Origin of the sequence: Tistrella mobilis (assembly GCF_039634785.1) — a bacterium.
Lineage (GTDB): Bacteria > Pseudomonadota > Alphaproteobacteria > Tistrellales > Tistrellaceae > Tistrella > Tistrella mobilis.
In genome coordinates, this window is record NZ_JBBIAB010000005.1 from 115,344 (window position 1) to 340,252 (window position 224,909).

Below are 224,909 nucleotides of genomic sequence, written 5' to 3' on the forward strand. Positions count from 1 at the left end.
GATCATGCGCTGGACCGGCCGCGAGGACGACGGCGATCCGGTGGCCTTTGTCGGCAAGGGCGTGTGCTTCGACAGCGGCGGCATCTCGATCAAGCCCGCGGGCGGCATGGAAGAGATGAAGTGGGATATGGGCGGCGCCGGTATCGTCGCCGGCCTGCTTCGCACGCTTGCCCAGCGCAAGGCGCGGGTGAATGTGGTGGGCGTGGTCGGCCTGGTCGAGAACATGCCGTCCGGGACCGCACAGCGGCCCGGCGACGTGGTGACCTCGCTCTCCGGCCAGACCATCGAGGTCATCAATACCGATGCCGAGGGCCGGCTGGTGCTGGCCGATGCGCTGGCCTATACCCGCGATCGCTTCAAGCCGTCCGCCATCGTCGATCTGGCGACCCTGACCGGGGCGATCATCGTGGCGCTGGGCACCTATAACGCGGGGCTGTTCGCCAATGACGATGGTCTGGCGAACGCCCTGCTCTCCGCCTCGGCCGCGACCGGCGAGGGGCTGTGGCGCCTGCCGCTGTCGGACGCCTATGACAAGGACATCAATTCCGACATCGCCGACATGAAGAATGTCGGCAAGGGACGGGATGGCGGCAGCATCACCGCGGCGCAGTTCCTGAAGCGGTTCGTGGGCGACACGCCCTGGGCGCATCTCGACGTGGCCGGCGTGGTCTGGGGCAAGGGTGACACCGATCTGGGGCCCAAGGGGGCCACGGGTTACGGCGTGCGCCTGCTCGACCGCCTTGTCGCCGACCGCTTCGAAGCCGGCGCGTGAGCGGCGGCGGAGAGGCGATGTCCGCCGATGCCGAGGCAACGCCCGCCGGGGTGGAGATCGCCTTTTATCATCTGACCGCGACCCCGCTCGAGCAGGCGCTTCCCGCGCTGCTCGAACGGGTGCTCGCCCGCGACTGGCGGGCGGTGCTGCGGGCGGGATCGGCGGAGCGGGTGAAGGCCCTGGACAGTCTGCTCTGGACCTATGATCCGGACAGCTTCCTGCCGCATGGCAGCCAGGGCGATCCCCTGCCGGAACGCCAGCCCGTCTGGCTGACGGCGGGGGATGATCTGCCCAACGATCCCCAGGTCCTTGTCCTGGTGGATGGCATGGATCATCCGGATCCGTCGGGTTTTGTCCGGGTGCTCGATCTCTTCGACGGACGGGACGACCTGGCGGTTGCGGCGGCACGCGACCGCTGGCGGGCCCGCAAGGCCCGGGGGTTCGCCCTGACCTACTGGCGCCAGCGGCCGGATGGCCGCTGGGAACGGGCCGCCTGATTGCGTGGCCGTCAGCCGGTCCGGTGGAGCGGCAGATCGATTCTGAAGCGGCTGCCGGCATCGGTGGTTTCCCACCAGATCAGCCCGCCATGACGCTCCACCACCGCCCGGGTGACCGCCAGACCGAAACCGATATCGCCCGGGCGCCGTGGTGGCGCCGACCGGTTGCCCGCAGGGCGGGGCATCGTCTCCATTGCCAGATTGGCGGCGCCGGGCTGTTCCACAGACATCCGGACCCGGTGATCATTCAGGCCCCAGGCCAGCCGGACGGCGGTGCGGCTTCCGATTCGCGGCTGCGGCCCCGCAACCTGATCGACGACGCCCAGCAGAGCCTGGGCCAGACGTTCCGGGTCCATCATCACCGTGGTGGCCTCTGCATGGCCCGTCTCATCGGTGGGGCCGCTGACCGTCAGCCCGACATGAGGCAGATCGCGGGCCCGGTGGGAGATGGTGGCCAGCAGATCCACCAGCCTTACCGGCTGACGCGCCAGGGTGAAGCTCCCAGTTTCCAGACGCTCCACATCGACCAGCCCGTCGATGACCGACGTCAGGCGATCGGCATTGCGCGAGGCCATCGCAAGCAGCGCAGTCAGTTGCGGGGGGACATCGCCGCCGACCCCGCTGTTTGCCAGGCGCAATGCACCGAGCAACGCCGTCGTCGGTGTACGCAGTTCGTGAGCCGCAGCCGCGATGAAGGCGGCCTTCAGCTTGTGGACGCGGTGGATTTCGCTGACATCGCGGATCAGGGCGATCACACCCCCGAAGCCGGCCGATGTTTCCCTGAGCGCGACGAAAGTCGCCTCGCCATCGCGGCCGGTGGGGCTGAAGCTCCCGTCGGGGCCGGGACGGGCGATCGGGAAGGCGCGCTCTGCGGTTTCGCAGCCGGACAGTTCGTCGAGCAGGGCACGGGTCATCTGCTCCGCATCTGACGGACGGAGCAGCAGCCCGATGGGTCGCCCTTCTATGGCCGCCGCCGACACGCCGTAAAGCTGTTCCGCCGCCGGGCTGACATCCATGATCCGGCCATCGGCATCGGCCAGCACCACACCATCCGTGAGGTGTTTGAACACCAGGGCCTGACGATGCCGTGCGTGTTCGGCGGCGACCAGATCCGTGACGTCGGCAACGGTCACGGCGCGCCCGCCATCGCTGCCGACACGCACTCTGAGCCGCAGCCAGCGCTCGTCGGCCAGCCTGACATCCAGGGCCGGAAGCAGCGCGCGTCCGGGCTCCGGCAGGCTGTCCAATACATGAAGCAGGCGTCGATGTGCGGTTTCCGGGTCGGCCGCACTGGCGGCCAGAGCGGCGGCCAGCAGCCCCGAGGGCTGGCCGCGGTGGACGGATGCCATGGTGCGGGGCAGATGGCTGCGCAGCCGTTCATTGGCAACGGTCACGCGGCCATTGCGATCGATGTGCAGAAAGCCGTCGGACATGGCTTCGATGGCGTCGCGCAGTCGCCCGCGGCTTGCGCGGAGCCTGAGCTGCATGATCACCGACAACAAAGCGAGACCGGTGACCGAGACCACGACCCCCGTCGCCGACAGCATGCTCATCGTCTGCAATGTCTGAAGTTCGGCGCGGGCCGCCATGCGGGCTTCGGCGGTCTTTTCTTCGATCCTTGGCAGCAGCCCTGCGAGCCGGGCGGCGATCGGGCGCAGTTCCCGGACCACCTCGCCAGGATCTGCCGTGCTGCCTGCCCGGCGAAGTGTGGCGCGCAGCGTGTCCAGGACCGGCCCGCCATCCGGCAGGGCGCGGACGATTGCGCCCATGCCGGTGCCGTCGATGGCGATCGTCAGCTCTCGGATATGATCGAGCCTGTTGCGCGTGATATCGGGCTCGTCGGGGACTGTCCGGTCCGCCGACGGAAGCCCCGCCACCACGGCCAGAATCGTGCGCTCAAGATCGCGGAGGGCGATCGCGGCACGCGGAAGATCGCCCGATGCCGCCGTGATGACGCCGCGGACCATCTCGTTGCTGCGCACGAGCCCCACGGCAAACAGCATCAGGGCCGCGAGCATGAGCCCGACCGCTACTGGCTTCAGCCAGACGATCACGGCGTCGACGGCGATCGGCGATCGTCTCCCGGCGCTTCGATGATCAGGTGCAGGGCGCGCTGCGGCGCCCGGCCGGTCTTCGGTCATGACAGCTTTCCGTCCGCGACCACATGCAGGCGCCTGCCGGCATGTGCCGTGGTGGGGGGCGGTGGTGATGACCGAAGGGATAAGCAAGTCCCGCGCCATGATCGTTCGGGCTGTGGCGATCTCAGCGCGGGCCGATGCCTATTGCAGGCGCCACACGCCGTCCAGGTGCCGCCAGCGTGCAGGTGCTGCCAGTGTTGAGTTGGCAACTGTTACCGAGTGAATACGGCCATCAATCTCGCGGGTCCAGAAATCCAGAAACGAGCGCAACTTCGGAAACCGGGGCGCGATGTCCAGGAACTGCCAGACAAAACTCTGAAGGACTGTCGGATGATCCGGCATGTGATAGAGAATCTCCGCAGTGGTGATGCGATTGTCGCGCAGGATAGCCTCAATCTCTTTCATGACAGCACTCCTTACGGGTGGAAGCATGCGAATTGAGCGGGGATCATCTGGATTATTTAGGATCGTCTCGCTGATGTGTTCAAGATGAAAAATACGGAGTGATGTCCGAAGACGAGGTCTTCCGATTATTGGCACTCGACGCCGGTTGCTGCTGATATGCAAGGAGTGAATAACGGCAGTCGAGAACCGTTATGACGTCTTGATGCAAAACGCGATGCATTCTGCAGCGCATGGGGTTGCGTCTCAGTCGCAGTCTGCAACGCAAAATCCACCCGTCGCGTCATGGACGCGTTTCGGGCGCGAACAAGCAGGCGCGGCAGGCGGCGTGGGCCGGCCTGCGCGCGGTGACGGCGATCGGATTGCGGAGGAGGGGATGCCGTCAACGCGGCATCCGTATTCTCAGGCGTCGGCCAATGCTTCGGCTTCCGCCGTCTCATAGGCTTCTGCAGCGGCAAGCCAGCGCTCTTCGGCGGCTTCGAGGTCGGCGTCGACCTTGCCCTTGGCCCGGGTCGCCTCAGCCACCTTGGCCTGTGGCCCGTCATAGAGCTTCGGGTCGGCCAGGATGGCAGCAAGACGGTCGCGTTCGCGGGTCAGCTTCTCGACCTCTGCTTCAGCTTTCCGGACCACATCCTTGAGCGGCTTCAGCTTTTCGCGCCGCTCTGCGGCGGCGCGGCGCTGGTCGCGACGTGTCGCCCTGGCGTCGGCGTCACCGGCAACACCGCCCCGGTCGGGGGTGGCGCGGGCGGTTTCCAGCAGCAGGCGACGATAGTCGTCGAGATCGCCCTCATAGGGGCGGCACCGGCCGTCGGCAACCAGCCAGAGGCGCTCGGCGGCAAGTTCGACCATGCGCCGGTCATGGGCGATGAAGACGACGGCACCGGAATAGTCGTTCACCGCCTCGATCAGCGCATCGCGCGCCTCGATGTCGAGATGGTTGGTCGGCTCGTCCAGCAGCAGCAGATGCGGTGCGTCGCGGGTGACGAGGGCAAAGAGCAGCCGGGCCTTTTCTCCCCCCGACAGCTGTTCCACCGGCGTATCGCCCCGCGCCTGGGTCAGGCCGAAGCGGCCCAGATGCGCCCGCACCTTGCTCTCATGCTGATCGGCCATCACCCGGCGCATATGCTGGAAGGCGGTTTCGCCCGGGATCAGCTCGTCGGCCTGATGCTGGGCGAAATAGCCGATTCTGAGCTTCGACGGCCGCACCATGCGGCCTGCACGCGGTTCCAGCCGGCCGGCAAGCAGCTTCATCAGCGTCGATTTGCCGTTGCCGTTGGCGCCCAGCAGGGCGATACGGTCGTCCTGGTCGATGCGCAGATTGATGCCTTTGAGCACCGGCGGCGCATCGCCATAGCCCAGCGTCACGTCGTCGATGGCGATCAGCGGCGGCGCCAGGGTCTCGGGCGAGGGGAAGGAGAAAGCAACTTCATAGGCGGGCGGCGGCGCATCGGCCGAGCCCAGACGCTCCAGCGCCTTCACCCGACTTTGCGCCTGGGCGGCCTTGGTCGCCTTGGCGCGGAATCGGTCGATGAAGGCCTGCAGTTTTTTCCGCTCGGCTTCCACGCGCTGGGCAGATTTTGCCGCGTGCTCGCGCCGCTCGGCGCGCTGGCGCAGGAACTGGTCGAAATTGCCGCGATAGGACACCAGCCGCCCGCCCTCGACATGGGCGATGCGGTCGGTGACGGCGTTCAGCAGGTCGCGGTCGTGGCTGACCACCACCAGGGTGCCCGGCCATGCGGCAAGATGGCTTTCAAGCCAGATCGTCGCTTCAAGGTCGAGGTGGTTGGTCGGCTCGTCGAGCAGCAGAATGTCGGCATTGGCGAACAGCGTGCGGGCGAGCGCGATGCGCATGCGCCAGCCGCCGGAAAAGCTTGAACAGGCCGCAGTCTGCATCGCCTCGTCGAAGCCGAGGCCCGAGAGGATGCGTGCCGCGCGCGCCGGGGCGGCATGGGCACCGATTTCGGCCAGCCGGGCATGGATTTCCGCCTGGGCCATGCCGTCATGGGTTGCTTCAGCCTCGGCCAGCCGCGTGAGCAGGCGTGCCCGTTCGACATCGGCGCCCAGCACATGTTCGACCGCACTGTCCGGCCCGCCCGGCGCTTCCTGGGCGACGGAGGCCATGCGCGCACCGGGGCGCAGCTCCACCGATCCCGCATCGGGGGAGATCTCGCCACGGATCAGGCGCAGCAGCGTCGACTTGCCGGCACCGTTCGGGCCGACGAGGCCGACCTTCTGGCCCTCGGAAATGGCGATGGTCGCGCCGTCGAACAGCGGCCGACCCTCGATGCGATAGACGAGATCGTTGATGTGCAGCATGGGCGATCACATAGCATGAGCTGCGAGGGCTGTCATCCGCTGCCGGAGGCGGGGGGATCGGTGTCGTGTCGGCGTCGTGTCGTCACGGAGCGGCGGTTGCCCCGGCCCCGGGAAACCGTTATAAGCCGGCTCGATCGCGGCATGTCGATGCGCGCCCGGCAACGGGCCGGTCGGGGTGGCCGCGGAGACCCGTCGGCGCCCGGGGGATGTCCCTGCGGCACCGCTTCCTTCCGCTTCCGAGAGACGAGTTCGAGACATGGCCACCGAGCGCACCCTGTCGATCATCAAGCCCGACGCCACCCGCCGCAACCTGACCGGCCAGATCAATGCCCGTTTCGAGGCGAAGGGTCTGCGCATCGTTGCCCAGAAGCGCCTGCAGCTGACCAAGGCCCAGGCCGAGGGCTTCTATGCCGTGCACAGCGAGCGCCCCTTCTTCAACGACCTCGTCGCTTTCATGATCTCTGGCCCGGTCGTGGTCCAGGTGCTCGAGGGCGAGAATGCGGTTGCCGCCAACCGCGAGATCATGGGCGCCACCAACCCGGCCAATGCCGCCGAGGGCACCATCCGTAAGGACTTCGCCGAGTCGATCGAGGCGAATTCGGTGCATGGTTCGGATTCGGCCGAGAATGCGGCGATCGAGATCGCCTACTTCTTCGCCCAGACCGAGATCGTCGGCTGATCCGACGCCTTCGGGACGAAGAAAAGGGCCGCGTGGCACAAGCCGCGCGGCCCTTTTCTTATCCATGACGTCCTATCAAGGACAGCCCGGCGTCAGCCGAGGGCGGGTGGCGAGATCAGCACCGAGTTGATCGCCACCGGATCGGTCAGGTGTTCGACCCGTCCGGTCTCTGCCAACCGTACGTCGCCGGCGGCAACCCAGCGCAGGGCGGCCGGATAGATCCGGTGCTCGGCGGCATGGATGCGCTTCGCCAGCGCATCATGATCGTCGCCGGGCAGTACCGGCACCGCCGCCTGAACCACGATCGGGCCGGCATCCATTTCGGGCACCACGTAATGCACCGAGACGCCGGTGATGCGCACGCCGGCCGCCAGGGCATCGTCGATCGCGCGTGCCCCCTTGAAGGCCGGCAGGATCGAGGGGTGGATGTTCAGCATCCGCCCGGTCCAGGCCTCGACGAAGGGGGCGGTGAGGATGCGCATGAAGCCGGCGAGGCAGACCAGATCGATCCCGCGCGCCTCAAGCTCGGCCTGGAGTGCGGCATCGAAGGCAGCCCGGTCGGGGAAGGCCTTGTGATCGATCACGACCGCTTCGATGCCAGCCGCGGCGGCGCGCTCCAGCCCGTAGACGCCGGGCTTGTTGGAGATCACCAGCCGGATCCGGGCCGGGTGGTCCGGATCGGCGGCGACCGCATCGATCAATGCCTGAAGGTTGCTGCCCGATCCGGAGATCAGGACGGCGACGTCACGCTTGGCCATGCGGCCTCCATGTTCTCGATCGCAACCAGGGCCTCGCCCGCCGCACGCGGCACCAGACGGCCGATCACGGCTGCGTCCTCACCGGCAGCACCCAGGGCCGCGACCACGGCTTCTGCCTCGGCTGCGGCAACCACGACCACCATGCCGATGCCGCAATTGAAGGTCCGGGCCAGTTCATGCCCCGACAGCCCACCGGTTTCCGCCATCCAGCGGAACACCGGCGGCAGCGTCCAGCGGGCGGCATCCAGATCGGCGCCGACGCCCTCGGGCAGCACCCGCGGGATGTTCTCCAGCAGGCCGCCGCCGGTGATATGGGCCAGCGCCTTCACCCTGCCGGCCCGGATTTCCGGCATCAGCGCCTTCACATAGATCCGGGTGGGGGTGAGCAGGGCCTCGCCCAGGCTGGCGGCTGCAGTCTCGAACGGGGCCGGCGCGGCATAGTCGAAGCCGCCATCGGCGACCAGCTTGCGGACCAGCGAATAGCCGTTCGAATGCACGCCCGACGACGCAAGCCCGATCACAACGTCGCCGGCACCGACATCGTCGCGCGGCAGCAGCGTACCGCGCTCGGCGGCACCGACCGAGAAGCCGGCAAGGTCGTAATCCGATCCGGAATAGAGGCCGGGCATCTCGGCGGTCTCGCCGCCGACCAGCGCGCAGCCCGCCTGATCGCAGCCTTCGGCGATGCCCCCGATCACGTCGGCCGCAAGCGGCACCGACAGCTTGCCGGTGGCGAAATAGTCCAGGAAGAACAGCGGCTCGGCACCCTGGACCACCAGGTCGTTCACGCACATGGCGACCAGATCGATGCCGATGGTGTCGTGACGGCCGACCGCCTCGGCGATCTTGAGCTTGGTGCCGACGCCATCGGTGGACGAGACCAGGATCGGATCCTTGAAACCCGCCGCCTTCAGGTCGAACAGCGCGCCGAAGCCGCCGATGCCGCCGGCAACGCCCGACCGCTTCGTGCGGGCGGCGGCAGGCTTGATCCGGTCGACCAGCGCATTGCCGGCGTCGATGTCGACGCCCGCATCGCGATAGCGGTCACGTGCCCCGGCAGGGGCGGCGGGGGTCTGTGCGGTGCGGTCGTCGCTCATCGAAGGCATCGCCTCTGAGTGTCGTGGTCCGGGGCAGCGGTCACGCGGCCGGTGCCGCGTGCTGCGGCAATCCCGTGTCGTGAAGCTGATTTCCGGGCGAGATGGTTTTCAGCGCGCCGGCTCTCGACTAGAGTTGCCGTCGAACAACAACGGCGGGCGGCCCGGCGGGCGGTCCGGCGCGGTGAACATACTGCAACGATCGGCGTTTGCAATGCTAGCAATGCAGCCAGGCCACGCTGTACCCGGCCTTTCCGCCTTCAATGGCGTCCGACCCGTGCTCCGGCGCCTTATGCCGGCATTCGCCGCCCTTGTGGTGGCGGTGCTGTGCCTGGCTGCGTCGGGTGCCGCCCTGGCGCAGAGCCGCGCCCAGGTCTATACCCAGGATGGTGTCGCGGTCGACGAGACCGCCGGCAATGCCAATGCGGCGCGCGAGAAGGCGCTTGCCGTGGGTCAGCGCAAGGCGCTGGACATGCTGCTCAGCGGCATGACCGACCCGCGCGACCATGGCCGCCTGCCGCAGCCGTCGGACGATCAGCTGCTTCGGCTGGTGCGTTCGATCGATGTGGCGAACGAGGCGGTGGCGCCGCAGCGCTATCGCGCCACCCTGACCGTGCGTTTCGATGCCGAGGGTGTGCGCGGCCTGCTGCGCAATGCCGGCATCGCCTTCGCGGCCGCCGATCAGGGGCTGTCGCTGGTGGTGCCGGTGATCCGCACCGATGGCGGCATCTACTGGGATGACGGCTGGTGGCGGGCGGCGTGGGAACAGGCTGTCGGCCGCGGCGGGCTGATCCCGATGCTGGTGCCGCTTGGCGATTTTGCCGACCGTCAGGCCCTGCCGGCCGACGGCGCCTCGCTCGCCGACGACGTGGCCAAGGGCGAGCTGGCGAAGCGCTATGATGCCGAGGGTGTCTGGGTGGCCGAGGCGCAGGTGACCGGCAGCCAGCTTCAGGGGCGGATGACCGCCGCCGACGGGACCGTCTACACCGCCAACGGCCAGATTGCCGGCGACAACGGTGTCGCGACGGCCGCCGAGGCGGTGGTGGCCCAGCTGCTGGATCAGGCGCGCAGCGGCTGGCGTGCGACCAACATCGTCGATTACAGCCGGCGTGAGCGCCTGGACGCGGTGGTGCGCTTCGCAAACCTGTCGGTCTGGGCCGAGATCCGCCGGCGGCTGACCGCGCTCGCCATGATCGAAAAGGTCGAGGAGACGCTGCTCTCCAATGTCGGCGCCGAGATCACCATCCGGTATTACGGCGATCGCGAGGGGCTTCAGGCGGCTCTGACCCGGCAGAATCTGGCGCTGGTGCCGCTGGGGGTCGACTGGGAGCTGGTCGATCGCATCCGCAACCCCGATGCGGCCGTACAGCCCGTGCCGCCGCAGAACTCCGGCCTCGCCCCCTATGGCGGGGTGGCGCCGACCACCACCTCCACCTCGCCGGCGGCGGCGCCCGCCACCAACACCGGCACGCCGGCGGCCGGGACGTCCGGGCAGGGCGGCAGCGTGCCGCCGCGCACGGTGGGAACCGGCGGCTGAGCCATGGCCGCCGGCCTGCGCCAGCTGCCCAATCTGATCACCACAGCCCGGATCCTGATGGTGCCGGTGGTGATCTGGCTGATCCTGAAGGGCATGGTGGCCGAGGCCTTCTGGGTCTTCCTGTTCGCGGGCTTCTCCGACGGGCTGGACGGCTGGATCGCCAAGCGCTTCGACGCCCGGACAGAAATGGGCGCCTGGCTGGACCCGATCGCCGACAAACTGCTGATCGCCGGCACGTTCATCGCGCTCGGCTGGCAGAATCTGGTGCCGGCCTGGCTGGTGATGCTGGTCGCCTCGCGCGATGTGCTGATCATGGGGGCGGTGATGCTGGGCCAGACCATGGGCCAGCCCTTCGCCATCGCCCCTTCGCGGGCCAGCAAGATCAATACCGCCGCCCAGATCGGGCTGGCGCTGATGGTGATGGCCATGGCGGCGATGATGTTGCCCGGCCATGGCCCGACCGACGAACGTCACTGGCGGACGGTGACGGAATTGCTGATGCTGGTGGTGGCAGCCACCACCCTGACATCCGGGGCGGGCTATCTGGGGCGCTGGCTGTCCCATGCCCGCACGCATGATCACGAGCCTCGCGACGACGCCGACGGCCGACCGCCGTCCTGACGATCCGAAGGGAGACCGGATGAGCCGTAGTGCACGCACCCTGTTCTGGGCCGCCTTCATCGTGGTGCTGATTGGCAGCCTGTGGCTGCTGGGGGGCGTGCTGCTGCCCTTTGTGGCAGGGCTTCTGGTCGCCTATTTCCTCGACCCCGTGGTCGATCGTATCGAACGTGCCGGTCTGGGCCGCATGGCCTCCACCTGGCTGGTGACGATCATGTTCTTCGGCGTGATCGTGGTCGGGATCGCCGTGCTCGCGCCCTATATCCAGACCCGGATCAGCGCCTTCATCGACAAGCTGCCGGATTACATCAAGGCGGTCCGCGAGGAGGTCCTGCCGCAGCTGGACCTGCTCTGGCGCCGGCTGCCGCCCGAAGTGGCGGATCGCATCCAGGCGATGTTCACCTCGGCCGAGGGGGAGGGCTCGCGCGCGGCGGGTATGATCGCCGATGTGCTCAAGGGCGTGATGAACTCGGTGATGTCGATCGCCAACCTGGTCTCGCTGATCCTGATCACCCCTGTGGTCAGCTTCTATCTGCTGCGCGACTGGGACGCGATGATGGCGCGCATCGACGGCTGGGTGCCGGTCACCGGCCGCGACGTGGTTCGCCGCCTGGCTCGCGACATGGATCGCGGCATTGCAGGTCTGGTTCGCGGTCAGACGCTGCTCTGCCTGATCCTGGGAACCTGGTATTCGCTCGGGCTGGTGACCATCGGGCTCGATCTGGCGGTCCCGGTCGGCATGGCGGCGGGCATTCTGTCCTTCGTGCCCTTCGTCGGCTTCATCAGCGGCTTCGCGCTGTCGGTCGGCTTCTCGCTGCTTCAGTTCGGCACCGACTGGCATGTGATCGCGGCGGGCGCGATCTTTCTGGCCGGGCAGGGGATCGAGACCCTGCTTCAGCCCCCGCTGGTCGGCAATCGTGTGGGGCTGCACCCGGTCTGGATCATTTTCGCCCTGATGGTCGGCGGCGCTCTGTTCGGGCTGGTGGGTGTGCTTGTGGCCCTGCCGGCCGCGGTCTGTGTCGCGGTTGTGGTGCGCTATGCGCTGGAGCGGTATCTTGCCAGTGCGCTCTATGATCCGCGGCCGGCGGTCGATGCCACGGTCATCGATGCCACCGGCTCGCCGGATGCCTGCTCCACAGATGCCCCGGAGGCTGGTCGTTGACACGACGCCCCGCTCAACTGCCGTTGGACCTTGCGCTTCGCCCGGCACTCGGGCGGGAGGATTTCCTCGTGGCGCCGTCCAATGCCGAGGCGGTGGCGTGGCTGGACCGGTGGCCCGACTGGCCGGGGCCGGCACTGGCCATCCACGGGCCCGCCGGCTGCGGCAAGACCCATCTGGCCCGCGTGTGGCAGGCGATGAGCGGCGCCGTAGAGGTGGCGGCTGACCGGCTGACCGCCGACGCCGCACCGGTCGATCTGTCCGGCGGTGCCCGCGCGGTTCTGGTCGAAGATGTGGGCGAGGCGATTGCCTCAGGAGCGGACGAGACGGCGCTGTTCCATCTCTACAATCATCTGGCCGCCGCCGGTGGCACCCTGCTGCTGACCGGGGCCGAGCCGCCGGCCCGCTGGGCGCTGGCGCTGCCGGATCTTGCGTCCCGACTGCGGGCGGCCCCTGCGGTCAGGGTGGGGCCGCCGGATGATGCGCTGCTGAGCGCCGTGCTGGTCAAGCTGTTCACCGATCGCCAGCTCAGGGTCAGCGGCGAGGTGGTGCACTGGCTGACGCTGCACATGGAGCGGTCTTTCGATGCGGCCCGCCGGCTGGTCGATCAGCTCGATGCTGCGGCGCTGGCGGAGCGTCGCGGGATCACGGTGGCGCTGGCACGTGGTGTTCTCGGCATCCCGGCGCCGCGGGTTCGCGGGCGGGGCCGGGTGGCAGGCGACGGATGATCCTGGGGCTCGACCATCTCATGATCCGCGTGCCGCAAATCGATGCGGCGGCCCGGCTTTATGCGCATATCCTGGACCAGGCGCCGGTCGTTGCCGATGACCACCTCGTCCGGTTCCGGATCGGCGATCTGGAGGTGCGGCTGGTCCGTGCCGAAACCGGCGTGGGGCAGGGGGCGGTGGCGGAAGGCCTGGCCCATGCCGCCCTGGCGGTGTCGGATCTGGACCGGACCGCGCGCCTGATGTCGCGGCGCGGGCTTGCCGTCGATCATGGCACCGATGCCGTGGACGGCCGCCCGGTCGCGGTGCTGCGCAGCGGCACCGATCCGGCACTCTGGCTTCTGGTCGAACAGGATCCGGCGCGTCCAGCAGCGGCGGGCAGCGTTACCAGGCTCGATCATCTGGTCGTGGCCAGCGATGATCCGGAACGGTCTCTGGCGATGCTCGGCGGTCGGCTGGGCCTGGATCTCAGGCTGGATCGTGCCAACCCCGCCTGGGGGGCGCGGATGCTGTTCTTCCGCTGCGGCGATGCGGTGGTCGAGGTCATCCACGAAACATCCGCTGCCGCACCACATCCGCCTGCGTCGGACCGGTTGTGGGGGCTGTGCTGGCGAGTGGCCGATATCGAGGCTACGCATCGGCGTCTGGCTGCGGCGGGCATCGCGGTGACGGGGATCCGGACCGGTCGGCGGCCGGGGACCAGGGTCTTCACCCTGTCCGAGCCGCCGGCTGCGGTCCCGACCCTGATGCTTCAGGCCGATCGCTGATCGACCGACGCCGATCGACCAATGCCGATCAGTCTGCTGCGACGGCGTCCGATGCCGTGGCCGCATCATCGGCGGCACCCGGCTCGCCATCCTTGCGGGATTTGCGCTTGCGCCGCTTGCGGCGGGTGGCCTGCAGGACGGCTTCGTCACCCGACAGCGACAGCACGGCGATCGACCGGCCGCGGGCGCCGAGGGCGACCTCGCCGGCCAGAAGACGCAGGGCATCCTCGCCGAAGACCTCGTGCCGCCAGCCCTTCAGGGCGGCGATCTGCGCTGCCGAGCCGTCGAGCGCCAGGGTCTCCAGATCCTCCTGCGAGGCGATGAGCGTGCGGGCGACGCCGTGCTCTTCGCTCTTCATCTTGAGCAGGACCTTGAGCAGTTCGATGAGCGGCCCAAGGCCGCGCGGCAGTTCGCGCGGCGGCTCGCGATCGGGCAGGGCGTTGCGGTTCTCGGCCAGCGCCCGCTCGATCGCCGTCAGCACCTCGTCGCCACCGGCACCCTCGGTCGCCCATTTGGGCAGGCCGCGGACCCGTTTCAGATCTTCCGCGCTACGGGGCTGGCTGGACGCCATCTCCAGCAGGGTCTCGTCTTTCGAGATGAAGGTCCGCGGCACATTGCGCGACTGGGCCTGACGCTCCCGCCAGGCGGCCAGCTCGCGTACCAGCCCCAGGAAGCGGCGATCCAGGCTGCGGGTGCGGATCCGCTCCCACGCCGCCTCGGGCCGGCTTTCATAGGTCTCGGGCGCGTTGAGCGTCGCCATCTCTTCGTCCAGCCACTCCTCGCGGCCGCTGTCTTCCAGCAGCTTCGCAAGCTTCAGATAGACGGTGCGCAGATGGGTGACGTCGGCCAGCGCATAGGCGATCTGCTTGGGCGTCAGCGGCCGGCGCGACCAGTCGGTGAAGCGCGACGACTTGTCGATCGACGCCTTCGCCAGCTTGTTGACCAGCGTTTCATAGCCGACGCTTTCACCGAAGCCGCAGACCATGGCGGCGACCTGGGTGTCGAACATCGGCCGCGGCACGTTGCCGAACAACAGCAGGAAGATCTCGACGTCCTGTCGGGCGGCGTGGAACACCTTCAGGACCGACGGATCGGCGAGCAGCTCCCCCAAGGGCGCGAGATCGATACCGTCGGCCAGCGGATCGACCGCGGCCGCCCGCTGCGCGCCGGCCAGCTGTACCAGGCACAGCTTGGGCCAGTAGGTCTTCTCGCGCATGAATTCGGTATCGACGGTCACGAAGGGCTCCGCCTTCAACTCGTCGACCAACTGCCGCAGCGACTGGGTATCGGTGATCATCTCTGTCATGATCCGTCTATAGCATGATTGCCCGCCCCGCCGCCACGGGCGACACACGTCACGTCACCTTCCGCGGCCTTCATGGCGCCCGCGCGAGGGATGCACGGCGGCATGGCTTGACAATCCGGCGGCATCCGTGCGTTGTTCCGAACCGGTCCCGCGCGGAAAGCCTTTCGTCGCGGGGCCTTCGCGTGCGCTGCCGCACCCGGTCGCCGCACCCACAGTCTCGACCCGCCCGCTGACGAACAGGCCCGAACCGATGCATGCCTATCGCTCGCATACCTGCAATGAACTGACGCTCGCCCATGAGGGCCAGACCGTCCGGCTTTCGGGCTGGGTGCATCGCAAGCGCGATCACGGCAATCTGCTGTTCATCGACCTGCGCGACCATTACGGCCTGACCCAGATCGTGGTCGACGTCGACAGCGCCGCCTTCAAGCTGGCGGAAGAGCTGAAGAACGAGAGCGTGATCACCGCGACCGGCCGGGTCGTGGCCCGCAGCCCCGAAACGGTGAACGCCGGCATGGCCACCGGCGAGATCGAGGTCCGGGTCGAGGAGCTGTCGCTGCAGTCGGCTGCGGACCCGCTGCCTCTGCAGGTCAACAGCGACCGCGACTATCCGGAAGACACCCGGCTGCGCTATCGCTATCTGGATCTGCGCCGCGAGCATGTTCACAAGAACATCGTGCTGCGCTCGCAGGTGATTTCGTCGCTGCGCCGGCGGATGACCGATCAGGGTTTCATGGAGTTCCAGACCCCGATCCTGACCGCGTCGAGCCCTGAAGGTGCCCGTGACTTCCTGGTGCCGAGCCGTATCCATCCGGGCAAGTTCTACGCCCTGCCGCAGGCGCCGCAGCAGTTCAAGCAGCTGCTGATGGTGGCGGGCTTCGATCGCTACTTCCAGATCGCCCCCTGTTTCCGCGACGAGGACGCTCGCGCCGATCGCAGCCCGGGCGAGTTCTATCAGCTCGATATCGAGATGTCCTTCGTGACCCAGGAAGACGTCTTCCAGGCGATCGAGCCGGTGCTGCGGGGTGTGTTCGAGGAATTCGGCGGCACCCGCCATGTGCCCGCCGGGCCGTTCCCGCGCATTCCCTTTGCCGAAGCCATGTTGAAATACGGCTCCGACAAGCCCGATCTGCGCATCCCGATCGAGATTGCCGATGTGTCGGAGATCTTCCGCGGGTCCGGCTTCGGTGTTTTCGCCAAGGCGGTCGAGGCCGGCAAGGTGGTGCGTGCGGTGCCGGTGAAGAACGTCGCCGACCGGCCGCGCAGCTTCTTCGACAAGATGAACGACTGGGCCCGCGAGCAGGGTGCCCCGGGCATGGGCTGGATCGCCTTCGAGAATGGCGGCGGCAAGGGCCCGATCGCCAAGAATCTGGGCGATGAGCGTCTGGCGGAGATGAAGGCACAGCTGGGCCTTGGGGATGGCGACGGCGTGTTCTTCGCCACCGACGTGGCAGACAAGGCCGCGAAGCTGGCCGGTGCCGCCCGCCTCAAGCTGGGCGCCGAGCTCGACCTGATCGAGCCCGACGTCTTCCGGCTCTGCTGGATCGTCGACTTCCCGATGTACGAGTTCGACGAGAAGCTCGACCAGATCGTGTTCAGCCACAACCCGTTCTCGATGCCGCAGGGCGGGCTCGAGGCGCTGAACACCAGGGATCCGCTGGAGATCAACGCCTATCAGTACGACATCGTCTGCAACGGCGTGGAACTCTCTTCGGGCGCGATTCGTAACCACAAGTCCGAGATCATGTACCGGGCCTTCGAGATCGCCGGCTATGGTCCCGAGGTGGTCGAGGACAAGTTCGGCGGGATGCTGAACGCCTTCCGCTTCGGCGCCCCGCCGCATGGCGGTATCGCGCCGGGTGTCGACCGCATCGTCATGCTGCTGGCCGATCAGCCGAACATCCGTGAGGTCGTGGCCTTCCCGATGAACCAGCAGGCCCAGGACCCGATGATGAATGCGCCGCACGAGGCGACGCCTGAGCAGTTGAAGGAACTGCACCTGCGCGTGGTCCTGCCGCCTAAGGTGGTGAAGGCCGAAAAGCCAGCCGGAGATGCCGCGCCGGCTGCCGAGGCCTGACCAAAACTGCCGCCACCCCTGCCTGTACGAGGCCGGCCCTGCCCGATATCCGACGGGCACGGCCGGCTTCGTCATTTCAGGATCGGGGACAGGACATGGTTCAATGCCGGTTGACATGTCTGCAGGTGCGGATTGCCCGAGCGCCCGCCGCAGGGGATGATCACCCGGTCAGCAGGATCACCCTTCGGGGCCGCCGCTGCCGTGCATCATCCCTGAAAGGTGAGATCGCATGCTATCCCGTGACGACGCTCTGAACCGCATTCTCGACCGCGCAACTGCCGACCCGGGATTTCGCGAGACAATGCTTCGCGATCCGAAGGCTGCGATTTCCACACTGCTCGGGATCGAGCTGCCGACGGCGCTGGAGGTCATGGTGCATGAAGAGACCCCTTCGCGCCTGCACATCGTGCTGCCGCCGGCCGGCGATGCACTGGACGATGCGTCCCTGGAAGCGGTGTCGGGCGGCACTGTCGACTGGAATAACCTCAACTTCCCGATGTAGTGCCAATCGGTCGTCAGTGGCGCCCGGAGAGAGAGAATTCTGATGAGCATGGACGAGATTCTGGCCCGGATTGCAGCGGCCGTTCGGGAGAAGCCGGAGCTGGCGGCCCTTCTGGAGAGCGACCCGAAGTCAGCGGTCACGCAGATCTTCCGGGCGGCGCCCGCCATGGAGGACGGGGCGTTGGGCGACGATGCGCTGGATCGTGTCGCAGGTGGGACCGGCGGCTTTACCGATGCCGAGATTCAGCAGGCCCTGGCGCAGTTTCTGGCGTTGCGCGGCAATATCGACCTGACGCCGTGGCTGAACGCCCCGCAGTCTCCGCTGCTCGGCAACATGCGGTGACGGATGGTGGAGATCGATCACGCCCTCGGTCTGGCCCTGGGCTGGCTGAACGATGCTGTTGCAGCCGACGGCTGCTGGCCATCGCAGCGTGTGCCGGGCTCGCCCGATGATCCTGTCGGTCCCGCGATCGACGAGCGCACCCCCTTCGTGACGGCGGTGGGGCTTCTGGCGCTCGAGGGGCTTGCAGATTCGGAGCAGACAGAAATTGCCGCGCTGATCGACCGCTCGCGCGGGTTTCTTGTGCGCACCATGCGCGCACCCGGGGTCTGGGCCTATCTTGAGGGCTTCGTGCCCGATTGCGACGACACCGCCTGTGCCTCCATGGCACTCTCCGGCGCCCATCCCTGGATCGCATCCGGCCGCAATCGCGCTCTGGGGTTTGCAGCGCGGGTACCGGATGGCCGCTTCAGAACCTGGATGGCGGGGCCGAGAGCCGATCTGGACATCGACGCCGTGGTCAATGCCAACATGATCGGCTGGTTGGGCGACGCCGTCGAATGCCGGGCCGCGGCCGATTTCGTGATCGCAGCCTGTTCGGGATCTGCGCGGGAGGCGCTGGTCTTTTACGACCATCCCATCGATCTGGCCCAGGCGGTCGCCCGTGCCGTTCGTCGGGGCACAGATAGCCTGCGGCCAGCACTGCGGGACGTCTCGAGGATGGCGGCCCAGGTGCTGGAGGATGATGGTGCGCCGCCCCTTCGTCTGGCGCAGGCCCTGGATGTTGCCGACGCCCTGGACATGCTGCCGCTGGCTGTCAGGGACCGCGCGATTGCGCTGCTGGTCCGCGAGGTCGTCACGCATGGATACTGTCGCTCGGACACGATCTATCTGGGTGTCACCCCACCTGCACCGCCCGGCTGCCACTATCGCTCGGACGCATTGGCAACGGCATTGACGTTGGGGGCGTTGGCACGCGCGCGGAGGCGAGGGGGCGGCATATGACGGTCTTTGGTTCGGATGACAGCCGTCTTCATCATGGTCAGGGGATGGGGCCGGCCATTCAGGCGCTGCTGGGCGTGATGGGGCGCGATCTGGTTCCCCCGGAAGACCGCCGGCGGATCATGGATGTCGCTGCGGCGATACCGGCTGCCCTGGCGCGCAATTCTTTCGGTGTCGAACTGCGTGCCGATGCGCCGGATGGCGGACCCGTCGATCTCTGTGTCGCGATGACCCACCAGGAGGTGGCGGACCCCGCCTGTGCGGCGGCCGATGGCCCCTGGCGGCGGCTCTGGTCGGATGAAGCCTGGGGGCGGGTGGTTCAGACGATTGACGCATGGCGGGGAGGGATGTTTCCCCAGCTGCGGGATCTGCTTCTGGAATTCGACACCGGCACACCCGGGGCACGGGATGCGGGCGTGTTCACCGCACCGGTCGATCTGGCCGACGAGACCCCTGAGACTGTGCCGACCAACTGCTTTCACGCAGATCCGTCGGTTGGCTTTGCGCCGCTTTGCAGCCTGTCGGGCGAGATCGGGCCCGGGATACACGCGACCTTCAGGCGTCTGCTCGACCGGTTGCCACCCTGGGCCGAAGTCTTCCAGGCCGGCCGGATGATCGGTCGGGCCGAGGGGGCCGAAACCCTGCGGGTGGTGATCCGTCGCCTGCGACCCGACGCCATTCCGCCGCTGCTGGCCGGAGAAATGGATCCGGAGGTACGGGATCAGGTGCTGGGGTCCATCCTGCCGCTTTCCGATCGCCTGCAGCGGGCGGGGGGAGCGCTGGCGCTCTCCGTCGATCTCACGCCGGCCGGGATCTCGCCACGGGTCGGCATCGAGATCAACGATGATACCCGCTTCTATATGGGGCGCCCCGGAGCCTGGCCGCGATTCTTTGAGCTGATGGGCGAGGCGGGGACCGCCCATCCACAGCTGGCCGAGAGCGTCCTGCGGGCCGTCGGGCGCCACCGTCTCTTCGCCCGTATTCCCGCGGCGGCGATCCTGGTCGGGATCAGCCATGCCAAGCTGCTGCCGGCCACCGGCGGTCCGGCGGCAAAGATCTATCTGGGAGCCCGGCTCTGGCACGGCGCCCCGGAGTGACGATCTCAAAGAAAGCATTTTATTTAAATTTAGGAAAATTTATCTGAGGGTACGTAGTGTCTGAACACGAACGGGGCGCCGCAGATCTTGCGGCGCCCCGTTCGTTTAAATCGTCCGACGATCGTTCAACGCGGTCCCGCGTGAACGCGATGCCGGTTTTCAGGCCTGCGCAGCCCGCCGGCCGCCCCGGGCCCGCGGCGCATTGGTCGCACGACCCAGGCCGATCTTCTTGGCGAAGTCCGACCGCTGGCGCGCATAATTGGGCGCGACCATCGGATAATCCGGCGCCAGGCCCCATTTGGCACGGTATTCCTCGGGCGTCATGCCATAATTGGCACGCAGATGCCGCTTCAGCATCTTCAGCTTCTTGCCGTCTTCCAGGCAGACGATGTAGTCCGGCGTGATCGACTTCCGCACCGGAACCGCAGGCTTCTGCGCTTCTTCGCGCACGACTTCCTGTGCGGTCGCCGTGCCGTTCTGCTGGTCGTTCAGCGCCCCGTAAACCGTCTGAATGATCTCGGGCAGTTGCTGGGCCGGCAGGCTGTTGTGGCTGACATAGGCCGCGACGATCTGCGCGGCCATGCTCAGCAGCTTGTCATGGGCGATGGTGGGGTTTTCGGAACTATCCGACATGGAGCGCTCGCTTTCCGATGGCTGGCAGCCGTTGTAGTCGCCGCACAATGTGTTGCCGCAGGACAGTCCGCACGTCTTCCAGATCATATCGAACCGGCGTCGCTCCGGATAGAACCACGTCCGGAACTTGGTCCGGTTGGGGTGCACGGGCGCCCTGCAAATATCACTCGCCGCATGATGACTTGCACCCACAGATACCACAACAGAAATATGGCGGGAGGTGGTGACTTTATCAGTATTGGTCCACAATCGACGGCGGTGGATTTGGAAAATGGGGGATGCATCCGGTACGGCGGACGACAGGGGTCCGTGACCATGCATGCGCCGACGATGGGCCATGTGTGTACCGCAGTTGGCGCGGCAGGCGGGTTGTGTTAAGGGAGAGGGGCGCCGCGACCGGGCTTCCGGAACCGGGCTCCGACGCCGGATATCCGGCACCGGAACCCCGGTCATCGGGCCGGTCGCCTGGGTCTCGATGCGATGGAAGGGGTCGGAATGTCCGAGGACAGCACCCGTATCGTGGCGATCGCCTGTGATCACGGCGGCGTCGACCTCAAAACGGTCCTGAAGGAAGATCTCGCCGCCCGAGGTCTGGAGGTCCTGGACCTCGGGACCGATGGATCCGCTTCGGTGGACTATCCCGATTTCGCCAATGCACTGGCGGCCGCCCTGGCCGAGGGACGTGCGGCACGGGGCGTGCTGATCTGCGGATCCGGCATCGGCATCTCGATCGCTGCCAACCGTCATCCCCATATCCGGGCCGCCCTGGTCCACGACGCGCTCACCGCCAGGCTTTGCCGCGAGCACAATGATGCCAATGTCGTGGCCTTCGGGGCCCGCGTGACCGGCGTCGAGACCGCACGGGACGCGCTCCGGGTCTTCCTGGATACGCCCTTCGAAGGCGGTCGCCATCAGCGGCGGGTCGACAAGCTCGGCTGACCGCACAGATCCGTTCGTGACGGCGGCGGTGCTCCGGTGTGTGCGGGGTGCCGCCGCCGCCGTTCCAGTATCCGACCGCATGAGGTCGTTTCGACCGTCCCGGTCTCAGCGTCTTGTCCCGCACGAGCGCGACCCCGTCAGAAAGTGCCGACCGATGACCGATCAGACCCCCAGCTACAGTGCCGCGGCCTTCTTCCGCGCGGCTCTCGCCGATGACGCCGAGCTGATGCGCTCGATCAACGACGAACTTGCCCGGCAGCGTGACCAGATCGAGCTGATCGCTTCCGAGAACATTGCAAGCCCGGCGGTGATCGCAGCCCAGGGCACGGTGCTGACCAACAAATATGCCGAGGGCTATCCGGGCAAGCGCTATTACGGCGGCTGCGAATATGTCGACGTCGCCGAAAAGCTGGCGATCGAGCGGGCCTGTGCCCTGTTTGGTTGTGGCTTTGCGAATGTTCAGCCCCATTCGGGTGCCCAGGCCAACCAGGCGGTGTTCCAGGCCCTGCTGCAGCCGGGCGACACCATTCTGGGCCTGTCGCTGGCGGCCGGCGGCCATCTGACCCATGGTGCGGCGCCGAACCAGTCGGGCAAATGGTTCCATGCGGTTCAGTATGGTGTCCGCCCTGAGGACGGCCGCATCGACATGGACGAGGTCGAGCGGCTGGCGAAGGAAAGCAAGCCGAAGCTGATCATCGCCGGCGGGTCGGCCTATAGCCGCGTCTTCGACTTCGCGCGCTTCCGTGCGATCGCGGACGAGGTCGGTGCCTATCTGATGGTCGATATGGCCCATTTCGCGGGTCTGGTGGCCGCCGGCGCCCATCCGTCGCCGCTGCCGCATGCCCATGTCGTCACCACCACCACCCACAAGACCCTGCGTGGTCCGCGCGGTGGCATGGTGCTGACCGATGACGAGGCGCTGGCCAAGAAGATCAACTCGGCCGTCTTCCCCGGTCTGCAGGGTGGCCCGCTGATGCATGTCATCGCCGGCAAGGCGGTTGCCTTCGGCGAGGCGCTGCGTCCGGAATTCAAAGCCTATGCCCGCCAGGTCGTGGCGAATGCCCAGGTGCTGGCCGAGACGCTGGTGGCCGGCGGTCTCGACATCGTCACCGGCGGCACCGACAATCACCTGATGCTGGTCGATCTTCGTCCGAAGGGTCTTAAGGGCAATGCCACCGAGCATGCGCTTGAGCGCACGGGCATGACCTGCAACAAGAACGCCATCCCCTTCGACCCCGAGAAGCCGATGGTGACCTCGGGCATCCGCCTCGGCACTCCGGCTGCCACGACCCGCGGCTTCGGCGAGGCCGAATTCCGCCAGGTGGGCGAGATGATCGTCCGCGTGCTCGATGCGCTGGCGGCGAAGCCCGAAGGCGATGCCGAGGTGGAGGCGGCCATGCGGGCCGAGGTCAAGGCGCTCTGCGACCGCTTCCCGATCTACCCGGCCCTGTGATCGACGTGCCCGCCTCCCGCAACGAGGGGAGGCGGGCACGCGGCTCTCCAGGTTCATGACGTCCGGTTTGCGGAGGTGAAATGCGCTGCCCGTTCTGCGGCAACGAAGAGACCCAGGTGAAGGACAGCCGGCCGGCGGAGGAAGGTTCCGCCATCCGGCGGCGTCGGCATTGTGCCGCCTGTGGCGCCCGCTTCACCACCTTCGAGCGCGTTCAGCTCCGCGAACTGGTGGTGGTGAAGAAGGACGGCACGCGCGAGCCCTTCGACCGGGAGAAGCTGGCCCGGTCGATCCGCATCGCCGTCCGCAAGCGCCCGGTTGAGGCCGAGCAGGTGGAGCGGATGGTGAGCGCCATCCACCGCAGGCTGGAAGGGCTGGGTGAGACCGAGATCGAAACCGGCCGGATCGGCGAGGCGGTGATGGAGGCGCTGATGGGCGTCGACAAGATCGCCTATGTCCGCTTCGCCTCGGTCTACAAGGATTTCCGCGAGGTCGACGATTTCCAGGCGCTGATCGGCAGCCTTGGCGGCGGCGATCAGGGGCAGGGCAACGATGGCTGAGCCGATAATCTGGAGCGAGGCCGACCGTCGCCATATGGCCCACGCCCTGACCCTGGCCCGGCGCGGCCTGGGGCGTGTCTGGCCGAACCCCGCCGTCGGCTGTGTTCTGGTGTCGGCCGATGGTCGGATCGTTGGTCGTGGCTGGACCCAGCCCGGCGGCCGCCCCCATGGCGAGGCCATGGCCCTGGCCGCGGCGGGCGAGGCGGCGCGCGGCGCAACGGCCTATGTCAGCCTTGAACCCTGCGCCCATTGGGGCAAGACGCCGCCCTGTGCTGACGCGCTGGTGGCGGCGGGTGTAGCCCGGGCCGTGGTGGCGACCGGCGACCCCGACCCGCGGGTCAGCGGCCGCGGGCTCGATCGGATGACGGCCGCCGGTGTGACCGTCGATCTCGGCCTGATGGCGGCGGAAGCCGGCGCGCTCAATGCCGGCTTTTTTTCCCGCATCCTGAAGGGCCGGCCGCTGGTCGCCTGGAAGGTCGCGACCACCCTGGATGGGCGCATCGCGACCGTAGCCGGCGAGAGCCAGTGGATCACCGGACCCGAGGCCCGTGCCATGGGCCATATGCTGCGCGCGAGCCATGATGCGATCATGGTCGGGGTCGGCACGGCCCTTGCCGACAATCCGCGCCTGAATGTGCGTGTGCCCGGGCTTGAGGAACGTTCGCCGGTAAGGGTTGTGATCGACAGCCGCCTGCGCCTGCCCTTGACGCACACACTGGTACGCGAAGCCTGCGAAGGCGGCCATCCGCCGGTCTGGATCGTCACCCGCACCGACTGCGACCGCAACCGCCATGACGCACTGGCCGCCGCCGGCATCACCTTGATCGAGGTGCCGCACGGGGCCGACGGCCGCCCCGATCCGTTGCGGCTGACCGAGGCGCTGGGCGATCGGGGCATCACCCGGGTGCTGGTCGAGGGCGGTGGAGAACTGGCCGCTTCCCTGCTGCGTGACCGGCTGGTCGATCGCATCCACTGGTTCCGGGCTCCCGCCGTGATGGGGGGCGACGGTGTGCCTGCGGCACGATCCTACGGTGTGCAGGAGCTGGTGGACATGGCAGCCTTCGTCCGGCTCGATACCCGACAGCTCGGCCCCGACCTTTACGAACTTTACGCGGGCACCGCCGTGGTCACGCCCGGCGGCTGAACCCTGCATCTTTCGACGTTGTCTTTTGAACATCCCGCGCGTGTTCCGCCCGCGCTCCCCCGGCAGAAGGTCGTGTTCCATGTTCACCGGCATCATCACCGACATCGGCGAAATCGTCTCCGTCCAGGCGCCCGAAGCCGGGGCGGCGGAAGACCGCCGGCTGACGATCCGGACGTCCTATGACCCCGACGGTATCGATATCGGCGCCTCCATCGCCTGCTCCGGCTGCTGCCTGACGGTGATCGAACGTGGCCGCGACGGGGCAGGGCAGGGCTGGTTCCTGGTCGAGGCGTCGGGCGAGACCCTGTCCAAGACCACGCTCGGCGGCTGGGGTGCCGGCCGGCGGATCAATCTGGAGCGGGCGGCGAAAGTCGGCGACGAGCTGGGCGGCCATGTCGTGCTGGGCCATGTCGACGGGTTGGGCCGTCTGGTCTCGATGACGCTCGAAGGCGGCTCTCACCGACTGGTGTTCGAGGCGCCGGCAGAGCTTGCCGGCTTCATCGCGCCCAAGGGCTCGGTGACGATCGACGGCATTTCGCTGACGGTGAACGAAGTCGACGGCACCCGCTTCGGCGTGAACATCATTCCCCACACCTGGACCCACACCACACTGTGCGATCGCAGGCCCGGCGATGCGATTAACCTTGAGATCGACGTGCTTGCGCGCTATGTGGCGCGGTTGAACGAGTGGCAGGCGGGCATCCGCGGCTGATCAGCGGGAGGCCGCCCGGTCCGAAGGCGGCCCAGAGGAGAGGAAGACCATGACGGTGATCAAGGACGAGGGCGGCGCCGACGATGTCCGCGGCTATATCTCGAGCATCGAAGAGGTGATCGAGGACGCCCGCAACGGCCGCATGGTGGTGCTGGTCGATGACGAGGATCGCGAGAACGAGGGCGATCTGGTCATTCCGGCCGAGATGGTGACGCCCGAAGTGATCAACTTCATGGCCAAATACGGCCGCGGGCTGATCTGCCTGACCCTGACCGGAGAGCGGGTCGAGGAACTGAACCTGCCGCTGATGACCCAGCGCAACGCCTCCCGGCACCACACCAATTTCACCCTGTCGATCGAGGCGCGCGACGGCGTGACCACCGGCATCTCGGCCGCCGACCGCGCCCATACCGTGCAGGTTGCGATCGATCCGGCCAAGGGCGCCCGCGACGTCGTCACCCCCGGCCACATCTTCCCCCTCCGCGCCCGCGATGGCGGCGTGCTTGTCCGGGCAGGGCATACCGAAGCTGCGGTCGATATCGCACGGCTGGCCGGCATGAACCCGTCCGGCGTGATCTGCGAGATCATGAACGACGACGGCACCATGGCGCGGATGCCGGATCTGGTGCCTTTCGCCCAGCTGCACGGGCTGAAGATCGGCACGATCGCCGATCTGATCGCCTATCGCCGCCGCACCGAGAAGCTGGTCGAGCGCCTGACCGACGGCCTGTTCCGCAGCCATTTCGGTGGCGAGTGGCGGATGATCGTCTATGCCAGCAAGATCGACGGCTCTGAACATATGGCGCTGGTGAAGGGCGATCTGGCGGCTGCGGGCGATCAGTCGGTGCTGGTGCGCATGCATGTCGTCAACGCCTTCGACGATCTTCTGGGCGATCGCAGCAGCGGCCGTGCCGGTGCGGTGCGTGCCGCCATGGAGCAGATCGATCGTGCCGGCCGTGGCGTGCTGGTCCTGCTGCGCGAGCCGCGGCCGACGGGTCTGTCGGACCTGGCGCGCGCCCGGCTGGAAAGCCCGCAGGCGGCCTCGACGCTGCGCGACTATGGCACCGGCGCCCAGATCCTGCTGGACCTGGGCGTGCGCAACATGATCCTGCTGAGCAATTCGCGGCAGACGGTGGTGGGGCTGGACGGCTACGGCCTCCACATCACCGGGCATGCCCCGCTGATCATCGAGAAGGTCTGAGACACCCATGGCCACCGTCACCACTTCCGATCTGCGCATCCTGATCGTCGAGGCGCGCTTCTACGAAGACATCGCCGATGCGCTGGTCGACGGCGCCATGGGCGTGCTGGAAGCCGCCGGTGCCCAGGTCGAGCGCCTGGCCGTGCCGGGCGCCTTCGAGATTCCGGCGGCGATCCGTTTCGCGCTCGACAGCGGCCGCTATGACGGTTTCGTCGCGCTGGGCTGCGTGATCCGCGGCGATACCACCCATTATGATTACGTCTGCGGCGAAAGCGCCCGCGGGCTCAACCAGCTTGCGATCGATCGCAAGGCCTGCATCGGCTATGGCATCCTGACCGTCGAGAACCGCGAGCAGGCCTGGGCCCGCGCACGCGCCGACCGGGCCAACAAGGGCGCCGACGTGGCCAATGCCTGCCTGCGCATGATCGAAATCAAGCGCCAGTTCCAGCAGGGCTGAAGGACCAGGAATTGCCATGACCGACAAGCCGCGTGACGCCGCCCCGGCGAAACCGGGAGCCAAGACGGATGCGAAACCCGCTGCACGGGCGGGCAAGCGCAGCGGCGCCCCGCGCCCCGGCCGCGAGGCCGGCATGGCCCGCCGGACGGCGGCGCGTCTGGCCGCCGTTCAGGCGCTCTATCAGATCGATTTCAATGCGGCCCGGGCCGAGGCGGTCATCGCCGAGTTCCTGAACCATCGCATCGGCAAGGTGATCGATGACGGGCTGGAGCTGGACGCCGATCGCGACCATTTCCGCGACATCGTGACCGGTGTCGCCGCGGCCCAGGCCGAGATCGATCCGATGCTCGAATCCTCGCTGGCCGAAGGCTGGCGGCTGGAGCGGGTTGAGCAGACGCTGCGCGCGATCCTGCGTGCCGGCGCCTACGAGCTGACGGCACGCACCGATGTGCCGACGGCCGTGATCATCAACGAATACGTCAATGTGGCCCATGCCTTTTTCTCGGGCTCGGAACCGGGCTTCGTGAACGGGATTCTGGATCGACTGGCGGGGCATTTGCGTGCCGACCATCGCGGCGGCAAGCCTGCCGGCGGGGCCCCCCGCAAGTGACAGGCAAGGCGCCGGACGAGACCGCCCCGGAGGCGCCGCTCGGCGAGTTCGGCGCCATTGAACGCTGGCTGCGGCCGCTTGCCCGGTCTTTGCCGGGCGCACTCGACCTGACCGATGATGCCGGCTGGCTCGCCCTGCCAGCCGGGCGGATCCTGGTCGCCGCCAAGGATGCGATGGTCGAGGGACGGCACTGGTTCCCAGGGGAACCGCCGGAACTGGTGGCGCGCAAGCTGCTTCGTGTGAATCTGTCGGATCTGGCGGCGATGGGCGCAACGCCTGTCGCCTATCTGCTGGCACTTGCGGTTCCGGGCCCCGATGCCGGAGACTGGATCCGGCGCTTCACAGAGGGGCTCGCTGCCGATCAGGGCCGCTATGGCGTGGCGGTACTGGGTGGTGACACGGTGGGCACCGACGGCCCGGCCATGGCCAGTCTTACGCTGCTTGGCCATGCCCCGGCGCCATCGGCCCTGCTCACCCGCGGCGGGGCCCGGCCGGGCGACGATGTCTGGGTCTCGGGCACGATCGGCGACGCAGCGCTGTCGGTCGAAGCGGGGTATGGCCGCTTCGACCCCGCCGCCCTCGGCCTCTCTGCCGAGGAAATCGCAGGGCTGGAGGCGCGGCGGCAACTGCCGGAGCCGCGACTGGCGCTGGGGCGTATGCTGGTGGGGCTGGCCACGGCCTGCGCGGATGTCTCGGACGGCCTGCCGGCGGATCTGGGGCACATTGCCGAGACGTCCGAGGTCGATGCCGAATTGCGCGTCGATCTCGTTCCCCGCTCGGCTGCGGCCGGGCGGGTGGTGGCTGCCCGCCCCGATCTTGGGCCGATCGTCTGGACGGGTGGCGACGATTATGAACTCGTCTTCACGGCGCCGCCCGCCGCCGCCCACGCCATCACGGCGCTGTCAGCACGCGAAGGCATTCATGTCAGTCGCGTCGGACGCATCGTTCCCAAGGCGGCGGACAGGGGGCGGACGGTGCTGATCAACGCAGACGGGCGTATCATTGCGGCCGATCGGGCCGGACATGTGCATTTCTGACGCAGCTTGCATGGGCGTCATGCGTGAATGACCGTTCTCGCGACGGCAACGATGGCGTAACGTCCGCGGATACACCCTCGGGCCACGCGGGGCCGCGTGCCGCCGGGGATATCCGGCCCGCCGATTGCGTGCATCAGCGCCGCGGCGGGGGCCCATCGATCGCGGGGGGACGAACGCAGACGATGCTGGCGCTGCAATACACAGTCCGTCTGAAGGCCGACGTGGACGCGGACATGATCCGCCGTCGCGTGGCCGAACGCGGATCGCTCTACGACAATCATCCGGGACTGGTGATGAAGTCCTTCCTCCTGAACGAGGAGGATCAGGTCTATGCACCGTTCTACATCTGGCGCTCGGAAGAGGACTGGAAGCAGTTCGTCTTCGGGGATCTGTTCGCCAATCTGGCTGCGGCTTTCGGCCGGCCGCGCGTGCGAACCTGGTTCGTGCTCGGCTTCGGCCATGGCGCCTGCACCGATCAGCCGCGCTTCGCCGTGCGTGAAGTGGATGTGATCGCACCCGAGACGCCGCTCGAAGCGGTGCGTGAGCGCGAGGCGGCGCTTCAGGCACAGATGCTGACGAAGCCGGGCCTCTATGCCCATTCGATCGCACTCGACGCCGATCGGTGGGAACTGGTCCGCTACAGCCTTTGGTGTGACGAGGCTGCCTCGCGGAATGCGGCAGTGGGCGCGCAATCCGATTGCGTGAATACCTACGAAGTGCTGCACTTCTCGGAACCGGGAGGCCGTGGCTGACCGGAAGCCCGGCGCCTCGCGCCCCATCCTGACGGTCCGCCAGAATGAGAGTCCTGCTGATCTTCATCGTCTCCGTGCTGCTCGTGGTTGCGGGCGGTGGCGGATGGCTGATCTACCGGGATGACCCGTTCGGCGTCTTCGGACACCATTTGCGTGCCCCCACCGCCTTGCCTGCGCCGGTGTTTGTGGGGATGACCGGCGTTGGCGTCCCCATGATCCGCCACGGTGTGGTCTATCGCTATCTCATGCTGGATCTGGTGCTTGAACTCGTCCCCGGAGCGGATGACGACGAGGTATCGAATGGTATCGAGCGCCTGCGTCCGGTGCTGACCGGCGCTGCACAGCATGTCTCGACCACCGCCGACCGCCTGGGGCGTGAGCCGACGCTCGACGAGATCAAGGTCGGTCTTACCGACGCGGCCAATGACTGGTTCGGACGCGAGATCATTGCGGATGTCCTGATCCAGCGGACCAGCGATGTGGCGGCACAGAAGATCAATTGACGGCTTGCCGGAAGGGCCGGCCGCACATGAAGAAGGGGTCGAGTGATCGACCCCTTTTCTGTCGTTTGCAGTACGGCCTGCCGGTCGTCAGCGCGGCCTGCCCATACCCGACGGGTTGCCCGGGTTGGTGGCCGAGGGGTCGGAGTTGAACCGGCCGATATTGCCGATGAACTGCTCCAGCACGGTCAGTTCGTTGCCGGAGGTCGGCGTGATCCGGTCGACATAGCTCACCTGGCGGGCGTCATCCAGGCCGAAGCGCAGTATATCGGCCAGCCTGCCGTCTGTGCCGAAACGCAGCCCAAGAACGTCCTGCTCCGTGACGTCGGCCGAATAGAAGGCGACCGTGCTGGTCCGTCTCTGAATGTAATACCAGGTGTCGGTTTCGAAGGTGCCCGTCGTGGCCGGGGCGCCCAGGATGGCGCGGACATCCTCGCGGGTCTGGACGCCGGGCTGCAACTGGGCGATCTCGTCCTTCGACGGCATGAAGCCGTGGGTACGGATCACCGGCTGGCAGGCGCCGAGGGCGAGGCCGGCAAGAACCACCGCGACCATCGGCGCGGTGCGGGTGACGGACGGGAAAATGGGGCGGCGCCGGGGCGCTGACCGGATCATCTTGGCGATGTCACCGTTGACGCTGTGGGGCGTCGCCTCCATAACCACCTGGACGAACCGGCATCTGCACGGAACGACGCCGACCATCGGGCGTCAGACAGAGCAGCGCGTCGGAAAGCCCAGGACGGCGGGGATGCGACGGCCCGTCTGCTGGCGGGCGGCCCAAGATTGCATTCCGTGATGCGGGGTGTCAATCGGACCGGCGGCCGTTCTGGTATCACCGGCCTGCAGATGGTCGAAAGAGGAGGTCCAGGCCCGATGTTTCTCGACAGGCTGTTCGGTCGCACGGGGCCCCGTGCTGCCGCTGAAGCGCTCTATGATACGGCGGTCGCCCAGGCGCGGTCGGTGACCTTTTATCGCGACTTCGGCGTACCGGACACGGTGGACGGCCGCTTCGACATGCTGGTGCTGCACGTCTTTATGGTCCTGCACCGTCTGAAGCGGGAAGGGGAAGCCGGGCGCCGTACCGGGCAGGCACTGTTCGACCGGATGTTCGCCGACATGGACCGCTCGCTGCGGGAGATGGGCGTCGGTGACCTCAGCGTCGGCAAGCATGTCAAACGGATGGGAGAGGCCTTCTACGGCCGGATCAAAAGCTATGATGCCGCCATCGAGGCCTCGGCAGCCGATGGCGGTGCCGAACTCGGCGACGCCATCGCCCGCAACGTGTTCGGTGTGGAAGGCGAGGGGGCCGTACGGCCCTCGGGCGTCGTGCTTGAGGCGCTTGCATCCTATGTACTTGCCAGCATCCGTGCGCTGGATGGGCAGCCGGCGGCAGACCTTCTGGACGGCCGGGCCGCCTATGCCGCACTGCCGGTGCCGTCGGCGGTGCGCGAGGATGCGTCCGACGCCGGTGGGGATTGATCCCTGCACATGACCCAACACATTGCCGGGGCTGGCGAAACCCGGGCTGATGGAGTAGGGTGCGCCGCCACGGGCCCGGCTGGGCCCGGCATTTCGCGTTCCAAGGACGACCGACGCTCATGACCGGCACCGATACCACCAGCGCTCAGACCCCCGAATTCTCGCGCGTCATCGAGATCGAGGCGATCGAGCCGGGGGAGCCGCGCACTTTCTCGTATGTGGCCACGCCGGCCGAGTGTGCGGCGCTTGGCCGGCGCCTGCAGCAGGAGCAGATCCTGTCGCTCGAGGTGGGCGTCACGGTGACGCGGGTTCGAGGTGGTGCCCATCTGGTGTTTGATCTCTCGGGAAGGTTGATTCAAACCTGCGTTGTTACCAATCTAAGGTTTGAGGCTTCGGTTTCGGAGATCGTCGAGGTGGATGCACTTGCCGAGCCGGAATACAGCCGGCGGCTGGCAGCCCTTGATGCGGCCGAGCCGGAAGACGACCAGGAACCGCCCGAGCAGCTGGTCGACGGCAGGGTGGATGCCGGCGAACTTGCGACCGAGTATTTTTCTCTCGCGATCGATCCTTATCCCCGGAGCCCTGAGGCCCCGGGGGAACCGGTCGAGCGTGAAGTCTTCACGCTCAGGGGCGGCACCGCCCCTGAGGGAAAGGGGCGCGAACATCCCTTCGCGAAGCTTGCGGCCCTGAAGCAGCGCATGGATACGGACACGCCCGAAGGGGGTGACGCATCCTGACCGGCATGACACCGGATACGAGATCCGGGAGAAGCCTTGCCATCGAGCCGGTTTTTCGCTAACTAAGCGCGCTATTCGGCTCGTGACCGTTACCATCCCGAAAGGCGAAGACTATGGCCGTCCCCAAGAAAAAGGTCTCCAAGTCGCGGCGCGACATGCGTCGTGCCCACCACGCTCTGACCGCGACCAACGCGCAGGAGTGCCCGAACTGCGGCGAGCTGAAGCTCTCGCATCATGTCTGCGGCTCGTGCGGCTTCTATGACGGCCGTGACGTCGCGACCGAGGCGGCGGCCGGTTGATCCGGCTTGCCGGCTCCAGGTGATCGGAGGAAGACGTCGGGCCGGCCTGGCCCGACGAAGGGCGCGGAGGTGAGGTGGCCTTGTCCGGTGAAGTTACCATCGCACTCGATGCGATGGGCGGCGATCAGGCTCCCAAGATGGTGGTCAAGGGCGCTGCCATCGCACTCAAGCGACATCCGGGCCTCCGGTTCCTGATGGTCGGCGACGAGCCGCGGCTGCGCACGCTGATGAAGCGGCGCAAAAAGCTGCTCGCCGCGACCGAATTCCTGCACACCGACGAAGTGGTTCCGGGCACCATGCGCCCCTCGGTCGCGCTCAGGCAGGGGCGCAAGTCGAGCATGGGCCTGGCCCTTCGGGCGGTGCGGGAAAACCGTGCCAGCGCCGCCGTCTCGGCCGGAAATACCGGCGCCTTGATGGCGATGGCGCGGATGATGCTCGGCATGCTGCCGGGCATTGATCGCCCGGCGATCGCGGCAACCATGCCGACGCTGCGTGGCGAAAGTGTGGTGCTCGATCTGGGCGCCAACACCGAATGCGACGTCCGGAACCTCATCCAGTTCGCCGTGATGGGGGAACTGTTCGCACGCATCGTGCTCGGCTATCAGACCCCCTCGGTCGGCCTGCTGAATGTCGGCGAGGAAGAGGTCAAGGGGCTCGAAACGGTGCGGGAAGCGGCCGCGAGACTGAAAGCCGCCGAGAGCATCCGCTTCCATGGCTTCGTCGAAGGTGACGATATCGCCAAGGGCACGGTCGACGTCGTCGTCACCGACGGATTTACCGGCAACATCGCGCTGAAGACGGCCGAGGGCACGGCGAAGCTCTACAGCCACTATCTCCGCTCTGCGTTCGGCCGCTCGCTGCTGGCCCGGATCGGATATCTCTTTGCGCGGTCGAGCCTGAAGGCGATCCAGAAGCAGACGGATCCGCGTCACCACAACGGCGCCATGTTCCTTGGGCTCGGCGGCATTGCCGTCAAGAGCCATGGCGGTACCGACGCCCTCGGTTTTGCCAATGCCATCGGCGTTGCCTACGACCTGGTGGCGCACGGCTTCAACGAACGCATCATCGGCGAGTTCAAACGGATCGCGGCGGACCGGATCGACGGGACGTCCGACCAGCAGAAGGCGGCAACGGCATGACGGTATTGCGCGCGCGCGTGCTCGGCGTCGGCGGCTACCTGCCCGCCCGGGTGTTGACCAACGACGATCTGTCGAAAATGGTCGACACCTCCGACGAATGGATCCAGGAACGGACGGGCATCCGCGAGCGTCGCATCGCGGCGCCAGAGGAACTGACCTCGACCCTGGGCCTGCATGCGGCGCGCGCAGCACTCGCCAATGCCGGCATCGGCGCCGACGAGGTCGATCTGATCGTGGTCGCGACCTCGACGCCCGACGAGACCTTCCCGGCGACCGCGACCAAGATCCAGGCCGGGCTCGGCATCACCCGGGGGGCCGCCTTCGATGTCCAGGCCGTCTGCGCGGGCTTCATCTTCGCGCTGTCGACCGCCGACAATTTCCTGAAGGCCGGCCAGTTTCGCACCGCGCTGGTGATCGGTGCCGAGACCTTCTCGCGCATCCTGGACTGGAACGACCGCGGGACCTGCGTGCTGTTCGGCGACGGTGCAGGTGCAGTGGTGCTCAGGGCCGCGGAAGGCGAGGGCACGAGCGACGACCGCGGCGTGCTCTCCACGCATCTCTTCTCCGACGGCCGGCATCATGACGCGCTCTATGTCGATGGCGGCGTGTCGTCGACCCAGAGCGCCGGTCATCTGCGGATGGAAGGCAAGGAAGTCTTCCGCCACGCCGTCGTGAAACTGGCCGACAGTGTCAACGAGGCGCTGGAGGCCAACGGCATGACGGCGGATGCGATCGACTGGCTGGTGCCGCATCAGGCGAACGCCCGGATCATCACCGGCACGGCCCGCAAGATGGGCCTGCCGATGGAGAAGGTGGTCATGACGGTGGACCGCCACGGCAACACCTCTGCCGCCTCCATCCCGCTGGCGCTGAGCGAGGCCGTGGCCGACGGCCGCATCCAGCCGGGGCAGGTGGTGCTGGTCGAAGCCATCGGCGGCGGTCTGGCCTGGGGTTCGGCGCTGATCCGCTGGTGATGCTCCGGCCTTACCGTCGGTGGTGAACCTTTCACGCTTTTTCCGAAACGACGCAACTGCGTGTCGCAAAGCCTTGAAGCGCATGGCGTTTGACATTCTCGTCCGCCATGGCGCATAAACAGGGTGAAGCTGCGCGCGCAAGTATTTGAGGACAAGACTATGGCACGCACCGTCACTCGCGCGGATCTGGCCGAGGCGGTCTATCAGGAAGTCGGTCTGTCGCGGCATGAGTCGGCCCAGCTGGTGGAGGCGGTGCTGTCCGTCGTCTCCGACAGCCTGGTCGAAGGCGACACCGTCAAGATCTCGTCTTTCGGCACTTTTGCGGTGCGCCAGAAGGGCGAGCGCGTGGGCCGCAATCCGAAGACCGGCGAGGAAGTCCCGATCCTTCCGCGGAAGGTGCTGGTGTTCCGTGCCTCGAACGTGCTCAAGGACCGGATCGGCAAGAGCCTGGCGGACATCGCGGATCTGGACCTCGAGACAGAGGATGACGAGGCCGAAGCCTGAGCAAGGGCGATGCGGCCGGTGAGATGGAGGCGTTGACGAGATGACCGACACCACCGCCCATGATGGCGACCGGCGGCGCGGCGGCGGCAAGGCGCCCGGCGCGTACCGCACCATCAGCGAGGTGGCGGAAGAGATCGACGTCCCCGCCCACGTCCTCCGTTTCTGGGAAGGCAAGTTCCCGCAGGTGAAGCCGCTGAAGCGGGCGGGCGGGCGCCGGTACTACCGCCCCGACGACGTTGTCCTGCTTCGCCGGATCCGCGATCTGCTCTATGCAGAAGGCTACACCATCAAGGGCGTACAGAAGCTGCTCCGCGAAGGCGGTGCCAAGGCGGTCGCCGAACGGGTGGAAGCCGGCGCAGCCGGTGCGGCGGCACAGGACCCTGATCTGCTCGACGCGCTGGCACGCCAGAGCGAAGACGAGGTCTTCGACGAGGATCAGGATGCCGATGACATCGTCGTCGAGGACGACGAGACCGATATCGAGGGCGGGGACGAAGACGACCCGACTGACGAGATCGTCACCTCGTCGATGACCGCCGAGGCTGTCGCAGCGGCTGAACGCGCGGAAAGCCGTGTCAGGGATCTTCTTGCCGCCGATGAACGGCGTCGTCTGGTCTTGCGTGAGGCGTTCGACCTGTTGAATCAGGCGCGGGCAATCCTCGACGGGACCGATGAAGACGCAGGCGCGGACGACACCGCCGGCGGTGGCGAGCTGACGCCCGACGAGAGCTTCGCCCAGGATGTCTTCGTCGTCGAGCTTGCCGACGGCGAAACCGGTGCCGATCAGCCGGCGGCGGATGGGGATGCGACGGACGAGGTTGAGGCGGCAGGTGAAGAACGGGCCGAAACCGCCGAAATCGAGGAGATTTCCGCCGACGAGGTGGAGAAGGTGAGACAGCAGGGGCAGGGCTGACAAGTCCGAATACAAATCCTGCTTCAGAAGGGTTGCGCGGGCCGATCCGGTTGGCTATAGTCCGCGCACTTCGCAAGGGGGAGGATGACGGAAACGGCATCGCAACCCCATGAAGAACGGTCGGAGCGTGGCGCAGCCTGGTTAGCGCACTAGTCTGGGGGACTAGGGGTCGGAGGTTCGAATCCTCTCGCTCCGACCAATTCTTCTCTTCGCGGCATCATCCCCGGATGTCGCAGCAGCAGCGAAGTCTGCAGCTTTCACGGCCGCACCATCCGATGGATGGCGCGGCCGTTGTCGTTTCAGCAGCCGATGGATCCGCCCCGACCAGACTGCATCGCCGCGTATTTTGATCCGGACCGCAACCCGGCATTGTCGACGGGCCGCCGGCTCTGCTTGAATGCCGTGTCGCGGACCGGTCCGCGAGGACCGCGGAGAAAAAGGAGCGAGGCGTGGCACAACCGGATCTGGATGCCGTGGTCGTGGGCGCAGGTGTCGTGGGGCTGGCCGTTGCCGAACGGTTGGCACGGGCCGGGCGTAGCGTGACGGTCCTGGAAGGCGGGCCACGTTTCGGCGAAGGCGCCAGCAGCCGCAATTCCGAAGTCGTTCATGCCGGCCTGTATTATCCCGCGGGCAGTCTGAAGGCCGAGTGCTGCCTTGAAGGCCGTGAACGGCTGGCGTCATTCGCTGCCGAAACCGGGATCGGCTATCGACGATTGGGGAAGCTGGTGGTCGCCGCCACTGCCGAAGAGGCACCGCGGCTTGATGCCATTCTGGCCCGCGCCCATGCCAATGGCGCCACCGAGGTGGAGCCGCTGCCGGCGCCCCGGGCGCGGGAGATGGAGCCGGCGCTGGCTGTCCATGCAGCGCTGTGGTCGCCTGCCTCTGCCATCATCGACAGCCATGAACTGATGGCGGTGCTGCTTGCCCGGCTGGAAGCGCAGGGCGGCATGCTGGTCACACATACGCCGGTGCTGGCCGGCCGGGCGGACGCGCAGGGCATCACCCTGGCGACCGGCGGTGCCGAGCCGGCGGAGTTCACCTGTGACATCCTGGTCAATGCGGCCGGCCTCGGTGCGCCGGCATTGGCCCATGCGATCGATGGGCCCGGTGTTCCCGCAGACCTGGCGGTGCCGGTGCGCTTCGCGAAGGGGAATTACTTCCGGCTGGACGGAGCCCGTGCCCCCTTCAGCCACCTGATCTACCCGGTGCCCGAGGCGGGAGGGCTTGGCGTGCACCTGACCCTCGATCTGGCCGGGCAGGCACGCTTCGGCCCCGATGTGGAGTGGGTCGACGATCCTTCGGCGCTGGCGGTGGATCCGACGCGCGCGGACGGTTTTGCAGGCGCGATCCGCCATTGGTGGCCCGGCATGCCCGATGTCGCCCTGGTGCCCGATTACGCCGGCATTCGCCCAAAGATTGTCGGCCCGGGTGAAGCCGATGCCGATTTTCGCATAGATGGGCCTGACCGCCATGGGATCGGCGGGCTGGTCCATCTGCTGGGCATCGAAAGCCCGGGGTTGACCGCAGCTTTGGCGCTGGCCGAACGGGTCGTGGCCCGGCTGGGCCTCGGATAAGGCGGCAACGTCGCGTTTTTCTCAGGCCGTCATGCCTTTATCTTAATCTTTCAGGCAATGATGGTCGCAGACGGTGGAGACGGTGAATGGGGGAGCTTCGGCACGTACTGCTCGTCGAGGACGAGCCCGACCTGCGCGAACTCGTTCGGCTGGCCCTCTCCGCGGTCGGCCGGATCGACGTCACGGTCTGCGCCGACGGCCAGACGGCGCTGGAGACGTTCGACGCCGCCCGCCATGACCTGGTTCTTCTGGATGTCATGATGCCGGGCATGGATGGCCCGGAAACCCTTCGGCGGCTTCGCGGTTTACCGGGAGGAGCTGCGGTGCCTGCCGTCTTTCTGACGGCGCGTACCCGCACGGACCTGGACGGTGTCGACGGGGTCGCCGCTGCCGCCGTCATCGCAAAACCGTTCGATCCCTTGACTCTGGCGGCAGAACTGCACGCAATTTATCAGGCTCTGCCGCCGCGTGACCGCGCGGATGACGCCCCGTCCGAACCGATCCTCACCGAACGGAGAAGCTGGTCGTGACCGATCGTCCTGAAACCGATGGTCCCGAGACCGACCGGGACGGCAGGGTCGGTGGCGCCACCGACGTCATCGCGGCCCTGACCGAGGAGTTCCGGCAGGGCATGCCCGCACGCGTTGCCCGGATCCGGGAAGGCGTCGTCGCCTGGCGCGACCGGGGCGAGGCCGGGGGGCTGGATGACGCGGAGCGGGCAGCGCATTCCCTTGCCGGCGCCGCCGGCAGCTTCGGTTTTCCGAAGGTCGGTGAAGCTGCACGACAGCTGGAGCGGCTTCTGGAAAGCGCACAGGCCGGCGCGCTGGCCGGGGGTGAAGACGTTGCACATGCCCTGTCGGCACTTGCCCTGGCGGTCGACGGCGTGGCACCGCTCGACGCGGCCGAGCGGTGCCTTGTCGAAGCGGCCGGCATGGTCGCGCGCCCCATGGTGGCCTATGTCACCTGCAGCAGCCGCGACGAGGCGCTGACGATCGGCCGCGCGCTTGTCGAGGAACGCCTGGCCGCCTGCTGCAATCTGATCGGCGGCATGACGGCGATCTACCGCTGGGAAGGCAGGGTGGAGACGGGCGAGGAGGTGGTGTTGATCGCCAAGACGACCGCCGATCGTCTGGAGCTTCTGACAGAGCGGGTGATCGCCCTGCACAGCTATGACCTCCCGGGCATATCCGCCTGGCCGATCGAGGGTGGATCTGCCGGTTTCCTGGCCTGGATCGCGCAGGAATGCCATAGTTGAGCAGGAATGCGGTGGCTGACCGGCAGCTCCGATGCAGGGCACTGGACCCGCCGGCGCTGCGGATGCTAGATCAGGTGGCCGGCTGCGTGGGGCTCCCCGACCTGCGGCGCGGCACGCGAGCGGAGAAGGTATGACCGGACGGCAGATCACCATCTGGGACTTCGGAGTCGAGACGGCGGAGCCGCCCCATGCGCCCGCCCTGGCCGAAGCTTTCGAGGATCTGGCCGACTGGGCACCGGTGTCGTGGCCTGAAGAGGCGAGGGCGGCGGGCGATCTGTTTCCCGAGGCGCCGCGTTTCCGTTTCCGTCTGGACGACGGTGCCATCGCCCAGGCTTTTCCGCAGACCCTGCACCGCGAGCTGATCGCCAGCGCCGGATTTCAGCGGCTGCGCGACATCTCGTTCCTGGGGGTCATCGACCGGCTGTTCCACCCGAACGGCAAGCCGTCTTTCGTCCGGCATAACCGCTATCATCATTCGCTGGGCGTGGCGCTGCTGGCGGTCAGCTACTGCCGGCTGGCGGGCGTTCAGCCGCGTGACCGCGATCTGCTGATTGCCGCCGCCCTGCTCCACGATGTGGGTCACGGGCCGCTGTCGCATACGCTGGAGCCGGTCTTCGCCGACCGGTTCGGTATCGATCATCACGCGGCGACGGCGGCGGTGATCCGGGGCGAGGTGCCGATCGGTCGCGATGTTCGCGCCGTGCTCGACCGGCATGGCGTCGACCCCGACGAGGTGGTCGCCCTGATTGCCCGCCGGTCGAACCGCCCGCATGCGCATCTGTTCTCCGGCCCGATCAACATCGATACGATCGACGGCATCTGCCGTGCGAACACCTATCTCCACCGGGCGCCGGTCGATGCCCATCCGCTGATCTCGGTTCTGGCGCTGGCCCGGGTCGACCGTGCCGGGGTGCGCCGCCTGGATGGTTTCTGGCGGCTGAAGGAGCGGATCTACGACAGTTTCATCTATGGTGACGTCTGCCGCTCGGCCGATGCGCTGGTGCAGCGTCATGTCGACCAGACGATCGACCGCTACCGGGCCGAGGATTTCTTCCTGACCGAGCGCGCTCTGCTCGGCCGCGTGCGTGATCTCCAGGCGCTGATCGCCATCCTGGTGGGCCATATCCATGCCGATTTCCGTGCGGCCCGTGCTGCCGCTGCCGGCCGCAAGCGGGCAGCCGCCGAGCCGGCGGTGCCTGTCGAGATGGTCATGGGGCGCGAGCGCCGCTTCACCATCGAGCCCGACGTGGTGCTGGACTCTCCCGAAGCCTATGCCCGGCGCTACCGCGAGGTGAAGACCCGCCGCAAGCGGCCGCTTTACGGCCTCTCCGCGCTGGCTGCCATCGCGGCCGAGGGGGCAGGCGGGCGTCAGCCCGACCTGTTCGGCGTGGCGGCATGACCGCCGATCATGCCCCCGTCGGCGCGGGCTTCACGGCCCTCGAGGCCGACGCCCCGCATCTGGTGCAGCTGCGCCGACGCACGGAGGCGCAACTCGGGCGGCTTTCCGATGCCCTGCCGATGGTACCGGTGCTGGACGATGACGACCTCTTCCGCGGGGCCGAGCCTGCGGGTGTGATTGAATCCGGCCTGTCGGTGGTGGTCTGCGGATCCTATGGCCGCGGCGAGGCCGGCCCGCAGGCGGATCTGGACAGCTATGTGCTTTACGAGCCGGAGCGGGCCGCCGAGGCCAGGGCCCGGGTGCTGGCCCGGCGGGTTCACGGGGCGGCGAAAGCGGCGGGTATCCGCCAGCCGGCGGATGGCGGCGCCTTCGAGAGTGCCCAGTCCACCGATGCCCTGATCAACACCATCGGTGGCGTTGCGGATGTCAACCAGATCACCACCCGCCGCCTGCTGATGCTGCTGGAGGGGCGGGCACTCGCCGGCGAGGCCGTCTTCCGCCGGACCCTCGACGGGCTGATCGCCACCTATGTGCAGGATCATCATGGTCGCGACGATCCGGCGACCTTTCTGCTCAACGACGTGATCCGCTATTACCGCAGCATCTGCGTCGATTTCGAGATGAAGACCCGGGGGGCCGAGGCCAAGGGCTGGGGCCTGCGTAATGTGAAGCTCGTCTTCTCACGCAAGCTGCTCTACGTCTCGGGCGTGGTGGCTGCGGCCGAAACGGCGGGGCTCGCCGTGGACGAGAAGCGCCGCCTGCTCGGCGGCCTTCTGGGCCGCCCGCCGATCGACCGCATGCTCGATGTCTGCGGCCCGGTGGCACTGGCGCCGGCGCTCAGCCACTACGATCGGTTTCTGGCGGCACTCGATGATCCGGCGAATCGCGCCGCTCTCGATGTGCCGCCGGCCGAAGCCAGGGCATTGCCGCTCTATCGCGAGCTTAAGGACGAGGCGGCCGGCTTCAGCCGTGAACTCATGATCCTGATCGAGACCCGCTATCCCGCGGATCATCCGCTTCGCCTTCGGCTGGTGCTCTGAGACCTCAGGGTGCAGCGGCGACCCGCCTCGGTGACACGGCCGGCTACGGACATCTGCGGTCTCCTCGTGAATAGCCCGCCTCGCCATCGAACTCGTCCGCCAGCCGGTCGATCAGGCGGCGCACGGCCGGAACCAGACCGCGGCGGGATGGGAAGGCGGCATGCACTGCGCCTGATGGCGGGTGCCAGTCGGGCAGCAGGGCAACCAGCCGTCCGGCCTCCAGATGCGGGGCCACCAGATAATCCGGCAGGATGGTGACGCCGATGCCGGCCAGGGCCATGTGATGCAGGGTGGGCAGATCATCGACGGCCAGCCGCGGATGATGGGCCACCCGCACGATCTCGCCGCCGGGCCCGGTGAGCACCCAATGATGGGGCGGGCTGGCGTCATTGCCCGCATGGCTGCGCATCCCCGGAAGGGTCTGGGCGATGGTCGGCAGTGTCGCGATCTCTTCAGGCCGGGTGACGGGGGGGCGGCCATGCAGCAGCTGCGGTGACGCCACGACCACGCTCGCGCTTTGTCCCAGGATCCGCACCACCAGATCGGTGTCCTCAAGCGGCAGAGGCCGGACCCTCAGCGCCAGATCGAAGCCTTCCTCGATCACATCCACCCGCCGCTGGGTCGCCTCCACCTCCACCCGGACTTCAGGATAGTCGGCCATGAAGCGGGAAAGGATGGGTGCTATCGCCGTGAACAGCAGCGGCAGCGGGCAACTCATCCGGATCAGGCCGCGCGGCTCCGCCCGGCTGTGATCGATCACCTCCTGTGCGGCCTCTGCGGCGGCGATCACGGCCTGACAATGGCGGTGATAGGCGCGGCCGACCTCGGTCACCGTCCAGGCGCGGGTATTGCGCTGGATCAGCCGCACGCCGAGACGGTCTTCGAGTGCGGCGAGCCGCCGGCTGACCGTGGATTTGGGCAGGCTCAACGCGCGGGCGGCAGCGGCGACACCGCCATGCTCGACGATGCGGGCAAAGATCATCAGATCGTTCAGGTCCTGCATCGGCCACCTCGCCCTGGCGTTCCACCAATGGAACGTATTATCCAGGATTTGCCATCTGGTGTCAGGCCCGTTCCATCGGCAGGTATAGGGCGAAGGTTTTTCACCGTCTCAACATCACTCAAGGATGTCCGCCATGAAGCTGCTCCAGATCCACTCCAGCGCCGCGGAAGGCGAATCGGTCAGCCGCCAGCTGGTCGAGACCATCACCACCGCCATTGCCGAGGCCGTGCCGGGCCTCGAAATCGTCACCCGTGATCTGGCGGCCCACGAGCTGCCGCATCTGTCGGCGGAGCGCATGCCGGTGGTCCGTGCCGGCAAGACCGAGGATCTGACGCCGGTCCAGCAGGATGAGCTGGCGCTGGCCGAGGCCGTGCTCGACGAGTTCCTGTCGGCGGATGTCGTGGTGGTCGGCGCGCCGATGTACAATTTCTCGGTGCCGAGCCAGCTCAAGGCCTGGATCGATCGTCTGGCCCGCGCCGGCCGCACCTTCCGCTACGGTCCGAATGGTGCCGAAGGCCTGGCCGGTGGTCGCAAGGTGATCGTGGTGTCGAGCCGTGGTGGTGTCTATTCGTCCAACCCGGCCATGGCCGCCTTCGACCATCAGGAAAGCTGGCTGAAGGCCGTGTTTGCCTTCATCGGCATCAGCGATGTCGAGATCGTCCGTGCCGAGGGCATCGGTATGGGCCCCGAGGCGCGCGCGAAGGCGATTGCCGCGGCCGAGGCCGAGATCGCCCGTCTGGTGCCGCAGGCGGTTGCCGCCTGACGGCTGCTGCGCAGCCGCGCCGTCAGCTCCCCGGGATCCAGCAGCGCCACGACCCGTCGCGGGCGCGCTGGAACACCAGCGGCACGGCGTTCTGCGCCTTCTCGACCGGCATCGGCGCGCCGAGCAGCTTCGAGAGGGCGAGCGATGTGCCCGAGTGCGCGACGATCAGCGGGCGGCGCGGGCTGCCCATCATGCGCAGCGCCCCTGCAAGAGCATGTGCCGTCCGATCCAGGAACGCCGCCCAGGGCTCACCCCCGGGCGGCGTTTCTTCGTAGGGCGGCCGGTCGCCGAGCGGCGCACCTTCATACATGCCCCAGTTCCGTTCGCGCAGGCCCGGGACCAGCTGCACCACATCGGTCATGCCCAGCCCTTCGGCGATGATCGCCGCGGTGCTCCGTGCCCGCAGCATCGGGCTTGCGGCGATGGCATCGGGGCCGAGGGCGCGAACCGGTTCGATGGCCGCCCAGGCTTCCGCGCGGCCGGTTTCGTCCAGCGGGATGTCGCTCTGGCCGGCGACGCGGCCCTCGGCATTGAAGGCCGTGCGGCCATGGCGCAGAAAGATCAGCCGGTCGACCGATGCAAGGGCGGGCAGGGCAGGATCTGCCCCGGGGAAATGCGACGGAGCCATGAACGGAATGGAAGCCTCGGGTCGGGGGACTTATATGGTCAGAGCTGCGCGAAGGCCTGGTCGAGATCTGCGATCAGGTCGTCGACCGTCTCGATGCCGATCGAAATCCGGATGACATCGTCACCGGCGCCGCTCTTCGTCCGGTCTTCGGGCGACAGCTGGCGATGGGTGGTCGAGGCGGGGTGCAGGATCAGGGACCGGGTGTCGCCGACATTGGCGAGATGGCTGAACAGTTCCACGCTTTCCACCAGCCGGATACCGGCTTCATAGCCGCCCTTCAGACCGAAGGTGAAGACCGGGGCGACGCCGCGCGGCATCTGCCGGCATCCCAGATCGTATTGCGGGCTGGATGGCAGACCGGCATACGAGACCCAGGCGACCTTCGGATGGGCTTCCAGCCACGCCGCGACCGCCTTGGCATTCGCAACATGGCGGTCCATGCGCAGCGGCAGGGTCTCGATCCCGGTCATGATCATGAAGGCGTTGAAGGGCGAGAGCGTCGGGCCGAAATCCCGCAGCGCCACGGCATGGGCATGGACGGTAAAGGCAAAGTCGCCGAAGGTCTCTTCGAACCGCAGGCCGTGATAGCCGGGATTGGGTTCGGACAGCGACGGGAACTTGCCGGACGCCTTCCAGTCGAACCGGCCGCTTTCCACGATCGCCCCGCCCAGCGAATTGCCGTGGCCGCCCAGAAACTTGGTCAGCGAATGGGTGACGAGATCGGCGCCCAGATCGAAGGGCCGACAGAGATAGGGGCTGGGAATGGTGTTGTCGACGATCAGCGGCAGGCCATGGGCATGGGCGACATCGGCGAGGGCGGCAATGTCGGTGAGCACGCCCGAAGGGTTGGACTGGCTTTCGACGAACACCGCCTTGGTGCGCGGCCCGATCGCCCTGGCGACCTCGTCGGGGTCGCGGGCGTCGACGAAGCTGCAGCCCCAGCCGAAGCGCTTGAAGCTCTGGCTGAACTGCGTGTACGAGCCGCCATAGAGGAAGCGCGAGGCGACCAGATCGTCGCCGGCCTCCATCAGGCTGGCCAGCGCCAGGAACTGCGCGGCATGGCCGCTGGCGCAGGCGGTGGCGCCGCGGCCGCCTTCGAGTGCCGCCACCCGTTCCTCGAGCGCCGAAACGCTGGGATTGCCCAGGCGCGAATAGATGTTGCCGAAGGTCTGCAGGTTGAACAGAGATGCGGCGTGATCGACGCTGTCGAACACGAAGGACGAGGTTTGATAGATGGGCGTCACCCGCGCGCCGGTATGGGGCTCCGGCCGGTTGCCGGCATGGACGGCGAGGGTGGAGAAGCCGAAGCCGCTGGCGCCGCCTGCAGCATCCGGCTTCTTCGTCTGATCGGTCATCGGGGCGGCCCCATGCGCTTGGCGCTGATCACGCCGGTGTTCACACCGCTCCAGCCCAGCTCCCCGGACAGGCGGCCGTATTCGATCTTCGGGCAGCGGTTCATCACCACGTTCAGCCCGGCCGCTTCGGCGCGGGCGGCTGCCGCGTCGTTGCGCACGCCCAGCTGCATCCACACCGTCTTTGCGCCGATGCGGATGGCATCGTCGGTGATCGGCCCAGCGGCGTCGGAATTGCGGAAGATGTCCACCATGTCGGGAACCACGGGCAGCTCGTCCAGCGTCGCGTAGACGGGTTCACCCAGAATGGTCTGGCTGGCGGCGACGGGGTTGACCGGGATCACCCGATAGCCCTTTTCCTGCAGATATTTCATGGCGAAATAGCTTGGCCGGTTCCAGTTCGGGCTGGCGCCGACCATGGCGATGACACGGGTGTTGCGCAGGATGTCGCGGATATAGGCATCAGGATAGCGGTCATGGACGACCGCACGGGTCCCGGTCATCGGATCAGCACCCCTGCCAGACGGGCTGGCGCTTGTTGATGAAGGCGTCGATGCCCTCTTCGGCATCGCGGGCCATCATGTTTTCGGTCATCACCCGCGAGGCATAGGCATAGGCGTCGTCGAGCGGCATCTCGACCTGCGCGTAGAAGGCCTCCTTGCCGATCTTGAGCGTCAGCGGCGACTTGGACGCGATGATCCGCGCCATGCCCATCACCGTGTCCGACAGCTCTTCGGGGGCGACGACGCGGTTGACCAGGCCGAAACGGTACGCCGTCTCTGCATCGGCCATCTGGCCCAGCAGCAGCATCTCCATCGCGTGTTTGCGGCCGACCGCGCGCGAGAGCGCCACCATCGGCGTCGAGCAGAACAGGCCGAGATTGACCCCGGGGGTCGCGAAGCGCGCGGTGGTCGCGGCGACCGCCAGGTCGCAGCTCGCCACCAGCTGGCAGCCTGCCGCCGTCGCGATGCCCGACACTTCGGCGATCACCGGCTTGGGCAGGCGCACGATCCGGGTCATCATCCGGCTGCACTGGGCGAAGAGCGCTTCATAAGAGGCGCGATCCGGTGACGCCCGCATTTCCTTCAGATCGTGGCCGGCGCAGAAGGCCGGACCTTCCGCGCGCAGCACCACCACCCGTGCCGCCGGGTCGGCGGCGATCTGCTCCAGAGCGGTTTCGATCGCGGTCATCATGCCGAGAGACAGCGCGTTCCGCTGTGCCGAGCGGGTGAGGGTCAGCACGGCAACGCCATCGGCCTCCACCTCAAGCCGGATGGGAGCTGCCTCGGCGGTCCTGGTCGGCGACTGATCGGTCATGGCGCGTTCTCCCTCCCTCTTCGGGATATCGATCCGGAATGTCTGCGGGGCTCGTCAACTGCGTGCCCTGCGGCAACGGCCCTGCAGTTTTGCGCGCATCATAACGCTCTCCGATGCCCCCGTCCAAGTCTCTGCCGGTGCCCGAACGGGTACGAAAAGGCTGCAAAGCGGCGGTTCTCCTGGGACAGGATGTGTGGTATTATGATACCAAATTTATAAGTCTTTGAAAATAAACAAACATTACCCATTGACGGCCGTGGGTTCCGTGGCATACTCCGCCTCCAGTTTCAAGAACCCATCTCGGTGCCAAGGCTCATGAAGACCTATACCGCCAAGCTGGCAGACCTTGAGCACAAGTGGACGGTGATCGACGCTGACGGGCTCGTGCTCGGCCGTCTCGCCGCCCTTGTTGCCAACCGTCTGCGCGGCAAGCACAAGCCGATGTTCACCCCCCACATGGATTGCGGCGATCACATCGTGATCGTCAATGCCGAAAAGGTGGTGCTCACCGGCCGCAAGCGCGTCCAGAAGACCTACTACTGGCACACCGGCCATCCGGGCGGCATCAAGGAGCGGACCGCGGACAAGATCCTCGACGGTCGCTACCCTGAGCGCGTGATCGAGGCCGCCGTGCGCCGCATGGTCCCCCGTGGCCCCCTCGGCCGCGATGTGATGCGCAAGCTGCACGTCTATGCCGGCCCCGAGCATCCGCATGCGGCCCAGACCCCGGAGCCGCTGGACGTCGCCGCCCTGAACCGCAAGAACGTGGGGTAATCGAGCTATGACCGAAACCAACGTTCAGGCCCAGGGCCTCGGCGCGCTGAAGGACATGGCCCAGGCCGCCGGTCTGATCGCCGACGAGCAGCTCCCCGAGCCGGTCCGCGATGCGCAGGGCCGTTCCTATGCCACCGGCAAGCGCAAGAACGCGATCGCTCGCGTCTGGGTGAAGCCGGGTTCGGGCAAGATCACCGTCAACGGCCAGGACGCCGACGCCTATTTCAAGCGTCCGGTTCTGATGATGGTCATCCGTCAGCCCTTCACCGTGGCCAACGTCGTCGACAATTTCGACATCGTTGCGACCGTGGTCGGCGGCGGCCTGTCGGGTCAGGCGGGTGCCGTGCGTCACGGCATCAGCAAGGCGCTCACCCTCTACGAGCCGACCCTGCGCAAGCCGCTGAAGAAGGAAGGCTTCCTGACCCGCGACAGCCGCGTCGTCGAGCGCAAGAAGTACGGTAAGGCCAAGGCCCGCCGCAGCTTCCAGTTCTCGAAGCGCTGATCCGCGCCGGGGCTGCGATCCTTCCGGGATCTGCGGCCCCGTGCACCGGGTATGCCTTTGCGAAAAGCCGGCAGTCCCCTTTGGGGCTGCCGGCTTTTCGTTATGGGGCAGGGGGATGGCGTCGTTGCCGGATGCATCAGGCCGTGTCAACATCGGTGGACGGTCTGCATGTCGTCTCGCCTGAAGGGGACGCCTTTTCCATGACCACAGGCATCCGCAGCTTCTCGGCCTGGCTCGAAGACGTCGACGGCTTTCTCGCTGAAGCCTCGCCGGCGGATGCGCTTGATCTGGCGATCGGACGGCTGGCGGGCGTACTGGGTTTCGATTCCGCCTGGTACGGCTTTTCCGCCTGGGATGGCGGGCGGGTGGAGATCGCGGCCTCGCGCACCTTCAACATCACCGGCCCGTTCTTCGACGACTGGCGGGCGATGCGTCATGACGATCTGATGCTGGGCCAGATCCGCCGCGCCCCTGACCGGGTTGCCACCTATCGCAGGCGGCAGGTCGAACAGACGCCCGGGCTGATACGGATGTCGGGGCGCTACGACCTCGACGCCGCGGCGGGCGCGATGTCGTTCCGGCCTGGACAGCCCGCCTCGCTCTTCCTCGCCTGTTATCGCGGTGGTGGGGATGGGAGATCCTGGCATGAGGACGAGCAGGATTTCCTCTACGGTGCGGTCACAACCCTGGACCGCATGGTTCGTGGCCGTGCAGAAGCGCCGACCGATGCCGATAGCGTGCAGCTGCATGTCACCCCGGCGGGTCTGTGCATTTTCGGCTGGCGGCATCTGGCACGGCTGGGTCTCGCAGCGGAACCATGGCTGCCGACACCGCTCCGCGAGATCCTCGGACACCCGGGGCGACAGGAGGTTCCGGCACTCGGATTGATGGCCGAGGTCGACGGGGCAGGGGCCGGACTGGTGCGGCTGGTGCTGCGCCGCGTGGCGCCTGTGGACCGGCTCTCCCCGCGCGAGGCCGAGATTGCCGCCCTGCTGGCCCGCGGCCAGGGCCACAAGGAAGTTGCCCGGCAACTTGGGCTGTCGCCCGTCACCATCCGCAATCAGACCCGCCGGATCTATGACAAGCTGGGGATCAATTCCCGTGCCGCTCTGGTGACGGCGCTCGGGTCGATGTGATCCATCTGCATCCTGGAGACCGGCCACGGATGGGCCGAAAATCCTCGGGTCCCGCTATACAAAACAGGGAGACGAGGGATGGAACTAAAGGATTACGTTGCCGAGGATGCGACCGGCCTTGCCGGTCTGGTCGCGGCAGGCGAAGTGAGCGCCGCCGAGTTGACCGAATGCGCCAATCAGGCGATCGAGGCAGTGAACGGCCGGATCAATGCGGTGGTTCGCCGCTTCGACGAGCCGGTGCCGGGCGACCCGTCCGGTCCTTTTGCCGGTGTGCCGTTCCTGGTGAAGGATCTCGTCCTGGCGGTCGGCGGCCATCCGGAAATGATGGGTTCGCGGATGCTGGGCCAGGGGCAGTTCGTGCCCCCGGTCGATTCGGAACTCTTTGCCCGTTTCAGGCGGGCGGGTTTGAACACGCTGGGTATCACCGCGACGCCCGAATTCGGCTTCAACGCTACGACGGAGGGGCTGCTCTACGGACCGACGCGCAATCCGTGGAATCTGGAGCGATCGCCGGGCGGTTCCTCCGGCGGCTCGGCGGCGGCAGTGGCCGCGGGCATCGTGCCATTCGCCCATGCCAATGACGGGGGCGGATCGATCCGGATCCCGGCCGCGGCCTGCGGGCTGGTGGGTCTCAAGCCCTCGCGCGGGCGCATACCGTTCGGGCCCTATTACGGCCTGCCGCTGCTGGGCATGGCCAACGAGTTTGCCGTGACGCGAAGCATGCGCGATGCAGCCACCCTGCTCGACGCGGTCGCAGGGGCCGATCCCGGGGCAATGACCGATATCCCGCCGCCGGCCGTGCCCTATGCCGAGGCCATCCGCAAGCCGACGCCAAAGCTGCGCATCGCCCTGGCCCGGCAGTGGCCGGGGTCGCCGGCAGCCGCGCCTCATATCGATGCGGCGCTGGTCCGGACTGCGAAACTGCTGGAAGCGGAAGGGCATGTCGTCGAAGAGGCAGCGCCGGATTATGACGTGGCCGCTTTCCACCGGGCGAATTTCACCGCCTGGATGTCGTTCCTGGCCGCGGGGGTCTACGGTATGGCCGAGATGCTGAACCTGCAGCCCGGGCCGGATACCGTCGAGGCAGTGACCATGGCCTGTGCACAGGCAGGGGCGAAGCTCACGGCACTGGATGTCGAGCAGGCCTTCATGGTCATGAACACGGTATCGCGGAGTTTCGGCGCCTTCTTCGGCACTTATGATGCTATTCTGATGCCGGTTCTGAAGGATGTCCCGGTCCCGCTCGGCTATCTTGATCAGAATGATCCCGATCTCGATGCGCAGGGCTGGTATGACCGGTTGTTCGATACCGTCCCCTTCACCGCGCCGTTCAACATGACCGGGCTGCCGGCGATGGCACTTCCTGCGGGCATGCATGACGGCATGCCGTTGCCGATCCAGCTCGCGGCCGGCATGGGTCGCGAGGACATTCTGTTGCAGCTGGGGCGGGATCTGGAAGAGCTCCAGCCCTGGCGTCAGGCCCGGCCGGGGGTGTTTGCCGTCTGACCTGTGCCGGGCTATAGCTGGAGGGCGGTGCCGGCACCACCCTCCGGCAGCTTCAGGCACGGGTTCAGATTATGTCGCAAGTCTCTGGCCTCAACTGGGATGATCTGCGCCTGGTACTGGTCGTCGCCGAGCAGGGCACCGTGACCGCGGCGGCGGCGACCCTCAGGATCAGTCATCCGACCCTCTCCCGGCGCCTGCGGCAGATCGAAGCCGGATTGGGGGTGCGGCTGTTTGACCGCACGCCGCCCCGCTGGCGTCTGACCGCGGCCGGGGAGGAAATGCGCGATCTGGCCATGCGTCTGCGGGACGACATCCAGGCTCTGGAGAGCCGCATCCGCGGCAGGGATGATGCCCTGGGTGGCGTCGTCCGGCTGACGGCTCCGGATGCCGTGGCCGAGTACCTGCTGCCGGGCGTGCTGGCCAGCCTCTGCCGGGAACTGCCGGACGTCACCGTCGAACTGCTGGTATCGAACGAGGTCATTTCCCTGGCAGGACGTGCCGCCGATATCGCGCTGCGCGTCACCGAAGCCCCGGATCCGGTGCTCAAGGGGCGGCGAGTGGGTACGGTGGCAATGGCGGTCCATGCCGATGCCGAACTGGCACGGAAGTGGATGGACGGCAAACCTGCCGACCGGCCCTGGATCGGCTATGACGCGGGACTTGCCTGCACCGGCCCCGGCCGCTGGGTCGCAGCCAATATCCCCGAATCCCGGATCCGCTTCCGCGCCAATACCCTGCCGGGTGCGGCACAGGCTGTCCGCTCCGGCATCGGATTTGGAGTGCTGCCCTGCTTCATCGGTTCTGCCATCCCGGGGCTGGTCCGGGTATCGGAGCCTCTGACGGGGCTCTCGCTCGGCCTCTGGCTTCTGGTTCATCCCGAGATGTCCCGGGTGCCGCGCATTCGCAGGACGGCCGATGCGCTGGCGCGCGCCCTTCGGACCCTCGCCCCCGTGCTCGATGGCGGTTCTGCCTGAAAGCTTCTTTCGTCGGGCTGTTCAGCATCTTCGATGGGTTTGCCGTCAGTACGTCTGCACACTGGCCAGGCACGGCAATCCAGGGAGATGACCGACTATGTTCGTAGTGCTGCTGAAGTTCATTGATCGCGGAAAGGCCGCCGGGGCTTTGGCCGGCCACAAGGCCTGGCTTGATGAGGGATTCGCCGAGGGGCGGTTTCTGCTCGCCGGCAGCCTTGCTTCCGGGCAAGGCGGCATAGTGTTTATCCATGGCCTCTCCGAGGAGGACGTCGAAAGGCGGGTGGCTGCTGATCCATTCGTGGCGCAGGGCGTGGTCACGGCCGAGATCGTGAGGATCACGGCGAACCGTGCCGATGCGCGGCTCGATTTTCTGACCTGATGAACTCAAACTGAATCAAATGCGGGATTTATTGCCTTGTATATGAACTAAGAGTAGAATTTTGTGAGCTGCAGCGAGATGCGGACCACACGGGCTCGGATCAGGCTGCAGGCTTTCTATGAGACGTTCCGACACCGCCTTCTTCCTTTCCGGATGGCTCTGCCGCGCGGCCAGTCATAAGGTCCGCGGCCGGGCCTGCGACGTTTTCGCGGGAGACTTCCAATGACCCTTCCTTTGAACCTGCATCGTGATCCGCTGAATGACCGACTGATCGGGGTTCTCGGCCGCCTGGAGGCCTACGACTTTTCGCGTGTCAACGGCATGTGCGCGGCGAAATTCGGCTGGTCGGCCGAGAAATGCCGCTGGGCAGAAATGAAGCTCAAGCAGTTCCTGGCGCTCAGCTTTCTCGATCCTGACAGCTATCATGCACCGGGTGTGGAGGCTGATGAATACTGGCATCGCGCGATCCTCGACACCTACTGGTATACCGAGATGTGCAAGGACGTTTTCGGCGCCTACATCCATCATGCCCCGCTCGCGGCGCTCGGGCCCGAGCAGGAAGATTATCGTGCCCGGACGCTGCAGGCGCTCATGCACTGGTTTGCCGACGATGACTATCGTGGCGATTATCGCCTGATCGAGACCTGTCAGCAGTGCAACAATCCGACCACGCTCACCCGTGACCTGGTCTCGCATGTCTCCACACGGCTGAACTGACAGGGACCGCGCCCGAGGTTGCTCCGGGCGGGGATTTGGTCCAGATTTCCCGGATCGTCCCCGCCCCGAGCGATGGAGCGCCCTGACCTGTGTCGCATGCCGATTTCGTCCATCTTCGCGTCCATACTGCCTATTCGCTGTCCGAAGGGGCGGTGAAGACCAAGGATCTGGTCAAGCTGGCCAAGGCGCAGAAGATGCCGGCGGTGGCGGTGACCGACACCGGCAATCTGTTCGGCGCGATGGAGATTTCCTCCACCCTGCCCAAGGAAGGCATCCAGCCGATCCTGGGCATGATCATCCGGCTGACCCGTGCTGCCGGCGAGGACCGTTTCGGCCGCCGCCCGGAACCCGAGCCGCTGGTGCTGCTGGCCCAGACCGGGGCCGGCTATGACAATCTCGGCCGGATCGTCAGCCGGGCGTTCATGGAGACGCCGACCGGCGAAACTCCCCAGGTTTCCGAACAGGTTCTGGCAGAGTTCTCGTCCGACATCATCTGTCTGTCGGGCGGCCCCAACGGCCCGGTGGGCGCCCGCATCCTTGAGGGGCGGGACGACGAGGCGCGGGCGCAGGCCGAGCGTCTGGCAGCAATCTTTCCCGGCCGGTTCTATATTGAACTGATGCGCCATTGCGCCCCGGGGGAGACGCCGCCCGATGCCGAGGCGGACAGCGAGCCGGGGCTGGTCGAGATCGCCTATGATCTCGATCTGCCGCTGGTGGCGACGAATGACGTCTTCTTTACCACCGAGGCGATGTACGAGGCCCATGACGCGCTGCTGTGCATCGCGGAAGGTCGGCATATCGAGGATACCAACCGCCGCCGCCTCACACCCCATCACTATTTCAAATCAGCGGCCGAGATGCGGGCGCTGTTCGCCGATCTGCCCGAAGCGATCGACAACACGCTGGTGATCGCGAAGCGTTGCGCGGCCAAGGCACCGTTCCGCAAACCGATTCTGCCCAAATCCACCCGCGATCCCAATGCGCGGGAGGAGGATGAACTCCGCCGCCTTTCGAAAGAAGGGCTGGAGCGCCGCCTTGAGACGGCGGTTTACACGCCCGCCATGGACGAGGCGGCGCGCGAGGCCGTTGCGATACCCTATCGGGAGCGGCTGGACTACGAACTCGACGTGATCGTGAAGATGGGCTTTCCCGGCTATTTCCTGATCGTGGCGGAGTTCATCCAGTGGGCAAAGGCGCACGGCATCCCGGTCGGGCCCGGCCGCGGTTCCGGCGCGGGCTCGGTCGTGGCCTGGTCGCTGACCATCACCGATCTCGACCCGTTGCGGTTCGGCCTGCTGTTCGAGCGCTTCCTGAACCCGGAACGCGTGTCGATGCCGGATTTCGACGTCGACTTCTGTCAGGACCGCCGCGACGAGGTGATCCAGCACGTCCGCGAACTCTATGGCTTCGACCGCGTCGCCCAGATCATCACCTTCGGTAAGCTCCAGGCCCGCGCGGTGCTGCGCGATGTCGGCCGCGTGCTGGGCATGCCTTTCGGTCAGACCGACAAGATCTGCAAGCTGGTCCCGAACAACCCGGCGAACCCGGTCACCCTGCAGGAGGCGATCGACGGCGAACCGGCGCTGCAGCGGGCGCGTGACGAGGATGAACAGGTCGCGCGGCTGATCAGCATCGCGCTCAAGCTCGAAGGCCTCTATCGACACGCCTCGACCCATGCGGCCGGCGTGGTGATCGGCGACCGGCCGCTCGACGAACTGGTGCCGCTCTATCGCGATCCGCGCTCCGACATGCCGGTCACCCAGTTTTCGATGAAGTATGTCGAGCAGACCGGGCTGATCAAGTTCGACTTCCTGGGGCTGAAAACCCTGACCGTGATCACCACCGCCGAGCGGCTGATCCGGCAGGTCGAGCCCGATTTCGACATCAACCGGGTGCCGCTGGACGACCGGAAGAGCTTCGAGATGCTGGCCCGCGGCGAAGGCGTCGGCGTGTTCCAGCTGGAAAGCTCGGGCATGCGCGACGTGCTGCGCAAGATGCGCCCCGATAAGTTCGAAGACATCATCGCGGTGGTGGCGCTCTACCGCCCGGGCCCCATGGACAACATTCCGCGCTACATCGCGGTCAAGCACGGCTCGGAAGAGGCCGAATACCTCCATCCCATGCTCAAGCCGATCCTGGAGGAAACCTACGGGATCATGATCTATCAGGAGCAGGTGATGCAGGCGGCCCAGGTGCTGGCGGGCTACAGCCTGGGCCAGGCCGATCTTCTGCGCCGCGCGATGGGCAAGAAGATCAAGGAGGAGATGGACGCCCAGCGTGAGAGCTTCACCAAGGGTGCCGTCGCCAATGGGGTCGACAAGGAGACCGCCGGCCTGATCTTCGACCAGATCGCCAAGTTCGCAGGTTACGGCTTCAACAAATCGCATGCCGCGGCCTACGCGCTGGTCGCCTATCAGACCGCCTACCTCAAGGCCAACTGGCCGGTCGAGTTCATGGCCGCCTCGATGACGCTCGATATGCACAACACCGACAAGCTGGCCGGTTTCCGCCAGGAGCTGAACCGGCTCAAAATCGGCGTGGTGCCGCCGGACGTGAACCAGTCGGACGCGGTGTTCTCGGTGCGCCGGACGAAGAGCGCGCCCAAGGGCGAGATCCTCTATGCGCTGGGCGCCCTGAAACAGGTCGGCCCGCAGGCCATGGAGGAACTCGTGGCCGAGCGGCGGAAGGGCGGGCCCTATGCCGATCTCTTCGACCTCTCGGCCCGGCTCGGCACCAAGGTCATCAACAAGCGCATGATGGAAAGCCTGACCAAGGCCGGTGCTTTCGATCGTCTGAACGCCAATCGGGCGCAGGTGATGAACGCCATCGACATGGTGCTGCGCTACGGCCAGGCCGCCCAGGAGGAACGGGAGAGCAACCAGGTCAGTCTGTTCGGCGGGCCGGGCGGCGAGGCCGTGCCCAAGCCCCCAATGCCCTCGGTCGATCCGTGGATGCCGATGGAGCAGCTGAAGCGGGAGCTGGAGGCCGTGGGTTTCTATCTCTCGGCCCATCCGCTCGACGCCTATGACAAGGTCATGGACCGGCTGGGGGTGGTCAGGGCCGGCGATCTGGCGGCCAAGCTGGAGCGGGAAGGGGCGGCCGGCCTTAAGCTCGCGGGCACGCTGATCGCCAAGCAGGAACGCCGGTCGGCCAAGGGCAGCCGGTTCGCCTTCGCGCAGCTCTCGGATCCGACCGGGGTGTTCGAGGTGACCCTGTTCTCGGAAACCCTGTCCCAGGCCCGCGATCTGCTGGAACCCGGTGTGCCGCTGCTGATCGAGGCGAGCGGCGAATGGCGTGAGGACACCGTCCGGCTGACGGCGCAGAACGTTCGCTCGCTCGACGATGTCGCAGCCTCCTCCTCCGCCCGTCTGACCATTCAGGTGGCGGAAGAGCGGGCGCTGGCCCTGATCCGCCGGCTGATCGAACGGGAACCCGAGGGCCGCGGCCGCATTACCCTGGAGCTGGATATCGACCTCGAGGGGGAGCGTCAGGTCGTGCGCCTGGATCTGCCCAAGCCGGTCTCGATTACCCCGGCGCTCAAGGCCGCGCTCAAGATCACGCCGGGGGTGATCGACGCGATCGAGGCCTGAACCGTCGCAAAAACGGCGGAAAGCGGCGGTGATCGCCTGCTAAACCCTTGCCAAACCCCGCCGCGCGGGCTATAGAGCGGCCGTCCCGACGAGGGTTCGTTGGGGCGTTCACACGCACGCGAGGTCCGCGGCCAACCGCCAGCATGCCCCTTGAAAACACGGGGGAAGGGCGGTCGGCGTCGCTCCGGTGTCGGTACCGGTGGCCGTCGCATCCCGGGGGAAAGCCCCAGGATACGATGCCGGTGCCGATCTCAACCTCGCGGAGGCCGAACCGGAAAAGGACGATTTTCCATGGCGCTTCCCACCTTCACCATGCGTCAGCTTCTCGAAGCCGGCGTTCACTTCGGGCATCAGTCCCGCCGCTGGAACCCGCGCATGGCGCCGTATCTCTACGGCACCCGCAACGGCATCCACATCATCGACCTGCGCGAGACCCAGCCGCAGCTCTATCGTGCGATGGAAGCGGTGCGCGACATCGTCGCCAACCGTGGCCGCGTGCTGTTCGTCGGCACCAAGCGCCAGGCGCAGGAGCTGGTCGCCGAGGGCGCGAAGCGTTGCGGTCAGTACTATGTCAACCGTCGCTGGCTCGGCGGCATGCTGACCAACTGGCAGACCATCTCCAACTCGATCCGCCGTCTGCGTGAGATCGAGCAGCTCCTCGAGCAGCAGGCCGATCTGGGCCTGACCAAGAAGGAGCTGCTGAAGCTGACCCGTCAGCGCGACAACCTCGAGGCGTCGCTGGGCGGCATCAAGGACATGGGCGGCCTGCCGGACGCGCTGTTCGTGATCGACACCAACAAGGAAGAGCTGGCGGTCCGCGAGGCGGCGAAGCTGGGCATTCCGGTGATTGCGATCCTGGACAGCAACTCGAACCCCGACGGCGTGACCTTCCCGGTTGCCGGCAATGACGACTCGACTAAGGCGATCCAGCTTTATCTGGAACTCGTCTCGGGCGCGGTCCTCGACGGCATCCAGCAGGAGATGATCCGTTCGGGTGCCGACCTCGGTGCGCTGGCCGATCCGGTCTCGGTCGATCTCGACGACGAGGGCGTCGAGGAAGAGGCGACCGAAGAGACCGCGGGCGAGGCCCAGGCCTGACGCATCCGGACCACGGACGAACGGCCGCCCTCACCCCGGGGGCGGCTGGCGATGCGGCGGCGCCCCGGGGTGCCGCCGTTCGCGTTTCCGGACCGGATCGACGACAGAACCCAAGACGGGCAGGGCGCATGCGGCCCCTTAGCCGCAGGATATGCGAACCCGGACCCGCAGGATTTCCGTGACGCGATGCGCCGTCAGGCGACTGCGTTCGCAACAGAACTCACACGAGGTGGAATCATGGCTCAGATCACTGCTGCCCTGGTCAAGGAGCTCCGCGAGAAGACCGGCGCGGGCATGATGGACTGCAAGAAGGCGCTGACCGAGAACGACGGCGACCTGGATGCGGCCATCGACTGGCTGCGCACCAAGGGCCTGTCGCAGGCGGCCAAGAAGGCGAGCCGCGTGGCCTCCGAGGGCCTGGTCGGTGTGAAGGTCGACGGCCTGCGCGCCGCGGTGGTCGAGGTGAACTCCGAGACCGACTTCGTGGCCCGCAACGAGAAGTTCCAGGACTATGTCGCCAAGGTCGCGGGTGTGACCCTCGAGGCCGGCGCCGACATCGAGGCGCTGAAGGCGGCGGCCTATCCCGACGGCGGCACCGTCGAGGCGAAGCTGACCGATCTGATCGCCACCATCGGCGAGAACATGGCCCTGCGTCGCGCGGCCGTGCTCGAGGTGACCGATGGCGTGATCGCCGCCTATGTTCACAACCAGGTCGCCGAAGGCCTTGGCAAGATCGGCGTGCTGGTTGCGCTCGAGTCGACCGGTGACAAGGTGAAGCTGGCCGAACTCGGCCGTCAGATCGCCATGCATGCCGCGGCGGCCCGTCCCGAGGCGCTCGACGTCGCCGACGTGTCGGCCGAGTCGCTCGACCGCGAGCGCGCGGTGCTCATCGAGCAGGCGCGCGAGAGCGGCAAGCCCGAGAGCATCATCGAAAAGATGGTCGAAGGCCGGATCCGCAAGTACTACGAGCAGGTCTGCCTGCTTGAGCAGATCTTCGTGATCGATGGCGAGACCAAGATCCGCAAGGTCGTGGAGAACGCCAAGGGGACGGTCGGTGCGCCGGTGACCCTGAAGGCCTTCGCCCGCTTCGAGCTCGGCGAGGGCGTCGAGAAGAAGCAGGAAGACTTCGCGGCCGAGGTGGAGAAGGCGCTGGGCGCCTGATCCCCTGCTGATCTGCGGATACGAAAGAGGGGCGCTCCGCGGGGCGCCCCTTTTTTGTTTCCATCGCCGTCACCGCCCGGCCCTTTGCGGCGGTTGCCTTGGCCCGCGCGCGCGGCTATACGTTACACGGCCCGTGCCCGGCGTCGCTGCCGCGGCTGTCATACCGTGTCCGCATCCGTCCGGCCTGCGCCGACGTAACCACGCCGGATCCGGTCGCCTCCCTTCCGGGCCGAACAGCGTCGTCGAACAGGAGACAATCCATGTCGTTCTCCACCCCGCGGTTCCGCCGGGTCCTGCTGAAGGTCTCGGGCGAAGCGTTGATGGGCAATCGCCAGTACGGTCTGGACGTCGATATGGTGGAGCGCGTCGCCGGCGAGATCCGGTCCGTGCAGTCCATGGGCGTGCAGGTCTGCCTGGTGATCGGCGGCGGTAACATCTTCCGTGGCATTTCCGGTGCCGCGACCGGCATGGAGCGGGCCACCGCAGATTACATGGGCATGCTGGCGACGGTCATGAACGCGCTGGCGATGCAGAGCGCGCTGGAGCGGATCGGCGTTGCGACCCGGGTGCAGTCGGCCATCCCGATGTCGAGCATCTGCGAGCCCTATATCCGGCGCCGCGCCGTGCGGCATATGGAGAAGGGCCGGGTGGTGATCTTCGCTGCCGGTACCGGCAACCCCTTCTTCACCACCGACACCGCAGCTGCCCTGCGCGCCGTGGAGATGGGGTGCGATGCGCTGCTGAAGGGCACCCAGGTCGACGGTGTCTATACTGCCGACCCCAAGAAGGACCCGCGCGCCGAACGCTATGACAGCCTCGGCTATCTGGAGGTTCTTTCGCGCGACCTGAAGGTGATGGATGCTTCCGCCATCACGCTGGCCCGCGACAACAACATCCCGATCGTGGTTTTCAACCTGCATCACGCCGGCGGCTTTGCCGAGGTGATGCTCGGTCGGGGACTTTTCACCATCATTACCAACGAGGCCTGAACCGTGTCCAAGGATGACATCATCAAGGACGTCCGCCGCCGCATGGACGGCGCGGTCGACGCCCTGAAGCATGAGCTGGCGGGTCTGCGCACCGGCCGCGCCTCGGCCAATCTGCTCGAGCCGGTGCGTGTCGACGCCTATGGCTCCGAGATGACGGTCTCCCAGGTCGCGACCATCAGCGTTCCCGAGCCGCGCATGCTGTCGGTCCAGGTCTGGGATCAGAGCCTTGCCAAGGCGGTCGAGCGGGCGATTCGCGACAGCGGCCTGGGTCTCAACCCGATCGGCGAGGGCGCCGTGATCCGGGTGCCGATTCCGGAGCTGACCGAAGAGCGCCGCCGCGAGATGGGCAAGGTCGCCTCGCGTTACGGCGAGCAGGCCCGCATCTCGGTGCGCAATGTTCGCCGTGATGGCCTCGACAAGCTCAAGAAGCTTGAGAAGGACAGCGAGATCAGCCAGGACGAGTTGCGTGGCGCCTCGGATCGCGTTCAGACCGTGACGGATGAGCGCATCAAGCAGATCGACGATCTGGTGGCGGCGAAGGAAAAGGAGATCATGCAGGTCTGAGTCCGGAGCGCGTCCCCTCAGGATGGAGCCGAGCCCCATGGCGCTGGTCTCAGATCCCCCCTTGCGCCACGTCGCGATCATCATGGACGGCAATGGCCGCTGGGCGAAAGCCCGCGGCCTGCCGCGCACCGTCGGTCATTATCGTGGGGTCGAATCGGTCCGCAAGGTGATCGATCGCGCCGTGGAGCACGGGATCGGTTATCTCACCCTGTTCGCCTTCTCGTCCGAAAACTGGAAGCGCCCGCTTGACGAGGTTCGTGACCTCATGGGGTTGCTGCGGTTCTATCTGGACCGGGAAGCCAAACTGCTGAGCGACCGGAATGTCCGCCTGAATTTTATCGGCGACCGTTCTCGACTGTCTTCGGACATGCGCAATCTCCTCGATCGGTCTGTGGAACGGACCCGGCATTGTACCGGAATGGTCCTGACCATCGCGATCAGCTATGGCGGGCGGGCTGAGATCCTGGCGGCGGCGCGGGAGCTTGCGGCCGATGCTCTTGCCGGCCGGGTGGATCTGGACGGGTTGGACGAAGAGTCTTTCGGAGCCCGTCTTCAGACCCACGATCTGCCGGACCCGGATCTGATCATCCGGACCAGCGGCGAGCAGAGGATCAGCAATTTTCTGCTCTGGCAGCTGGCCTATGCGGAGATGATCTTCGTTCCGACATTGTGGCCGGATTTTGATGCGGCGGCGCTCGACGCGGCGCTCGCCGAATACAAACGCCGCGAACGTCGCTATGGCGCCGTCTAGCGGGCTCCGACCCTCGTCAGGAGGTGGGGAGGCGGCGTCCCCGGACGCTCGTGCTGAGCGGCGGCGGACGCTGGAGTTGCGTCTGCTGACGACGCTGGTGCTTGGCCCGCCGGTGCTGGCCCTGATCTATCTGGGCGGCGATGTCTTTCATCTCTTTGCCGGCCTTCTGTCGGTGCTTCTGCTGAATGAATGGCGCCGGCTGGTCGATCTGACCGGCATCACCTGGATGGCAGTGGGGCTGGGCCTTGGCGCCGTCCTCGGTGGCGCTGCCTGGATCGCCGGGACCGGGCGCTACGAGGCCGCCCTGCTGATGGTTGCGGTTGCGGCGCTCGCCGCAGCCTTCCTGAAGATCGAAGGTGCGCGGCGGCGCTGGCTGGCGGCGGGTGTGGTCTATGTCGGCCTGCCGGTTCTGGCGCTGATCTGGCTGAGATCCCAGCCGCTCGGGCTGGAATGGACCTTCTGGCTGATGCTCGTGGTCTGGGCCACGGATATCGGCGCGTTCGTCTTCGGCCGGGCCATCGGCGGGTTCAGGCTCGCCCCGCGCATCAGCCCGAACAAGACCTGGGCCGGTCTGTTCGGCGGCATGTTTTCCGCGTTTGTCATTTCCGTGCTGGTTGCCGTCATCGCCGGTGTGCGCCTGCCCCAGGACCTCGTGGCCATTGGTGCTGCCGGGGCGGCGCTTGCGGTCGTCGAACAGATCGGCGACCTTGTCGAAAGCGGCGTGAAGCGCCATTTCGGCGTGAAGGACAGCGGCCGGCTGCTGCCGGGCCATGGTGGCCTGCTCGACCGGCTCGACGGCCTGTTGTTCGCCGCCCCGGCGCTGGCACTCATGCTGATGGTGACCGGCGGCCTGTTTGCCGAGGGATTATGACCCAACCCTTACAGTCACCTGCACAGCCTTCCTCCGTATCTGCTGCATCCGGAATGCAGCGACGGGTTTCGATCCTCGGGGCGACCGGGTCCGTCGGTCGTCAGACCATCGATCTGATCGCCCGTGATCCCGAGCGCTATCCGGTCGAGGCGTTGACCGCCAACGGCAATGTGGAGCAGCTGGCGCGCGATGCCGTTCAGCTGAGGGCGCGGCTGGCAGTGACCGCCGATCCGGCGCGCTATGCCGATCTGAAGGCGTGCCTTGCCGGCACCGGAATTGAGGCAGCGGCCGGTCCCGACGCTTTGATCGAGGCGGCACAAAGGCCGGCGGACTGGGTGATGGCGGCGATCGTGGGCTCGGCCGGGCTGGCGCCGACGCTGGCGGCCGTGCGTCGCGGTGCACTCGTCGCACTTGCCAACAAGGAATGCCTGGTCTGCGCCGGTGATCTGTTTACCGCTGAGGTGGAACGCCATGGCGCCCGCCTGCTGCCGGCCGACAGCGAGCACAACGCCATCGCCCAGATCCTGGAGCCCGAGCGCCTGCATGTGGTCGAGAAGGTCATTCTGACCGCCTCGGGTGGTCCGTTCCGGAGCTTCACCCTCGATCAGATGCGCCAGGTGACGCCGGAGCAGGCGGTCGCCCATCCCAACTGGTCGATGGGGGCGAAGATCTCGGTCGACAGCGCGTCGATGATGAACAAAGGGCTGGAACTGATCGAGGCGCATCATCTGTTTCCGGTGGGCCTCGACCGTCTCGACGTGCTGGTCCATCCGCAATCGATCATTCACGGACTGGTCCAGTATGCCGACGGATCGGTCCTGGCCCATCTGGGGGCGCCGGACATGCGCACCCCCATCGCCTGGACGCTGGCCTGGCCCGACCGGCGGCCGGCGCCGAGCGACAGGCTTGATCTGGCGCGGATCGCAACGCTCTCGTTCGAAGCGCCGGATGTGACGCGTTTCCCCTGTCTGGCGCTCGCCCGCGACGCCTTGAAATGCGGGGACGGCGCCGCCACAATCCTCAATGCCGCGAACGAGGTGGCTGTGGCGGCCTTCCTTGCCCGACGGATCGGCTTCCTCGACATCGCCGGTGTAGTGGCCGATACGCTGGACGCGGAGCCTCGCGGGGCGCCCGGGTCGATTGATGAGGTGATCGCACTCGACGCCGCGGCCCGGCGTCGGGCCACGGCACTTGTGGACGCCCGTTGAACGGCCACGCCCACCTATCGGACGACCCTTTGCGTCGGCGGATGCGCCGTTGCACTTCAAGCGGGATCTCACGCTGCAGATGGACCAGCTTATCCAATCGCTGAGCTACCCGATCGGCTTCGCCGTCGTGCTCGGCATCGTCGTCTTCGTGCACGAATACGGCCACTACTGGGTGGCGCGGCGCTGTGGGGTAACCGTCGAGACCTTCTCGATCGGGTTTGGCCCCGAGATCTTCGGCTGGACGGCGAAATCCGGAACCCGCTGGAAGGTCTCGCTTCTGCCGCTCGGCGGTTATGTGAAGATGTATGGCGACGCCGATGCCACCAGCGCGGGGGGCAGTGCCGCAGATGATCCTGCGACCGGCAAGGTGTCCTTCCACGGACGCCCGGTGAAGGCGCGGGCCGCCATCGTCGCGGCCGGACCGGTGTTCAACTTCATTTATGCGATCGTGGCTCTGGCTGCGCTCTACATGATCTGGGGGCAGCAGACGACACCGGCGGTCATCGGGAATGTTCTGGAGAACAGCCCGGCGGCTGCGGCCGGGCTGGAGCCCGGCGACCGGGTGACCGGCGTCGATGGCCGGCCGGTCGCCCGGTTCGAGGATCTGCAGACCGCAGTGGTCGCCGGCAATGGCAAGCCGGTGACGCTGGAGGTCGATCGCGACGGCCGTGTCATTTCCATGTCACTGACGCCTGAGATGGTGTCGGTCGACGACCGTTTCGGCAACACGCACCAGATGCCGCGGATCGGCATTTCGGCATCGGGCACCGAATGGGTCCGGCAGGGCCCGGTGGAGGCAGTCACCGGTGCAGTGCGCGAGACGGTATCGATCGTCGCGATGACCTTCGGGGCCGTCGGGGAAATGATCGCGGGAACCAGAGGCACGGAAGAACTGGCTGGCGTTATCGGCATCGCTCAGATGTCGGGTGAGGTGGTGCGCATGAGTGTGGCCACCGTCATCTGGTTTACGGCGATGCTGTCGATCAATCTCGGCCTGATCAATCTTTTGCCGGTCCCCTTGCTCGACGGCGGACATCTGGCATTCTATGCAGCCGAGGCGGCGCGAGGTCGTCCGCTGAGCCAGCGGGCGCAAGAATATGGTTTCCGCTTCGGGCTGGTCTTGGTATTGACGTTGATGATCGTAGCGACCTGGAATGATCTCGTCAGGCTCCGGGTTGTCGACTATCTTGCAGGCCTCTTCACCTGACGCATCGCGATGCAGCAGGGGAGGGGACCCGGTGGGAAAGGTCCGACGGGTCGCATGAATTTTTGAGGTCGGCCGGGCGTGATCGCCCGGCCGTCGTCTGGCTTGAGGTGGGAGGCCCCGCGTGCCGCGTTCTTGGCTGGCCATGACCATGACGGCGACGATGCTCGCCAGCACGGCAATCGCGCATGCTCAGGCGCCCGTGGCGCCACCGGCCGCCCAGGCGGCCCGGATCGACCGTATCCAGGTGAACGGCAATCAGCGCATCGAGGCGGAGACCATCCGGTCCTACCTGTCCTTGCGCCAGGGGGATCCGGCCGATCCGTCCCTGATTGACGAGAGCCTCAAGACCCTCTACGGCACAGGTCTGTTTGCCGACGTCGCGCTGCGTGTCGAAGGCAATACGCTGGTGGTGGACGTGGTCGAGAACCCGGTCATCAACCGGATCGACTTCGAGGGCAATCGGCGCCTGGAAGACAGCGACCTCGAGAAGGAGGTGCTGCTGCGTCCGCGTACCGTCTATACCCGCACCCGGGTCGCCCAGGATGTGGAGCGTCTGCAGGAGGTCTATCGGCGCAACGGCCGCTATGCCGCCCGGATCGATCCCAAGATCATTCAGCTCGATCAGAACCGTGTCGACCTGATCTTCGAGATCGAAGAAGGTCCGCGGACCGAGGTGCGCAAGATCAGCTTCACCGGCAATGACCGGTTCAGCGACAGCGCACTTCGCGATGTGGTGCTGACCACTGAGGCGCGCTGGTATAACTTCTTCACCTCGAACGACACCTACGACCCGGACCGTCTGAATTACGATCGCGAGCTGCTGCGCCGGTTCTATCTGAAGAACGGTTACGCCGATTTCGTCGTGCAGTCGGCCGTGGCGGAACTGGCGCCCGAGGGCGAAGAGTTCTACGTCACCTTCGTGGTGGAAGAGGGCGAGCGTTACAAGCTGGGCAAGGTCGACGTGCAGACCACCCTGCCGGGGCTGGACACCGCCACGCTCGAGGATGTGGTCGAGACCGAAAGCGACGACTGGTACGACGCGACGAAGGTCGATCGTACCGTTGAGGCGCTGACGACCGAGGTTACCAATCGCGGCTACCCGTTCGTGCGGGTCCAGCCCTCGGTGACCAAGGATCGGGAAACGCACGTCATCAACATCACCTATAATATCGATGAGGGGCCGCGCAACTTCATCGAGCGCATTGAGGTGAACGGCAACGCGCGCACGCTCGACGAGGTTATTCGCCGTGAATTCCGCGTGGCGGAAGGCGACCCCTTCAATGCCGAGCGTATCCGCACCTCGCGGGACCGCGTCCGCAATCTCGATTATTTCGACAAGGTCGAGGTGACCACCGAGCCCGGCAGTGACCCCGATAAGACGGTGGTCAAGGTCGATGTCGAAGAGAAGTCGACCGGTGAAATCTCGTTCGGCGTGGGTTACTCGACGGGCTCCGGCCCCTTGGGCGACGTGGGCATCCGCGAACGCAACCTGCTGGGCCGGGGCCAGGATCTGCGGCTGGGCTTCACGATTTCGGGCGACGAGCAGCTGATCGATCTCAGCTTCACCGAACCCTATTTCCTGAATCGCGACGTTGCCGCCGGCTTCGACGTCTTCCGCCGCGAGATCGACCGCGAAGACGAGTCCGGCTATGTGCAGAAGACTACCGGTGGTGCGCTGCGTGCTGATTACTGGCTGACGCCGAGCCTGCGGCATGGACTTAAGTATACGTTGCGAAATGATGAAGTAACGGATGTTGACGACGATGCCTCGCGTTATATTCGTGAGCAGGAGGGCGATCGTCTCAGCTCGATTGTCAGCCAGACCTTCACTTACGACAAGCGGGACAGCAAAGTCGATCCACGGGACGGCTATCTGTTGCGCCTGACTCAGGATCTGGCTGGCCTTGGGGGCGATGCCAAGTATGCGCGTCACCGTGCGGATGCCGCGTGGTACTATCCGATTACCGACGACGTGGTCGGCCTGATCAGCGGTCAGGTAGGCTATATCGTGGGCCTCGGTGAAGACGTGCCGATCAATGACCGCTTCTTCCTTGGCGGGGACAGCCTGCGTGGCTTCGCGACCGCCGGTGTCGGCCCGCGTGACGTGAAGGCCGGTGATGCCCTCGGCGGCAACTTCCTCTATTCGGGCACGGTCGAAGTCGGCTTCCCTCTGGGGTTGCCGGATGACTACGACGTGCGTGGCCGCGTGTTCAGCGATTTCGGCAGTGTCACCGAACTCGATGACAGCGGTCCCGAAATCCGGGATGTCAACTCCATCCGCGCCTCGGTCGGCGTGGGTCTGACCTGGATTTCGCCCTTCGGTCCCATCCGTCTGGACGCTGCCCAGGCGGTTCTCAAGGAGGATTTCGATGATACCGAAGTCTTCCGTTTCAGCTTCGGAACGAGGTTCTGAACCCATGACTTCCAAGATCGGCCAGCGCCTGCGTGGTGTCGCGCTTGCCGCCGGGCTCGCCCTCACCTCCGCCTCCCTTTTGGCTGCCGGCCCGGCCGCCGCTCAGCAGAAGCCGTTGAGCGTTGCCGTCGTCGATGTGCAGAAGGTGATGGAGGAGACCAGCGCCGCCAAGAGCCTGCAGGAGCAGCTCGGCAAGGTGCGCGCCGGCTTCCGCGACGGCATCGCCAAGGACGAGGAGGCTCTGCGCAAGGAGCAGGAGGACCTCCAGAAGCAGCGCAGCCTGCTGTCGCCCGAGGCCTTCCAGAAGCGTCGCGAGGAGTTCGAACGCAAATACGGTGAGATGCAGAAGGCGGTTGCCGAGCGCCGCCGGTCGTTCGATGAGACCAGCGCGCGTGCGCAGATGGCCATCGATCAGGCCTTCCTGCAGGTGCTTGCCAATCTGGCCGAGGAGCGGGGCTATACCCTGGTCCTGCCGCGCCAGACCACCATCCTGGTGGACAATGGCCTGGATGTGACCGAAGAGGTCATCCAGCGCATGAACAAGAGCGTGCCGAAACTGGATCTGCCCAAGGCCCAGGCACCCAAGAAGTGATCCGTCTCTGCCGGTTCCGTCTGGAACCGGCGGACATGATCAGACGATCGGAAGCGGCACCGTGGCGGGAGCGTCACGGTGCCGTCTCCAACAGGAGGGATGGGAAAAGCCATGGCCGATCCACGGTTCTTCGACGTTGCCGGGCCGTTTACGGCGCAGGAGCTGGCCGAGGCGGCGAACGCAGCTCTGGCCGGTCCGGCGCCTGCGGGCCTGCTCAGCGCCGTCGCGCCGATCGATACTGCTGGCCCCGCCGACGTCACCTTCCTGAACAACCGGTCCTATCTGCCCAGGCTGGCCGAATGTCGGGCGGGGCTGTGCATCCTGTCGCCGGCCGATGCCGAGCGTGCGCCCGCCCATCTGCCCTTGCTGGTGTCGCCGGCGCCTTATATGGCCTATGCACGGATTTCCCGGCGGTTTCATCCACCGCGCCCCACCAGCCCGGGAGTTCATCCTCGCGCGGTGGTTGAAGATGGCGTAGAACTGGGAAGCGGCGTCGAGGTCGGCCCCGGTGCGGTGGTGATGGCCGGTGCCCGGATCGGCGACGGCAGCATCATCCAGGCCAATGCCGTCATCGATCGGAACACGGTGATCGGTCGCAATTGTGTGATCGGCGCCGGCGCCTATGTCGGCTTCGCCATCCTGGGGGATCGGGTCTACGTCTATACCGGTGTGCGGATCGGCCAGGACGGTTTCGGCTTTGCCAGCGATCCGGCCATCGGTCATGTCCGTATTCCCCAGGTCGGCCGGGTGGTGATCGGTAACGACGTGGAGATCGGTGCGAATTCGACCATCGACCGTGGCGCCGGACCCGACACGATCATCGGCGACGGCTGCATGATCGACAATCTGGTGACGCTGGGCCACAACGTCCGCCTTGGTCGTGGTTGCGTGATCGTGGCGCAGGTGGGCATTTCCGGGTCCACCGTGCTGGGCGATTTCGTGGTGGCCGGTGGCCAGGTCGGCATCGCCGGCCATCTCAACATCGGCGCCGGCGCCCAGCTGGCGGCGAAGTCAGGGGTCATCACCGACGTGCCGGCCAGGGCGGTGTGGGGCGGCTATCCGGCGGTCCCGGTGCGCGACTGGCATCGTCAGAGTGTGACGCTGGCGATGCTGATCCGGCGGCGCGACCGGGAGCCGAAATGACATCGGGCAGCCCGACAGCGGGAAACAATCCGCGAGGGCGACTTTTCAGGGGATATCCATCGAGATGAGCGAAACCACCGTGCCTTCTGCAGAACAGTCCGAGGTGATTGAGATCGAGCGGGTCATGGAGATGATTCCGCACCGCTATCCGTTCCTGCTGATCGACAAGGTGGTCGACGTAAAGCCGAACGTGGGCGCGGTCGGCATCAAATGTGTCTCGATGAACGAATACCAGTTCCAGGGTCACTTCCCCGGCGCGCCGATCATGCCGGGCGTGATGATCATCGAAAGCATGGCGCAGACGGCGGCCGTGCTCGTGGTCCGTACCCTCGGCCCCGACAGCGAAGGCAAGCTGGTCTACTTCATGTCGATCGACGAAGCGCGCTTCCGCCGGCCGGTCAAGCCTGGCGACGTCATGCGTGTTAATGTCGAGAAGAAGCAGAGCCGCGGTGCGGTGTGGAAATTTGAGTCGAAGGTGACCGTCGACGACAAGGTGGTGGCCCAGGCCACCTTCGCCGCCATGATCGTCGACCGCGCGTGACGGATGAAACCATGACCGAGGCCATCCAGATCCATCCGAGTGCGGTTGTCGAGGAGGGCGCCCGCATCGGCGCCGGCAGCCGCATCGGTCCGTTCTGCGTCATCGGCCCGCGGGTGGAGATCGGCCCCCAATCCGTCCTCCACAGCCACGTCGTCGTCACGGGCAATACGCGCATCGGGGCCCGCTTTCAGGCCTTTCCTTTCGCGGTCATCGGCCACCAGCCCCAGGACCTGAAATATCGGGGGGAAGACAGCCGGATCGAAATCGGCGACGACGTCGTCGCCCGTGAGCATGTGACCGTCAATCCCGGTACCGAGGGTGGTGGCATGCTGACCTCCATCGGCAACAACGTGCTGCTGATGGTGGGGGCCCATGTCGCCCATGATTGCCATGTCGGCAATCACTGCCTGCTGGTCAACAATGCGACGCTCGGCGGTCATGTCCGGGTCGAGGATCACGCGATCATCGGCGGTCTGTCGGCGGTGCATCAGTGGGTGCGGATCGGTGCGCACGCAATGATCGGCGGCATGTCGGGTGTGGAAGCCGATGTCATCCCCTATGGCACGGTGACCGGTGAGCGTGCCCATCTGGCCGGCCTCAACATCGTCGGCATGAAGCGGCGCGGCTTCAGCCGCGAGGACATGCATGCGGTGCGCGCAGCCTATCGCCGGTTGTTCCTGGCCGATGGCGGCACCCAGGCTGAACGTCTGGCTGCCGTCGAGGCGGAATTCGGTGAAGTGGAGGCCGTGCGCCCGCTGATCGACTTCGTGAAGGCCGAGGCTGACCGGGCCCTGACCCGCCCGCGGGTAAAGGGCGGAGCGGGCGACGCATCGTGACCAGCGAGGCCACGCTCGGCGTTATCGCCGGCGCCGGGCGCCTGCCCGAACTGGTGGTGCAGGCCGCCCGCGATGCCGGCCGCGACGTCTTTGTGGTTGTGCTGGAAGGCGCCGGAGATCCGGCACGCTTTGCAGATGTGCCGCACGCCCAGATCCGGATCGGTGCCGCCGGACGGATCATTGCGGCGCTCAAGGCCGCAGGCGTGCGCGACCTCGTGATGGCCGGCGGCGTGAAGCGGCCATCCTTCGCGACCGTGATGCCCGATGCCAGAGGCGCCAGGCTGCTGGCACGGGTGGCGACGCGGATCGGGCAGGGGGATGACGCCCTGCTGAAGGCCGTGGTGGCCGACCTGGAATCCGAAGGCTTCCGGGTGGTCGGCGCCGACCAGATTGCAGGCGGCCTCGATGCGCCGCCTGGCCTCTGGGGGCGGCATGTGCCGGATGATCAGGCGCGGCTGGACATCCGCCGGGGCCTTGAGGTGGTACAGGCACTTGGCCGTCTCGACATCGGTCAGGCGGTCGTGGTTCAGCAGGGGGTCGTGCTGGGCGTCGAAGCCATCGAGGGAACAGAGGCCCTCATCGCCCGATGTGGTGCGCTGGCGCGACCGGGGCCGCGACCGGTTCTGGTGAAGACGGCCAAACCCGGGCAGGAACGCCGGGTCGACTGGCCGACCATCGGAACCGACACCATCGATCAGCTTCGGGCGGCCGGATTTGCCGGTCTGGCGCTTGGGGCGGGGCGGGTTCTGGTGCTCGACCGTCCGGCGATCATTGCAGCTGCGGATGGCGCGGGCCTGTTCGTCACGGGGGAAATGTCGTGACTGCGACCGAAGGGCCGCTCATCGCTCTTGTTGCCGGCGAAGCCTCGGGCGATCTGATCGGCGCCCGGCTGATCCGGGCGCTGCGCGAGATGACCGGTGGCCGGGTCCGGCTGATGGGTGTCGGCGGCGAAGCCATGGCGGCGGAAGGTTTTCAAAGTCTCTTCCCGATGGAAGAACTCAGCCTGTTCGGGCTGCTGGAGGTTCTGCCGCATGTTCGATCGTTGCGGCGGCGTCTGAACCAGACGGCAGAAGCCATTGCAACAGCACGACCCGATGTCGTGGTGACGATCGACAGCCCCGGCTTTAACCGCCGGCTGGCGACGCGTCTGAAGCCGCTGGGGCTGACGCTGGTCCATTATGTGGCGCCCACCGTCTGGGCCTGGCGGCCGAAGCGGGCGGAAAAGTTTGCGGCCATCTTCGATCACCTGCTGGCCCTGCTGCCTTTCGAGCCGCCCTGGTTCACCCGGGTCGGTCTGCCCTGCACCTTTGTCGGCCATCCTGCGGTCGAGGATGCCGTCGATGTCGGCGACGGGGCCGGGTTCCGGGCTGCGCACGGCATGACGCCCGACGATCTGGTGGTGCTGGCCCTCCCAGGCAGCCGCAAGGGCGAAATCGCCCGGCTGGCGCCGCCGATGGGGGAAGCTCTGGCCAGGCTGGCGCAGCGGCATCCGAAGCTGCGTGTGGTGGTGCCGGCAATCCGGGCGGAGGCGGATCGGGTTCGCGCCATTGTCGCGGGCTGGGCCTTGTCGCAGCCGGCCGTGGTGGTGGCGACCGCGGCCGAGCGCCGCGACGCCTTTGCGGCCGGTGATGTGGCCCTTGCCGCATCGGGCACGGTTACCCTGGAGCTGGCGCGACAGTCGGTGCCCATGGTGGTGGTCTACCGGATCAACCCGCTGACCTACAGCATTGCCCGGCGGCTGGTGACGGTGCGCCATGTCAGCCTGGTCAATCTGGTCATGGAGCGCGAGATCGTCCCCGAACTTATCCAGGACAAGGCGACACCCGACGACATGGTCCGGACCCTGACCCCGCTGATCGAGCGTGCAGACCTGCGCGATGCCCAGCGTGCGGATCTTGCGGAAGCGCTCAGCCGGTTGCGGGGACCTGCCGACGATCCGGCCCGACCCAGCGCTCGGGCAGCGCGGGTCGTGCTCGACCTTGCCGCACGACGGCTCGAAGGCGCATGAATATATTCAGCTAAGCCTCTCGTTTGAAAGAGGCTGTTTAAAATCCCCAGGACTGGGATTGGACCGGCGCCGGGTCGTCGAGCTGATCGAGGCGATCGAGAACCTCCCGGAAAGTGTCGAGCTGCTCCAGCATCAGTTCCGCGTCCAGTTGCGGCAGAACATCGCCGGTACGGCAGAGATAGTCGGGGGCGGGGATCAGGGCGAGGGCCGGGATGCCGACCTGAAACAGGGGCTGCCCCTCGCCGAAATGCTGCCGGTTGTGCGGCCGCAGAATGATGGATCTGGTTCTCGTGCGGCGGGAAACGCAATCCTGGTAGAGCCGGGCCAACTGAGTATTGCCGGCATAGACCAGCTCGGGCGCAATCTCGCCGGTCGGCGTAAAGCCCTGCGGACTGTCCTGCCAGTCCATACAGCCCAGATGTTCCAGCGTGATACCGGCAACGGCCTTCCGGTGGCCCTCGGCGCCGTCCCACCAGTCGCGGTGGTCCTGAAGCCAGCGTGAGGTGGCCTGCCGGTGGCCGATGCCGAATTGGGGGATCTGGAAGTGGCCGGTCGTGAAGACGAAGACCATGCTCCGTCGCGGGGGGTGCGGGCGGCTGCGGAAATACCGCGCGAGGGCAATCAGGCCGATCGGGCCGTTCTCCTCGCAGGCATTCGGGCCGTCGGTATGGGTGTTGATCACGACCGTCTGACCCGCCTCGCGCCCCTCAAGCACGGTCCAGAGCGTTCGTGAGGTCGCGGGGCGGCGCTCGGCCCTGAGGGTGAGCGTGACCATGCCGCCGGCGTCGGCATGGGCGATCAGGCGGTCGCGGGCCTCGACATCGGCCCAGACCGCAGGGCAGCCCTGATACGGGGTGGTGAAGGGCAGGTACTGGTCGCGGGCATTCTCTGCCGACATGCCCTTCCAGACGCAGACCACACCCAGCACGCCCTGTGCTGCAGCCCGGCGCAGGTCCGGCGCCTTCAGGACGGAGGCGATGACCGCATTGCGGATCCGGCCGGGGAGGCGGAGATCAGCCGGAACCGACATGCGCCGGCGGAACAGCAGCCGGGCCGGGACGGCCGGCATGTCGACCTCGACCAGCGCAATGGCGCCCCGGGCTCTGGCGAGATCCCGCCGGCTGCGGCAACGGACCAGGCGTGCCGTCACCCCGCCATCGGGCGTTTCCCCCGAATAGGGAAAGACGCTACAGGGAATAGTGCCGCCATCCGGCAGATCGAGGCGCCAGCTCTCGGGCTGCCAGAGATCAAAGGCATGGACATCGCTTTCGACACTGAAACCAAAGCCTTGCAAGCGATCTGCGATCTGGTCGCTGAAGGCTTCATGCGCGGTACTTCCCGGCAGGCGGGGGCCAAGCGCATCCAGTTCCGTCTGCCAGCGCCAGAGTTCCGCCGCACTGGTCCAGATGGCATCCGCAGCCTGCATCTTCGTCGCATCCTTCTCGTGCCGCCTGGATGTGTCGAGCCTGTCACGGAGCTGGTGCCAGGGCAAGCCGCGGCATCGGATGGTCATGTCGATAAGAAAACGGCCATCCCGAGGGGATGGCCGGTCTGCATTAACCGCCGATATGCGGTCAGAGTGCGGCGTCGATCCGCTTCATGGCGTCCTCGCGGCCAAGCACGCGCAGTACCTCAAAGATCGGGGGCGAGACGGTGGTGCCGGTCAGGGCCGCCCGGAGCGGCTGGGCGACCGCTCCCAGCTTCAGACCGGTCTCTTCGGCATGGGCGCGGGCGATGTCCTCGAGAACCGCATCTTCCCAGGCGGTGGCCGCTTCGAGCTTGGGCTTCAGCGCCGTCAGCACGTCGCGACCGCCGCTATCGAGGATCTTGGCGGCCTTGTCCGTGAAGCTGAACGGCGGCTCCACCGTGTAAAAGGCTGCAGACTCAGCCAGTTCAATCAAGGTCTTCGCGCGCTCTTTCAGCCCTGCCATACCGGCAAGCAGGCGGGCGCGACCGGTTTCGTCCACGGTTTTGCCCGTGCTCGCTTCGACGAACGGCACGACCAGGTCGACGAGGCGGGCATCCTCGGCAGTGCGCAGGTAGTGGTAGTTCAGGTTGGTCAGCCGGGCCATGTCGAAACGCGCGGCGCTCCGGCCGATCGCCGGCAGGTCGAACCATTCGATTGCCTGAGCGTCGGAGATGATTTCGTCGTCGCCATGCGACCAGCCCAGACGCAGCAGGTAGTTCCGGACCGCCTCTGGCAGCAGGCCCATGTCGCGATAGGCATCGACCCCCAGCGCGCCATGGCGCTTGGACAGTTTGGCGCCGTCCGGGCCGTGGATCAGCGGGATATGGGCGAAGGTCGGCGTCGGCCAGTCATTCGCCTGATAGATCAGGCTCTGGCGTGCGGTGTTGGTCAGGTGGTCGTCGCCGCGGATCACATGGGTGATGCCCATGTCGTGATCGTCGACCACCACCGCCAGCATGTAGGTAGGGGTGCCGTCGCCGCGCAGCAGGACCAGATCGTCGAGCTGATCGTTCGAGAACCGGACCGTGCCCTGCACCTGATCGTCGACCACGGTCTCGCCTTCCGACGGCGCAAGCAGGCGCACCACCGGCTTCACGCCGGCCGGAACGGTCGCCGGGTCGCGGTGGCGGCAGCGGCCGTCATAGCGCACCGGCTTGCCGGCCGCACGCTGTTCGGCGCGCTGGGCTTCCAGTTCTTCGGGCGTGCACCAGCAGTGATAGGCACGGCCGCGCGCCAGCATGTCGCGGGCAACCTCGGCGTGACGTTCGGCGCGCGCGAACTGATAGGTCTCCGGGGCGTCCCAATCGAGGCCCAGCCACTTCAGACCATCAAGGATCGCGTCGATCGCCTCTTTGGTCGAACGCTGCCGATCGGTATCCTCGATCCGGAGTAGAAATTGTCCGCCGGTATGACGCGCATACAGCCAATTGAACAGCGCGGTGCGTGCGCCGCCGATATGGAGGAAGCCGGTGGGCGAGGGGGCGAATCGGGTGACGACGGTCATGGAACACGGCTTTCGAATGGGCGCCGCGGCGGGCACGGCGAGTGGCCCTCTGATTAGCACGAAAAATCCGCGGGTGCAGCCCCGGGCTTGGCGTCATCGGCAGCAGATAGCGGGGATGGCATGAGCCTGGTGGACGAGATCGGGGAGGAGCCGGTTGCAGTCCGCCGCCGTCGCAGCCTCGGTGGGCCGCTCCTTCGTGCCTTCATCGCCGAGCAGGATCGATGGCGGCTGTGGAGTGCGGTCTTCTTCGCGATCGGCTGCGGAGGCTATTTCGGCCTGGCGACGGAACCGCCCGTCTGGTTGGGGGCGGTGCTCACGTTCGGCGCGCTCGGCCTCGGCATCGCGCTCCGGTCGCGACTGCCCTGGGTCGCTCTGGCGCTCTTCGCCTGTGCCTGGACGGCGGCGGGGTTCTGGTCGGCGGTCACGGGAACGCGACTGGTCGATGCCCCGATGCTGATGCGCCCGGTTCAGGGGGAGGTGACCGGCCGTGTGCTGGCGGTGGAGCCCGATGGTCGCGGTGGCGGGCGGCTTCTGATCGTTCCGACGGCGATCGACCGTGTCGCGGCAGAAGATCTGCCGGCACGGGTCCGGATCACCGTCCGGCAGGGGCCCGTGCCCCGTCCGGGGGATGGGGTCCGGCTGCGCGCCAGCCTGTCACCCCCCTCGCTGCCCGTGGTGCCCGGCGGTCATGACTTCGCCCGAAGCGCCTTTTTTCAGCGGCTTGGCGGCATTGGTTTTGCCTATGCGCAACCTGATATCGTGCCGGCCCCGGAGCCGTCGGAAATCCTGCAGACGGCGCGCGAAGCCGTGGAGCGGCTGCGCCTTGATCTGGATGCCGTCATACGTGGGGCGGCACCTGGCGAGGGCGGTGCAGTGCTCTCTGCCATGGTGACGGGGCTGAGAGGGGCGATCGGTGATGAGGCGGAAGCGGCGATGCGCGACAGCGGCCTCGCCCATCTGATCTCGATTTCCGGCCTGCATATGACCATGGTCGCGGGGCTGATCTTCGGCGCCGTCCGGCTGGTCATGGCCTTCCTGCCCCGTATTTCGGATCGTTGGCCGGGACGGAAGATTGCCGCCGTGGCGGCCCTGCTGGGGGCGGCTGCCTATCTTGCCGTCGGCGGCTTTGCGGTGCCCACGCAACGCGCCTTCGTGATGACCGCGCTGGGCCTGCTCGCCATCCTGACCGATCGGCCGGTGCTGTCGCTGCCGCTGGTGGCCAGTTCGGCGATCGTGGTGCTGGTGCTGCAGCCGGCGGCCCTGACCGGCCCCAGCTTCCAGATGAGTTTTGCGGCGGTCATTGCACTGATCGCACTCTATGAAAGCCCGACCGTCCGGCGTCTTGCCGGTCTCGACGCCGGCACGACCCGCGGTCTGCCCATGCGGGCGGCGGCGTGGATCTTTGGCCTGCTTGCGACATCGATGATCGCCGGCGCTGCGACTGCGCCTTACGCCGCCTATGCCTTCGGGCGGGCGAGCGGCTACGGACTGGTTTCGAACCTGGTTGCCGTGCCCGTCACCGGCTTCTGGATCATGCCTGTCGCATTGACCGGAAGCCTGCTCAGTCTCGTTTCGGAAAGCGCGGCCGGCATCTGCTTTGCGCTCGCAGCACGGGGCATGGAGCTGGTGATCGCAACCGCGACCACCGTTGCCGGCTGGCCGGGGGCGGTGGTGCCGGTCGCAGGCTTCGGCGTGACGGCCCTGTTGTTGATGACCTTCGGCGGGCTGTGGCTCGTGATCTGGCGACGGGCCTGGCGCTGGGCGGGGCTGGTGGCCATTGCGCTCGGAATGCTGCTGGCGGCCCTGCCGGCCCTGCCGGACCTGTTCCTGTCGGGGGATGGGCGGAGCGTGGCGCTGCGCGGGCCGGACGGCGCTCTTTACGCGATGACGCCGGAACGCGACCGCTTCGTGCTGGATCAGTGGGCGGAAAAGCTGGGGACGCTCACCATCCGCGATATGACCGAAGCCGTTGCATGTGATGGTGGGGATCTGTGCCGGCTTGAACGGGCGGGGCTTCGTATCGCCCTGGTCCGCGGACGCGAGCGTCTGGCAGAAGCCTGCGCCCATGCCGATCTCGTAATCGCCGGGGCCGATCCCCGTCGCGACACCCCCTATATCAGGCGACCGGGTGGCTGTGCTGCGATCACGCTGGTTGAACGCACGGGCCGCAACTTCGGGGGTGCCGCCGTGACGATCCGTCTCGACGAGGCAGGACCGGTGATCGAGGGGGTTGTGGGGCCGCGCGGCGACCGGCCCTGGACCCGGTGAGCATCTGCTTCCGAATGCTTCTTCCGACAAGAAAGCCGCCGCCCGCAGAGGTGCAGGCGGCGGCTTTCCCAGGCTCGGAACGCGATCAGGCGTAGCGGCGGAAGAGGGCGATCAGTTGCCCCTGCACCTTCACCTGATCCGGCCGGTAGATCCGGGTTTCGTAGTGCTGGTTCGCAGGCTCCAGCGCCACCGACTGCCCCCGCCGGCGCAGGCGCTTCAGCGTTGCCTCGCCGCCATCGATCAGCGCGACGACGATGGTGCCGTTGTCGGCGGTATCGGTGCGGCGGATGATGACGGTGTCGCCGTTCATGATACCGGCCTCGATCATCGAATCGCCTTCGACCTCGAGCGCAAAATACTCAGATCCGGCCGGAATCATGGTCGCCGGCACCTCGACGGTCCGGTCCCCGTCGGACAGCGCCTCAATGGGGGTACCGGCGGCGATCTTGCCGTAAAGTGGCAGCACCACATTGCCGTTGTCGTCCGAACGACCGGTGCGCGGCGGCGCATTCAACGGCGGTCGGGTCAGGCTGCGAAAGCGCTGGGGCTGAAGCTGGGGGTCCTGCGCGGCGACGGGCGCCCGCCCGGTGCCGATTTCGACCAGACGCGGCCCGCGCGGAGCCACGGGTGGGGTGACGAAGGGGTTGGCCGAGGCCAGACTGGCCGGTGCCGTAGAGGGGCTGTCACCCTGGCTCTGCCCCGGCATCTGGAACGGCCCGCCATCCGGCAGGCGGATGACTTCGATCGCCCGGGCACGATGGGCAAGCCTGCGGATGAACCCGCGCTCTTCAAGCCCAAGGATGAGGCGATGGATGCCTGACTTGGACTTAAGGTCGAGCGCGTCCTTCATTTCTTCGAAAGACGGCGCCACCCCCGTGGCCCGCACCCGGTCCAGGATGAACCGCAGCAATTCGTGCTGCTTGCGTGTGAGCACCCGCGCCTCCCGGTGATCGCGCGGCAAAAACCGGCCCCGACCGGTCTTAGAACCGCAGACTGCTTGAACGAGACTGTTGTCGCACAGAACAAAGGCGCAACATCAATTTCAGGCTACGCCTGTCATCGCCACGCGTCAAGACGCTTGTCGTCTGTTCGTTTCAGTCTTGTTCGCACCTGTTCGCGAAAATGCAACAGATAGGAGTTTATAACGGAAGGCTATTCCAGCAAGAGGTGTGAATCCTCAGATCAGTCGAGCCGGTCGAGACGGAGAATGTCGACGAGCTCTCCGGGTTCGGCCGCGGGGGCATGGGGGCGGCGGAGAATCAGGGCATCTGCATCGGCCAGTGCCGACAGAAGCGAGCTGTCCTGATCACGAACCGGCAGCACCGTTTCAGCGCCATCGCCATCACGCAGAAGCCGTGCCCGCATATAGTGTTGACGCATGGCATTGGCTGCAACCGGCGCCGCCAGGGGCAGCCGTTCCGAGGCGGCATCGCGCGGCTGGCGCCCCGACAGCCGGTCGACGAGCGGCAGGGCGAAGAGCAGGCTGCAGACATAGGCCGAAACGGGATTGCCCGGCAGGCCCAGCACCGGCATGCCGCCCAGTCGTCCGTACATCAACGGCTTGCCCGGACGCATGGCGATCTTCCAGAAGTCGATCTCTGCGCCCGCAGCCAGCAGCGCAGCCTGAACGAGGTCGTGATCACCCACCGACGCGCCGCCGATGGTGACCAGAAGATCGGCGCCCCGCGCGGTGGCGATCTGGGCATCGATCCGGTCGCGCGCGTCAGGGGCGATGCCCAGATCGACGACATCGGCGCCGGCATCGCCAAAAAGTGCGGTGAGGCAGGGGCTGACGGCGTCGACGATTGCATCGGGCCCGAGCGGCTCCCCCGGCCGCGCCAACTCGTCGCCGGTGGCGAGGATCGCCACCCGCGGCCGCCTGTGCACAGGCAGCCAGGGATGTCCCATGGCGGCGGCAAGGGCGATCGCCCGTGCTTCCAGTCCTCTGCCGGCCTGAAGACCGACCGCACCGGTCTGGAAGTCGATGCCGGCCGGCCGGATATTGTCCCCGGCCTCCGCGTCCGCACGCTCCCCGGTTATCTCGACGGCAGCAGGGGCGCCGCTGTCGTGATGGCCGGTCACCCTGGTATCCTCCTGGATCACCACCAGATCGGCCCCTGCGGGGACCGGCGCGCCGGTGAAGATCCGGACCGCCTCGCCGGGTCCGACATCGCCGCCGAAGCCCTCGCCCGCGCGGGCTTCGCCGATGACCCGGAAGGTTCGGTGCCCATGGCCAAGATCGGCACTGCGCAGCGCCCAGCCGTCCATCGCCGACATGGCCTGCGGCGGCTGGGTACGACGGGCGATGACATCGCGTGCGAGCACCCGGCCACGGGCGAGCCCCAGCGGCACCGTTTCGGCGCCGAGCGGCGTTGCGTCTGCAAGGATGCGGGCGCGGGCGTCGTCGACGGTGAGCATGATGTCGGGCTCCCGGTGCGTGAGGAGGGGCGTGTCGATCAGCCGGCGTCGTCCGGGGTGGCCGCCTGCCAGTGCCCCGACCGGCCGCCACGCTTTTCGATCAGGCGGACGGTTTCGATGGACATGCCGCGATCGATCGCCTTCAGCATATCGTAGACCGTGAGGCTTGCTACACTCGCGGCGGTCAGGGCCTCCATCTCGACGCCGGTACGGGCCGTGACCTTGGCGGTGGCACGGATGACCAGGCCGGGCAGGGCGTCATCCGCCTCCAGGTCGAGCGTCACCGACTGCAGCGGCAGCGGATGGCAAAGAGGGATCAGGTCGGCGGTGCGCTTGGCACCCATGATGCCCGCAAGGCGGGCGATGGCGATGACGTCGCCCTTCTTCGCATCCCCCCGCTTCACCACGGCCAGCGTCTCCGGTGCCATGCGCACCCGCGCTTCGGCCACGGCCACGCGCTCGGTCACATCCTTGGCCGATACGTCGACCATGACCGCGGCACCGCTCTCGTCGAAATGGGTAAGGCCGGATGTCATCGCCGTCACTCCGCAGCAGCCGGCGCCCGCGCCGACAGCAGATGGCGGGTCGCCGCCTCGACGTCGTTCTGTCGCATCAGGCTTTCGCCGACCAGGAAGCGGAACATGCCATGCCCCATCATCCGCGTGAGCGCCTCGGGGCCGTCGAGCCCGCTTTCGCAGACCAGTTCCCGATCGGCGGGCACCGCGGCCGCAAGCTCGATCGATGTCTGAAGATCGACCACCAGGGTCTTGAGATTACGGTTATTGATGCCGAGAAGCGGGCTCTTCAGTCGAAGGGCACGATCGAGTTCCGGGCGATCGTGAACCTCGATCAGCACATCCATGCCAAGCTCGAACGCCGCCGCTTCAAGCTCTGCCGCCTGACCATCGTCAAGTGCCGCCATGATCAGCAGGATGCAGTCGGCACCGAGCGCCCGCGCCTCTACCACCTGATAGGGGTCGAGCATGAAATCCTTGCGCAGCACCGGCAGATCGACCGCGCCGCGCGCCGCGACCAGATAGGTATCCTCACCCTGGAAATAGGGCGTGTCGGTCAGCACCGACAGGCAGGCCGCCCCCGCCGCGGCATACGCACGGGCAAGCGACGCGGGGTCGAAATCGGCGCGGATCAGCCCCTTGGAGGGCGAGGCCTTCTTGACCTCGGCGATCAGGGCCGGAAGGCCCTGCACCGTTCTGGTGGCCAGAGCCTTGCGAAAGCCGCGCGGCGCCGAGGCTTCGCCGAGCCGGGCCTCAAGTGCCGCAAGCGGCGTCCCGGCCTTCTGCTGGGCGATGTGGTCGCGCTTGTCGGCGCAGATCCGGGCGAGGGTATCGCCGGCCATGTCTTCAGCCCTCCCGGCCGTTGGTGATCGCGATGACCCGGTCCAGAACCGCCTTGGCGCGGCCCTGATCCAGGGCGTCGCGGGCCATGGCGATGCCCTGGCCGACATCGCCGGCAACGCCGGCCACCAGCAGGGCGGCACCGGCATTCAGCAGGGCGATGTCGCGGAGCGCGCCGGGCGTGCCGTCCAGCATCGCCAGGATCGCCGCGGCATTGGTCTGGGCGTCACCGCCCTTCAGCGCCTCTGCCGGATGCCGGGTGAGACCGAACATCTCGGGCGAGACCGTGAAGCTGGTGACCTTGCCGTCCTTCAGCTCCGACACGGCGGTCTCGTCGGTGACCGTGATCTCGTCGAGCCCGTCGCGACCATGGACCACCCAGGCGCGTTCCGAGCCCAGATTGCGCAGCACCTGAGCGACCGGCTCCACCCAGCGCTCGGCGAAGACGCCGATCAACTGGCGTGTGGCGCCCGCCGGATTGGCGAGGGGGCCCAGCAGATTAAAGATGGTGCGCGTGCCCAGCTCCACCCGGGGGCCGGCGACGTTCAGCATGGCGGCGTGGTGGCGCGGCGCCATCAGGAAGCAGAAACCGGCATCGCGTCCCGCGCGTTCCACCCGCTCCAGATCGGCTTCGATATTGAGCCCCAGCGCCTTGAGCACGTCGGCCGAGCCGGATTTGGAGGAAAGGGCACGGTTGCCATGCTTGGCCACCGGCACGCCGCAGGCCGCCACGATCAGCGCGGCGGCGGTCGAGATGTTGTAGGTGCCGCGCGCATCGCCGCCGGTACCGCAGGTGTCGATCGCCCCGGCCGGCACCCGGACGGTGGTGGCCTTGGCCCGCATCACCTCGGCGCCTGCGGTGATTTCCTCGACCGTCTCGCCGCGCACGCGGAGTGCCATCAGGAAACCGCCGATCTGCGCCGGCGTCGCCTCGCCGCCCATCATCAGCCGGAAAGCCTGGCGGGCTTCCTCGCGGGTCAGGGCATGGCCGTCGGCGGTGCGGGCGATCAGCGCCCGGAAATCCGGGCTGGTGGTGTCGGAAGTCATGCGGTCTCCGTCGCGCGTGCGGTCCCGGAGGTGCGGACCGTCTTCAGGAAATTGCCGATCAGCTCGTGACCGTGGGCGGATGCGATGCTTTCGGGATGGAACTGCACGCCGTGGATCGGCAGTTCACGATGCGACAGCCCCATGATGATGCCGTCGTCATCCTCGGCGGTCACCACCAGCGCGGCCGGCAGGCTTGCGCGCTCTACGACCAGCGAGTGGTAACGGGTCACGGGGAAGGTCTCGGGCAGGCCGTCGAACAGCGGACCGCCATGATGGTGGATGGCGGTCACCTTGCCATGCATCGGCTTCGGCCCGCGCACCACATGGCCGCCGAAGGCCTGGCCGATGGTCTGGTGACCCAGGCAGACGCCGAGCAGCGGCGTGCCGGTCCGGGCGGCTGCCGCGACCATGTCGAGACAGATACCGGCGCGATCGGGATCGCAGGGGCCGGGCGAGAGCAGAATGCCGTCGGGCCGGCGCGCCATGGCCTCGTCTGCGGTCATCTGGTCGTTGCGCACCACCTCGACCTCCGCCCCCGCCTCGCCCAGATAATGGACCAGGTTCCAGGTGAAGCTGTCGTAATTGTCCACCATCAGAATCATCGGGGTCGGGGTCCTCGCGCACGGAAGAATACCGGCCCATACAGGGCCGCCGGAGGCACAGGAAACCCCCTGCATCCGCTGTCGTCAAGCCGCGGGATGCGGCCGTAGCACCGGCCGGTTGCCGGAACGCCGCGACAGGCGGTCGCAATCGGTGAGGGGGTGCTTGACCTTCCAGCGACTGGAAGGTGCAGACTAGGCCGTGAAGGGATGCTCCATCCGATGCCGCCCGTCGGCGTCACCCCCGCGGCGCATCCGAGAGAGGGTTGCGAAATGGATACGATCACGGCCGCGCAACAAGGCCCCGGAGACAACGCCGTCGAACGCCGGATCGCCGTCGAGGGCATGACCTGCGGCACCTGCGTCACCCGGGTGGGGCGGGCGCTGAAGCGGGTCGAAGGGGTCCGGGATGCGGAGGTCAGCCTCGCCACCCACGAGGCGCTGGTGACGCTGGAGCCGGGTGTCACCGACGAGCGTCTGATCCAGGCACTCACCCGCGCCGGCTATGAGGGTGACATCATTCCCGAAGCCGCCGAGGATGGCGGCCTGGGTGTCGACCCCCGCGAGGCGCGCGAGGCGCAGGAGCTGGCCGAGAGCCGCCGCATGGGCATCGAGGTCGTAATCGGCGCTCTGCTGGCCCTGCCGCTGGTCGGCCAGATGGTCTGGACCCAGTTCGGTATCGGCCCGCTGCCGGGCTGGGCGCAGCTGGCGCTGGCCGTGCCGGTACAGCTCGGCCTGGGCCGGCGGTTCCTGAAACCCGCCTGGGGCGCGCTGCGCGCCGGGGTGGGGAACATGGATCTTCTGGTCGTGCTCGGCACCTGGGCGGCATTCGGTCTCAGCCTTTATCTGTGGGTGGTCCATGGCCAGGTCCATCATCTTTATTTCGAGGCGGCAGCCGCGGTGATCGTGCTGGTGCTGTTCGGCCGCTGGATGGAGGGCAGGGCACGTCGTGCCACCGGCGCCGCAATCCGGGCCCTGGCGGCGCTCAGGCCCGACACCGCGTTGCGTCGCACCCCGGACGGAAACGACGTCGAGGTCGCCGTGACCGCACTCCGGCCCGGCGACGTGTTGTCGATCCGGCCGGGCGAGCGTATCGCAGCAGACGCACGTGTGATCGAAGGCGAGGGGGCCGCTGACGAATCCATGCTGACCGGGGAAAGCCTGCCGGTCACGAAGCGTGCCGGCGATACGCTGTCGGCCGGCACGGTGAATGGTCCCGATCCCCTGCTTGCCCGCATCGTCCGGGTCGGTGGCGATACTACCCTCGCCCAGGTGGTGCGGATGGTGGAACACGCCCAGGCGACGCGCGCACCGGTCCAGGCGCTGGTCGACCGGGTAAGCGCGGTCTTCGTGCCGGCGGTGATCCTGATCGCACTTGCCACCTTCGCCGGCTGGGTGGTGACCGGCACGCCCTGGCCCGAGGCGATCATTCACGCCGTGACCGTGCTCGTCATCGCCTGCCCCTGCGCCATGGGCCTCGCCACACCGGCCGCGATCGTGGCCGGGACGGGGGCGGCGGCGAAGGCCGGCATCCTGGTGCGGTCGCCCGCAGCCTTCGATCACGGGGTCGGTATCGACCTCGCCCTGATCGACAAGACCGGTACGCTGACCGAGGGGCGGCCGCGGCTGCTGCGGATGATCGGTGCGACCGGCACGGCGCTTGCCCGCGCCGCCGGCCTGCAGCAGGCGAGCGAACATCCGCTTGCCCGCGCAATCCGTGCTGCGGCGGAGGCGGAGGATGTGGCGCCGGTCGAGGTCGCCCAGCGGCGCAACCGCCCCGGTGCCGGCGTCGAAGGCGCGATCGCCGGGCTGCCCCACAGGCTGGGCTCGCGACGCTTCATGACCGAGGCCGGGGTGGAGATCCCGGCGGCGCTGAGGGCGGAGGCAGATGCAGCGGAAGCCGAAGGCGCGACGGTCGTCTGGCTGGCGGCGGTGCCGGAAGCCGGGAAACCGGACCTCCTCGGCGGTTTCGTGCTGGCGGATGCTCCCCGATCCGATGCCGCGGCGGCGGTGAAAGCGCTCGGCGATCGCGGCATCACCGTGAAGATGCTGAGCGGCGATGCCCCGGCGACCGCGCAGGCGGTGGCGGCACGGCTGGGCATCAGCGAGGCGGTCGGTGGCGCCGATCCGGCCCGCAAGGCAGCCGTGGTTGCCGAGGCGAGGGCGGCCGGCCGGCGGGTGATGATGGTCGGCGACGGTGTGAACGATGCGCCGGCCCTGGCCGGGGCGGATCTGTCGGTCGCGATCGGCGGCGGCACCGATGTGGCGATGGCGGCAGCCGATGTCACCCTGATGCGACAGAGCCCGTCCCTCTTGCCAGCGACCCTCGATATCTGTCGGGCCACCCGCGTGAAGATCCGCCAGAATCTGGTCTGGGCTTTCGGCTATAACGTGATCGGCATTCCGCTTGCCGCGCTGGGCATTCTGGATCCGGTGTTTGCGGGGGCGGCGATGGCGGCAAGTTCCGTGAGCGTGCTTGGCAATGCCTTGCTGCTGGCCCGCTGGCGGCCGGCCGGGATGAGGGAGCGCGCCGCATGACCGGCCTGACCATCGGTGCGCTTGCCGAGGCTGCGGGAACCAATCCCAAGACGGTGCGCTATTACGAGGAGATCGGGCTGCTGCCGAAGCCGGCGCGCGCCGCCAACGGCTATCGCGACTATCCGGCGACGACACTCGATCGGCTGCGGTTCATATTGCGCGCCAGGCATCTTGGCTTCCCGGTGGATGACGTCCGCGACCTGCTGGCACTCTGGGATGATCGCGGACGGGCCAGCCGCGACGTCCGCCAGCTGGCCGAGGCCCGGATCACCGAGATCGATCGCCGGATGGCCGAACTCCGGAGCATGCGGCGCACCCTTGCCCATCTGGTCGCAAACTGCCATGGCGACGGTCGCCCGGACTGCCCGATCCTGGACGATCTGGCCGAGCACGACGGGCAGGATCTGGCGGCCGGTCATGACGTGCAGGCCCATCGGCAGCGGCCGGACGATGGGCTATAGTGCGCCCGCCGGCCGCGGGTCGGCCCAGGACCAGAGTGATTACGGACCAGACGCATGAGCAAGGGCGAGGACGGACGCCGCGACGGCGGCGCCGGCCGAAAGGGTGGCGGCACCCGCAAGGGCAGCGACGAGACCGGCACGGGCGGCCGCAAGGCGGCTGGCGGAAGCAGGCCGCGCAGTGGCGCCACTGGCGCGTCAAAGGCGTCGGTGTCGAAGGCGTCGGTGTCGAAGGCGGCTGGGGCGAAGGCAGGCGCGGCCAAGGGCGCCACCTCCAGGGCAGCGGCTGCAAAATCGGGGGCAGCTGCCGGCAAGACGGCATCCCGCAAGCCCGCATCTGGCGGCACGGCGCGCAGCCTGCGTGGGCCGGTCCGGGCTTCCGGGGCTGACGGTCCCGGGTTTCTCGCTCGTTTCGGTTCAGCTCTGCTCGCCCGGCGGCGTTTTCTGGGCTATGGCCTGGTCGGCATCGCCCTGTTGGTGGTCGCAGGCGCCGTGATCGGGTCGCTGATCAAACCTGCGCGCTATGAACAGGTCGCCCGGCCGACCCTGCCTGCCGGTGCAGCCGTGACCGAGCCTGCCCGGCCCCAGGCCCCGGAGGCCCCGGCCGCAGCGCCCGACGCACCACGGAAGGAATGGACGCCGGATCTGGCCGGCAGCGGCGATACGATCACAGGCGCGGATGCGAGCCGTGAGTCGCAGCCCCAGGCCGCCGCGGCCAAGCCGCCCGCGCCGGCAGCAAAGCCTGACCCGCAGCCGACAGTACCGAAAGCCGCGCCTGCGAAGCCGGCCGAGGCGCCGGCTGCCGCCGCCAAAGCTGAACCGGCGCCGCAGCAACTGGCGGCGATTCAACCGCCGGCGCCGGATGCCATCCGGCCGCCGGCCGACGGCAAGCCCGCCTGGCAGCGTTATGCGATGCCGGCACCGGTGGCACCCAAGGGGCCGCGGATCGCCATCGTCATCGACGATATGGGGGTCAACAAGCCGCAGACCGCAGCCGCCATCGGCCTGCCGTCGCCGATCACATTCGCCTTCCTGCCCTATGCCCAGGACGTCGCCGGGCAGGCGGCCAAGGCGCGGGCAGCAGGGCATGAGTTGATCGTGCACATGCCGATGCAGCCGCAGGGCCCGGCCGATCCGGGGCCGGGCGCCCTGAATCCGGCGCTGCCGGTGGCCGAAAACGTCAAGCGGCTGAAGCACAATCTGGAGGCCTTCGGCGCCTATGTCGGGATCAACAACCACATGGGCAGCCGGGCGACCGAAGACACCCCGCTGATGGCGGCGGTGATGGCCGAGTTGAAGGCGCGGGGGCTGATGTTCCTGGACAGCCGGACGACCGCGAAGTCCGTGGGGTCGAAGGCGGCCATTTCGGCCGGCATCCCGAATGTTCAGCGCGACGTGTTTCTGGACCACGAGATCGACGAGCGCAAGATCGCGGCGCAGCTCGACCGGCTGGAGGCGATCGCCCGGCGCCACGGGGCTGCGATCGCCATCGGCCACCCGCATCCCGAGACCCTGAAGGTTCTGAACCGCTGGCTGCCGGCGGCCCAGGCGCGGGGCATCGTTTTCGTGCCGCTGACTGCGCTGGTCGCGGTCCCCGGCGCCAGTGAACCGGCCGGTCCCCGCACCGCGTCGGACGAGGCGGCCCCCGCACGGGCCGAGGAGGGCCCGGTCTTTGCCGACGGGCCGGCAGTGAAGGAGTGACGGACATGACCACCCAGACCTATCGTGTCGAGGGCATGACCTGCGACGGCTGCGCAAAGGCGGTCCGCCGCGCCCTGGGCGCCCGCCTGCCCGAGGCCGGGATCGAGATCGACCGGCCGGCCGGCCTGGTCACGATCGCCGGCGCCCATGACGAGGCCGTGGTGCGCGAGGCGATCGACGATGCCGGCTATGACTTCGGTGGCAAGGCGGCCTGACGGCGCTCTACGGTCGCCGCAGGCGGTAGAACACATGGCGGGCGAGGGGATGGTCCGGAGCAAGGCGCGGGTGATCGAAATCCAGCGCCGGATCCGGAACCATGCCCAGTCGCCGCATCACCGCCTGCGAGCGCCGGTTGGACGCGGCCGTGTAGGCCACGACCTCGTCAAGGCCCAGGGTTTCGAAGGCAAAGCTGCTTGCCGCCCGTGCGGCCTCGGTCGCAAGCCCCTGTCCCCACAGGGCCGGCGAGAGGGTCCAGCCCAGCTCGATGGCCGGCGTGAAGGCCGTCTCGAAGGGGATCGGCCGCAGGCCGCCAAAACCCGCGAAATGCCCTGAGCGCCGGTCTTCCATCGCGAAGAAGCCCCAGCTGCGCCCGGCGATCTCCGTCGCCATCTGCTGCGCGAAGGCATGGGCCTGGTCTTCGGTGAGCGTGCCGCCGAGCGTCTCGCCCACCCGCACATCCCCGCGAAGAGCGGCAACGGGGCCCAGATCGCCATGCTGCCACTGGCGCAGGATCAGACGGTCGGTCTCGAGCCGGACCGTGGGCACCTCTGGCGGAGCCAGCGGATCGGTCGCGGATACCGTCATCGGGCGAGGCCACCCGCATAGCGCCAGGCTTCGCCGGCAGCACGGATCAGGGCCCGGGCCTTGGCGCGGGTTTCCTCGTATTCAGAGGTCGGGTCACTGTCGGCGACCACGCCGGCGCCGGCCTGGACGTGCAGTTCGCCATCCTTGATCACCGCGGTGCGCAGCACGATGCAACTGTCCATGGCACCGCCGGCCGAGAAATAGCCGACACCACCGCCATAGACGCCGCGGCGGTCGGGCTCCAGCTCGTTGATGATCTCCATCGCCCGCACTTTGGGGGCCCCGGAAACCGTGCCGGCCGGGAAGCCGCCGATCAGGGCATCCAGTGCATCATGACGATCGGACAGCCGGCCCTCGACGTTGGAGACCAGATGCATCACCGCGCTGTAGCGCTCGATGATCATGTTCTCGGTGACCTTGACCGTGCCGATTTCGGCGAAGCGGCCGACATCGTTGCGGGCCAGATCGAGCAGCATCAGATGCTCGGCCACCTCTTTCGGGTCGGCCGCCAGCTCTTCGGCCAGCGCCTGATCTTCCGCGGCATCCTTGCCGCGCCGACGGGTGCCGGCGATCGGGCGCACGGTGATCACGTCATCGCGCACCCGGACCAGGATTTCAGGGCTGGAACCCGCCACCTGAAAGCTGCCGAAATCCAGATAGAACAGGAAGGGCGAGGGGTTCTGGCGGCGCAGCGACCGGTAGAAGGCGAAGGGCGGCAACCGGAAGGGCAGGGTGAAGCGCTGCGAGGGCACGATCTGGAAGGCGTCGCCGGCCAGGATGTAGTCCTTGGCGGTGCGGACCATCTCTTCGAAGCGCGCCTGACCGACATTGGAGCGCGGCTCTCCGGTCTGGCCAAGATCGGCCGCCGAGGGCGCAAGACCGACCGGCAGGCCGCGGCCCAGATCCGCCACCACATCCATCAGCCGTTCCCGCGCCAGCCGCCAGGCCATGGCGGCATCGCATCCTGCAGCCGGGCGGACGGGCGTCACCAGGGTGACGGTGCTGTCGACCGCATCGAAGATCGCCATCACGGTGGGACGTGTGAACACCCCGTCGGGTATGCCCAGCGCATCGTTCTTCGGGGCGGGCATGCGCTCCATGAAGCGCACCATGTCGTAGCCCAGATAGCCGACCAGGCCGGCCGCCATCGGCGGCAGGCCGTCCGGCAGGTCGATGCGGCTCTCAGCGATCAGCGCCCGCAGAGAGGCGATGGGGTCGGCGCCCTCTTCCGGCACGAAGGCATCCAGATCCGCCCGGGCGTCGCGATTGACCTCGACCCGGCCGTCGACCACCCGCCAGATCAGATCGGGCTTGAGACCGATCAGCGAATAGCGGCCGCGGACGGCACCGCCCTCGACCGATTCGAGCAGGAAGGAATAGGGCCGCCGGTCCGCGAGCTTGAGCATGGCCGAGACCGGCGTTTCCAGATCCGCGGCCAGGGTGGTGGAGACCACCTGTGCCCGGCCCTCGCCGTAGAGCGTCGCGAAGCGGTCGAAATCGGGCGCGATGTCCATGGACGGCCATGTGCTTTCAAAGAGGGGGGCGGGCCGAGGCGGGGTCTGGTACCGATGCGGATGGCAGCCGGTTCAGGAGCCGGCAGCCGGATACATCTGGTTGATCAGGCCCTGATTGATCGAAGCCGGATGGCGGGCGCGCAGCACCTTCTCGTACTGGGTGAGGATGCTCTGGGACTGCGCCTGTTCCAGCCGCGCACCAAGAGCGGCTGCTTCCGCTCCTTCGGGCGCCTTGGGCACGATCACATCCGCCACGACCGCAACGATACGGCTGCCATCGCCGGTATCGGCGGCGACGGCATCGCCGGTCTTTGCAGCGAAGGCATCACGGACCAGGGGCGCCGGCAGATTGGCGCGCTGCGGCTGCGCACCGGCGGCACCGGCGATCTGGCCGCGGCGATCGATCGCCGGCGGGGTTTCGACATCCAGGCCGAACCCGGCCGCCGCCGCGGCGAGTGCCGTACCGCCCTTCACCGCCTCGACCAGCTTCGCCGCACGCTCGGAGGCCTGCTTGCGGGCTTCTTCGGCCCGCCAGTCGGCGACGACGCGCTCGCGCACCTCGTCGAGCGGCCGGTCCTCGGGCTGGGTGATGCCGTCGACACGCAGGATGAAGTAGCGGCCGTTCTCCCATTCGGTCAGCGGCGTGGTAGCCCCTTGATCGGTGGAAAAGGCGAGGGCCGGAAAGCGGTCGGTCTCGGGCGCGCGGGCGACCGGATGACCCAGACCATCGGTGCCGTCGGCTGCGATCGCGTCGATCTTCACCAGGTCCAGGCCGAACTGCTGCGCGACCTGCTCGATGGTCGCACCGCCGGCGATGCTGTCCTCGATCCGGGTCGCTTCCTCATAGACCTTGTCGACCGCACGCTCCAGCTTCAGCTCTTCTTCAAGGCCTCGCCGGACCTCGTCGAAGCTCTGGGTCTTGCCTTCGACGACATTGCGCGCGGTCAGCACATGCCAGCCGAGGGGGCTCTGCACCGGTGCCGACACCTCGCCTTCGCCAAGTGCGAACGCTGCATCGGCAAGCTCGGGCAGCATCTGCTCGCGGGTGACGTCGCCCAGATCGATGGTCGAGGCGTCGAAGCCCAGCGCGCCGGCGACCTGGTCGAACGACTCACCGGCCGCAATCCGGTCGCGGGCGGCCTTGGCCGCGGCCTCGTCCGGGAAGGTCATCTGCAGCACCTGGCGGGTGGCCGGGGTGGTGTAGCGGTCGAGATGGGCCTCATAGGCCTCGCGCAGCGCCGCCTCGTCGACGGTGATCTCGGATGCCAGCGCCTCGGGGGTCAGCGTCGCGAAGCTGACGGCCCGCCGCTCGGGGATCGCATAGGCCGATTTGTTGGCATCGTAATAGGTGGCCAGCACCTCGTCGGACGGCGCCTCGATCGCGGCCGGATCGGCGGGGACACGCACCGTGATCAGCCGGCGCTGCTCGCCCTGGAACATGTGCTCCAGCGTCACCAGCGGCTCCGGGGCCGGAACGGGCGCCGCCAGGGCCGAGATCAGCTGCTGACGGCGCAGATCATCGGCGAGCGACGCCTCGTAGGTTGCCGGCGTATAGCCGTTGCGTGCCAGGACCTGCTCGTAGACCATCCGGTCGAACCGGCCGCCCATGCCACGGAAGGCCGGCGCCTCGGTGATCGAACGGGCGATCATGTCGTCGGTGACGCCGAGCCCGAGCCGCGCGGTCTCGGCGCGGATCATGGCATCGCCCACAGCCATGCCGACCGAGCGCTCCAGCAGGCCCATGCTGCGGGCCATGTTCTGGTCGAAGGTCGGGCCGAAGATCTGGCGGGCGCGCTGGATCTCACCCTGATAGATCCGGTCCAGCTCCTGCGGTGTCACCTCCACGCCGCCAACCTCGGCCACGACGGTGGAATTGCGGCCGCGGAAGATGTCGCCGATTCCCCAGACCGCGAAGCTGGCTGCCAGCGCGATGAGGAACACGCGGAACAGCCAGTGGCGGGACGCGGTACGAAACTGGTTGAGCATGCGGGACGGATCCTGATCTCTGTTCGGCCCGGCGGCACGGTCAGGCGGGCACGGCCGGGGTCACGGTCGCGCGCATAATAGAAGGCGCGGCCTCTGCGTCGCAATCTTGAAACCCGCCCGCTGCATGTCGGGCCTGCGTTATGTGCTGTCGCACCGACTGGAAATGCCCCGCGAGGCGTGTTATAGCAGCCCCGACCGGACGCGGAGGGCGCGTTTGCCGGGCGTGAATGCGTGCGTGGACCTGATTGCCGCCGGCGATCATCCCGCGAATCCGCCGGCGAACCGGGCTTTCCTGCCGGAGAAGAGACCGACTCGTTTCTGCAGCCGCCTCTTATAAGATTACGGGAGCTACCGGGTATGCCGCATCGTCCCACGCCGCTGGTCGCCGGGAACTGGAAGATGAACATGCTGGTGGCCGATGGCCGCGCGCTTGCGGCCGAAGTCGCCGCCGGCGCCGAAGGCCTCGCCGCCGGGTTTGCCGTCTGCCCGCCCGCCGCACTGCTTCCGGTCGTGGGCGAGGCGATCCGCGGTTCGAAGGTTGCCCTGGGCGCCCAGGACTGCCACGCCAAGGCCTCCGGTGCCCATACCGGCGATCATGCCGCCGCCCTGCTCAAGGATGTCGGTTGCACCTATGTGATCGTCGGTCATTCCGAACGGCGCCAGGATCATGGCGAGACCGATGCCGTTGTCGCCGCGAAAGCGGAGGCGGCGGCAGCCGCAGGGCTCGTCCCGATCGTCTGCGTCGGTGAGACGCTCGATCAGTACAAGGCCGGCGAGGGCGTTGCGGTGGTGGAAGCACAGGTCGACGGCTCCGTCCCGGCCTCCGCCTCGGCCGACCGCCTGGTCGTGGCCTACGAGCCGGTCTGGGCGATCGGTTCCGGCCTGGTGCCCACGACCGACGATATCCGTGCGGTGCATGGCGCGATCCGTGCGCGCTTGGCGGCGCGCTTCGGCGATGCCGCCCAGGGCATCCGCATCCTCTATGGCGGCTCGGTGAAGCCCGGCAACGCAGCCGAGATCCTGGGGGTCGACGATGTCGACGGCGCCCTGGTCGGCGGTGCCAGCCTCAAGGCCGCAGACTTCCTGGCCATCGGGGCGGCGGCGCCGGCCCGCTGACGCGGCGGCTCCCCCCTCTGAGAAACCCGTGCGGTCCGGCAGAAAGCCCGGGCCTCGCGACCACACTTTCGAGAACGGACCACACGCCCCATGGAAAGTGTTCTGCTGGTCATCCACCTGCTGCTGGCGATCGCGCTGATCATCACGATCCTTCTGCAGCGCAGCGAAGGCGGTGCGCTCGGCATCGGTGGTGGCGGTGGCGGCGGCGGGCTGATGTCGGTGCGCGGCCAGGCCAACCTGCTGACCCGTGCGACCGCGGTACTCGCCACGCTGTTCATCCTGACCAGCCTGGGCCTCGCCATCCTCGGCGGCACCCACAATCGGGGCGGCTCGGTCCTCGACCGCATCGACACCACCACGCCGGCGGGCCCGGCTGCGCCGATCACCCCGGCGACGCCGACGGCGCCCGTTGCTCCGGCCGCACCCGCTGAGACGCCTTCGGCGCCTTCGGCACCGGCGCCTTCGGGCGACACGGTGACGCCGCCTTCGGCACCGGCCGCTCCGGCCGCAAACTGACGACACTGCTTCGGGCCCCGCGCCGCTTCGGCCGCGGGGCTCGGAGCTTGATGGACCGGCCCGTCGGGGCCGGTCCGCTCAAGGACTTCGAGGACGGGCCGGTGTGTCGATCGCCGGCCGGGCCGCGCTTTCGGGGCGTGGCCTTCGCCCGTTGATCGACGTCCGGCGCGCCCCCGCGCCAAAGACCAGGACGAGCTTCTCCCATGACGCGTTTCATCTTCATCACCGGCGGCGTGGTCTCCTCGCTGGGCAAGGGCCTGGGCTCGGCGGCGCTGGGTGCGCTGCTGCAGGCCCGCGGCTACCGTGTACGCCTCCGCAAGCTCGACCCCTATCTCAACGTCGATCCGGGCACCATGAGCCCGTATCAGCATGGCGAGGTTTTCGTGACCGACGACGGTGCGGAAACCGACCTCGACCTCGGCCATTACGAGCGCTTCACCGGTGTCGCCGCCCGGCGCAACGACAACGTGACCTCGGGCCGGGTCTATTCCGAGGTGATCGCCCGCGAACGCCGGGGTGACTATCTGGGCGGAACCGTGCAGGTGATCCCGCATGTCACCGACTGCATCAAGGAATTCATCCTGGCCGATGCCGAGGCGCATGACTTCGTGCTTTGCGAAATCGGCGGCACGGTGGGTGATATCGAAAGCCTGCCCTTCATGGAGAGCATCCGCCAGCTCGGCAACGAGCTGGGCCCCGAGCGGGCGGTGTTCATCCATGTCACGCTGGTGCCCTATATCAAGGCGGCCGGCGAGCTGAAGACCAAGCCGACCCAGCATTCGGTGAAGGAGCTGCGCGGCATCGGCATCCAGCCGAACATCCTGCTGGTGCGCTGCGACCGTGAAATTCCGGCCTCCGACCGCCGCAAGATTGCGCAGTTCTGCAATGTGCGTGAAGAGGCGGTGGTGCCGGCCTATGACGTCGAGACCATCTACGAGGTCCCGATCCGCTATCACGAGCAGGGGCTCGACACCCAGGTTCTGAAGTCCTTCGGGATCACCGGCGCGCCGCGCCCCGATCTCACGGGCTGGGAGCGGGTGGTCGACCGGATCAAGCGGCCGGAAGGCGAGGTGACCATCGCCGTCGTCGGCAAGTATGTCGAGCTGATGGACGCCTACAAGTCGCTGAACGAGGCCCTCGCCCATGGCGGGATCGCCAACAACGTCAAGGTCCGCCTGAAGTGGATCGACGCTCAGGTCTTCGAGCGCGACGACGCCATGCTGCACCTGGAAGGCGTGCACGGCATTCTGGTGCCCGGCGGCTTCGGCGAGCGCGGCGCCGAGGGCAAGATCGCCGCCGTCACCTTCGCCCGCGAGCGGCGGATTCCCTATTTCGGCATCTGCTTCGGCATGCAGATGGCGGTGATCGAGATCGCCCGCCATCTGGCCGACCTGCCCAAGGCGTCGTCGACCGAGTTCGGCCCGACCGAAGAGCCGGTGGTGGGTCTGCTGACCGAATGGTCGCGGGGCGACGGGTCGACCGAAACCCGCATCGAGGGGGGCGATCTGGGCGGGACCATGCGTCTCGGTGCCTATGACTGCGCCCTGTTGCCCGGCAGCCGTGCCGCCGCCATCTATGGCAATGCGGAGCGGATCGCCGAGCGGCACCGCCACCGGTGGGAAGTGAACGTCAACTACCGCAACCGGCTGGAGGCCGCGGGCCTGCGCTTCTCGGGCCTGTCGCCCGATGGGGTGCTGCCCGAGATCGTGGAGCTGCCGGATCATCCCTGGTTCGTCGGCGTTCAGTTCCATCCGGAGCTGAAGTCGCGTCCCTTCGAGCCGCATCCGCTGTTCGTGTCCTTCGTGCGGGCCGCGATGGAGCAGTCGCGGCTCGTCTGACCGACAAGATCCCCCTGCTGCGGATATCCCAAGGAAGGCCCGAGATGACCGAGACCCAGAACGGTATGCGCCGCGTGCGCGTCGGCGCGCTCGAGATCGCCAATGACCGGCCGCTGGTGCTGATCGCCGGCCCCTGCGTGCTGGAGAGCCGGGCCCACGCCCTCGAGGTCTCGGCGGCGCTGAAGGAGATGTCGGAAAAGCTCGGCATCGGCCTGATCTACAAGACCTCGTTCGACAAGGCCAACCGCACCTCGGCCAGTGCCGAGCGTGGCCTGGGCCTTGAAGACGCGCTGCCGATCTTCGCCGAGATCCGCGAGACCACCGGCCTGCCGGTGCTGACCGACGTGCATCTGCCCGAGCAGTGCGCCATCGCGGCCGAGGCCGTGGACGTGCTGCAGATCCCGGCCTTCCTTTGCCGGCAGACCGATCTTCTGGTCGCGGCGGCGAAGACCGGGCGGGTGGTCAATGTCAAGAAGGGCCAGTTCCTGGCACCCTGGGACATGACCAATGTGGTCGCCAAGCTGGATGCGGCCGGCAACCCCAACGTGCTGCTCACCGAGCGGGGGGCGAGCTTCGGCTACAACACCCTGGTGACCGATTATCGTGGCCTGCCGATCATGGCCCGCACCGGTTGCCCGGTGGTGTTCGACGCCACCCATTCGGTTCAGCAGCCCGGCGGTCTGGGCGGGCGCAGCGGCGGCCAGCGCGAATTCGTGCCGGTGCTGGCGCGTGCGGCGGCAGCGGTGGGTGTGGCGGCGATTTTCGCCGAGACCCATCCCGACCCCGACAAGGCGCCGAGCGACGGCCCGAACATGGTGCCGCTGAAGGCGCTGCCCGAGATGGTGGCCGACTGGATGGCGTTCGATGCCGCCGCGAAGGCCCGCCCGCTGGCCGTCTGATCTTCTGCCGCCCCGACAGCATCATCGTCACGGGCGGCCCTCATTCTGATGCTGCATAGCTTCCTGTCGACGGCGCGTTTCGTCGGCAGGCAGCCCCTCGACAGTCGATCCCGGCCCCTTGCCCTTGAACGGAGAGCGAGACATCCCATGACTGCCATCGTCGATATTCGTGCCCGCGAGATCCTCGACAGCCGCGGCAACCCGACCGTCGAGGTCGATGTCGAGCTGGAAAGCGGTGCGATCGGCCGTGCCGCCGTGCCGAGCGGCGCCTCCACCGGCAGCCGCGAAGCGGTCGAGAAGCGCGACGGCGACACCGCCCGCTATCTGGGCAAGGGCGTCGAGCAGGCCGTCGAGGCCGTGATGGGCGAGATTTCGGACGAGCTGATCGGCTATGACGGCGAGGACCAGATCGGCATCGACCAGGCGCTGATCGAGCTGGACGGCACCGAGAACAAGTCGCGCCTGGGCGCCAACGCGATCCTGGGCGTCAGCCTGGCCGTTGCCCGCGCTGCGGCGGAAGAGGCCGGCTGGCCGCTGTTCCGCTATGTCGGCGGTGTCATGGCGCACACCCTGCCGGTGCCGATGATGAACATCATCAACGGCGGCGCCCATGCCGATAACCCGATCGACATCCAGGAATTCATGATCATGCCGGTGGCGTCGGACAGCATCGCCGATGCCATCCGCACCGGTGCCGAGGTCTTCCACCACCTGAAGAAGCAGCTGTCGGCGGCCGGTCACAACACCAATGTCGGCGACGAAGGCGGCTTCGCCCCCAATCTCGGCAGCAATGCCGAGGCGATCGACTTCATCATGAAGGCGATTGAATCCGCCGGTTACAAGCCGGGCGAGGATGTGGTGCTGGCGCTTGATGCCGCCTCGTCGGAGTTCTTCAAGGACGGCAAGTATCACCTCGACGGCGAGGGCCGTGTGCTCGGCGCCGACGAGATGGTACGCTTCTACGAGGACCTGGTCGCACGCTACCCGATCGTGTCGATCGAGGACGGCATGGCCGAGCAGGACGGGGACGGCTGGGCGGCTCTGACCCGCGCCATCGGCGGCAAGGTCCAGCTGGTCGGCGACGACCTGTTCGTGACCAACCCGCAGATCCTGGCCGAGGGCATCGAGAAGGGCCTCGCCAACTCGATCCTGATCAAGGTCAACCAGATCGGCACCCTGACCGAGACGCTGCGTGCGGTCGACATGGCCCACCGTGCCGGCTACACTGCGGTGATGTCGCACCGCTCGGGCGAGACCGAGGACACCACCATCGCCGATCTGGCGGTCGCCACCAATTGCGGCCAGATCAAGACCGGCTCGCTCTCGCGTTCGGACCGTCTGGCCAAGTACAACCAGCTGATCCGCATCGAGGAGATCCTGGGCGATACCGGCTATTACGCCGGCCGCGGCGCACTGAAGGCGCTTGCGCGCCGCTGATCCCCGCCATCGTCGATCCCGGCGATCACGACCTGCACGAAGGCCCGTCCGGAGCGATCCGGGCGGGCCTTCGCCGTTCGGTACCCTGGCCTTGTTCGCTGCCCTGGCCTTCGGCACGGATGACCTGCGAGATGCCCCAGGCAGAGAGCGCGGTGCCGACCACCATCATCCAGGTGAGCGGTTCACCGAACATCGCCCAGGCCCAGACCAGGGTGACGGCCGGGCTCAGATAAAGAACCGTGGCCACCCGGGTGGGCGAGCTTCGGGCGAGGCAGAGCCAGTAGAGGCCATAGCCGCCGAGGCTGGACAGAAGCCCCGTCCAGAGCACCGCAACTGCGAATCCGGGTGTCGCCGGCGGTGCGAGACCACCATCGGCGCCGGCCAGACCGGCAAAGACCAGGGCTGAGACCACCGCGTGCAGCCAAAGCCGGGCCAGGGGGCCGGGGCCACCCCCGGCCGGCAGCCGGTCCTGCCAGAGTGTGGCGGTCGCCAGCGCCACCATGCCGCCGAGGGGCAGCAGTATCGCGAGGACCGGTATCTCGCCAGAAGCCAGTGCATCCTGGCCGACAATAGCGACCCCGATGCCACCGGCAACGAGGCCCGTCCAGCCGCGACCCGGCAGATACCGACCGAAGAAGGCGGCGCCGAGCAGAGCCGTACCGATGGGCAGGAGATCTGCGATCAGGGCCGCAAGCCCCGCGGGTACCCCCAACTCGATGCCTTTCGCGACACCGGCGAGATAGCCACCCATCGCGAGCGCGCCGATTGCGGCCTCGGCGCCGAGGCGTCGCCATCCCGATCTGCGGATCGGGCCGGTTCTGCGGATCTGGCGGATGGCCCAGGGCAGCAGGATCAGGCTGACCAGAATGCACCGCCAGAATACGACCAGGAAAACCGGCGCATGATCGACCGCCAGGCGCGTGCCGACAAAGCCGGAACTCCAGCTGATCACCAGACCGGCTTCGAGCAGGGCCAAGGGCAGGCTGGTCCCCAGGTGGCGAAGCCTGGTGGATATCATGGTCATGGCACATTCCGTCGCAGAGGCTCGTGAAAAGAGCCTTGATCCTGCCGCGGGATTATCATTCATTAAAACGAAATGATTTGATCATCATGTTCGGAAAAATTTGATCATGCCGGCGATGCTCGATCTCGATCTTCTGCGCAGCTTTCACATGATCGCCCGGCTGGGGCGGTTCCGGGCCGCGGCCGAACGGCTCAACAAAAGCCCCGCTGCAATCAGCGTTCAGGTTCAGCGTCTTGAGGCAGTGGCCGGCGGTCGCCTGTTTGAGCGTGACAACCGTGCCGTCGTGCTGACCCCCTTGGGCCAGCGTTTGCTCGCGGGGACGACCGAACTGCTTCGGGTCCATGACCGTCTTATGGACGAGCTTCAGGATACCGGACCTGCCGGGAAGGTCCGTCTCGGGGTGCCCGATGAATATGCAGGGCATGTGATCCGGGACATCCTGCCCGTTATCGTGGCGCGATGGCCCAGGGTGGTGCTCGAGGTCGAAACGGCTGCAAGCGGTGTGCTGACGGATCAATTCCGGCGCGGGCGGCTGGACATGGCGGTGATCGTGCGGCCGGCCGGCGGAGAGCATGACGGGCGGTATCTTGTGGCGACGACGCCGGTCTGGGTGGCGGCGCCGGCGCTGGCTAAGGCGCTGCCCGACATTCTGCCGCTTGCTCTTCATGCGGCCGACTGCCCCTATCGGGATGCGATGCTGGAGGCGCTGACATCAGCCGGCCGGCCTTGGCGGGTGCTGCTCGCCAGCCCGTCGGCCGGTGCGGTCGAAACCTGTGTCGAGGCCGGGCTTGCCCTGTCGGTGGTCGACAGATCCAGAGTGACGCCGGCGATGCAGATCGTGGAAATGCTACCCCAGATCGGTGTGCATCAGGCCGTTGTCCTTGCCCATTCATCGGACGGCGACGACGCCGTCGGGGCGATCGGCTCGGTGCTGGCGCAGCATTTCAGGTTATAGCCGCGGGCGGGGGTATCAGTCCCTCAGGATGCGAACCTGCGGGCGGTAGGCCGTCACCGGGCCGTCGAGCACGACAGTATAGCTGGCGACCCAGCCGGGCGTGCCGTCTGCGCGGGCAAGCGGCATGATCAGCCACTCTGCCATGCGCCACTCGCCATCCGGCCAGGTTGCGCGATCGACGCCCCAGATGAGTGTGGCCTCGTCGATGGCGCGGTCATAGGCGCGCAGGATGTCGGCACAGCGATTGCCGTACCAGATGCCGTCGACGAGATGGCCGGTGGCGTCGCGTCTGGCGAGCGCGACGATAACACTGCCGACATAGCGGTGCAGAAAGCCTCCGTCAGCCAGACGTTCAATGACCAGAAGATTGGGGAGGGTTCTCGGCATATCGACCAGCAGATCGAAATCCCGCCGAAGCGGCATCGGACGCCCCATCCGTCGCGACCGCCAATACGCGATCAAAGCCTGGATCCGCGGATCAGGCGCGTGGGGGCCGCGGCCATCGAAGCCGGGATCTGTGGAGCCGGTGGTCATCATGCGATCATCGACCGGCCCGTCATTCGGGGCAAGTGCCTCGTGGTGCAGCGCTGTGGCAGCGATAGACATCCTCCCGGCCGACAACCGTGATATGATGATAAAGTTCGTAGCCATCGCCCATACGATCCGAGGGATTCTCTGCCGTGGCCGGCCTGAAAACCATCATTGAACGACGAATGCCCCGGCTCTATGCCCGGTTGATCGATTTCCGCGATCGCATGGCCCCCGATTACGGCGAAAAGGAACTGGCGTTGGTGCCGATTCTGGCTGAGGCGGATGCCGACGCCTATGACATCGGTGCCAATCACGGTGCCTACACGGCCCCCATGCTGCAGGCTGCCGGACGCGTCGTGGCCTTCGAGCCCAACCCCACCATGGGCAAGGTGCTGAAGACCCGGTTTGCCCGCGAATTGCGGGAGGGGCGGCTGGTGTTGATGCCGATGGCGCTGGGCGATGCCGAGGGGGAGGCGGTGCTGCATGTTCCCGAGGCCGGATCCGGTCTCGCCTCCATGAAGGAGGAGGCGGTGCGAAGCGTCAGCACGCCCGGGATGCTGCATATTGCCGTTGCCGTCCGGCGGCTCGACGATCTCAAATCCGAGATCGGCCGTGGCCGGCGTGTGGGCTTTGTGAAGATTGACGTCGAGGGGTTCGAAGGCACGGCACTTCGTGGTGCGGTCGAAACCCTGAAGACCCATCAACCCAGCCTGCTGATCGAGGCGGAGGAGCGTCACACGCCGGGTACCCTGGCCGAACTTCAGGCTTTGCTGGGACCGATCGGCTATCGTGGTCTCTACCTGCTCGACGGCCGTCTGCATGACATGCCGGGCTTCGATATTGCCCGGCTCCAGGATCGCTCGGCCTTGAATGCAGAGGGAACCCGCCGGCTGCCCGACAGGGTCTACGTCAACAATTTCATCTTCGTCGCACGGCCCGAGCCGCTGGCCCGGCTGGAGGCGGCTTACGGCCCGGTGGTCTCTGCCTGATCCTGTTCTGCCCCGGTCGAGTTAAGGGAGAACCGCATCGCATCCGTCGCGGCCGAAGCCCTCGCAGACGGCGCGCAGCATCATGCCACCGCTGGGTGTTGCGGCACTTGGGCCCGAGGGCGGTGTGCCAAGCATGCCATAGACCATCACCCCGGCCTGCTCCTGGTCTTTCAGGCGCGCGGCAAGGTCGCGAATGGCATCGATCGCCGGAACAGGCTGACCGGTCGGGTCAGGGGGCACGATCAGCCCAAGTGCCAGCGGCCCGTCCCAGATCGCCCGATAGGCTGCGAAGGCGCGTTCCGGATTGTAGGAGGGGCCGGCGGCATAGGCCATGATGGCCACCAGGTCGACGGCGGCGGCTGCCTCGCGGTCGCGACCCAACCACAGCATGCTGCCGGTATAGGGGCCGCCGGGCGGCTCGGTCTGAAAGGCGCCGCTGCCATAGGCGCCCGTGCTCCAGCCAGGGATGCTCAGCATCATCGGGCGTGGAAGCACCGCGCGTGTGTCTGCGATCAGCCTGGACCAGGTGAGATCCGTGCGACAGACGACGGTGGGGCCCCTGCGCGCCTCGGCCGTCTGGCAATCCGGTTTTGCCGGCTCGTAATCCAGGTCGACGCCGTCGAGCCCAAGATCGGTGACCAGACGTGCCAGGGCCGCGGGATCATAGCGGCGCCAGCCGTCGACATAGCCGGACCCGCCGACCGCCAGCAGCACCTTCATCGCGGGTGCGCGTGCTTTCAGCGCCCGGACGGCATCGGCGAGGACGGGGCCGGGGACCGGCGCCTGCAGCCCCGTCTCGGTGAGGTCCAGCCCGCCTCGGTAAACGAGGTCCGGTTTGACGAAACCCAGCACCTGCACATCGACATGGTCCGGCGTCATCGCCAGACGCGTGGCGCTGCCGAGTGCCACGGGTATCTCTTCCCAGCTTTCGTAATAGGCCATCGAGAAGGGCTGGGGAAGCGTGACCCGCTCGGTGCCAGAGGCCGCCTGCGCGACCAGAAGACCGATCGTCGTCAACAGAAGGGTGCGCATCGTCTGCATCAGAACACATCCCGTCCGGCCATGCCGCCCAACAAAGTCCGGGCCATGATCCGGATATCGAACCACAGCGACCAGTTCTCGATATATTGCAGGTCCAGTTCGACCCCACGCCGGGCCTTGTCGGCGTCGTGGATGCCGCCGCGCATGCCGTTGATCTGTCCCCAGCCGGTGATGCCGGGCTTCACCCGGTGGCGGGCGGCATATTCCTGCACCGTCTCGAAATAGGTGCGCTCTCCGACCAGCATATTGGGGACATGGGCGCGGGGGCCGACCACCGACATCTCACCGCGCAGGACATTGAACAGCTGCGGCAACTCGTCGATGCTGGTTTTGCGAATGAAGCGACCGATCCGGGTGATGCGCGGATTGTCCATCGGCGTGCCGCGCGACCCGTCGTCGGTGGGATCGACGGTCATCGACCGGAATTTGAACATGTCGAATTCACGGCCGTTGAAACCGACCCGCCGCTGCCGGAACAGGATCGGCCCGGGGCTGTCGAGCCGCACCAGGATCGCGACCACCAGCAGCAGTGGGGACAGCAGCAGAACGGCGATGCCGGCCACGATATAGTCCAGGATGCTCTTCAGAATTGCGTCGGTGCCCTTGAGCGGCCGGCGTGCGACCTGAAGAAAGGGCAGGCCGCCGACATTGAACAGCTGTGCACCGCGCAGATTGATCCAGTCCGCCTCGATCGGCAGCAGCACATCGGCCGGTATCGCGCAGAGTTTCCGCATCATTTCGGCAATGTGCTGGCCGGCGCGCCAGGGCAGGGCGATGATCACCACGTCCACGCGTTCCTGACGCGCCCGACGGGCTAGTTCATCGACGCCGTGAGTGACGGTGAGGCCCGCAATTTCCACTGCGCGACGTGCTGCGCGATCTGGCGCGACACGGCTCCATCTATGCCAATCCGCGATCGCCCTTCCTGGAACAGGAAGCCGAAAAGTTTCGCCTGCAGATCGACCAGCTGCAGCGAAACCTGGCCGATGCCAAGGCGAAGTATAAGGTCCTTAATCTGGAGCAGGAGATCCTTCTGGCGGTGAACCAGGAGGACAGCATCATTCAACGCAGGCGCCATGTGATGGAGCGGCGCGAAGCGCTGCGCATCGAGGTGGCGAATGCGCAGGAGCGGCTGGCCAAGCTTCCGGAACGGGTGTTCGACTTCACGGAGCGGACGAACCGGACCGACAATTACGAGGCGCGAAACGCCCGTATCAAGCTGCAGCTTGAACGGGACCAGTTGCGGGCGCGCTATCAGGACAACCATCCGCGCCTGCAGGAGATCGAGCGCCAGATCAAGACGCTGGAACAGTTTCAGGAGAAGGAACGGCCGGTCTATTTTGCCGACCGGACCGTTCGCAATCCCGCCATCGCGTTCCTGACCAACCATCTGATCCAGATTCAGCTGGAAGAGGAGGCGACGGCTCGTCAGCTGGAAGAGCTGGAGCGTCAGCGTGAGGTTGCGCGCATGCGCATCGCGGAACTGCGCGAGGGCGAGCAGGTGATCGGCGACCTCACGCGCAGCCTGGACGTGGTCGACAAGCTTTATCGGCAGGCGCGGGAACGCGCTGAAACGGCCGGCCTGGAAGAGGCAGCTGCCGACGAACGGGCGTCGAATGTGCGCGTGGTCGAATATGCTGATGCGCCTGCACGCGGAAGCAGCCAGGCGGCCAATCTGGTGGCGGCCGGTCTGTTCGGCGGCCTGCTTCTTGCCGCCGTTGCGGGGCTGGCGGCGGCCTGGAACCGCCGGGTATATCTCCTGCCGCTGGAGGTGGAGCGCGGGCTTGGGCTGCCGGTTCTCGCGACCTTCAACGAGGCCGGCGGCTTCGTGGGCGGTGGCGCCCAGGAGCAGATGATCTATTTCGTCGGGCGTCTGCTTGCGGGCCGTGAAGACGGCCAGTCGCTCAGATCGATTCAGGTCGTCTCCTCCGGTGAAACCGAAAACCGGGAGGGGTTCTCCAGGGCGCTGGCCACCGAACTGGCCGAAGGTCATGGCCGTCGGACGCTTCTGGTCGATCTCGATCGCGACGGCAATGGTCAGGCCGGCGCATTGCGCGCCGGGGATGCTGTTGAGCTGGGTGTCGACGGTATCCGGGCGGCGCCGACACGGATCCCCCGCCTTGACGTGACCGTGGATGCGGCGGGGTCGACCCTGGGGCGCATGCGTACCGAAGTGGGGGAGCTGGGCTCGCTGATCGAAGGACTTGCCGGCCGCTACGACTTCGTCGTTGTCGATGCGCCGGCGACCCGGAACAGTTTCGTTGCCTTGCGGCTTGCTCCCGTCGTCGACGGCTCCATCCTTGTCGTACGTGCCGAACACACCCGCGCGCCGGTGGCCGGCAACACGCGCGATCAGATTCTGGATGCCGGCGGCGATATGCTTGGAGCTGTGGTGACCGGCCGCCGATTCCACATTCCGAGGGCGATCTATCGATGGCTGTGATGCGGATCGCAAGGAACTGGGGGCGGCTTCTGGCTGCCATGGGGCTGATGCTGATGCTTGGCGCCTGCGAGACCGGCCAGGCCATTCGTCCGGTCGCGGCGGACTCGCCCCTCGCCTCCGGCACCTATAATCCGATCGCCTTCGCCGACTGGACCGACGAATTGCCGCCCTATCGCATTGGCGAAGGGGACAAGCTCAAGGTCGGATTCTGGCGGACGCCGGAGTTCGATGAAGAGGTGACGGTCCGGCCCGACGGCTATATCTCGCTCAAATCTGCCGGCGAGGTTCTGGTGGCGGACCTGACCCCGGCCCAGGCCTCCGAGCGTGTGGCCGGCCAGTCGACGCGGATCCTGAGGGATCCGGACGTGAATGTCGCCGTCGACGACGCCATTTCCGCCCGGGTCTATGTCGGCGGCGACGTCCGTGCGCCGGGGGTGTATCGCATCGTCGGTCGCATCGGTGTTGCCGAGGCCCTGACTCTGGCGGGTGGCATCACGCCCAATGGCCGGATGAACGAGATCGTGCTGATCCGACGGGATCCACAGGATCGACCGATGATGCGCACCGTGGATCTGCGTGGGCTTCTGGAAGGCCGGTTGATCGACATTCCGATCGTGCAGGGCGACATCATCTTCGTCCCGCGCAGCCGGATTGCAGAGGTCAATCTGTGGGTCGCGCAGTTCATCGAGGGTGTCGTGCCGTTCCAGCGGGTCTTCCAGTATTCGATCACCCGCAACGACACGACGAAGAACACGCCGTTCTAGCGCAGGGAGGCACGACCGGATGACCGCCGAGACCGCCTCCACGCCGGCCGCGGTGCCGCGGATCGACTTTCTCGGACTGGAGATCAGCGATCTAGACTGCGACCCGGCCGCAGCCGTGATCGCCGCGCGGGATCCTGCTGCCGGTTTCGCCTATGTGGTCACGCCGAACGCCCAGCACATGGTCCGGCTGGCGCGTGGTGCGCCGGCGTTCCAGCACGCCTATGAGGGCGCCTGGCTGGTGTTGTCCGATGGCAATGTGGTCCGCCGCTTTTCGCGCCTGGTGCTGGGACAGGCACTGCCCCACGCCTCGGGAGCGGATGTGACCAGCCGCCTGTTTAACCATCATGTCCGTCCGGATGATGCCATCATGGTGGTGGGTGGCGACGATCGGCTCATGACGGCGTTGCGCAGCCAGTTCGGTCTGACCAACCTTCATCAGCATGTGCCGCCGATGGGGTTCATCCGCGATCCGGCGGCGGTGGAGGCTGCGGTGACGGCGGTCCGGTCCCGGCCGGCGCGCTATGTCTTCATTGCCGTCGGGTCACCGCAATCCGAGCTGCTTGCACGGCAGATCGCGGATGCGGGCGGGGCGACCGGAACCGGGTTGTGCATCGGATCCTCTCTCCTCTTCGTCACCGGGCTGGTTCGCCGTGCGCCGGCCATCGTCCGCAAGCTCGGCCTTGAAGGCGGCTGGCGGCTGATGCTGTCGCCGGTAGGCCATTTCCGCCGGGTGTTTCACGAGAGCCTGCCCATCCTCGGCATCATCATCCGCGCGCGATTTGGTGGCCGCGGCATTCTGCAGCGACCGTCGTGAGAACCGGCGGCGGAAAGAAAGCGGTTCTGTCGCGCCGTCGCGGCCGGGTCGTGGCACCCGGCCCCGCTGTCGATGCGGCTATCTCCGCCGATCTGGCAGAGAGGGTCCTTGCGACCTCCGGGGGGGCGGACCGGTCGACCGGGCGGCTCGAGATCCTGCTGCTCGTCGCCGCATTGCCGATGTTCGGGCAGGTCTTCCACTACATCATCGACGCGGGGCCGTTCTATTATCTCTCCAAGGCCTGGCCGTTTCTGACCCTGCCACTGGCACTCCACGGCGCCTTCCGGCTGAGCGGACGTCATCATCCGCTCTATGCCATCGTGCTCGGCTATGTCATCGGGATCACCCCGGCCCTGTCGATGCTCTGGCTGGGCAATGCCTTTATCGACGCGTTCGGCACGACGATCAAAGTCTGGCCGATCACCTATTATTTCAGCGTGCTCTCGACGCTGGCACTGCTGCGTCCGTCGCCGGATCTGCTGCGCCGGATCCTTCTGTCTTTCGGTGTGGCGACCTTCCTGCTGATGTGGCTGCTCTGGTTGATCGTGCCCCGCACGCACTATGCGGTGGATGCCACACAGAGCAAGCTGTTCATGTACGAACTGGAGCGCGGCTACCGCATCTACATGCCGATGGTCTTCGGCGTGCTCTCGCTGCTTTATCTCGTCCGACGGATGAGCGTCTCTCCGCGGCTGCTCTATGTGGCGCTGTATCTGGCCGGGCTGATGACGATGGTGCTCATCTTCAAGCAGCGGATCAGCATTCTGGCTCTGCTGCTGATCAGCGCCTGGGTGCTCTACCGCAATCTGCCCAAGCTGCCCCGATCGCTGGTGACGCTGGGGCTCGGGATCGGTGTGCTGGTCTTGGCGATCACGGTTCTGATCCCGGCGGTCGAGGCCGTGGAGAAGAGCCTCGGCAACTCGCTCTCGATCCGGGCCCGGTCGCTGTCCCTGGCATTCGACTACATGCTGGCGGATGTCTGGCGCTGGCTCTTCGGCGTGGGGTCGATCACCCGCTTCAGCGCGGTGACCCTTTTCGACCTCTTCGGCACCAATCACTTCTATCTGGCGGATATCGGCTGGGTCGGCATCGTCTTTGAATATGGCGTGGTCGGGGCGCTGCTGATCTTCGGTCTTTATGTCGCGGGGTTGCGCGACGCCTATGGCCGGCGGGCGCGGGCGCCCGAGCGGCAGCTCGCCGACCCGCGTGCCGAAGCCATGGCAGCGGCTCTCGGCGATTATGTGCTGTTCCTGCTGGCGGCGAGCGCCGTCTATTCGGCCGTCTTCACGCCGGGGGAACTCGCGACGGTGACGGCTCTTCTCGTCTATCTGCGGGGGTTCTGGTCGACCCAGGCTGCAATGGGGCCGCGCACGACGCACCAGCCGGACGAGCATGTCCCGGTGCCCGGCCGTGGTGGCGTCGTCCGGCTCTGATCCGTATCAGGCGGCGGCCTCGGCTCTGGCCGCGGCGACATCCAGCGGTGCCGCAGACGACACGCCCAGACGATCATCCAGCCCGCCCAGGTCCAGCAGTCGGGCGATCAGGGCGTCGACGCCGGCGCCACTCTTCATATTGGTGAACAGGAAGGGGCGGCGGCCGCGCATGCGGGTGGCATCCCGCTCCATGATCCCGAGATCGGCGCCGACCAGGGGGGCCAGATCGACCTTGTTGATCACCAGCAGATCCGATCGGGTGATGCCGGGGCCGCCCTTGCGCGGGATCTTCTCGCCCGCCGCCACATCGATCACATAGACCGTGATATCGGCAAGCTCGGGCGAGAAGGTCGCCGACAGATTGTCGCCGCCGCTTTCGACGAAGATGAGCTCCAGATCGGGGAAGCGGGTGCTCATCTCCGCCACGGCGGCGAGATTGATCGACGCATCCTCGCGGATCGCAGTATGCGGGCAGCCGCCGGTCTCCACTCCCATGATCCGCTCTGATGCCAGCGCACCGGCCCGCGTCAGGATCTGCGCGTCTTCCTGGGTGTAGATGTCGTTGGTGATCGCCGCGATGCGATAGCTGTCGCGCAGCCTGCGGCAGAGCACTTCGAGAAGGGCGGTCTTGCCCGAGCCGACGGGGCCGCCGACACCGATGCGCAAGGGCCTGGAACTGCGCTCAGGGGTGAGCGGGATGGGCGCGGGGGAGAGTGTGGTCATGAGCGGAACAGCCTGGAATAGAGGGTTTCGTGTCGAAGGGCGGCAATGTCGGCAAGAATGGCAGCCCCGCCGGGAGCGGCCTCCGGCCTGGCGCGGGCGGCGGTGGCCACGGCACCGATCACAGGCCCCAGCGCCGCCAGCACCCGCTGGCCATCGGTCTGCCCCAGCGGCACCAGCCGGACGCCCGCTGAGACGAGATTGGCGGCAAAGGCGTGGACAAGGGCTTCGATCAGCATGTCTTCGGGCAGGCCGGCCCATCCGCCACAGGCGCCTGCGGCAACCGGCAGGGTGACGGGAACCTCCACCGCGTCGAGCTGCGCCGCCAGGTCCGCGGCTTTGCCGAGCGCCCAGCCGCGCGCAACCGCATCGAGGAACGACCGCCCCTGCTGGCGTGCCTCCAAGGCGCGTTCGCCGGCGGGGACCAGGGCGGATGAGACGATGGCGGTTTCCACAAGGCCGGCCATATCGCCGGCACGGGCCTGGCGGGCGGCGCGCACGGCGAAACCGGCATCCGTCCGCCCGGCCCCGAAGCGCAGGACGCCGTCGATCCAGGCGGCGAGCGTTTCTGCCGTGCCGACCGTGCCGTCTTCGACCGCCTGTTCCAGCCCGTGACTGTAGCTGAAGGCACCGATGGGGAAGCTGGGGCTGGTCCAGGCGAGCAGCTGGTGGAGGCCCTGCGCATCGGTCGAGACCGCACAAGCTGCGGGTCCGTCGGTCCATCCGTAGAGCAGGGCCTGTCCTTCGGCGGTCATGGCGGGATCAGTGGTGATGGCCGTGATCGGCATAGGCACCGGGTTCAGGCTCGAAGGCATCTGCCGCCGGCAGAACACGCAGCCCCAGCGCGGCGGCGATCCGGCGGACCAGCGGTTCATCCGAGGCCCGGATCCGCCAGCCGTCCACCACCTGCACCGGCCGATGCCGGTTGCCGATCTGCCAGGCCGCACGGGCGGTGTCGGCACCGGTGCCGCCGACCAGATCGACCGCGGCGCTCGCCTTCATGGCATGGCCGTGATCGTGATGCCCGTGATCGTGATGCCCATGGCTATGACCGTGCTCGTCCCCCGCCGCGATGCCGGCGGCCCCCAGGATCGGTTCCGGATCGAAGGGGGCGACGGTCTCCGTCAGATGCGCCCCCAGCCGGCCGAGCAGGTCGCGGGCAACCAGATCGCGGGAAATGCGCAGCCGCGGCGTGACAATATGGGTGGTAACGGCCAGCGGCACATGCCGGTTGCCCAGATGCCAGGCGATGCGGACGAGATCCCGCCGATCCGCGGTTTCGGCTTCGATCACCGCTTCGGGCGCCGCCCGGACCACCACATGGCCACCCTGGTCCAGCATCAGCCGGTCACCATCGGCCAGCCTGACCGCCTCGCGCAGATCCAGCAGGAAGGACCGGCCGTCATCGGTGGCAAGCCGGATCCGCCGGCGATGGCGGTCGGCATGCGGCAGGGTGATCGTGCCCCAGGCGGCATCCGGGCCCAGAACCGGCAAAGCAGCGGTCACCACCTGCACGGCCCTGGGCATGACCGACTGAGGGGCTTCGGGAACCAGGGGCGTGATTTTCTCGACGGCGGCGGCCGTGGCGGAAAGCTGGGTCATCTTCATGGGAACCGGTCTCCTGCGTGGCGACGCGATGCGGCTGTCGCATGCGGATCGTGCATCGGGACGGGGGGGTTGATCGGTGATCTTTCGGTGTGCCTCCCTGGAAAAGCTGTGTCAGAAGAGGAAGTAGCGCTGGGCGAGCGGCAGAACCTCGGCCGGCTCGCAGGTCAGCACCTCGCCATCGGCGCGGACTTCATAGGTTTCGGGGTCGATCTCGATCACCGGGCAGGCGTCGTTGAGCGCCATCTGCGCCTTGGTGACCGTTCGGGTTCCACGCACGGCTGCAAGCCGCCGGCCGCCCGCCATCGCCTCAAGACGGCCGGAGGCGAGGGCGGCCCCAGAGACGAAGGTGAGGCAGGATGCCGTCCGCGCGGCCCCCATCGCCCCGAACATCGGCCGGTAGATCACCGGCTGCGGCGTCGGGATGGAGGCATTGGGATCCCCCATCGCCGCATAGGCGATGCTGCCGGATTTGAGCACGATGTCCGGCTTCACGCCGAAGAACATCGGCTTCCAGAGCACCAGATCCGCCAGCTTGCCGACCTCGACCGAGCCCACTTCGGCATCGATCCCGTGTGCACGGGCGGGATTGATCGTATATTTGGCGACATAGCGACGGGCACGCAGATTGTCGTTGTCGCCGGTCTCACCCGGCAGGCGGCCGCGCTGCCGGCGCATCTTGTCGGCGGTCTGCCAGGTCCGGATGATCACTTCGCCCACCCGGCCCATGGCCTGGCTGTCGGACGAGATCATCGAGATGGCCCCCAGATCATTGAGGATGTCTTCCGCCGCGATGGTCTCGCGCCGGATGCGGCTTTCGGCGAAAGCGACGTCTTCCGGAATCGACGGGTCGAGGTGGTGGCACACCATCAGCATGTCGAGATGCTCGTCGATGGTGTTCACCGTATAGGGGCGGGTGGGATTGGTGGAAGAGGGCAGCACATTGGCGAGCCCCGCCACCTTCATGATGTCGGGCGCGTGGCCGCCGCCGGCGCCTTCGGTGTGATAGGCATGGATGGTGCGGCCGGCGAAGGCGGCAATGGTCCGTTCCACGAAGCCGCTCTCGTTGAGCGTGTCGGTGTGGATGGCCACCTGCACGTCTATCAGGTCGGCAACGGTCAGGCAGGTGTCGATGGCCTTGGGCGTGGTGCCCCAGTCCTCGTGAAGCTTCAGGCCGCAGGCGCCGCCTTCGATCTGCTCCATCAGGCTTTCGGGCCGGCTGGCATTGCCCTTGCCCAGAAAGCCGACATTGACCGGCAGGTCGGCCGCCGCCTGGATCATGCGCATCATGTGCCAGGGGCCGGGGGTGACGGTGGTCGCGAAGGTGCCTTCCGCAGGCCCCGTGCCGCCGCCGATCATGGTGGTCACGCCGCTCGCGATGGCATCGATCGCCTGCTGGGGGGCGATGAAATGGATATGGGCATCGATGCCGCCGGCGGTCAGGATCCGTCCCTCGCCGGCGATGATCTCGGTGCCGGGGCCGATGACGATGTCGACGCCGGGCTGGATGTCGGGGTTGCCGGCCTTGCCGATCGCGGCGATGCGGCCGCTGCGCAGCGCGACATCCGCCTTGATGATGCCGGTATGGTCCAGAATGAGGGCGTTGGTGATGACGGTGTCGGCAGCACCATCGGCGCGGGTGCGCTGTGACTGACCCATGCCGTCCCGGATCACCTTGCCGCCGCCGAACTTGACCTCCTCGCCATAGATGGTGCGGTCTTCCTCGACCTCGATCACCAGTTCGGTGTCGGCCAGACGCACCCGGTCGCCAACGGTCGGTCCGTAGGTGGCGGCATAGGAAACGCGATCGATCTCGTATGCCATGGGTTCAACCCTCCCCGCCCTTGGGCGCCGCGGCGCCGAGTGCGCCCGACACCTTGCCGTCGAAGCCATGCACCACCCGGTCGCCCTGATACGCGACCAGGCGCACGCTGCGGGTCTGGCCGGGTTCGAACCGGACGGCCGAGCCGGCGGGGATGTCGAGCCGCATGCCCCAGGCAGCGGCACGGTCGAATGCGAGGCCGGTATTGGTCTCGTAGAAATGATAGTGCGAGCCGACCTGGACCGGCCGGTCGCCGGTGTTCGCGACCTCGATCTCTATGGTCGGGCGGCCGGCATTCAGGGTGATCACCCCGGCGGCGGGGATGATCGCGCCCGGCGCCAGGCCTTCGGCGTCGGGAGAGAACGGCGTATCCGCGGCAGCGCGGGGCGGGGTGGTGTCGGTCATCCTGGCCCCCTCAGCGGATCGGGTTGTGGACGGTGACCAGTTTGGTCCCGTCGGGGAAGGTCGCTTCGACCTGGATCTGTTCGATCATCTCGGGGATGCCCGGCATCACCTCGTCGCGGGTGAGCACCCGGCCGCCCGCCGCCATCAGATCGGCGACGCTGCGGCCGTCGCGGGCGCCTTCGACCACGACATCGGTGATCAGGGCAATCGCTTCCGGATAGTTGAGCTTCACGCCGCGGGCACGGCGCTTTCGCGCCACTTCGGCCGCCATGGCGATCAGCAGTTTTTCCGTCTCCCGAGGGCTCAGATGCATGCGGCGGACGCTCCCTGGCCGTTCCCTGTATCGTTGTTCAACCTGTCGCCTCTGGCGGGCGGATTTCAGTTCAGCCGCGACGGATGCGCGGCAAACGCGGTGGATGATGAAGAAGTTCCGACCGCGCCACCACCCACAGCCGGTCGAAAACCCGCTTCAGACGGGCGGCATCGCTCCCCGCCATCCGCACCACCAGACACCCGTCGACGAGACCGACCCCGACGATGGGACGGGTGAGGGCATCCGGATCCGCAGCGGACCCTGTCACATTTGATGCATGTTTCGTGCCGAAAGCCGGCTCCGGCCCCTCGGCGGCTTCCAGTTCCTGCCGCAACCGGTCGCGGAGCGCCTGGCCTGCGGCCTCTCCCGGGCTGCCGATTCCGCAGAATCCTGCGATTGCGGTCATGCCGCCCAGTGCGGAGGGGCTGGCGATGGCGGCGGCGAAATCCTCTTCCGCCAGGTCGAAGGCATCGGCGAGCACAAGCCTCCCTGCACGCTCGATTGCCCAGGCATCGCGCAATCGTGCTCTGAGGACGCTCTCGCCATGGGCAGTCCGCCCGAGCACGAGCATCTCGCCGATGAGGGCGCGGGAGGTCTGATCGGCAAGCACCAGCCGGGTGCGTCGCTCGAAACGCGCCTGATCGTAGATGATCGTTTCCTGGGGCAGCCACTCGAAGCGGGCGCCGCTGCCCACCCGGAACAGATTGTCGACGGTCGAAACCGGGCCGGTGGTGCGATAGACCCGCTCTGCCGCCTGCGGCATCAGCAGCAGCCGGGCCCCGTCCTCGACCGTCACGTCCAGCCCCAGCCGGTCGCCGCCCACGATACCGCCCGAGGTGCTGGTGACCACCACCATCGGCGGCTCGCCGGGTTCTGCATGGGGGAAGAGCGCCCGATAGGGCACCTGCTGGACAAGGTCGCGCAGACCGCGCCTGGCAGTGGGGGCGGGGCCCATCACCAGGGTCAGACGGCCGTGATCAAGGGCGGCACGCCGGGCACGGGCCGCATCGTCTTTGGGAATCTGCACCTTCGGGGGCTACCGGTATCAGACGGTGAGGTGGCGACGGATGTCGTCGTCGAGGGCTGCCCCGTCTCCGGCGGCGATCACCTCACCGCGATCCAGCACGATGAAACGATCCGCAAGCTCCTGGGCAAAATCGAAATACTGCTCAACAAGGACCACCGCAAGCCCCCGTTCCCGGGCAAGCAGCCGGATCACCCGGCCGATATCCTTGATGATCGAGGGCTGGATGCCCTCGGTCGGCTCGTCCAGGACCAGCAGCTTGGGGGCGGTAACGAGCGCCCTGCCGATGGCGAGCTGCTGCTGCTGGCCGCCGGACAGGTCGCCACCCCGGCGGCCGAGCATGGATTTGAGCACGGGGAAGAGCGCGAAGATGTCGTCCGGAATTTTCCGCTCCAGCTTGCGCGGCCGGGCGGCGAGGCCGGTGCGCAGGTTCTCTTCCACCGTCAGCAGCGGAAACACCTCGCGGCCCTGGGGCACGAAGCCGATGCCGGACCGGGCCCGGTCATAGGGCGCGCGGCCGGCAAGATCGGCGCCATCCAGCCTGATGCTGCCGCCCGAGGGCTTCAGATGGCCGGTGATCGCGCGCATCAGCGTGGTCTTGCCGACACCGTTGCGGCCGAGCACGCAGGTGACCTCGCCGGCGCGGGCCTCGATCGAGACGCCCTTGAGCGCCTGGGCCGAACCGTAATGCACGTCCAGCGCATGAACGTCGAGCATGGGGGCAAGCCTCCGTCAGCGGCCGAGATAGACGTCCACGACCCGCTGGTCTGCCTGGACATGGTCGAGAGAGCCTTCGGCGAGCACCGAGCCTTCGTGCAGCACGGTCACCTTGCAGTCCAGATCGCGCACGAAGCCCATATCGTGCTCGACCACGATAACCGCATGAGACTGCGCCAGGCGCTTCAGCAGCACGGCGGTCTGCGAGGTTTCGGCATCGGTCATACCGGCTGCCGGTTCGTCGACCAGCAGCACCCGCGGCTGCTGCATCAGCAGCATGCCGATTTCCAGCCACTGCTTCTGGCCGTGGCTGAGACGGCCGGCGGGTTCATGGGCGCGGTGGGCGAGGGCGATGTCTTCGAGAACCGCCTCGATCCGCGCGGCCTTGTCGGCGGTGCGCCGGAATTTGAGAGCCGCGAAGGGGCTGCGATCGCCGGCAAGCGCAAGTTCCAGATTGTCGACCACGGTATGGGTCTCGAAGACGCTGGGCTTCTGGAATTTGCGGCCGATGCCGAGGGTGGCGATGCGCGCCTCGTCGAGCTTCGTGAGATCGATCGAGCCGTCGAGAAGGACCTTGCCCTTGTCCGGCCGGGTCTTGCCGGTCATCACGTCCATCATCGTGGTCTTGCCGGCGCCGTTGGGGCCGATCACGGCGCGAAGCTCGCCGTGATCGACCACCAGCGACAGCTCGTTCAGGGCCCGGAAGCCGTCGAAGCTGACGGTCACGCCGTCGAGATAGAGGGCACTGCCCCGGGGGCTGCGGGCACCGTCGGGCGCGGTGCCGGTATCTGCCAGCAGGTCGGCGGTATGCACGGTCATCCGCGGTCCTCCGTGGCGGCGGGGGGAACGGCCTCGCGGCGGCGGCCGAAGGTGGGGAAGGCCGGCAGCCGGCCGACCAGCCCCTTGGGCAGGAACAGCGTCACCGCGATGAACAGCGCCCCCAGGGCGAAGAGCCAGAATTCAGGCAGGGCGCCGGTGAACCAGGTTTTGGCCCAGTTGACCGCGATGCCGCCGAGGGCGGCGCCCCAAAGCGTGCCGCGGCCGCCGACCGCCACCCAGATCACGGCTTCGATCGAGTTGGCGGGAGCGAACTCGCCCGGATTGATGATGCCGACCTGCGGCACATAGAGCGCACCGGCAATGCCGGCCAGCATGGCCGAGAGCACGAAGACGAAGAGCTTGTAGTGCTCCACCCGATAGCCCAGGAAGCGCACCCGGCTTTCGGCGTCGCGGATCGAGACCAGCACCTTGCCGAGCTTCGAGGTCACCACGATGCGCGAGAGCGCATAGGCGCCGACCAGGGCGATGGCGGTGGCGGAATAAAGCGCCACCCGCATTTCGGGTGCCTGCAGGCTGTAGCCGAACAGGTCCTTGAAGTCCGTGAGACCGTTATTGCCGCCGAACCCCATGTCGTTGCGGAAGAAGGCGAGCAGCAGGGCGTAGGTCATGGCCTGGGTGATGATCGACAGATAGACGCCGGTCACCCGCGACCGGAAGCACAGCCAGCCGAGCACGAAGGCGAGCAGGCCGGGCACGACCAGTGCCATCAGAATGGCAAACCAGGCCATGTCGAAGCCATGCCAGTACCAGGGCAGCTCCTGCCAGTTCAGGAAGACCATGAAGTCGGGCAGAACCGGGTTGCCATAGACGCCGCGCGGGCCGATCTCGCGCATCAGATGCATGCCCATGGCATAGCCGCCCAGGGCGAAGAAGGCGCCGTGGCCCAGGCTGAGGATGCCGCAATAGCCCCAGACCAGATCGAGGGCGAGGGCAAGCAGCGCATAGCAGAGATACTTGCCGAAGAGCGACACCATGTAAGACGGGATCGCCAGCGGATGCTCTGCCGGCAGCACCAGCGCCGAGATCGGCATCAGCACGGCGGAGGCCGCGATCAGCCCCATGAAGATCAGCCCGCCACGATCGCCGAGCAGGGCCAGGAGGATCGGCCGGCGCGGGCCGCGTGCCAGGCCGCGCGGGGCCTGGCGGGGAGCGGCGGCGGGTTCGGTGGTCGATGCCATGGGATCAGGCCTCCACCGCGCGGCCCTTGAGCGCGAACAGTCCGCGCGGCCGCTTCTGGATGAACAGGATGATGGCGATCAGCACCAGGATCTTGGCGAGCACGGCTCCGGCGAAGGGTTCCAGCAGCTTGTTCACCACACCCAGGGCGAAACCGCCGATCAGCGTGCCCCAGAGCGTGCCGACACCGCCGAACACCACCACCATGAAGCTGTCGATGATGTAGCCCTGGCCGAGATTGGGGCTGACATTGTCGATCTGGCTGAGCGCCACACCGGCAATGCCGGCGATCCCTGAGCCGAGGGCGAAGGTGAGGGCGTCGATCCGGCCGGTCCGGATGCCCATGGACGATGCCATGGCCCGGTTCTGCGTGACGGCGCGGACATGCAGGCCGAGGGGCGTCTTGCGCAGAAGCAGTGCCACGCCGCCGACCACGACCAGGGAGAAGGCCAGGATCCAGAGCCGGTTATAGGTCAGCGTGATGCCGCCGGCGATCTCGAAGGCGCCGCTCATCCAGTCGGGGCTGGAGACTTCGCGATTGGTCGGCCCGAAGATGGAGCGCACGGCCTGCTGAATGATCAGGCTGAGCCCCCAGGTCGCGAGCAGGGTTTCGAGCGGCCGGCCATAGAGCCAGCGGATCACGCTGCGCTCGATCGCGAAACCAGCGGCCCCCGAGACCAGAAAGGCTGCGGGCAGAGCGATCAACAGCGATACCGGCATCAGGGCCGGCGCCGCGGCCGCGATGCCCTGCTGGACCAGATAGGTCGTATAGGCGCCGAGCATCACCATCTCGCCATGGGCCATGTTGATCACGCCCATCACGCCGAAGGTGATGGCAAGACCGACGGCGGCAAGGACGAGAACCGATCCGAGGCTCAACCCCTGATAGACATTGCCGACGAGCGCCCACATTTCGAGCTTGGCTTCGACGGCGGCCAGCGCATCGATCGCCGCACCCTTCACCGCCTGGGCGGCATCCGGGGACAGCCCTTCCGGTGTACCGTCTGCGATCCGGCCGAGCAGGCTGCGGACCTGCGGGTCGGCATAGTCGCCCAGGGTTTCGATCGCCTGGAGGCGTTCCTCCGGGTTCTCGGCATAGAATGCCTGCACGGCGGCCAGCGCCTTGGTCAGTGCGTCGCGGGCGCGGCTGTCGGTCTCGGTCTCGATCACCTGGGTGAGCAGTGGCAGTGCCGCCGCATCCGGCGACTTGATCAGGCCGTCGGCCGCAGCAATGCGCCGTTCCGGCCGTTTTGCCCTGAGATCGATCAGGCCCATCGCGGCGCGGGCCTCGACCCGCACCCGGTTGTTGACGCGGATGCGCTCGACCTGGCCGCGTTCGGCCTTGCCGAGATCCTCGCCGGTCACCGGATCACGCATGTCGGCATCGTTGCCGCGGCCTTCCAGGATCACCAGACCGCCATCGTTCAGGCGGCCGAGATTACCGGACTGGAGGGCATCGATCGCCCGGGCGGCACGGGCATCGCCCGTGGCGGCCAGGGCGCGAATCAGTGCCAGCGCGCCGTCGAAGCCACTGCCTTCGGTGGCGAGTGCGGCGCGCAGCTGTGCATCCTCTTCCGCGGTCGGTGCGGCATCGGTCGTCTGGGCGACGGCCACGCCTGCGGGAGAAAAGGTGGATGGGCCGGTGGCGAACGGCAGGATCAGCAGCACCGCGGCCAGCGCGAGGGCGCGCAGCAGCGTGGCGGGGCCGCCGGCAGGCCGGCGGGGAGAAATCGCTTGTCCGGGCATCGGGCTCGTCTTCTGCGACCGCGTGCGGAGCCGCCGGTAAAGCTGACCGGCCGATCCGGGGCGGCAAGGGCAGGGTGGGGCTTCGGCAGTCGTGATGCCTTGGGCGGCGGGAGAGCGTACCGCGGCCACAGGCAGACAGCCGAAGCCCCGTCCTCCGCGATCGGGCGGCACGGGCCGCCGTCCGATCGGTGAAGACTTTCCGTGAAGATGCTGCTGCGCCAGGCCAAGCCGGGGTTGGCCCGGCCCGGCGCAGCCGCCGTGATGTCAGCGCATCACTTGTACTTCGGCGTCTCGCAGTTGCCGCAGACCCAGGGATAGGTCCAGTCGGCGGTCAGTTTGGCGCTTTCCGGGATGTAGTCGGACCAGGCATCGCCGACGATCGGACCATCGGTCTTCCACACGGTCGAGAACTGGCCATCCCCCTGGATCTCGCCGATCAGCACCGGCTTCGAGAGGTGGTGGTTGACGTTCATGACCGCGGTGGTGCCGGTCAGCGACGGCACTTTCTGGCCGTACATGGCCTGGCGCACGGCATCGACGTCGGTGGTACCGGCCTGCAGCACCGCCTGGCTCCACATCTTGAAGCCGATATAGGTCGCTTCCATCGGGTCGTTGACGACGCGCTTGTCGTCCTTGATGAAGGCGTGCCACTTCTTGATGAAATCGGCGTTCTCGGGCGTGTCGACCGACATGAAGTAGTTCCAGGCGGCCAGATGGCCGACCAGCGGACCGGTGTCGAGGCCGGCCAGTTCTTCCTCGCCCACCGAGAAGGCGACGACCGGAATGTCGGCGGCATCGATGCCCTGGTTGGCCAGTTCTTTGTAGAACGGCACGTTGGCATCGCCGTTGATGGTGGAGACCACGGCGGTCTTCTTGCCGGCGCTGGCGAACTTCTTCACGTCAGAGACGATGGTCTGCCAGTCGCTGTGGCCGAAGGGCGTATAGCTCTCCATGATGTCGTCATCCGAGACACCCTTGGAGTGCAGGAAAGCCCGCAGGATCTTGTTGGTCGTGCGCGGATAGACATAGTCGGTGCCGAGCAGAACCCAGCGTTTGGCCGCTCCACCATCCTCGCTCATCAGGTATTCGACGGCCGGGATGGCCTGCTGGTTGGGGGCGGCACCGGTGTAGAAGACGTTACGCGAGCTTTCCTCACCCTCGTACTGCACGGGGTAGAACAGAAGCCCGTCCAGCTCTTCGAATACCGGCAGCACGGATTTGCGCGAGACCGAGGTCCAGCAGCCGAAGACGACGTCGACCTTGTCCTTCTCGATCAGTTCGCGGGCCTTTTCGGCGAACAGCGGCCAGTTCGACGCCGGATCGACGACGACCGCTTCAAGCGGACGGCCGAGCAGGCCGCCGCTCTTGTTCACCTCGTCCACCAGCATCAGCACGGTGTCCTTAAGGGTGGTCTCGCTGATCGCCATGGTGCCGGACAGCGAGTGCAGAACGCCCACCTTGATGGGTTCTGCGGCAGTGGCGGCGCTGACGGCGGCTGCGGCGAGAATGGCGCCGCTGGCGATGGTGCGGACGATGAGTTTCATTGACGGCCTCCGGTAGGGCGCGTTGTTCCGATCCATGAGCCAGAGCAGCAAGAAGCGGACCAAACATGCTTGGGTAGGAAGACGCCGGGCTGCAGTCCGCAGGTCTCCGCGGTTCTCTCCGGGGAAGATTACGTAGAAGGCGACAGGCGCGCAGGTGTCCGAACGGTGTCGGGCTCGCTTAAAAAACCGTCAGATGACATGGCATGGTTAAAATTTAGCCATATTTGTGACGGCCCATGGAATGAGCCGGCGCGGCGACCGCGCCACAGGCGCCATGACAAATATCGGACGGGCCGGCCTGCGCCGCGAAGGCTGATTGACGCCGTGACAACTGCGTGATTCCATGCACCCCATGTCGATGCAAAGGGATATAACGCGCCGCTTGCGCCAGATCGCGCCCCAGATTTTCTGGGGGTGCCTGGTCAGCTATTTTGCGTTCCACGCGGTTCAGGGTGACCGCGGGGTCGTGGCCTGGCTGCAGATGCGCCAGCAGCTGGCGGCACTTGACCATCAGCTCGACGACGCCCGGGCGGAACGGCAGCGGCTGGAGAAGCAGGTGGCCCTCATGCGCGCAGAGAGCCTGGATCCCGATATGCTGGACGAGCAGGTCCGCCGGGTGCTCGGTTACACCGATGCGCGGGATCGCGTTGAATTCTACGACGCAGCCGCACCCGTCACGCCCGAGGCGTCGAGTGAACGGCCGGCTCCGGGCGCCGCGGAGTCTGGGGCCCCCAGCGTTCTGGACGTTCTGCCCGAGACGCCCCGCTGATCCCCGGGTCAATGCCATCATGTGACGACCCGGTGATTGGAGACCTCTGCGTTTTGCGGTAGGCTTTCCATCAGGGGTTCACAGGCGTGGAGCGGCTGCCGTGATGATTTACTTCTCCACCGCCACCCAGGGCCGGGCCATGATTTCGGGCCCGCTGGCGGATGCGGTTCAGACCCTGTTGAACCGGAAAGGGGCGCGCCTGGTTGTCGACGGCCGGTTCGGCCCAGCGAGCGCCCGGGCCATGAATGACTGGCAGACGGGAAACGGTTTTCCCGCCTCCGCCACCTTTCTCGAGGATGAGTGGCAGTCCCTCTCGACGCTGGGGCCACTCACCGCCTTCGACCGGGTGTTGAATCCAACCGTCGCCTTCGAGGGCACCTATTTTACCGGTGCGGTGGGGGCCTTCGATTCGGGCGGGCTTACCTGGGGCATTCTGGGCTTCACCCTGTCCTCAGGGGCGCTGCAGCAGCTGTTCTCGGATATCGAGACCAGGGCCCCCGGGCTGATTGCCGGCATCTTCGGGGCTGAATACGATCAGATGATGCAGGCCCTGCCGCTCCGCGGCCAGGCTGCGGTCGACTGGGCGAAGACGATTTCGACAGGGGCCAACAACACCCAATTGATTGATCCATGGGCGGCCCATTTCTCCGCGCTTGGCAATCAGGGGGCGGCCAAATCGGTTCAGATGGACCATGCCTTCGCGACCTGGTTCGGTCGGGCGGTCGGCTATCTCAACCGCTATATGCCGGGGCGGCAGGTCTCTCTGCTCGACATCGCCTTCTGGTTCGATGTGGCGGTGCAGACCGGTGTGAGCAGTGCGGTTTCGGCCGATCTGCTGGCGGTCGATACGGCCGGGCTCGACAATGCCGGCTGCCGGGCAGCCTTTGCGCAGGTCATCGCCAACCACGCCGCCGCCCAGTGGCGGAACGACGTGCTGAGCCGCAAGATGACCTTTGCCACCGGTCGGGGCACGGTCCATGGGGCGGTTTATGACCTTGCAGACTGGGGGATCACCGATGAGGTGGTGCCGACGCCCGACGCGGAGACCCGGCCGGTGTTGTCGGCAATGTTCGCCGCCAGCTGATTATCGCTCCCTGCGCGAATGGCGGCGGCCAGTGCGGCGACTGCCTTCAGATATTGCGCGCGGGCTGGCGAGCTTTCGGGCAGCGTGGAAAGCGCTGCCTGCAGGGCCATCACTTCGCGATCATCCGTGGCGGCGGCCTGTCGGGGGGACTCGATGTCGAGAAGATGGCTTGCGGTGGTGTTCAGCAACCGTGCAAGCGCCGGAATCGCTGCGGCTGGCACACGATTGACGCCGCGCTCGTATTTCTGGACCTGCTGAAAGGTGATCTCCAGAACATTGGCGACGTCGCTCTGACTGAAGCCGCGCAGCCGGCGCAGTCGCTTGATCTTCTGGCCGAGTATCACGTCGGCCTGACTGACGAGCCTGCCTGCCATCAGCGCTCTCCATCCTGCCGGGAAGAGGTCTTGTCGAGAAAGCGGGCGAGCCTGGGCCCGGCCTCGCCAAAATCGCCAAGGCTCGAATAGCCGTAGAGGGTTTCCAATCTGAGGGCATCGTCGAGGGGGCGGCCGATCAGTTCCAGCACGGTCTCCTTGGCCGAGCGGACGGCGGTGCGGCCATTGGCCCGGATGCGTGCGGCCGTCTCCAGCGCTACGGTCATGAGGTCAGCGCGCGGCACCACCCGGGAGACCAGGTGCAGACGCAGGGCTTCGGCCGCGTCGACCGGCCGGCCGGTCAGGGTGAGATCGAGCGCCGTGCCGATGCCGGCGATGGCCGAAAGTCGCACGAGCCCGCCATCGCCCTGGTGCAGTCCATAGCGCAGCTCGAAGACGCCGAAGCTGGCATCCTCTGCGGCAATGCGGATGTCGCAGGCAAGAGCAAGTTCAAACCCGCCACCGATGACATGGCCGTGCAGGGCCGCCACCACCGGTTTGACCAGGCGGTGGCGGCCGCGGGTGAGCCCGCCGCCGATGCCGGTTGGCATATTGCGGCGCGGTGCCATCATGTCGGCACCCTGCCAGCGCGGAATGAAGCTCTTCAGATCAGCACCGGTACAGAAGGCCCGACCTTCACCCGAGAGCACGGCGACATCCGCCGCATCATCTGCCGCGAAGCGGTCCCAGGCGACGGCCAGGGCATCATTGAGCCGATCGTCGAGCGCGTTCAGCGCTTCGGGCCGGTTCATGGTGATCCGGGCGATGCCCTCCTCAACCATGTACAGCACCAGATCTTCGCGCATTGCCGGGATCTCCTGAACGGTGATGGCGCCTCTTACCAGGGCGTTCTCTGGCGCCATCATAGAAAGCAGCCTAAACTTAAGGAAAATGGATTATCTGGATCTTATCGATCTGAAAATTGGATGGAGGAACCGCCGTGACCCTCAGGCAATTGCGCTATCTGATTGCGGTGGTGGCGGCGGGCAGCATCACCGGCGGCGCACGCTCTCTGAACGTGTCTCAACCGGCGCTCTCGGCCGGGTTGGCGGCGCTGGAAGATGAACTCGGTACGCCACTGCTGGAGCGGCAACGCGGCGCGGTGCGGCTGACGGCTCTGGGGCGCCGGTTCCATCGGCGTGCCCTGGGCATCGTGCGCGACGCTGATCTTGCGCGTCAGGAGGTGCGACGCGGGCTGGAGCAGAGCGTGTTGACGCTGGGCGTGCTGCCGACCGTGCCGATGGGGCTGGTTCTGGGGCTGGCGGAGGCCTTGCGCCGGCATCTGCCGGCGGTGGAGCTGACCATCCGTGAAGCGCGGGAACCACGGCTTGCCGAGGCGGTGGGGCTGGGACGGATGGATGCAGCCTTGACCATCTCGGATCGTGCGGCCGATGGCTGGTGGGTGCCGGTGCGGGACGATCCACTGGCGGTGGTGTGCCCGCCCGGCCATGATTTCGCCCGGCGCGGCTCGGTGCGGGTGGCCGATCTGGACGGGGAGGCTTTCGTTTTGCGTATGCATTGCGAGCGGGGCAGGGATGCGCAGGGACTGCTCGATTCGCGTGGGATCCGGCTTCGCCCGTCGTTTGCCACGGATCAGGACGCACGAGCCTTTGCTGCAGTGCGGGCCGGGTTGGGCGTGACGATCGCTCCGCGGACGCTGGTACCGGAAGGCCTTGGTTTCGTTGCGATTGAAGATCTGGGGCTCACCCGTCGTCTGGGCTTGCAGCTGTCGGTCGGTCTTGATGAACGCTTGTTGGGCGCTCTGGTTGCTGCGCTGCGAGATGCCGAAGCCGCGCAGATGGTCATTCCAGACGCGAATGTGTCAATTAACTAAAAACAAGTTAATCATCTCTATTGCGCCGCAGCACAAGGATTTGCGGCCCGTGTTTCGCTTGCCAGCGGCGGATGTGGGGCTTAGGTTCAACTCCACCTAGGCGCTCCGGAGCCGGCTCGTGCGGCTCCCGCGCGTCACATCCGGGGAGGACCGCATGGCGACTTCGCGCCGTAAGCCCTCGGGCTCGCAGAGCAACGCGCTCGCACCCGAGAACAGCACCATCGAACAGCTGGTCCACTACTACCGAGAGATGCTCCTGATCCGGCGCTTCGAGGAGAAGGCCGGCCAGATGTACGGCATGGGCCTGATCGGCGGCTTCTGCCACCTCTATATCGGCCAGGAAGCCGTCGTGATCGGCATGCAGGGCAGCCTGGTCGACGGCGACAGCGTCGTCACCAGCTACCGCGACCACGGCCATATGCTCGCCTGCGGCATGGAAGCCCGCGGCGTGATGGCCGAACTCACCGGCCGCCGCGACGGATATTCGCGCGGCAAGGGCGGCTCGATGCATATGTTCTCGGTCGAGAAGGGCTTTTTCGGCGGCCATGGCATCGTGGCGGCCCAGGTGCCGATCGGCACCGGCCTCGGCTTCGCCCACAAGTACAAGGAAGACGGCAAGGTCGCCGTCACCTATCTGGGCGACGGCGCGGTCAATCAGGGCCAGGTGTACGAGAGCTTCAACATGGCCAGCCTCTGGCACCTGCCGGTGGTCTATGTCATCGAGAACAATCTCTACGGCATGGGCACCTCGGTGGCGCGCGCCAGCGCCGTGACCGAACTTTACCGCCGCGGCGAGAGCTTCGGCATTCCGGGTTTTGCGGTCGATGGCATGGACGTGCGGACCGTGCGCGGTGCTGCCGAATTCGCCGTCGAGCATGCCCGCAGCGGCAAGGGCCCGATCCTGCTGGAGATGAAGACCTATCGCTTCCGCGGCCATTCGATGTCCGACCCGGCCAAGTACCGGTCCAAGGACGAACTGAACCGCATGAAGGCCGAGCGCGACCCGATCGAGCTGGTCAAGAAGCTGCTGATCGACAGCGGCGAGTGGGACGAGGCGAAGCTCAAGGGCATCGACCGGGAGATCAAGGACATCGTCGTCGACGCCGCCGATTTCGCCCAGGAGAACCCCGAGCCCGATCCGTCGGAGCTGTGGACGGACGTGCTGGTCGAGAGCTGATCGAGGCTCTGCCGGCTCAAGGTTTTCACAGGAGACCGGGGCAGGGCGCGTCGGCGCCGCTCCGGTGACGGATTTCAGAGAGAAACGGGTCCATACATGCCGAAGATCACGGTACGCGAGGCGCTGCGCGACGCCATGGCCGAAGAGATGCGCCGGGACGGCGACGTCTTCGTGATGGGCGAAGAGGTCGCCGAATACCAGGGCGCCTACAAGGTCACCCAGGGTCTGCTCGACGAATTCGGGGCAAAGCGGGTGGTCGACACCCCGATCACCGAACACGGCTTTACCGGCCTTGCCGTCGGCGCCGCCATGCGCGGCCTGAAGCCGATCGTCGAATTCATGACCTTCAATTTCGCCATGCAGGCGATCGATCAGATCATCAACTCCGCCGCCAAGACCAATTACATGTCCGGCGGCCAGATGCGCTGCCCGATCGTCTTCCGCGGCCCCAACGGTGCGGCGGCGCGCGTGGCGGCCCAGCACAGCCAGGACTATGCCAGCTGGTATGCCCATGTCCCCGGGCTGATCGTCATTGCGCCCTGGTCGGCGGCGGATGCCAAGGGCCTGCTGAAGGCCGCCATCCGCAATCCGAACCCGGTCATCTTCCTTGAGAACGAGATCCTCTACGGTCAGAGCTTCGAGGTGCCGGACGACGACGACCACGTGGTCGAGATCGGCAAGGCCGCGACCGTGCGCGAGGGGCGGGACGTGACCATCACCGCCTGGTCGATCAATGTCGGCAAGGCGCTGGAAGCCGCGGACAAGCTGGCGGGAGAGGGGATCGAGGCCGAGGTCATCGACCTGCGCACCATCCGCCCGCTCGACGTCGACACCATCGTGGCTTCGGTGAAGAAGACCAATCGCCTGGTGACGGTCGAGGAAGGCTGGCCGACTGCCGGCATGGGCGCCGAGCAGGCCGCGCTGATGATGGAGCACGCCTTCGATCATCTGGATGCGCCGGTGATCCGGGTCTGCGGCAAGGATGTGCCGCTGCCCTATGCCGCCAATCTCGAGAAGCTGGCCCTGCCGCAGCCCGACGACATCGTCGAGGCCGCCAAGCGCGCCGTCGGCTACGAATTCTGAGCCGGCATCGCCGGACCCCATCGAGAATCCGAGGACCGAACATGGCTCAGACCATCCTGATGCCGGCCCTGTCGCCGACCATGACCGAAGGCACGCTCGCCAAGTGGCTGGTGTCGGCCGGCGACAAGATTGAAAGCGGGCAGGTGATCGCCGAAATCGAGACCGACAAGGCCACCATGGAGGTGGAAGCGGTCGATGAAGGCGTGCTGGCCGAGATCCTGGTGCCGGAAGGCACCGAGAATGTTGCCGTGAACACGCCGATCGCCGTGCTCAAGGAAGAGGGTGACGACGATGCGGCGGTGGCGGAAGCCGCCGCCGGTGCCGGCGCGCCTGCACCCGCCGCCCAGGCCGAAGAGGCCGAGGCCGAAGGTGACGATGCCAGTGAGGCGGAAGCCGCAGCGGCCCCCGCTCCCAAGGCGTCGGCGAAGCCGGCGGCCGATGGCGAGGGCGGCCGGATCAAGGCGAGCCCGCTCGCCCGCCGCATCGCATCTGAAGCCGGTCTGGATCTCTCGGGCCTCGAGGGCACCGGTCCGCATGGCCGGATCGTGAAGGCCGATGTCGAGGCGGCGATCGCGCCGGGTGCGAAGCCCGCCGAGGCATCGAAAGCCCCGGGCCGCAGCGACGCCGCTCCGGCCGCCGAGGCGCCCAAGGCGACCCCGGCGCCGGCCCAGCAGACCGCTGGCGGTTACAGCGTGGCGGCGATCTCCGCCGCGGCTTCCGCCCAGACCCGCGATCTGGTCGACAAGCTGGGCATGCCGTACGAGGCCGAGGCCAATAACGGCATGCGCAAGACCATCGCCCGCCGCCTGCTCGACGCCAAGCAGACCGTGCCGCATTTCTACCTGACGGTGGACTGCGTCATCGACCGGCTGCTGGCGGTGCGCAAGGAGCTCAACGAGCGTGCCGGCGGCGGCGTGAAGATCAGCGTCAATGATTTCGTGGTGCGGGCCAGCGCCCTGTCGCTGCGCAAGGTGCCGGCGGCCAATGCCGCCTGGACCGACGAGGCGGTGCTGCGCTTCAAGGATGTCGACGTGTCCGTGGCCGTTGCGATCGATGGCGGGCTGATCACCCCGATCATCCGCAAGGCCGATACCAAGGGTCTGGCCGCGATTTCGTCGGAGATGCGCGACCTCGCCACCCGTGCCCGCGACGGCAAGCTGAAGCCCGAGGAATATCAGGGCGGCACCTTCTCGGTCTCGAACCTCGGCATGTACGGGATCAGGGAGTTCTCGGCGATCATCAACCCGCCGCAGTCGGCGATCCTGGCCGCCGGTGCCGCCGAGCAGCGGCCGGTGGTGAAGGATGGCGCGCTGGCGATCGCGACGGTGATGACGGTTACGCTCTCCTGCGACCACCGGGTGGTGGACGGCGCCGTCGGCGCCCAGTTCCTGGCCGCCTTCAAGAAGCTGATCGAGGACCCGCTGTCGATGCTGCTCTGAGCGGCATCCCGCGGTTCATCCTTCGAGACACACACGAGACGGACGGGAGACCCATCCCATGCCGATCAAGGTTCTGATGCCGGCGCTGTCGCCGACCATGACCGAAGGCACCCTGGCCCGCTGGCTGGTCAAGGAAGGCGACACGATCGAAAGCGGTCAGGTGATCGCCGAGATCGAGACCGACAAGGCCACCATGGAGGTCGAGGCGGCCGACGAGGGCGTGCTGGCGAAGATCGTGGTGCCGGAAGGCACCGAGAACGTCGCGGTCAATGCCCTGATTGCGGTCCTCGCCGATGAAGGCGAGGATCCGGCCGAGGCGGCAAAGGCCGCTGCCGGCGGTGCCGAGCCGCCGAAGGAAGCCCCCAAGGCCGCCGAGGCCGCGAAAAAGCCCGAACCCCCGAAGAAGCCTGAGCCCTCGAAGAAGGCCGAGGCGCCCAAGGCCGAGGCCAAAAAGCCGGCGCCGAAGACGGCCTCGGGACCGAAGAGCGGTGACGACTATGACGTGATCGTCATCGGCGGCGGCCCCGGCGGCTATGTCGCGGCGATCCGCGCCGGCCAGTTGGGCCTCCGCACGCTGGTGGTCGAGGAAAAGCACCTGGGTGGCATCTGCCTGAACTGGGGCTGCATTCCGACCAAGGCGCTGCTGCGGGCGGCCGAGGTGTGGACCCTGGTCAACCATGCCAGGGAATTCGGCATCACGGTCGAGAAGCCGAGCTTCGATCTGTCCGCGATCGTCAAGCGCAGCCGTGACGTGGCCAAGACCCTGTCGCAGGGCGTGGCGCATCTGCTGAAGAAGAACAAGGTCGAGGTCGCAGACGGCCGCGGCCGTCTGAACGGCCCGGGCAAGGTCGTGATCGAGGGCGCGAAGGGCAAGCGCAGCGTCACCGCCGATCACATCATTCTGGCGACCGGTGCCCGTGCCCGCGTGGTCAAGGGGCTGGAGCCCGATGGCGAGCGGGTCTGGACCTATCGCGAAGCCATGGTGCCCGAGAGCCTGCCCAAGTCGCTGCTGGTGGTCGGTTCCGGCGCGATCGGCATTGAATTCGCGAGCTTCTATCGCGCGCTCGGCGTCGAGGTGACCGTGGTCGAACTGCTCGACCGCATCCTGCCGGTCGAGGATGCCGAGATTTCGGGCCTCGCCCGCAAGGCCTTCGAGAAGCAGGGGATGAAGATCCTCACCGGCACCCAGGTCAAGGCGCTCGACAAAGGCCGGGACGGGGTGACCGCAACGCTCGAAGACGGCAAGGGCAAGGCCCAGACCCTGAAGGTCGACCGCGTGATCGTGGCGATCGGCATCGTCGGCAACACCGAGGATCTGGGGCTGGAGACGACGAAGGTGAAGGTCGAGAAGGGCCAGATCCAGGTCGGTCCGTATCTCGAAACCGACGAGTCGGGCATCTACGCGATCGGCGACGTGGCCGGCGCACCCTGGCTGGCTCACAAGGCCTCGCATGAAGGCGTGATCTGCGTCGAGGCCTTCGCCGGTGTCGAACATGTCCACCCGATGACCCGCGAGAACATTCCGGGCTGCACCTATGCCACCCCGCAGGTGGCCTCGGTCGGCATGACCGAGGCCAAGGCGAAAGAGGCCGGCTACGACGTCAAGGTCGGCCGCTTCCCCTATCGGGGGAATGGCAAGGCCCTGGCGCTGGGGGAACCCGAGGGGCTGGTCAAGACGGTGTTCGATGCGAAGACCGGCGAGCTGCTGGGTGCCCATATGATCGGTGCCGAGGTGACTGAGCTGATCCAGGGCTACACGGTCGCCAAGACCATGGAAGGCACCGAGCTCGACCTGATGCACACCATCTTCCCGCATCCGACCCTGTCCGAGATGATGCACGAGTCCGTGCTTGACGCCTTCGGACGGGCCATCCATTTCTAACCCGAAATACCCTCAGCGCCCTGCGACAGGCACGCCTGTAGCGCGGTCGACTGTGGTATGCTCGACCAAAGGCCCGGCTCCCGATCACCGGTCGGGGCCGGGCCTCAACCCATCCAGGCCGGGGGACATCGCACGTGGCCGTGATCATCCATCCCGTCGAGACGGCGCCAGCCAGCACCACGCCAGCCCAGCGTCAGCGCAAGCCCGACTGGATTCGCGTCAAGGCGCCGACCTCGCCACAGGTGGCGGAAATGCGCCAGCGCATGCGGCGCCTCAACCTCTTCACCGTCTGCGAAGAGGCCGCCTGCCCGAATATCGGCGAGTGCTGGACCCAGAAGCACGCCACCGTGATGATCCTGGGCGATATCTGCACCCGCGCCTGCCGGTTCTGCAATGTCGCGACCGGCATGCCCCGCGCGGTCGATCCGGACGAGCCCGCACATCTGGCGGAAGCGGTGGCCGAGATGGGGCTGGCGCATGTGGTGGTGACCTCGGTCGATCGCGACGATCTCGACGATGGCGGCGCCGGCCAGTTCGTCCAGGTGATCCGCCGCATCCGCGAGATGTCGCCCGAGACCACAATCGAGGTGCTCACCCCCGATTTCCAGCGCAAGAAGGGCGCGCTCGAAGCGGTGGCCGAGGCGCGGCCGGATGTGTTCAACCACAATCTGGAAACCGTGCCGCGGCTCTATGCCGATGTCCGGCCGGGGGCGCGCTATTTCCACTCGCTCAAGATCCTGTCGATGGTGAAGGATGTCGACCCCTCGATCTTCACCAAGTCGGGCATCATGGTCGGCCTGGGTGAGACCAAGGGCGAGGTTCATCAGGTGATGAACGATCTGCGCGCGGCGGATGTCGACTTCATGACCATCGGCCAGTATCTGCAGCCGACGCCCAAGCATCTGCCGGTCGACCGCTTCGTCACGCCCGAGGAGTTCCAGTCCTATGCGACCATGGGGCGGGCCAAGGGGTTCCTGCTGGTCTCGTCCAGCCCGCTGACCCGCTCGTCGCATCACGCCGACAAGGACTTCGCACAGCTGAAGGCCGCACGCGAGGCGCAGCTTGCAGCGGGTACCGCTCAGACCGTATAGAGAGACGGTCCGCCACGGCACCGTGGCAGCAGCCCCCGTATCGCGCGGGGGGAGCTGCCCGGCTGCCGTCCGCCCGACGATTCTCGCCAACGGGAGTTAGCGTTCGACGATGCCGTCCTTCAGCGAAAAGCGCGTACTGCCCTACGCGCCCGACCAGCTTTTCGACCTCGTTGCCGCCGTCGACCGCTATCCGGAATTCCTCCCCTGGTGCATTGCCTCGCGCATCCGCACGCGTGAGAGCTTCACCGACGCCGAGGGGCACAAGCGCGAGCGCATGGAGGCCGATCTGGTGATCGGCTTCAAGATGATCCGCGAGCGTTTCACCTCGAAGGTCGAACTCCTGCGCCCGCATGAGGTGCTGGTGACCGACGTGACCGGGCCGTTCGAACATCTGCGCAATCGCTGGTGTTTCGAGCCGCACCCCGAAGGCTGCCTGGTCGATTTCGAAGTCGATTTCAAATTCCGCTCGCGCCTGCTCGACAATGTGATGGGCGCGCTGTTCGGCGAGGCCACCCGGCGCATGGTCAAGGCTTTCGAGGCCCGGGCCGCCGATCTTTATGGGCGCGAGCCTCTGCATCGCGGCCAGGCGCCGCGGCCCGCCGAGCCCTGATCCCGGCTCTTCCTCCGCGGCTTCTCGATTTTTCGATGTGACATCGCGATCCGGGATGTCACAGGATGTCCGGGGTGGACGTCTTTCCGGCAGCGTCTCCCTGTCGAAGGACGATCCGATGACCGACATCGCCACGCCGCCTGCGGGTTTCAGCCGCTGCCGCTCCGGCGGTTTTGCCGTGACCGGCCTTGCTGCCATCGTCTCGAATGACGATCCGGACGCGATCGGCGTCCTGTGGGGGCGCTGGTTTGCGGAGCGGCCGCTGGAGGGGCAGCCCTGCGCCGATGCTGCGACCTATGCCGTCTATGATCGGTATCAGGGCGACCACAGCGCCCCTTTCCGGCTGACCATCGGCCGGGTTCTGGTGCCCGGTCTGCCGGTGCCTGACGGGCTGATCCGGATCGATCTGGCCGCGGCCGATTTTCTGGTGCTGCGGACCGCCGGCCCGCAGCCGGCGGCGCTGGCCGCAGGCTGGGCCAGGATCTGGCAAACCCTGCCGGACCGTGCCTTTCGGGCCGATTTCGACAGATGGCCGGATGCCGAGCCGGACCGGGCGGACATTCATGTGGAGCTGCGCGCATGAGCCTGACCACAAGCGCCATGCCGGGAACCTCCGCAGCCCGGACCGATGCCTTTCTCGCCCATGCACCGGCGGCCTGGGCGCAGGCCTACCGGTTGACCGGCAGTTCGGCCGACGCCGATGATGTGATGCAGGATGCCTGGCTGCGCTGGCAACGGGCCGAAGCCGGCGCCGAGGCCGGCCGGCCGCGTGAACCGCGGGCTTTTCTGCTGTCGGTGGCGACCCGGCTTGCACTTGACCGCCTGCGCAGCCGCCGGCGGGCCCGGACCGGCTATCCCGGCCCCTGGTTGCCGGAGCCGCTGGTGTCCGACATCGTGGCGCCCGAGGCGGGCCTCACCGAGACGACCGAGACCCTGTCGCTGGCGCTGCTCCGGCTGATGGAGCGGGTGCCGCCATCGGAACGCGCCGCCCTGCTTCTGGTCGAGGTGGCGGAAATGGAGGCCGACGAGGCGGCCGATGCGCTCGGCATTACCCCCGTGGCCTTGCGTCAGCGGCTGTCGCGCGCCCGGCGCCGCCTGGCGGCCGCCCGGGCGGAGCTGCCGGCGGCGGCAGATCCGCTGCTCGACCGCAGCCCCGGCAGCGGCAGCGCCGATCCCGAGGCGGCGCGTGCGCTTGCCGAAGCGGTTCTGAAAGCGGTGGCAAGCGGCGACGAGGTCATGCTCCGACGCCTGCTTGCCCCTGAAATCGTGCTGGAGAGCGATGGTGGGGGCAAGGCGGCGGCGGCGCTGAACCCTATCCGCGGCATCGACAAGGTGGTGCGGTTCCTGATCTCGATCACCCGCAAGCACCCGGCGCAGAGCGTGCGCCTCGCCCTGGTCAATGGTGCACCCGGCTTCATTCAGGATTTTCCCGACGGCAGCATGAGCGTCAGCGCGCTCGTCCTCGACGGGCAGGGGCGGGTGGGCGCCATTCTTACGATGCGCAATCCCGACAAACTCGGCGCCGTCCGCCGTCTGCTCGACGGGCGCGGCTGACCACCCGTCCGGGGCCTGGCCGGGGTCAGTCCGCCAGGGCGTCGAGCAGCATATCGAGCGCCACCGCGACGCTCTGGGCCCGCACGGCCTGACGGTCGCCCGGGAAAACATGCCGGCGATGGGTGACCGTGCCGCCGCGCCGCGCACAGGCAAGATAGACCAGTCCCACGGGCTTGGTGGGCGTGGCGCCGCCGGGCCCGGCAATGCCGGTGATCGACACGGCAAGATCGGCACGCGACCGGGCAATGCCACCGGTCGCCATCGCTTCGGCGACCGGCCGGCTCACCGCGCCCTCGGCCTCGATCAAGGCTGCCGGAACGCCGACCATCTCGGTCTTGGCCTCGTTGGAATAGGTCACGAAGCCGCGATCGACCACATCCGAAGAGCCGGCGACGGCGGTGAGCGTGCCGGCAACCAACCCGCCGGTGCAGCTTTCGACCGTGGCGATCTTCAGGCCGCGGTCCCGTGCCCGGGACAGAACAAGCTCTGCGGTCTCGATCAGGCTGTCAGTGAGCATGGGCAGGTGCTCCGGCGTGCGATCAAAGGGCAATGCCGGCCATGTCGAGGCCGGAGGCCAAAGCGACGAGCAACAGAATAGCGTAGACCCCGGCGATCAGGTCGTCGAGGATCACGCCCAGCGCGCCGCGGACATGGCGGTCGGCCCATCCTACCGGAAAGGGTTTGGCGATGTCGAAGGCACGGAAAGCGATGAAGGCCGCAAGCCACCAGTGCCAGTCGCCGAGCCGCCCGAGAGGGGCCAGTGCTGCCAGCGTAATCCAGAGGCCGGCCAGCTCGTCGATGACCACGCGTCCGGGGTCGTGGACCCCGTCATGAGCGGTGACCAGGCGGATGGCCCACCAGCCGGCGATGACCGCAAGCACGGCACCGATCAGCAGCGCCGGGGCACCACCCGCCCAGGCGACCGGGATGCCGATGGCCAGGGCGGCGACGGTACCGACGGTGCCGGGTGCGCGCGGGGCGTTGCCGCTGCCGAGCACGGTCGCGATCAGCTCTGCCGGATGATGGGCCGGCAGATGCTCGCGATGGCGGCGGGGGCTCAAACCACCGGCTCCGAAGCGGAGAGATCGGGGAGCAGCACCGTGGCGGTCGCCATGGCCGCCAGCCCTTCGCGGCGCCCGGTGAAGCCCAGCTGTTCGGTGGTGGTGGCCTTGACCCCGATCCGGGCGGGCGGCAGCCCGGTCAATTCGGCAAGGCGGCGGCGCATCGCCTCGCGATGAGGACCGACCTTCGGCCGTTCGCCGATGATGGTCACGTCGCAATGCACCAGCCGGCCGCCGATCGCGCCCATCAGGGCCAGAGCGTGGATCAGGAAGCGGTCGGACGAAGCGCCGCGCCAGCGGGCATCCGTCGGCGGAAAATGACGGCCGATATCATCGGCGGCGATGGCACCCAGCACCGCATCGGTCAACGCATGCAGGGCGACATCGGCATCGGAATGGCCGGACAGCCCCTGATCATGCGGCACACGAACACCGCAGAGCCAGACATGGTTGCCGGGGGCGAAGGCGTGGACATCGAAGCCGCTGCCGGTGGCCGGGAGCAGGGCGGCCGTCTGACCGCGCCGCGCCAGCAACTGCCGGGCCCTGTCCATATCCGCGGCCGTGGTGATCTTGAAGGCGGCCTCGTCGCCGTCGACCAGCCGGACGGCATGGCCAGCCGCCTCCATCACCGCCGCATCATCGGTCAGCGCGTGGGGCAGCGTGTGTCCGGCCGCGGCGCGATGAGCCGCAAGCAGCAGGTCCAGCCGTGCCCCTTGAGGGGTTTGCGCCCGCCAGAGGCCGTCGCGCGACACGGTCCCGGCGACCGTCATCGCCTCGCCCCGCTTCAGCGTGTCGGTGACGGCGAGGGCCGGCAGGGCTGCCGGCGCGTCACCCAGAGCCTTCAGGACCCTGTCGATCATCCCGGCCGGCAGGAAGGGGCGGGCGGCGTCGTGAACCAGCACGAGATCGATGTCACCACGCGCCGCCAGCGCTTCCAGGCCGAGGCGTACCGAATCCTGCCGCTCCGCGCCGCCGATGACCGGCGGCGCCACCTCCAGCCCCGCCAGCGCCCGGTCGTGCAGGTCCCGGTCATCCGGGCCGATCACGACCTGGACGAGATCGATCCGCGGGTGGGCAAGAAAGGCGGCAGCGGCATGGGCGAGCAGGGCACGGCCCCCAAGGGCCTGATACTGCTTGGGAACGCCGCCGCCGAACCGCCGGCCGCGTCCGGCCGCGACGATGAGTGCCGCCGCGCGGCCGGGCGGCGGAGCGTCGCCGACGGGATCGTCGGATGGCTGCGGCCGGGTCGGGGTCATCTGGCGCATCTCCTGGTCGGGCAGGGCGGGGCGGGGCTTCGAAACACCGCAGTGTCCTTCGATACCGGGGTCGGCCGATGGTTGCAAGCGCGGCCGACGCTTGCACCGCGCGGGCCGGCTCAATACACTTCGCCTAAACTTTATGCACTCAGCTCGGGCAATTGCCCAGCCCATGACCAGGAACCCGATGATCGATCGGCTTTTCTCACCCGACAGAGCTGCACCTCCGGTGCTGCTGGCACCCATGGCCGGTGTGACCGACCGTCCGTTTCGGACGATGGTGCGGCGCTTCGGCGTGTCGGCGACGGTGTCCGAGATGATCGCCGGCGGCACCCTGGTCGAGGGATGCCGACGCACCCTGTCGATGATCGACCTGGCGGGTGAGCCGGGGCCGGTCGCGGTCCAGCTGGCGGGGCGCGACCCCGAGGTGATGGCCGAGGCGGCGGAGAAGGCTGTCGAGGCGGGGGCGGCCTGGATCGATATCAACATGGGCTGTCCGGCAAAGAAGGTGATCAGTGGCGCCTGCGGCGCCGCATTGATGCGCGAACCCGACCGTGCCGAGGCCATCGTTCGGGCCGTGATCCGTGCGGCCGGCCCGGTGCCCGTCACGGTCAAGATGCGGCTGGGCTGGGCCGAAGGTGAACTCTCGGCGCCCGATCTGGCTGCACGGCTTGAACAGATCGGCGTCGCGATGATCACCGTGCACGGTCGAACGCGCGCCCAGCTCTATAAAGGTTCGGCCGATCCCGCGGGCATTGCGGCAGTGCGGCGGCGGGTTCGCGTGCCTCTGATCGCCAATGGCGACGTTGCAAGCCCTGCCGATGCGCGGCGGCTTCTGGACCGGACCGGCGCGGACGGGGTGATGATCGGACGCGCCACCATGGGGCGGCCCTGGCTGCCGGCGCTGGTGATGGCGGGTCTGGCGGGGCGTAGCGTCGCCATGCCGGACCCGGCCGCCATCTGGGCACTTGCCCGGGCGCATTACGATCTGGCACTCGACCACTACGGCGAGGCCCATGGTCGCCGGGTGGTGCGCAAGCATCTCGACGCCTATGCGACCGTTGCCGGCGCCGGCCGGGCGATACGCGACCATCTTGTCCGTGCCGAGCAGCCGGACGACGTACGTGCCGTGCTCGATCGCCTTGCGCTGGGCGATCTTCCGGCAGATTTCGGAGTGGCCGCATGAGTGACCCCAGCCTTCGGCACCCCGATCTTCTTAACCACGATGCCCCCGATCCCGAGGATCCCGTCCGTGATGTGGACGGAACCGCGGACGAAGGCCCCTCCACGCCCGCGGACGGGGGCCAGGACCCCGTCGGCAGCCCCCGCCAGCGCATGTGGAAAGGTCTGGCCCAGACCATGGCTCTGACCAGCTTCGGCCGGAAACGCCGGCCCTCCAAATCGTCCGTCCCGGGCGATGCGATCCTCGACGCCCTGCCGCACCCGGTTCTGGTGGTGGCCAATGACGACCGGATCCTCTATGGCAATCCGGCCGCGGAGCAGTTTTTCGGCACCGGCATCTCGGTGCTGATCGGCTCGGCGCTGACCGAGTTCATCCGCTATGACAGCCCGCTGATGGACATCATCCGCAAATGCTTCCTGCATGGCGGATCCAGCCTGAACGAATACGACATCGTGATCGACGGGCCGCGGACCGGCAGCCGGCTGGTGGATGCGCAGGTGGCCCCGCTGCCTGATCAGGGTGCCCCCGCCGTGCTGCTGTCGCTGATCGAGCGGTCCATGGCCCACAAGATCGATCGGCAGCTGACCCATCGGGGCGCCGCCCGATCGATCACCGGCATGGCCATGGCGCTGGCCCACGAGATCAAGAACCCGCTTTCGGGCATCCGCGGTGCCGCACAGCTGCTGGAGTACAACGTCGCCGAGGGCGACCGCATGCTCACCCAGCTGATCTGCAAGGAGGCCGACCGGATCGTGAACCTGATCGGCCGGATGGAGCAGTTTTCCGACGGCCGGCCGATCGAGCGGGAGCCGGTAAACATCCATGTGGTGCTGGAACATGTCCGCCGCCTGGCCCAGAACGGCTTTGCTTCCCATGTCCGGTTCATCGAGCAGTACGACCCCTCGCTGCCGCCGGTCTATGGCCATCACGACATGCTGGTGCAGATCTTCCTGAACCTGGTGAAGAACGCCGCCGAAGCCGTTCCGGAAGAGGGCGGAGAAATCACGCTCACCACCGCCTTCCAGCATGGTCTGCGTGTCCAGGTGCCGGGCAGCCGTGACCGGCTGGACCTGCCGCTGGTGGTGACGGTGCAGGATAACGGCCAGGGCGTGCCCGAGGATATCCGGGCCAATCTGTTCGATCCTTTCGTGACCACCAAACCCTCGGGTACCGGCCTCGGCCTGTCGCTGGTCGCCAAGGCGGTCAACGATCATGGCGGGGTGATCGAGGTCGACAGTCGCCCCCGGCGCACCGTGTTCAAGGTGATGCTGCCCATGTACAACCCCAAGGCCTGAAGGAACGACGGACGCGATGGAGCCCGCAACCATCCTGGTCGCCGATGACGACCGCAGCATCTGTACCGTTCTGCATCAGGCACTCAGCCGGGCCGGGCATACGGTGCGCACCACCGGCACCGCCGCCTCGCTGTGGCGGATGGTCGAGGACGGCGACGGCGATCTGGTGATCACCGATGTGGTGATGCCCGATGAGAACGCGCTCGACCTGTTGCCCCGGATCAAGCGCCTGCGCCCCAACCTGCCGGTCATCGTGATGACCGCACAGAAGACGCTGTTGACCGCGGTCAAGGCGACTGAACGCGGGGCCTTCGAATATCTCCCCAAGCCGTTCGATCTGAACGAACTTCTACGCATCGTGCAGCGGGCGCTCAACACCCGGCGGGGCGATGCACCGCCGCCGGCGCTGGATCAGCGCGGCCAGCCGCAGGCCGAAGAAGAGATGCCGCTGGTCGGCCGGTCGCCGTCGATGCAGGAAGTCTACCGGGTTATGGCCCGGATCATGGGCACCGATCTGACGGTGATGATCACCGGCGAAAGCGGCACCGGCAAGGAGCTGGTGGCGCGGGCGCTGCATGATTACGGCAAGCGTCGCGGCGGGCCGTTCGTGGCGATCAACATGGCGGCCATCCCGCGCGACCTGATCGAATCCGAGATGTTCGGCCACGAAAAGGGGGCCTTCACCGGTGCTGCCCAGCGCAAGACCGGCCGGTTCGAGCAGGCCCAGGGCGGCACGCTGTTTCTGGACGAGATCGGCGACATGCCGCTGGATGCCCAGACACGGCTGCTGCGCGTGCTTCAGGAAGGCGAATTCACCACCGTCGGCGGGCGCACGCCGATCCGGGCCGATGTCCGCATCATCGCGGCGACCCACCGCGACCTTCGCCAGCTGATCCAGCAGGGCCTGTTCCGCGAGGATCTGTTCTATCGCCTGAACGTGGTGCCGGTGCGCCTGCCGCCGCTGCGCGAGCGGCGGGAAGACATCGCGGATCTGGCCCGGCATTTCCTGAAGCTCGCCTGCGATCAAGGCCTGCCGCTCAAGACCCTGTCGGCCGATGCGATCGAGGTGCTGACCGCCTATCACTGGCCCGGCAATGTCCGCGAGCTTGAGAATCTGATGCGTCGCCTGGCGGCGCTGTCGGCCGAGGACGTGATCTATCGTCCCGATATCGAGGGCGAGTTCGCCGAGCCGATGCCGGCGGATGACGACCGACGCCGCGGCGGCAGCCTGGGTGAGGCCATCGATTTCCACCTCGCCGAATATTTCGATGCCCATGATGACGGCCTGCCGCCGGCAGGTCTCTATGATCGGATTCTGCGCGAGGTCGAGCGGCCGCTGATCGAGCGTACTCTGGTCGCCACCCGGGGCAATCAGATCAAGGCGGCCCAGGTGCTGGGGTTGAACCGCAACACCCTGCGTAAGAAGATCCGGGATCTGTCGATCGAGGTCACCCGTGGGGGCGAGCCTACCCGCATCGGCGGCAGCGTGGCCGGCAGATGACCACCGGATCCGCCGGGGAGGGCGTGCAGGAGGAACGGCCGCAGCCGTCGCGGGCGCCCGAGATGCGGCACCAGCGGGTTGCCGGCCGCATTGCCGGCAATTTCGGCCGCCGCATGGCCGTGCTCGTGGCCCGCATCCGTCCCGGTCGGATCTTCACGATCGCCCTGCTGATTGCGGCGCTGGGCGCGGGTGTTGCGACCTATCTGGCGCTGACGGGGCTGTCGTTCTTCGGCAACAACTGGGGGACAGAGGCCCGCGCCGATGCCGGCACGGTGTTCATTCTGCTGAACATCGATCTGGCCTTGCTGCTGCTGCTGGTGGGCATGCTGGCGCATGGGCTGGTCCGGCTATGGCTGCAACGGCGCCGGCAGTCGACCGCCTCGCGGCTGCAACTGAGGCTGGTGACGCTGTTCGCGCTGGTGGCGGCGCTGCCCGCAATTGTCGTGATGGTGTTCTCGGCGCTGTTCTTCGATTTCGGCGTGCAGACCTGGTTCAACGAGCGGGTTCGCACCGCGCTCAGCCAGTCGCGCGAGGTGGCTCAGGCCTATCTGCTGGAGCATCAGCGCACCATCCGGGCGGATGTCATCGCCATGGCGGGCGACATCGACCGCGAGGCGCTGACCACCTTCGATGCCAATGGCCGCCTTCAGCGGTTGATCGAGATCCAGGCGGCGCTTCGCAATCTGCCCGAGGCGATGGTCTTCCGCGGCGATGGCCGCATTCTTGCCCGCACGGAACTCAGCTTCAGCCTGGAGTTCGCCACCGTGCCGCAGCCGCTGCTCGACGAGGCGCGGCGCGGTGAGGTGGTGCTGCTGACCGACCGCCAGGACGATCGGGTACGGGCACTGGTCCAGGTGCCGAGCCTGGGGGATGTTTTCCTGTATGTTGGCCGGTTCGTCGACAGTACCGTGCTCGACCACATGGAGCAGGTGAACCGGGCGGTCTCGCAGTACGAGGAGGCGGACAGCCGTCGGTCGGGCATCCAGCTCAGCTTCACCGGCCTGTTCGTGCTGATCGCGCTTCTGCTGCTGCTCGCGGCGGTGTGGATCGGCTTTCTGGTCGCGCGATCGATCGCCCGGCCGGTCAGCCAGCTGGTCGGCGCCGCGGAACGGGTGCGCGGCGGCGATCTGACCGCCCAGGTGCCGGAGGGACGGGAGGATGACGAGGTCGGCATCCTGGCCCGGGCCTTCAACCGCATGACCCGGCAGCTGGCGGCGCAACGCGAGGCATTGCTGGCGGCCAATCGCCAGATCGACACCCGTCGCCGCTTCACCGAGAAGGTGCTGGAGGGCGTCTCGGCGGGTGTTATCGGTCTCGATGCCGAAAACCGGGTCAATCTGGCCAATCGTTCGGCTCTGGCCCTTCTGGGGGTGGATTTCGATCAGGCGGTGGACCGGCCGGTCACCGAGCTTCTGCCGGCGCTGGCGCCGCTGCTGGCCCGACTGGCCGAACGGCCGGATCGGGTGGTTCAGGCCCAGATCGAGGCGGTTGCCGGCGGCAATCATCGCAATCTGATGGTGCGCCTGGCGGCCGATCTGGTGGTTCAGCGCGGCCGCGACGGCGCGGCGGCAACCGTCGGCGTGGTGGTCACCTTCGACGACATCACAGAATTGATGGTGGCGCAGCGCACGGCTGCCTGGTCGGATGTGGCACGTCGCATCGCCCACGAGATCAAGAACCCGCTGACCCCGATCCAGCTGTCGGCCGAGCGGCTGAAGCGGAAATATCTGAAGGAAATCACCTCCGATCCCGACACCTTCGTCGCCTGCACCGAGACCATCATCCGCCAGGTCGGCGATATCGGGCGGATGGTGAACGAGTTCTCGTCCTTCGCCCGCATGCCGCAGCCGGTGATGGCCGATGTCGATCTGGGGCCCTTGCTGCGCGAAGCCTCGATCACCCAGCGCATGGGACGCCCCGAACTGAAGTTCGATCTGGAACGGCCGGATGGCCCGGTGATGGTGCGGGCAGACGCGCGACTGCTGGGCCAGGCCTTGACCAATCTGCTGGTCAATGCCGGTCAGGCGGTCGACGCGGTGGCCGAGGGCGAAGGTGTGCCGGTCAAGGATCTGCCCGAAGAGCGCCGGGTGATCCGGATCGTTCTGGAGGCGGGGGAGAAGCGGGCGCTGATTACCGTCGAAGACGCCGGCAAGGGCCTGCCCGAGGCGTTCCGCGGGCGACTGACCGAGCCTTACGTCACCACCAAGGCGAAGGGAACGGGTTTGGGCCTCGCCATCGTCCGCAAGATCATGGAAGATCACGGCGGCCGCCTGTCGATCGACGACCGTCGATCGGCCGACGGGCGTATCATCGGGGCGGTGGCGACACTGGAACTGCCCCTGGCCGATCCGGGTGCCGTCCCCGGCGCGGCCGCGTCAGACAACCGGCATTCCACGCCACGGCAGGACGGTCCCAACAGCTCTTCTGGTTCTACAAGGCCCTGACGCGATGCCATCGGACATTCTGATCGTCGATGACGAAGACGACATCCGGCACCTGGTCGCTGAACTGCTCCGCGACGAGGGCTATACCGCCCGGACGGCGCGCAACAGCGACGAGGCGCTGGCCGAGGTCGCGGCCCGGCTGCCCGATATGGTGCTGCTCGATATCTGGCTCGATGGCAGCCGGCTCGACGGCATGGGCATCCTGTCCGAAATCGTGCGCGACCATCCCGGCCTGCCGGTGGTGATGTTCAGCGGTCATGGCACCATCGAGACGGCGGTCACCGCCATCCGCGAGGGTGCCTATGATTTCATCGAGAAGCCGTTCAAATCCGATCGTCTGCTGCTGGTGGTGCGCAATGCCATTGAGCATGCCAAGCTGCGCCGCGAAGTGGCCGACCTCAAGAAGCGCACCGGCGGTGATGCCGAACTGATCGGCACCTCGGCCGCGGTGCGCCAGCTGCGGCACACGATCGAACGGGTGGCGCCGACCAACAGCCGCGTGCTGGTGACCGGCCCCGCCGGTGCCGGCAAGGAAGTGGCCGCGCGGCGGATCCACACCCAGTCGCGCCGGGCCGATGCACCATTCGTGGTGCTGAACTGCGCCATCATGACGCCAGATCGCGTGGAGGCGGAGCTGTTCGGCGCGGAGCCGGGAGCGCTTGGCCCCGACACGCCGCGCAAGCTCGGCCTGTTCGAACAGGCCCATTCCGGCACCCTGTTCCTCGACGAGGTTTCAGACCTGCCGATGGAGACCCAGGGCAAGGTGGTGCGTGCCCTGCACGAGCAGCGCTTCACCCGGCTTGGCGGCGAGCGGCCGATCGAGGTCGATGTGCGGGTGGTTGCGGCCACCAACCGCGATCTTGCAAGCGAGATCCAGTCGGGGCGTTTCCGCGAGGATCTGTTCTACCGCCTGAACGTCGTACCGCTCAGGGTACCCAGCCTGAAAGAACGGCGGGACGACATCCCCGAACTGGCGCGGCATTTCATGGCGCGGGCTGCGGCGATGTCGGGCTTGCCGCCCCGCAGCCTGGGTGCTGATGCGCTGGCCGTGCTTCAGGCCGGGGAGTGGCCCGGCAATGTCCGCCAGCTGCGTAACGTCATCGAGTGGCTGCTGATCATGGCGCCGGGCGATGCCCAGACTGAGATCCGGGCCGAGATGCTGCCGCCGGAGCTGGGGGCGGGTGCGCCCGCCCTGGTCAACCCGTCGGAGGATGGTGAAATCATGGGCCTGCCGCTACGCGATGCCCGCGAGGTGTTCGAGCGCAACTACCTGAAGGCCCAGGTCGCCCGCTTCAACGGCAACGTGTCGCGGACGGCGAGTTTTGTGGGCATGGAGCGCTCTGCGCTGCATCGCAAGCTCAAAAGCCTCGGCATCAATACTTCCTCGTAACCCACTGGCAGATCGTCGAAAGGGCAGGGCCACATGAAGGTCATCATCTGCGGCGCCGGCCAGGTGGGGCACAACATCGCACGCTCGCTGGTGCGTGAAGAGAACGACATCACCGTCATCGATCAGTCGGAAGACCTGATCCGCAAGCTTTCCGAATCGCTCGAGATCAAGGGGTTGATCGGCTACGCCTCGCATCCCGACGTGCTGGAGCAGGCGGGGGCGGCCGATGCCGACATGCTGATCGCGGTCACGGCCTCGGACGAGGTCAACATGGTCGCCTGTCAGGTGGCGCATGCGCTGTTCAACGTCCCGACCAAGATCGCGCGCGTCCGCCATCAGGGCTATCTGCAGCCGATGTGGGCCGATCTGTTCAGCCGCGAGAACCTGCCGATCGACGTGATCATCTCGCCTGAACTGGAAGTGGCGCGGGCAATCGGCCGGCGCCTGAAGGTGCCCGGGGCGACCGACGTCATTCCGTTCGCCGGTGATCGGGTCTATCTGGTCAGTCTGAAGGCGGAAGCCTCGTGTCCGGTGGTCAACACACCCCTCTCTCAGCTGACCGAACTGTTCCCGGATCTCACGCTCCGGATCGTGTCCATCATCCGGGGGGACCGGATGATCGTGCCCACCCCGCGCGATCAGATCATCGCCGGCGACCAGATCTATTTCGTCGCGGATCGGGACCACGTGCCGCGGGCGATGGCGATCTTCGGCTTCGAGGAACGCGAGGCGCGCCGGATCATCGTTGTCGGTGGCGGCAATATCGGCCTGTTCCTGGTCTCGCAGCTCGAAAAGCTGCAGCCGCGGCTGAATATCAAGCTGATCGAAGCCGATCGCCATCGGGCGGAACGGATCGCGGATCAGCTGACCCACAGCCTGGTGCTTTCGGGCAGTGGGCTTGACCCGGACCTGCTGGGAGACGCCAATACCGGCGGCGCCGAGACGATCGTCACCGTGACCAATGACGATGAATCCAACATCCTCTCGGCCCTGCTGGCCAAGCGCATGGGCTGCAAGCGGGCGATGGCGCTGGTCAACAATCCGACCTACCCGCCGCTGATCAGCTCGCTGGGCGTCGATGTGGTGATCAATCCGCGGGCCGTGACGGTGTCGCGGATCCTGCAGCATGTCAGGCGTGGCCGCATCCACGCCGTCTACAGCCTTCAGGATGGCGGCGGCGAGATCATCGAGGCCGATGCGCTGGAGACGTCGCCGCTTGTCGGGCGGCCGCTTCGGGAAACCGGCCTGCCGCAGGGGGTGATCATCGGCGCCGTGGTGCGCGAGGGCAAGGTCATCGCCCCCGATGGCGACACGGTGATAAAGGCGCGGGACCGGATCGTGCTCTTCGCGCTGGCCGACAGCATCCGCAAGGTCGAAAAACTGTTCTCCGTCCGCCTCGAATTCTTCTGACCCGATCCGGAGCCCCGCCTTCGCCATGACCCTGACCATGCCCGCGCGCGGGCTTGACGATGCGGCTGCCTTTGCGCGGCTCGGCCGCCCCGACGCCGTGCTGTTCGATTGGGATCACACCCTTGTCGATGCCTGGGGGGCGATCCTCGCCGCCTATAACGACGTCATGATCGCCTATGGCAAGCCGCCGGCGCTGACCCCGGAAGAGGGGCGGCTGCGCATCCGCCGCTCGATGCGCGACACCTTCCCCGAGATTTTCGGGGATCGTTGGCAGGAGGCGGCGCTGCGTTTCAAGGCAGCCTATGCCGCGCGGCACCTCGAGACCGTGGTCGCCATGGAGGGGGCTGCAGATCTGCTCGACCTGCTGGCGGGGCAGGGCATCCCGCTCGGTGTGGTCAGCAACAAGCAGGGCCCGTTCCTGCGGGCCGAGGTTGCCCACCTGGGGTGGGGGGAACGCTTCGGCGCCCTGCTTGGGGCCGGCGATGCCACGCGCGACAAGCCCGATGCGGCGCCGGTCATAGAGGCGCTGGCCACCGTCGGCCGCGAGGCCGGCCCGAATGTCTGGTTCGTCGGCGATGCCCTGGTCGACATGGACTGTGCCCGGGCCGCGGGCTGCACCGGCATCCTTCTGGTCCACGACGGGACGAGTCTTGATGAAGGGGTGCTTACACGCGCAGATCTCCGGGTTGTCGATTGCCGCCACCTGCACGACCTTGTAACTTCGGCGATGGGTCTTACCTGATCGGGCGGTCCGATATGGTACGGCTCCGGGCCGGCGTGTGATGGCACGCGGTACCCGGGCGGGGGACGCCCGGCAACCGGCTCGACAAAGATCCCGGCTAAGACCCGAAAAGCGGTCGCGGCGGCCGGGAGACAGACCAACATCGCCGCATGATAACAAGAAGGGGTGCCTCTCATGGCGTCTGAAAAGAACCAGAACCTCCAGGATGTGTTTCTGAACTACATCCGGAAGAACAAGACTCCGGTGACCGTGTTCCTGGTCAACGGTGTCAAGCTTCAAGGTGTCGTGACCTGGTTCGACAACTTCTCCGTGCTGCTGCGGAGGGACGGGCACAGTCAGCTCGTGTACAAGCATGCCATCTCGACCGTCATGCCGACGGTGCCGGTCCAGCTGTTCGATGCCCAGGCTCAGGGTGATCGCGACAAGGATCACGGCGACCATTGATGGTCGAGACGGACGGGGAACACGTGCTCTGCCCGCGCGGGTCCCCTGTCCGGCAGGGTTTCTGACCAGGCCGCCGCGGGTTCGCGTGCGGCCTGTCATCGCCTTTGGGGCGGGGTGGCGACCGCCGGCGACATGATGTCGCAACCTTTCCTGTCCTTTGCGCCCGGCGCATGAAGGAGCGGTTTGTCCGACGATAAGATCATCATCCGGCCCGACGGCGATCTGCCGGCCCGGGCCCTGGTTCTGCAGCCCGACGTCAAGGAGCAGCGGCGCGGTGCGCCGGCCCCGGTCGAGGACGATCCCGAAGCGGTGCGCAGCACCCGCGCGCGGCTGGACGAGGGGGTGGCGCTGACCGGCGCCCTCGGCCTCGACGTCGCCGAGGGGCTGGTTGTGCCGGTTGCGCGCATGCGGCCGTCCACCCTGCTGGGGTCGGGCAAGGTCGACGAGATCAAGGCGAAGCTCGAAGCCGCACCGGTCGATCTGGTGGTGATGAACCGGCCGCTGACGCCCATCCAGCAGCGCAACCTGGAGAAGGCCTGGAACGTCAAGGTCATCGACCGGATCTGGCTGATTCTGGAGATTTTCGCCGACCGCGCCCGCACCCGGGAAGGGCGGTTGCAGGTCGAACTCGCCCGGCTCGGCTATCAGCGCAGCCGTCTGGTCCGCAGTTGGACCCATCTGGAGCGCCAGCGCGGCGGCCGCGGCTTCCTGGCTGGCCCCGGCGAAACCCAGATCGAGACCGACCGCCGGATCATCGACGACAAGATGGCCAGGCTGAAGCTTCAGCTTGCCGAGGTCGTCCGTACCCGGGAGCTGCACCGCAAGAAGCGCCGTGAAGTTCCCTATCCGGTGGTGGCGCTGGTCGGCTACACCAATGCCGGCAAGTCGACGCTGTTCAATCGGGTCACCGGCGCTTCGGTGATGGCCAAGGATATGTTGTTCGCCACGCTGGACCCGACCATGCGTGCGCTCGACCTGCCCTCGGGCCGGCGGGTGATCCTGTCCGATACCGTGGGCTTCGTCTCCGAACTGCCGACCGGCCTCATCGCCGCCTTCCGGGCGACGCTTGAAGAGGTGCGCGAGGCGGCGCTGATCATCCATGTCCGCGACATCGCGGACCCCGATACCGGCGCCCAGCGGCGCGACGTGCTCCATGTGCTGGGTGAGCTGGGCATGGGCCATCGCCTGGCCGACGACGTGCTCGAATTCCGCAACAAGCTCGACATGCTGGAAGGCGAGGCGCGGGAGCGGGTGCTGAACGAGGCGGCGCGCGCTGAAGATGCGGTTGCGGGTTCAGCCCTCTCCGGCGAAGGGCTCGACCGGTTGTTCGCCGCGATCGATGCCCGGCTCGCGATCGGGGACGAGCTTGCCCATTTCGACGTGCCGCATGCCGACGGCCAGGCCCTGGCCTGGCTCTATGCCCATGGCGAGATCGCCGAGCGCGAGGATGACGAGGCTGCGGCCCATGTGGCCGTCCGCCTGAAACCCCAGGATCTGAGCCGGTTCCAGGCCCGCTGGCCGCATCTCTCGGCGCCTGTGTCGCCGACGTGATTTTTTTGGGCCCGGAGCCCTTGAACGATTTGCTAGCACTCTTACCTGAGGAGTGCTAAACAGCCCGTGCAGGTCCGGCCCATCCGGGAGAGCCTGAACGGGCCGGGCACATCCTCAGAAATCGCTCAGACTGGAGAGTACTCATGGCGATTCGTCCGCTGCATGATCGCGTCGTTGTGCGCCCGATCGAGCAGGAGCAGAAGACGGCCGGCGGCATCATCATCCCCGACACCGCCAAGGAGAAGCCGCAGCAGGGCGAAGTCATTGCGGTCGGCAATGGCGTCCGCGGCGAGGACGGCAAGGTTGTGGCGCTCGACGTGAAGGTCGGCGACCGCGTCCTCTACGGCAAGTGGTCGGGCACCGAGGTGAAGGTCGACGGCCAGGACGTTCTGATCCTGAAGGAGCAGGACATCTTTGGCGTGATCGAGGGCTGATCCCCTTCATCCCGCATCCGGTTCCGCTTTCGCCGGACCAAATTTCGTGACCAGGGACCGGGATGGCCGCCAGGCGGGTCCCATCCCCTGACCACATCAGAGCTTTTGAGGAAGAACCATGGCTGCCAAGGAAATCAAGTTTGGTAACGATGCGCGCGTGAAGATTCAGCGCGGTGTCGACGCCCTGGCCAATGCCGTGAAGGTGACGCTGGGCCCGAAGGGCCGCAACGTCGTGATCGAGAAGTCCTTCGGCGCGCCGCGCATCACCAAGGACGGCGTCTCGGTCGCCAAGGAAATCGAGCTGTCGGACAAGTTCGAGAACATGGGCGCGCAGCTGGTCCGCGAGGTTGCCTCGAAGACCGCCGACAACGCCGGTGACGGCACCACCACCGCCACCGTTCTCGCCCAGGCGATCTTCAACGAGGGCCTGAAGGCCGTCGCCGCCGGCATGAACCCGATGGATCTGAAGCGCGGCATCGACCAGGCCGTCGCCAAGGTCGTCGAGACCCTGAAGTCGCGCGCCAACCCGATCAACACCTCGGACGAGATTGCCCAGGTCGGCACCATCTCGGCCAATGGCGAGCGTGAGATCGGCGAGATGATCGCCGAGGCCATGCAGAAGGTCGGCAAGGAAGGCGTGATCACGGTCGAAGAGGCGAAGAGCCTGCTGACCGAGCTGGATGTCGTCGAGGGCATGCAGTTCGACCGCGGCTATGTGTCGCCCTATTTCGTGACCAACGCCGAGAAGATGGAAGCCGAGCTCGAGAGCCCGCTGATCCTTCTCTACGAGAAGAAGCTCTCCAGCCTTCAGCCGATGCTGCCGGTCCTCGAGGCCGTCGTGCAGCAGAACCGTCCGCTGCTGATCATTGCCGAGGACGTCGAGGGCGAGGCCCTGGCGACCCTGGTCGTGAACAAGCTGCGTGGCGGCCTGCGCGTCGCCGCCGTGAAGGCGCCGGGCTTCGGCGATCGCCGCAAGGCCATGCTGCAGGACATCGCGATCCTGACCGGCGGCCAGGTGATCTCTGAAGACCTGGGCATCAAGCTGGAGACGGTCACCGTCGACATGCTGGGCACCGCCAAGACCGTTCGCATCACCAAGGACGACACCACCATCGTCGACGGTGCGGGCGAGAAGGAGGAGATCCAGGGCCGCGTCGCGCAGATCAAGGCGCAGATCGAGGAGACCACCTCGGACTACGACCGCGAGAAGCTGCAGGAGCGTCTGGCGAAGCTGGCCGGCGGCGTCGCGGTGATCCGCGTCGGCGGCGCCACCGAGACCGAGGTGAAGGAGCGCAAGGATCGCGTCGACGACGCGCTGCATGCGACCCGCGCTGCGGTCGAAGAGGGCATCGTTCCGGGCGGCGGCACTGCGCTGCTCTACGCCACCAAGGCGCTTGAGGGCCTGACCGGCGTCAATGCCGACCAGACCACCGGCATCGACATCGTCCGCCGCGCCCTGACCCGTCCGGTGCGTCAGATCGCCGACAATGCCGGCGTCGATGGCGCCGTCGTGGCCGGCAAGCTGGCCGAGAGCTCGGACAGCAACTGGGGCTTCGACGCGCAGAAGGGCGAGTACACCGACCTGGTGAAGGCCGGCATCATCGACCCGGTGAAGGTCGTCCGCAGCGCGCTGCAGGATGCCGCCTCGGTCGTCGGCCTGCTGATCACCACCGAGGCCATGGTCGCCGAGAAGCCCGAGAAGAAGGACGCTGCTCCGGCCGGTGGCATGGGCGGCATGGGTGGCATGGGCGGCATGGACTTCTGATCCGGCCGATACCAGCCGACCCGATCTTCGGATCGACGGTCTATGTATCGATGGAGGCCGCAGTCCCGGAAACGGGGCTGCGGCCTTCTTCTTTTTCTGACAAAGAGTTACCGACGGATCTTCCGGAATTCCGGAAAGAAAAAAGCCCGCCCCGGTGCGACCGGGGCGGGCTTTCTGATGATGGGCTGGGTCCGGCTTCAGCCGCGCTTCACCGCGAAGGCGTTGAAGGCCTGCATGACCGGCATCAGCTCCAGCACGTTGATGTTGAGGTGCCGGGGGGTCTTGCTGACCCAGTGGATGACATTGGCGATGTCATCGGCGCTCATCGGCGTCATGCCTTCATAGACCTTCGCGGCCCGTTCCTTGTCGCCGCCGAAGCGCACCGTGCTGAACTCGGTATCCGCCATGCCCGGCTCGATGCTGGTGACGCGGACATTGGCCCCCAGCAGGTCGGCCCGCAGATTCAGCGAGAACTGGTGCACGAAAGCCTTGGTGCCGCCATAGACATTGCCGCCCGGATAGGGGTAGGTGCCGGCAACCGAGCCCAGATTGATGATATGACCGCGATCGCGGGCGACCATGCCCGGCAGCATCGCGCGGGTCATATAGGTCACACCCTTGATGTTGGTGTCGATCATGGTGTCCCAGTCGTCGAGATCGGCGCTGGGGGCGGGGTTGAGGCCCAGGGCGAGGCCGGCATTGTTGATCAGCACGTCGACGGCGTCGAACGGGGCGGGCAGGGCGGCCATCGCCTCTTCCACGGCCTTGCGGTCGCGCACGTCGAGGGTGACCACATGCACCTCGCCGTCGAGTTCGGCCTTCAGCGCCTCCAGACGCTCGGTACGGCGCCCGACCAGCACCAGACGGTCGCCGGAGGCGGCATAGGCGCGGGCGAGGGCGGCGCCGAAACCGGCGGTCGCGCCGGTGATGAGGACGGTCAGGCGGTCGGACATCACGTCGTCTCCTTGTCTGGTCCGGGGAGGTCTTCAGGTATGCGAGCGGCTTCGGCCTCGGAAGCCTTCACCGCTTGCCAGAGCGCTTCCAGCCGGTCGGCATCGATCGGCCCGCCACCTTCTTCAGCTGTGAGCCGGGCTTCAAGGGCGCGAAACCGCCGCTCGAACTTGGCATCGGCCCGCCGCAGGGCATCTTCGGGATCGAGATGAAGCTTGCGGGCAAGCTGGGCAACGCTGAACAGCAGGTCGCCCACCTCTTCGCGCACGGCGTCGTGATGGCCGGCGTCCATCGCCTCACGCAGCTCCGTCGTCTCTTCGGCGACCTTGTCGAGCACGCCCCGGGCATCCGGCCAGTCGAAGCCGATCCGGGCAGCGCGCTTGCCGAGCTTTGCGGCGCGCATCAGCGCCGGCATCGCCCGGCCGACATCATCCAGCAGGCTTGGGGCGGTTGCCGGGGCGGCATCGGCGCGGGCGGCCTTGGCGGCGCGTTCTTCCGCCTTGATATCCTCCCAGCGCCGGCGCACGGCATCCTGGTCGGCGCCGCCATCCTCCGCAAAGACATGAGGATGCCGGCGGATCATCTTGGTGACGATCGCCTCCACCACATCAGGGAAGGCGAAGGCACCGGCCTCTTCGGCCATGCGGGCATGGAAGACCACCTGGAGCAGCAGATCGCCCAACTCGTCGACCAGATCGGCCATGGAGCCGCGATCGATGGCGTCCGCAACCTCGTAGGCTTCCTCGATCGTATAGGGTGCAATGGTCGAGAAATCCTGGGCGACGTCCCAGGGGCAGCCGCTCTCGGGGTCGCGCAGCCGCGCCATCACCCGCAGCAGGGCCCGGATGTCGCGGCGGTCCGCGGCTGCGTCGTCGGGCAGGGCGGGGCGGGCAGGGGCGGCGTCCGTCATCGGGCGGCTTCCATCTGGATGGAGAGGGGCGGCTTCGGCCGTGTCGGGCCCCTTTCATACCGCCGCCGCCGCCCCGGGTCCATGATGAACCACCGCAGGTCCATTTGGTGGATTTCCGCACGGCACAGGCCGTCCGGCGGGTCAGGCGGCCTGCGCCGCTTCGGTCTTCAGCTCCGAGACGATCGAGAACGACCGCCGACGCAGATTCTGGTCGTAGATCGCCGCATTGATCATCACCTCATTGGCACCGGTCAGCCCGATCAAGCGTTCCAGCCCCTTGCGGACGGTCTCGCGGCCACCGATGATCGAGGCGCCGAGGAAGTCTTCCACGGCCCGGGCTTCGTGCACCGACCAGAGCGCGTCCATGTCGTCCACCGGCGGTGCCAGCGGCTGCATGTCGTTGCGGATCAGGTTCAGCACGTGCTGCTTTGCCGAGGTCGAGAGATAGTCGGCCTCCTCGTCGGTCTCGGCGGCAATCACGTTGGTGCCGATCATCGCATAGGGGGCCTGCAGCGTCTCCGACGGCTCGAAGGCCCGGCGATAGATCGCCAGTGCCTCCAGCATGTAGCGCGGTGCAAACTGGCCTGCGAAGGCGAAAGGCAGGCCCAGCTTGCCGGCAAGGCGCGCGCTGAAATCACTGGAGCCGAGCAGCCAGATCGGTACCTCCAGGCCTTCGCCCGGAATCGCCCGCACCCGGCGTGGCGACGAGGATTCCGGCTTGGCCAGGAAGCCGCGCAGCTCCATCAGCAGGGCAGGGAAGTCTTCGGGGCGGCCGGTCAGGTCGCGGCGCAGCGCCCGTGCGGTCAAGCCGTCGGTTCCGGGCGCCCGTCCGAGGCCCAGATCGATGCGGCCCGGATACAGGCTCTCCAGCGTTCCGAACTGTTCGGCGACGATCAAGGGGGCGTGATTGGGCAGCATGATGCCGCCGGATCCGACGCGAATCCGGCGCGTGCCTCCGGCAATATGGCCGATGAGGATGGCGGTGGCCGAACTGGCGACGCCGGGAATGTTGTGATGCTCCGCCAGCCAGTAGCGGGTGTAGCCCAACTCGTCGACATGGCGCGCCAGAGCGAGGCTGTCGGCATAGCTTTGGGCAATCGGATGGCCGGCCCTGATCGGCGACAGGTCCAGCACGGAGATCCGGGTTTGGGCAAGAAGGCTCATGGAATGCGGGCTCCCGGTCGGGTTCGGGTGGTCCGGTCTATATAAGACCGATTCGGTCGGGATTGCACCTGTCGCGTTGCATGATCGCGCCCTTCCAGGCATTCTTGATAATCGCATAAGCAACATTATGGAAAATAAGACCTGGATTATGGGGAGTGTTGTCATGGCTGGCATATGGCTTGATGACCGGTGCCCGGTCTTGATGCATTCTGCCGCGCCACACTGCCAGCCAGACCCGAGGGTCGGTAAGCCATAAGGGATCGACATTGACCGACCTCCGACATGGGACAGCGATCCCCAACTGGTATCGCGCCGAGGATCATTTCTTCACGGCCATCAGCGCCCAAAATGAAGGCTTCGGGCGAGGTGTCCGGGCCTATGTCACCGGCGTGGAAACGGCTGCCCTGAACCTGCTGTCCCTGCATCTGCCGGCCGAAGCGCCGGACGCCGCGGCTGATCGTGGGGTTGCCTTCATGACCGGCGCCGGCCTGCCCTTCTCGCTCGCTTTGCCCGAAGACCGGGTGTCGGCATACGAAGCCTGGGCCGCCGGCTACGGACTGACGCCGTCCGGGATTACGACCGCGATGACGATCGATCCGGCGAAGCGGCAGCCCCGGCCGGGTGCCGTCGGCACCGACCTTGTGGTCCGGGCCATCGATGACCTTGAGGTCTGGAGCCGCCCCTTGGCCGAAGCTTTCGGCGGCGGACCCCAGATTTCGCGGCAGTATAGCGATCGCCACCATGCAGCCAGGCATGCTGGACATCGTCTGGTGCATCTGACCGGCTTCGTAGAGGACGAGCCGGTCTGCTCGGTGACCCTGTCCATGGCGGGCCGGATTGCGCGCCTCGACGATGTCGGCACGCTGCCGGCCCGTCAGGGGCGCGGCTATGGCAGCCGGCTGGTCGCTCACGCCCTGCAGCTGGCAGAGATGCGGGGTGCCCTCGCCTGCTGTCTGGAGGCATCCGTCGACGGCACGGCGCTCTATACCCATGCCGGCTTCGTCGAGCTGTTCCGCATCATGATCTTTGCTCGCGACGAGGCCTGAGCCGAAAATACGTAACCCGGCAAGTTTTCGGCTCAGGCCTCAAGGGCCTCGGCCGACAAAAAAATGCCGGGAAACGGCAAACCGTTTCCCGGCCAAGTCACTTCCGCATCGGCGACCGATCCGGGGGCAACCGGATCGGTTGGGCAAGGCTTCCGGCCGTCAGGGCGGACGGGTCGGAAGCGGACCGGCACGAGACGTGGGCAGGGTCGAAATGGCCGTGCCGGTCGGTGTCAGCGAAGCGCCAGGGGTCTCGAGGACGACTTCGCCGAACGTCGGACCATCGGGCTGAACATGGGCAGCCAGCCCGATGGAAAATCAGAACAATTCCTCGTCACCGCCGAAGAAGTCGCCACCCTCGTCGGCCATCATGTCGGCCGCGGGATCAAGCTCTTCGGGCATGGCTTCGGTTGCGGCCGCCATGGCTTCATCGGGTGCGAGCATGCCGGCGATCATGTTGCCGAGCACCACGCCGCCCGCGACACCCATGGCGGTCTGGGCGGCACCCGCCAGGAACCCGCCGCCGGAACGCTGAGGCTGCGCCCCCCAGGGGGCCCCGCCCGGCTGCTGACCGTATCCCGGCTGCTGCTGGCCATAGCCCTGCTGAGCATATGCCTGCCGGGGCTGCGGCTGCGGACTCTGGCGGCTGCCGCCGCCGAACAGGCCGGAGAGGAAGCCACCGCCCGAGGCGGGGCGGCTGGCGAGCTGCTGCTCCAGCTCCTGGATACGGGCCTGCGCCGCGTTCAGCGCATGCTCCTGGATGACGATGGTCTGCGCCATGTAGTAGGGCGAGCCGGGCTGCGCGTCGACGCGCTGACGGATGAACTGCTCTGCCTCGGCATCGCGCGCACCGGCGCTGCGTTCGACCTGGCCGAGCTTGGCAAAGAGGTCGTCGATGGCTTTGCGGTCCTGGGCGTCCATGACGTGATCTGTTCCCGTGATGACGGATGACGTGTGATGATAGTCGCAGCCTGGCGGACTTCGCGCGGGACGCGAGGTGCTGGCGGCACCCCTGCCCTCCGGCACCGGGCGGAGGCCTTGAAGCCCCCTGCCCCGGCACCGGCGGCCGTCACTCCTCGCGCTGACCGGTCAGGCTCAGCAGCAGCTGGAAGAGGTTGACGAAGTTCAGGTAGAGCGAGAACGCGCCGAACACCGCCAGCTTCTGGCTCGATTCATGGTCCCAGTTCTCGGAGTACTGCTCCTTGATCGACTGGGTGTCCCAGGCGGTCAGGCCGACGAAGACCAGAACGCCTGCCACCGAGACCACGAACTGGAGCATCGACGAGCCGATGAAGATGTTCACCAGGCTGGCGATGATCACGCCGATCAGGCCCATGACCAGGAACGAGCCGAACTTCGACAGGTCCCGCTTGGTGGTGTAGCCGTAAAGGCTGGTGGCGCCGAACATGGCGGCCGTGATGAAGAAGGTCCGGGCGATGCTGGCGCCGGTGAACACCAGGAAGATCGACGACAGCGACAGGCCCATGACCGCACAGAAGGCCCAAAAGGCGGTCTGTGCTCCGGCAGCCGACATCTTGTGGATGCGGAACGAGAACACGAGCACGAAGGCGAGCGGCGCCAGCATCACCACCCATTTGAGCGGCGTGCTGAAGATCGGCACATAAAGTGCGGGCGTGGTGCCCACCACGAATGCGACGATGCCGGTGAGGACGAGCCCCAGGGCCATGTAGTTGTAGACCCGGAGCATGTGCCGCCGGAGGCCTTCGTCAAACGCGGCGCCCGTCTGGGCGTATGCCGCTTCGCGGGCGAAGGGTGGCAGGTTCATCTGGTGTGGTCCCCTTTGGGGGCCCGTTCCGGGCGGCATTGCCGCCGGGGGCCCTCGTCAACTCATTGCCGTTGCGTTTGCGTTCGATCGTTCAGTAGAGGCTGCGGGCCAGGCGATCCGCGGCTTTGCCGAGATCGCGCGGGTCCGTGACAGAGGCGGTCAGGACATAGGCCTGATCGCCGATCTGCCAGAAGGCGGCCGCCTCGTCTTCCGCCTTCACTTCCTGCGGCCAGGAGACGTCGAACTCGTCGACCCTGACCGCGAAGAGCGACATCCGTCCGAGTTTCCGGTCCTCGATCGTCATCTCGACACTCGGGCCGTCATTGGACGGAAAAACCTGGACATCGATCACGCGCCAGTCTTCCGGCAGAACCGGCAGGGAAATGCGCGTGGCCTGGCGGATTTCCTGGGCGTCGAAGGCCGCTGCCGTCGGCGCGGACACCATGCCGTGACGAAGCATCGCCACCCGATGCGCCATCAGCGCCTCGTCTACGAAGCCCGGCGGCGTGGGGGCCGCCTCGCTGGTCGAGATGCCACCGAACTGAGCATGGGCCGCCCAGCCGATCGACAGCAGGGCAACCACCGCTGCCGCCCGCTGCATCCGACGCATCACGCCGGTAAAGGCCAGACCGCGTTCCACACGCCGCGCCGCATCGATCAGCCGCGGCGACGGGCGGCCCTGGGCGCCACCGAAGGCGATCCGGAGCGCATCGCGGGTGCGCAGATCGGCCATCACCTGCGCCGCCACATCGGGATGGCGGGACAGGTAATCCTCAACTTCCATCCGCCGCGCAATGTCGAGCTGTCCGTCGACATAGGCATGCAGATCGAAGTCGGGCAGGCGCTCAGTCGGTGCCGTCATCCGACCCTCCAACGATTCGAAGCTTCGGCGGGGAACCGGCGGTCCGCGCCGCTGCGGGCCCGGCCTCGTCGAGCGCCCGAAGGGCAGCCCGCGCGCGGCCGATCCGCGACATCAATGTTCCCACCGGCACGTCGAGCGCTGCCGCCGCTTCCTGGTAGGACAACCCTTCGATCGCCACCAGGTGCAGCGCTTCGCGCTGCTCGTCGGGGAGCTGCAGGAATGCCCGCCGCACCTCGTCGAGCCGGACCGCGTCGTCCTGGGCCGGTTCCGCATGCAGCGGTTCCAGCTCGGCCGAGCGTTCCTCGCGGGTCTGACGCGCCAGCCGCGCGCGCCGGGCGGAGACGAAGGTGTTGTGCACGATCGCCAGCAGCCAGCCCTTCAGATTGCCGCCGCTGCGAAAGCTGCCCCGCTTTTCATAGGCGCGGACCAGCGCGTCGTGCACGAGATCCTCGGCATCCGCCTCGTCGCGGGTCAGCACCCGGGCATAACGCCGAAGCGCCCCCAGTTCCCCAACCACATCGAAGCCATTGCGTGTCGTGCTCATATCCCGTAGACGCAGCGACGGCCGGGTTTCATCCCGGCCGTCGTATTTTTTTCGGAATTTTTTGACCCGGTCAGTTGCGGGTCCAGCGGGGCTCCCGCGCCGGCTCCGACGGCCGGCCGAACCAGCGGTCGAACAGCCGGTTCACCCGGCCGCGATGGTCGTCCAGAACCTCAGGCGGCGTTCGCCGTTCAGCCCAGCGCAAGCCGAAACTCACCACGGCGATATCGTCCAGGATGCCGAAGATCATCAGCACATCGGGGATGAGGTCGAGCGGGCTCACCACATAGGCAAGCACGCCGATCACAGCAGCCCTGGCCGCCCAACTCTGACGGCGGTCACGGATGCTGGAGACGAGGGCAAGGGCATCGCGCCCGAGCAGGGCAGCGACGCGGAACAGGCGCAGTCGGGCCATGGCTGGCTGCGTCTCCCATTCGAGAGGGGCGGCGAAGGATTCGACCGCCCGGCGGGGGGCGTGCCCCGGCACTCTTCACATGGGAACGGCGGACGGCCTTGCCAAGATCCCGGCCCCCGCCCCTGCTTTCCCCTTGCGCGACCGACCGTCTCAGGCGCATATCTTAACAACGATAAGATTGGAGGATATGCCTCATGACCATGCAGTCCGGTTCCGCGCCGGCAGCCGATCGGCGCCTGATCCTGCTTCTCGCCGGCATGGCCGGCCTTGGGGAGTTTGCCGCCACGGCCTGGCTGCCGGCCCTGCCGGCCGTGGCGAATGATCTGGGGGTCGGCCTTGGGACCGTGCAGGCAACGGTGACCGCGGGTCTGATCGCCTTCGCCCTCGCCAACCCGATCCTGGGGCCGCTTTCCGACCGCATCGGGCGTCGTCGGGTGCTGGTGCCGGGATTTGCGGCATACCTTGTCGGCTGTGTGATCGCGATGGCGGCACCTTCGGCGATCTGGCTGATTCCGGCGCGCATTCTTCAGGCCGTCGGTGCCTGTGCCGGACTTGTGGTCGGCCGCGCAATCGCCCGTGACCGTCATGACGGGGCGGCGCTGACGCGGATCATGGCCCTGATCACCCTGGTCTTCTCCGTCGCTCCGGTGGCGGCGCCGCTGATCGGAGGACTTCTGACCGATGGTGTCGGCTGGCGGGCGATCTTCCTGGTCGCCTTCGTCTATGCCGCCCTGCTGCTGCCGCTTCTGCGCGGGTTGCCTGAAACGCGGCCGTCGGGCACCGCCGCCACGCCGATCGCCACCCTGCCGCGCAGCTATGCCGGAATGCTGCGCGAGCCGGGCGTCGGTACTGCCCTTGCCGGCAGCGCACTGCTTCTTGCGGCGCTGTTCGTCTTTCTGGTTGGGGCGCCCGCGATTTTCGTGCAGGGCCTGGGGCTGGGCGCATCGGTGGTCGGCACGTTTCCGCTCCTCACCGTGGGTGGGTTCGTCATCGGGACCGTGCTTGCCGCGCGGCTGGCAGATCGCATGCGTCCGCGCAGTCTGATGCGGGTCGGCGCCGGCATCGCCGTTGCCGGTACGCTCGCCATGCTCACCCTTCCGGTGGCTCCGCTACCGACGCTTGCCGCCATGGCGATCTTCGATCTGGGGCTCGGTCTGGTGCTGCCGGTGGTCGGCAGCACGGTCATGACGGCATTTTCCAGCCGGGCCGGTCTGGCATCGGGATTGATCGGCCTTGTTCAGATCACCGGTGGCGCCTTGGGGGCCGGCCTGGTGCCTGCGGTCGGTGGTCCGGCCGAACTGGCCGTTCCTGCTCTTATGAGCGGGCTCGCCGGCGCCGCCTGCCTCTGCTTTCTGGCCAGGGAGGCGGGCGGAAGCCGTTGAACAATCGGCTGGCCCTGATCACTATGGCCGCGCAGTGCTGTCAGCGTCACGGAAAGGGCCGATGGCCAAGGCCAGATATCATCACGGCGACCTTCCCAGAATGCTGGTCGAGGCGGCGATCGTTCATCTCAAGGATCACGACGCCTCGACCCTGGGGTTGAGGCCGCTTGCCAAGGCGGTCGGGGTGTCGGAGGCGGCCCCCTATCATCACTTCGCCGACCGGCGCGCGTTCGAGCACGCGGTGATGATCGAGGGCTATGCCCTGCTCCGGGCGCGCTGTCTGGCCGTGGCACCCCAATCGCTACGCGACCTGCTGGATGCCTATGTCGGCTTCGCCGTGGAGCATCCCAATCTCTTCCGGCTGATCCACCGCTCGGGCGAGGCCCGTGATCCCGCCAATGCAGCGCTTGCGGCCGCGTCGGAAGCCGCCTTCGCCCCCTTGCTTGCGGAAGTGCGCCGTCGGGCGCAGATGGCCGGAGTTTGCGAGGCGGATCGGATCGGCTTTCTGGCCCTGATGGTCTGGACCCAGGTTCACGGCCTTGCCGAGGTCGTGATCTCGGATTTCCTGCGGCTTGGTGCCGACGGCGCGAGCTTCAGGGAGCGCGCCTATGCCTATATCGAGGCCGGGCTTCGCACGGCGCTGACCGCTGACTGAGATCAGCTCCGCCGCTTGCGGGCCCGGTCGTCATTGTGGCGCCTGTGCGGCGCATCGGTCTGGACGGGCCTCGTTCCGCCCTTCCGGCTTTCGCTCTTCCGGCTTCCGCCCTTCCGGCTTCCGCCCTTCCGGCCCGTATCCTGCGAGGCCGTCTCCCGTGCCTTCCCTCGCGCCAGCCAGGCGGAGCGCAGCCCGAACACGGCCATGCCGCCGGCGATGGTGAGCAGGGTCGCCGAGGCGATGACCATCCCGAACGTGTCGCCGGTGAGGGCCTCGTCGAAGCCGTAACGATAGACCAGCCCCCGGAACAGGCCGAAGAACAGCCCGCCCGCCACAAGCATCCAGAGCAGCTTGTGGAGCGGCCGGTCAGTCTGCCAGCCCAGAACGGCACACAGGATCCAGAGGATCGGATCCCGCAGCGTGCCGAGGAAGATGGTCTTGATGATCAGGGGATCCATGATGCCGCTCACCCTTCCTCGGTCTCATAGGCCAGCTCGACCGCCAGGCCGTCGAAGGCGGGCTCGATGCCCTCGGGCAGCTTCGCTGCCAGTGCTGCATGGCCCATTTCGTGGTTCATATGGGTGAGCAATGCCCGCTCGGGCGCCACCCGGTCGATCCAGCCCAGGGTCTGGCTCAGCCAGGAATGGGTCATGTGCGGCCGCTCGCGCAGGCAGTCGACGATCCAGAGCCGGGTGCCGGCCAGCACATCGAAAGCGGCATCGTCGAGCGCATTCACATCGGTCGAATAGGCGATCGGTCCGAAGCGGAAGCCAAGGCTGGTGATCCGGCCATGGGTCTGCGGGAAGGCCTCGATGCGGATATCGCCGACCGTAAACACGGCGTCCTGCGCGATCCGCATGGCCTCGGCCGTCGGCGGATAGAGCGGGTTTGGTTTGGCCGGGTTCGGGAAGACGTAGCGAAAGCCGTCGAACAGCCGATCGATGGTGAAATCGTCGCCATAGACCGGCGTCGGCCGGTCGGTCCGGAAGGCGAAAGGCCGCAGGTCGTCGATGCCGTGGATATGGTCGGCATGAGCATGGGTGTAGAGCACCGCATCCAGCCGATCGACCCGCGCTGTCAGCATCTGGTCGCGGAAATCCGGCCCGGTATCGACCACGATGCGGGTGGTCGCGGTCTCGACCATGATCGAGGCACGACGGCGGCGGTCGCGCGGATCGGACGACAGGCAGACCGGACAGCCACAGCCCACCACCGGCACGCCCGCAGACGTGCCCGACCCCAGCACCACCACGCGGATCCGCCCGGGGGCGGGCGGTGTGCGCGGGTCAGGGTGCGGGGGCATCGGCGACATCACGCTCCGGTGGCCCCCGTCGCGGCAGGACGGATCGCCTTGGAGAACAGGCGGTAGAAATTGTCGGTGGTGACCGTTCCCAACTCGTCCGCCGTCACCTCCTTCAGTCCGGCCAGGAAGGCGGCGGTATGGGCGACGAAGGCCGGCTCGTTGCGCTTGCCACGCTTCGGCACCGGCGCCAGATAGGGGGCGTCGGTTTCGACAAGCAGACGGTCCAGCGGCACGCGCTTCACGGTCTGGCGCAGGTCTTCGGCATTGCGGAAGGTGATGATGCCCGAGATGGAGATGGACATCCCCATCTCGAGTGCCGCATCCGCCAGGCGGTCGGTTCCGGTGAAGCAGTGGATCAGGCCCGGAAAGGCGCCCTTCCCCATCTGCCGGGTCAGCACGTCGATGGTGTCGTCATCGGCATCGCGGGTGTGGATGATCACCGGCAGGCCGGTGGCGCGGGCGGCCTCGCAATGGGCCTCGAAGGTCCGGATCTGGTCCTCGCGCGGGCTTTTGCCGTAATAGTAGTCGAGCCCGGTTTCGCCGATGCCGATCACCTTGGCATCGGGGGCGGCCAGGCCGATCAGCGTCTCCGCCGCGACCGGTCCCTCGGGGCCGGCCTCGTGCGGATGGATGCCGACCGAGCACCAGACATCGTCATGGGCTTCCGCCACCGCGCGCATCCGCTCGTAAGTGGAGAGCCGGGTGGAGATGGTCTGGAAGGCGATCACGCCCGAGGCGCGGGCCGCGTCGAGTACGGCATCGAGTTCCTCGGCAAAATCGGGGAAATCGAGATGGCAGTGGCTGTCGACCAGCATGTGACCCGTCTTCGTTCCGGATGATCGGTCGGCTGCGCGTCTCTTCGCGGATGCGTCAGCCTTCAGTCTTCGCAGTCGTGTCGATGCGCGGGAAGATCGGCTGCGGCGCCGCGATCTCGCAGCCGGGCACCAGAGCGTGCTTGGTGCCGAGTGCCGTGAAGCTGCGATCGGCGGCATCGACCTTCAGGAAGTCCAGGATGCGCGCTGCCGAGGTCGGCAGGAAGGGCTGCACCACGATCGCCAGATGGCGGATGGTCTCCATCAGGATATAGAGCACCCGGTTCATCGCATCCGGATCGGTCTTGCGCAGCGTCCACGGCGCCTCGCGATCGATATAGCGGTTGGCCGCGCCGACGGTGGCCCAGATTTCTTCCAGCGCCTTGTTGTAGGCCTGGGCGGTCACCAGCGGGCGCACGCGGCTGATCAGGTTGTGGGCCTCGGCGATCAGCGGCTCCTGGGCGAGCATGGCGGCATCGACGCCGGGGCTCGGCACCTTGCCCGCGCAGTTCTTGGTCACCATCGACAGCACGCGCTGCACCAGATTGCCGAAATCATTGGCGAGATCGTTGTTGATCCGCCCGATCATCGCCTGGCGCGAGAAGTCGCCATCATTGCCGAAGGGCACTTCGCGGAGCAGGAAATAGCGGGTCTGATCCAGGCCATAGGTCGACACCAGGTCGTGCGGATCGACCGTGTTGCCCAGGCTCTTGGACATCTTCTCGCCTTCGATCGTCCACCAGCCATGGGCGAACACCCGGCGTGGCGGGGTCAGGCCGGCAGCCATCAGGAAAGCGGGCCAGTAGACGGCGTGGAAGCGGACGATGTCCTTGCCGACGGTGTGATGCACGGTCGGCCAGAAGGTCTTGAAACGCTCGTCCGAGGTGTCGGGATAGCCGATCGCGGTCAGATAGTTGGTGAGCGCATCGATCCAGACATACATCACATGGGCCGGATCGCCCGGCACAGGCACGCCCCACGAGAAGGTGGTCCGCGACACCGACAGGTCGTTGAGCCCGCTGCGGATGAAGCTCAGCACCTCGTTGCGCCGGCCGACCGGCTGAATGGCGTCGGGGTTGCGCTCGTAATGCGCCAGCAGCTTCTCGCCCCAGGCCGAAAGCCGGAAGAAGTAGCTGGGCTCCTCCACCCATTCCACCTCGGCGCCGGTCGGGGCCTTGCCGTTGACCAGCTCGCTTTCCTGATAGAAGGCTTCGTCGCGGACCGAATACCAGCCGGCATAGGAGCCGAGATAGATCTCGCCCTTGTCGACCAGGGTCTTCCACAGTGCCTGACAGGCGTCGCGGTGACGGGGCTCGGTGGTGCGGATGAAATCGTCATTGCTGACGTTCAGCAGACCGGTCAGTTCGCGAAAGCGCTCCGAGACATCATCGGTGAAGGTCTGCGGGTCGACCCCTTTCAGCTCGGCCGATTTGGCGACCTTCTGGCCATGTTCGTCCGTGCCGGTCAGGAACATCACCCGCTTGCCGTCCAGACGCATGAACCGGGCCACCACGTCGCACGAGATCGTCGTGTAGGCGTGCCCGATATGGGGCTTGTCGTTGACGTAATAGATCGGCGTCGTGACGTAGAAGGCGTCGGCCGCGGACATCGGGCGTCTCCGGACAGGGGAGGGCCGGCCGCTCACGGGGTCGCGGGGCCGGGTCGGTCTCATCTCGGCATCGTGTACGGCGTCGTCAACCGCTCGCCGCCGCGAACTCGGCAACGACGGTGATCAGCACCTGCTTGCGGTCGAGATTTGCGGAGAGCGCCTGGCGGAGCCGCGCGCTCAACCTATCCCACAGCTCGACCCATTGTTCAAGGGGACGCGCCCCGGCCAGACGCGCGGCCAGGCGCGCCTCGCCGGGGATTACCTCCTGGCCGATCCCGCCCATGCGTGCATGGGCGCGCAGCCAGCGGGCCATCCACCAGCCCCAGGCCTCGACCAGGGTCTCATAGGCCTCCAGCGCATCGGGTCGGCCCACCGCCTCCCCCAGCGCAATCAGGGCCTTCCAGTCCGGCACCGGCCGGCCGGTGTCGAGGCAGGCGATCAGGGCAGCCAGCAGCTCGGGCCCCTGCCCCTGCGCAAGCGTCAGGGCGCGGCCGGGTGCGCCTTCCGCCATGACCCGGGCGACCGCGCGCCGAGATGGCGCAAGTTCCGGCAGGCGCGCGGTCAGAAAGCGCTCCATCCGCGCATCGTCGAGCGGCGCCAGCGCCAGCCGTCGGGCGCGGGAGCGGATGGTGGGCAGCAGCCGGCCGGGCGCATGGGCAACCATCAGGATCAGCGCCTGCGCCGGCGGTTCTTCCAGCAGCTTCAGCACCGAATTGGCGGCATTGCGGTTCATCTCGTCGGCGGCATCGATAATCACCACCCGCCAGCCACCGGCGGCCGATGTCTGGCCCAGAAACGGGCGAAGTTCCCGGGCCTCGCCCACGGTGATCTCGGTGCGCGGGCGGCCCCGGTCGTCCAACCCGCGCTCCAGCACCAGCAGGTCGGGATGACTGCCGGCCGCGATCCGCCGGGCGGCCGGATGCTCGGCGGAGATGTCGAGACTTGCAGGCGGTGTCGCGGGATCGAAGAGCGGCGGGCCACCGAACAGCCCGGCACCCTCGGTCGCGGCCCGGGCGGCATCCTCGGTGGTCGCCAGCACGAAGCGGGCGATCCGATAGGCAAGCGTCGCCTTGCCCAGCCCGCGCGGCCCGGTGATCATCCAGGCATGGGCGAGCCGGCCGCCGTTCCAGGTCTCCAGAAAGCCCCGCTCCGCAGCCTCGTGCCCCACCAGCTGGGGCGTGAACCGCGGATGGCCCGAGACGGCCTCGCTCATAGGCCCGCGTCCCGGCCGGGGGCCAGGCGGCCGGCTACCACCTCGCGGATGGCGATCTCGACCGCGTCGATATCGGCGGTGGCATCCACGACCGCGCATCTTGCGGGCTCTGCTGCAGCGATGGCCAGAAAGGCCTGTCGCAGCGCCTGATGGAAATCGATCCCCATGCGCTCGAACCGGTCTTCGCCGGCGCCGGGCGCCGCAGGCGCCGCGGTTTCGATCCGCCGCCCGGCGCGGGCCAGGCCGGTTTCGGGCGGAAGATCCAGGATCACGGTCAGATCCGGCATCAGCCCGTCCAGCACCCAGCCTTCAAGCGTCGCGATGACGGCGGGGTCCAGCCCGCGGGCGCCGCCCTGATAGGCGCGGGTGCTGTCGATGAAGCGGTCGGAAATCACCCAGCGCCCGGCATCGAGCGCCGGGCGGATGGTCTGCTCGACATGATTGCGCCGGGCGGCCGCGAGCAGCAGGGTTTCCGACAGCACGTCCCAGCGGGCGACATCCCCCTGGGTCAGCAGCGGACGGATCGCTTCGGCGCCGGCCGCCCCTCCCGGTTCGCGGGTCTCGACCACATCGATCCCCTGCCCGCGCAGATGCCGCGCCAGACGGCGAAGCTGGGTGGACTTGCCACCCCCCTCCCCGCCTTCCAGGGTAATGAAGCGGCCGCGCGCCATCACTGCTGGGCCCGTCACTGCTGGGTCTGGGGTTCGCCGCCGCCGGCAGCGCCCGAGACGAAGTGCGAGATCGCAGCCAGAATCCGGCCGACCGGCCCGGCCTCGGCCACGTTCTGGCCGGCGACCAGCGGCACCGAAAGCGGCTCGACGCCGGGCACGTCGACCACCAGCTTCGCGATCTCCTGACCCTGGGCGATCGGTGCCTGGATCGGACCCTCATAGACCACCTTGGCAGCCAGATTGTCGCGATCGGCCACCGGCAGGGTGACGACCAGATCCCGCGCTGGTACCAGCGGCACGGTGCCCTGATCGCCCAGCCAGACCTCGGCGCTCTCCACCACCTCGCCGGCGGAGAACAGCTTGCGGTTCTCGAATTCGCGCATGCCCCAGGACAGCAGCCGCTCGCCCTCGTTGGAGCGTTCGTTGACGTTGCCGAGGCCGTTCACGACCATGATCAGCCGCCGGTCACCCTGCTTCATCGACGCGGTCAGACCGTAGCCGCCGGCTTCGGTGTGGCCGGTCTTCATGCCGTCGACGCCGATATCCTTGTAAAGCAGCGGGTTGCGGTTGCCCTGTTTGATGCCGTTATAAGTGTATTCGGTCTCGGAATAGAATTTATAGAACTCGGGGAAGTCGTCGATGATCCGCCGGGCGAGCGTCGAGAGGTCGCGGGCCGTCATATAATGCTCGGGATCGGGCCAGCCCGAGGCATTCATGAAGTGGCTGCCGGTCATGCCCAGCTCGCGGGCCTTTTCGTTCATCAGCCGTGCGAAGGCCTCTTCGCTGCCGGCCAGACCTTCGGCCACCACGACGCAGGCGTCGTTACCGGACTGGACGATGATGCCCTGGATCAGGTCCTGAACCTTCACCCGGGTGTTCACCTCTACGAACATCTTGGAGCCGCCCATCCGCCAGGCGCGTTCGCTGACCGGGAAGGCGTCGTCCATCGACACACGGCCTTCCTTGATGCGCTCGAACAGGATGTAGGCGGTCATCAGCTTGCTCATCGACGACGGCGCCATGCGCTCGTCGGCGTTCTTGGCGTAGAGCACGGCACCGGTGGTGTCGTCGAGCAGGATGGCCTGCTTGGCGGCGCTTTCGAAATGGGGGGCGGCGGCAAGCGCCGTCCCGGAAGCCAGCACCGACGCCAGCAGGGCGATACCGGCGCTCATCCGTGCCGTGACGCCGCGGATGTCGCGCCGGCGGCGGGGGAACGTCGTGCCGTTGCGCAAGCTCTGTGCGATCACCGTCATGCTCTTTCGATAGCTCGTCTGCTCAGGACTTGAAGATGGACCGGCGAAGGCGGGCGACAAAGGCCCGTCGCCGTCAGTCCGTGACGATCGAGCCGCGACCGTAGCCGTCGCGGCTCAGCCGCGCCACCACCTTTTCCGCGTCGCGTGAGGCCTTGAACGGGCCGATCCGGACCCGATAGAAGCGCTGGCCGTCGACATCGGCCGGTGCGATCACCGTGTGGCCGTAGTCGAGCAGCCGGTTTTCCAGCGCGCGCGCGTTCTCGGGCTCGCGGAAGGCGCCGACCTGGACATAGGTGCGGTCCGATCCGGGGGCCGTGCGGGTACCGGCGGGCGGCGGCACCGGGGTCGCGAAGACCTCTCCTGCCGGCACGGCCTCGACCTGTTCTTCCACGATGCTCGCAGTGGCGACCACGGGCCCGCGTGGCGAGGTGGCGGGCGGGGATGCAGTCGCCTCGGCGCCGAGCGATGCCAGCATCACGCCATCCGCCTCGGGCAGATAGTCGAGTCCATATTCCTCGGTGACGTTTTCAAGCCGCACCCTGGCCGTGCCCTTCTGGATCACCCCCAGCAGCTGGGCCGAGCGTTTAGACAGATCGATGACCCGGTCACCCACGAAGGGGCCGCGGTCGTTGACGCGCACGATCAGCACCCGGCCGTTTTCGAGGTTGGTGACCCGCACGATCGACGGCAGCGGCAGGGTGGTGTGGGCGGCCGTCAGCGCGTTCTGGTCATAGACCTCGCCATTGGCCGTGTACTTGCCGTGGAAGGTCGGCCCGTACCAGGACGCGACCCCTTCTTCCCTGTAGCCCGGCTCGTCGGCCGGATAATACCAGCGGCCCATCACCTGATAGGGCTTGCCGATCTTCTGGTTCGGCCGTGCGGCCGAGCTTGAGGACGGCGTCGTGCCCTGCCCCACGGCCGGGGCGGACGATGTCGGCTGGGTCGGCCGCCCCGCGCAGGCGGCCAGCGCCAGCGCGGCAAGGGCCACGCCCGTGAGCATCAGCGTGCGGCGGGAAGCGCGGGCGGCGCGGCCGTCGACGGGTGGAGCCATGGACGTGTCGTCTCCCGGAGAAGTGCGGGGATGGGGATGGGCGGTGCGGCAACAACAGACGCCGCTCTGGCGGCCCGTCAGGGGCAGCCGCCGCGGCGCCACGGTTTCGAACGCTGTCGGGACCGGATGTTAACGGCCGGCAATCCGGTCGGCAAGGGTGCCCACCGCGGTCGCGAAGTACTGCGAGCGGTTCCAGCGCAGGATGACCTCGTAATTCTCGGTCGCGAGATAGGCCGGGCCGTTGCGGCCGCCGGGCAGCACGATCTTCGCCGGCACATTGCCGGTGACCGGCAGGGCGGCCCCGTCCTTGCCCGTGACGCCGGCCGCCGCCCAGGCGGCTGCCGTCCGGCTCTCGCCGTCGAGGCCGATGCGGCTGCGATCGAAGCCCTTGGGCAGTTCCACCGGCCCGCCCCAGCCGAAATCCGGGTTCCAGCCGCGTCGCGACAGATAGTTGGCGGCCGAGGCGAAGACGTCCTTGCGAGTGTTCCAGATGTCCTTGCGGCCATCGCCGTCGCCATCGACGGCATAGGACACGAAGCTCGACGGCATGAACTGGCTCTGGCCCATCGCGCCGGCCCAGGATCCGCGCATCTCGGCGGGCGAGATATGGCCCTCGTCCAGGATCTTGAGTGCGTGCAGCAGCTCGCCGCGGAAGAACTTGGCCCGCCGCCCCTCATAGGCGAGCGTCGCCAGCGAGGCGATGACCGGATAGGTCCCGGTCACCCGGCCGTAATCGGTCTCGACGCCCCAGAGCGCCACCACCACTTCGGACGGCACGCCGAACCGCGCCTCGACATCGGCCAGATCGGCCTGGAACTCGGCACGCAGGCGCCGGCCCTGATCGATGCGCCGCTGCGGTACCACCCGGGTCATGTACTGCTCGAAGGTGATGGTCGATTCCGGCTGCGAGCGGTCGAGTTCCACCACCCGCGGAATCGGGGTGACGTCGCGGAAGGCGGCATCCAGAATGCCTTCCGAAATCCCCTGGGCGCGCGCTTCCTTCTTCACCCCCTGAACCCAGGCATCGAAGGCCGGGTCGGCCGGGCTGACGGTGCGGGCATGGGCCAGCGAGACCGGCACCGGGGCGGCGGGCTGGGCTGGCGGCTGCGGTGCCACTGCCTGGGGCTGGACCGAGGCGACCGCCTCTTCCGCGCCACGTCCGCCGCCGCAGGCGGCCAGCACCATGGCCAGGCCGGTCGCGGCCATCAGCCGTGCCACCCGCCTTTCCGGACGGATCGCGGGGCGGTGGTCGGTCGTGGGAAGGCCGGTGTCGCGGATCATGCCGATCTCCGGAATGCTCTGGGGAGGAGGGTCAGGGGCGTCCTGTCGCATCCGGTTGTGCCACACGTCTTCCGCGTGCGGCAAGCCCGGCCAGGGCCCCGGATACCCGAATCTATGCGGCCCCGCCCCGCTTCGGGCCACCCTGCCGGTATGGTTAAAATGCCGTGAAAAAAATCGGGCGAAAAATCATCCGCCGGGCTTGCCGGCGATGAAAACCGATCCCATCCCTAACCTACAGGAAGCAGGACGAAACCCCGAGGCCGGGACGCCCCAGAGACGGGGCCGCCGCATAAAGGCCGGGCGAGGTCGGCAGCCGTTCACGACAGGGTGACGGTCCCCGCTCTCGGACCCGTGACATCCCCGCCGGAGGTTGATTAGGCGTCCTGCACGCAAAAGCGGGCGTGCGGTTATGTGCCTGGAGTGATCCTCCACCATGTGACGTCGGGCCGCCCGCATGAACGGTCGGAGTTGCAAGCGGCACACGCGCGTGCGGCTGCTCCCCGCCCGCGGCGACGGCGGCACCCGCCCGAGGGACGCGCCGTGCGGCCGCCGACCCGCCAGAGGCCGGTAAGACGGACCATGGCAGCGGTTGGCAGACCCCACGGCGTGCCATGATCCCGACGGGACCGCGACGGACCGCGCACCGGAGGAGAGCCGCAACACCCCCGCAGAGGCGGCAGGGTACCTCAGGAGCAGGCGCGCGGCTCGCCCCGTCCGACTGTCGGGCCCGGCGGCGTCGGGCCACGGGGGACTTTCCCGTCCACCCCGCCCCGACGCCGCCGGCGCTCTCTCTCCGCCCCACCAGCCCGTCATGTACCGCACAGGCCCGGCGCTTTCGCACAGGGGCCTGCGTTCGCACGTCTTGCCGCCCCCCTCGCCTTCTGCTACCCATGTCGAACCGGATGGGTGGCCGAGCGGTTTAAGGCACCGGTCTTGAAAACCGGCGTGGGGTCATGCCCACCGTGGGTTCGAATCCCACCCCATCCGCCAAATCTGTAAGGCTCGGCGTTCTATAATGGAGGGCTTTTGATGGCTGGGCGGCCGCCAAAAGTCGATCATGTTAAAGCAACTTTTCTCAGCGAATTAAAGGCTGCTGAGGATCTTGCGGCAAAGATTCAGCAGTTCGTTGGGGGCATTAACTCGGCGGGCCCACCTGGGCTTCACCCCAAATATGTTCGCCAAGTTGTTGAACTAGCCTTCATGGGGGTAGTGGCCTCTTGGGAGGAGTTTTTGGAGCGAGCACTCGTTCGCTATGTTGCTGGCGCGAAAACCGTGCACAACTATGCGCCGACGCCGAAATTTGGGCTTGCAACCTCATTGGCACATTCCTATCAAGTGCTTTCAGGTAATCCGAATTTTGATCGATCAAAAGACTACCTGAAGGTGAGTGATCCAAAGTGGGTTACAAACTCGGCGGACTTCTACTTTAGCGCCCATGGTTTTGGCGATATTGTAAAAAATTCGAACTTGCTCAAGCATGCATCTGCTATCCGAAACCGAGTTGCCCATGCATCCCAGAAGTGCCGAACAGATTTTCGGGCGACCGCGATTTACTTCTTAAATCCCTCCAATAATAAGCTATCGCGAGGATACGGGCCGGGCGACTTGCTCCTCTCGCCAGTGCTAAGGCATTTCGGACAACCGGCTGTTCAAGCCAGGAAAAGCCATTTCACCGCGTATTCGGACTTGTACAAATCACTGGCCAACAAGGTGGTGCCGTAGTCGTCTATCCCCAAGCGTTTCATCACGAGCGCTCCCAGATCCGTGCGCTCCCCCGGTCCTTCCCGCGGCTTAGCGAGTTTTCGGATGATGATTTTTTGGGGTTGGTAGGGCGGGCTTGGGCTGGGCACGCTGCCCGTCATTTTAGGTGAGGCGGTGGGTTTTCCTGGTCAGGACCACGGCGAGCACCAGCTGGACGGTGCATGCGCGCAGCCTGGTCTTCATCTCGACGACGCGGGCGGCGTCATGGAATTCGGTGAAGCGCCGGACCTTGTCCGGTCCGTCGTCCGTGCCCTGGTGTTGGCCTCCAGCGGGGCGACACGAGCGCGCAGGGTGGCGTCGATGGCCAGCCCGAGGATGAAATTCACGCCTGAGAACCGGCAGAGGTCGAACACCTGCGGTGCTGCATAGTGGCTGTCGGCTCGAACCAGGATCTCCACGCGGGGCCAGTGGATCTGATCAGACAGTGCAGGTGGGCGGCCATTTTTCGATCGCTGGGGCGGTGGGCAGGAGGGCATTGACGAACCGGCCTTCGCCATCGAACACGACGATGGGTTGGAAGCCATATTTCGTCGTAAGGGGCGTTGAACATCCGCAGCTGTTGGTGGTCATGGGCGGCGTCGAATGTATCATCGATATTCGGCACGATGCGCTACGGATGATATCGGCGAGGCTATGCTGAACCTGATCGGGCTGACGGGTGTCGGCGATGCAGGCGGCCAGCCGTACCGCCACCTTGAGCCGGATATTGATCTCGCACAGCGCCAACACCCCGGCCTCGTACGACAGGCTGCCCCATCGGAACAGGCTTCCCACGGCGCAATCTCGCATGGCGGGTGCAGTCTCATCGGATCGGGCGGATTTATGTTTGGTGGCTGACTCCTAAAACTAATCAATGGCTTGCGCTACAGCGGCAACCATCGGAGCGCATCTGGCGCATAATCCTGGTCAGTAGCCATTGATCCGGATCGAATGCACGTTAGCCCGTCAAGTTTTAGTCCCCAAGTTATTACCGGGAGAATTGCGCAGATCATCGACAACGCGAGCTGCGTCGAGCATCAGCAGTTTGCGGCGGGCCGGACGATATTAAAACGTCTTCGCCGTTCCTGGTGCAAGACGTTCCCGCGCTCGTAAAAATGGACTCATTCCCTACAATCCCCGACGATATCCGCCGCCATCCGCATGCCAGCGCACGCCCTAAGGAGATCTCCCCATGCCCCCCGCCAACCGATCGACCCCGGCCTGCGCCAATACCTCGACGCGCTCGACGCCGCCTCCGGCCGCCCGCCTGCCGATGATGCCGCGCGGGTGCAGGAGGCGCGGGAGGGGATGGTGCGGGCGCTCTTGGCGCGCGAGGCGATCCCTGGTCTGCCGAATGCGGTGCGGGTGCGTGATGTGGTGATCGGGGCGGGGTTGACCGGGCGGCTTTATCTGCCCGAGCGGATGACGCCGGCGCCGGCGGTTCTGGTCTATACCCATGGCGGCGGCTGGGTGTTCGGGTCGGTGGAGACCCATGATCCCTTCTGCCGGCTGCTGGCCGATGCGGCCGGGGTGATCATTCTCTCGGTCGAGTACCGGCTGGCGCCCGAGCACCCCTACCCCGCCGCCCGGGATGATGCTCTCGCCGCCTGGCATTGGGCGGTGGCCGAGGCGGCGGGTTTCGGTGGCGATCCGCGGCGGGTTTTGCTCGGCGGGGACAGTGCCGGGGCGCAACTCGCCATGGTGACGGCCCGTCGGGTTCTGCTGGCGGCGGGTGGCGCGGATAGTCAGGCGGCGGTACGGCCCGCCGGGGTGATGCTGCTTTACCCGGCGACCGATCATCCCTCGGGCGGCCATGCCTCTTATGTCGAGAATGCCACGGGCTATCGGCTGACGGCCGAGGCGATGCACTGGTTCTGGCGCCAGTATGCGCCCGATGGTGATCCGGCGGATCCGGATCTGTCGCCGCTGCGGGCGGGTGTCCTGCCGGACATGCCGCCGGTGCTGGTGGCGACCGCCGACTATGATCCGCTGCGGGATGAAGGCATCGCCCTTGCCCGCCGGCTGGAAGCGGCAGGCGTTGCCGTCATGCATTTGCATGCACCCGACATGCATCACAACTTCCCCGTCCATCCGGGGTCGGTGGCGCGTTTCCCGCAATGTGATACGGCCATGGCCGGGATGGCCGGCTGGCTGCGGTCGGTGGCGGGCTGATGGCTCAGCCGGCTGCCTGCGCGCGCATGCCGTCGGTTTCATCCGCCACGCGGCAGACCCGGTTGCGGCCAGCGCGTTTCGCATCGTAAAGCGCCGCATCGGCCCGGCGCACGATGTCCTCGACCCGGTCTTCGGGGCGCCAGGCGGCAACCCCGAAACTGCCGGTGCAGGGGCCGACCGCGAAGCCATGGGCGGCTATGGCTGCCCGCAGCGCCTCGGCCCGCCGGGCGGTTTCGGGCAGATCCGCTCCCGGGCAGACCAGGATGAATTCTTCGCCGCCCCAACGCCCTGCCATGCCGCCCGGGCCCTGGCCGGCACGCAGCAGGGCTGCCACATCGACCAGCACGGCATCGCCCAGCTGGTGGCCATGCTGATCGTTGACGGCCTTGAAATGGTCGAGATCGAGCATGATCACCCCGAAGCTCTGGCCGGTTCGTCGGGCACGGGCCAGTTCCTCCTCGAGGAAACCGTCGACCTTCATCCGATTGAACAGCCCGGTCAGCGGGTCTGTGGTCGACAGGCGGACCAGTTCCCGATTCATCCGCGCCAGTTTACGGTTCCAGTAGAGTGCAAGCAGCAGCAGCACCGCCGCTGCGGCACCGACCTGCCAGACGAGGCGATAATCAATCCCGCGCTGGATCTGCACGGCGACATGACGGTTGGAAATCGCCTCCCGCTCCTGCGCCGTGACCGTTGCGATGCCCTTGTCCAGAATGTCGCGCAGCATCGGTTCTCCGGCCAGAACGCCGACCCGCAATTCATTCGTTAATTCAGGAACCTGGCCCGCAATCTTCAGATTGAACAACCCCTCCTTGCGGATCGCATAGGCGGCGACGATCAGCGACCGGATGGTCATGTCGGCCCGGCGTTCCGAAACCATCTCGACCGCTTCGGGCTCGCTGCCGGTGGTGGTGATCTGAAGATTGGGATAGAGCCGCCGCAGCCGCTCTTCGACCATGGTGCCACGCGGCAGGGCCACGGTCTCGGCGCTGACCCCGTGAAGGTCGCCGATATAGGGGTGCTCTTCACGGGTGATCACGATGTTCTGGTCGCGAAAGATCGGCGCGGTAAAGACCAGCCAGCGTTCCCTTTCGGGCGTCCGGTTCAGGAAGCTGAGGATCCGGCAGTGCCCGGCCTTCGAAGCGGCGAGGCTTTCATCCCAGCTTGCGGTCGGATGTAGCACGATGTCGATGCCGAGCCGTGTCGCCACCAGACGGAGAAGGTCGGCCGCGATGCCGACATGCCGGCCGGCTTCGTCGATCCGCTCAAAAGGCTCCCAATCCGGGTCGACGCACATGGTCACGGGGCCGCTTGTCGCCAGCCATAGCCGTTCGGTTTCGGTAAGTGCGACGGAAGCACCATCTGCTGCCGCCGTCGTGGCGGCGCTCGGGGTCATACAGACTGCCCCGAGAGCAAGACACGCAGCGATACCGCCCCCTCGGAGCCGTCTGCCGATCCGTGTTGTCCTCACCTGGGCGCCGTCTCCGATATCGTCTCGTGTTGTGAGCATAGCGGTATCGCATACGGTCGCAAAGCACGGAACCTGCCCCGGAAATCCTGGCATCATCTGAGATTGACCCAATGGTCACCATCGGGCTTAACTGAGACAGCCGACTGGATTGTCCCATGCGGCATCCACCCCGCGGAGGCCCGCATGATTGCCCAGATCCTTGCCGCGCTGGTCGCGGCCATCCATGCCTATATTCTCGTCCTGGAGATGTTTCTCTGGGACACGCCGCGCGGTCGGAAGGCCTTCGGCACCACGGCCGATTTCGCGGCGCAGACCCGGGTTCTTGCCGCAAATCAGGGGCTCTATAACGGCTTTCTGGCAGCCGGCCTGATCTATGGTCTGGTGCGCGGCGGCGATGAGGGCTTCGCCTTCCTCGTCTTCTTCCTGGTCTCGGTTGTGGTGGCCGGGCTTTATGGTGCGGCAACGGCGAGCCGCAAGATCCTGTTCATCCAGGCGCTGCCGGCGGCTTTGGCGCTGGCGGCGCTGCTCGCCGGGATCTGAGGCGCGGGTCGGATCATGATGCGCGGGCGGGCGACTTCCTGACGCCATTCTGTCAGTTGGGTGCCTGTCCAGCGCGAATTTCCGCCCTTCGGGTTCGGCAAGCGCGGAAACGGCTGCTAGGATGGACGGAACGAGAACGGCGCCGCTGCCGTTGTTCGCGTCGCGCCGGCAGCCTGTCCAAAGGCCGCCGGCATCGGAAAAGAGACAGACGTCGCAGACGTTCCGGGGTGGCGCGGCAGAGACCCGCCCCCGTCTTGTCAGGAACCAATGGGGGACGCCGCTCCATGCCGACCATCGATCGCCGCACCTTGTTCCGCCGTGCGGGCCTTCTCACCCTCGCCGCCACGCTCGCCCTCGGCACCGCTGCCGTCGTGACGGGCCCCGCCCGTGCGGCCGACGCCATCACCGTCGGCTCCAAGATCGACACTGAAGGTGCGGTGCTCGGCAATGTCATCCGCCTGGTGCTGGAGAATGCCGGCTATACCGTCAACGACCGGATCTCTCTGGGCCCGACCAAGATCGTGCGCGAGGCGTTGCTGGCGGGTGAGATCGATATCTATCCGGAATATACCGGCAATGCCGGCTTCTTCTTCAACATCGATGCCGATCCGGCCTGGAAGAAGGCGGATACCGCCTATGCCAAGGCGAAGCAGCTGGATGCCGAGGCCAATGATCTGGTCTGGCTGCAGCCGGCGCCGGCCAACAACACCTGGGCGATCGCCGTGCGCGGCGATGTGGCCGAGGCGCAGAAGCTCGCCACGCTGGATGATTTCGGCAAATGGGTCGCCGGCGGCGGCGATGTGAAGCTCGCGGGCTCGGCGGAGTTCGTGGAAAGCCCGGCCGCCCTGCCCGCCTTCCAGGAGGCCTATGGTTTCAAGCTCTCGGCCGACCAGCTGCTGGTGCTTTCGGGCGGTGATACCGCCGCCACCATCAAGGCCGCAGCCGAAGGCACTTCGGGGGTCAATTCGGCCATGGTCTACGGCACCGACGGCGCCATCGCGGCGGTCGGGCTGAAGGTCATGGAAGACACCAAGGGCGTCCAGGCGGTCTACGAACCCGCCCCGGTGATCCGCGGAGCGGTGCTGAAGGCGCATCCCGATATCGAGGGCCTGCTGGAGCCGGCTTTCCAGACCCTCGACCTCGAAACCCTGCAGGCGCTGAACGCCAGCGTCCAGATCGAGGGGCAGGATCCGCGGGCCGTCGCCGAAGCCCATCTGAAGAAGGCAGGGCTGCTGAAGTGAGCACGCTCGACGGCCTGGATGCCGTCGACGACGAGGCGGCGCCCGCCGGGCGCCCCTCTCCGCGCGGCAACCGGCTGCTGGCGGTTCTGGTGATGGCGATGGCGGCGGCGACCGCTTTCGCGGGTTTCGTGACCATCGCCCCCAACCGCATCCTTTCCGGCCGTGCCGTGGCCGCCGTCGACGCCCTTCCGGGGACCGAATTCGCCATCCTGGTGCTGATCCTGGCGGGGCTGGGCGCCACCGCGCTGATCCGGCCCGGGCGCGGGGCCGATCTGATCGCGGCGGCGCTTGCCGGCCTGCTGTTCTTCGGCCTGCTCTTCGCTGCCGGCGACATCGCCACCGGGGTTCTTGCCGAACGCGGCACCGCCGCCCGCACCTCCTTCGGCGCCGGCTTCTGGATCCTGGTCGCCGCGGCGCTTCTGGTGCTGATCGATGCCGTCGCCCGGCTGAGGCCGGGCCCGGTACTGGGGCCGCTGGGTGTGGTGGTCCTGCTCGGCCTGATCTGGGCGGCGGTCGCCTCGGGCCGGCTCGATGATCTGTCGCTGATGCGCGAATACATGGCTCGCCGCGACCGGTTCGGCGTCGAGATCCTGCGTCATCTGCAGCTGGTGGCGCTGGCGCTTGCGATCGCCTTGCCGTCGGGCGCTGCCCTCGGCCTTTGGGCGCGGGCACGGCGCGGCGCGGCGCCCTTGATCTTCGGCGTGCTCAACCTGCTCCAGACCGTGCCCTCGATCGCGCTTTTCGCCCTGCTGATCGGCCCGTTGACCAGCCTTGCCACCGCCGTGCCGGCTCTGAAGGCGGCAGGTGTGTCGGGGATCGGCGTGGCGCCGGCGGTGATCGCCCTCGCCCTCTACGCCCTGCTGCCGACGGCGCGCGGCGTGGTCGCCGGCTTCGCCTCGGTGCCGGAGGCGGTGATAGAGGCCGCCCGCGGCATGGGTCTCTCCGACCGTCAGATCCTGGTTCAGGTCTCGCTGCCGCTGGCCCTGCCGGTGTTGCTCGCGGGTCTCCGGATCGTGCTCGTGCAGACGATCGGTCTTGCGGTGGTCGCGGCGCTGATCGGCGCCGGCGGGTTGGGCGCCTTCGTCTTCCAGGGGCTGGGTCAGACCGCAACCGATCTGGTCCTGCTGGGGGCGCTGACCGCGATCGCCCTCGCCCTCGCCGCCGATGTGGTGCTGCGCGCCGCCTCGGCCTGGCTCGCCACCCGCCTGACCGGAGCCCGTACGTCATGAGCATGATCGTCTTCGAAGGGGTGAGCAAATTCCACGGCAACCGCGCCGCGGTCGAAGACCTCTCCTTCACGGTGCCCGAGGGGGAGATCTGTGCGCTGGTCGGACCCTCGGGCTCCGGCAAGTCCACCACGCTGCGCCTCGTCAACCGTCTGATCGAGCCCGACACCGGCCGGATCACGCTCGGCCGCACCGACATCGCGAGCCTTGAGCCCGTCGCACTGCGACGCCGCATCGGCTATGTCATCCAGTCCATCGGGCTGTTCCCGCACTGGACGGTGGCGCGCAATGTCGCAACCGTGCCGGTGCTGCTCGGCTGGCCCAGGGACCGGATCCGGGCGCGGGTCGATGAACTCCTCGATCTGGTCGGGTTGGACCCGGCGGAGTTCGGCGGCCGCCATCCGCATGAACTTTCAGGTGGCCAGCAGCAGCGCGTGGGCGTTGCCCGTGCGCTGGCCGCCGATCCCGAGGTTCTGCTGATGGACGAGCCTTTCGGCGCGCTCGACCCGGTCACGCGCGACGAGATCCAGACCGAACTCCAGCGCATTCAGACGGCCACGGGCAAGACGATCGTCATCGTTACCCATGACGTCGACGAAGCCATTCGCCTTGCCCATCGCATCGCCATCCTGCGCGATGGCCGGCTGGTGCAGATCGATCGCCCGGCCGCCCTGCTCGCCCGGCCGGCGGATGAGTTCGTGCGGGAATTCGTCGGCGGGCCGCTTGCCGGTCTGCGCATGCTTCGTACCCGCACGGTGGCGGAGCGGATCGAGGCCGGGGCCGATGTCGCGGGCGGGCCGGTCCTGCATCCGGACATGCCGCTGGACCTGGCCCTGGGTGCCATGGTGGCGGCCAGGGCCGATCGGCTGGCGGTGGCCGATGCCTCCGGTCGGAAGCTCGGGGTGGTGACCCTGGGCGGGCTGGTGGCAGGATGAGCCTTGCCGGCACCCCGCCTCTTGGTCGCCCGGGCCGCCCGCTCTGGCGCGATCCGCTGCCCTGGGCCGCTGCGGCGCTGGTGATCGCGACGCTCGCCATGCCGGCGGCCGAACCCCTGTTCCGGGCGCTCTATCCCGACTTGCCCCGGCCGATCTACACCCGGACCGATTTCCTGACTCTGATGCTCTCGCATGTCGGGCTGGTGGCGGCCTCGAGCGTGATCATCTGCCTGGTCGGCATCGCCGTCGGCATTTTCGTCACCCGGCCCGCCGGCCGTGACTTCGCCCGCCTGGTCGACATGGCGACGGCCGTGGGGCAGACCTTTCCGCCGGTTGCCGTGCTTGCCCTGGCCGTGCCGGCGGTGGGCTATGGTCCGCTGCCGACGCTGATTGCGCTTGCCTGCTACGGTGTGCTGCCGGTGGTCGAGACCACGGCAGCCGGCCTCCGCGCCCTGCCGCCGGCATTGAAGGAAGCTGCCGACGGTGCCGGTTTCGGCCCGACCGGCCGCCTGCTCCGCATCGAGCTGCCGCTTGCCTTCCCGGTGATGCTGGCGGGCATCCGGACGGCGGTGATCATCAATATCGGCACGGCCACGATCGGTTCGACCGTCGGTGCCGTCAGTCTGGGGTCGCCGATCATCGAGGGGCTGTCGGGCTCCAACCCGGCCTATGTGGTTCAGGGAGCGGTCCTGGTCGGGCTGCTCGCCATCACCACCGACCTCTGTTTCGAACGCCTCGCCCGCCTGGGGTCAGTCCGGGGCTAGGACCGTGTCGATGCGGGCCAGAAGATCTTCGGGCTCGCGGGTCACCACCTCAAGCGCACCGGCATGAACCGTGCCGGTATTACCGTCCAGCGTGATCTGGCTGCCGGTCCCGAAGATCCGGCCGCCGATCACCACCCGCCCCGCGGCTTCGTCGATCATCAACTCTCCGCAACCGACCAGACAGACCTTGCCGAGCTGCCGGGCCACCACGGCTGCATGGGATGTCCGGGCGCCACGCATGGTGAGCAGCCCGCCGGCACGGTCGAGCGCGGCGACATCCCGGGTTTCCGCGTCCCGGCGCACCAGGATGGGGACCTCGCCGCGGGTGCGCGCCGCCTCGACCTGGGCTTCGTCGAGGGCGATGGGCCCGCTCGCCACGCCGGCGGATGCGCTGGCCGCGCGGGCGAGCGGCTCGGCCACCCGTCCATCGGCCGTGGCAATCACCCGCTCGGCAAGGCTTGCGCGATCAAGGGATCGGAGACGGTCGCGGGCGGTACGGGCATCGATCAGCCCTTCGTCCAGCAGATCGAGTGCGATGCGTGCGGCGGCAAGCGGCGTGCGCTTTCCGTCGCGGGTCTGAAGCAGGAACAGGCGGCCGTCCTCGATGGTGAATTCGATGTCCTGCATGTCGCCGAAGGCCTGTTCCAGCCGGGCTGCCGACGCTACCAGTTCCGCCCAGAGATGCGGTGCCGCGGCCGACAAAGCCTCATGCCCCTCGGCCGAGCGGCGACCGGCGACGACATCCTCACCCTGGGCATTGAACAGGAAATCGACCCAGAGGCCGGGCACGCCGGTGGTGGGGTCGCGGGTGAAGCCCACACCGGCGCCCGAGAGCCCGCCGGCATTGCCGAACACCATCTGCTGCACGGTCACCGCCGTGCCCATGCTGTCGGCGATCGCATGCAACGCCCGCCACGACCGTGCCATGGGCGCCTGCCACGAGCGGAACACCGCCTGGATCGCCGCCTGAAGCTGATCGGCGGGATCCTGAGGGAAGGCCGTGCCGGCGGCCCGGGCATAGGTGTCCAGATGCCGGCGGGTCAGTCTGCGCAGGGCGTCGAAATCCAGCGCCCTCTCAGGCACCGTGCCGCGGATCGCGTCCAGATCGGCATCGAAGGCGGCGGGATCGATACCCGCCACCACCTCGCCGAACCCTGCGACCAGCCGGCGATAGGCATCCCAGACGAGCCGCGGATGGCCGGTCAGCCGAAGCATGCCGTCGACGGTCGCGTCTGAGAGCCCGATATTGAGCAGGGTCTCCATCATGCCCGGCATCGAAACCGGCGCACCGGAGCGCACCGACAGCAGCAAAGGCCGGCGGGGATCCCCAAGCCCGCGGCCGGTCGCCTCTTCCAGCCGCTTGAGCGCGGGGCGCCACAGGGATGGCCCGACCTCTTTCGCCCGGGCGCACCAGGCCGTGCCGATCACGAAGCCGGGCGGAACCGGCAGGCCCAGCGCCGCCATGCGGGCCAGATTGAAGGCCTTGTTGCCAAGGCTCGCCGCGCTTGCATCTTCGGCCAGGGCAGCGCCCGGCAGGATGACGGGGATGGTGGTGGAAGGTCCGGCCATGCCCTCGTTTTTCACAGTCTGGCGCGTCATGCTCCGGCTCCCATGCGGCTGAAGGCGAGGTCGCGCAGCCCATAGCCGGTGACCAGCAGGGCATCGGTCGCGAGTTCCAAAGCGGCCGCGAAATCGGTAGCGAGATTGAGGGTCGCGGCATCGGTCAGGTGGCGGGCGAGCACGCGGCGGACGTCGCGCAACAGCTGATCGGCGGCGCGTTCGGCACCGACGATCCGCCAGAGGACGGCCACCAGCTCTTCATGATCGTCCGCTGTGCCATCGGGCCCCAGACTGCGCGCAATGGCCAGGGCACGGACATGGTCCTGGGCGGCGGTGAAAGTGGTCTCGGCCAGGCGGCGCAGCACCTCGCGGACCTCGGATGTCCAGCCCCGATCATGACCCTCGGCGATCACCGACAGCAGGAACGCGGCCTCTTCAAGGGCATCGGCGACGTCGTCGGCCCGTTCGATCAGGCGCAGCATCGGCAGGCGATGGGGCTGGCGATCCGCCTGTTCACGCAGCCGCATGACCAGTTCGTCGGCCTGCCGTTCCCAGGTCTTGGCACGGTCGGCAAAAGTGGTTGCGGCCGTTGCATCGTGCTCAAGACCATGGATCAGCCCGTCCCGCACCCCTTCGGCAAGCGCATGGCAGAAGCCGGCATGGTCGGCCAGTGCCTCGAACTCGCTGACCTGATGACGGAGATGGGCCAGCAGCATCACCCGGGCATCATCTGCCACCACCCCGGCCGGCTGATTGCGCAGCAGGGCCTCTTTCGCCCGCACCATCAGCTCGACCAGAAAAGCCATCGCGGCGGTGCGGCCCATGACCTCGTCCAGCCGGTCGCCGATGCGGAAGTATTCAGGCCCCACGGCCTGCATCGCGCCATGGACCAGATCGGGCCCGCCGGCCACCAGCCAGGCCATATGCCCTGCCTCACGCGTTGCCGCGTCGGTGAGGACGGCAATCGCATCGAGCTTCGACACGAAGGGGGCCAGCCGTTTGCGTGCCCGGTTCCAGTCGATCAGGAACACGATCCGCGCGGCCAGACCTTCCAGCGCGCCGAGCAATGCCGCCTCATCCGCACAATCGAAGATCGCGGTGCCGACGTGATAGGCCTCGCCGGCATTCAGCCCGCGGGTCCGGCGGCTTTCGCTGTCCGACCACACGGCGCCGATCATCCCCAGCATGGTCTGAAAGAAGGCGAAGCGCTGGCGGTGGAGATCCAAATAGGTCAGGCTGATCCGCAGATCCTGGACCTGGATGACCAGGACATGGGCGTCATTGGTGCCGATGTCGTTCTGGATCAGCAGCCGCTGCCTGTCGCGGGTCGCTGCGGTCTCGAGCCCCGGGTGATCGAATTTGAGCGGCCGGGTGCGATTCAGCCCGCGCATGAAGGCGGCGATCCTCGGCCGGTCGGCATCGGCGATGGCCCAGACATGGGCGCCGTCGATCTGCTCGTCGGCCAGTTCCGTCGCCAGCCGGTTCAGACTCTTGTGCAGATCCATCACCAGCGGGTGGAAGCCGTCGGGTGCCGTGTCGCGACCGGCGGTCAGCGCCGTCAGCACGGCATCCTCCAGCCGGTTGCCCTCCATCCCGTCGAGCCGCGCCACCCACACCGCAACCCGTCGGGCATGGCTGCCCGCCTCATCATGGCCGCCATCGATCAGCGGCCTGGCCATCAGCTTCAGGTCTTGAGCCAGCAGCTGCCGCAGCCGGGGCAGATCCGGCAGATGCACGCCGTCGGCATCGGGGGTCGCGGTTGCCACCGCCTCGCTGGCCCAGGCGCCGTCGACGCCGGCAGCCGCCGCCTCGCGCGTCAGGTCTACGGGTGCAGCGCCGGGCCCGGTCGCCCGATGTCGGGCGGCCTGCAGGACGCTCAGATACAGTTTCAGCCGGTCATTTGCCGCAAGGGCGGTGGTGATCCAGGCCGGCAGCAACAGCTGCACCTGGCCGAGCGCATCGACGACCCCGGTCTTCTCCATGCCGTTCAGCTCCTGCACGAATGGGCATGTGCAGGATGCTAGCCCGGCCATGTGGCAGCTTCATGGCAGCGAGGCCGCGGCCAGTGGTCGCAGCTTTTCGTGCCTCAGCCGGCCGCCCGGCGCCGCGGGGCGCGGGGCTTTTTCGGAGGACGGGCACGAGATGCCGTCAGCGCCGCCTGCCAGGCTGCCCTTGCGTGGTCGCAAAGCACCTCGTCATCATCGAAAACCTCGTCCGGCGCCTCGTAATAGGACCCGACGGTGACGGTTCGTCCGGGCCGGTCATAACGAAACGGCTCCAGCCCCATGGCCTCGTATGCGGGCCGGCTTTGGTCGTCGACCCTGAAATAGAGGGTGCCGCCGATCACGAAGGCGAAGTTCACGCCGTCGATGGACAGCCCTGCCCCGCTGAACATGCGCTTCACGACCACCGGGCCCAGCGGGGCCAGCCGTTCCGCCACCTCCAGCGCCTGTTCGCGGGCGTCAGCACTGTTGCTCATGACCGGTCTCCTGCGCGTTGGCTGTCTCGCAAAGGTTTAAACTCTGTTTTGTTGGCTGAGTGGGTGGTGGATGATAACCATGAATGTTCTCATTTTACCCTCGTCTCTCTTGGCCACAACACTGTACGATTCCTATTTTTTCAAAGGCCGATAATTGTTGCCACATGCGGCCGCTGCCGGAAGAAGATGACTTCGCCGGGAATCTACCGCAGGGTATGCAGAAGACCTTCGGGTCGGATGATCCCTCGTCCCCCTCCTCAGAAGAACAAGATCAAGGCATCCGGGCTCCCCATGACCACCACCTCCCCCGCATCCCCGGTCTTCCACGGCTGGTTCGTGGTTGCCGCAGCCTTTGCCGTGATGTTCATCGGCTTCGGAGCCGCCTACAGTTTCAGCGCCTTCGTCGACCCGCTGCAGGGCACGTTCGGTGCCTCCCGCGGGGAAGTCTCGCTGATCTTCTCCCTGGCCGGTTTTCTGTATTTCGCGCTCGGTCTCATCACCGGTCCGATTGCGGATCGCTGGGGGGCACGACCGATCACCCTGGCCGGCATGGTCTTCGTCGGGTTGGGCATGATTCTGGCGGCACAGGCGACCAGCATGAACCAGGTCTATATCGCTTATGGTCTGGGTGTCGGTCTGGGCGTCGGCTGTTCCTATGTTCCGGCAATCGCCTGTGTCCAGCGCTGGTTCACCCGCAAACGCGCCTTCGCCTCGGGCCTCGCCGTGGCGGGCATCGGCGTCGGTACCCTGGTGGTTCCGCCGGCAGCGTCTCTGGCGATTGAGGCCCTGGGCTGGCGAACCGCCTGGGTGGTGATGGGCGTCGCGGCGATTGTCCTCGGCGCCGGCATGGCCCTGCTCCTGGAGGCGGATCCACGCCATCGCGGGCTTGCGCCGGATGGCGGCACCGCTGCCGCCGTTCAGGGAACCGGTCCGGCACCGGGCATGTCGGTCGCCGAAGCCCTGCGCTCACGCGCCTTCTTTCAGCTCTATCTGTCGGGCACCATCTCGGCCTTCGGCGTTTTCGTGCCCTTCGTCCATCTGGTCCCCTATGCCACGGATCGGGGCACGGCGCCGGCAACCGCAGCCCTGCTTCTGGGGGTGATCGGTATCGGCAGCACTGCCGGTCGTTTCATGCTGGGCGGTATCGCCGACCGACTGGGGCGACGGACGACTCTGGTCTGCATGTATGTGGGCATGGGCGCATCGCTGATCATCTGGGCCGGGTTCTCCAGCCTTTGGGCGCTCGGCCTTTTCGCCTTCCTCTATGGCGTGTTCTATGGCGGCTGGGTGGCCGTGCTTCCGTCGGTGGTGATGGATGCCTTCGGCAGCCGCAATGTCAGCGGCATCATCGGCATTCTGTATACCTGCGTGGCGGTGGGCACGCTGGTCGGCCCTACGGCGGCCGGCTATATCTACGACGCCTCGGGCAGCTATCTGCTGCCGATCCTGGTGGCGATGGCGGGGAACTTCACGGCCGCCGGGGTGATGGCACTGGGCATGCGGCGCGGGCAGTGAGCGCAGCGTGGCGGTCCTGCGTCTTCCGCGCGACATCGACCGCCCCCCTCTGGCATCCCGAAAGACGCGGTCCGATGTCCTGATGCCAATGGCCACAGTCGGAGGATCCACCGCCATGGATACCAGCAGCAGCCACGACCAGATCGCCAAGAAGCTTCAGGATGTGGGCGCGATGCTCGAAATGCAGACCCGCAAACTGCATGACGACGGCAATGAGGGTGGAGCGCTGTCGCGCGATCAGCAGGAGCTGCACGATGCCTATCGGGCCCTCAAGACCCGGCTTGAAGACGGCATTCGTGATCTCGCCGCCTTCGATCGCGAAGTCGACCGGCTGGAAGAGCGGGTGACCGCCTGGATGGGGCAGGTCGAAACCAGGCCGGCGAGCCGCCCCTCCCGATCCTGACCCCTTCCGGTGCCGGCCCGCCCCGATCCTAGCCGGCGCCGTTGCGTCCGACAGCCATGCCGCCCGTTGCGAGTTCGATGATCTCGTCGGTGATCTCGTCCTGATGGATCCGGCGGGCGAGATTGGTCAGATCCTCGCGCCGCCGTTCGATCCCCGTTTTGGCCGCGATCATCGCGGTCATGCGGGCGGTGTTCTCGGCCGCATAGGCGAGCAGCAGCACCTCGCAGAGTTCGGCGAAAACGTATTCTGCGGCCAGCCCGTCCAGCAGCTCGGCAGGCGGCAGCGTGATGAGCGGCGCCACGCGCCGGCCAGAAACCGGGAAACGCGAGAAGTCGAACGGCACCAGCTGGCGATGGATGATCTCGACGGTGTTGCCCTCCCCGCCGGCCGAGGGCGTCCCGTGCACCACCGCCAGCTGCCGCACCCGCCCGGTATCGAGCCGGTCATAGAGCGCGCCTGCAACATGATCGGCAAGGGCCGGCACGTCATCCACATGGGCCAACATCGGCACCGACCAGGCCACATCCAGCCCGCGCACGCCCGCCAGCATCAGCCCGCGGTCGCCCACGATCAGCAGATCCACCGGAGCCGACCCGGCCACTTCCATCGCCCGGTCGAGCAGCCGGTCGGGCAGACCGCCGACAAAGCCCTGATCGGGTGTGACGACCAGAAGGGCGGTGCGCATCGGCACCACCCGCCGTGGCGCCCCACCCCGATCATCACCCGCCTGCATCGCCAGCGCGTCGCCGATCGCACGTCCGACGATGTCGGCATGGGCCCGAACCGCCTGTATCCGTTCCCGTGCTTCCCGCGCCCGGACGGACGCGATGCCGCGCATGGCGGTCACGATCGCCTCCAGCTGACGAACCGTGCCGATCCGCGCTTCGACGTCGTGGAGGCGGCCGCTCATCCGTTTGTCCCCGTGGCGGCGGGTGCCGACAGATGCCCCGTAAGTTCCTTCAGGGCGGCGACCAGCTCGGCCCGCGCGGCATCATCCAGCTTGCCGCCAGCTGCCACGATCCGGGCAGCACCGGGCGCATGCGCGTCCAGATGTGCCGCCAGCCGCGGCCGGATGGCCTCCACCTGATCCTTCGACAGACCGTCGAAGATGCCTCCCGACAGCCCCACCAGCACGCCGATCTCGTCGATCGGGCGGAGCGCCGCATAGCGCGGCTGGCGCAGCCAGGCGCGGATCGCTTCGCCGCGGCGAATGCGGTCACGCACGCGGGCATCGGTCATGCGGCCGAAACGGGTGAACATCTCCAGCTCCAGAAACTGGGCATAATCCAGCCGCAGCCGGCCCACCGCGCCGCGAAGGGCGGCGGTCTGGGTCTTGCCGCCCACCCGGCTGACCGACAGGCCGACATCCACCGCCGGCCGCTGATCGGCCGCAAACAACCCGCGGTCCAGAACGATCTGGCCGTCGGTGATCGAGATCAGATTGGTGGGGATATAGGCCGAAAGATTGCCGGCATCGGTCTCCGCGATCGGCAGCGCGGTCAGCGAGCCGCCGCCCAGTTCCGGCGACAGCTTGGCCGCCCGTTCCAGCAGACGGGAATGCAGGTAGAAGATGTCCCCCGGATAGGCCTCGCGGCCCGGCGGCTCGTGGGTCAGAAGGGCGAGTTCGCGGTGGGTTGCGGCATGGCGGGTCAGGTCGTCGATCACGATCAGCGCATGGCCACCGGCATCGCGCACCGCCTCGGCAATCGTCATGCCGGCGAAGGGCGCCATCCATTGCAGCCCGGCCGGTGCGCCTGCGCCGGCAACCACGAACACCGTGCGCTCCGGCGCTCCGAAACGCTTCACCGCATCGATCACCCGGCGCACGGCCGACGCACGCTGGCCGACCGCGACATAGACGCAGATCATGTCGCTATGGGCCTGGTTGATGATCGTGTCGACCGCCACCGCCGTCTTGCCGGTGGCACGGTCCCCCACGATCAGCTCCCGCTGGCCGCGGCCCAGGGCGAAGAGGGCGTCCACCACCAGCAGGCCGGTTTCCACCGGCTCGGTGACCAGATCGCGATCCATGATCGCCGGTGCCGGGCGTTCGACCGGCAGGGTTTCCGTCGCCTTCACCGCCCCGCCCCCGTCCAGCGGCCGGCCCAGCGGATCGATGACCCGGCCCAGCAGGCCCGGGCCCACCGGCACCGTCACCACCTGGCCGGTGCCCCGCACGGGGCTGCCGGCTGCGATGCCGGCGCCGTCATCCATCATCACCGCGCCGATCCGCCCGGTGTCGAGGGTGAGCGCGAAGGCGCGGCGGCCCTCGCCCATATCCAGCAGCTCCATCAGCCGGATATCGGGCAGGCCCGAGACCAGGGCGATGCCGTCACCCATACGCTCCACCCGGCCGACCGCTTCGGCGGCAGCCCCCACCCGGGCACGATCGAGCCGGGCCTCGCCATCGGCCAGCCAGGCGCCGTCATCGGCCATGGCGGCCTGCTGGATCGGATCACTGGCGGTCATCGCGCGCGAACTCCCGGGCAATCTGCGCCAGATCGGCGCGGAAACTGTTGGTGACCACGGCATGATCGGCCGCGGCCTCGAAGCCCGCGATCAGTGCGGGCTCGACCCTGATCTCCAGCGGCGGGACTGACCCGAGCACCCGGCCGATGGCCGCCTCGAGCGCAGCGCGCGTGGCCGCGCTCACCTCGGTGGCGGCCAGCAGCACCAGCGTTTCACCCCCATCGGTGAAGCGTCGTTTGACCGCATCGGGCAGGCCATCCAGGGCCTGGGCAAACCCTTCGATGAAACCGTCGAGACGTGCTTCGATCGGCAAACGGTCAAGCAGGCGCGCCGCGATTCGCGCCGCCAGGGTCCTGGCTGCGGCCTCGACTTCAGTGGTGCGCGCCGCCGCCGCGCGATCGGCCGCTTCCGTAGCCCGCGCCGTGATCCGCGCCGCTTCGGCCTGTGCCGCATCGATCACGGCGGCTGCCGCCCGATCTGCAGCCGCAACAGCCGCGGCCTCGGCAGCGGCATGGCCGGCCTTCAGGGCCGCATGTTCAGAGGCAGCGGTCGCCCGTTCGGCAAGGGCGGCCTGCCGCGCCGCCTCGGCTTCGTCGAGGATCGCCCGCGCCGCCTGCTGGCGCCGGTCGATCATCGCCGTAACCGGCTTGAACAGAAAGCGGCCAAGCAGCCAGATCAGGACCAGGACGTTGACCGCCTGAATACCCAGCGTCCACCAGTCGATATGCATGGCGACGGGCCGATCAGCCGACGAAGGGATTGGCGAACAGCACCAGCAGCGCGATCACCAGACAGTAGATCGCCATGGTCTCGATCATCGCCAGGCCGACGAACAGGGTGCGCGACAGGGTTGGGGCCGCCTCGGGCTGGCGGGCGATGGCATCCATCGCAGCCGCCACTGCCCGGCCTTCGCCGAGCGCGGGGCCGATGGCGCCGAAAGACACCGCCATCGCGGCGGCGAGAATGCTGACGATCTCGATCCAGTTGGTCATGACGCAGTCCCGGAGGAGGTAGGGGAGGAAGAAGATGTGGACGTATGGCCGGAAGCGGGCGGTGAGCCGCCCTCGCCTTCCAGCCCGGAGGCGATGAACACCATGGCGAGCACGGCGAAGATGTAGGCCTGCACCGCCCCGGTCAGCAGGTCGAGCGCCATCAGCGGGATGGGCACCAGAAGCCCCGCCAGCGACAGCACGATGCCGATCACGAACACGCCGCTCATCACATTGCCGAACAGGCGGATGACCAGAGAGAAGGTCCGGGTGATCTGCTCGACAAGGTTGAGCGGCACCATCACCAGGCTGGGCTCGGCAAAGGTCTTCAGATAGCCGCCGAGCCCCTGCGCCCGGATGCCGAAGACGATCACCGAGACGGCGACGATGGCGGCCAGTGCCGCATCGGTTTCGATATGCGCGGTCGGCGGCTCGATACCCGGCACCAGCGAGGACCAGTTGGCGGTCAGGATGAACACCAGCAGCGTACCGATCAGGGCGCGAAACCGCGCCGGCTCCACCCGCATGGTCTCGCGGATCTGACTGTCGATAGCCTCGACCACCAGTTCCAGCACGGCCTGCATCCGGCCCGGCATCAACTCCAGCCGCCGGGTCAGCATCCAGGAACCGCCGGCAAGCAGGATCATGATGCCCCACGTCACCAGCACCGGCGTGGCGATCGGCACCGGCCCCAGATGAAAGGCGATCGGGGTTTCGAGCGGTGATCCGATCACGACGACCGCCCCCCATCGGGCAGCATGGCGGCGGATCGACGGCGCACCCGGCCGACCACCACCCGCCGCGCGATCAGGACACCCAGGGCAGCCGCCAGCAGCGGCCCCGCCCCCTGGCGGGCCGCCAGCACCAGAACCGGCACCAGAACGGCGAAGCGCGCCACCTGCATCGCTATGGCAAGACCGATGCGGCCGCCGGCGAAGAGATCTGTGTTCCGTCGCAGCACCAGAAAAAACCCGGCCCCGGCAGCAAGCCCCGCGACAAATGCCAGCGCCAGCGCCGTCGGATCCACCGTCAGGGTCGAGAGGGCGTTCATGGGCGATGCATCCATTTCCAGGCCGACCAGAAGCCGAGTGCCACGCCCGCCATCAGCAGGGCGGCAGCGAAGGTGATGCCGGTGCCGGCCAGCCGGTCGAACCAGCGGCCGAGGAACAGGCCGAGCAGCATCGGCGTCACGATCATCCAGCCGAGCACGCCGATCTGCCCCAGCCGGTGACCGATCCCGGGCTCATGATCCTTGCGTTTCGCCACCTCGCGGGCGGCCTGGCGATCGGCGGCCTGCTCCATCCGCCGGTCCTGACGGCGGTCGCGCGGCGGGGTCATGGCGTCGCCTCCCCGGTCATGGTGTCGCCTCTTCGGGCCGGTCGCGCAGATAGCGCACCATCTGCCGCACGGCGCGGGTCTGCATGCCGACCTCTGCCGTGCGGGCCTTGCGGTCGGCATCGTCGCGTGCCTCGCGGGCCGCGGCGATGTCGGCCTTAAGCCGCTCCGGATCGGTGCCGGTCACCACGCTGCGGGCGGCCAGCGAAATGTCGCACCCGCCCTCGACCCTGAGCACCCCGCCCGAGACGACACCATACTCCGCATGCCCGTCGGCCCGCCGCCAGCCGATCACCGAGGCGTCGAGGACGGTCAGGAAATCGGCATGGCCGGGCAGGATGCCGAAACCGCCGCTGGCATCCTCGGCCCGCACCGACACCACATCGTCCAGGTCGCGGACCACGGTCGCGGGTGTGGCGATCACCAGATGCAGGCGCCGGCCGCTCATGCTGCCGCATCCCCGCGCCGGTCGTCCCGGCGCCGGGCCTCCATGCGCTGGCGCCCTTCCTCCAGATCGCCGATCATGTAGAGCGCATCTTCCGGCCAGTCGTCGCACTTGCCGTCGAGGATCGCGCGGCAGCCGGCGATGGTATCGGCCAGCCTGACCGACCGTCCCGGCGTGCCGGTGAAGGCTTCGGTCACCTTGAAGGGCTGGGTAAGGAAACGTTGCAGGCGCCGGGCCCGCTCTGCCAGGCGGCGGTCTTCGGCCCCCAGCTCTTCCAGGCCCAGCAGCGAGATCACGTCCTGAAGTTCACGGTAATGCTCGATGGTCCGGCGCACCTCTTCAGCCGTGCGGGCATGGGTTTCGCCCACGATCAGCGGGTCGAGCAAGGTGGAGGAAGAGGCGATCGGATCGATTGCCGGATACATGCCCTCGGCCGCCATCGATCGCGACAGCACGACCAGACTGTCCATATGCCCCGCAATTGCGGTCACCGCCGGGTCGGTGAAGTCGTCGGCCGGCACATAGACCGCTTCGATCGCCGTCACCGCGGCCCCGCCGACCGAGGCAATACGCTCCTGAAGGGCGGCGACTTCGCTCGCCAGGGTCGGCTGATAGCCGACACGCGAGGGCAACCGGCCCAGCAGGCCCGAGACTTCCATGCCGGCCTGGACGAAGCGGAAGACATTGTCCATCAGCAGCAGCACGTTGCGGCCCCGCTGATCGCGGAAATGCTCGGCCACGGCAAGCGCGGTCATCGGCACCCGCCAGCGTGCGCCGGGCGGTTCGTTCATCTGACCGAAGACCAGGACGGTCCGCTCCAGCACGCCTGAATTACGCATGTCGAGCAGCAGCTCGTGGCCTTCCCGCGATCGCTCGCCGATGCCGGCGAAGACCGAGATGCCCTGATAGCCCGACACCATGGCCTGGATCAGTTCCATGACCAGCACGGTCTTGCCGACGCCGGCACCGCCGAACATCGCGGCCTTGCCGCCATGGGCGAGCGGGGTCAGCAGATCGATGACCTTGATGCCGGTCTCGAAGACATCGGTGGCGGCGGTCTGATCGGCCAGGGCCGGTGCGGCCTGCAGGATGGGCGCGCGGGGCACGTCGTCGGGCAGGGCCGCCCCCTTGTCGCCGATCCGCCCGGTCGCGTCGAGCAGCCGGCCGAGCACGGCATCCCCCACCGGCACCATCACCGGCGCCCCGGTCGCGATTGCCTCGGCCCCCCGGCGCAGCCCGCCGGTCGGCATCAGGGCGATGGCGCGGACATGCTCGCGGTCCAGATGGGACTGAACCTCGGCCACGATCTCGGGCGCGTCGCCGTCGTGGACGTGAAGCACATGGCCGATGGCGGGCAGATCGCCCGCGGGAAAACGGATATCGAGCACCGCGCCACGCACGGCGGTGATCACGCCCGGACCGCTCATGGAGTCGGAACCTCCTGCTGAGCCTGCGGCCCTTCACGGGCCCTTCATTGCTGCTACGCACAATCTCCACCCCGATGCTCCCTCCGACCTTGATCAGGATCAAGCAATTCAGGATTCGGCCGGGGTTCATGCACCGATCCTCATTTGGTTCATTCAGTGAACCACGATTTGCGTATTGACACCAACGGACAGGCCGCGCAGGATCCATTCAAGTCAAGATGATCACCGGCGCATGAAGTCCGGTGGCGCGACGGGAGGACGACAAGTCATGGGCTACACGCTCGCGGAGAAGGTTCTCGCGCGGACCTCAGGTCGCGATCACGTTCGGGCCGGAGATGAAATCGAGGCCCGCCCCGATTTCGTCATCGCGTATGATTTTCCCGGCTATACCGATGTGATCTTCCGTCAGATGCGGGACGATTTCGGTATAGAGCGTGTCGACGATGCATCCCGCTTCGCCATCTTCATCGACCACATGGTTCCGACGGCCACGCCGAAGGAAGAAGAGCTTCACCAGATGACCCGGGCATGGTGCGCCGAACAGGGCGCAGCCCTTTACGAGCGCCACGGCATCGGTCATCAGGTCTCGGCCGAGGTCGGCTATGCGGTGCCCGGCGGCTTCGCGGTCCATTTTGACGGTCATGTCAGCCAGCTCGGCGCCTTCGGTTCGCTGGCGATCGGGCTGCGCCGCAACCTTCTTGAGGCCTTCGTCCGCCCCGCCATCTCGATCAGGGTGCCGGAGACGGTGCGGATCGATCTGACCGGTTCTCTCCGGCCGGGGGTGATGGCGCGGGACGTCTTCCACCATCTGGTCCGGGCGCTCGGCCCCAAATTCGCCGCCTTCAAGGTGCTGGAACTGGGCGGGCCGGCGGTTGCGGAGATGAGCATCGAAAGCCGGCAGACGATCTGCGGCCTTGCGATGTTCACTGGCGCCACCACCGCTGTCATGATGCCCGACGACAAAACCGCGGACTGGCTGGGAGACCGGCCGAAGCTCGCGCTCGACCCGGTATTCAGCGACGACGATGCCGTCTATGCCGCCCGCCACACCGTCGACCTGTCGGCGCTGGAGCCGGTGGTCGTCCTGCCGCCCACGCCCTCCAATACCCGCGATCTCTCGGAGGTGATCGGCACCGAGGTCCAGGCCGGCTATCTCGGCAGCTGCGCCAGCGGCCGGATCGAGGATCTGCGCGCTGCGGCCCAGGTGCTGAAAGGCCGTCAGATCGCCCCCGGCTTCGCGCTTCATGTCGTGCCCACCAGCCGGGCGCTGATGGCTCAGGCCGCGGCCGAAGGTTTGATCACCACGCTGGTCGAGGCGGGCGCCTTCGTCAGCAGCCCGTCCTGCGACTATTGCTTCGGCCGGATCGCGACCATGGCCGAAGGCCAGCGGGCGGTCTCTACCGGCACACTCAACGTGCCCGGCCGCATGGGACATCCGAAGTCCGAGATCTTCCTGTGCAATGCCGCAGCCGTGGCTGCCGCCGCCATCGAAGGCCGGATCGCGGATCCCCGCCGCTATCTCTGAAGGCGGCCCCGCCGCCGGGGTCACCCGTCTCCGGCCCCGCCTTTCCGGCCCTTCTCCGCCATCTTTCCCATCCAGGAGTGCAGCCCATGTCGCTGCCCGATCTCCGCGGTCGCGCCGTCTGGGTGTTCCGCGAGGACGACTACGACATCGACCGCATCATCGGTGTCGAGAACATCAAGATCACCGATATCGACGCGCTGGCCGCGCTGGTGATGAAGGATGACGAGCCCGGCTTTCCGCAGAAGGTCCGGCCCGGCGACCTGCTGGTCGGCGCCGACAATTTCGGCTACGGCCATCCGCATTATCCGGCCATGCGCGCCATGCGCCATCTGGGTGTCGCGGGCGTCATCGCCGACGGCTTCTCACCCGGCTTCTGGCGGGGTGAAATCAGCATGGGCTTCCCGCTGATCCCCTGTCCGGGCGTCGCGGCCGCCACCGACCGCTTCGACAGCCTGGAGGTCGACTGGCAGGCAGGCTGCGTCCGCAACCTGACCAGGGGCTGGGAAAAGCCGTTCGAACCGCTGTCGGTCGCCGACCGGGCGATGCTCGAAGCGGGCGGACTGGTGCCCTATCTCAAGCGCGCGGTCGATGCCGATCGCGCCCGCGCCGGAGGCTGATCCCATGCTTGCGCAAATGGCGGTCAGCGGCATCGCGCTCGGTGCCATCTACGGTCTCGTCGCGCTCGGTATCGTGCTGGTCTATCGGGCGACGGGGGTGATCAATTTCGCCCATGGCGAAGGCGTCATGATCTCGGCCTTCATCGCCTGGACCCTGCTCGAAGCCGGGGTCCCCTACTGGCTGGCGGCCATCCTGACCATCGCCGCCGCCGCCCTGATCGGCCTTGCGATCGAAGTGGTGCTGATCGGCCGCTTCATCGGCAAGCCGCTGCTCGCCAATGCGATCGCTACCCTCGGCCTCTACCTGATCCTGGGCGACGTCGCGGTCTGGATCTGGGGCAAGGATCCCCACGACATGGCCGGGCCGTTCTCGCAGGCGCCGATCCTGATCGGCGGCGTGGCGGTCAGTCTCGCCGATCTCGGCATCATCGCGACCTGTCTGGTGCTGTCGGCGGCGCTCTTCGCCTTCTTCCGCTATGCCCGGACCGGTATCGCCATGCAGGCGGCCATGAGCAACGAAACCGCGGCCCGGCTGCAGGGCGTGCCGGTGGCCCGCATGCACGGCCTGGCCTGGATGCTCTCCTATATGGTGGGTGCTGTGGCCGGCCTGCTGATCGCACCGCTGACCTTCCTGCATTTCACCATGATGCAGCAGGCCCTGCATTTCGCCTTTGCCGCCGCGGTTCTGGGCGGGTTGACCTCGATGCCGGGCGCGCTCGTCGGCGGCGCCATCGTCGGGCTGACGGCGAACCTCACCGGCGCCTATGTGGACTCGGCGTTCAAGGAATTCATGCCCTTCCTGGTCATGCTCGCGATCCTGATCGTCAAGCCCTCCGGCCTGCTCGGCCGTCACGCGACCAAGAAGATCTGAGGCGGAGGGAGACCTATGACCATGAGCCTCGATCTGCCCGCCGCGCGCAGCCGCCCCGGCCGTCTTGCCCTCGCCGGGCTCGGCATCGCCGTTCTGCTGGCCCTGCCCTTCATCCTCGGCGGCTATTTCCTGTTCATCGCCAGCCTGGTGCTGGTCTATGTGCTGGCCGCCTTCGGCACCAATCTGCTGACCGGCTACACCAATCTCATCTCGCTGGCAGGGGCCGTGTTCTTCGGCATCGGCGCCTATGGCGCCGCCATCCTGACCGGGGAATACGGTGTCACTCTGCTGGTCGCGGCGCTTGCCGCAGGCCTTGTCGCCATGGTCGTCGGCCTGCTGCTCGCCATCCCGCTGCTGCGCCTGGAAGAGGTCTTCCTCGCCATGGCGACGCTCGGCTTCGTGATGATCTTCGCCGAGATCGCCAAATCGGGTGGCGAGTTGACCGGCGGCGAGAACGGCATGGGCGTCGCCGCGCCGGATCTCTTCGGCCTGGAACTCGGCGGCGCCGGCACCTACTGGATGCTGCTTGCGGTGGTCGCGGTGCTGATGTGGATGGGGGCCAATTTCGGGGCCAGCCGCTGGGGGCGTGCGCTCAAGGCGGTGAAGGGCAGCGAATCCGCCGCCCGGATCATGGGGCTCGACACCGCCCGCCTCAAGATCGTCGCCTTCGCGCTGTCCTCTTTCTATTGCGGCGTCGCCGGTGCGCTCTACGGCCCGCTGATCCGCTTCATCGACCCGTCCACCTTCGATCTGATGGTCTCGATCAGCTTCGTGTCCATGGTGATCGTGGGTGGTCTGGGCTCTATCCGCGGCTCGATCCTGGGCGCCGCCTTCGTGATCGCGGTGCCGCAATGCCTTACCTATCTGGGGCTCGATCAGGTCCAGCGGTCGGTCTATGGCCTCGCCATGATCCTGTCGCTGATGTTCCTGCCGGGCGGCCTTTCGGGTCTCGGCCACACGCTGTTCCGGAGGCATCGCCCGTGACCGCTGCACCCGAACTGCTGACAATCCGCGACCTCGCCATCTCTTTCGGCGGCCTGAAGGCGGTGGACGGCATCGACGTCACCGTCGAGCAGGGGGAAGTCCATGCCCTGATCGGCCCCAACGGCGCCGGCAAGACCACCGTGCTCAACTGTGTCAGCCGGTTCTACGACGCCGCGCGCGGCAGCATCCGCTTCGGCGACCAGGAACTTCTGGGCCTCAAGCCCCACCGGGTCGCCCGGCTGGGCATTGCACGCACCTTTCAGAACCTCGAGCTGTTCCCGGAACTGAGCGTGCTCGACAACGTGCTGATCGGCCGCGACCGGGCGATGTCGGCGGGCATTCTGCCGGCCATGCTGCGCCTGCCGTCGGAACGGCGTGAAGCGATCCGCGAACGCGACCATGCCCTTGGTCTGATCGACGAGGTGGGTCTTGGCGGCGATGCCGACGCCATCGTCGCGGATCTCCCCTATGGCCGTCAGAAGCTTGCCGAACTCGCCCGCGCCCTGGCACTGGATCCCAGACTGCTGCTGCTGGACGAACCGGCCGCCGGCATGAACCAGACCGAAGCGCGCACCCTCGGCGACCTGCTGCTGCGGCTGCGCGACCGCCACGGCCTGACCATCCTGCTGATCGAACACAACATGTCGCTGGTGATGCGGGTGTCGGACCGGATCACGGTCATGGAGCAGGGCCGCTTCCTTGCCGCCGGCACCCCGCCCGAGATCGAGCGCCACGAAGCCGTGATTGCCGCCTATCTGGGCAATCGCGATGCGGATGCCATCCCCCGGCGCGACCGGCGCCGCCAGGGCCCGACGAAGGAGATGGCCCATGCCTGATACGCCCATTCTGGAGGTCTCGGGCCTCGTCGCCGCCTATGGGGCGATCCGTGCCCTGCACGGGATCGATCTGTCGCTCATGCCGGGCGAGGTTGTGGCCGTGCTGGGGGCCAACGGCGCCGGCAAGACCACCCTGCTGCGCTGCCTGTCGGGGCTGCTGAAGCCGGTCGACGGCCGGATCGTCTTCGACGGCGACGACATTGCGGACAAGCCGGCCGAAGGACTGGTCGCCCGCGGCATCTCGCATGTTCCCCAGGGCCGGATGGTGTTCCCGGGATTGAGCGTGCGCGAGAACCTGATCGTCGGCGGCTGGACCCGCGACCGTGCCGCCACGGCCCAGGGTATCGATCGCGCCTGCACCTATTTCCCCCGGCTTGCCGAGCGCATGGACCAGCAGGCCGGCACGCTGTCGGGTGGCGAGCAACAGATGCTCGCCGTCGCCCGCGGGCTGATGTCAGAGCCCCGCCTGCTGATGCTCGACGAACCCTCCATGGGTGTCGCGCCGGTGATCAAGGCCGTGATCTTCGATGCGCTGGCCGACATCGCCCGCGACGAGGGCGTCACCATGCTGATCGTCGAACAGGATGCCGAACTGGCGCTCGACCTCGCCGACCGGGGCTATGTGCTGGAAACCGGCAGTCTGGCGGTCCAGGGCCCGGCCGAAGCGCTGCTCGCCGATGATGCCCTGCGCCGTGCCTATCTGGGCGGCTGATCCGCCCCCCCTTGAAGACTTCGCATCCGCACCGCCGGCGGATCCGCCCGCATCAAGAGATCCCCGGCACCACAGGGAGGAGAGACCGGATGACCCTGCGCTTCGACCGGCTGCGCCGCCGTCTGCTGACGGCTGCCGCCGCCATCGCCCTTGCATCCGCCCTGCCGGCGGGGCTGTCGCACCCGGCTTTCGCCGCAGATCCCGGCGTTTCCGACGACGCCGTCAAGGTCGGCAGCACCCTCGCCCTCTCGGGCACGCTCGCCTATATGGGCAAGGCCGTGCAGGAGGGCATGGAAACCTATTTCGGCATGCTGAACGATCAGGGCGGCGTCAACGGCCGCAGGATCGAACTCGTCTCCTATGACGATGAATTCAAGCCGCCAAAGGCCGTCGCCAACGCCAAGCTGCTGGTGGAGCGCGACGACGTGCTCGCCCTGGTCGGCCCGGTGGGGACCGCCACGGTGCTTGCGGCCTATGAATATCTGGAGCCCAAGGGCGTGCCGATCGTAGGCGCGCTCAGCATCTCGGATGCCGTGACCAATCCGCCGCGGAAGCTGCTCTTCGCCCTGCCCTCGCCGCAGTCGACCGAGGCCCCGGCCTATGTCGACTATGCCGTGAACGAGCTTGGCGCCAAAAAGGTCGCGATGCTGGTTCAGAACGACGCCTGGGGCAAACCCGCGCAGGACTATACCGAAAAGCAGCTCGCCACCCACGGCATGAAGCTGGTCGAGGTCCAGAATTTCGAGCGCCTGGCCACCGACCTGACCAGCCAGGTGGCGCGGCTGAAGGCGGCCGAGCCCGATGTGGTCATCCTCTATGCCCTGGGCCAGCAGGCGGCGATCTTCTTCAAGAATGCCGAAAAGCTGGGCTGGAACCCGACCGTGTTCGGCGCAGGCGGGCTGAATGATCCGAAATTCGTCGAGCTGCTGGGCGGCGGTGCCGGCAAGACCCTTTATGTCGCCTCCTATTACGACCCGGTCGATGGCGAGAACCCGGCGATCAAGGCCTTTGTCGCGGAATACGGCAAGCGCTTCCCGAAATCGACCCCGTCCAGCCTGGCGCTGATGGGCTATTCGGCGGCGGCGACTTTTGCCGAAGCCCTGAAGCAGGCGGGCGACGACCCCACCCGCGAAAAGCTGGTCGGCGCGCTCGAAGGCATGAAGGGCTTCGATCAGAAGATCGGCCCCGCGATCACCTTCGCGCCGCTCTCGGACGATCCCTATTCGCGCCGCGGCCAGACGGGCGTGGTGCTGATGCAGCTTAAGGATGGCGGCTTCCGCTCGCTCGGCGCCGTGATCGACCCGGTTCGCGGCGGCAGGTAACCGCGCCTGAGGCCGGCCGGGTGACACCCCCGGCCGGCCGCGCCGCACGACAGATGCGCTCCTTTCCACGAAAGAGAATCCGACCGATGTCCCATGCCCGCATGCTCCGCGACCGGATCGAGGCCGGCCAGACCGTCTGGATGGCCGGTGCCTATGACGTGTTGTCGGCCCGGCTGGTCGCCGATGCCGGCTTCGACGCCGTCTTCACCACCGGCTTCGGCGTCTCGGCCAGCCTGCTGGGAGAGCCGGATGTCGAGCTTTACACCATGACCGAGAATGTGGGTGTGGTCCGCGCCATCGGCGACGTGATCGACATGCCGCTGGTTGCCGATGCCGATACCGGCTATGGCAATGTGGTCAACATCGTGCGCACCGTGCGCGCCTTCGAGAAGGCCGGTGCCGCCGCGATGATCTTCGAGGACCAGGTCGTGCCCAAGCGCTGCCCGGTGGTCGCCGGTGCGCTCGAGATCCTGCCCATCGACGAGGCCACGGCCAAGATCCGGGCGGCCGTCGATGCCCGCCGCGATCCGGACACCATCATCGTCGCCCGCACCGATGCCGAGACCATGGACGAGTGCATCCGCCGCGGCCAGGCCTATGCCGAGGCCGGAGCCGACCTCATCCAGCCGATTTCACGCTGCGTGAAGTCGAAAGCCGATCTCGTCGCGCTCCGGCAGGCGGTGGGCAAGCCGCTGTCGCTGCAGATCCTGGGCTGGCTGGAAGATGAACTGTCGCCCGAGGAAATTGCCGAGGTCGCAGGCTTCGCCACCTTCCCCCTGGTGCCGCTGATGACGGCGACCCAGGCGCTGGTCGACAATCTGTCCGTGCTGGCGCGCGACCGCAGCACCCGCAACCTGCCCCGCGCCCGCACCCAGCCACAGGTGTTCAAGAGCCTGATCGGCTACTCGCGCATTGAAGAGTTGCAGGATAAGTATATCCGCGCCAGATGACGGCAGACGCGATCCCGGCCGAGCGGCCGGTATGGGTGAAAGTGGCAGGCATGAAGGCGAACGGACGGATGGGCGACGAGCCCGAGACGACAGTTGCGGCCGGCGAGACCGCAGGGAGCGACAGTGGCCCGACCACGGTGCGTGCCGTGCTGCGCGCGGTCCAGGTGCTGCGCGCCTTCACCGTCGTCGAACCCTGGGCGACCCTGACCGAAGTCGTCGCCCGGACCGGCCTCGACAAGGCCACCACGCGGCGGCTGCTGGTGACGCTGATCGAAGCGGGTCTCGTGGTCCAGGACCGCGAGACCCATCGCTACGCCCTCAGCCTGGCGATGATCGAGCTGTCCAGCGCCGTGCCTGACAATCTGGGGCTGCGCAAGGCTGCGGCCCCGATCCTCACCGATCTGGCGCGCGAGATCGACGGGACGACCTTTCTGTCGATTTACCGCGAACATTCAGCGCTTTGCCTTGAGAAGTTCCACCATGACCGGTCGATTCAGGTGCGCTGGTGGGCGGTGGGCGGTGCCCTGCCCGCCAATGTCGGCGGTGCCCCCAAGCTGCTGCTCGCCTTCCAGCCATCGGCAGAGATCGAGCGCGCGATCGGCCAGGGGTTGAGCCGGCTTACCCCGCACAGCATCACCGATGCCGATGCGTTCCGGGAGGAACTCGGTCGGATCCGCACGCAGGGGCACGTCATCGCCGTCGACGATGTGGTCGAAGGCCTGGCGGCCATGGCGGCACCGGTGCGCGATCGCGATGGCCGGGTGATCGCGGCCGTTTCCCTCGCCGGCCTCACCCCGCATATCGCAGGCAGCCGTGCGGCCGCAAATCTGGCGGCACTGCTCGATGCCGCGCGCCGGATCAGCCAGAGCGTGGGCTGATCCGCACGGCCCCCACCCCGTGCCGCCACGCGCGTGATTCCAGGCCGTACAGGGGGTTGCGCGCCATTTTGCTGTCGCATCCGGCCTGGAACCTGCCTATAGTGGTTGAAGTCATCGTTTCGAATCAGACGATGACCCGCAGGCGATCCCGCCCGCAGGACGGTTCCGTGCCTCGTTCTCCGACCATACCCCGGTCTTCGTTCGAGCGCTCGGGGTGTCGTGTTCCGGGTGGGTTCCGGCGGAACCTCTGGAATCAGGAGCGCGCGCGTACCGGCAGGCGATTTCGCCCCCAGCCCCCGTCCGGCCAAGTCTTACGGATCCCGTCAGCGCGGTTCCAGACCTACCCGTTCAGGCAACGGCACGGCGCCATCGCCGCTCAGTTTCTCCGAAAGCAAAAACCAAACCGGTGGCCGAAAAGGCTGGAGGATTGCGCTACCTGGGGTGGTGGATCCTGCCCTGATCCGGGACATGGAACCTTTCGGCGTCTCACCGGTTTCCACGCCTCCTTGTATCGTGACGTCCGCCGCGGGGAACGGCGGGCTCCGCAGTCGGAAGGGAAGGGCGACGCGCCATGGCGACCGGCACCGTCAAGTGGTTCAACAGCACCAAGGGCTACGGCTTCATCACGCCTGATACCGGCGGCAAGGATGTGTTCGTGCACATCAGCGCGGTTGAGCGGGCCGGCCTGACGACCCTGAACGAGGGTCAGCGGCTGGAGTACAACGTGTTGACCGAGCGCAAGGGCGAGAAGGCCGTCGATCTCGTTCCGGCCGACTGACAACCCGGCTTCCGGATCCCGGCCGCAGGCCCCGCAGGGAGGCGGGGCAGCGGGTGGTGTCCGGTCGGGTCTCCGGCGACGGAGACCCTGGACGACGCATGGCGCTTCCACAAGCGCCATGACGGGTGGCTGTCAGGCCAGCCATCTGCACCGGATCGGGTTTGCACCGGATCGGGGCGCGGATGCGGGGTCGGATGGCCGCAGGACCAGGAGTGCGCGTACCGGAAGATGCCGGACGGCGGGGAGGAACCGGCGATCCGCATCGACGCTGAACAGTGTCCGGTCACTTTCCGCCTCCATCATCACGTCCGGCGGACCGATCGCGTGTGGAGACGCGGCCGTCGGATCACCAAGACCAGGAAGAGCGACCAGACATGGCGACCGGCACCGTTAAGTGGTTCAACAGCACCAAGGGCTACGGCTTCATCACCCCCGACGAGGGCGGAAAGGACGTCTTCGTTCATATCAGCGCCGTTGAGCGCGCAGGCCTCTCGACGCTGAACGAGGGGCAGCGTCTCGAGTACAGCCTGCTCACCGAGCGCAAGGGTGACAAGGCCGTGGATCTGGTTCCCGCCGACTGAGGCGGAGCCGGGCTCCCGGGTTTCGAGAGAACGGGCGGCAGCGCAGGCTGTCGCCCGTTTTCGTTGCGGGATGCCCCTTCTTTGCCGAACCCCCTTCCTTTCCGAAACCCCTTCCTTGCCTGAGCCATCGTCACCGGAACGTCATTGCCACGCCATAAAACCTGACGGTCGAACGGGTTAAGACTTCGCTCCGAGAAAGCGACACGTGCCGAGGGAGCGGTGCTCCGCCGCTTCAGGCGCCAGTCGCCCGGAGGGCCCTTCCGATGACCACGGTCGCACGAGTTCAGCCGCCGCTCTCCTTCCGCCCGGGTACCACGACATCGGGCGATCACGGCCATGCCGGCCATCCCCACCGACGGCCGCCGGCAGGCCAGGACCGGCGAACGGTCGACAGCCGTACGGGTGGCGAGCGTCGGCAATATCGGACGGTGTTCATTTCCGATCTTCATCTGGGCACGCGCTTCTGTCGCACCGATCTGCTGCTCGATTTTCTCGACACCGTCGACTGCGATCATCTGTTTCTGGTCGGCGATATCGTCGACGGCTGGCGGCTGCGCCGGTCATGGTTCTGGGATGGGCCCCATAATCAGGTCGTGCAGGCGATCCTCGCCAAGGCCGCGGCGGGCACCCGGGTCACCTGGGTGATCGGCAATCACGACGAGTGTCTGATGGCCTATGCCGGCCTCGCCTTCGGCGGGATCGAACTGGTCCGCGAAAGCGAACACGAGCTGGCCGACGGCCGCCGCTTCCTGATCGTCCATGGCGATGCCTTCGACATGGTGGTGCGCTACGCCAAGGGCGTCGCGCTGCTGGGCGACGTTGCCTACAACCTGGCGCTTCGGACCAATCGCTGGCTGAACATCGCGCGCAGGCGGCTTGGCCTGCCCTACTGGTCGCTTTCGGCCTATCTGAAACAGCGGGTCAAGGAAGCGGTCGACTTCATCAATCGCTTCGAGCATGCGGTGACCGACGAGGCCCGGCGCCGCGGTTATGACGGCGTGGTCTGCGGTCATATTCACCATGCCGACATCCGCGAAACCGATGGCATCGTCTATGCCAATGATGGCGACTGGGTCGAAAGCTGCACGGCCATCGCCGAAACCCGCGATGGCCGTCTGCAGATCCTCGACTGGGGCGCCCGCGCCCGCCGCCGCGAACTCGTGGCCCTGGCCCGTGCCCGCCGGTCCCAGACCACCGGTGGGCTGCTGCCGGCACCGGCCGATGCCCGTCGCCCTGCGCGTGAGCCGGCGGCCTGATCGATGACCCAGGACATCACGCCCCCCGTCACGCGCCTCGCCCTGGTCACCGATGCCTGGGCGCCCCAGGTCAATGGTGTGGTCCGCACGCTGGGACGCATGGTCGATGCCATGACGGCAGGTGGTGCCGCAGTCAGGGTGATCGCGCCTGCCGACTTCCGCACCCTGCCCTGCCCCACCTATCCGGAAATCCGGCTCGCACTCGCCACCCCGGCCATGGTCGGGCGGCGGATCCTGGCCCACCGCCCCGATGCCCTGCACATTGCGACCGAGGGCCCCCTCGGCAGCGCCGCACGGCGCTGGGCTTTGCGCCATGGCATCCCTTTCACCACCGCCTTTCACACCCGCTTTCCGGAATATGTCGCCGCCCGCACCGGCCTGCCGCTCAGCCTCTCCTATGGCTTCATGCGCCGGTTTCACAATGCCGGGGTGCGGACCATGGTCGCGACCCCTTCGCTTGCCGAGGACCTCAGGCAGCGGGGGTTTTCGCAGGTCGCCATGTGGTGCCGCGGCGTCGACCTCGACGGTTTTTCGCCCACCCTCCGCGGGGCGCCGCCCCCTAAGGGCGATGATGAACTCGCGCGGCTTCCCGATCTGCCCCGCCCCCTGATGCTCTATGTCGGCCGGGTGGCGGTGGAAAAGAATATCCAGGCCTTTCTCAACACGCCGGATCTGCCCGGCACCCGGGTGGTGATCGGCGACGGCCCGGCCCGGCCGGAGTTGATGCGGCGGCACCCGGACGTCGTCTTCCCGGGGCTGCGCCGCGGTGCCGCCCTTGCCTGGGCCTATGCCCAGGCCGATGTCTTCGTCTTTCCCAGCCGCACCGACACTTTCGGCCTGGTGATGCTGGAGGCGATGGCGAGCGGCGTTCCGGTTGCCGGCTATCCCGTCACCGGACCGATCGACGTGGTCGACGAGGCCGGCGGTACCGGCGCGCTCGACGAAGATCTCGGCGCCGCGATCCGCCGGGCCCTGCCTCTGGGTGGCAGCGCGGCACGCAGCCATGCGGAGCGTTTTACCTGGGATGCCTGTGCCAGCCGCTTTCAGGCGCTGCTGGCACCGTTTTCCCCGGCCCGTCTGCCGGCACCCGCCGGAAAGGCTGCACTGGCAGGGTGACGGCCGCGCGACTGCGCCCCATATCGACGATGACACCCCATCACGCGTCGAGGTTGCCGCAGATGCCCGTCACATCCGATCCCGCCGGCATCGCCGCCGTGGAAGGCCTTGTCCGCGGTCTTCTGTTCCTCGGCGGGTTCCTGCTGCTGGCCCTGGCGGAGCGGTGGCGGCCGCGGCGCGGCCGTCGGCACAGGCTCGACCGTCGCCGGCGGTGGACCACCAATCTGGGTCTTGCGGTCATCGATACCCTGGTTCTGCGTCTTGTTCTGCCGGCAGCAGCGGTCGGCGCCGCTCTCGGCTTCGAAGCGCAGGGTGTGGGCGCCTTCCCGATGCTGGGTCTGCCCGGATGGCTGGCCGCCGTGGTCGGTTTCCTGGCGCTTGATCTCGCGATCTGGGCGCAGCATGTGGCGATGCACCGTGTGCCACTGCTCTGGCGGCTTCACCGCATCCACCATCTCGATACCGCCCTCGACACGACGACGGCCCTGCGCTTTCACCCCGCCGAGATCCTGCTCTCCGCCGGCTGGAAGATCCTGGTCATTCTGGTGCTCGGTATACCGGCCGCGGCAGTTCTCGCTTTCGAAGCGGCCCTGAGCCTGGCGGCTTTGTTCAACCATGCCGATCTCGATCTCGGCCGGGCAGACCGGCCACTCTCCCGCGTGATTGCCACACCGGACTGGCATCGCATCCATCATTCGACGGTTCCGGCCGAGACCGACAGCAATTACGCCTTTCTGCTGACCCTCTGGGACAGGCTGTCGGGCCTGGCCCGGACGGCACCGGCAGGGGGGCATGACGCGATGAACATCGGCCTTCAGGACGACCCGGCCGGGCAGGCATCGCTGCCCGGACTTCTTATCCTGCCCTTCCGGAAACACGAACCGGGATCTTCCAACCGGTTTGCATGATGCAGCACTTTTGCGCAAATCACGTGAATCTGATTCTAGTAATAATTGATTAACCAAGCCCGGCATACCTTCGGGGTCTCGGTGTTCGTCGGCCACTTCGCCCAAAGGGTTTCGCATGCGTATCTCACTCGGGCTCTCCGCCAAGATCATCCTCATCGGCGGCGGGGCGCTCGCAGCCCTTCTGGCGATCGGCATCCTGGCGGTCAGCCGGGTGGCCGAAGATCGTGTGCTCGACCTCTCCCGCGAGTCGGGTCGCACCCTCTCGCGGGAGATCGCACAGGAAGCCGCGCGAAACCTCTCCCTCGATCTTTCGATCGCCCGCGGCATCGCCGGCACGATGGAGACGCTGAAGGCGCAGGGGGTCAGCAGCCGGGCGACCTATGATGCCGTCCTGGAACGGAATTTCACCGAGCACCCGGACCTGCTCGCCGTCTGGGCGGCTTTCGAGCCCAATGCCGTCGACGGCCAGGACATCCTCTTCCAGGGCGAAGAGAACACCGACGACACCGGGCGCTACCTCACCCGGTTCAGCCGGGTCAAAGAGGCCCGCGAACTCGGCGCCGTCACGGGCTATGCCGACGGGCCGGATGCCGGCTTCTACCGCTCGCCGATCGAGACCGGCAAGCCTTATGCCAGCCCGCCGGTGATCCGGCGGATTGCGGGCATTGATGTGCAAACCATCTCGCTCACTGCGCCGATCCGGCTCGACGGCAAGGTGATCGGCGTCGCCGGCGTCGATCTCAATCTGAAGGTCTGGAATGATCGCCTGAACGCGATCCATCCGCTGGATGCGGGCAACGCCGTGCTGTTCACCGACGGCGCCCTGACGGTGACCCACCCCGATCCGTCCAAAATCGGGGCGCCGCTGACCGATCTCTCGGCCGATGCGGCAGATTTCGCCGATGCCGTTCGCCGGGGCGAGGCGCTGGAGCGCACCGCCTGGTCGCCCAGCGTCGAGGCCATGGTCTTCCGGAACGCCGTGCCGGTCGCCGTCACGGGCCTTGAGAGGCCGTGGAGCGTGCTGGTCAACATCCGCGAAAACGCCATGCGCGCGGCATCCTGGGAGATCCGCGATGCGATGGTGATCGGCGGCATCGTGCTCGTGGTCCTGATCGTCGCAGCACTTGCGGTCACGGTCTGGCTGCTGGTGCAGCGGCCGCTCAAGGCATCGATGACCACGATCGGCCGGCTGACCGATGGCGAGACCGCGATCGACGTGTCCGGCACCCATCGTCGTGACGAGATTGGCGGGCTCAACCGTGCCCTGGTGCATTTCCGCGACACACTTGCCGAGGCGGAGCGTCTGCGCCTTGCCCAGGCGGCGGCGGAACGCCGGGCGGAAGAGGCACGGCGCGAGTCGACGCTCGGCCTCGCCGACACGCTGGAACGCGAGGTGCGGGGCATCGCCGACGAAATGACCGAACTTGCCCACGAGCTGGAGCGCGGCGCGGCCGAGATGCGCGGCATCGCCGATACGACCTCGGCCAATTCGGCGACCGTCGCCGCAGCCGGCGAAGAGACCAATGTCAACGTCCAGACCGTCGCCACGGCCACCGAAGAACTGACCGCGTCGGCGCATGAAATCGGCCGGCAGGTTACCACCGCCTCGGACATCATCGCCGAAGCGTCGAGCCGTGCAGCGGACACCGACGGGATCGTCCGCAGGCTTGCCGGTTCGGCCCGGCAGATCGGCGATGTGGTGCAGCTGATCAACGACATCGCCGCGCAGACCAATCTGCTGGCACTCAACGCCACGATCGAGGCGGCCCGCGCCGGTGAGGCCGGCAAGGGCTTCGCGGTCGTCGCCTCCGAGGTGAAAACGCTGGCGACACAGACCGCCAGGGCCACTGAAGAGATCACCGCCAGGATCTCCGCCACCCAGGGCGACACCGAGCAGGCGGTGACCGCCATCGCCCGGATCGTCGAGACCATCGGCCGGGTGCGGGAGGCCTCCACCACCATCGCGAGCGCTGTGGAAGAGCAGATCGCCGCGATCGGCGAGATTGCGCACAATGTCAACCAGGCCGCCGACGGCACCCGTACCATCTCCTCGGCCATCGGAGAGGTTGCGGGCAGTGCCGGACGTACGGCGGAAGCCGCCACCTCGGTTGCCGACGCGACCGGCCATCTTTCCGGGGCGGCGACCACGCTGCGGCGGGCCGTTGAAAACGTGGTCGACTCGCTCCGTCGCGAGGCCCGGGAGACGGCGGAGCGTCTGGGCATGCAGCCCTGATCTGACTGTCCCGCTCAATCGGCATAGGGCGGCGGCGGCGGCTCCATCAGGCTGCGATGGGCGTCCAGGAAGGACGCCATGGTCGCCTCCGCCCGGCGACGGTTGAGTTTCTGCACCGGCCCCGGCCGTTCGCGGGAGCGCAGCCGGTCGAACAGCACCAGGCTTGCCGCCATGGCAACGTTCAACGAGAAGCGCATCGGAATCTTCACGACATGGGCCGCCCGGTCCAGGAACTCCGGCGCCAGCATCCCGCGCTCAGGGCCCAGAACATAGATTGCCCGCGACGGGTGTCGAAACGACGGCAGATCGACGGCATCCGGGGTCAGTTCAACGGCCACCAGGGTGAAGCCGTCGGGGAAAACCGTGGCGGCCGGCGTTTCGAAGGCAAGATGCGGCACCGTCGGCCGTGGCGCCGCGGCCTCGGCGGCGGCGGCCTCTTCCCAGAATCGCCAATGCCGGCTCGCCTGCCAGTCGGCCCCGGCCGTGAAGGTGTAGGATCCGCCATGCGCCGCCGCCAGCCGGTTGAGCGTACCGGCGTTGAAGGGCTTGCTGGACCGGTCGAGGCCGATCGCAAAACAGCCACCGGCCACAGGATCCTCAATGGGTGTCGACATCGGTGCTTTCTCCGTCGGGCCTGTCATCCGCGCGGCAGGTATAACCGCCAGCCGACGGGACCGGCAATCCACCTTCGCCCCAAAGATCGATGCAGACCCGTGATATTCACACATTCTTGAACAATACGGAAATGCCCTGGCTGTCATAAATAAACATCCTGCCCGCTATGAAGTACAAAATTCCCTTTCTGGTTTTATATTACAGAATAAACTTCGATCTTGTGGATCTTCATTCATTACTGACTGAAGGAGTTGATTAACACATTTCGTCTAAAGTACCTCGCAATGGACGAGAATGCTGCGCCGACCGGCGGCAGCCAAGTATCCGTGCGTCCGGAACACGCAGGAAATAAACGCGGGGTACCGTATGCGTCTCACGCTCGGGCTTTCATCGAAGATCATCCTCATTGGCGGCGGAGCGCTCGCCGTGCTGCTGACCGCCGGGATTACGGCGGTCACCCGGATCGCAGAGAACAGGGTTCTCGAATCCTCGCTGGAGACGGGGCGGACTCTGTCGAAGCAGCTGGCGGCAGAGGTCGGGCGCGATCTTGCCCTTGATGTGGGCACCGCTGCGTCTCTCGCCAGCTCATTGAGTGCGCTCAAGGCCAATGGCACGACCGATCGCGGTGCCTATGACGCGATCATCGACCGGACTTTTGCGGACAAGACCCATCTGCTCGGCGTCTGGGCCGGCTTCGAGCCTGATGCGCTCGACGGGAATGATGCCGCCTTCCGCAACACGCCCCGTTCGGACGATACCGGTCGCTTCATCAGCTATGTCAACCGGATCGGCGGCACTGAAAACATCAGCCACCTGACCGTCTATACCGGCCCCGGTTCCGAGTATTATCAGATCCCGATGAGCACCGGGAAAACCTATCTGACGCCCCCCACCATCTATGACATTGCCGGTCAGAAGGTTATGACGCTGTCGGCGTCGGTGCCGATCCTGGCCGGTGGCAAGCCGATCGGCGTTGCCGGCGTCGATGTCGAACTCGACGGCTGGAACAAGCGGCTGAACGAAACCAAGCCCTTCGGCACCGGCAATGTGCTGCTGTTCACCGATGCGGGGCTGGTGGTCAACCACCCCAAGCCGGAACTGCGCGGCCGACCGATGAAGGATCTGACCACCGAGGACATCACCGACTATGCCCGCGCCGTGACCGAAGGTCGCGGTCTGGAACGTGTTTCCTGGTCTCCCAGTCTTGAAAAGAACGTTTTCAGGATGGTGGTGCCTGTCAAGATCACCGGCTATGACAAGCCCTGGAGCCTGTTCATCAATATTCCCGAAGAGTCCATGCGGGCCGCATCGATGGATGTGCGTGACAGCATGATCCTCGGCGGCATCGTTCTCGTCATCCTGGTCGTCGTCGCGCTCGCCGTCACCGTCATCATGCTGATCAAGCGGCCGCTGACAGCCTCGATGGGCGTCATCGGACAGTTGACCAAAGGTCAAACCGGTATCGATATTCCCGGCACGGATCGCCGCGACGAGATCGGCGGGCTCAATCGGGCCCTGGTGAATTTCCGCGACACGCTTGCCGAGGCGGAGCGTCTGCGCCTTGCCCAGGCTGCCGCCGAACGCCGGGCGGAGGAAGCCCGTCGCGAGTCGACACTGGGTCTTGCCGACACCCTGGAACGCGAAGTGCGGGGCATCGCCGACGAGATGACCGGCCTCGCCCAGGATCTGGAGCGCGGCGCGGCCGAGATGCGCGGCATCGCCGATACGACCTCGGCCAATTCGGCGACCGTCGCCGCAGCCGGCGAAGAGACCAATGTCAACGTCCAGACCGTCGCCACGGCCACCGAAGAACTGACCGCGTCGGCCCATGAAATCGGCCGGCAGGTCACCACCGCTTCGGACATCATCGCCGAGGCATCGAGCCGTGCAGCGGACACCGACGGGATCGTCCGCAGGCTTGCCGGATCCGCCCGGCAGATCGGCGATGTGGTGCAGTTGATCAACGACATCGCCGCGCAGACCAACCTGCTGGCCCTCAACGCCACGATCGAGGCGGCCCGCGCAGGCGAGGCCGGCAAGGGCTTCGCGGTCGTCGCCTCCGAGGTGAAAACGCTGGCGACCCAGACCGCCAGGGCAACCGAAGAGATCACCTCGCGCATTGCCGCCACCCAGGGCGATACCGAGCAGGCAGTCAGCGCCATTGCCCGGATCGTCGAGACCATCGGTCGCGTGCGGGAGGCCTCCACCACCATCGCGAGCGCTGTGGAAGAGCAGATCGCCGCCATCGGCGAGATCGCGCACAACGTCAATCAGGCTGCCGACGGTACCCGCACCATCTCCTCGGCCATCGGAGAGGTGGCGGGCGGTGCCGGGCGCACGGCCGAAGCTGCGACTTCGGTTGCAGATGCGACCGCCCATCTCGCCCACAACTCGGAAGCCCTGCGCCGGTCGGTCGAGAATGTGGTCGATTCGCTCCGCCGCGAGGCCCGCGAAACCGGCGAACGCCTGGGCCTCTGATCCTCATATCATCAATCATCGCTGCCCCCCGCTCCCCCGGAGCGGGGGGTTGTCGTTCGTGACCGGTGCTCGCGTGGTTTCGCGACGTTTCGATGGCCGTTTTTTGGCACTTCCGAAACCGCGCGTCCGGGCTTACCCTCAGCGCCATGATCAGTGACGCTTCCGTAGAGGGTGCCACGGTGCCCGTAACCGCCCCCGCCGCCTCTGCCCCTGTCGGCCAGTCCGATGGGGCGGCCGTCGTTTCGCCTGTCGTCGCACCCGCTGCCCTGCCGGCCATGCCCGCGGCGCAGCATGCGTTCGACACCGAGCGGTTCAACCTCACGGAATACTGTCTGGCCTGGAATGCCGAACGGCAGCCCGACAAGGCGGCACTGATCCTGCTGGACGATACCGGTATTCGCGGCGAGATCAGCTTCGGACGGATGTATGATCAGGTCCGCCGGGTGACGGCGGCGCTCCATGCGCTCGATCTGGCCCCGGGCTCACGGATCATGATCCGGATGGGCAACCGTCTGGAATTCGCCCTGGTCTATTTCGCTGCAGCCGCCGCAGGCCTGATCGCCGTGCCGACATCGGCCCAGCTGACCCCGGCCGAGGCAGGCTTCATCGCGCGTGACTGCGGCGCTGCCCTCGCTTTCGTCGCGGACGGGCTGGAGATCGCGCCGCCCTATCCGGGTGGCGTGCGTCTGCTCGGCCTCGACTGGCTGGAGGCTGCCGTACGGGGGCGCCGGGACATGGCGCCGGTGCATCTGCCGGCCCATGATCCCGCGCTGATGATCTACACCTCCGGCACCAGTGGCCGCCCCAAGGGCGTGCTCCACGCCCATCGCGCGGTCTGGGGCCGCCGGCCGATGGGGCCGGGCTGGCACGGCATGGGGCCTGAGGATCGCGTGCTGCATGCCGGCCAGTTGAACTGGACCTATACCCTCGGCGTCGGCCTGATGGACCCCTGGGCGCATGGGGCGACGGCAGTTCTTTATGCCGGCCCCCGCGATCCGTCGGTCTGGCCGTTGCTGATCGAACGGGCGGAGGCCACGATTTTCGCCGCCGTTCCCTCGGTCTATCGACAGATGCTGAAATACGGCACGCTGACCCCCGACCGTCTGCGGACGCTTCGCCACGGTCTGACAGCCGGCGAAGCCCTGCCGCCGCCCCTGACCCATCGATGGTTCGATGCCGCGTCCCTGCCGCTTTACGAGGCGCTGGGGATGAGCGAGGTGTCGACCTACATCTCCAGCGGCCCGGAGACGCCGCTCCGTCTGGGCAGCCCCGGCCGGCCGCAACCGGGCCGGCGGATCCAGGTTCTGCCGCTCGACGGAGGGACCGATCCGGTGGGACCTGATGAGGTCGGCGTGATTGCCGTGCATCGCGACGAGCCCGGGCTGATGATCGGCTACTGGAACCGGCCCGAGGATACCGCAGCCGCGTGGCGGGGTGACTGGTTCCTCACCGGTGATCTCGCGCGCGTCGACAGTGACGGCTACTACTGGTACGATGGCCGCTCGGACGAAGTGATGACCGTGCTGGGCTATCGGGTCTCTCCGATCGAGGTGGAGGCGGCGTTGAGCGCCCATCCGGCGATCGCGGAAGTCGCCGTCGGCCCCAGGAAAGTCGATGATGCGCTGACCATCATCGCTGCCTATGTGGTTCCCAAGCCCGGCCGCGCCGGGGAGCTGGATCTCGACGGCCTGAACGCCTGGGTCGGCAAGCACCTCGCCCGCTACAAATGGCCGCGCGACCTTATCCTGGTCGACAGTCTGCCACGCGGCGTGAACGGCAAGATACTCCGGCGGGCTCTCGGCGCCGGATGATCGCAGGGCAACGGCAGAGGCATCCTTCGCGACGGGAGACTCCGGCGCCTATGGCTCATATCGCGCGCGTCCTGGTCGTCATGCAAGATCCTCGCGCGGCGCAGCAGGTGATGGACGGCCTGCGCGCGCAGGACATGTTTCTGTTCAGTGCGCGGACCGGCGCCGAGGGGCTCCGCCTCTCCCGACAGCTTCTGACCGACGTCATCATCATCGACGACCGCCTGCCGGATGGCGATGGCTGCGATTTCGTCGACATGCTGCGCAACGATCCCGATACCCGGCACATTCCGGTACTGATGATCGGCACACAGGCATCGTCGGCCCTGAGGCGACGATCGCTTGCGGTCGGGGTCGACGAGCTGCTGACCGGCGGCATCAATCTCGGCTTCCTGGCCGCCCGCATGGCCAAGCTGGTGCGCCTCGGCATCATGCAGGCGGAGCTCCGCCGCCGCACGGCCACCGCACGCAGCTTCCGGGTCGAACTGGACAAGCGCCGCCCGATCGCCAATGACGGCCCGCCCACTCTCCTGCTGGCGGCCCAGATGGGCGAGGATCTCGACGATGTGGCGGAGCTGCTGCAATCGCGCTATCGCCTGCTCAGGACCGCGGGCGCAGCCGAAGCGGCCCAGCTTCTGCACGAGCAATCGGTCGACACCCTGATCCTGTCCTTCGACGGTGGCAACAGCGAAGACTGGCTGGGTCTGGCACTGCATGTCCGTGACACGCCGGCCCTCTACGACGTGCCGGTCCTCGCTGTCGGCCATGCCTCGATCGCGCCCGATGCGGGTACCCTGCTCAAGACCGGGATCGACGACCTGATCCAGCGTCCCTACCCGCCCGACGAACTCCATGGTCGGGTGCTGTCCGCCCTGCGCCGTCGGCGCATCCGGCGGCGGTTGACCGATCTCTTCACCTCGCTCGAGGCACCCTCGACCGTCGATGCCGAAACCGGCGCCTATCGGCCCGAATTCCTGCGCGTCCATCTGTCGCGGCTGGTTTTCGAGGCGGCGAAATGGGAAAAGCCGCTCAGCATCGCCACGGTCTCGTACCGCAACCTCTCGCTGCTGATCGAACGCCGCGGTCCCGCCGCAGCCCGCTCGGTGATGAGCCGCGCCACCGAGACCCTGAAACGGCTCGTCCGGGTCGAGGACATGGTGGCACGGGCCGATGATGCCACCCTGGTGGTGGTTCTGCCCGATACCCCCGGGGACCGGTCGATGAAAGCGCTGCACAAGATCGCCGGCAGCCTCGCCACCACCGATTACGGGCTGGGCGGGCTGCCGACGACGCCGATCTGGATGCAGATGGGCCATGCGACGCTGGAGCCGTCGGACACGGCCGATTCCCTGTTGCTCAGGGCGCGTCAGGTCCTGCTCTGACGATCATCCGAGGGCGGCTTGGGCGCGAGCGCCGCGCGGGCGGCATCGGCCAGAATCCGGCGGATTTCCGGTGACGCGCCGATGGCGACGCCCGCAAGGGCTGCCATGGTGACGCCTTCGGCCGGATTGCGGCGGATCAGTTCCGAGACCACGCCGGTCATGGCGGCAACATCGGCCGCGCCCGGGGGGCCTGAAGATCCGGCAGCAGAAGGCTGCTGACGCACCGGCGGCTTCGGCGCACGCAGAACCACGCGACCCGCCCCCATCATCAGCAGACCGATCACAGCCAGAAGCAGCGCCGTCCACAGCGCAGGCGAGGCCGGATGCCAAGTGATGCCGTCGATCCAGATGTAGAAGGCCGCCACACCAAAGCCGGCCGCGCCCAGAAGGACGAGGCCGGCCAAACCGTAGAGGCCTGCAGCGGCACCGGCTCTCGCCAGTGCCGCTTCGATACGTCTCATCAGCATGGCTGCAGGCTCCGGTGTCGTTGGAAGGTCGGAAGGGATCGGATGATCCCCGGATGATCCGCACTCACCGGCGATCGATCAGCTTGCCGATCACCAGGCCAACGCCAAAGGCCACCAGAACGCTGGTCAGGGGCCGCTCTTCGATCTTGTGCTCGGCGGCGGCAACCGCACCGCGGCTCCGCTCGCTCGCCAGATGCATCAGGCGATCGACCTCGGCCTTCAGGCGGCTGATCTCTTCATTGGCCTTGTCGCCCAACTCCTCGGCGCCGACGCCGGCCGTGCGTCCCGCCTGTCGGGTCACCTTGGCCAGATCGGCCTTAAGGGCGGCCAGGTCGGCCTTCAGGGTTTCCATCTCGGTGTCGACGGCCTTCCCGGCAGCGGTATCGGCGTTCGCCATGGCTGACGTCCTTTCCTGTCGCGATGGGGGTGCACCTGCAGACATCATGCCTGCAGGCCATGAAACTCAAGGCACCACACATATGGGAAGGATGTCGGCCCAGCGTAACCCGTGGCGTGTGACCGTTTTGGGGTGCAGACGTGACAGGGACGCGACCTGCCCGGGCAGGATCTATGCCGCCTTCCCGGTCCGGGCGATCCGGGCCAGGGTCGCGATCAGGTCGCGCGCACCCCTCAGCCGGTCGTCGACGGTCGCCCAGGCCCTGATCACCACCAGCTTGTGATCCGGTCGCAGCCGGATCGTGCCCGACTGGCCGGCAATGAACTGGATCAGCCCGTCCGGGCGGGCGAACTGGTCGAGATGGAAGGCGATGGTGGCACCCTTGGGTCCCGCCTCGACCTTTTCCACACCCGCGGCGATGCACAGCCGCTTGATCGCGACGATCTGCAGCAGCTGGCGGACCTCGTCGGGCAGCGGCCCGAAGCGGTCGACCAGTTCGGCGGCAAACGCATCCAGCTCGTCGCCCTCGTCCAGATCGGCCAGACGGCGGTAGAGCGACATGCGCACATCCAGATCCGAGACATAGGTCTCGGGGATCAGCACGGCGGCGCCGAGATTGATCTGCGGCGACCAGTCGCGCACCGGCGCCCGCGCGGGGGCGTCACCGCCTCCGGTCTTTGCCGCCTCGATCGCGTCGTCGAGCATCTGCTGGAACAGTTCCAGCCCGACCTCGCGGATATGGCCCGACTGCTCTTCACCCAGAAGATTGCCGGCACCACGGATGTCGAGATCGTGGCTGGCCAGGGTGAAGCCCGCGCCCAGGCTGTCGAGGGTCTGCATCACATCCAGCCGCTTCTCGGCGGTGCGGGTGACACCGTGATTTGCAGGCAGCATCAGATAGGCATAGCCGCGCAGCTTGCCGCGCCCCACCCGCCCGCGCAGCTGATAGAGCTGGGCCAGGCCGAACAGATCGGCACGATAGATGATAATCGTGTTGGCCCGCGGAATGTCGAGCCCGCTTTCCACGATGCTGGTGGAGAGCAGCACATCGTATTCGCCGCCATAGAAGCCGCCCATCACGTCTTCCAGCTCGCCCGCCGCCAGCCGGCCATGGGCGACTGCGATCTTGACCTCGGGCACCAGGCTGCGCAGCCGTTCCTCCACCTCTTTGACCTGCTCAATCCGCGGGCAGACGAAGAAGGTCTGGCCGCCGCGATAATGCTCGCGCAGGATCGCTTCGCGGACGATGACGCTGTCATAGGGCATGGTGAAGGTGCGCAGCGCCAGGCGGTCGACCGGCGGTGTGGCGATGATCGACAATTCCTTCACGCCGGCCAGCGCCAGCTGCAGGGTACGCGGGATCGGCGTTGCCGTCAGGGTCAGCACATGGACGTCGGCCTTCAGCTCCTTCAGCCGTTCCTTGTGCTTCACCCCGAAATGCTGTTCCTCGTCGATGATCATCAGGCCGAGATCGCGGAACGAGATGCCCTTGGAGAGCAGCGCATGCGTGCCGATGACGATATCGGCCGTGCCATCGGCGATCGCCTTCTTCGCCTCGGTGGCGCGCTTGCCGGCGACCAGCCGCGACACTTCGACGATCTTGATCGGAAATCCCTGGAAGCGCTTGGTAAATCCCAGAAAATGCTGATGACAGAGCAGGGTCGTGGGCGCGACCACGGCAACCTGAACCCCGCTCATCGCCGCAATGAAGGCCGCCCGTAGCGCCACCTCGGTCTTGCCGAAGCCGACATCACCGCAGATCAGCCGGTCCATCGGCCGGCCCGATGCCAGATCGTCGATCACATCCTCGATCGCGTGCAGCTGATCTTCGGTTTCCGTGTACGGGAAACGGGCGCAGAACTCGTCATACAGCCCCTGTGGCCGCTCGATCCGGGCAGCGCCCTTCAGCTGCCGCTCGGCCGCGACCGCGATCAGCGCGTCGGCCATGTCCTTCAGCCGCCGCTTGGTGCGCTCCTTGCGCTGCTGCCACTGGCTGCCGCCCAGCCGATCGAGCGGCGCCGGCCCGTCGGCCGTGCCATAGCGCGACAGCATGTCGATATGCTCGACCGGCACGAACAGCCGGTCACCGCCTTCATAGACCACCAGCACGCAGTCATGCGGTGCGCCGCCGGCGGTGATGGTCTCAAGCCCCTCATAGCGGCCGATGCCATGATCGACGTGCACCACCAGATCGCCGACGGTCAGGCTGTCGGCATCGCGCAGGAAATTCTCCGCGCGGCGCTTGCGGCGGGTCTTGCGGTGCAGACGGTCGCCCAGAATGTCCTGCTCGGTCAGGACCGAAAGATCGCCCGCAACATAGCCGTGGTCGAGCGGCAGCACGATCAGCACCAGCGCGCCGGGCTTCGCCTTGCCGATATCGGCCCAGGTCTCCACCTGCTCCAGCTGTTTCAGACCGTGATCTTCGAAGACCGTCCGGATACGGTCGAGCGAACCGGCGCTGTAACAGCAGACCACCACCCGCCGCCCGGCCGACCGCTCGGCATCGACATGGGCCTTCAGCGCCTCGAAGAGGTTGACGTCCTCGTCCTTGCGCTCGGGCGCGAAGTCGCGGGCGGCACGCCCGGCAAGCCGTGCCGCCTGCCAGCCCTGTTCAAGCGGCCGCTCCGCAGCACCGGGCTGTACGGCAACCAGGGTCTCGCTGCGGCCGATTTCGGCCCATTCCTTCGCGGTCAGGTACAGCTGATCGGGCGGCAGCGCCCGATAGGGGGCCTCGCGCTCGCCGCCGATGATCGACACGGGCCCCGTGCGCCGCGCCTCGTAATAGTCCTCGATCAGCACGCGCCGTTCGGTGAAGGCCTGATCGGCCAGATGATCGAACACCATTATCGGACGGTCGAAATAGGCGGTCACCGGTTCCAGATGGGTGTGGAACAGCGGCAGCCAATGCTCCATACCGGCATGGCGCCGTCCGGCGCTGATCGCCTCGTAAAGCGGGTCGCCGGTGCCGACCGCGCCGAAGGCCTGGCGATATCCCTGGCGGAAGCGCTGGATCACCCCTTCGGTCAGCAGAATCTCGCTCACCGGCTTCAGGTCCAGCCGGCGGATGCGGGCATTGGACCGCTGGGTGACGGGGTCGAAATTCCGGATCGCCTCCACCTCGTCGCCGAAAAAATCGAGGCGGACCGGGTCCGGCTCACCGGCCGGGAACAGATCGACGATGCCGCCGCGCACGGCGAACTCGCCCGGCTCCATCACGGTGCCGGCGCGGACATAGCCGTTATGCATCAGATAGTCGACCAGACGCTCTGTCGACAGCCGGTGTCCCGGCTCCAGCCGAAGCCGGGCCAGCGCCAGGCTCTCGCGCGGTGGCACGCGCTGGGCCAGCGCATTGACCGTGGTGACGACGATGGCGCGCGGCCGGCTTCCCGTCCCCGCCTTCGGGTCGTCCGCCGCCGGGCCGCCGGCCAGCCTCGTCAGCGTATCCATGCGCTCGGCGGCGATCATGCCGTTGGGGGACGCCCGGTCGTATGGCAGGCAGTCCCAGGCCGGCAGGCGCAGCACCTCCGCCTCGGGCAGATGAACTTTCAGCGCGTCGGCCGCGGCCGCCATCCGGGCGTCGTCGCGCATCACCAGAACCAGATCACGCTTTGGTCTGCTGGCTGCGAACTCCGCCGCCAGCTGCCAGACCAGACCGTCGGGCGCCTCGGTCAGCAGGATGCGTCCGGGGCGGTCGAAGAGCGTGGGATCGATCAGCACGGGCGTCGCATCCTTCAAGCGCGTCCTCCGTCCCCGAAGGACCGGCCCCGAAGGACCAGAGCGAGGCGGCGACGTCGTTCATCGAAACGGTCTGGGGCGTGAAAGGTTGGCGGGAATGGGGAGGTTCCGACCGGGCCCCGATCCTGGAGGCCCGATCTCAGAGGTCAGTTCTCAGGCGCCGCCGAGGCCGCCCTCGGCCAGGCCGCGATCGGGCGCGGTTGCCACGTCGAACTGCATCATCATCTTCATGACCGGGTTGTCCGCCAGATCTTCGGGCAGAGGCTCGCGGCCGCTCAACCAGTTGTAGAGGTCGACATCGCTTTCGTCGAGCAGCGCTTCGAAGGCATCGAGCTGGTCGGCATCGAAACGGTCGATCCAGGCATCGGCGAATTTGCCGAACAGGATGTCGGTTTCCTTGCACCCGCGATACCAGCTCTGATAGCGCAGCCGGCGGCGACGGATTTCGAGGTCTTCGGCCATGAGAGCTGGTGCCCTTCCTGCTTGTCGTCTGCGTCCCGTGATATAGCCCGCGCGCCCTTCGCTGTCACCCCCCGGCGCGGCTTCGGGGCCTTGCGGCCATGCAGCTTGTCACGGCCCGGCCCCGCCCCTATCGTTGGCGCCCGATGCGCCCACCACGCCCGACCGTGCCTGTTGACCGGACCAGATGCGCCCCGAAGCCCTCTTCCCGCTATTTGCCGAAGCCACCAGCCTGCCCGGCATCGGCCCGCGCGTGCTGAAACTGGTGGAGCGTGCCGCACGCGGCAACCGGGTGATCGACGTGATCAACACGCTGCCGGTCTCGGTGGTCGACCGGCGTTACGCGCCGCCCGCCGTGATCGCACCGGCGGGACGGATCGTCACCTTCACGCTCACCATCCTTGAACACCAGCCGGCCGAACGCCCGCGTCAGCCGCACCGGGTGCGGTGCGCGGATCCCGACGGCACCGGCGTCACCCTGGTCTTCTTCCACGGCCGCGAGGCGGACTGGCGGCGGCTCATGCCCGAAGGGGAGGTTCGCATCGTCAGCGGCAAGGTCGAACGCTATGGCGGCGAGGTGCAGATGCCCCATCCCGACCATATCGTCCCGCCCGAGAAGCGGGCCGAGGTGGAGACGGTCGAGGCGATCTATCCCGGCACCGACGGTCTGTCGCCCAAGCTGTTGCGCAAGGCCGCGAAATTCGCGGTGTCCCGCCTGCCCGAGCTGCCGGAATGGATCGATCGCGGCGTGCTTGCCCGTGAAGGCTGGGCCGACTGGCGGGGCGCACTCGCCACGGCCCATGCCCCGACCGATGCCGATGATCTGTCACCGCTTCACCCGGCCCGGCGCCGCCTGGCCTATGACGAGCTCTTCGCCAATCAGCTGGCGATTGCGCTGGTCCGCAACCGTCAGCGGCGGGCGGCCGGCCGCCATCTGGCCGGGAGCGGGCGGCTGACCCGGCCGATCGAAGCCGGCCTCCCCTTCCGTCTGACCCAGGATCAGCGTCAGGTCTTGTCGGAGATCGCCGGCGACATGGCAGGGCCCCTGCGCATGCTTCGTCTGCTTCAGGGCGATGTCGGCAGCGGCAAGACGGTGGTGGCGCTGATCGCCATGGCGATCGCGGTCGAAGCGGGGGCGCAGGCGGCGCTGATGGCGCCCACGGACGTGCTTGCCCGCCAGCACATGGAAACGCTGGCAAGGCTCGGCGCCCCGGCCGGGCTTCGCTTCGGCCTGCTGACAGGGCGCGAACGCGCCAAGGCGCGGCGCGACGTGCTGGCGGCGCTGGAGGCCGGCGAGATCGACATCCTGGTCGGTACCCACGCCCTGTTCCAGGAGGGCGTGGCTTTCCGCGATCTGGGCCTGGCGGTGATCGACGAGCAGCACCGCTTCGGCGTTCATCAGCGCCTGCAGCTTTCATCCAAGGGCCGGGGGGTGGACACCCTGGTCATGACGGCGACGCCGATCCCGCGGACCCTGGCGCTCACCACCTATGGCGATATGGATGTTTCGCGGATCCGGCAGAAGCCCGCTGGCCGCAAGCCCATCCAGACCCGGGTGCTGCCGATGGACCGCATGGATCAGGTGATCGATGCCGTGCGTCGGACCATCGACGAGGGCCACAAGGTCTATTGGGTGTGCCCCCTGGTCGACGTCTCCGAGAAGGCGGATCTCTCGGCGGCCAGCGCCCGTGCCGAGGATCTGGTGGATCAGCTGGGGCCGCGGGTCGGCCTGATCCACGGCAAGATGAAGGGCGCGGACAAGGATGCCGCCATCGCCCGCTTCCGCGCCAGGGACGCCGATGACCGCACTGATGTACTGGTGGCGACGACGGTGATCGAGGTGGGCGTCGACGTGCCCGATGCGACGGTGATCATCATCGAGCACGCCGAGCGCTTCGGGCTGGCCCAGCTCCACCAGTTGCGCGGCCGGGTGGGCCGGGGCGACGATCAGGCGAGTTGCCTGCTGCTCTACGCCGCCCCGCTGGGCGAAATCGCCCGCAAGCGCCTGGAGGTGATGCGGGCGACGGAGGACGGGTTCGTGATCGCCGAGGAGGATCTGAAGCTCCGCGGGGCCGGCGATGCGCTGGGGACGAAGCAGAGCGGCGAACCGGAAATGCGGTTCGCCGATCTTGATCTGCATGCCGACCTGATCGAGACCGCCCAGGCACAGGCCCGGCTGGAGATCGAGCGCACGCCGGAACTCGACGGGCCGCGCGGCCAGGCGCTCAGAACCCTGCTTTATCTGTTCGAGCGCGATCAGGCCGTGCGCTATCTCCGCTCCGGCTGATCAGCCGACCGCCGTCACGGTCAGATGGCGCTCGCGCCCCATGCGGTCGCGCCAGGCGATCGATGCTCCGGTCCTGAGGCCGATCAGCGCGGCCCCCACCGGGGTCAGGATCGACACCCGGTTGGCAGCGATATCGGCCTGACGGGGGAAGACCAGCATCGCCTGATGCTCGGCACCGTCATCGGCGCGATAGGCCAGGCGGCGGTGCATCGCAACCACGTCGCCCGGCAGTTCGTCATCGGCCACGATCGTTGCGCGATCGAGTTCGGCGGCAAGGAAGGCGACGGCGCTGCCGGGTTCCACAGCGGCCATATCGGCCAGCGCGCTCAACCGGTCGTAATCGCTTTCGCCCAGCATCACCGGCGGCGGCTGAGCGGGAATGGCCGGGGCGTGCTGAAGGCTCTCGTTGTTCATCATGAGTCTCTGGTCCAGTCTTTTGGAAGGTTCAGGTTTTCAGGTCGGCTCAGGCGGCATCACGCACCCCGTCCAGCCGGACGAGGCGTCGCGTGCCGCAGAGGTCGGTGAAGGGCATGACCGCGCCCGCGGCCAGCCCGACCAGCGCGATGCCGAGGGGTGTGGCGAGGGACAGATCGAACCCCTGGGCGGCCTGCCCCGCCGTCTCGGGCAGATGGAGGCGCCGGCGGACGGGTTCTGCGCTTCCATCAAGGCGGAAACGCAGTTCCGCGCCGATCCGTGCAGTTCCCCAGGCGCCATGCGCATCGCGCACGATCACCGCACGGGCCAGTTCACGGGTCAGAGCCCCCACAAGCGTTGGATTCTGCGTCACCAGCCGGCCGGCAAGCGCGGCCAGCCGGCGGGCATCGTCCGGCAGCAACCGGATCGGCGGCAGATGCCGGCCGGCCCCGCAAACGGGGCAGCCATCGCGGTGGAAATCATCGGCCCCCACGGCGCGATGACAGACGAAACAGATCACGGTGGCCCGGCTTTCGGGGCCCCGTGACGGATCATGACGGGCGGACATCCTGACGGCTCTCTCGTCGCGAGGGCGATAGACCGGGCGGCGGCGCCCCCGGCCCCGAGACTGCGACCTCGGTTGCCTGGGCGGATCGACGGGTCCGGATTTTGAATGTGACCCATGTCCCGAATACGGGCACGGCCACGGCGCCGCAACGGCGCAGGCACCCGGACCGGGCGCCGGTTCAATGGACGCGAACGGTCCGGGCGGTCAGCCCGTGACGAGATTGCCGCCGCGCAACAGGCAGGCGGACCGATGATGAACGCCGAAATGCATCATGATGGATTAAACATGCGCATTCCGATCGGGTTTATCAAGCCCTTCGCGCCGGTCGGTCCCGCGCGGAGCGGCAATTGCCCGCGCCTCGGGATCCGCCGCATCCGGCGGCGTGATCAGCCCGCCTGAAATGACCAGCTTCACGCCTTCCTCCACGGTCATCGCCAGGCGGACGATCTCGGTCTCGGGCACGAACAGCAGGAAGCCCGAGGTCGGGTTGGGGGTGGTCGGCACGAAGACGTTCACCATCCGCGCCTTGGTCAGCCGCTGGATCTCCCCGCCAGTGGTGCCGGTGATGAAGGCCAGCGACCAGAGCCCGCGGCGGGGATATTCGATCAGGACCACCTCTCGAAACGACTGCGACCCCTGGGTCAGCACCGTCTCGAAGATCTGCTTCAGGGCCGCATAGATGCTGCGCAACACCGGCATCCGGGCAACGATGCCCTCGCCCAGCCGCACCAGTTCGCGGCCGACCAGACCGGCGGCAAAGGCGCCGATCAGGGTGATGCCGATCACCACCACGATCAGACCGGCGCCCGGAATGCTGAACGGCAGGTACTGGTCCGGATGGTAGGCCGGCGGCACGAAACGCAGCACCAGATCGTCGACAAAGGCGATGAACCACCAGCCGACATACAAAGTGATGGCGATCGGCGCCGTCACCACGATTCCGGCCAGGAAATAGCGCCTGAGCCGCCCGCCACCATGCGGTCGCTCGGCTGTGTCGCTCTCGGCGTGTCGGTCGCGTCTGCTCATGGTCTGGCCGGTCCCCTGATGCCCTGCATGTTTTGCACGGGCGAATGCCTCATCATGGGCATCGCCCGCGGCAGGGCTCAAGGGACAAGCTTGGGACACATGGCGTCCGGCTGGTTTTTATGTGGTGAAGAAAGCGATCATCCGCCGGACCACCTCGTCCGGTGCCTCTTCCGGCAGGAAATGACCGCAATCGAGCGCCTCGCCCTCTACCGTCTCGGCGTAACTGCGCCAGATCGCGAGCGGATCGAAACGTTTCCCGACCAGGCGATGGGCGCCCCACAACACCAGCAGCGGCACGGTCAGTTTCAGATCCCGATCCGCCCGATCATGCTCCAGATCGATCGTCGCCCCGGCCCGATAGTCTTCGCAGGTCGCATGAATGGTTTCGGGCAGAACGAACCAGCGCTTGTATTCCTCCCGCTCTTCGGGGCCGATCGCCGCCGGGTCGACGCACAGCCGGTCACAGGCCCAGTCGAGCAGGAAGCCGGGATCGCCCGCAATCAGCCGCTCCGGCAGCCCACCCTCCTGGATAAGGAAGAACCAGTGAAAATAGCTGGTGGCCACCGTGATGTCCGTCGCCTCGTAGACGTCGAGCGTCGGCACCACATCCATCACCGAGGCTTTCACGATCCGCTGCTGGTGATCGCGCAGCAGGCGGTGGGTCACCCGTGCACCGCGATCATGGCCCGCGATCGAAAACCGCTCATGGCCAAGGGCGGTCATCACCTGTGCCATATCGGCCGCCATGCGCCGCTTGGAATAGGTCGCATGGGCCGCGTCGCCGGCCGGTCTGTCGCTGTCGCCATAGCCGCGCAGATCCGGGATGACCAGCCGGAAACGCGCCGCCAGCGCCGGCGCCACCTTGTGCCACATCACATGGCTTTCAGGGTAGCCATGCAGCAACAGCAGGGGCGGCCCCTCGCCGCCTTCGACCAGATGAATGCCGGTCCCGTCGTCGACGGTGATGCGACGGCGGGTGAAGCGATCATCATAAAAGCTTGTAGACATTGGGTTGGTCGTCTCCTCCTGTCGCGGCATTGCGTCTGACATGCACCGGTCCGTCACCGCCGCCATGCGGACCTCTGCCTGACAGCATAACCTCGTGCCCGCCCGTGCGTCCGTCGCATCCGCGACGATCGGGAATGATCGTCACATGAAATTCGGTTGACACCCCCTCCCCCCATCCCTAGGTTCCAGCCACTTTATCCGGGCACGAGGCAATGCTGGTGACCCGTTCCGATGGCCGGACCGTGTTCCGATCGTGTGAAGATCGGGCGGCCCGGCTTTCGTCCTCTTGGGTGTGTAACGAACTGTGGCGTGAGACCTGGGGTGGATCGCCACCTTCTCTGAAAAGGGGGGTGTGCCGTGAAGGCTCTCGGACATCAGATCATCGCTGAATTCTACGATTGCGACGGCGATCTTCTGGCAAATGTCGACTACGTGACCGATGCGATGCTCGAGGCCGCCAAGCGCGCCAAGGCGACCATCGTCACCCATACCTTCCATCATTTCTCGCCGCTGGGTGTCAGTGGCGCGATCATCATCGCCGAAAGCCATCTGGCCATCCACACCTGGCCCGAATACGGCTATGCGGCGGTGGACCTGTTCACCTGCGGCGACAGCCTGCACACCGAACAGGCCTTCCACTATCTGCGCGAAGCGCTGAAGTCGGGAACCTTCTCGACCATGTCGCTGGAGCGCGGCCATCAGGCGATGCTTGCCGGTCGCGTGCCTGTCGAAGCGCCCAAGAAGGTCGTCAACGGCTGACCCTGGGTCACCTGCCCTTTCCGACGTTCCAGCTCAGGTATCGGACAAGATGGAAAAGATCATCGCAGCTGCGGACAGCGAGCTGTGGTTCACTGAACGCATGGCCGGCACCGGCTTCCAGTACAGTCTGCAGGTGGCGGAAGTCCTCCACGCCGAGCGGACGCCGTTCCAGCGCCTGGAGGTGTTTCGCACCACCGGCTTCGGCACGGCCATGGTGCTGGACGGCTTCGTGAACGTGTCCGACAAGGACGAGTTCTTCTATCACGAGGTCATGGCCCATCCGGCGCTGTTCATTCATGAACGGCCCCGTCGGGTGCTGATCATCGGTGGCGGCGACTGCGGGGTCCTGCGCGAGGTGTTGCGCCACCCCGGGATCGAGCATGTCGACATGGTCGAGATCGACGAGCGCGTCGTGCGGGTGTCGGAGAAATTCTTCCCCGAACTGACGGCGTCGAACAATGATCCGCGAGCGTCGATCCGTTTCGAGGACGGCGTCGCCTGGGTGCGCAACGCAGCCGCCGGCAGCTATGACGTGATCATCGTCGACAGCACCGATCCCGTCGGCCCGGCGGAGGGGCTGTTCGGCGCCGCCTTCTATGCCGACTGCCATCGGATCCTGACCGATGGCGGCATGGTGGTGGTCCAGAGTGAATCGCCGCTCTTCCATCAGGGCCGCCTGAAGGAGATCCATCGCTGCCTGCGCGGTGCCGGCTTCGTCGACAGCCACCCGATGACCTATCCCACCGTCATCTATGGCGGTGGCACCTGGTCGTCTTCCATCGCCCGCAAGGGCCGGAAGCTGAACGATGGCGTGCGGTGGGACGATATCGAGACCTGCCCCTTCCCGACCCGCTACTACAATCCCGGCGTGCATGTGTCGCTGATGACGCTGTCGGGCTATCTGGCGCCGGTCCTCGACGGCCTCTGAGCGCCGCGCTGTTCACCAGACCACGAGAAAGGGCGCCCGCTTCGTCGGGCGCCCTTTTCTCTTTGGCTGTCGTCTTTTATACGGCCAGGCTCAGAACCGGCCGTAATTGATATAGTCGGACCAGACCCGCTCCAGGGTCCGCAGGCTCTCATTCACCTCGGTGAGATCATCGGCCTCCAGCACGCCCTTGGACAGGGCCGTGCAGTTGCGCTCGTAGAGTTCATTGACGCGGTCGCAAAGATCCCGCCCCTTCTGAGTCAGGCGAATGCGCATCGCCCGCTTGTCATGAGGGGAGCGTTCCTGTTCGAGATATTCATTCTCGACCAGTTTCTTCACGTTGTACGACACGTTGGAGCCCAGGTAATAGCCACGGACGGTAAGCTCGCCGATGGTGAGCTGTTCCTCGCCGATATTCGACAGGATCAGTGCCTGGACGTTGTTGATGTCGCTGATACCGAGACGATCCAGCTCGGCCTTGATCACGTCGAGAAAGCGGCGGTGAAGCCGCTCGATCAGACGAATTGTCTCCAGATAAGACTGTCGCACCTTGTCCTCGGCGTTGCCCGGCGGGAGTTCAGGCCATGGGTCGGGGCTGCGGGTGTCGCCGGTCCGCTGCCCGTGCCGCCATGAGCGGGGCCGTTTACTTTGACGAACGTCCTGCTGTCGCCGGTCTCTCTGCCGGCGTTGCAGTCCAATAGGCGATCATCTCGACCACGACGCCGAAGTCAAGATGGCCGCGCCGGTTCTCCGGTGCGGCCATCTACTTTGACGCAGAATCGACGCAAAATCAGTCGAAATGCAGGTCACGGTTGCCGAGGGGCGCGAACAGCGCGTCGATGGCTGCCGGGTCGACATCCTCGACGCGTGCCGGCGACCAGACCGGGGCGTGATCCTTGTCGACCAGCACCGAGCGGATTCCCTCGCCGAAATCATGGGTCCGCACGATGCGGGTCGCCACACGGAATTCGGTGATCATGCAGTCCTCGAAGGACAGGCTGCCGCCGATGCGCATCTGGCGGAGCGCGATCACCATGCTGGTCGGCGACTTGTGCGACAGCTCCTTCGCCACGCCCGCACCCCACTCTCCGCCCTCGACCGGCAGCCGCGCGAGGATGCCGGCCATATCGTCGCCTGCGAAGCAGGCGTTGATCGTCGGCAGATGCTGGGTGATCTGCGGGGTGCCGGCGGCAGCCGCGTCCGAGAAGCGGTTCAGCACCGCCTCCACCTCGGCGTCGGCACCGGCACCGGCCGTCACCTGCGACAGCGCCTCGGTCAGTTCGCCCAGCTTCGCCGACGGCACGAAATGGGTCGCGATGCCCAGCGCCAGGCAGTCCGCCGCCTTCAGCCGGGCGCCGGTCAGCGCCAGATAGGTGCCCGAGAGACCGGGCAGGCGCGGCAGAATATAGGTGCCGCCCACATCCGGCAGCATGCCAATGGCGGTTTCGGGCATGGCGAAGAGCGTGTTCTCGGTCGCAACCCGCCAGCGGCCATGCGCAGACAGGCCGACACCGCCGCCCATCACCACGCCGTCAATCAGCGACACATAGGGCTTGGCATAGCGGAAGATCTCGCGATTGAGGGTATATTCCTCGCCGAAGAA

At 67.2% G+C, this 224,909-nt stretch carries 216 protein-coding genes, 2 tRNA genes and 3 pseudogenes (2 of these 221 cut by a window edge); 134 read left to right on the forward strand and 87 right to left on the reverse strand.

Features of this window, described 5'->3' with window-relative positions:
• Together WI697_RS08625 and WI697_RS08630 are read left to right on the forward strand one after the other, a co-directional pair.
• On the forward strand, positions 1-772 hold the 3' portion of the coding sequence (locus WI697_RS08625) for a leucyl aminopeptidase (protein WP_345958168.1). The gene continues 713 nt to the left of window position 1, outside the view; only the last 772 of its 1,485 coding nucleotides appear in the window; the start codon falls outside the window, past its left edge; its stop codon occupies positions 770-772.
• A 17-nt stretch (positions 773-789) separates the two neighbouring features.
• Positions 790-1,269, forward strand: a complete 480-nt coding sequence (locus tag WI697_RS08630; protein WP_345958170.1) for a DNA polymerase III subunit chi — start codon at positions 790-792, stop codon at positions 1,267-1,269.
• Positions 1,270-1,280: 11 nt separating this feature from the next.
• On the opposite strand, the gene WI697_RS08635 is transcribed toward WI697_RS08630, so the two are convergent.
• From WI697_RS08635 to WI697_RS08645, 3 genes are all read right to left on the reverse strand, one after another.
• On the reverse strand, positions 1,281-3,410 hold the full coding sequence (locus tag WI697_RS08635; protein ID WP_345958171.1) for a sensor histidine kinase: 2,130 nt from the start codon (positions 3,408-3,410) through the stop codon (positions 1,281-1,283).
• A gap of 138 nt (positions 3,411-3,548) precedes the next feature.
• Positions 3,549-3,812, reverse strand: a complete 264-nt coding sequence (locus WI697_RS08640) for an usg protein (RefSeq protein WP_062765190.1) — start codon at positions 3,810-3,812, stop codon at positions 3,549-3,551.
• Between the two features lie 399 nt (positions 3,813-4,211).
• Positions 4,212-6,125, reverse strand: coding sequence for an ATP-binding cassette domain-containing protein (locus tag WI697_RS08645; RefSeq protein ID WP_296718625.1), 1,914 nt, complete (start codon positions 6,123-6,125; stop codon positions 4,212-4,214).
• A 256-nt stretch (positions 6,126-6,381) separates the two neighbouring features.
• On the opposite strand from WI697_RS08645, the gene ndk reads away from it, so the two are divergent.
• Positions 6,382-6,804, forward strand: coding sequence for a nucleoside-diphosphate kinase (gene ndk, locus WI697_RS08650; protein WP_014745359.1), 423 nt, complete (start codon positions 6,382-6,384; stop codon positions 6,802-6,804).
• 92 nt (positions 6,805-6,896) lie between these two features.
• Here ndk and purN read toward each other — a convergent pair whose 3' ends face one another.
• On the reverse strand, positions 6,897-7,562 hold the full coding sequence (gene purN, locus WI697_RS08655; RefSeq protein WP_062765184.1) for a phosphoribosylglycinamide formyltransferase: 666 nt from the start codon (positions 7,560-7,562) through the stop codon (positions 6,897-6,899).
• Entirely contained in the window at positions 7,535-8,659 is a 1,125-nt protein-coding gene (purM, locus tag WI697_RS08660; RefSeq protein WP_345958172.1) for a phosphoribosylformylglycinamidine cyclo-ligase, read from the reverse strand. Before purM ends, purN begins: the two co-directional genes overlap by 28 nt.
• Positions 8,660-8,948: 289 nt before the next feature.
• Between purM and WI697_RS08665 the strand changes: the two genes are divergently transcribed.
• The 5 genes from WI697_RS08665 to WI697_RS08685 are packed head-to-tail and all read left to right on the forward strand — an operon-like array spanning position 8,949 to position 13,462.
• Positions 8,949-10,193, forward strand: coding sequence for a DUF2066 domain-containing protein (locus WI697_RS08665; RefSeq protein ID WP_345958173.1), 1,245 nt, complete (start codon positions 8,949-8,951; stop codon positions 10,191-10,193).
• 3 nt (positions 10,194-10,196) lie between these two features.
• A complete protein-coding gene (locus tag WI697_RS08670) occupies positions 10,197-10,814 on the forward strand; it encodes a CDP-alcohol phosphatidyltransferase family protein (protein WP_345958174.1) in 618 nt (205 codons plus the stop codon).
• Positions 10,815-10,833: 19 nt separating this feature from the next.
• Entirely contained in the window at positions 10,834-11,973 is a 1,140-nt protein-coding gene (locus WI697_RS08675; RefSeq protein ID WP_062765175.1) for an AI-2E family transporter, read from the forward strand.
• Positions 11,970-12,698, forward strand: coding sequence for an HdaA/DnaA family protein (locus tag WI697_RS08680; protein ID WP_322107981.1), 729 nt, complete (start codon positions 11,970-11,972; stop codon positions 12,696-12,698). The genes WI697_RS08675 and WI697_RS08680 overlap by 4 nt, the downstream gene beginning before the upstream one ends.
• Positions 12,695-13,462 carry a VOC family protein gene (locus WI697_RS08685; RefSeq protein ID WP_345958175.1) on the forward strand — a complete coding sequence of 256 codons (768 nt, stop codon included), beginning with the start codon at positions 12,695-12,697 and terminating at the stop codon, positions 13,460-13,462. The genes WI697_RS08680 and WI697_RS08685 overlap by 4 nt, the downstream gene beginning before the upstream one ends.
• Before the next feature lie 28 nt (positions 13,463-13,490).
• Here WI697_RS08685 and rnd read toward each other — a convergent pair whose 3' ends face one another.
• Positions 13,491-14,759, reverse strand: a complete 1,269-nt coding sequence (rnd, locus tag WI697_RS08690) for a ribonuclease D (protein WP_062765169.1) — start codon at positions 14,757-14,759, stop codon at positions 13,491-13,493.
• Positions 14,760-15,018: 259 nt separating this feature from the next.
• On the opposite strand from rnd, the gene aspS reads away from it, so the two are divergent.
• From aspS to WI697_RS08715, 5 genes are all read left to right on the forward strand, one after another.
• A complete protein-coding gene (aspS, locus tag WI697_RS08695) occupies positions 15,019-16,845 on the forward strand; it encodes an aspartate--tRNA ligase (protein WP_345958176.1) in 1,827 nt (608 codons plus the stop codon).
• A gap of 229 nt (positions 16,846-17,074) precedes the next feature.
• Positions 17,075-17,347, forward strand: coding sequence for an NHLP leader peptide family RiPP precursor (locus WI697_RS08700; protein WP_345958177.1), 273 nt, complete (start codon positions 17,075-17,077; stop codon positions 17,345-17,347).
• 42 nt (positions 17,348-17,389) lie between these two features.
• The gene (locus WI697_RS08705) at positions 17,390-17,689 is read left to right on the forward strand and encodes a hypothetical protein (protein ID WP_345958178.1); all 300 of its coding nucleotides are present in this window, start codon (positions 17,390-17,392) and stop codon (positions 17,687-17,689) included.
• A gap of 3 nt (positions 17,690-17,692) precedes the next feature.
• On the forward strand, positions 17,693-18,631 hold the full coding sequence (locus WI697_RS08710; protein ID WP_345958179.1) for a hypothetical protein: 939 nt from the start codon (positions 17,693-17,695) through the stop codon (positions 18,629-18,631).
• Positions 18,628-19,725, forward strand: coding sequence for a hypothetical protein (locus WI697_RS08715; RefSeq protein ID WP_345958180.1), 1,098 nt, complete (start codon positions 18,628-18,630; stop codon positions 19,723-19,725). Before WI697_RS08710 ends, WI697_RS08715 begins: the two co-directional genes overlap by 4 nt.
• A 159-nt stretch (positions 19,726-19,884) precedes the next feature.
• Here WI697_RS08715 and WI697_RS08720 read toward each other — a convergent pair whose 3' ends face one another.
• On the reverse strand, positions 19,885-20,358 hold the full coding sequence (locus tag WI697_RS08720; RefSeq protein WP_062765152.1) for a Ros/MucR family transcriptional regulator: 474 nt from the start codon (positions 20,356-20,358) through the stop codon (positions 19,885-19,887).
• A 495-nt stretch (positions 20,359-20,853) separates the two neighbouring features.
• On the opposite strand from WI697_RS08720, the gene rpiB reads away from it, so the two are divergent.
• The 11 genes from rpiB to WI697_RS08775 all read left to right on the forward strand — a co-directional run bounded on the left by rpiB (position 20,854) and on the right by WI697_RS08775 (position 29,723).
• The gene (gene rpiB, locus WI697_RS08725) at positions 20,854-21,297 is read left to right on the forward strand and encodes a ribose 5-phosphate isomerase B (RefSeq protein ID WP_014745343.1); all 444 of its coding nucleotides are present in this window, start codon (positions 20,854-20,856) and stop codon (positions 21,295-21,297) included.
• Positions 21,298-21,451: 154 nt separating this feature from the next.
• A complete protein-coding gene (gene glyA / locus WI697_RS08730) occupies positions 21,452-22,750 on the forward strand; it encodes a serine hydroxymethyltransferase (protein WP_345958181.1) in 1,299 nt (432 codons plus the stop codon).
• A gap of 80 nt (positions 22,751-22,830) precedes the next feature.
• Positions 22,831-23,307: a transcriptional regulator NrdR gene (gene nrdR, locus WI697_RS08735; protein WP_345958182.1), complete on the forward strand. Its 477-nt coding sequence runs from the start codon at positions 22,831-22,833 to the stop codon at positions 23,305-23,307.
• Positions 23,300-24,451, forward strand: a complete 1,152-nt coding sequence (ribD, locus tag WI697_RS08740; protein WP_345958183.1) for a bifunctional diaminohydroxyphosphoribosylaminopyrimidine deaminase/5-amino-6-(5-phosphoribosylamino)uracil reductase RibD — start codon at positions 23,300-23,302, stop codon at positions 24,449-24,451. The genes nrdR and ribD overlap by 8 nt, the downstream gene beginning before the upstream one ends.
• A gap of 79 nt (positions 24,452-24,530) precedes the next feature.
• Positions 24,531-25,163, forward strand: a complete 633-nt coding sequence (locus tag WI697_RS08745) for a riboflavin synthase (RefSeq protein ID WP_345958184.1) — start codon at positions 24,531-24,533, stop codon at positions 25,161-25,163.
• A gap of 49 nt (positions 25,164-25,212) precedes the next feature.
• A complete protein-coding gene (ribB, locus tag WI697_RS08750) occupies positions 25,213-26,364 on the forward strand; it encodes a 3,4-dihydroxy-2-butanone-4-phosphate synthase (RefSeq protein WP_014745338.1) in 1,152 nt (383 codons plus the stop codon).
• A 7-nt stretch (positions 26,365-26,371) separates the two neighbouring features.
• Complete coding sequence (locus tag WI697_RS08755) at positions 26,372-26,821, forward strand: 6,7-dimethyl-8-ribityllumazine synthase (RefSeq protein WP_014745337.1); 450 nt, start codon at positions 26,372-26,374, stop codon at positions 26,819-26,821.
• A gap of 133 nt (positions 26,822-26,954) precedes the next feature.
• Complete coding sequence (gene nusB, locus WI697_RS08760) at positions 26,955-27,431, forward strand: transcription antitermination factor NusB (RefSeq protein WP_051045491.1); 477 nt, start codon at positions 26,955-26,957, stop codon at positions 27,429-27,431.
• Positions 27,428-28,468, forward strand: a complete 1,041-nt coding sequence (gene thiL, locus WI697_RS08765) for a thiamine-phosphate kinase (RefSeq protein WP_062765135.1) — start codon at positions 27,428-27,430, stop codon at positions 28,466-28,468. Before nusB ends, thiL begins: the two co-directional genes overlap by 4 nt.
• Positions 28,469-28,650: 182 nt before the next feature.
• A complete protein-coding gene (locus WI697_RS08770; RefSeq protein WP_062765132.1) occupies positions 28,651-29,220 on the forward strand; it encodes a DUF4865 family protein in 570 nt (189 codons plus the stop codon).
• Between the two features lie 44 nt (positions 29,221-29,264).
• Entirely contained in the window at positions 29,265-29,723 is a 459-nt protein-coding gene (locus WI697_RS08775) for a hypothetical protein (protein WP_345958185.1), read from the forward strand.
• 87 nt (positions 29,724-29,810) lie between these two features.
• Here the strand turns inward: WI697_RS08775 and WI697_RS08780 are convergent, their stop codons facing one another.
• A complete protein-coding gene (locus WI697_RS08780; protein ID WP_197465187.1) occupies positions 29,811-30,335 on the reverse strand; it encodes an outer membrane protein assembly factor BamE in 525 nt (174 codons plus the stop codon).
• Between the two features lie 258 nt (positions 30,336-30,593).
• On the opposite strand from WI697_RS08780, the gene WI697_RS08785 reads away from it, so the two are divergent.
• The 13 genes from WI697_RS08785 (at position 30,594) to WI697_RS08845 (ending at position 41,033) form a co-directional block, all read left to right on the forward strand.
• Positions 30,594-31,199, forward strand: coding sequence for a ubiquinol-cytochrome C chaperone family protein (locus tag WI697_RS08785; protein WP_345958186.1), 606 nt, complete (start codon positions 30,594-30,596; stop codon positions 31,197-31,199).
• A 119-nt stretch (positions 31,200-31,318) separates the two neighbouring features.
• Positions 31,319-31,936: a DUF177 domain-containing protein gene (locus tag WI697_RS08790; protein WP_345958187.1), complete on the forward strand. Its 618-nt coding sequence runs from the start codon at positions 31,319-31,321 to the stop codon at positions 31,934-31,936.
• Positions 31,937-32,049: 113 nt separating this feature from the next.
• Positions 32,050-32,235: a 50S ribosomal protein L32 gene (rpmF, locus tag WI697_RS08795; RefSeq protein WP_014745329.1), complete on the forward strand. Its 186-nt coding sequence runs from the start codon at positions 32,050-32,052 to the stop codon at positions 32,233-32,235.
• Between the two features lie 80 nt (positions 32,236-32,315).
• Entirely contained in the window at positions 32,316-33,374 is a 1,059-nt protein-coding gene (plsX, locus tag WI697_RS08800) for a phosphate acyltransferase PlsX (RefSeq protein ID WP_062765116.1), read from the forward strand.
• Positions 33,371-34,348, forward strand: coding sequence for a beta-ketoacyl-ACP synthase III (locus WI697_RS08805; protein WP_014745327.1), 978 nt, complete (start codon positions 33,371-33,373; stop codon positions 34,346-34,348). Before plsX ends, WI697_RS08805 begins: the two co-directional genes overlap by 4 nt.
• Before the next feature lie 159 nt (positions 34,349-34,507).
• Positions 34,508-34,852: an integration host factor subunit alpha gene (locus tag WI697_RS08810; RefSeq protein ID WP_014745326.1), complete on the forward strand. Its 345-nt coding sequence runs from the start codon at positions 34,508-34,510 to the stop codon at positions 34,850-34,852.
• 40 nt (positions 34,853-34,892) lie between these two features.
• Positions 34,893-35,765, forward strand: coding sequence for a MerR family transcriptional regulator (locus tag WI697_RS27465; protein WP_385999812.1), 873 nt, complete (start codon positions 34,893-34,895; stop codon positions 35,763-35,765).
• 121 nt (positions 35,766-35,886) lie between these two features.
• Positions 35,887-35,964 (forward strand) — tRNA-Pro (locus tag WI697_RS08820).
• 250 nt (positions 35,965-36,214) lie between these two features.
• A complete protein-coding gene (locus tag WI697_RS08825; RefSeq protein ID WP_345958188.1) occupies positions 36,215-37,339 on the forward strand; it encodes an NAD(P)/FAD-dependent oxidoreductase in 1,125 nt (374 codons plus the stop codon).
• Positions 37,340-37,425: 86 nt separating this feature from the next.
• Positions 37,426-37,869 carry a response regulator gene (locus WI697_RS08830; protein WP_345958189.1) on the forward strand — a complete coding sequence of 148 codons (444 nt, stop codon included), beginning with the start codon at positions 37,426-37,428 and terminating at the stop codon, positions 37,867-37,869.
• Positions 37,866-38,594: a divalent cation tolerance protein CutA gene (gene cutA / locus WI697_RS08835; protein ID WP_345958190.1), complete on the forward strand. Its 729-nt coding sequence runs from the start codon at positions 37,866-37,868 to the stop codon at positions 38,592-38,594. Before WI697_RS08830 ends, cutA begins: the two co-directional genes overlap by 4 nt.
• A 130-nt stretch (positions 38,595-38,724) precedes the next feature.
• A complete protein-coding gene (locus tag WI697_RS08840; RefSeq protein WP_062765105.1) occupies positions 38,725-39,993 on the forward strand; it encodes an HD domain-containing protein in 1,269 nt (422 codons plus the stop codon).
• A complete protein-coding gene (locus WI697_RS08845; RefSeq protein ID WP_062765102.1) occupies positions 39,990-41,033 on the forward strand; it encodes a nucleotidyltransferase domain-containing protein in 1,044 nt (347 codons plus the stop codon). The genes WI697_RS08840 and WI697_RS08845 overlap by 4 nt, the downstream gene beginning before the upstream one ends.
• Positions 41,034-41,076: 43 nt before the next feature.
• Here the strand turns inward: WI697_RS08845 and WI697_RS08850 are convergent, their stop codons facing one another.
• A complete protein-coding gene (locus WI697_RS08850) occupies positions 41,077-42,036 on the reverse strand; it encodes a LysR substrate-binding domain-containing protein (RefSeq protein WP_062765099.1) in 960 nt (319 codons plus the stop codon).
• A 133-nt stretch (positions 42,037-42,169) separates the two neighbouring features.
• Here WI697_RS08850 and WI697_RS08855 point away from each other — a divergent pair, with 133 nt between their 5' ends.
• A complete protein-coding gene (locus tag WI697_RS08855) occupies positions 42,170-42,799 on the forward strand; it encodes an FMN-dependent NADH-azoreductase (protein ID WP_062765096.1) in 630 nt (209 codons plus the stop codon).
• Between the two features lie 22 nt (positions 42,800-42,821).
• Here the strand turns inward: WI697_RS08855 and WI697_RS08860 are convergent, their stop codons facing one another.
• Genes WI697_RS08860 through WI697_RS08875 form a run of 4 tightly spaced genes read right to left on the reverse strand, consistent with a single transcriptional unit; the run spans position 42,822 to position 46,096 of the window.
• A complete protein-coding gene (locus WI697_RS08860) occupies positions 42,822-43,427 on the reverse strand; it encodes a histidine phosphatase family protein (RefSeq protein WP_345958191.1) in 606 nt (201 codons plus the stop codon).
• 38 nt (positions 43,428-43,465) lie between these two features.
• The gene (locus WI697_RS08865) at positions 43,466-44,782 is read right to left on the reverse strand and encodes an O-acetylhomoserine aminocarboxypropyltransferase (protein ID WP_345958192.1); all 1,317 of its coding nucleotides are present in this window, start codon (positions 44,780-44,782) and stop codon (positions 43,466-43,468) included.
• Entirely contained in the window at positions 44,779-45,282 is a 504-nt protein-coding gene (locus tag WI697_RS08870; protein ID WP_345958193.1) for a CoA-binding protein, read from the reverse strand. Before WI697_RS08870 ends, WI697_RS08865 begins: the two co-directional genes overlap by 4 nt.
• A gap of 4 nt (positions 45,283-45,286) precedes the next feature.
• Positions 45,287-46,096, reverse strand: coding sequence for an enoyl-CoA hydratase (locus tag WI697_RS08875; protein ID WP_062765085.1), 810 nt, complete (start codon positions 46,094-46,096; stop codon positions 45,287-45,289).
• Between the two features lie 315 nt (positions 46,097-46,411).
• Between WI697_RS08875 and rplM the strand changes: the two genes are divergently transcribed.
• From rplM to lpxB, 23 genes are all read left to right on the forward strand, one after another.
• Positions 46,412-46,870, forward strand: a complete 459-nt coding sequence (gene rplM, locus WI697_RS08880; RefSeq protein ID WP_014745307.1) for a 50S ribosomal protein L13 — start codon at positions 46,412-46,414, stop codon at positions 46,868-46,870.
• Between the two features lie 55 nt (positions 46,871-46,925).
• Positions 46,926-47,372, forward strand: coding sequence for a 30S ribosomal protein S9 (rpsI, locus tag WI697_RS08885; RefSeq protein WP_145978220.1), 447 nt, complete (start codon positions 46,926-46,928; stop codon positions 47,370-47,372).
• A gap of 200 nt (positions 47,373-47,572) precedes the next feature.
• Positions 47,573-48,508 carry a helix-turn-helix transcriptional regulator gene (locus WI697_RS08890; protein WP_345958194.1) on the forward strand — a complete coding sequence of 312 codons (936 nt, stop codon included), beginning with the start codon at positions 47,573-47,575 and terminating at the stop codon, positions 48,506-48,508.
• Between the two features lie 78 nt (positions 48,509-48,586).
• The gene (locus WI697_RS08895; protein ID WP_345958195.1) at positions 48,587-50,014 is read left to right on the forward strand and encodes an amidase; all 1,428 of its coding nucleotides are present in this window, start codon (positions 48,587-48,589) and stop codon (positions 50,012-50,014) included.
• Between the two features lie 71 nt (positions 50,015-50,085).
• The gene (locus WI697_RS08900) at positions 50,086-50,988 is read left to right on the forward strand and encodes a LysR family transcriptional regulator (RefSeq protein ID WP_345958196.1); all 903 of its coding nucleotides are present in this window, start codon (positions 50,086-50,088) and stop codon (positions 50,986-50,988) included.
• 97 nt (positions 50,989-51,085) lie between these two features.
• The gene (locus WI697_RS08905) at positions 51,086-51,367 is read left to right on the forward strand and encodes a YciI family protein (RefSeq protein WP_345958198.1); all 282 of its coding nucleotides are present in this window, start codon (positions 51,086-51,088) and stop codon (positions 51,365-51,367) included.
• A 222-nt stretch (positions 51,368-51,589) separates the two neighbouring features.
• A complete protein-coding gene (locus WI697_RS08910; protein WP_062765074.1) occupies positions 51,590-52,084 on the forward strand; it encodes a glycine-rich domain-containing protein in 495 nt (164 codons plus the stop codon).
• Between the two features lie 89 nt (positions 52,085-52,173).
• Positions 52,174-55,674 (forward strand): DNA polymerase III subunit alpha, encoded by a 3,501-nt coding sequence (dnaE, locus tag WI697_RS08915; RefSeq protein ID WP_345958199.1) that lies wholly within the window; start codon positions 52,174-52,176, stop codon positions 55,672-55,674.
• A 291-nt stretch (positions 55,675-55,965) separates the two neighbouring features.
• Positions 55,966-56,772 (forward strand): 30S ribosomal protein S2, encoded by an 807-nt coding sequence (gene rpsB / locus WI697_RS08920; RefSeq protein ID WP_062765068.1) that lies wholly within the window; start codon positions 55,966-55,968, stop codon positions 56,770-56,772.
• A gap of 237 nt (positions 56,773-57,009) precedes the next feature.
• Complete coding sequence (gene tsf / locus WI697_RS08925) at positions 57,010-57,933, forward strand: translation elongation factor Ts (protein ID WP_345958201.1); 924 nt, start codon at positions 57,010-57,012, stop codon at positions 57,931-57,933.
• A 260-nt stretch (positions 57,934-58,193) separates the two neighbouring features.
• On the forward strand, positions 58,194-58,922 hold the full coding sequence (gene pyrH / locus WI697_RS08930; protein WP_014745297.1) for a UMP kinase: 729 nt from the start codon (positions 58,194-58,196) through the stop codon (positions 58,920-58,922).
• A gap of 42 nt (positions 58,923-58,964) precedes the next feature.
• Entirely contained in the window at positions 58,965-59,486 is a 522-nt protein-coding gene (frr, locus tag WI697_RS08935; RefSeq protein ID WP_228382309.1) for a ribosome recycling factor, read from the forward strand.
• Positions 59,487-59,523: 37 nt separating this feature from the next.
• On the forward strand, positions 59,524-60,237 hold the full coding sequence (locus WI697_RS08940; RefSeq protein ID WP_345958314.1) for an isoprenyl transferase: 714 nt from the start codon (positions 59,524-59,526) through the stop codon (positions 60,235-60,237).
• A gap of 76 nt (positions 60,238-60,313) precedes the next feature.
• Positions 60,314-61,108, forward strand: a complete 795-nt coding sequence (locus WI697_RS08945) for a phosphatidate cytidylyltransferase (protein ID WP_345958202.1) — start codon at positions 60,314-60,316, stop codon at positions 61,106-61,108.
• 53 nt (positions 61,109-61,161) lie between these two features.
• The gene (locus WI697_RS08950) at positions 61,162-62,316 is read left to right on the forward strand and encodes a 1-deoxy-D-xylulose-5-phosphate reductoisomerase (RefSeq protein ID WP_345958203.1); all 1,155 of its coding nucleotides are present in this window, start codon (positions 61,162-61,164) and stop codon (positions 62,314-62,316) included.
• A 79-nt stretch (positions 62,317-62,395) separates the two neighbouring features.
• Positions 62,396-63,523 carry an RIP metalloprotease RseP gene (gene rseP / locus WI697_RS08955; RefSeq protein ID WP_296709697.1) on the forward strand — a complete coding sequence of 376 codons (1,128 nt, stop codon included), beginning with the start codon at positions 62,396-62,398 and terminating at the stop codon, positions 63,521-63,523.
• Positions 63,524-63,683: 160 nt separating this feature from the next.
• Positions 63,684-65,936, forward strand: coding sequence for an outer membrane protein assembly factor BamA (gene bamA, locus WI697_RS08960; RefSeq protein ID WP_345958204.1), 2,253 nt, complete (start codon positions 63,684-63,686; stop codon positions 65,934-65,936).
• Between the two features lie 4 nt (positions 65,937-65,940).
• Positions 65,941-66,528, forward strand: a complete 588-nt coding sequence (locus WI697_RS08965; protein ID WP_062765054.1) for an OmpH/Skp family outer membrane protein — start codon at positions 65,941-65,943, stop codon at positions 66,526-66,528.
• Positions 66,529-66,639: 111 nt separating this feature from the next.
• On the forward strand, positions 66,640-67,671 hold the full coding sequence (gene lpxD, locus WI697_RS08970) for a UDP-3-O-(3-hydroxymyristoyl)glucosamine N-acyltransferase (RefSeq protein ID WP_345958205.1): 1,032 nt from the start codon (positions 66,640-66,642) through the stop codon (positions 67,669-67,671).
• Positions 67,672-67,735: 64 nt separating this feature from the next.
• On the forward strand, positions 67,736-68,212 hold the full coding sequence (fabZ, locus tag WI697_RS08975) for a 3-hydroxyacyl-ACP dehydratase FabZ (protein WP_014745288.1): 477 nt from the start codon (positions 67,736-67,738) through the stop codon (positions 68,210-68,212).
• A gap of 11 nt (positions 68,213-68,223) precedes the next feature.
• Entirely contained in the window at positions 68,224-69,048 is an 825-nt protein-coding gene (gene lpxA, locus WI697_RS08980) for an acyl-ACP--UDP-N-acetylglucosamine O-acyltransferase (RefSeq protein WP_062765049.1), read from the forward strand.
• Entirely contained in the window at positions 69,045-69,869 is an 825-nt protein-coding gene (locus tag WI697_RS08985) for an LpxI family protein (protein WP_345958206.1), read from the forward strand. The genes lpxA and WI697_RS08985 overlap by 4 nt, the downstream gene beginning before the upstream one ends.
• On the forward strand, positions 69,866-71,056 hold the full coding sequence (gene lpxB, locus WI697_RS08990; RefSeq protein ID WP_345958207.1) for a lipid-A-disaccharide synthase: 1,191 nt from the start codon (positions 69,866-69,868) through the stop codon (positions 71,054-71,056). The genes WI697_RS08985 and lpxB overlap by 4 nt, the downstream gene beginning before the upstream one ends.
• A gap of 37 nt (positions 71,057-71,093) precedes the next feature.
• On the opposite strand, the gene WI697_RS08995 is transcribed toward lpxB, so the two are convergent.
• The gene (locus WI697_RS08995) at positions 71,094-72,482 is read right to left on the reverse strand and encodes a hypothetical protein (RefSeq protein WP_345958208.1); all 1,389 of its coding nucleotides are present in this window, start codon (positions 72,480-72,482) and stop codon (positions 71,094-71,096) included.
• Positions 72,483-72,630: 148 nt separating this feature from the next.
• Positions 72,631-74,028 (reverse strand): glutamate--tRNA ligase, encoded by a 1,398-nt coding sequence (gene gltX, locus WI697_RS09000; protein WP_345958209.1) that lies wholly within the window; start codon positions 74,026-74,028, stop codon positions 72,631-72,633.
• A 120-nt stretch (positions 74,029-74,148) separates the two neighbouring features.
• On the opposite strand from gltX, the gene WI697_RS09005 reads away from it, so the two are divergent.
• On the forward strand, positions 74,149-76,296 hold the full coding sequence (locus tag WI697_RS09005; RefSeq protein WP_345958210.1) for a ComEC/Rec2 family competence protein: 2,148 nt from the start codon (positions 74,149-74,151) through the stop codon (positions 76,294-76,296).
• Between the two features lie 85 nt (positions 76,297-76,381).
• Here WI697_RS09005 and lexA read toward each other — a convergent pair whose 3' ends face one another.
• The 6 genes from lexA to WI697_RS09035 all read right to left on the reverse strand — a co-directional run bounded on the left by lexA (position 76,382) and on the right by WI697_RS09035 (position 81,718).
• Positions 76,382-77,230, reverse strand: coding sequence for a transcriptional repressor LexA (gene lexA / locus WI697_RS09010; protein ID WP_345958211.1), 849 nt, complete (start codon positions 77,228-77,230; stop codon positions 76,382-76,384).
• 248 nt (positions 77,231-77,478) lie between these two features.
• Positions 77,479-78,714, reverse strand: coding sequence for a molybdopterin molybdotransferase MoeA (locus WI697_RS09015; RefSeq protein WP_345958212.1), 1,236 nt, complete (start codon positions 78,712-78,714; stop codon positions 77,479-77,481).
• A 38-nt stretch (positions 78,715-78,752) separates the two neighbouring features.
• Positions 78,753-79,250 (reverse strand): cyclic pyranopterin monophosphate synthase MoaC, encoded by a 498-nt coding sequence (gene moaC, locus WI697_RS09020; RefSeq protein ID WP_345958213.1) that lies wholly within the window; start codon positions 79,248-79,250, stop codon positions 78,753-78,755.
• Between the two features lie 5 nt (positions 79,251-79,255).
• On the reverse strand, positions 79,256-80,071 hold the full coding sequence (trpC, locus tag WI697_RS09025) for an indole-3-glycerol phosphate synthase TrpC (RefSeq protein WP_345958214.1): 816 nt from the start codon (positions 80,069-80,071) through the stop codon (positions 79,256-79,258).
• A gap of 4 nt (positions 80,072-80,075) precedes the next feature.
• Positions 80,076-81,116 carry an anthranilate phosphoribosyltransferase gene (gene trpD, locus WI697_RS09030; protein WP_345958215.1) on the reverse strand — a complete coding sequence of 347 codons (1,041 nt, stop codon included), beginning with the start codon at positions 81,114-81,116 and terminating at the stop codon, positions 80,076-80,078.
• A complete protein-coding gene (locus WI697_RS09035) occupies positions 81,113-81,718 on the reverse strand; it encodes an anthranilate synthase component II (protein WP_345958216.1) in 606 nt (201 codons plus the stop codon). Before WI697_RS09035 ends, trpD begins: the two co-directional genes overlap by 4 nt.
• 270 nt (positions 81,719-81,988) lie before the next feature.
• Between WI697_RS09035 and WI697_RS09040 the strand changes: the two genes are divergently transcribed.
• Genes WI697_RS09040 through WI697_RS09055 form a run of 4 tightly spaced genes read left to right on the forward strand, consistent with a single transcriptional unit; the run spans position 81,989 to position 86,627 of the window.
• Entirely contained in the window at positions 81,989-84,253 is a 2,265-nt protein-coding gene (locus WI697_RS09040; RefSeq protein WP_345958217.1) for a heavy metal translocating P-type ATPase, read from the forward strand.
• Entirely contained in the window at positions 84,250-84,714 is a 465-nt protein-coding gene (locus WI697_RS09045) for a MerR family DNA-binding protein (protein ID WP_345958218.1), read from the forward strand. The genes WI697_RS09040 and WI697_RS09045 overlap by 4 nt, the downstream gene beginning before the upstream one ends.
• A 54-nt stretch (positions 84,715-84,768) precedes the next feature.
• Positions 84,769-86,412: a divergent polysaccharide deacetylase family protein gene (locus tag WI697_RS09050; protein ID WP_345958219.1), complete on the forward strand. Its 1,644-nt coding sequence runs from the start codon at positions 84,769-84,771 to the stop codon at positions 86,410-86,412.
• A gap of 5 nt (positions 86,413-86,417) precedes the next feature.
• Positions 86,418-86,627 (forward strand): heavy-metal-associated domain-containing protein, encoded by a 210-nt coding sequence (locus WI697_RS09055; protein ID WP_345958220.1) that lies wholly within the window; start codon positions 86,418-86,420, stop codon positions 86,625-86,627.
• Positions 86,628-86,634: 7 nt separating this feature from the next.
• Here the strand turns inward: WI697_RS09055 and WI697_RS09060 are convergent, their stop codons facing one another.
• The 3 genes from WI697_RS09060 to WI697_RS09070 all read right to left on the reverse strand — a co-directional run bounded on the left by WI697_RS09060 (position 86,635) and on the right by WI697_RS09070 (position 90,716).
• Positions 86,635-87,216 carry a GNAT family N-acetyltransferase gene (locus WI697_RS09060; protein WP_345958221.1) on the reverse strand — a complete coding sequence of 194 codons (582 nt, stop codon included), beginning with the start codon at positions 87,214-87,216 and terminating at the stop codon, positions 86,635-86,637.
• Positions 87,213-88,730 (reverse strand): anthranilate synthase component I, encoded by a 1,518-nt coding sequence (gene trpE / locus WI697_RS09065; protein ID WP_345958222.1) that lies wholly within the window; start codon positions 88,728-88,730, stop codon positions 87,213-87,215. Before trpE ends, WI697_RS09060 begins: the two co-directional genes overlap by 4 nt.
• 72 nt (positions 88,731-88,802) lie before the next feature.
• The gene (locus WI697_RS09070) at positions 88,803-90,716 is read right to left on the reverse strand and encodes a SurA N-terminal domain-containing protein (RefSeq protein ID WP_345958223.1); all 1,914 of its coding nucleotides are present in this window, start codon (positions 90,714-90,716) and stop codon (positions 88,803-88,805) included.
• A gap of 357 nt (positions 90,717-91,073) precedes the next feature.
• Here WI697_RS09070 and tpiA point away from each other — a divergent pair, with 357 nt between their 5' ends.
• The 5 genes from tpiA (at position 91,074) to eno (ending at position 96,522) form a co-directional block, all read left to right on the forward strand.
• Positions 91,074-91,832 (forward strand): triose-phosphate isomerase, encoded by a 759-nt coding sequence (gene tpiA, locus WI697_RS09075; protein ID WP_062764999.1) that lies wholly within the window; start codon positions 91,074-91,076, stop codon positions 91,830-91,832.
• A gap of 90 nt (positions 91,833-91,922) precedes the next feature.
• The gene (gene secG, locus WI697_RS09080) at positions 91,923-92,348 is read left to right on the forward strand and encodes a preprotein translocase subunit SecG (RefSeq protein WP_345958224.1); all 426 of its coding nucleotides are present in this window, start codon (positions 91,923-91,925) and stop codon (positions 92,346-92,348) included.
• A gap of 203 nt (positions 92,349-92,551) precedes the next feature.
• The gene (locus tag WI697_RS09085) at positions 92,552-94,186 is read left to right on the forward strand and encodes a CTP synthase (RefSeq protein WP_296709760.1); all 1,635 of its coding nucleotides are present in this window, start codon (positions 92,552-92,554) and stop codon (positions 94,184-94,186) included.
• Positions 94,187-94,230: 44 nt separating this feature from the next.
• Positions 94,231-95,085: a 3-deoxy-8-phosphooctulonate synthase gene (kdsA, locus tag WI697_RS09090; protein ID WP_014745264.1), complete on the forward strand. Its 855-nt coding sequence runs from the start codon at positions 94,231-94,233 to the stop codon at positions 95,083-95,085.
• Between the two features lie 147 nt (positions 95,086-95,232).
• Positions 95,233-96,522: a phosphopyruvate hydratase gene (gene eno, locus WI697_RS09095; RefSeq protein ID WP_345958225.1), complete on the forward strand. Its 1,290-nt coding sequence runs from the start codon at positions 95,233-95,235 to the stop codon at positions 96,520-96,522.
• Positions 96,523-96,547: 25 nt separating this feature from the next.
• Here the strand turns inward: eno and WI697_RS09100 are convergent, their stop codons facing one another.
• Positions 96,548-97,546, reverse strand: a complete 999-nt coding sequence (locus WI697_RS09100; protein WP_345958226.1) for a DMT family transporter — start codon at positions 97,544-97,546, stop codon at positions 96,548-96,550.
• A gap of 106 nt (positions 97,547-97,652) precedes the next feature.
• On the opposite strand from WI697_RS09100, the gene WI697_RS09105 reads away from it, so the two are divergent.
• A complete protein-coding gene (locus WI697_RS09105; protein WP_345958227.1) occupies positions 97,653-98,501 on the forward strand; it encodes a LysR family transcriptional regulator in 849 nt (282 codons plus the stop codon).
• A 15-nt stretch (positions 98,502-98,516) separates the two neighbouring features.
• Here WI697_RS09105 and WI697_RS09110 read toward each other — a convergent pair whose 3' ends face one another.
• Entirely contained in the window at positions 98,517-99,038 is a 522-nt protein-coding gene (locus WI697_RS09110) for a PAS domain-containing protein (RefSeq protein ID WP_345958228.1), read from the reverse strand.
• A gap of 176 nt (positions 99,039-99,214) precedes the next feature.
• Here WI697_RS09110 and WI697_RS09115 point away from each other — a divergent pair, with 176 nt between their 5' ends.
• Positions 99,215-100,021 carry an FkbM family methyltransferase gene (locus WI697_RS09115; protein ID WP_345958229.1) on the forward strand — a complete coding sequence of 269 codons (807 nt, stop codon included), beginning with the start codon at positions 99,215-99,217 and terminating at the stop codon, positions 100,019-100,021.
• Positions 100,022-100,042: 21 nt separating this feature from the next.
• Here the strand turns inward: WI697_RS09115 and WI697_RS09120 are convergent, their stop codons facing one another.
• A complete protein-coding gene (locus WI697_RS09120; RefSeq protein WP_345958230.1) occupies positions 100,043-101,062 on the reverse strand; it encodes a glycoside hydrolase family 18 protein in 1,020 nt (339 codons plus the stop codon).
• Positions 101,062-101,922 (reverse strand): exopolysaccharide biosynthesis polyprenyl glycosylphosphotransferase, encoded by an 861-nt coding sequence (locus tag WI697_RS09125; RefSeq protein ID WP_345958231.1) that lies wholly within the window; start codon positions 101,920-101,922, stop codon positions 101,062-101,064. Before WI697_RS09125 ends, WI697_RS09120 begins: the two co-directional genes overlap by 1 nt.
• Positions 101,923-101,930: 8 nt before the next feature.
• Here WI697_RS09125 and WI697_RS09130 point away from each other — a divergent pair, with 8 nt between their 5' ends.
• Genes WI697_RS09130 through WI697_RS09145 form a run of 4 tightly spaced genes read left to right on the forward strand, consistent with a single transcriptional unit; the run spans position 101,931 to position 106,516 of the window.
• The gene (locus tag WI697_RS09130) at positions 101,931-103,505 is read left to right on the forward strand and encodes a GumC domain-containing protein (protein ID WP_345958232.1); all 1,575 of its coding nucleotides are present in this window, start codon (positions 101,931-101,933) and stop codon (positions 103,503-103,505) included.
• The gene (locus WI697_RS09135; protein WP_296709788.1) at positions 103,496-104,269 is read left to right on the forward strand and encodes a polysaccharide biosynthesis/export family protein; all 774 of its coding nucleotides are present in this window, start codon (positions 103,496-103,498) and stop codon (positions 104,267-104,269) included. Before WI697_RS09130 ends, WI697_RS09135 begins: the two co-directional genes overlap by 10 nt.
• A 19-nt stretch (positions 104,270-104,288) precedes the next feature.
• Positions 104,289-105,083 (forward strand): WecB/TagA/CpsF family glycosyltransferase, encoded by a 795-nt coding sequence (locus tag WI697_RS09140; RefSeq protein ID WP_345958233.1) that lies wholly within the window; start codon positions 104,289-104,291, stop codon positions 105,081-105,083.
• Positions 105,084-105,133: 50 nt separating this feature from the next.
• Positions 105,134-106,516: a hypothetical protein gene (locus tag WI697_RS09145; protein ID WP_345958234.1), complete on the forward strand. Its 1,383-nt coding sequence runs from the start codon at positions 105,134-105,136 to the stop codon at positions 106,514-106,516.
• A 6-nt stretch (positions 106,517-106,522) separates the two neighbouring features.
• Here WI697_RS09145 and ureG read toward each other — a convergent pair whose 3' ends face one another.
• The 12 genes from ureG to urtA all read right to left on the reverse strand — a co-directional run bounded on the left by ureG (position 106,523) and on the right by urtA (position 118,428).
• Positions 106,523-107,239 (reverse strand): urease accessory protein UreG, encoded by a 717-nt coding sequence (ureG, locus tag WI697_RS09150; protein WP_345958235.1) that lies wholly within the window; start codon positions 107,237-107,239, stop codon positions 106,523-106,525.
• Complete coding sequence (locus tag WI697_RS09155) at positions 107,236-107,991, reverse strand: urease accessory protein UreF (RefSeq protein WP_082828619.1); 756 nt, start codon at positions 107,989-107,991, stop codon at positions 107,236-107,238. The genes ureG and WI697_RS09155 overlap by 4 nt, the downstream gene beginning before the upstream one ends.
• 7 nt (positions 107,992-107,998) lie before the next feature.
• The gene (locus WI697_RS09160; RefSeq protein WP_296709800.1) at positions 107,999-108,844 is read right to left on the reverse strand and encodes an urease accessory protein UreE; all 846 of its coding nucleotides are present in this window, start codon (positions 108,842-108,844) and stop codon (positions 107,999-108,001) included.
• A gap of 111 nt (positions 108,845-108,955) precedes the next feature.
• Positions 108,956-110,665 carry an urease subunit alpha gene (locus WI697_RS09165; protein ID WP_345958236.1) on the reverse strand — a complete coding sequence of 570 codons (1,710 nt, stop codon included), beginning with the start codon at positions 110,663-110,665 and terminating at the stop codon, positions 108,956-108,958.
• 4 nt (positions 110,666-110,669) lie between these two features.
• Positions 110,670-111,005, reverse strand: coding sequence for an urease subunit beta (locus WI697_RS09170; protein ID WP_062765377.1), 336 nt, complete (start codon positions 111,003-111,005; stop codon positions 110,670-110,672).
• 73 nt (positions 111,006-111,078) lie between these two features.
• The gene (locus tag WI697_RS09175) at positions 111,079-111,381 is read right to left on the reverse strand and encodes an urease subunit gamma (RefSeq protein ID WP_014745245.1); all 303 of its coding nucleotides are present in this window, start codon (positions 111,379-111,381) and stop codon (positions 111,079-111,081) included.
• A gap of 70 nt (positions 111,382-111,451) precedes the next feature.
• On the reverse strand, positions 111,452-112,408 hold the full coding sequence (locus tag WI697_RS09180; protein WP_345958237.1) for an urease accessory protein UreD: 957 nt from the start codon (positions 112,406-112,408) through the stop codon (positions 111,452-111,454).
• A gap of 18 nt (positions 112,409-112,426) precedes the next feature.
• Entirely contained in the window at positions 112,427-113,122 is a 696-nt protein-coding gene (gene urtE, locus WI697_RS09185) for an urea ABC transporter ATP-binding subunit UrtE (protein WP_062764944.1), read from the reverse strand.
• Positions 113,123-113,137: 15 nt separating this feature from the next.
• Positions 113,138-113,941: an urea ABC transporter ATP-binding protein UrtD gene (urtD, locus tag WI697_RS09190; RefSeq protein WP_156503207.1), complete on the reverse strand. Its 804-nt coding sequence runs from the start codon at positions 113,939-113,941 to the stop codon at positions 113,138-113,140.
• Entirely contained in the window at positions 113,938-115,023 is a 1,086-nt protein-coding gene (gene urtC, locus WI697_RS09195; RefSeq protein ID WP_062765374.1) for an urea ABC transporter permease subunit UrtC, read from the reverse strand. The genes urtD and urtC overlap by 4 nt, the downstream gene beginning before the upstream one ends.
• 121 nt (positions 115,024-115,144) lie before the next feature.
• Entirely contained in the window at positions 115,145-116,884 is a 1,740-nt protein-coding gene (gene urtB, locus WI697_RS09200; protein WP_345958238.1) for an urea ABC transporter permease subunit UrtB, read from the reverse strand.
• Between the two features lie 272 nt (positions 116,885-117,156).
• Positions 117,157-118,428, reverse strand: a complete 1,272-nt coding sequence (urtA, locus tag WI697_RS09205) for an urea ABC transporter substrate-binding protein (RefSeq protein WP_014745239.1) — start codon at positions 118,426-118,428, stop codon at positions 117,157-117,159.
• A gap of 382 nt (positions 118,429-118,810) precedes the next feature.
• Here urtA and WI697_RS09210 point away from each other — a divergent pair, with 382 nt between their 5' ends.
• Both WI697_RS09210 and WI697_RS09215 read left to right on the forward strand, forming a co-directional pair.
• Positions 118,811-119,197, forward strand: coding sequence for an FtsB family cell division protein (locus WI697_RS09210; RefSeq protein ID WP_345958239.1), 387 nt, complete (start codon positions 118,811-118,813; stop codon positions 119,195-119,197).
• Positions 119,198-119,300: 103 nt separating this feature from the next.
• Positions 119,301-120,281, forward strand: a complete 981-nt coding sequence (locus WI697_RS09215; protein ID WP_345958240.1) for a hypothetical protein — start codon at positions 119,301-119,303, stop codon at positions 120,279-120,281.
• On the opposite strand, the gene WI697_RS09220 is transcribed toward WI697_RS09215, so the two are convergent.
• Positions 120,185-120,655, reverse strand: coding sequence for a helix-turn-helix domain-containing protein (locus WI697_RS09220; protein WP_345958241.1), 471 nt, complete (start codon positions 120,653-120,655; stop codon positions 120,185-120,187). The two genes, WI697_RS09215 and WI697_RS09220, sit on opposite strands and share 97 nt — an antisense overlap.
• A complete protein-coding gene (locus WI697_RS09225) occupies positions 120,655-121,458 on the reverse strand; it encodes an enoyl-CoA hydratase/isomerase family protein (protein ID WP_345958242.1) in 804 nt (267 codons plus the stop codon). The genes WI697_RS09220 and WI697_RS09225 overlap by 1 nt, the downstream gene beginning before the upstream one ends.
• A gap of 134 nt (positions 121,459-121,592) precedes the next feature.
• On the opposite strand from WI697_RS09225, the gene WI697_RS09230 reads away from it, so the two are divergent.
• From WI697_RS09230 to WI697_RS09275, 10 genes and pseudogenes are all read left to right on the forward strand, one after another.
• Positions 121,593-122,486 carry a LysR family transcriptional regulator gene (locus WI697_RS09230; protein WP_345958243.1) on the forward strand — a complete coding sequence of 298 codons (894 nt, stop codon included), beginning with the start codon at positions 121,593-121,595 and terminating at the stop codon, positions 122,484-122,486.
• A gap of 154 nt (positions 122,487-122,640) precedes the next feature.
• Positions 122,641-123,663 (forward strand): pyruvate dehydrogenase (acetyl-transferring) E1 component subunit alpha, encoded by a 1,023-nt coding sequence (gene pdhA / locus WI697_RS09235; protein WP_014745234.1) that lies wholly within the window; start codon positions 122,641-122,643, stop codon positions 123,661-123,663.
• A gap of 87 nt (positions 123,664-123,750) precedes the next feature.
• A pseudogene (locus tag WI697_RS09240) lies at positions 123,751-124,746 on the forward strand (pyruvate dehydrogenase complex E1 component subunit beta); the annotation flags it as partial.
• A gap of 41 nt (positions 124,747-124,787) precedes the next feature.
• Complete coding sequence (locus WI697_RS09245; protein WP_345958244.1) at positions 124,788-126,185, forward strand: pyruvate dehydrogenase complex dihydrolipoamide acetyltransferase; 1,398 nt, start codon at positions 124,788-124,790, stop codon at positions 126,183-126,185.
• Positions 126,186-126,261: 76 nt separating this feature from the next.
• Positions 126,262-126,462: pseudogene (locus WI697_RS09250) on the forward strand (biotin/lipoyl-containing protein); the annotation flags it as partial.
• Positions 126,463-126,687: 225 nt separating this feature from the next.
• A complete protein-coding gene (lpdA, locus tag WI697_RS09255) occupies positions 126,688-128,067 on the forward strand; it encodes a dihydrolipoyl dehydrogenase (RefSeq protein ID WP_345958315.1) in 1,380 nt (459 codons plus the stop codon).
• Positions 128,068-128,201: 134 nt separating this feature from the next.
• The gene (gene lipA, locus WI697_RS09260) at positions 128,202-129,158 is read left to right on the forward strand and encodes a lipoyl synthase (RefSeq protein WP_062767731.1); all 957 of its coding nucleotides are present in this window, start codon (positions 128,202-128,204) and stop codon (positions 129,156-129,158) included.
• Between the two features lie 109 nt (positions 129,159-129,267).
• On the forward strand, positions 129,268-129,768 hold the full coding sequence (locus tag WI697_RS09265) for a type II toxin-antitoxin system RatA family toxin (RefSeq protein ID WP_014745229.1): 501 nt from the start codon (positions 129,268-129,270) through the stop codon (positions 129,766-129,768).
• A gap of 118 nt (positions 129,769-129,886) precedes the next feature.
• Positions 129,887-130,351 carry a GyrI-like domain-containing protein gene (locus WI697_RS09270; RefSeq protein WP_345958245.1) on the forward strand — a complete coding sequence of 155 codons (465 nt, stop codon included), beginning with the start codon at positions 129,887-129,889 and terminating at the stop codon, positions 130,349-130,351.
• Positions 130,348-131,322: a sigma-70 family RNA polymerase sigma factor gene (locus tag WI697_RS09275; protein WP_345958246.1), complete on the forward strand. Its 975-nt coding sequence runs from the start codon at positions 130,348-130,350 to the stop codon at positions 131,320-131,322. The genes WI697_RS09270 and WI697_RS09275 overlap by 4 nt, the downstream gene beginning before the upstream one ends.
• 25 nt (positions 131,323-131,347) lie before the next feature.
• Here WI697_RS09275 and WI697_RS09280 read toward each other — a convergent pair whose 3' ends face one another.
• From WI697_RS09280 to WI697_RS09290, 3 genes are read right to left on the reverse strand one after another with little or no spacing between them, the layout of a single operon-like run.
• Positions 131,348-131,839 (reverse strand): CinA family protein, encoded by a 492-nt coding sequence (locus tag WI697_RS09280; protein ID WP_014745226.1) that lies wholly within the window; start codon positions 131,837-131,839, stop codon positions 131,348-131,350.
• Between the two features lie 22 nt (positions 131,840-131,861).
• Positions 131,862-132,383, reverse strand: a complete 522-nt coding sequence (locus WI697_RS09285) for a phosphatidylglycerophosphatase A family protein (RefSeq protein WP_345958247.1) — start codon at positions 132,381-132,383, stop codon at positions 131,862-131,864.
• Entirely contained in the window at positions 132,380-133,639 is a 1,260-nt protein-coding gene (locus tag WI697_RS09290; protein WP_345958248.1) for a bifunctional 2-C-methyl-D-erythritol 4-phosphate cytidylyltransferase/2-C-methyl-D-erythritol 2,4-cyclodiphosphate synthase, read from the reverse strand. The genes WI697_RS09285 and WI697_RS09290 overlap by 4 nt, the downstream gene beginning before the upstream one ends.
• Positions 133,640-133,826: 187 nt before the next feature.
• On the opposite strand from WI697_RS09290, the gene dusB reads away from it, so the two are divergent.
• From dusB to groL, 11 genes are all read left to right on the forward strand, one after another.
• Complete coding sequence (gene dusB, locus WI697_RS09295; RefSeq protein ID WP_345958249.1) at positions 133,827-134,825, forward strand: tRNA dihydrouridine synthase DusB; 999 nt, start codon at positions 133,827-133,829, stop codon at positions 134,823-134,825.
• Positions 134,822-136,117: a two-component system sensor histidine kinase NtrB gene (locus WI697_RS09300; protein ID WP_231889502.1), complete on the forward strand. Its 1,296-nt coding sequence runs from the start codon at positions 134,822-134,824 to the stop codon at positions 136,115-136,117. Before dusB ends, WI697_RS09300 begins: the two co-directional genes overlap by 4 nt.
• Before the next feature lie 16 nt (positions 136,118-136,133).
• A complete protein-coding gene (gene ntrC, locus WI697_RS09305) occupies positions 136,134-137,618 on the forward strand; it encodes a nitrogen regulation protein NR(I) (protein ID WP_014745221.1) in 1,485 nt (494 codons plus the stop codon).
• Positions 137,615-140,062: a sensor histidine kinase NtrY-like gene (locus WI697_RS09310; protein ID WP_345958250.1), complete on the forward strand. Its 2,448-nt coding sequence runs from the start codon at positions 137,615-137,617 to the stop codon at positions 140,060-140,062. The genes ntrC and WI697_RS09310 overlap by 4 nt, the downstream gene beginning before the upstream one ends.
• Before the next feature lie 4 nt (positions 140,063-140,066).
• Positions 140,067-141,452 carry a nitrogen assimilation response regulator NtrX gene (gene ntrX, locus WI697_RS09315; protein WP_345958251.1) on the forward strand — a complete coding sequence of 462 codons (1,386 nt, stop codon included), beginning with the start codon at positions 140,067-140,069 and terminating at the stop codon, positions 141,450-141,452.
• A 33-nt stretch (positions 141,453-141,485) separates the two neighbouring features.
• Positions 141,486-142,862, forward strand: coding sequence for a Trk system potassium transporter TrkA (gene trkA, locus WI697_RS09320; protein ID WP_014745218.1), 1,377 nt, complete (start codon positions 141,486-141,488; stop codon positions 142,860-142,862).
• A gap of 25 nt (positions 142,863-142,887) precedes the next feature.
• Complete coding sequence (locus WI697_RS09325; protein WP_345958252.1) at positions 142,888-143,604, forward strand: HAD family hydrolase; 717 nt, start codon at positions 142,888-142,890, stop codon at positions 143,602-143,604.
• A gap of 174 nt (positions 143,605-143,778) precedes the next feature.
• Complete coding sequence (hfq, locus tag WI697_RS09330) at positions 143,779-144,048, forward strand: RNA chaperone Hfq (RefSeq protein ID WP_041604880.1); 270 nt, start codon at positions 143,779-143,781, stop codon at positions 144,046-144,048.
• Positions 144,049-144,231: 183 nt separating this feature from the next.
• Entirely contained in the window at positions 144,232-145,599 is a 1,368-nt protein-coding gene (gene hflX / locus WI697_RS09335) for a GTPase HflX (protein ID WP_345958253.1), read from the forward strand.
• A gap of 143 nt (positions 145,600-145,742) precedes the next feature.
• Entirely contained in the window at positions 145,743-146,033 is a 291-nt protein-coding gene (gene groES, locus WI697_RS09340; RefSeq protein ID WP_014745214.1) for a co-chaperone GroES, read from the forward strand.
• A gap of 118 nt (positions 146,034-146,151) precedes the next feature.
• Positions 146,152-147,798 (forward strand): chaperonin GroEL, encoded by a 1,647-nt coding sequence (gene groL / locus WI697_RS09345; RefSeq protein WP_062767713.1) that lies wholly within the window; start codon positions 146,152-146,154, stop codon positions 147,796-147,798.
• Between the two features lie 197 nt (positions 147,799-147,995).
• Here groL and WI697_RS09350 read toward each other — a convergent pair whose 3' ends face one another.
• The 3 genes from WI697_RS09350 to WI697_RS09360 form a co-directional block, all read right to left on the reverse strand.
• A complete protein-coding gene (locus WI697_RS09350) occupies positions 147,996-148,751 on the reverse strand; it encodes an SDR family oxidoreductase (RefSeq protein WP_345958254.1) in 756 nt (251 codons plus the stop codon).
• Positions 148,751-149,659: a nucleoside triphosphate pyrophosphohydrolase gene (gene mazG / locus WI697_RS09355; protein ID WP_345958255.1), complete on the reverse strand. Its 909-nt coding sequence runs from the start codon at positions 149,657-149,659 to the stop codon at positions 148,751-148,753. Before mazG ends, WI697_RS09350 begins: the two co-directional genes overlap by 1 nt.
• 141 nt (positions 149,660-149,800) lie before the next feature.
• On the reverse strand, positions 149,801-150,823 hold the full coding sequence (locus WI697_RS09360) for an LLM class flavin-dependent oxidoreductase (protein ID WP_345958256.1): 1,023 nt from the start codon (positions 150,821-150,823) through the stop codon (positions 149,801-149,803).
• 266 nt (positions 150,824-151,089) lie between these two features.
• On the opposite strand from WI697_RS09360, the gene WI697_RS09365 reads away from it, so the two are divergent.
• On the forward strand, positions 151,090-151,869 hold the full coding sequence (locus tag WI697_RS09365; protein WP_345958257.1) for a GNAT family N-acetyltransferase: 780 nt from the start codon (positions 151,090-151,092) through the stop codon (positions 151,867-151,869).
• A gap of 315 nt (positions 151,870-152,184) precedes the next feature.
• Here the strand turns inward: WI697_RS09365 and WI697_RS09370 are convergent, their stop codons facing one another.
• The 5 genes from WI697_RS09370 to WI697_RS09390 form a co-directional block, all read right to left on the reverse strand.
• Entirely contained in the window at positions 152,185-152,787 is a 603-nt protein-coding gene (locus tag WI697_RS09370) for a DUF2076 domain-containing protein (RefSeq protein WP_345958258.1), read from the reverse strand.
• A 148-nt stretch (positions 152,788-152,935) separates the two neighbouring features.
• Positions 152,936-153,652 (reverse strand): Bax inhibitor-1/YccA family protein, encoded by a 717-nt coding sequence (locus WI697_RS09375; RefSeq protein WP_014745205.1) that lies wholly within the window; start codon positions 153,650-153,652, stop codon positions 152,936-152,938.
• A 91-nt stretch (positions 153,653-153,743) separates the two neighbouring features.
• The gene (locus WI697_RS09380; protein ID WP_345958259.1) at positions 153,744-154,514 is read right to left on the reverse strand and encodes an anti-sigma factor family protein; all 771 of its coding nucleotides are present in this window, start codon (positions 154,512-154,514) and stop codon (positions 153,744-153,746) included.
• Entirely contained in the window at positions 154,498-155,058 is a 561-nt protein-coding gene (locus WI697_RS09385; protein ID WP_345958260.1) for a sigma-70 family RNA polymerase sigma factor, read from the reverse strand. Before WI697_RS09385 ends, WI697_RS09380 begins: the two co-directional genes overlap by 17 nt.
• Positions 155,059-155,128: 70 nt before the next feature.
• Positions 155,129-155,470: a YkvA family protein gene (locus WI697_RS09390; RefSeq protein ID WP_014745202.1), complete on the reverse strand. Its 342-nt coding sequence runs from the start codon at positions 155,468-155,470 to the stop codon at positions 155,129-155,131.
• 194 nt (positions 155,471-155,664) lie between these two features.
• On the opposite strand from WI697_RS09390, the gene WI697_RS09395 reads away from it, so the two are divergent.
• Both WI697_RS09395 and WI697_RS09400 read left to right on the forward strand, forming a co-directional pair.
• Positions 155,665-156,852: an MFS transporter gene (locus WI697_RS09395; RefSeq protein ID WP_345958261.1), complete on the forward strand. Its 1,188-nt coding sequence runs from the start codon at positions 155,665-155,667 to the stop codon at positions 156,850-156,852.
• 61 nt (positions 156,853-156,913) lie between these two features.
• Positions 156,914-157,507 carry a TetR/AcrR family transcriptional regulator gene (locus tag WI697_RS09400; protein ID WP_062767695.1) on the forward strand — a complete coding sequence of 198 codons (594 nt, stop codon included), beginning with the start codon at positions 156,914-156,916 and terminating at the stop codon, positions 157,505-157,507.
• 2 nt (positions 157,508-157,509) lie between these two features.
• Here the strand turns inward: WI697_RS09400 and WI697_RS09405 are convergent, their stop codons facing one another.
• From WI697_RS09405 to WI697_RS09445, 9 genes are all read right to left on the reverse strand, one after another.
• Positions 157,510-157,965, reverse strand: a complete 456-nt coding sequence (locus tag WI697_RS09405; RefSeq protein ID WP_345958262.1) for a hypothetical protein — start codon at positions 157,963-157,965, stop codon at positions 157,510-157,512.
• 8 nt (positions 157,966-157,973) lie between these two features.
• Complete coding sequence (locus WI697_RS09410) at positions 157,974-158,810, reverse strand: MBL fold metallo-hydrolase (RefSeq protein WP_345958263.1); 837 nt, start codon at positions 158,808-158,810, stop codon at positions 157,974-157,976.
• A gap of 8 nt (positions 158,811-158,818) precedes the next feature.
• Positions 158,819-159,625: a TatD family hydrolase gene (locus tag WI697_RS09415; protein ID WP_345958264.1), complete on the reverse strand. Its 807-nt coding sequence runs from the start codon at positions 159,623-159,625 to the stop codon at positions 158,819-158,821.
• 55 nt (positions 159,626-159,680) lie between these two features.
• The gene (gene metG, locus WI697_RS09420) at positions 159,681-161,231 is read right to left on the reverse strand and encodes a methionine--tRNA ligase (protein WP_345958265.1); all 1,551 of its coding nucleotides are present in this window, start codon (positions 161,229-161,231) and stop codon (positions 159,681-159,683) included.
• Positions 161,232-161,316: 85 nt separating this feature from the next.
• A complete protein-coding gene (locus tag WI697_RS09425; RefSeq protein ID WP_345958266.1) occupies positions 161,317-162,444 on the reverse strand; it encodes a DNA polymerase III subunit delta' in 1,128 nt (375 codons plus the stop codon).
• Positions 162,441-163,115, reverse strand: a complete 675-nt coding sequence (gene tmk / locus WI697_RS09430; protein ID WP_345958267.1) for a dTMP kinase — start codon at positions 163,113-163,115, stop codon at positions 162,441-162,443. The genes WI697_RS09425 and tmk overlap by 4 nt, the downstream gene beginning before the upstream one ends.
• 14 nt (positions 163,116-163,129) lie before the next feature.
• Positions 163,130-164,368 (reverse strand): D-alanyl-D-alanine carboxypeptidase family protein, encoded by a 1,239-nt coding sequence (locus WI697_RS09435; RefSeq protein WP_296710065.1) that lies wholly within the window; start codon positions 164,366-164,368, stop codon positions 163,130-163,132.
• 73 nt (positions 164,369-164,441) lie between these two features.
• Positions 164,442-165,419 (reverse strand): septal ring lytic transglycosylase RlpA family protein, encoded by a 978-nt coding sequence (locus WI697_RS09440; RefSeq protein ID WP_062767681.1) that lies wholly within the window; start codon positions 165,417-165,419, stop codon positions 164,442-164,444.
• A 129-nt stretch (positions 165,420-165,548) separates the two neighbouring features.
• Positions 165,549-166,700 (reverse strand): lytic murein transglycosylase, encoded by a 1,152-nt coding sequence (locus WI697_RS09445; RefSeq protein WP_082828754.1) that lies wholly within the window; start codon positions 166,698-166,700, stop codon positions 165,549-165,551.
• Between the two features lie 900 nt (positions 166,701-167,600).
• On the opposite strand from WI697_RS09445, the gene WI697_RS09450 reads away from it, so the two are divergent.
• Together WI697_RS09450 and WI697_RS09455 are read left to right on the forward strand one after the other, a co-directional pair.
• Positions 167,601-167,690: transfer RNA gene (locus WI697_RS09450), tRNA-Ser, on the forward strand.
• 39 nt (positions 167,691-167,729) lie between these two features.
• A complete protein-coding gene (locus tag WI697_RS09455) occupies positions 167,730-168,422 on the forward strand; it encodes a hypothetical protein (RefSeq protein ID WP_345958268.1) in 693 nt (230 codons plus the stop codon).
• A gap of 234 nt (positions 168,423-168,656) precedes the next feature.
• On the opposite strand, the pseudogene WI697_RS27550 reads toward WI697_RS09455, so the two are convergent.
• Positions 168,657-169,250 (reverse strand): annotated as a pseudogene (locus tag WI697_RS27550) (transposase); the annotation flags it as partial.
• Between the two features lie 498 nt (positions 169,251-169,748).
• Between WI697_RS27550 and WI697_RS09465 the strand changes: the two are divergent.
• Positions 169,749-170,612, forward strand: a complete 864-nt coding sequence (locus tag WI697_RS09465; protein WP_345958270.1) for an alpha/beta hydrolase — start codon at positions 169,749-169,751, stop codon at positions 170,610-170,612.
• 4 nt (positions 170,613-170,616) lie between these two features.
• On the opposite strand, the gene WI697_RS09470 is transcribed toward WI697_RS09465, so the two are convergent.
• A complete protein-coding gene (locus tag WI697_RS09470) occupies positions 170,617-171,909 on the reverse strand; it encodes a diguanylate cyclase (RefSeq protein WP_345958316.1) in 1,293 nt (430 codons plus the stop codon).
• Positions 171,910-172,266: 357 nt separating this feature from the next.
• Between WI697_RS09470 and WI697_RS09475 the strand changes: the two genes are divergently transcribed.
• The 5 genes from WI697_RS09475 to WI697_RS09495 all read left to right on the forward strand — a co-directional run bounded on the left by WI697_RS09475 (position 172,267) and on the right by WI697_RS09495 (position 176,789).
• Positions 172,267-172,623 (forward strand): DUF1304 domain-containing protein, encoded by a 357-nt coding sequence (locus tag WI697_RS09475; protein WP_062767674.1) that lies wholly within the window; start codon positions 172,267-172,269, stop codon positions 172,621-172,623.
• 284 nt (positions 172,624-172,907) lie between these two features.
• Complete coding sequence (osmF, locus tag WI697_RS09480) at positions 172,908-173,864, forward strand: glycine betaine ABC transporter substrate-binding protein OsmF (protein ID WP_062767672.1); 957 nt, start codon at positions 172,908-172,910, stop codon at positions 173,862-173,864.
• Positions 173,861-175,093, forward strand: coding sequence for an ABC transporter permease (locus tag WI697_RS09485; protein WP_345958271.1), 1,233 nt, complete (start codon positions 173,861-173,863; stop codon positions 175,091-175,093). The genes osmF and WI697_RS09485 overlap by 4 nt, the downstream gene beginning before the upstream one ends.
• 2 nt (positions 175,094-175,095) lie before the next feature.
• Positions 175,096-176,025, forward strand: coding sequence for an ABC transporter ATP-binding protein (locus WI697_RS09490; RefSeq protein WP_345958317.1), 930 nt, complete (start codon positions 175,096-175,098; stop codon positions 176,023-176,025).
• Positions 176,022-176,789: an ABC transporter permease gene (locus WI697_RS09495; protein ID WP_062767668.1), complete on the forward strand. Its 768-nt coding sequence runs from the start codon at positions 176,022-176,024 to the stop codon at positions 176,787-176,789. Before WI697_RS09490 ends, WI697_RS09495 begins: the two co-directional genes overlap by 4 nt.
• Here the strand turns inward: WI697_RS09495 and WI697_RS09500 are convergent.
• The 3 genes from WI697_RS09500 to WI697_RS09510 all read right to left on the reverse strand — a co-directional run bounded on the left by WI697_RS09500 (position 176,775) and on the right by WI697_RS09510 (position 180,828).
• On the reverse strand, positions 176,775-178,358 hold the full coding sequence (locus WI697_RS09500) for a PEP/pyruvate-binding domain-containing protein (RefSeq protein WP_345958318.1): 1,584 nt from the start codon (positions 178,356-178,358) through the stop codon (positions 176,775-176,777). The two genes, WI697_RS09495 and WI697_RS09500, sit on opposite strands and share 15 nt — an antisense overlap.
• 26 nt (positions 178,359-178,384) lie before the next feature.
• The gene (locus WI697_RS09505; RefSeq protein ID WP_345958272.1) at positions 178,385-180,331 is read right to left on the reverse strand and encodes a phosphate transport regulator; all 1,947 of its coding nucleotides are present in this window, start codon (positions 180,329-180,331) and stop codon (positions 178,385-178,387) included.
• 104 nt (positions 180,332-180,435) lie between these two features.
• On the reverse strand, positions 180,436-180,828 hold the full coding sequence (locus WI697_RS09510; protein ID WP_345958273.1) for a TfoX/Sxy family protein: 393 nt from the start codon (positions 180,826-180,828) through the stop codon (positions 180,436-180,438).
• 291 nt (positions 180,829-181,119) lie between these two features.
• On the opposite strand from WI697_RS09510, the gene WI697_RS09515 reads away from it, so the two are divergent.
• Positions 181,120-182,343 (forward strand): MFS transporter, encoded by a 1,224-nt coding sequence (locus tag WI697_RS09515; protein ID WP_345958274.1) that lies wholly within the window; start codon positions 181,120-181,122, stop codon positions 182,341-182,343.
• A gap of 115 nt (positions 182,344-182,458) precedes the next feature.
• Positions 182,459-182,746, forward strand: a complete 288-nt coding sequence (locus WI697_RS09520) for a hypothetical protein (RefSeq protein WP_062767658.1) — start codon at positions 182,459-182,461, stop codon at positions 182,744-182,746.
• A 28-nt stretch (positions 182,747-182,774) separates the two neighbouring features.
• Here WI697_RS09520 and WI697_RS09525 read toward each other — a convergent pair whose 3' ends face one another.
• Genes WI697_RS09525 through atpD form a run of 9 tightly spaced genes read right to left on the reverse strand, consistent with a single transcriptional unit; the run spans position 182,775 to position 189,411 of the window.
• Positions 182,775-183,656: a F0F1 ATP synthase subunit gamma gene (locus tag WI697_RS09525; RefSeq protein ID WP_345958275.1), complete on the reverse strand. Its 882-nt coding sequence runs from the start codon at positions 183,654-183,656 to the stop codon at positions 182,775-182,777.
• Positions 183,653-185,215: a F0F1 ATP synthase subunit alpha gene (locus WI697_RS09530; RefSeq protein WP_345958276.1), complete on the reverse strand. Its 1,563-nt coding sequence runs from the start codon at positions 185,213-185,215 to the stop codon at positions 183,653-183,655. Before WI697_RS09530 ends, WI697_RS09525 begins: the two co-directional genes overlap by 4 nt.
• Complete coding sequence (locus tag WI697_RS09535) at positions 185,202-185,945, reverse strand: hypothetical protein (RefSeq protein ID WP_345958277.1); 744 nt, start codon at positions 185,943-185,945, stop codon at positions 185,202-185,204. The genes WI697_RS09530 and WI697_RS09535 overlap by 14 nt, the downstream gene beginning before the upstream one ends.
• A 13-nt stretch (positions 185,946-185,958) precedes the next feature.
• On the reverse strand, positions 185,959-186,207 hold the full coding sequence (locus WI697_RS09540) for a F0F1 ATP synthase subunit C (protein ID WP_014745171.1): 249 nt from the start codon (positions 186,205-186,207) through the stop codon (positions 185,959-185,961).
• On the reverse strand, positions 186,204-186,938 hold the full coding sequence (locus WI697_RS09545; RefSeq protein ID WP_345958278.1) for a F0F1 ATP synthase subunit A: 735 nt from the start codon (positions 186,936-186,938) through the stop codon (positions 186,204-186,206). Before WI697_RS09545 ends, WI697_RS09540 begins: the two co-directional genes overlap by 4 nt.
• Complete coding sequence (locus WI697_RS09550) at positions 186,935-187,255, reverse strand: ATP synthase subunit I (RefSeq protein WP_014745169.1); 321 nt, start codon at positions 187,253-187,255, stop codon at positions 186,935-186,937. The genes WI697_RS09545 and WI697_RS09550 overlap by 4 nt, the downstream gene beginning before the upstream one ends.
• A complete protein-coding gene (locus WI697_RS09555) occupies positions 187,252-187,542 on the reverse strand; it encodes an AtpZ/AtpI family protein (RefSeq protein WP_062767648.1) in 291 nt (96 codons plus the stop codon). The genes WI697_RS09550 and WI697_RS09555 overlap by 4 nt, the downstream gene beginning before the upstream one ends.
• A 16-nt stretch (positions 187,543-187,558) precedes the next feature.
• Positions 187,559-187,987 carry a F0F1 ATP synthase subunit epsilon gene (locus WI697_RS09560; protein WP_062767646.1) on the reverse strand — a complete coding sequence of 143 codons (429 nt, stop codon included), beginning with the start codon at positions 187,985-187,987 and terminating at the stop codon, positions 187,559-187,561.
• Entirely contained in the window at positions 187,984-189,411 is a 1,428-nt protein-coding gene (gene atpD, locus WI697_RS09565; RefSeq protein WP_062767644.1) for a F0F1 ATP synthase subunit beta, read from the reverse strand. Before atpD ends, WI697_RS09560 begins: the two co-directional genes overlap by 4 nt.
• A gap of 268 nt (positions 189,412-189,679) precedes the next feature.
• On the opposite strand from atpD, the gene WI697_RS09570 reads away from it, so the two are divergent.
• The 15 genes from WI697_RS09570 (at position 189,680) to WI697_RS09640 (ending at position 204,978) form a co-directional block, all read left to right on the forward strand.
• Complete coding sequence (locus WI697_RS09570; RefSeq protein WP_345958279.1) at positions 189,680-190,936, forward strand: 3-isopropylmalate dehydratase large subunit; 1,257 nt, start codon at positions 189,680-189,682, stop codon at positions 190,934-190,936.
• Positions 190,937-191,022: 86 nt separating this feature from the next.
• Positions 191,023-191,553: a 3-isopropylmalate dehydratase small subunit gene (locus WI697_RS09575; protein ID WP_062767640.1), complete on the forward strand. Its 531-nt coding sequence runs from the start codon at positions 191,023-191,025 to the stop codon at positions 191,551-191,553.
• Positions 191,554-191,557: 4 nt separating this feature from the next.
• The gene (locus WI697_RS09580; protein ID WP_062767638.1) at positions 191,558-192,424 is read left to right on the forward strand and encodes a branched-chain amino acid ABC transporter permease; all 867 of its coding nucleotides are present in this window, start codon (positions 191,558-191,560) and stop codon (positions 192,422-192,424) included.
• A 21-nt stretch (positions 192,425-192,445) separates the two neighbouring features.
• Positions 192,446-193,408, forward strand: a complete 963-nt coding sequence (locus tag WI697_RS09585; protein WP_231889499.1) for a branched-chain amino acid ABC transporter permease — start codon at positions 192,446-192,448, stop codon at positions 193,406-193,408.
• The gene (locus WI697_RS09590; protein ID WP_345958280.1) at positions 193,405-194,244 is read left to right on the forward strand and encodes an ABC transporter ATP-binding protein; all 840 of its coding nucleotides are present in this window, start codon (positions 193,405-193,407) and stop codon (positions 194,242-194,244) included. Before WI697_RS09585 ends, WI697_RS09590 begins: the two co-directional genes overlap by 4 nt.
• The gene (locus tag WI697_RS09595) at positions 194,237-194,956 is read left to right on the forward strand and encodes an ABC transporter ATP-binding protein (RefSeq protein WP_345958281.1); all 720 of its coding nucleotides are present in this window, start codon (positions 194,237-194,239) and stop codon (positions 194,954-194,956) included. The genes WI697_RS09590 and WI697_RS09595 overlap by 8 nt, the downstream gene beginning before the upstream one ends.
• A gap of 89 nt (positions 194,957-195,045) precedes the next feature.
• The gene (locus tag WI697_RS09600) at positions 195,046-196,278 is read left to right on the forward strand and encodes an ABC transporter substrate-binding protein (protein ID WP_345958282.1); all 1,233 of its coding nucleotides are present in this window, start codon (positions 195,046-195,048) and stop codon (positions 196,276-196,278) included.
• An 86-nt stretch (positions 196,279-196,364) separates the two neighbouring features.
• Positions 196,365-197,228: an isocitrate lyase/PEP mutase family protein gene (locus tag WI697_RS09605; protein WP_345958283.1), complete on the forward strand. Its 864-nt coding sequence runs from the start codon at positions 196,365-196,367 to the stop codon at positions 197,226-197,228.
• Positions 197,229-197,278: 50 nt separating this feature from the next.
• Positions 197,279-198,106 (forward strand): IclR family transcriptional regulator, encoded by an 828-nt coding sequence (locus WI697_RS09610; RefSeq protein WP_345958284.1) that lies wholly within the window; start codon positions 197,279-197,281, stop codon positions 198,104-198,106.
• A gap of 571 nt (positions 198,107-198,677) precedes the next feature.
• Positions 198,678-198,884: a cold-shock protein gene (locus tag WI697_RS09615; RefSeq protein WP_014745156.1), complete on the forward strand. Its 207-nt coding sequence runs from the start codon at positions 198,678-198,680 to the stop codon at positions 198,882-198,884.
• A 374-nt stretch (positions 198,885-199,258) separates the two neighbouring features.
• Positions 199,259-199,465 (forward strand): cold-shock protein, encoded by a 207-nt coding sequence (locus tag WI697_RS09620; RefSeq protein WP_014745155.1) that lies wholly within the window; start codon positions 199,259-199,261, stop codon positions 199,463-199,465.
• A 263-nt stretch (positions 199,466-199,728) separates the two neighbouring features.
• Positions 199,729-200,721 (forward strand): UDP-2,3-diacylglucosamine diphosphatase, encoded by a 993-nt coding sequence (locus tag WI697_RS09625; RefSeq protein ID WP_296712544.1) that lies wholly within the window; start codon positions 199,729-199,731, stop codon positions 200,719-200,721.
• A 3-nt stretch (positions 200,722-200,724) separates the two neighbouring features.
• Positions 200,725-201,837, forward strand: a complete 1,113-nt coding sequence (locus WI697_RS09630) for a glycosyltransferase family 4 protein (protein WP_345958285.1) — start codon at positions 200,725-200,727, stop codon at positions 201,835-201,837.
• A 62-nt stretch (positions 201,838-201,899) separates the two neighbouring features.
• Positions 201,900-202,745, forward strand: coding sequence for a sterol desaturase family protein (locus WI697_RS09635; protein ID WP_345958286.1), 846 nt, complete (start codon positions 201,900-201,902; stop codon positions 202,743-202,745).
• Between the two features lie 115 nt (positions 202,746-202,860).
• Complete coding sequence (locus WI697_RS09640; protein ID WP_345958287.1) at positions 202,861-204,978, forward strand: methyl-accepting chemotaxis protein; 2,118 nt, start codon at positions 202,861-202,863, stop codon at positions 204,976-204,978.
• Between the two features lie 14 nt (positions 204,979-204,992).
• Here WI697_RS09640 and WI697_RS09645 read toward each other — a convergent pair whose 3' ends face one another.
• The gene (locus WI697_RS09645) at positions 204,993-205,592 is read right to left on the reverse strand and encodes a TrmH family RNA methyltransferase (RefSeq protein WP_062763361.1); all 600 of its coding nucleotides are present in this window, start codon (positions 205,590-205,592) and stop codon (positions 204,993-204,995) included.
• 427 nt (positions 205,593-206,019) lie between these two features.
• On the opposite strand from WI697_RS09645, the gene WI697_RS09650 reads away from it, so the two are divergent.
• The 3 genes from WI697_RS09650 to WI697_RS09660 all read left to right on the forward strand — a co-directional run bounded on the left by WI697_RS09650 (position 206,020) and on the right by WI697_RS09660 (position 211,261).
• Positions 206,020-208,071, forward strand: coding sequence for a methyl-accepting chemotaxis protein (locus tag WI697_RS09650; RefSeq protein WP_345958288.1), 2,052 nt, complete (start codon positions 206,020-206,022; stop codon positions 208,069-208,071).
• A 275-nt stretch (positions 208,072-208,346) separates the two neighbouring features.
• On the forward strand, positions 208,347-209,882 hold the full coding sequence (locus WI697_RS09655) for an acyl-CoA synthetase (RefSeq protein ID WP_345958319.1): 1,536 nt from the start codon (positions 208,347-208,349) through the stop codon (positions 209,880-209,882).
• Positions 209,883-209,962: 80 nt separating this feature from the next.
• A complete protein-coding gene (locus WI697_RS09660; RefSeq protein ID WP_345958289.1) occupies positions 209,963-211,261 on the forward strand; it encodes a response regulator in 1,299 nt (432 codons plus the stop codon).
• Here WI697_RS09660 and WI697_RS09665 read toward each other — a convergent pair.
• From WI697_RS09665 to WI697_RS09680, 4 genes are all read right to left on the reverse strand, one after another.
• Complete coding sequence (locus tag WI697_RS09665) at positions 211,246-211,728, reverse strand: hypothetical protein (protein WP_062761822.1); 483 nt, start codon at positions 211,726-211,728, stop codon at positions 211,246-211,248. The two genes, WI697_RS09660 and WI697_RS09665, sit on opposite strands and share 16 nt — an antisense overlap.
• Positions 211,729-211,792: 64 nt before the next feature.
• On the reverse strand, positions 211,793-212,125 hold the full coding sequence (locus WI697_RS09670) for a DUF883 family protein (protein ID WP_014745145.1): 333 nt from the start codon (positions 212,123-212,125) through the stop codon (positions 211,793-211,795).
• A 171-nt stretch (positions 212,126-212,296) separates the two neighbouring features.
• Positions 212,297-215,842 carry a transcription-repair coupling factor gene (gene mfd, locus WI697_RS09675; protein WP_345958290.1) on the reverse strand — a complete coding sequence of 1,182 codons (3,546 nt, stop codon included), beginning with the start codon at positions 215,840-215,842 and terminating at the stop codon, positions 212,297-212,299.
• A 171-nt stretch (positions 215,843-216,013) separates the two neighbouring features.
• Positions 216,014-216,322, reverse strand: coding sequence for a succinate dehydrogenase assembly factor 2 (locus WI697_RS09680; protein WP_014745143.1), 309 nt, complete (start codon positions 216,320-216,322; stop codon positions 216,014-216,016).
• Between the two features lie 184 nt (positions 216,323-216,506).
• Between WI697_RS09680 and recG the strand changes: the two genes are divergently transcribed.
• Positions 216,507-218,606, forward strand: a complete 2,100-nt coding sequence (gene recG / locus WI697_RS09685) for an ATP-dependent DNA helicase RecG (RefSeq protein WP_345958291.1) — start codon at positions 216,507-216,509, stop codon at positions 218,604-218,606.
• Here the strand turns inward: recG and rnk are convergent, their stop codons facing one another.
• The 4 genes from rnk to WI697_RS09705 form a co-directional block, all read right to left on the reverse strand.
• Positions 218,607-219,023, reverse strand: a complete 417-nt coding sequence (gene rnk / locus WI697_RS09690; protein ID WP_082828259.1) for a nucleoside diphosphate kinase regulator — start codon at positions 219,021-219,023, stop codon at positions 218,607-218,609.
• Positions 219,024-219,069: 46 nt separating this feature from the next.
• Positions 219,070-219,588 (reverse strand): hypothetical protein, encoded by a 519-nt coding sequence (locus WI697_RS09695; RefSeq protein WP_062761826.1) that lies wholly within the window; start codon positions 219,586-219,588, stop codon positions 219,070-219,072.
• 279 nt (positions 219,589-219,867) lie between these two features.
• Positions 219,868-220,614, reverse strand: a complete 747-nt coding sequence (locus WI697_RS09700; RefSeq protein WP_062761832.1) for a DUF502 domain-containing protein — start codon at positions 220,612-220,614, stop codon at positions 219,868-219,870.
• 117 nt (positions 220,615-220,731) lie between these two features.
• Entirely contained in the window at positions 220,732-221,622 is an 891-nt protein-coding gene (locus WI697_RS09705) for an alpha/beta fold hydrolase (protein WP_345958292.1), read from the reverse strand.
• Positions 221,623-221,979: 357 nt separating this feature from the next.
• On the opposite strand from WI697_RS09705, the gene speD reads away from it, so the two are divergent.
• A complete protein-coding gene (gene speD, locus WI697_RS09710) occupies positions 221,980-222,381 on the forward strand; it encodes an adenosylmethionine decarboxylase (RefSeq protein WP_014745137.1) in 402 nt (133 codons plus the stop codon).
• A 49-nt stretch (positions 222,382-222,430) separates the two neighbouring features.
• Positions 222,431-223,309 (forward strand): polyamine aminopropyltransferase, encoded by an 879-nt coding sequence (gene speE, locus WI697_RS09715; RefSeq protein WP_345958293.1) that lies wholly within the window; start codon positions 222,431-222,433, stop codon positions 223,307-223,309.
• Between the two features lie 90 nt (positions 223,310-223,399).
• On the opposite strand, the gene WI697_RS09720 is transcribed toward speE, so the two are convergent.
• Positions 223,400-223,855: a MarR family winged helix-turn-helix transcriptional regulator gene (locus WI697_RS09720; protein WP_062761829.1), complete on the reverse strand. Its 456-nt coding sequence runs from the start codon at positions 223,853-223,855 to the stop codon at positions 223,400-223,402.
• A 241-nt stretch (positions 223,856-224,096) separates the two neighbouring features.
• Positions 224,097-224,909, reverse strand: the 3' portion of a protein-coding gene (locus WI697_RS09725; protein ID WP_296712462.1) for an enoyl-CoA hydratase/isomerase family protein. 267 nt of this gene lie beyond the right edge of the window; only the last 813 of its 1,080 coding nucleotides appear in the window; its start codon lies off the right edge, out of view; the stop codon is at positions 224,097-224,099.

Excerpts from the sequence above, each read along its gene's own strand:
- WI697_RS08630 (WP_345958170.1), top strand. The coding sequence starts at position 790 with ATGTCCGCCGATGCCGAGGCAACGCCCGCCGGGGTGGAGATCGCCTTT.
- WI697_RS08635 (WP_345958171.1), bottom strand. The coding sequence starts at position 3,410 with ATGACCGAAGACCGGCCGGGCGCCGCAGCGCGCCCTGCACCTGATCAT.
- WI697_RS08640 (WP_062765190.1), bottom strand. The coding sequence starts at position 3,812 with ATGAAAGAGATTGAGGCTATCCTGCGCGACAATCGCATCACCACTGCG.
- WI697_RS08645 (WP_296718625.1), bottom strand. The coding sequence starts at position 6,125 with ATGCTGCACATCAACGATCTCGTCTATCGCATCGAGGGTCGGCCGCTG.
- ndk (WP_014745359.1), top strand. The coding sequence starts at position 6,382 with ATGGCCACCGAGCGCACCCTGTCGATCATCAAGCCCGACGCCACCCGC.
- purN (WP_062765184.1), bottom strand. The coding sequence starts at position 7,562 with ATGGCCAAGCGTGACGTCGCCGTCCTGATCTCCGGATCGGGCAGCAAC.
- purM (WP_345958172.1), bottom strand. The coding sequence starts at position 8,659 with ATGAGCGACGACCGCACCGCACAGACCCCCGCCGCCCCTGCCGGGGCA.
- WI697_RS08665 (WP_345958173.1), top strand. The coding sequence starts at position 8,949 with ATGCCGGCATTCGCCGCCCTTGTGGTGGCGGTGCTGTGCCTGGCTGCG.
- WI697_RS08670 (WP_345958174.1), top strand. The coding sequence starts at position 10,197 with ATGGCCGCCGGCCTGCGCCAGCTGCCCAATCTGATCACCACAGCCCGG.
- WI697_RS08675 (WP_062765175.1), top strand. The coding sequence starts at position 10,834 with ATGAGCCGTAGTGCACGCACCCTGTTCTGGGCCGCCTTCATCGTGGTG.
- WI697_RS08685 (WP_345958175.1), top strand. The coding sequence starts at position 12,695 with ATGATCCTGGGGCTCGACCATCTCATGATCCGCGTGCCGCAAATCGAT.
- rnd (WP_062765169.1), bottom strand. The coding sequence starts at position 14,759 with ATGATCACCGATACCCAGTCGCTGCGGCAGTTGGTCGACGAGTTGAAG.
- aspS (WP_345958176.1), top strand. The coding sequence starts at position 15,019 with ATGCATGCCTATCGCTCGCATACCTGCAATGAACTGACGCTCGCCCAT.
- WI697_RS08700 (WP_345958177.1), top strand. The coding sequence starts at position 17,075 with ATGCTATCCCGTGACGACGCTCTGAACCGCATTCTCGACCGCGCAACT.
- WI697_RS08705 (WP_345958178.1), top strand. The coding sequence starts at position 17,390 with ATGAGCATGGACGAGATTCTGGCCCGGATTGCAGCGGCCGTTCGGGAG.
- WI697_RS08710 (WP_345958179.1), top strand. The coding sequence starts at position 17,693 with ATGGTGGAGATCGATCACGCCCTCGGTCTGGCCCTGGGCTGGCTGAAC.
- WI697_RS08715 (WP_345958180.1), top strand. The coding sequence starts at position 18,628 with ATGACGGTCTTTGGTTCGGATGACAGCCGTCTTCATCATGGTCAGGGG.
- WI697_RS08720 (WP_062765152.1), bottom strand. The coding sequence starts at position 20,358 with ATGTCGGATAGTTCCGAAAACCCCACCATCGCCCATGACAAGCTGCTG.
- rpiB (WP_014745343.1), top strand. The coding sequence starts at position 20,854 with ATGTCCGAGGACAGCACCCGTATCGTGGCGATCGCCTGTGATCACGGC.
- glyA (WP_345958181.1), top strand. The coding sequence starts at position 21,452 with ATGACCGATCAGACCCCCAGCTACAGTGCCGCGGCCTTCTTCCGCGCG.
- nrdR (WP_345958182.1), top strand. The coding sequence starts at position 22,831 with ATGCGCTGCCCGTTCTGCGGCAACGAAGAGACCCAGGTGAAGGACAGC.
- ribD (WP_345958183.1), top strand. The coding sequence starts at position 23,300 with ATGGCTGAGCCGATAATCTGGAGCGAGGCCGACCGTCGCCATATGGCC.
- WI697_RS08745 (WP_345958184.1), top strand. The coding sequence starts at position 24,531 with ATGTTCACCGGCATCATCACCGACATCGGCGAAATCGTCTCCGTCCAG.
- ribB (WP_014745338.1), top strand. The coding sequence starts at position 25,213 with ATGACGGTGATCAAGGACGAGGGCGGCGCCGACGATGTCCGCGGCTAT.
- WI697_RS08755 (WP_014745337.1), top strand. The coding sequence starts at position 26,372 with ATGGCCACCGTCACCACTTCCGATCTGCGCATCCTGATCGTCGAGGCG.
- nusB (WP_051045491.1), top strand. The coding sequence starts at position 26,955 with ATGGCCCGCCGGACGGCGGCGCGTCTGGCCGCCGTTCAGGCGCTCTAT.
- WI697_RS08770 (WP_062765132.1), top strand. The coding sequence starts at position 28,651 with ATGCTGGCGCTGCAATACACAGTCCGTCTGAAGGCCGACGTGGACGCG.
- WI697_RS08775 (WP_345958185.1), top strand. The coding sequence starts at position 29,265 with ATGAGAGTCCTGCTGATCTTCATCGTCTCCGTGCTGCTCGTGGTTGCG.
- WI697_RS08780 (WP_197465187.1), bottom strand. The coding sequence starts at position 30,335 with ATGATCCGGTCAGCGCCCCGGCGCCGCCCCATTTTCCCGTCCGTCACC.
- WI697_RS08785 (WP_345958186.1), top strand. The coding sequence starts at position 30,594 with ATGTTTCTCGACAGGCTGTTCGGTCGCACGGGGCCCCGTGCTGCCGCT.
- WI697_RS08790 (WP_345958187.1), top strand. The coding sequence starts at position 31,319 with ATGACCGGCACCGATACCACCAGCGCTCAGACCCCCGAATTCTCGCGC.
- rpmF (WP_014745329.1), top strand. The coding sequence starts at position 32,050 with ATGGCCGTCCCCAAGAAAAAGGTCTCCAAGTCGCGGCGCGACATGCGT.
- WI697_RS08805 (WP_014745327.1), top strand. The coding sequence starts at position 33,371 with ATGACGGTATTGCGCGCGCGCGTGCTCGGCGTCGGCGGCTACCTGCCC.
- WI697_RS08810 (WP_014745326.1), top strand. The coding sequence starts at position 34,508 with ATGGCACGCACCGTCACTCGCGCGGATCTGGCCGAGGCGGTCTATCAG.
- WI697_RS27465 (WP_385999812.1), top strand. The coding sequence starts at position 34,893 with ATGACCGACACCACCGCCCATGATGGCGACCGGCGGCGCGGCGGCGGC.
- WI697_RS08830 (WP_345958189.1), top strand. The coding sequence starts at position 37,426 with ATGGGGGAGCTTCGGCACGTACTGCTCGTCGAGGACGAGCCCGACCTG.
- WI697_RS08840 (WP_062765105.1), top strand. The coding sequence starts at position 38,725 with ATGACCGGACGGCAGATCACCATCTGGGACTTCGGAGTCGAGACGGCG.
- WI697_RS08845 (WP_062765102.1), top strand. The coding sequence starts at position 39,990 with ATGACCGCCGATCATGCCCCCGTCGGCGCGGGCTTCACGGCCCTCGAG.
- WI697_RS08850 (WP_062765099.1), bottom strand. The coding sequence starts at position 42,036 with ATGCAGGACCTGAACGATCTGATGATCTTTGCCCGCATCGTCGAGCAT.
- WI697_RS08855 (WP_062765096.1), top strand. The coding sequence starts at position 42,170 with ATGAAGCTGCTCCAGATCCACTCCAGCGCCGCGGAAGGCGAATCGGTC.
- WI697_RS08860 (WP_345958191.1), bottom strand. The coding sequence starts at position 43,427 with ATGGCTCCGTCGCATTTCCCCGGGGCAGATCCTGCCCTGCCCGCCCTT.
- WI697_RS08865 (WP_345958192.1), bottom strand. The coding sequence starts at position 44,782 with ATGACCGATCAGACGAAGAAGCCGGATGCTGCAGGCGGCGCCAGCGGC.
- WI697_RS08870 (WP_345958193.1), bottom strand. The coding sequence starts at position 45,282 with ATGACCGGGACCCGTGCGGTCGTCCATGACCGCTATCCTGATGCCTAT.
- WI697_RS08875 (WP_062765085.1), bottom strand. The coding sequence starts at position 46,096 with ATGACCGATCAGTCGCCGACCAGGACCGCCGAGGCAGCTCCCATCCGG.
- rplM (WP_014745307.1), top strand. The coding sequence starts at position 46,412 with ATGAAGACCTATACCGCCAAGCTGGCAGACCTTGAGCACAAGTGGACG.
- rpsI (WP_145978220.1), top strand. The coding sequence starts at position 46,926 with ATGGCCCAGGCCGCCGGTCTGATCGCCGACGAGCAGCTCCCCGAGCCG.
- WI697_RS08890 (WP_345958194.1), top strand. The coding sequence starts at position 47,573 with ATGACCACAGGCATCCGCAGCTTCTCGGCCTGGCTCGAAGACGTCGAC.
- WI697_RS08895 (WP_345958195.1), top strand. The coding sequence starts at position 48,587 with ATGGAACTAAAGGATTACGTTGCCGAGGATGCGACCGGCCTTGCCGGT.
- WI697_RS08900 (WP_345958196.1), top strand. The coding sequence starts at position 50,086 with ATGTCGCAAGTCTCTGGCCTCAACTGGGATGATCTGCGCCTGGTACTG.
- WI697_RS08905 (WP_345958198.1), top strand. The coding sequence starts at position 51,086 with ATGTTCGTAGTGCTGCTGAAGTTCATTGATCGCGGAAAGGCCGCCGGG.
- WI697_RS08910 (WP_062765074.1), top strand. The coding sequence starts at position 51,590 with ATGACCCTTCCTTTGAACCTGCATCGTGATCCGCTGAATGACCGACTG.
- rpsB (WP_062765068.1), top strand. The coding sequence starts at position 55,966 with ATGGCGCTTCCCACCTTCACCATGCGTCAGCTTCTCGAAGCCGGCGTT.
- tsf (WP_345958201.1), top strand. The coding sequence starts at position 57,010 with ATGGCTCAGATCACTGCTGCCCTGGTCAAGGAGCTCCGCGAGAAGACC.
- pyrH (WP_014745297.1), top strand. The coding sequence starts at position 58,194 with ATGTCGTTCTCCACCCCGCGGTTCCGCCGGGTCCTGCTGAAGGTCTCG.
- frr (WP_228382309.1), top strand. The coding sequence starts at position 58,965 with ATGGACGGCGCGGTCGACGCCCTGAAGCATGAGCTGGCGGGTCTGCGC.
- WI697_RS08940 (WP_345958314.1), top strand. The coding sequence starts at position 59,524 with ATGGCGCTGGTCTCAGATCCCCCCTTGCGCCACGTCGCGATCATCATG.
- WI697_RS08950 (WP_345958203.1), top strand. The coding sequence starts at position 61,162 with ATGCAGCGACGGGTTTCGATCCTCGGGGCGACCGGGTCCGTCGGTCGT.
- rseP (WP_296709697.1), top strand. The coding sequence starts at position 62,396 with ATGGACCAGCTTATCCAATCGCTGAGCTACCCGATCGGCTTCGCCGTC.
- bamA (WP_345958204.1), top strand. The coding sequence starts at position 63,684 with ATGCTCGCCAGCACGGCAATCGCGCATGCTCAGGCGCCCGTGGCGCCA.
- WI697_RS08965 (WP_062765054.1), top strand. The coding sequence starts at position 65,941 with ATGACTTCCAAGATCGGCCAGCGCCTGCGTGGTGTCGCGCTTGCCGCC.
- lpxD (WP_345958205.1), top strand. The coding sequence starts at position 66,640 with ATGGCCGATCCACGGTTCTTCGACGTTGCCGGGCCGTTTACGGCGCAG.
- fabZ (WP_014745288.1), top strand. The coding sequence starts at position 67,736 with ATGAGCGAAACCACCGTGCCTTCTGCAGAACAGTCCGAGGTGATTGAG.
- lpxA (WP_062765049.1), top strand. The coding sequence starts at position 68,224 with ATGACCGAGGCCATCCAGATCCATCCGAGTGCGGTTGTCGAGGAGGGC.
- WI697_RS08995 (WP_345958208.1), bottom strand. The coding sequence starts at position 72,482 with ATGCAGGCTGCGGATGCCATCTGGACCAGTGCGGCGGAACTCTGGCGC.
- gltX (WP_345958209.1), bottom strand. The coding sequence starts at position 74,028 with ATGACCGTCGTCACCCGATTCGCCCCCTCGCCCACCGGCTTCCTCCAT.
- WI697_RS09005 (WP_345958210.1), top strand. The coding sequence starts at position 74,149 with ATGAGCCTGGTGGACGAGATCGGGGAGGAGCCGGTTGCAGTCCGCCGC.
- WI697_RS09015 (WP_345958212.1), bottom strand. The coding sequence starts at position 78,714 with ATGCTCACCGTCGACGACGCCCGCGCCCGCATCCTTGCAGACGCAACG.
- moaC (WP_345958213.1), bottom strand. The coding sequence starts at position 79,250 with ATGACATCCGGCCTTACCCATTTCGACGAGAGCGGTGCCGCGGTCATG.
- trpC (WP_345958214.1), bottom strand. The coding sequence starts at position 80,071 with ATGGCCGGCGATACCCTCGCCCGGATCTGCGCCGACAAGCGCGACCAC.
- trpD (WP_345958215.1), bottom strand. The coding sequence starts at position 81,116 with ATGACTTCCGACACCACCAGCCCGGATTTCCGGGCGCTGATCGCCCGC.
- WI697_RS09035 (WP_345958216.1), bottom strand. The coding sequence starts at position 81,718 with ATGATTCTGATGGTGGACAATTACGACAGCTTCACCTGGAACCTGGTC.
- WI697_RS09040 (WP_345958217.1), top strand. The coding sequence starts at position 81,989 with ATGGATACGATCACGGCCGCGCAACAAGGCCCCGGAGACAACGCCGTC.
- WI697_RS09045 (WP_345958218.1), top strand. The coding sequence starts at position 84,250 with ATGACCGGCCTGACCATCGGTGCGCTTGCCGAGGCTGCGGGAACCAAT.
- WI697_RS09050 (WP_345958219.1), top strand. The coding sequence starts at position 84,769 with ATGAGCAAGGGCGAGGACGGACGCCGCGACGGCGGCGCCGGCCGAAAG.
- WI697_RS09055 (WP_345958220.1), top strand. The coding sequence starts at position 86,418 with ATGACCACCCAGACCTATCGTGTCGAGGGCATGACCTGCGACGGCTGC.
- WI697_RS09060 (WP_345958221.1), bottom strand. The coding sequence starts at position 87,216 with ATGACGGTATCCGCGACCGATCCGCTGGCTCCGCCAGAGGTGCCCACG.
- trpE (WP_345958222.1), bottom strand. The coding sequence starts at position 88,730 with ATGGACATCGCGCCCGATTTCGACCGCTTCGCGACGCTCTACGGCGAG.
- WI697_RS09070 (WP_345958223.1), bottom strand. The coding sequence starts at position 90,716 with ATGCTCAACCAGTTTCGTACCGCGTCCCGCCACTGGCTGTTCCGCGTG.
- tpiA (WP_062764999.1), top strand. The coding sequence starts at position 91,074 with ATGCCGCATCGTCCCACGCCGCTGGTCGCCGGGAACTGGAAGATGAAC.
- secG (WP_345958224.1), top strand. The coding sequence starts at position 91,923 with ATGGAAAGTGTTCTGCTGGTCATCCACCTGCTGCTGGCGATCGCGCTG.
- WI697_RS09085 (WP_296709760.1), top strand. The coding sequence starts at position 92,552 with ATGACGCGTTTCATCTTCATCACCGGCGGCGTGGTCTCCTCGCTGGGC.
- kdsA (WP_014745264.1), top strand. The coding sequence starts at position 94,231 with ATGACCGAGACCCAGAACGGTATGCGCCGCGTGCGCGTCGGCGCGCTC.
- eno (WP_345958225.1), top strand. The coding sequence starts at position 95,233 with ATGACTGCCATCGTCGATATTCGTGCCCGCGAGATCCTCGACAGCCGC.
- WI697_RS09100 (WP_345958226.1), bottom strand. The coding sequence starts at position 97,546 with ATGACCATGATATCCACCAGGCTTCGCCACCTGGGGACCAGCCTGCCC.
- WI697_RS09105 (WP_345958227.1), top strand. The coding sequence starts at position 97,653 with ATGCCGGCGATGCTCGATCTCGATCTTCTGCGCAGCTTTCACATGATC.
- WI697_RS09110 (WP_345958228.1), bottom strand. The coding sequence starts at position 99,038 with ATGATGACCACCGGCTCCACAGATCCCGGCTTCGATGGCCGCGGCCCC.
- WI697_RS09115 (WP_345958229.1), top strand. The coding sequence starts at position 99,215 with ATGCCCCGGCTCTATGCCCGGTTGATCGATTTCCGCGATCGCATGGCC.
- WI697_RS09120 (WP_345958230.1), bottom strand. The coding sequence starts at position 101,062 with ATGCAGACGATGCGCACCCTTCTGTTGACGACGATCGGTCTTCTGGTC.
- WI697_RS09135 (WP_296709788.1), top strand. The coding sequence starts at position 103,496 with ATGGCTGTGATGCGGATCGCAAGGAACTGGGGGCGGCTTCTGGCTGCC.
- WI697_RS09140 (WP_345958233.1), top strand. The coding sequence starts at position 104,289 with ATGACCGCCGAGACCGCCTCCACGCCGGCCGCGGTGCCGCGGATCGAC.
- ureG (WP_345958235.1), bottom strand. The coding sequence starts at position 107,239 with ATGACCACACTCTCCCCCGCGCCCATCCCGCTCACCCCTGAGCGCAGT.
- WI697_RS09155 (WP_082828619.1), bottom strand. The coding sequence starts at position 107,991 with ATGACCGCCGAAGGACAGGCCCTGCTCTACGGATGGACCGACGGACCC.
- WI697_RS09160 (WP_296709800.1), bottom strand. The coding sequence starts at position 108,844 with ATGAAGATGACCCAGCTTTCCGCCACGGCCGCCGCCGTCGAGAAAATC.
- WI697_RS09165 (WP_345958236.1), bottom strand. The coding sequence starts at position 110,665 with ATGGCATACGAGATCGATCGCGTTTCCTATGCCGCCACCTACGGACCG.
- WI697_RS09175 (WP_014745245.1), bottom strand. The coding sequence starts at position 111,381 with ATGCATCTGAGCCCTCGGGAGACGGAAAAACTGCTGATCGCCATGGCG.
- urtE (WP_062764944.1), bottom strand. The coding sequence starts at position 113,122 with ATGCTCGACGTTCATGCGCTGGACGTGCATTACGGTTCGGCCCAGGCG.
- urtD (WP_156503207.1), bottom strand. The coding sequence starts at position 113,941 with ATGACCGTGCATACCGCCGACCTGCTGGCAGATACCGGCACCGCGCCC.
- urtC (WP_062765374.1), bottom strand. The coding sequence starts at position 115,023 with ATGGGGCTGATCGCGGCCTCCGCCGTGCTGATGCCGATCTCGGCGCTG.
- urtB (WP_345958238.1), bottom strand. The coding sequence starts at position 116,884 with ATGCCCGGACAAGCGATTTCTCCCCGCCGGCCTGCCGGCGGCCCCGCC.
- urtA (WP_014745239.1), bottom strand. The coding sequence starts at position 118,428 with ATGAAACTCATCGTCCGCACCATCGCCAGCGGCGCCATTCTCGCCGCA.
- WI697_RS09215 (WP_345958240.1), top strand. The coding sequence starts at position 119,301 with ATGATTTACTTCTCCACCGCCACCCAGGGCCGGGCCATGATTTCGGGC.
- WI697_RS09220 (WP_345958241.1), bottom strand. The coding sequence starts at position 120,655 with ATGGCAGGCAGGCTCGTCAGTCAGGCCGACGTGATACTCGGCCAGAAG.
- WI697_RS09225 (WP_345958242.1), bottom strand. The coding sequence starts at position 121,458 with ATGCGCGAAGATCTGGTGCTGTACATGGTTGAGGAGGGCATCGCCCGG.
- pdhA (WP_014745234.1), top strand. The coding sequence starts at position 122,641 with ATGGCGACTTCGCGCCGTAAGCCCTCGGGCTCGCAGAGCAACGCGCTC.
- WI697_RS09245 (WP_345958244.1), top strand. The coding sequence starts at position 124,788 with ATGGCTCAGACCATCCTGATGCCGGCCCTGTCGCCGACCATGACCGAA.
- WI697_RS09265 (WP_014745229.1), top strand. The coding sequence starts at position 129,268 with ATGCCGTCCTTCAGCGAAAAGCGCGTACTGCCCTACGCGCCCGACCAG.
- WI697_RS09270 (WP_345958245.1), top strand. The coding sequence starts at position 129,887 with ATGACCGACATCGCCACGCCGCCTGCGGGTTTCAGCCGCTGCCGCTCC.
- WI697_RS09275 (WP_345958246.1), top strand. The coding sequence starts at position 130,348 with ATGAGCCTGACCACAAGCGCCATGCCGGGAACCTCCGCAGCCCGGACC.
- WI697_RS09280 (WP_014745226.1), bottom strand. The coding sequence starts at position 131,839 with ATGCTCACTGACAGCCTGATCGAGACCGCAGAGCTTGTTCTGTCCCGG.
- WI697_RS09290 (WP_345958248.1), bottom strand. The coding sequence starts at position 133,639 with ATGACCCCGACCCGGCCGCAGCCATCCGACGATCCCGTCGGCGACGCT.
- dusB (WP_345958249.1), top strand. The coding sequence starts at position 133,827 with ATGATCGATCGGCTTTTCTCACCCGACAGAGCTGCACCTCCGGTGCTG.
- WI697_RS09300 (WP_231889502.1), top strand. The coding sequence starts at position 134,822 with ATGAGTGACCCCAGCCTTCGGCACCCCGATCTTCTTAACCACGATGCC.
- ntrC (WP_014745221.1), top strand. The coding sequence starts at position 136,134 with ATGGAGCCCGCAACCATCCTGGTCGCCGATGACGACCGCAGCATCTGT.
- WI697_RS09310 (WP_345958250.1), top strand. The coding sequence starts at position 137,615 with ATGACCACCGGATCCGCCGGGGAGGGCGTGCAGGAGGAACGGCCGCAG.
- ntrX (WP_345958251.1), top strand. The coding sequence starts at position 140,067 with ATGCCATCGGACATTCTGATCGTCGATGACGAAGACGACATCCGGCAC.
- trkA (WP_014745218.1), top strand. The coding sequence starts at position 141,486 with ATGAAGGTCATCATCTGCGGCGCCGGCCAGGTGGGGCACAACATCGCA.
- WI697_RS09325 (WP_345958252.1), top strand. The coding sequence starts at position 142,888 with ATGACCCTGACCATGCCCGCGCGCGGGCTTGACGATGCGGCTGCCTTT.
- hfq (WP_041604880.1), top strand. The coding sequence starts at position 143,779 with ATGGCGTCTGAAAAGAACCAGAACCTCCAGGATGTGTTTCTGAACTAC.
- groES (WP_014745214.1), top strand. The coding sequence starts at position 145,743 with ATGGCGATTCGTCCGCTGCATGATCGCGTCGTTGTGCGCCCGATCGAG.
- groL (WP_062767713.1), top strand. The coding sequence starts at position 146,152 with ATGGCTGCCAAGGAAATCAAGTTTGGTAACGATGCGCGCGTGAAGATT.
- WI697_RS09350 (WP_345958254.1), bottom strand. The coding sequence starts at position 148,751 with ATGTCCGACCGCCTGACCGTCCTCATCACCGGCGCGACCGCCGGTTTC.
- mazG (WP_345958255.1), bottom strand. The coding sequence starts at position 149,659 with ATGACGGACGCCGCCCCTGCCCGCCCCGCCCTGCCCGACGACGCAGCC.
- WI697_RS09360 (WP_345958256.1), bottom strand. The coding sequence starts at position 150,823 with ATGAGCCTTCTTGCCCAAACCCGGATCTCCGTGCTGGACCTGTCGCCG.
- WI697_RS09370 (WP_345958258.1), bottom strand. The coding sequence starts at position 152,787 with ATGGACGCCCAGGACCGCAAAGCCATCGACGACCTCTTTGCCAAGCTC.
- WI697_RS09375 (WP_014745205.1), bottom strand. The coding sequence starts at position 153,652 with ATGAACCTGCCACCCTTCGCCCGCGAAGCGGCATACGCCCAGACGGGC.
- WI697_RS09380 (WP_345958259.1), bottom strand. The coding sequence starts at position 154,514 with ATGACGGCACCGACTGAGCGCCTGCCCGACTTCGATCTGCATGCCTAT.
- WI697_RS09385 (WP_345958260.1), bottom strand. The coding sequence starts at position 155,058 with ATGAGCACGACACGCAATGGCTTCGATGTGGTTGGGGAACTGGGGGCG.
- WI697_RS09390 (WP_014745202.1), bottom strand. The coding sequence starts at position 155,470 with ATGGCCCGACTGCGCCTGTTCCGCGTCGCTGCCCTGCTCGGGCGCGAT.
- WI697_RS09395 (WP_345958261.1), top strand. The coding sequence starts at position 155,665 with ATGACCATGCAGTCCGGTTCCGCGCCGGCAGCCGATCGGCGCCTGATC.
- WI697_RS09400 (WP_062767695.1), top strand. The coding sequence starts at position 156,914 with ATGGCCAAGGCCAGATATCATCACGGCGACCTTCCCAGAATGCTGGTC.
- WI697_RS09405 (WP_345958262.1), bottom strand. The coding sequence starts at position 157,965 with ATGGATCCCCTGATCATCAAGACCATCTTCCTCGGCACGCTGCGGGAT.
- WI697_RS09410 (WP_345958263.1), bottom strand. The coding sequence starts at position 158,810 with ATGCCCCCGCACCCTGACCCGCGCACACCGCCCGCCCCCGGGCGGATC.
- WI697_RS09415 (WP_345958264.1), bottom strand. The coding sequence starts at position 159,625 with ATGCTGGTCGACAGCCACTGCCATCTCGATTTCCCCGATTTTGCCGAG.
- metG (WP_345958265.1), bottom strand. The coding sequence starts at position 161,231 with ATGTCCGCGGCCGACGCCTTCTACGTCACGACGCCGATCTATTACGTC.
- WI697_RS09425 (WP_345958266.1), bottom strand. The coding sequence starts at position 162,444 with ATGAGCGAGGCCGTCTCGGGCCATCCGCGGTTCACGCCCCAGCTGGTG.
- tmk (WP_345958267.1), bottom strand. The coding sequence starts at position 163,115 with ATGGCGCGCGGCCGCTTCATTACCCTGGAAGGCGGGGAGGGGGGTGGC.
- WI697_RS09435 (WP_296710065.1), bottom strand. The coding sequence starts at position 164,368 with ATGACGGTGATCGCACAGAGCTTGCGCAACGGCACGACGTTCCCCCGC.
- WI697_RS09440 (WP_062767681.1), bottom strand. The coding sequence starts at position 165,419 with ATGGCTCCACCCGTCGACGGCCGCGCCGCCCGCGCTTCCCGCCGCACG.
- WI697_RS09445 (WP_082828754.1), bottom strand. The coding sequence starts at position 166,700 with ATGATCCGCGACACCGGCCTTCCCACGACCGACCACCGCCCCGCGATC.
- WI697_RS09455 (WP_345958268.1), top strand. The coding sequence starts at position 167,730 with ATGGCTGGGCGGCCGCCAAAAGTCGATCATGTTAAAGCAACTTTTCTC.
- WI697_RS09465 (WP_345958270.1), top strand. The coding sequence starts at position 169,749 with ATGGTGCGGGCGCTCTTGGCGCGCGAGGCGATCCCTGGTCTGCCGAAT.
- WI697_RS09470 (WP_345958316.1), bottom strand. The coding sequence starts at position 171,909 with ATGTGCGTCGACCCGGATTGGGAGCCTTTTGAGCGGATCGACGAAGCC.
- WI697_RS09475 (WP_062767674.1), top strand. The coding sequence starts at position 172,267 with ATGATTGCCCAGATCCTTGCCGCGCTGGTCGCGGCCATCCATGCCTAT.
- osmF (WP_062767672.1), top strand. The coding sequence starts at position 172,908 with ATGCCGACCATCGATCGCCGCACCTTGTTCCGCCGTGCGGGCCTTCTC.
- WI697_RS09490 (WP_345958317.1), top strand. The coding sequence starts at position 175,096 with ATGATCGTCTTCGAAGGGGTGAGCAAATTCCACGGCAACCGCGCCGCG.
- WI697_RS09495 (WP_062767668.1), top strand. The coding sequence starts at position 176,022 with ATGAGCCTTGCCGGCACCCCGCCTCTTGGTCGCCCGGGCCGCCCGCTC.
- WI697_RS09500 (WP_345958318.1), bottom strand. The coding sequence starts at position 178,358 with ATGGCCGGACCTTCCACCACCATCCCCGTCATCCTGCCGGGCGCTGCC.
- WI697_RS09505 (WP_345958272.1), bottom strand. The coding sequence starts at position 180,331 with ATGGAGAAGACCGGGGTCGTCGATGCGCTCGGCCAGGTGCAGCTGTTG.
- WI697_RS09510 (WP_345958273.1), bottom strand. The coding sequence starts at position 180,828 with ATGAGCAACAGTGCTGACGCCCGCGAACAGGCGCTGGAGGTGGCGGAA.
- WI697_RS09515 (WP_345958274.1), top strand. The coding sequence starts at position 181,120 with ATGACCACCACCTCCCCCGCATCCCCGGTCTTCCACGGCTGGTTCGTG.
- WI697_RS09520 (WP_062767658.1), top strand. The coding sequence starts at position 182,459 with ATGGATACCAGCAGCAGCCACGACCAGATCGCCAAGAAGCTTCAGGAT.
- WI697_RS09525 (WP_345958275.1), bottom strand. The coding sequence starts at position 183,656 with ATGAGCGGCCGCCTCCACGACGTCGAAGCGCGGATCGGCACGGTTCGT.
- WI697_RS09530 (WP_345958276.1), bottom strand. The coding sequence starts at position 185,215 with ATGACCGCCAGTGATCCGATCCAGCAGGCCGCCATGGCCGATGACGGC.
- WI697_RS09535 (WP_345958277.1), bottom strand. The coding sequence starts at position 185,945 with ATGCATATCGACTGGTGGACGCTGGGTATTCAGGCGGTCAACGTCCTG.
- WI697_RS09540 (WP_014745171.1), bottom strand. The coding sequence starts at position 186,207 with ATGACCAACTGGATCGAGATCGTCAGCATTCTCGCCGCCGCGATGGCG.
- WI697_RS09550 (WP_014745169.1), bottom strand. The coding sequence starts at position 187,255 with ATGAACGCCCTCTCGACCCTGACGGTGGATCCGACGGCGCTGGCGCTG.
- WI697_RS09555 (WP_062767648.1), bottom strand. The coding sequence starts at position 187,542 with ATGACCCCGCCGCGCGACCGCCGTCAGGACCGGCGGATGGAGCAGGCC.
- WI697_RS09560 (WP_062767646.1), bottom strand. The coding sequence starts at position 187,987 with ATGAGCGGCCGGCGCCTGCATCTGGTGATCGCCACACCCGCGACCGTG.
- atpD (WP_062767644.1), bottom strand. The coding sequence starts at position 189,411 with ATGAGCGGTCCGGGCGTGATCACCGCCGTGCGTGGCGCGGTGCTCGAT.
- WI697_RS09570 (WP_345958279.1), top strand. The coding sequence starts at position 189,680 with ATGGGCTACACGCTCGCGGAGAAGGTTCTCGCGCGGACCTCAGGTCGC.
- WI697_RS09575 (WP_062767640.1), top strand. The coding sequence starts at position 191,023 with ATGTCGCTGCCCGATCTCCGCGGTCGCGCCGTCTGGGTGTTCCGCGAG.
- WI697_RS09580 (WP_062767638.1), top strand. The coding sequence starts at position 191,558 with ATGCTTGCGCAAATGGCGGTCAGCGGCATCGCGCTCGGTGCCATCTAC.
- WI697_RS09585 (WP_231889499.1), top strand. The coding sequence starts at position 192,446 with ATGAGCCTCGATCTGCCCGCCGCGCGCAGCCGCCCCGGCCGTCTTGCC.
- WI697_RS09595 (WP_345958281.1), top strand. The coding sequence starts at position 194,237 with ATGCCTGATACGCCCATTCTGGAGGTCTCGGGCCTCGTCGCCGCCTAT.
- WI697_RS09600 (WP_345958282.1), top strand. The coding sequence starts at position 195,046 with ATGACCCTGCGCTTCGACCGGCTGCGCCGCCGTCTGCTGACGGCTGCC.
- WI697_RS09605 (WP_345958283.1), top strand. The coding sequence starts at position 196,365 with ATGTCCCATGCCCGCATGCTCCGCGACCGGATCGAGGCCGGCCAGACC.
- WI697_RS09610 (WP_345958284.1), top strand. The coding sequence starts at position 197,279 with ATGAAGGCGAACGGACGGATGGGCGACGAGCCCGAGACGACAGTTGCG.
- WI697_RS09615 (WP_014745156.1), top strand. The coding sequence starts at position 198,678 with ATGGCGACCGGCACCGTCAAGTGGTTCAACAGCACCAAGGGCTACGGC.
- WI697_RS09620 (WP_014745155.1), top strand. The coding sequence starts at position 199,259 with ATGGCGACCGGCACCGTTAAGTGGTTCAACAGCACCAAGGGCTACGGC.
- WI697_RS09625 (WP_296712544.1), top strand. The coding sequence starts at position 199,729 with ATGACCACGGTCGCACGAGTTCAGCCGCCGCTCTCCTTCCGCCCGGGT.
- WI697_RS09630 (WP_345958285.1), top strand. The coding sequence starts at position 200,725 with ATGACCCAGGACATCACGCCCCCCGTCACGCGCCTCGCCCTGGTCACC.
- WI697_RS09635 (WP_345958286.1), top strand. The coding sequence starts at position 201,900 with ATGCCCGTCACATCCGATCCCGCCGGCATCGCCGCCGTGGAAGGCCTT.
- WI697_RS09640 (WP_345958287.1), top strand. The coding sequence starts at position 202,861 with ATGCGTATCTCACTCGGGCTCTCCGCCAAGATCATCCTCATCGGCGGC.
- WI697_RS09645 (WP_062763361.1), bottom strand. The coding sequence starts at position 205,592 with ATGTCGACACCCATTGAGGATCCTGTGGCCGGTGGCTGTTTTGCGATC.
- WI697_RS09655 (WP_345958319.1), top strand. The coding sequence starts at position 208,347 with ATGCCCGCGGCGCAGCATGCGTTCGACACCGAGCGGTTCAACCTCACG.
- WI697_RS09660 (WP_345958289.1), top strand. The coding sequence starts at position 209,963 with ATGCAAGATCCTCGCGCGGCGCAGCAGGTGATGGACGGCCTGCGCGCG.
- WI697_RS09665 (WP_062761822.1), bottom strand. The coding sequence starts at position 211,728 with ATGCTGATGAGACGTATCGAAGCGGCACTGGCGAGAGCCGGTGCCGCT.
- WI697_RS09670 (WP_014745145.1), bottom strand. The coding sequence starts at position 212,125 with ATGGCGAACGCCGATACCGCTGCCGGGAAGGCCGTCGACACCGAGATG.
- WI697_RS09680 (WP_014745143.1), bottom strand. The coding sequence starts at position 216,322 with ATGGCCGAAGACCTCGAAATCCGTCGCCGCCGGCTGCGCTATCAGAGC.
- recG (WP_345958291.1), top strand. The coding sequence starts at position 216,507 with ATGCGCCCCGAAGCCCTCTTCCCGCTATTTGCCGAAGCCACCAGCCTG.
- rnk (WP_082828259.1), bottom strand. The coding sequence starts at position 219,023 with ATGATGAACAACGAGAGCCTTCAGCACGCCCCGGCCATTCCCGCTCAG.
- WI697_RS09695 (WP_062761826.1), bottom strand. The coding sequence starts at position 219,588 with ATGTCCGCCCGTCATGATCCGTCACGGGGCCCCGAAAGCCGGGCCACC.
- WI697_RS09700 (WP_062761832.1), bottom strand. The coding sequence starts at position 220,614 with ATGAGCAGACGCGACCGACACGCCGAGAGCGACACAGCCGAGCGACCG.
- WI697_RS09705 (WP_345958292.1), bottom strand. The coding sequence starts at position 221,622 with ATGTCTACAAGCTTTTATGATGATCGCTTCACCCGCCGTCGCATCACC.
- speE (WP_345958293.1), top strand. The coding sequence starts at position 222,431 with ATGGAAAAGATCATCGCAGCTGCGGACAGCGAGCTGTGGTTCACTGAA.